The 230,686-nt window shown below is 59.0% G+C and carries 195 protein-coding genes and 9 pseudogenes (2 of these 204 cut by a window edge); 86 read left to right on the top strand and 118 right to left on the bottom strand.

Annotation, left to right across the window (positions count from 1 at the left end):
- Together MRBLRC7O_RS23120 and MRBLRC7O_RS23115 are read left to right on the top strand one after the other, a co-directional pair.
- Window positions 1-935 carry the 3' portion of an aq_1923 C-terminal domain gene (locus tag MRBLRC7O_RS23120; protein ID WP_060727186.1) on the top strand. It extends 1,069 nt beyond the left edge of the window, so 935 of the gene's 2,004 nt are visible here — the last part of the coding sequence; its start codon lies off the left edge, out of view; the stop codon is at window positions 933-935.
- 135 nt (window positions 936-1,070) lie between these two features.
- Complete coding sequence (locus tag MRBLRC7O_RS23115) at window positions 1,071-1,559, top strand: hypothetical protein (RefSeq protein ID WP_060727187.1); 489 nt, start codon at window positions 1,071-1,073, stop codon at window positions 1,557-1,559.
- A gap of 82 nt (window positions 1,560-1,641) precedes the next feature.
- Here MRBLRC7O_RS23115 and MRBLRC7O_RS23110 read toward each other — a convergent pair whose 3' ends face one another.
- The 5 genes from MRBLRC7O_RS23110 to MRBLRC7O_RS23090 form a co-directional block, all read right to left on the bottom strand.
- On the bottom strand, window positions 1,642-2,454 hold the full coding sequence (locus tag MRBLRC7O_RS23110) for a nickel-binding protein (RefSeq protein WP_060727188.1): 813 nt from the start codon (window positions 2,452-2,454) through the stop codon (window positions 1,642-1,644).
- Between the two features lie 158 nt (window positions 2,455-2,612).
- On the bottom strand, window positions 2,613-4,556 hold the full coding sequence (locus MRBLRC7O_RS23105; RefSeq protein WP_367727703.1) for an ABC transporter ATP-binding protein/permease: 1,944 nt from the start codon (window positions 4,554-4,556) through the stop codon (window positions 2,613-2,615).
- A 73-nt stretch (window positions 4,557-4,629) separates the two neighbouring features.
- Window positions 4,630-4,830, bottom strand: coding sequence for a hypothetical protein (locus tag MRBLRC7O_RS23100; RefSeq protein WP_060727190.1), 201 nt, complete (start codon window positions 4,828-4,830; stop codon window positions 4,630-4,632).
- Window positions 4,831-4,925: 95 nt separating this feature from the next.
- The gene (locus MRBLRC7O_RS23095) at window positions 4,926-5,252 is read right to left on the bottom strand and encodes a hypothetical protein (RefSeq protein ID WP_181018429.1); all 327 of its coding nucleotides are present in this window, start codon (window positions 5,250-5,252) and stop codon (window positions 4,926-4,928) included.
- The gene (locus MRBLRC7O_RS23090; RefSeq protein WP_373427969.1) at window positions 5,249-5,743 is read right to left on the bottom strand and encodes a hypothetical protein; all 495 of its coding nucleotides are present in this window, start codon (window positions 5,741-5,743) and stop codon (window positions 5,249-5,251) included. Before MRBLRC7O_RS23090 ends, MRBLRC7O_RS23095 begins: the two co-directional genes overlap by 4 nt.
- A 175-nt stretch (window positions 5,744-5,918) precedes the next feature.
- Between MRBLRC7O_RS23090 and MRBLRC7O_RS23085 the strand changes: the two genes are divergently transcribed.
- Window positions 5,919-6,785, top strand: a complete 867-nt coding sequence (locus MRBLRC7O_RS23085; RefSeq protein WP_060727192.1) for an alpha/beta fold hydrolase — start codon at window positions 5,919-5,921, stop codon at window positions 6,783-6,785.
- Between the two features lie 61 nt (window positions 6,786-6,846).
- Here the strand turns inward: MRBLRC7O_RS23085 and MRBLRC7O_RS23080 are convergent, their stop codons facing one another.
- Window positions 6,847-7,788, bottom strand: coding sequence for a LysR substrate-binding domain-containing protein (locus MRBLRC7O_RS23080; protein WP_223564920.1), 942 nt, complete (start codon window positions 7,786-7,788; stop codon window positions 6,847-6,849).
- A gap of 192 nt (window positions 7,789-7,980) precedes the next feature.
- Between MRBLRC7O_RS23080 and MRBLRC7O_RS23075 the strand changes: the two genes are divergently transcribed.
- The 5 genes from MRBLRC7O_RS23075 (at window position 7,981) to MRBLRC7O_RS23055 (ending at window position 12,845) form a co-directional block, all read left to right on the top strand.
- Window positions 7,981-8,814 carry a transporter substrate-binding domain-containing protein gene (locus MRBLRC7O_RS23075; RefSeq protein WP_367727702.1) on the top strand — a complete coding sequence of 278 codons (834 nt, stop codon included), beginning with the start codon at window positions 7,981-7,983 and terminating at the stop codon, window positions 8,812-8,814.
- A 62-nt stretch (window positions 8,815-8,876) separates the two neighbouring features.
- Window positions 8,877-9,539 carry an amino acid ABC transporter permease gene (locus tag MRBLRC7O_RS23070; RefSeq protein ID WP_367727701.1) on the top strand — a complete coding sequence of 221 codons (663 nt, stop codon included), beginning with the start codon at window positions 8,877-8,879 and terminating at the stop codon, window positions 9,537-9,539.
- A complete protein-coding gene (locus MRBLRC7O_RS23065; protein ID WP_060727195.1) occupies window positions 9,536-10,324 on the top strand; it encodes an amino acid ABC transporter ATP-binding protein in 789 nt (262 codons plus the stop codon). The genes MRBLRC7O_RS23070 and MRBLRC7O_RS23065 overlap by 4 nt, the downstream gene beginning before the upstream one ends.
- Before the next feature lie 12 nt (window positions 10,325-10,336).
- A complete protein-coding gene (locus MRBLRC7O_RS23060) occupies window positions 10,337-11,461 on the top strand; it encodes an enolase C-terminal domain-like protein (protein ID WP_367727700.1) in 1,125 nt (374 codons plus the stop codon).
- A 79-nt stretch (window positions 11,462-11,540) separates the two neighbouring features.
- Window positions 11,541-12,845, top strand: coding sequence for an NAD(P)/FAD-dependent oxidoreductase (locus MRBLRC7O_RS23055; RefSeq protein WP_367727699.1), 1,305 nt, complete (start codon window positions 11,541-11,543; stop codon window positions 12,843-12,845).
- Window positions 12,846-12,944: 99 nt separating this feature from the next.
- Here MRBLRC7O_RS23055 and MRBLRC7O_RS23050 read toward each other — a convergent pair whose 3' ends face one another.
- Window positions 12,945-13,874 (bottom strand): LysR family transcriptional regulator, encoded by a 930-nt coding sequence (locus MRBLRC7O_RS23050; protein WP_111834002.1) that lies wholly within the window; start codon window positions 13,872-13,874, stop codon window positions 12,945-12,947.
- 139 nt (window positions 13,875-14,013) lie between these two features.
- Here MRBLRC7O_RS23050 and MRBLRC7O_RS23045 point away from each other — a divergent pair, with 139 nt between their 5' ends.
- The 5 genes from MRBLRC7O_RS23045 (at window position 14,014) to MRBLRC7O_RS23025 (ending at window position 17,833) form a co-directional block, all read left to right on the top strand.
- Complete coding sequence (locus MRBLRC7O_RS23045; RefSeq protein WP_367727698.1) at window positions 14,014-15,456, top strand: MFS transporter; 1,443 nt, start codon at window positions 14,014-14,016, stop codon at window positions 15,454-15,456.
- Window positions 15,457-15,479: 23 nt separating this feature from the next.
- A complete protein-coding gene (locus MRBLRC7O_RS23040) occupies window positions 15,480-16,247 on the top strand; it encodes a siderophore-interacting protein (protein WP_367727697.1) in 768 nt (255 codons plus the stop codon).
- A 107-nt stretch (window positions 16,248-16,354) separates the two neighbouring features.
- Entirely contained in the window at window positions 16,355-16,792 is a 438-nt protein-coding gene (locus MRBLRC7O_RS23035; protein ID WP_367727696.1) for a curlin, read from the top strand.
- A 60-nt stretch (window positions 16,793-16,852) separates the two neighbouring features.
- The gene (gene csgH / locus MRBLRC7O_RS23030) at window positions 16,853-17,251 is read left to right on the top strand and encodes a curli-like amyloid fiber formation chaperone CsgH (RefSeq protein ID WP_111820805.1); all 399 of its coding nucleotides are present in this window, start codon (window positions 16,853-16,855) and stop codon (window positions 17,249-17,251) included.
- 168 nt (window positions 17,252-17,419) lie between these two features.
- Window positions 17,420-17,833, top strand: coding sequence for a curlin (locus MRBLRC7O_RS23025; protein ID WP_162690828.1), 414 nt, complete (start codon window positions 17,420-17,422; stop codon window positions 17,831-17,833).
- 42 nt (window positions 17,834-17,875) lie between these two features.
- Here MRBLRC7O_RS23025 and MRBLRC7O_RS23020 read toward each other — a convergent pair whose 3' ends face one another.
- The 8 genes from MRBLRC7O_RS23020 to MRBLRC7O_RS22985 all read right to left on the bottom strand — a co-directional run bounded on the left by MRBLRC7O_RS23020 (window position 17,876) and on the right by MRBLRC7O_RS22985 (window position 26,085).
- Window positions 17,876-18,862, bottom strand: coding sequence for a hypothetical protein (locus tag MRBLRC7O_RS23020; RefSeq protein ID WP_367727695.1), 987 nt, complete (start codon window positions 18,860-18,862; stop codon window positions 17,876-17,878).
- A gap of 157 nt (window positions 18,863-19,019) precedes the next feature.
- Window positions 19,020-19,889, bottom strand: coding sequence for a D-psicose 3-epimerase (locus MRBLRC7O_RS23015; RefSeq protein WP_112493674.1), 870 nt, complete (start codon window positions 19,887-19,889; stop codon window positions 19,020-19,022).
- Between the two features lie 64 nt (window positions 19,890-19,953).
- A complete protein-coding gene (locus MRBLRC7O_RS23010; RefSeq protein WP_111791422.1) occupies window positions 19,954-20,619 on the bottom strand; it encodes a nucleoside triphosphate hydrolase in 666 nt (221 codons plus the stop codon).
- A gap of 29 nt (window positions 20,620-20,648) precedes the next feature.
- Entirely contained in the window at window positions 20,649-21,497 is an 849-nt protein-coding gene (locus tag MRBLRC7O_RS23005; RefSeq protein ID WP_111791423.1) for a sugar phosphate isomerase/epimerase family protein, read from the bottom strand.
- Window position 21,498: 1 nt separating this feature from the next.
- A complete protein-coding gene (locus MRBLRC7O_RS23000; protein WP_112493675.1) occupies window positions 21,499-22,494 on the bottom strand; it encodes an ABC transporter permease in 996 nt (331 codons plus the stop codon).
- The gene (locus MRBLRC7O_RS22995; protein WP_111791425.1) at window positions 22,491-23,507 is read right to left on the bottom strand and encodes an ABC transporter permease; all 1,017 of its coding nucleotides are present in this window, start codon (window positions 23,505-23,507) and stop codon (window positions 22,491-22,493) included. Before MRBLRC7O_RS22995 ends, MRBLRC7O_RS23000 begins: the two co-directional genes overlap by 4 nt.
- The gene (locus tag MRBLRC7O_RS22990) at window positions 23,500-24,990 is read right to left on the bottom strand and encodes a sugar ABC transporter ATP-binding protein (protein ID WP_060727324.1); all 1,491 of its coding nucleotides are present in this window, start codon (window positions 24,988-24,990) and stop codon (window positions 23,500-23,502) included. Before MRBLRC7O_RS22990 ends, MRBLRC7O_RS22995 begins: the two co-directional genes overlap by 8 nt.
- Before the next feature lie 117 nt (window positions 24,991-25,107).
- Window positions 25,108-26,085, bottom strand: a complete 978-nt coding sequence (locus tag MRBLRC7O_RS22985) for a substrate-binding domain-containing protein (protein ID WP_367727694.1) — start codon at window positions 26,083-26,085, stop codon at window positions 25,108-25,110.
- Window positions 26,086-26,322: 237 nt separating this feature from the next.
- On the opposite strand from MRBLRC7O_RS22985, the gene MRBLRC7O_RS22980 reads away from it, so the two are divergent.
- The 5 genes from MRBLRC7O_RS22980 to MRBLRC7O_RS22960 all read left to right on the top strand — a co-directional run bounded on the left by MRBLRC7O_RS22980 (window position 26,323) and on the right by MRBLRC7O_RS22960 (window position 32,998).
- Window positions 26,323-27,402, top strand: a complete 1,080-nt coding sequence (locus tag MRBLRC7O_RS22980) for a LacI family DNA-binding transcriptional regulator (RefSeq protein WP_060727208.1) — start codon at window positions 26,323-26,325, stop codon at window positions 27,400-27,402.
- Window positions 27,403-27,498: 96 nt separating this feature from the next.
- Window positions 27,499-27,810, top strand: coding sequence for a tetratricopeptide repeat protein (locus MRBLRC7O_RS22975; RefSeq protein ID WP_223568689.1), 312 nt, complete (start codon window positions 27,499-27,501; stop codon window positions 27,808-27,810).
- A 153-nt stretch (window positions 27,811-27,963) separates the two neighbouring features.
- Complete coding sequence (locus MRBLRC7O_RS22970; protein WP_112493677.1) at window positions 27,964-29,856, top strand: sigma-54-dependent Fis family transcriptional regulator; 1,893 nt, start codon at window positions 27,964-27,966, stop codon at window positions 29,854-29,856.
- Window positions 29,857-30,007: 151 nt separating this feature from the next.
- Complete coding sequence (locus MRBLRC7O_RS22965) at window positions 30,008-31,081, top strand: 2,3-butanediol dehydrogenase (RefSeq protein WP_060727211.1); 1,074 nt, start codon at window positions 30,008-30,010, stop codon at window positions 31,079-31,081.
- A 114-nt stretch (window positions 31,082-31,195) separates the two neighbouring features.
- Window positions 31,196-32,998 (top strand): NAD(P)/FAD-dependent oxidoreductase, encoded by a 1,803-nt coding sequence (locus MRBLRC7O_RS22960; RefSeq protein ID WP_080865040.1) that lies wholly within the window; start codon window positions 31,196-31,198, stop codon window positions 32,996-32,998.
- Between the two features lie 46 nt (window positions 32,999-33,044).
- On the opposite strand, the gene catB is transcribed toward MRBLRC7O_RS22960, so the two are convergent.
- Entirely contained in the window at window positions 33,045-33,680 is a 636-nt protein-coding gene (gene catB / locus MRBLRC7O_RS22955; RefSeq protein WP_060727212.1) for a type B chloramphenicol O-acetyltransferase, read from the bottom strand.
- Window positions 33,681-34,014: 334 nt separating this feature from the next.
- Window positions 34,015-36,804: a bifunctional aconitate hydratase 2/2-methylisocitrate dehydratase gene (locus MRBLRC7O_RS22950; RefSeq protein WP_060727213.1), complete on the bottom strand. Its 2,790-nt coding sequence runs from the start codon at window positions 36,802-36,804 to the stop codon at window positions 34,015-34,017.
- Window positions 36,805-37,167: 363 nt separating this feature from the next.
- Between MRBLRC7O_RS22950 and MRBLRC7O_RS22945 the strand changes: the two genes are divergently transcribed.
- The 4 genes from MRBLRC7O_RS22945 to MRBLRC7O_RS22930 are packed head-to-tail and all read left to right on the top strand — an operon-like array spanning window position 37,168 to window position 41,763.
- A complete protein-coding gene (locus MRBLRC7O_RS22945; RefSeq protein WP_060727214.1) occupies window positions 37,168-37,665 on the top strand; it encodes a Csu type fimbrial protein in 498 nt (165 codons plus the stop codon).
- A gap of 21 nt (window positions 37,666-37,686) precedes the next feature.
- Window positions 37,687-38,406, top strand: a complete 720-nt coding sequence (locus MRBLRC7O_RS22940) for a fimbrial biogenesis chaperone (protein ID WP_060727215.1) — start codon at window positions 37,687-37,689, stop codon at window positions 38,404-38,406.
- The gene (locus MRBLRC7O_RS22935) at window positions 38,378-40,816 is read left to right on the top strand and encodes a fimbria/pilus outer membrane usher protein (RefSeq protein ID WP_080864416.1); all 2,439 of its coding nucleotides are present in this window, start codon (window positions 38,378-38,380) and stop codon (window positions 40,814-40,816) included. Before MRBLRC7O_RS22940 ends, MRBLRC7O_RS22935 begins: the two co-directional genes overlap by 29 nt.
- Complete coding sequence (locus MRBLRC7O_RS22930) at window positions 40,813-41,763, top strand: Csu type fimbrial protein (RefSeq protein ID WP_020810984.1); 951 nt, start codon at window positions 40,813-40,815, stop codon at window positions 41,761-41,763. Before MRBLRC7O_RS22935 ends, MRBLRC7O_RS22930 begins: the two co-directional genes overlap by 4 nt.
- Here MRBLRC7O_RS22930 and MRBLRC7O_RS22925 read toward each other — a convergent pair.
- The 5 genes from MRBLRC7O_RS22925 to MRBLRC7O_RS22905 form a co-directional block, all read right to left on the bottom strand.
- Entirely contained in the window at window positions 41,757-43,364 is a 1,608-nt protein-coding gene (locus tag MRBLRC7O_RS22925; RefSeq protein ID WP_020810983.1) for an ABC-F family ATP-binding cassette domain-containing protein, read from the bottom strand. The genes MRBLRC7O_RS22930 and MRBLRC7O_RS22925 overlap by 7 nt on opposite strands.
- Before the next feature lie 179 nt (window positions 43,365-43,543).
- The gene (locus MRBLRC7O_RS22920; protein WP_020810982.1) at window positions 43,544-45,346 is read right to left on the bottom strand and encodes an ABC transporter ATP-binding protein; all 1,803 of its coding nucleotides are present in this window, start codon (window positions 45,344-45,346) and stop codon (window positions 43,544-43,546) included.
- A 437-nt stretch (window positions 45,347-45,783) separates the two neighbouring features.
- A complete protein-coding gene (locus tag MRBLRC7O_RS22915; protein WP_020810981.1) occupies window positions 45,784-46,773 on the bottom strand; it encodes a Bug family tripartite tricarboxylate transporter substrate binding protein in 990 nt (329 codons plus the stop codon).
- Between the two features lie 115 nt (window positions 46,774-46,888).
- Complete coding sequence (locus MRBLRC7O_RS22910; protein WP_020810980.1) at window positions 46,889-47,584, bottom strand: superoxide dismutase; 696 nt, start codon at window positions 47,582-47,584, stop codon at window positions 46,889-46,891.
- A gap of 206 nt (window positions 47,585-47,790) precedes the next feature.
- Complete coding sequence (locus MRBLRC7O_RS22905; protein WP_020810979.1) at window positions 47,791-48,111, bottom strand: GCG_CRPN prefix-to-repeats domain-containing protein; 321 nt, start codon at window positions 48,109-48,111, stop codon at window positions 47,791-47,793.
- Between the two features lie 182 nt (window positions 48,112-48,293).
- Here MRBLRC7O_RS22905 and MRBLRC7O_RS22900 point away from each other — a divergent pair, with 182 nt between their 5' ends.
- Window positions 48,294-48,497 (top strand): CsbD family protein, encoded by a 204-nt coding sequence (locus tag MRBLRC7O_RS22900; protein WP_020810978.1) that lies wholly within the window; start codon window positions 48,294-48,296, stop codon window positions 48,495-48,497.
- Between the two features lie 48 nt (window positions 48,498-48,545).
- Here MRBLRC7O_RS22900 and MRBLRC7O_RS22895 read toward each other — a convergent pair whose 3' ends face one another.
- A complete protein-coding gene (locus MRBLRC7O_RS22895) occupies window positions 48,546-48,728 on the bottom strand; it encodes a hypothetical protein (protein WP_367727693.1) in 183 nt (60 codons plus the stop codon).
- 273 nt (window positions 48,729-49,001) lie between these two features.
- On the opposite strand from MRBLRC7O_RS22895, the gene MRBLRC7O_RS22890 reads away from it, so the two are divergent.
- Genes MRBLRC7O_RS22890 through MRBLRC7O_RS22865 form a run of 6 tightly spaced genes read left to right on the top strand, consistent with a single transcriptional unit; the run spans window position 49,002 to window position 54,548 of the window.
- Window positions 49,002-50,153 (top strand): extracellular solute-binding protein, encoded by a 1,152-nt coding sequence (locus tag MRBLRC7O_RS22890; protein ID WP_020810976.1) that lies wholly within the window; start codon window positions 49,002-49,004, stop codon window positions 50,151-50,153.
- Window positions 50,150-51,034 (top strand): ABC transporter permease, encoded by an 885-nt coding sequence (locus tag MRBLRC7O_RS22885; protein ID WP_020810975.1) that lies wholly within the window; start codon window positions 50,150-50,152, stop codon window positions 51,032-51,034. The genes MRBLRC7O_RS22890 and MRBLRC7O_RS22885 overlap by 4 nt, the downstream gene beginning before the upstream one ends.
- Before the next feature lies 1 nt (window position 51,035).
- Window positions 51,036-51,860 (top strand): ABC transporter permease, encoded by an 825-nt coding sequence (locus MRBLRC7O_RS22880; protein ID WP_020810974.1) that lies wholly within the window; start codon window positions 51,036-51,038, stop codon window positions 51,858-51,860.
- Between the two features lie 9 nt (window positions 51,861-51,869).
- Window positions 51,870-52,904 (top strand): ABC transporter ATP-binding protein, encoded by a 1,035-nt coding sequence (locus tag MRBLRC7O_RS22875; protein WP_020810973.1) that lies wholly within the window; start codon window positions 51,870-51,872, stop codon window positions 52,902-52,904.
- A 1-nt stretch (window position 52,905) separates the two neighbouring features.
- Window positions 52,906-53,742 carry a glycerophosphodiester phosphodiesterase gene (locus tag MRBLRC7O_RS22870; protein WP_060727217.1) on the top strand — a complete coding sequence of 279 codons (837 nt, stop codon included), beginning with the start codon at window positions 52,906-52,908 and terminating at the stop codon, window positions 53,740-53,742.
- Window positions 53,739-54,548, top strand: coding sequence for an inositol monophosphatase family protein (locus tag MRBLRC7O_RS22865; protein ID WP_020810972.1), 810 nt, complete (start codon window positions 53,739-53,741; stop codon window positions 54,546-54,548). The genes MRBLRC7O_RS22870 and MRBLRC7O_RS22865 overlap by 4 nt, the downstream gene beginning before the upstream one ends.
- Before the next feature lie 40 nt (window positions 54,549-54,588).
- On the opposite strand, the gene MRBLRC7O_RS22860 is transcribed toward MRBLRC7O_RS22865, so the two are convergent.
- From MRBLRC7O_RS22860 to MRBLRC7O_RS22805, 12 genes are all read right to left on the bottom strand, one after another.
- Window positions 54,589-56,400, bottom strand: a complete 1,812-nt coding sequence (locus MRBLRC7O_RS22860; protein WP_020810971.1) for an ABC transporter ATP-binding protein — start codon at window positions 56,398-56,400, stop codon at window positions 54,589-54,591.
- Window positions 56,401-56,404: 4 nt separating this feature from the next.
- Window positions 56,405-58,189 carry a gamma-glutamyltransferase family protein gene (locus MRBLRC7O_RS22855; RefSeq protein ID WP_020810970.1) on the bottom strand — a complete coding sequence of 595 codons (1,785 nt, stop codon included), beginning with the start codon at window positions 58,187-58,189 and terminating at the stop codon, window positions 56,405-56,407.
- A 21-nt stretch (window positions 58,190-58,210) separates the two neighbouring features.
- Window positions 58,211-59,083: an ABC transporter permease gene (locus tag MRBLRC7O_RS22850; RefSeq protein ID WP_003505690.1), complete on the bottom strand. Its 873-nt coding sequence runs from the start codon at window positions 59,081-59,083 to the stop codon at window positions 58,211-58,213.
- A gap of 11 nt (window positions 59,084-59,094) precedes the next feature.
- Window positions 59,095-60,042 (bottom strand): ABC transporter permease, encoded by a 948-nt coding sequence (locus MRBLRC7O_RS22845; RefSeq protein ID WP_080864422.1) that lies wholly within the window; start codon window positions 60,040-60,042, stop codon window positions 59,095-59,097.
- 66 nt (window positions 60,043-60,108) lie between these two features.
- On the bottom strand, window positions 60,109-61,617 hold the full coding sequence (locus MRBLRC7O_RS22840; protein WP_031234031.1) for an ABC transporter substrate-binding protein: 1,509 nt from the start codon (window positions 61,615-61,617) through the stop codon (window positions 60,109-60,111).
- 78 nt (window positions 61,618-61,695) lie between these two features.
- Window positions 61,696-62,496 carry a FadR/GntR family transcriptional regulator gene (locus MRBLRC7O_RS22835; RefSeq protein WP_111793566.1) on the bottom strand — a complete coding sequence of 267 codons (801 nt, stop codon included), beginning with the start codon at window positions 62,494-62,496 and terminating at the stop codon, window positions 61,696-61,698.
- 136 nt (window positions 62,497-62,632) lie between these two features.
- On the bottom strand, window positions 62,633-63,499 hold the full coding sequence (locus MRBLRC7O_RS22830) for an aldose epimerase family protein (protein ID WP_367727692.1): 867 nt from the start codon (window positions 63,497-63,499) through the stop codon (window positions 62,633-62,635).
- A complete protein-coding gene (locus MRBLRC7O_RS22825) occupies window positions 63,486-64,673 on the bottom strand; it encodes a galactarate dehydratase (protein ID WP_003505685.1) in 1,188 nt (395 codons plus the stop codon). The genes MRBLRC7O_RS22830 and MRBLRC7O_RS22825 overlap by 14 nt, the downstream gene beginning before the upstream one ends.
- 43 nt (window positions 64,674-64,716) lie before the next feature.
- The gene (locus MRBLRC7O_RS22820; protein WP_020810965.1) at window positions 64,717-66,441 is read right to left on the bottom strand and encodes an ABC transporter ATP-binding protein; all 1,725 of its coding nucleotides are present in this window, start codon (window positions 66,439-66,441) and stop codon (window positions 64,717-64,719) included.
- 7 nt (window positions 66,442-66,448) lie between these two features.
- The gene (locus MRBLRC7O_RS22815; protein WP_020810964.1) at window positions 66,449-67,573 is read right to left on the bottom strand and encodes an ABC transporter permease; all 1,125 of its coding nucleotides are present in this window, start codon (window positions 67,571-67,573) and stop codon (window positions 66,449-66,451) included.
- Window positions 67,574-67,582: 9 nt separating this feature from the next.
- On the bottom strand, window positions 67,583-68,569 hold the full coding sequence (locus MRBLRC7O_RS22810) for an ABC transporter permease (RefSeq protein ID WP_003505682.1): 987 nt from the start codon (window positions 68,567-68,569) through the stop codon (window positions 67,583-67,585).
- A 121-nt stretch (window positions 68,570-68,690) separates the two neighbouring features.
- A complete protein-coding gene (locus tag MRBLRC7O_RS22805) occupies window positions 68,691-70,640 on the bottom strand; it encodes an ABC transporter substrate-binding protein (RefSeq protein WP_020810963.1) in 1,950 nt (649 codons plus the stop codon).
- Between the two features lie 300 nt (window positions 70,641-70,940).
- Between MRBLRC7O_RS22805 and MRBLRC7O_RS22800 the strand changes: the two genes are divergently transcribed.
- The 3 genes from MRBLRC7O_RS22800 to MRBLRC7O_RS22790 are packed head-to-tail and all read left to right on the top strand — an operon-like array spanning window position 70,941 to window position 73,522.
- Window positions 70,941-71,660 (top strand): FadR/GntR family transcriptional regulator, encoded by a 720-nt coding sequence (locus MRBLRC7O_RS22800; protein WP_020810961.1) that lies wholly within the window; start codon window positions 70,941-70,943, stop codon window positions 71,658-71,660.
- A gap of 54 nt (window positions 71,661-71,714) precedes the next feature.
- Window positions 71,715-72,596 (top strand): SMP-30/gluconolactonase/LRE family protein, encoded by an 882-nt coding sequence (locus MRBLRC7O_RS22795; RefSeq protein ID WP_020810960.1) that lies wholly within the window; start codon window positions 71,715-71,717, stop codon window positions 72,594-72,596.
- A gap of 29 nt (window positions 72,597-72,625) precedes the next feature.
- Window positions 72,626-73,522: a dihydrodipicolinate synthase family protein gene (locus MRBLRC7O_RS22790; RefSeq protein WP_020810959.1), complete on the top strand. Its 897-nt coding sequence runs from the start codon at window positions 72,626-72,628 to the stop codon at window positions 73,520-73,522.
- Between the two features lie 112 nt (window positions 73,523-73,634).
- Here MRBLRC7O_RS22790 and MRBLRC7O_RS22785 read toward each other — a convergent pair whose 3' ends face one another.
- The 12 genes from MRBLRC7O_RS22785 to MRBLRC7O_RS22730 all read right to left on the bottom strand — a co-directional run bounded on the left by MRBLRC7O_RS22785 (window position 73,635) and on the right by MRBLRC7O_RS22730 (window position 88,269).
- Window positions 73,635-75,287 (bottom strand): OFA family MFS transporter, encoded by a 1,653-nt coding sequence (locus tag MRBLRC7O_RS22785; protein ID WP_367727691.1) that lies wholly within the window; start codon window positions 75,285-75,287, stop codon window positions 73,635-73,637.
- 115 nt (window positions 75,288-75,402) lie between these two features.
- Complete coding sequence (locus MRBLRC7O_RS22780) at window positions 75,403-75,747, bottom strand: formate dehydrogenase subunit delta (RefSeq protein WP_020810957.1); 345 nt, start codon at window positions 75,745-75,747, stop codon at window positions 75,403-75,405.
- A gap of 71 nt (window positions 75,748-75,818) precedes the next feature.
- The gene (gene fdhF / locus MRBLRC7O_RS22775; protein ID WP_020810956.1) at window positions 75,819-78,701 is read right to left on the bottom strand and encodes a formate dehydrogenase subunit alpha; all 2,883 of its coding nucleotides are present in this window, start codon (window positions 78,699-78,701) and stop codon (window positions 75,819-75,821) included.
- Between the two features lie 4 nt (window positions 78,702-78,705).
- Window positions 78,706-80,262, bottom strand: a complete 1,557-nt coding sequence (locus MRBLRC7O_RS22770) for a formate dehydrogenase beta subunit (protein WP_112346355.1) — start codon at window positions 80,260-80,262, stop codon at window positions 78,706-78,708.
- The gene (locus MRBLRC7O_RS22765; protein WP_031234029.1) at window positions 80,259-80,738 is read right to left on the bottom strand and encodes a formate dehydrogenase subunit gamma; all 480 of its coding nucleotides are present in this window, start codon (window positions 80,736-80,738) and stop codon (window positions 80,259-80,261) included. Before MRBLRC7O_RS22765 ends, MRBLRC7O_RS22770 begins: the two co-directional genes overlap by 4 nt.
- Window positions 80,739-80,854: 116 nt before the next feature.
- Window positions 80,855-81,778 carry a LysR family transcriptional regulator gene (locus tag MRBLRC7O_RS22760; RefSeq protein WP_003505672.1) on the bottom strand — a complete coding sequence of 308 codons (924 nt, stop codon included), beginning with the start codon at window positions 81,776-81,778 and terminating at the stop codon, window positions 80,855-80,857.
- Window positions 81,779-81,964: 186 nt separating this feature from the next.
- Window positions 81,965-84,139, bottom strand: a complete 2,175-nt coding sequence (locus tag MRBLRC7O_RS22755) for a putative bifunctional diguanylate cyclase/phosphodiesterase (protein ID WP_112493703.1) — start codon at window positions 84,137-84,139, stop codon at window positions 81,965-81,967.
- 228 nt (window positions 84,140-84,367) lie between these two features.
- The gene (locus MRBLRC7O_RS22750; RefSeq protein WP_020810952.1) at window positions 84,368-85,303 is read right to left on the bottom strand and encodes a 2-hydroxyacid dehydrogenase; all 936 of its coding nucleotides are present in this window, start codon (window positions 85,301-85,303) and stop codon (window positions 84,368-84,370) included.
- Window positions 85,304-85,326: 23 nt separating this feature from the next.
- Window positions 85,327-86,058 (bottom strand): amino acid ABC transporter ATP-binding protein, encoded by a 732-nt coding sequence (locus tag MRBLRC7O_RS22745; RefSeq protein WP_020810951.1) that lies wholly within the window; start codon window positions 86,056-86,058, stop codon window positions 85,327-85,329.
- A complete protein-coding gene (locus MRBLRC7O_RS22740; RefSeq protein ID WP_020009852.1) occupies window positions 86,039-86,698 on the bottom strand; it encodes an amino acid ABC transporter permease in 660 nt (219 codons plus the stop codon). Before MRBLRC7O_RS22740 ends, MRBLRC7O_RS22745 begins: the two co-directional genes overlap by 20 nt.
- Window positions 86,695-87,399, bottom strand: coding sequence for an amino acid ABC transporter permease (locus tag MRBLRC7O_RS22735; protein ID WP_060727219.1), 705 nt, complete (start codon window positions 87,397-87,399; stop codon window positions 86,695-86,697). Before MRBLRC7O_RS22735 ends, MRBLRC7O_RS22740 begins: the two co-directional genes overlap by 4 nt.
- Before the next feature lie 66 nt (window positions 87,400-87,465).
- Window positions 87,466-88,269: a transporter substrate-binding domain-containing protein gene (locus MRBLRC7O_RS22730; RefSeq protein ID WP_020810902.1), complete on the bottom strand. Its 804-nt coding sequence runs from the start codon at window positions 88,267-88,269 to the stop codon at window positions 87,466-87,468.
- Between the two features lie 294 nt (window positions 88,270-88,563).
- Here MRBLRC7O_RS22730 and MRBLRC7O_RS22725 point away from each other — a divergent pair, with 294 nt between their 5' ends.
- Together MRBLRC7O_RS22725 and MRBLRC7O_RS22720 are read left to right on the top strand one after the other, a co-directional pair.
- A complete protein-coding gene (locus MRBLRC7O_RS22725) occupies window positions 88,564-88,884 on the top strand; it encodes a hypothetical protein (protein WP_003505663.1) in 321 nt (106 codons plus the stop codon).
- Window positions 88,885-89,041: 157 nt separating this feature from the next.
- Window positions 89,042-90,064, top strand: a complete 1,023-nt coding sequence (locus MRBLRC7O_RS22720; RefSeq protein WP_031234012.1) for a LacI family DNA-binding transcriptional regulator — start codon at window positions 89,042-89,044, stop codon at window positions 90,062-90,064.
- Window positions 90,065-90,211: 147 nt separating this feature from the next.
- Here MRBLRC7O_RS22720 and MRBLRC7O_RS22715 read toward each other — a convergent pair whose 3' ends face one another.
- From MRBLRC7O_RS22715 to MRBLRC7O_RS22685, 7 genes are all read right to left on the bottom strand, one after another.
- A complete protein-coding gene (locus tag MRBLRC7O_RS22715) occupies window positions 90,212-91,240 on the bottom strand; it encodes a trans-3-hydroxy-L-proline dehydratase (RefSeq protein WP_080864429.1) in 1,029 nt (342 codons plus the stop codon).
- 97 nt (window positions 91,241-91,337) lie between these two features.
- Window positions 91,338-93,047, bottom strand: a complete 1,710-nt coding sequence (gene lhpI, locus MRBLRC7O_RS22710; protein WP_367727690.1) for a cis-3-hydroxy-L-proline dehydratase — start codon at window positions 93,045-93,047, stop codon at window positions 91,338-91,340.
- 12 nt (window positions 93,048-93,059) lie between these two features.
- Window positions 93,060-94,301, bottom strand: coding sequence for an NAD(P)/FAD-dependent oxidoreductase (locus tag MRBLRC7O_RS22705; protein WP_112493681.1), 1,242 nt, complete (start codon window positions 94,299-94,301; stop codon window positions 93,060-93,062).
- A complete protein-coding gene (locus MRBLRC7O_RS22700; protein WP_003505658.1) occupies window positions 94,301-95,023 on the bottom strand; it encodes an amino acid ABC transporter ATP-binding protein in 723 nt (240 codons plus the stop codon). The genes MRBLRC7O_RS22705 and MRBLRC7O_RS22700 overlap by 1 nt, the downstream gene beginning before the upstream one ends.
- Window positions 95,016-95,669 (bottom strand): amino acid ABC transporter permease, encoded by a 654-nt coding sequence (locus MRBLRC7O_RS22695; RefSeq protein ID WP_003505657.1) that lies wholly within the window; start codon window positions 95,667-95,669, stop codon window positions 95,016-95,018. The genes MRBLRC7O_RS22700 and MRBLRC7O_RS22695 overlap by 8 nt, the downstream gene beginning before the upstream one ends.
- A gap of 12 nt (window positions 95,670-95,681) precedes the next feature.
- Window positions 95,682-96,347, bottom strand: a complete 666-nt coding sequence (locus MRBLRC7O_RS22690; protein WP_080864430.1) for an amino acid ABC transporter permease — start codon at window positions 96,345-96,347, stop codon at window positions 95,682-95,684.
- 72 nt (window positions 96,348-96,419) lie between these two features.
- Window positions 96,420-97,226: an ABC transporter substrate-binding protein gene (locus MRBLRC7O_RS22685; RefSeq protein WP_020810896.1), complete on the bottom strand. Its 807-nt coding sequence runs from the start codon at window positions 97,224-97,226 to the stop codon at window positions 96,420-96,422.
- A gap of 445 nt (window positions 97,227-97,671) precedes the next feature.
- Between MRBLRC7O_RS22685 and MRBLRC7O_RS22680 the strand changes: the two genes are divergently transcribed.
- A complete protein-coding gene (locus tag MRBLRC7O_RS22680; protein WP_367727688.1) occupies window positions 97,672-98,709 on the top strand; it encodes an Ldh family oxidoreductase in 1,038 nt (345 codons plus the stop codon).
- Window positions 98,710-98,997: 288 nt separating this feature from the next.
- Here MRBLRC7O_RS22680 and MRBLRC7O_RS22675 read toward each other — a convergent pair whose 3' ends face one another.
- From MRBLRC7O_RS22675 to ftsZ, 3 genes are all read right to left on the bottom strand, one after another.
- Window positions 98,998-99,963: a dihydrodipicolinate synthase family protein gene (locus MRBLRC7O_RS22675; RefSeq protein ID WP_003505652.1), complete on the bottom strand. Its 966-nt coding sequence runs from the start codon at window positions 99,961-99,963 to the stop codon at window positions 98,998-99,000.
- A 109-nt stretch (window positions 99,964-100,072) separates the two neighbouring features.
- Window positions 100,073-100,771 carry a GntR family transcriptional regulator gene (locus MRBLRC7O_RS22670; RefSeq protein WP_003505651.1) on the bottom strand — a complete coding sequence of 233 codons (699 nt, stop codon included), beginning with the start codon at window positions 100,769-100,771 and terminating at the stop codon, window positions 100,073-100,075.
- A 284-nt stretch (window positions 100,772-101,055) separates the two neighbouring features.
- Window positions 101,056-102,018 carry a cell division protein FtsZ gene (gene ftsZ, locus MRBLRC7O_RS22665; RefSeq protein WP_020810894.1) on the bottom strand — a complete coding sequence of 321 codons (963 nt, stop codon included), beginning with the start codon at window positions 102,016-102,018 and terminating at the stop codon, window positions 101,056-101,058.
- Window positions 102,019-102,497: 479 nt separating this feature from the next.
- Between ftsZ and MRBLRC7O_RS22660 the strand changes: the two genes are divergently transcribed.
- Window positions 102,498-102,941 carry a response regulator gene (locus MRBLRC7O_RS22660; protein WP_003505649.1) on the top strand — a complete coding sequence of 148 codons (444 nt, stop codon included), beginning with the start codon at window positions 102,498-102,500 and terminating at the stop codon, window positions 102,939-102,941.
- A gap of 503 nt (window positions 102,942-103,444) precedes the next feature.
- On the opposite strand, the gene MRBLRC7O_RS22655 is transcribed toward MRBLRC7O_RS22660, so the two are convergent.
- The 11 genes from MRBLRC7O_RS22655 to melA (MRBLRC7O_RS22605) all read right to left on the bottom strand — a co-directional run bounded on the left by MRBLRC7O_RS22655 (window position 103,445) and on the right by melA (MRBLRC7O_RS22605) (window position 118,940).
- A complete protein-coding gene (locus MRBLRC7O_RS22655; RefSeq protein WP_003505647.1) occupies window positions 103,445-103,591 on the bottom strand; it encodes a DUF1127 domain-containing protein in 147 nt (48 codons plus the stop codon).
- A gap of 217 nt (window positions 103,592-103,808) precedes the next feature.
- Window positions 103,809-104,411 carry a hypothetical protein gene (locus MRBLRC7O_RS22650; protein WP_162686251.1) on the bottom strand — a complete coding sequence of 201 codons (603 nt, stop codon included), beginning with the start codon at window positions 104,409-104,411 and terminating at the stop codon, window positions 103,809-103,811.
- A gap of 137 nt (window positions 104,412-104,548) precedes the next feature.
- Window positions 104,549-105,667, bottom strand: a complete 1,119-nt coding sequence (locus MRBLRC7O_RS22645) for an ABC transporter permease (RefSeq protein ID WP_020810891.1) — start codon at window positions 105,665-105,667, stop codon at window positions 104,549-104,551.
- Complete coding sequence (rbbA, locus tag MRBLRC7O_RS22640; protein WP_031234011.1) at window positions 105,664-108,432, bottom strand: ribosome-associated ATPase/putative transporter RbbA; 2,769 nt, start codon at window positions 108,430-108,432, stop codon at window positions 105,664-105,666. The genes MRBLRC7O_RS22645 and rbbA overlap by 4 nt, the downstream gene beginning before the upstream one ends.
- 11 nt (window positions 108,433-108,443) lie before the next feature.
- A complete protein-coding gene (locus MRBLRC7O_RS22635; RefSeq protein ID WP_020810889.1) occupies window positions 108,444-109,508 on the bottom strand; it encodes an HlyD family secretion protein in 1,065 nt (354 codons plus the stop codon).
- Window positions 109,509-109,913: 405 nt separating this feature from the next.
- Window positions 109,914-111,287: an alpha-glucosidase/alpha-galactosidase gene (gene melA, locus MRBLRC7O_RS22630; RefSeq protein ID WP_020810888.1), complete on the bottom strand. Its 1,374-nt coding sequence runs from the start codon at window positions 111,285-111,287 to the stop codon at window positions 109,914-109,916.
- Window positions 111,288-111,308: 21 nt separating this feature from the next.
- Complete coding sequence (locus MRBLRC7O_RS22625; RefSeq protein ID WP_020810887.1) at window positions 111,309-112,976, bottom strand: ABC transporter ATP-binding protein; 1,668 nt, start codon at window positions 112,974-112,976, stop codon at window positions 111,309-111,311.
- A gap of 12 nt (window positions 112,977-112,988) precedes the next feature.
- Window positions 112,989-114,125, bottom strand: a complete 1,137-nt coding sequence (locus MRBLRC7O_RS22620) for an ABC transporter permease (protein WP_020810886.1) — start codon at window positions 114,123-114,125, stop codon at window positions 112,989-112,991.
- Between the two features lies 1 nt (window position 114,126).
- Window positions 114,127-115,134: an ABC transporter permease gene (locus MRBLRC7O_RS22615; protein WP_020810885.1), complete on the bottom strand. Its 1,008-nt coding sequence runs from the start codon at window positions 115,132-115,134 to the stop codon at window positions 114,127-114,129.
- A gap of 144 nt (window positions 115,135-115,278) precedes the next feature.
- Window positions 115,279-117,366 carry an ABC transporter substrate-binding protein gene (locus MRBLRC7O_RS22610; RefSeq protein WP_031234010.1) on the bottom strand — a complete coding sequence of 696 codons (2,088 nt, stop codon included), beginning with the start codon at window positions 117,364-117,366 and terminating at the stop codon, window positions 115,279-115,281.
- 107 nt (window positions 117,367-117,473) lie between these two features.
- Window positions 117,474-118,940 (bottom strand): alpha-glucosidase/alpha-galactosidase, encoded by a 1,467-nt coding sequence (gene melA / locus MRBLRC7O_RS22605; RefSeq protein WP_020009828.1) that lies wholly within the window; start codon window positions 118,938-118,940, stop codon window positions 117,474-117,476.
- A 198-nt stretch (window positions 118,941-119,138) separates the two neighbouring features.
- On the opposite strand from melA (MRBLRC7O_RS22605), the gene MRBLRC7O_RS22600 reads away from it, so the two are divergent.
- Both MRBLRC7O_RS22600 and MRBLRC7O_RS22595 read left to right on the top strand, forming a co-directional pair.
- Complete coding sequence (locus MRBLRC7O_RS22600; RefSeq protein ID WP_020810883.1) at window positions 119,139-120,026, top strand: AraC family transcriptional regulator; 888 nt, start codon at window positions 119,139-119,141, stop codon at window positions 120,024-120,026.
- A gap of 77 nt (window positions 120,027-120,103) precedes the next feature.
- Window positions 120,104-120,565 carry a hypothetical protein gene (locus tag MRBLRC7O_RS22595; RefSeq protein ID WP_003505634.1) on the top strand — a complete coding sequence of 154 codons (462 nt, stop codon included), beginning with the start codon at window positions 120,104-120,106 and terminating at the stop codon, window positions 120,563-120,565.
- Between the two features lie 16 nt (window positions 120,566-120,581).
- On the opposite strand, the gene MRBLRC7O_RS22590 is transcribed toward MRBLRC7O_RS22595, so the two are convergent.
- Genes MRBLRC7O_RS22590 through MRBLRC7O_RS22580 form a run of 3 tightly spaced genes read right to left on the bottom strand, consistent with a single transcriptional unit; the run spans window position 120,582 to window position 125,138 of the window.
- Window positions 120,582-121,493 carry a DMT family transporter gene (locus MRBLRC7O_RS22590; protein WP_111791442.1) on the bottom strand — a complete coding sequence of 304 codons (912 nt, stop codon included), beginning with the start codon at window positions 121,491-121,493 and terminating at the stop codon, window positions 120,582-120,584.
- Entirely contained in the window at window positions 121,490-123,892 is a 2,403-nt protein-coding gene (locus MRBLRC7O_RS22585) for a PIG-L family deacetylase (protein WP_367727687.1), read from the bottom strand. The genes MRBLRC7O_RS22590 and MRBLRC7O_RS22585 overlap by 4 nt, the downstream gene beginning before the upstream one ends.
- Window positions 123,893-123,911: 19 nt before the next feature.
- Entirely contained in the window at window positions 123,912-125,138 is a 1,227-nt protein-coding gene (locus MRBLRC7O_RS22580) for an ROK family transcriptional regulator (protein ID WP_020009823.1), read from the bottom strand.
- A 241-nt stretch (window positions 125,139-125,379) separates the two neighbouring features.
- On the opposite strand from MRBLRC7O_RS22580, the gene MRBLRC7O_RS22575 reads away from it, so the two are divergent.
- From MRBLRC7O_RS22575 to MRBLRC7O_RS22550, 6 genes are read left to right on the top strand one after another with little or no spacing between them, the layout of a single operon-like run.
- Complete coding sequence (locus tag MRBLRC7O_RS22575) at window positions 125,380-126,645, top strand: sugar ABC transporter substrate-binding protein (protein WP_111833961.1); 1,266 nt, start codon at window positions 125,380-125,382, stop codon at window positions 126,643-126,645.
- A gap of 17 nt (window positions 126,646-126,662) precedes the next feature.
- On the top strand, window positions 126,663-127,604 hold the full coding sequence (locus MRBLRC7O_RS22570; protein ID WP_367727686.1) for a carbohydrate ABC transporter permease: 942 nt from the start codon (window positions 126,663-126,665) through the stop codon (window positions 127,602-127,604).
- On the top strand, window positions 127,601-128,443 hold the full coding sequence (locus MRBLRC7O_RS22565) for a carbohydrate ABC transporter permease (protein ID WP_149622172.1): 843 nt from the start codon (window positions 127,601-127,603) through the stop codon (window positions 128,441-128,443). The genes MRBLRC7O_RS22570 and MRBLRC7O_RS22565 overlap by 4 nt, the downstream gene beginning before the upstream one ends.
- Window positions 128,444-128,447: 4 nt before the next feature.
- Window positions 128,448-129,962 (top strand): argininosuccinate lyase, encoded by a 1,515-nt coding sequence (gene argH / locus MRBLRC7O_RS22560; RefSeq protein WP_020810877.1) that lies wholly within the window; start codon window positions 128,448-128,450, stop codon window positions 129,960-129,962.
- Window positions 129,962-131,002: an ABC transporter ATP-binding protein gene (locus MRBLRC7O_RS22555; protein ID WP_020810876.1), complete on the top strand. Its 1,041-nt coding sequence runs from the start codon at window positions 129,962-129,964 to the stop codon at window positions 131,000-131,002. Before argH ends, MRBLRC7O_RS22555 begins: the two co-directional genes overlap by 1 nt.
- On the top strand, window positions 130,999-131,892 hold the full coding sequence (locus MRBLRC7O_RS22550; protein ID WP_020810875.1) for a carbohydrate kinase family protein: 894 nt from the start codon (window positions 130,999-131,001) through the stop codon (window positions 131,890-131,892). The genes MRBLRC7O_RS22555 and MRBLRC7O_RS22550 overlap by 4 nt, the downstream gene beginning before the upstream one ends.
- A 15-nt stretch (window positions 131,893-131,907) precedes the next feature.
- Here MRBLRC7O_RS22550 and betC read toward each other — a convergent pair whose 3' ends face one another.
- The gene (gene betC, locus MRBLRC7O_RS22545) at window positions 131,908-133,422 is read right to left on the bottom strand and encodes a choline-sulfatase (RefSeq protein ID WP_020810874.1); all 1,515 of its coding nucleotides are present in this window, start codon (window positions 133,420-133,422) and stop codon (window positions 131,908-131,910) included.
- Between the two features lie 14 nt (window positions 133,423-133,436).
- Window positions 133,437-134,390: a choline ABC transporter substrate-binding protein gene (locus MRBLRC7O_RS22540; protein WP_020810873.1), complete on the bottom strand. Its 954-nt coding sequence runs from the start codon at window positions 134,388-134,390 to the stop codon at window positions 133,437-133,439.
- Window positions 134,391-134,484: 94 nt separating this feature from the next.
- Here MRBLRC7O_RS22540 and MRBLRC7O_RS22535 point away from each other — a divergent pair, with 94 nt between their 5' ends.
- Window positions 134,485-135,381: a choline sulfate utilization transcriptional regulator gene (locus tag MRBLRC7O_RS22535; RefSeq protein ID WP_111784927.1), complete on the top strand. Its 897-nt coding sequence runs from the start codon at window positions 134,485-134,487 to the stop codon at window positions 135,379-135,381.
- A gap of 30 nt (window positions 135,382-135,411) precedes the next feature.
- On the opposite strand, the gene MRBLRC7O_RS22530 is transcribed toward MRBLRC7O_RS22535, so the two are convergent.
- The 6 genes from MRBLRC7O_RS22530 to MRBLRC7O_RS22505 all read right to left on the bottom strand — a co-directional run bounded on the left by MRBLRC7O_RS22530 (window position 135,412) and on the right by MRBLRC7O_RS22505 (window position 141,371).
- Window positions 135,412-136,863, bottom strand: a complete 1,452-nt coding sequence (locus MRBLRC7O_RS22530) for an aldehyde dehydrogenase (RefSeq protein ID WP_112495270.1) — start codon at window positions 136,861-136,863, stop codon at window positions 135,412-135,414.
- Window positions 136,864-136,879: 16 nt separating this feature from the next.
- On the bottom strand, window positions 136,880-137,602 hold the full coding sequence (locus MRBLRC7O_RS22525) for an ABC transporter ATP-binding protein (RefSeq protein ID WP_080864438.1): 723 nt from the start codon (window positions 137,600-137,602) through the stop codon (window positions 136,880-136,882).
- Window positions 137,595-138,323, bottom strand: a complete 729-nt coding sequence (locus tag MRBLRC7O_RS22520; RefSeq protein ID WP_080864439.1) for an ABC transporter ATP-binding protein — start codon at window positions 138,321-138,323, stop codon at window positions 137,595-137,597. The genes MRBLRC7O_RS22525 and MRBLRC7O_RS22520 overlap by 8 nt, the downstream gene beginning before the upstream one ends.
- Window positions 138,320-139,228, bottom strand: a complete 909-nt coding sequence (locus MRBLRC7O_RS22515) for a branched-chain amino acid ABC transporter permease (protein ID WP_367727684.1) — start codon at window positions 139,226-139,228, stop codon at window positions 138,320-138,322. Before MRBLRC7O_RS22515 ends, MRBLRC7O_RS22520 begins: the two co-directional genes overlap by 4 nt.
- Window positions 139,225-140,070 carry a branched-chain amino acid ABC transporter permease gene (locus tag MRBLRC7O_RS22510; protein WP_367727683.1) on the bottom strand — a complete coding sequence of 282 codons (846 nt, stop codon included), beginning with the start codon at window positions 140,068-140,070 and terminating at the stop codon, window positions 139,225-139,227. Before MRBLRC7O_RS22510 ends, MRBLRC7O_RS22515 begins: the two co-directional genes overlap by 4 nt.
- An 86-nt stretch (window positions 140,071-140,156) precedes the next feature.
- Window positions 140,157-141,371 (bottom strand): amino acid ABC transporter substrate-binding protein, encoded by a 1,215-nt coding sequence (locus tag MRBLRC7O_RS22505; RefSeq protein ID WP_020009809.1) that lies wholly within the window; start codon window positions 141,369-141,371, stop codon window positions 140,157-140,159.
- Between the two features lie 135 nt (window positions 141,372-141,506).
- On the opposite strand from MRBLRC7O_RS22505, the gene MRBLRC7O_RS22500 reads away from it, so the two are divergent.
- Window positions 141,507-142,379, top strand: a complete 873-nt coding sequence (locus tag MRBLRC7O_RS22500) for a helix-turn-helix transcriptional regulator (RefSeq protein WP_020009807.1) — start codon at window positions 141,507-141,509, stop codon at window positions 142,377-142,379.
- 21 nt (window positions 142,380-142,400) lie between these two features.
- Here MRBLRC7O_RS22500 and MRBLRC7O_RS22495 read toward each other — a convergent pair whose 3' ends face one another.
- The 6 genes from MRBLRC7O_RS22495 to MRBLRC7O_RS22470 all read right to left on the bottom strand — a co-directional run bounded on the left by MRBLRC7O_RS22495 (window position 142,401) and on the right by MRBLRC7O_RS22470 (window position 147,006).
- Entirely contained in the window at window positions 142,401-142,700 is a 300-nt protein-coding gene (locus MRBLRC7O_RS22495; RefSeq protein WP_020009806.1) for a HigA family addiction module antitoxin, read from the bottom strand.
- A gap of 55 nt (window positions 142,701-142,755) precedes the next feature.
- The gene (locus MRBLRC7O_RS22490; RefSeq protein WP_080864441.1) at window positions 142,756-143,037 is read right to left on the bottom strand and encodes a type II toxin-antitoxin system RelE/ParE family toxin; all 282 of its coding nucleotides are present in this window, start codon (window positions 143,035-143,037) and stop codon (window positions 142,756-142,758) included.
- A 75-nt stretch (window positions 143,038-143,112) separates the two neighbouring features.
- Window positions 143,113-143,922, bottom strand: coding sequence for an ABC transporter ATP-binding protein (locus MRBLRC7O_RS22485; RefSeq protein WP_080864442.1), 810 nt, complete (start codon window positions 143,920-143,922; stop codon window positions 143,113-143,115).
- Window positions 143,919-144,953, bottom strand: coding sequence for a FecCD family ABC transporter permease (locus MRBLRC7O_RS22480; protein ID WP_080864443.1), 1,035 nt, complete (start codon window positions 144,951-144,953; stop codon window positions 143,919-143,921). The genes MRBLRC7O_RS22485 and MRBLRC7O_RS22480 overlap by 4 nt, the downstream gene beginning before the upstream one ends.
- A 2-nt stretch (window positions 144,954-144,955) precedes the next feature.
- Window positions 144,956-145,993, bottom strand: coding sequence for a FecCD family ABC transporter permease (locus tag MRBLRC7O_RS22475; RefSeq protein ID WP_153315842.1), 1,038 nt, complete (start codon window positions 145,991-145,993; stop codon window positions 144,956-144,958).
- Between the two features lie 2 nt (window positions 145,994-145,995).
- Window positions 145,996-147,006: an iron-siderophore ABC transporter substrate-binding protein gene (locus tag MRBLRC7O_RS22470; RefSeq protein WP_080864445.1), complete on the bottom strand. Its 1,011-nt coding sequence runs from the start codon at window positions 147,004-147,006 to the stop codon at window positions 145,996-145,998.
- A gap of 221 nt (window positions 147,007-147,227) precedes the next feature.
- On the opposite strand from MRBLRC7O_RS22470, the gene MRBLRC7O_RS22465 reads away from it, so the two are divergent.
- The gene (locus tag MRBLRC7O_RS22465; protein ID WP_367727681.1) at window positions 147,228-149,351 is read left to right on the top strand and encodes a TonB-dependent siderophore receptor; all 2,124 of its coding nucleotides are present in this window, start codon (window positions 147,228-147,230) and stop codon (window positions 149,349-149,351) included.
- An 80-nt stretch (window positions 149,352-149,431) separates the two neighbouring features.
- Here MRBLRC7O_RS22465 and MRBLRC7O_RS22460 read toward each other — a convergent pair whose 3' ends face one another.
- Complete coding sequence (locus MRBLRC7O_RS22460) at window positions 149,432-150,325, bottom strand: helix-turn-helix domain-containing protein (protein ID WP_367727679.1); 894 nt, start codon at window positions 150,323-150,325, stop codon at window positions 149,432-149,434.
- Between the two features lie 215 nt (window positions 150,326-150,540).
- Between MRBLRC7O_RS22460 and MRBLRC7O_RS22455 the strand changes: the two genes are divergently transcribed.
- Window positions 150,541-150,717, top strand: coding sequence for a hypothetical protein (locus tag MRBLRC7O_RS22455; protein ID WP_077998798.1), 177 nt, complete (start codon window positions 150,541-150,543; stop codon window positions 150,715-150,717).
- A gap of 156 nt (window positions 150,718-150,873) precedes the next feature.
- On the opposite strand, the gene katG is transcribed toward MRBLRC7O_RS22455, so the two are convergent.
- Window positions 150,874-153,045, bottom strand: a complete 2,172-nt coding sequence (gene katG / locus MRBLRC7O_RS22450; RefSeq protein WP_060727232.1) for a catalase/peroxidase HPI — start codon at window positions 153,043-153,045, stop codon at window positions 150,874-150,876.
- A 211-nt stretch (window positions 153,046-153,256) separates the two neighbouring features.
- Between katG and MRBLRC7O_RS22445 the strand changes: the two genes are divergently transcribed.
- Window positions 153,257-154,165 carry a hydrogen peroxide-inducible genes activator gene (locus MRBLRC7O_RS22445; RefSeq protein WP_060727233.1) on the top strand — a complete coding sequence of 303 codons (909 nt, stop codon included), beginning with the start codon at window positions 153,257-153,259 and terminating at the stop codon, window positions 154,163-154,165.
- A 60-nt stretch (window positions 154,166-154,225) separates the two neighbouring features.
- Here the strand turns inward: MRBLRC7O_RS22445 and MRBLRC7O_RS22440 are convergent, their stop codons facing one another.
- From MRBLRC7O_RS22440 to MRBLRC7O_RS22430, 3 genes are all read right to left on the bottom strand, one after another.
- Window positions 154,226-155,107: a DUF3313 domain-containing protein gene (locus MRBLRC7O_RS22440; RefSeq protein ID WP_080864449.1), complete on the bottom strand. Its 882-nt coding sequence runs from the start codon at window positions 155,105-155,107 to the stop codon at window positions 154,226-154,228.
- 108 nt (window positions 155,108-155,215) lie between these two features.
- Window positions 155,216-156,550: a sensor histidine kinase gene (locus MRBLRC7O_RS22435; RefSeq protein ID WP_080864450.1), complete on the bottom strand. Its 1,335-nt coding sequence runs from the start codon at window positions 156,548-156,550 to the stop codon at window positions 155,216-155,218.
- Window positions 156,547-157,221, bottom strand: coding sequence for a response regulator transcription factor (locus MRBLRC7O_RS22430; RefSeq protein WP_080864451.1), 675 nt, complete (start codon window positions 157,219-157,221; stop codon window positions 156,547-156,549). Before MRBLRC7O_RS22430 ends, MRBLRC7O_RS22435 begins: the two co-directional genes overlap by 4 nt.
- Before the next feature lie 278 nt (window positions 157,222-157,499).
- Here MRBLRC7O_RS22430 and MRBLRC7O_RS22425 point away from each other — a divergent pair, with 278 nt between their 5' ends.
- Window positions 157,500-158,660: an efflux RND transporter periplasmic adaptor subunit gene (locus MRBLRC7O_RS22425; RefSeq protein WP_367727678.1), complete on the top strand. Its 1,161-nt coding sequence runs from the start codon at window positions 157,500-157,502 to the stop codon at window positions 158,658-158,660.
- A 1-nt stretch (window position 158,661) separates the two neighbouring features.
- Window positions 158,662-161,814 (top strand): efflux RND transporter permease subunit, encoded by a 3,153-nt coding sequence (locus MRBLRC7O_RS22420; protein ID WP_367727677.1) that lies wholly within the window; start codon window positions 158,662-158,664, stop codon window positions 161,812-161,814.
- A 287-nt stretch (window positions 161,815-162,101) separates the two neighbouring features.
- On the opposite strand, the gene MRBLRC7O_RS22415 is transcribed toward MRBLRC7O_RS22420, so the two are convergent.
- Window positions 162,102-162,644, bottom strand: a complete 543-nt coding sequence (locus MRBLRC7O_RS22415; protein ID WP_080864454.1) for an NUDIX hydrolase — start codon at window positions 162,642-162,644, stop codon at window positions 162,102-162,104.
- 114 nt (window positions 162,645-162,758) lie between these two features.
- Here MRBLRC7O_RS22415 and MRBLRC7O_RS22410 point away from each other — a divergent pair, with 114 nt between their 5' ends.
- The 3 genes from MRBLRC7O_RS22410 to ku (MRBLRC7O_RS22400) all read left to right on the top strand — a co-directional run bounded on the left by MRBLRC7O_RS22410 (window position 162,759) and on the right by ku (MRBLRC7O_RS22400) (window position 165,286).
- Entirely contained in the window at window positions 162,759-163,403 is a 645-nt protein-coding gene (locus tag MRBLRC7O_RS22410; RefSeq protein WP_080864455.1) for a DUF47 domain-containing protein, read from the top strand.
- Window positions 163,403-164,404, top strand: a complete 1,002-nt coding sequence (locus tag MRBLRC7O_RS22405; RefSeq protein ID WP_003505604.1) for an inorganic phosphate transporter — start codon at window positions 163,403-163,405, stop codon at window positions 164,402-164,404. The genes MRBLRC7O_RS22410 and MRBLRC7O_RS22405 overlap by 1 nt, the downstream gene beginning before the upstream one ends.
- A 90-nt stretch (window positions 164,405-164,494) precedes the next feature.
- Complete coding sequence (ku, locus tag MRBLRC7O_RS22400) at window positions 164,495-165,286, top strand: non-homologous end joining protein Ku (RefSeq protein WP_367727676.1); 792 nt, start codon at window positions 164,495-164,497, stop codon at window positions 165,284-165,286.
- A gap of 12 nt (window positions 165,287-165,298) precedes the next feature.
- On the opposite strand, the gene ligD is transcribed toward ku (MRBLRC7O_RS22400), so the two are convergent.
- From ligD to MRBLRC7O_RS22355, 9 genes are all read right to left on the bottom strand, one after another.
- The gene (ligD, locus tag MRBLRC7O_RS22395; RefSeq protein ID WP_367727675.1) at window positions 165,299-167,791 is read right to left on the bottom strand and encodes a DNA ligase D; all 2,493 of its coding nucleotides are present in this window, start codon (window positions 167,789-167,791) and stop codon (window positions 165,299-165,301) included.
- A gap of 3 nt (window positions 167,792-167,794) precedes the next feature.
- Window positions 167,795-168,628, bottom strand: coding sequence for a non-homologous end joining protein Ku (ku, locus tag MRBLRC7O_RS22390; protein WP_367727674.1), 834 nt, complete (start codon window positions 168,626-168,628; stop codon window positions 167,795-167,797).
- Entirely contained in the window at window positions 168,625-168,912 is a 288-nt protein-coding gene (locus tag MRBLRC7O_RS22385; protein ID WP_080864459.1) for a hypothetical protein, read from the bottom strand. Before MRBLRC7O_RS22385 ends, ku (MRBLRC7O_RS22390) begins: the two co-directional genes overlap by 4 nt.
- A gap of 43 nt (window positions 168,913-168,955) precedes the next feature.
- A complete protein-coding gene (locus MRBLRC7O_RS22380) occupies window positions 168,956-169,849 on the bottom strand; it encodes an SDR family oxidoreductase (protein ID WP_077998800.1) in 894 nt (297 codons plus the stop codon).
- Window positions 169,850-170,053: 204 nt separating this feature from the next.
- Window positions 170,054-172,393 (bottom strand): bifunctional diguanylate cyclase/phosphodiesterase, encoded by a 2,340-nt coding sequence (locus tag MRBLRC7O_RS22375; protein WP_060727243.1) that lies wholly within the window; start codon window positions 172,391-172,393, stop codon window positions 170,054-170,056.
- Between the two features lie 189 nt (window positions 172,394-172,582).
- On the bottom strand, window positions 172,583-173,686 hold the full coding sequence (locus tag MRBLRC7O_RS22370; RefSeq protein WP_139786294.1) for a hypothetical protein: 1,104 nt from the start codon (window positions 173,684-173,686) through the stop codon (window positions 172,583-172,585).
- Window positions 173,687-173,917: 231 nt separating this feature from the next.
- Window positions 173,918-175,504, bottom strand: a complete 1,587-nt coding sequence (locus MRBLRC7O_RS22365; protein ID WP_003505595.1) for an ABC transporter substrate-binding protein — start codon at window positions 175,502-175,504, stop codon at window positions 173,918-173,920.
- Window positions 175,505-175,581: 77 nt separating this feature from the next.
- Window positions 175,582-176,562 (bottom strand): mannonate dehydratase, encoded by a 981-nt coding sequence (locus MRBLRC7O_RS22360; protein ID WP_060725552.1) that lies wholly within the window; start codon window positions 176,560-176,562, stop codon window positions 175,582-175,584.
- A 67-nt stretch (window positions 176,563-176,629) separates the two neighbouring features.
- Window positions 176,630-177,343, bottom strand: coding sequence for a FadR/GntR family transcriptional regulator (locus tag MRBLRC7O_RS22355; protein WP_087746944.1), 714 nt, complete (start codon window positions 177,341-177,343; stop codon window positions 176,630-176,632).
- A 206-nt stretch (window positions 177,344-177,549) separates the two neighbouring features.
- On the opposite strand from MRBLRC7O_RS22355, the gene MRBLRC7O_RS22350 reads away from it, so the two are divergent.
- Genes MRBLRC7O_RS22350 through MRBLRC7O_RS22335 form a run of 4 tightly spaced genes read left to right on the top strand, consistent with a single transcriptional unit; the run spans window position 177,550 to window position 181,040 of the window.
- Window positions 177,550-178,578 carry an ABC transporter permease gene (locus MRBLRC7O_RS22350; RefSeq protein WP_060727246.1) on the top strand — a complete coding sequence of 343 codons (1,029 nt, stop codon included), beginning with the start codon at window positions 177,550-177,552 and terminating at the stop codon, window positions 178,576-178,578.
- Window positions 178,575-179,474 carry an ABC transporter permease gene (locus MRBLRC7O_RS22345; protein ID WP_020009778.1) on the top strand — a complete coding sequence of 300 codons (900 nt, stop codon included), beginning with the start codon at window positions 178,575-178,577 and terminating at the stop codon, window positions 179,472-179,474. The genes MRBLRC7O_RS22350 and MRBLRC7O_RS22345 overlap by 4 nt, the downstream gene beginning before the upstream one ends.
- Entirely contained in the window at window positions 179,461-180,306 is an 846-nt protein-coding gene (locus tag MRBLRC7O_RS22340; RefSeq protein WP_087746941.1) for an ABC transporter ATP-binding protein, read from the top strand. Before MRBLRC7O_RS22345 ends, MRBLRC7O_RS22340 begins: the two co-directional genes overlap by 14 nt.
- Complete coding sequence (locus MRBLRC7O_RS22335; protein ID WP_003505589.1) at window positions 180,303-181,040, top strand: ABC transporter ATP-binding protein; 738 nt, start codon at window positions 180,303-180,305, stop codon at window positions 181,038-181,040. Before MRBLRC7O_RS22340 ends, MRBLRC7O_RS22335 begins: the two co-directional genes overlap by 4 nt.
- A 101-nt stretch (window positions 181,041-181,141) precedes the next feature.
- On the opposite strand, the gene MRBLRC7O_RS22330 is transcribed toward MRBLRC7O_RS22335, so the two are convergent.
- The 7 genes from MRBLRC7O_RS22330 to MRBLRC7O_RS22300 all read right to left on the bottom strand — a co-directional run bounded on the left by MRBLRC7O_RS22330 (window position 181,142) and on the right by MRBLRC7O_RS22300 (window position 188,924).
- Window positions 181,142-182,194: an ABC transporter ATP-binding protein gene (locus MRBLRC7O_RS22330; protein ID WP_080867355.1), complete on the bottom strand. Its 1,053-nt coding sequence runs from the start codon at window positions 182,192-182,194 to the stop codon at window positions 181,142-181,144.
- A 17-nt stretch (window positions 182,195-182,211) separates the two neighbouring features.
- Entirely contained in the window at window positions 182,212-183,054 is an 843-nt protein-coding gene (locus MRBLRC7O_RS22325) for a carbohydrate ABC transporter permease (RefSeq protein ID WP_367727673.1), read from the bottom strand.
- A complete protein-coding gene (locus tag MRBLRC7O_RS22320; protein WP_080864466.1) occupies window positions 183,044-183,976 on the bottom strand; it encodes a carbohydrate ABC transporter permease in 933 nt (310 codons plus the stop codon). The genes MRBLRC7O_RS22325 and MRBLRC7O_RS22320 overlap by 11 nt, the downstream gene beginning before the upstream one ends.
- A gap of 10 nt (window positions 183,977-183,986) precedes the next feature.
- Entirely contained in the window at window positions 183,987-185,258 is a 1,272-nt protein-coding gene (locus MRBLRC7O_RS22315; RefSeq protein ID WP_367727672.1) for an ABC transporter substrate-binding protein, read from the bottom strand.
- 50 nt (window positions 185,259-185,308) lie between these two features.
- Window positions 185,309-186,910, bottom strand: a complete 1,602-nt coding sequence (locus MRBLRC7O_RS22310) for an FAD-dependent oxidoreductase (RefSeq protein ID WP_367727719.1) — start codon at window positions 186,908-186,910, stop codon at window positions 185,309-185,311.
- A 5-nt stretch (window positions 186,911-186,915) separates the two neighbouring features.
- A complete protein-coding gene (locus MRBLRC7O_RS22305) occupies window positions 186,916-187,986 on the bottom strand; it encodes a LacI family DNA-binding transcriptional regulator (protein WP_367727671.1) in 1,071 nt (356 codons plus the stop codon).
- Window positions 187,987-188,186: 200 nt separating this feature from the next.
- The gene (locus tag MRBLRC7O_RS22300) at window positions 188,187-188,924 is read right to left on the bottom strand and encodes a carboxylesterase family protein (RefSeq protein ID WP_060725541.1); all 738 of its coding nucleotides are present in this window, start codon (window positions 188,922-188,924) and stop codon (window positions 188,187-188,189) included.
- A gap of 425 nt (window positions 188,925-189,349) precedes the next feature.
- Between MRBLRC7O_RS22300 and MRBLRC7O_RS22295 the strand changes: the two genes are divergently transcribed.
- The 15 genes from MRBLRC7O_RS22295 to MRBLRC7O_RS22225 all read left to right on the top strand — a co-directional run bounded on the left by MRBLRC7O_RS22295 (window position 189,350) and on the right by MRBLRC7O_RS22225 (window position 208,259).
- Window positions 189,350-191,416: an ATP-dependent helicase gene (locus MRBLRC7O_RS22295; protein WP_367727670.1), complete on the top strand. Its 2,067-nt coding sequence runs from the start codon at window positions 189,350-189,352 to the stop codon at window positions 191,414-191,416.
- 257 nt (window positions 191,417-191,673) lie between these two features.
- Window positions 191,674-192,243: a dTDP-4-dehydrorhamnose 3,5-epimerase gene (gene rfbC / locus MRBLRC7O_RS22290; RefSeq protein WP_035212887.1), complete on the top strand. Its 570-nt coding sequence runs from the start codon at window positions 191,674-191,676 to the stop codon at window positions 192,241-192,243.
- A 2-nt stretch (window positions 192,244-192,245) separates the two neighbouring features.
- Window positions 192,246-193,301 (top strand): dTDP-glucose 4,6-dehydratase, encoded by a 1,056-nt coding sequence (gene rfbB, locus MRBLRC7O_RS22285; RefSeq protein WP_367727669.1) that lies wholly within the window; start codon window positions 192,246-192,248, stop codon window positions 193,299-193,301.
- A gap of 4 nt (window positions 193,302-193,305) precedes the next feature.
- Complete coding sequence (gene rfbD, locus MRBLRC7O_RS22280) at window positions 193,306-194,199, top strand: dTDP-4-dehydrorhamnose reductase (protein WP_367727668.1); 894 nt, start codon at window positions 193,306-193,308, stop codon at window positions 194,197-194,199.
- The gene (rfbA, locus tag MRBLRC7O_RS22275) at window positions 194,196-195,062 is read left to right on the top strand and encodes a glucose-1-phosphate thymidylyltransferase RfbA (RefSeq protein ID WP_112495243.1); all 867 of its coding nucleotides are present in this window, start codon (window positions 194,196-194,198) and stop codon (window positions 195,060-195,062) included. Before rfbD ends, rfbA begins: the two co-directional genes overlap by 4 nt.
- A gap of 321 nt (window positions 195,063-195,383) precedes the next feature.
- Window positions 195,384-196,253: a glycosyltransferase family 2 protein gene (locus MRBLRC7O_RS22270; protein WP_112495315.1), complete on the top strand. Its 870-nt coding sequence runs from the start codon at window positions 195,384-195,386 to the stop codon at window positions 196,251-196,253.
- Between the two features lie 57 nt (window positions 196,254-196,310).
- Complete coding sequence (locus MRBLRC7O_RS22265) at window positions 196,311-197,462, top strand: rhamnan synthesis F family protein (RefSeq protein ID WP_367727667.1); 1,152 nt, start codon at window positions 196,311-196,313, stop codon at window positions 197,460-197,462.
- Window positions 197,463-197,750: 288 nt separating this feature from the next.
- Window positions 197,751-200,720 (top strand): glycosyltransferase, encoded by a 2,970-nt coding sequence (locus tag MRBLRC7O_RS22260; RefSeq protein ID WP_367727666.1) that lies wholly within the window; start codon window positions 197,751-197,753, stop codon window positions 200,718-200,720.
- A gap of 216 nt (window positions 200,721-200,936) precedes the next feature.
- A complete protein-coding gene (locus MRBLRC7O_RS22255) occupies window positions 200,937-201,848 on the top strand; it encodes a class I SAM-dependent methyltransferase (protein WP_367727665.1) in 912 nt (303 codons plus the stop codon).
- Between the two features lie 229 nt (window positions 201,849-202,077).
- Entirely contained in the window at window positions 202,078-203,538 is a 1,461-nt protein-coding gene (locus tag MRBLRC7O_RS22250; RefSeq protein WP_367727664.1) for a UbiA family prenyltransferase, read from the top strand.
- Window positions 203,535-204,872: an FAD-binding oxidoreductase gene (locus MRBLRC7O_RS22245; RefSeq protein WP_367727663.1), complete on the top strand. Its 1,338-nt coding sequence runs from the start codon at window positions 203,535-203,537 to the stop codon at window positions 204,870-204,872. The genes MRBLRC7O_RS22250 and MRBLRC7O_RS22245 overlap by 4 nt, the downstream gene beginning before the upstream one ends.
- Before the next feature lie 11 nt (window positions 204,873-204,883).
- The gene (locus MRBLRC7O_RS22240; protein WP_367727662.1) at window positions 204,884-205,621 is read left to right on the top strand and encodes an SDR family NAD(P)-dependent oxidoreductase; all 738 of its coding nucleotides are present in this window, start codon (window positions 204,884-204,886) and stop codon (window positions 205,619-205,621) included.
- Window positions 205,621-206,553, top strand: coding sequence for an NAD-dependent epimerase/dehydratase family protein (locus MRBLRC7O_RS22235; RefSeq protein ID WP_367727661.1), 933 nt, complete (start codon window positions 205,621-205,623; stop codon window positions 206,551-206,553). The genes MRBLRC7O_RS22240 and MRBLRC7O_RS22235 overlap by 1 nt, the downstream gene beginning before the upstream one ends.
- A gap of 9 nt (window positions 206,554-206,562) precedes the next feature.
- Window positions 206,563-207,846 (top strand): NAD(P)/FAD-dependent oxidoreductase, encoded by a 1,284-nt coding sequence (locus MRBLRC7O_RS22230; protein WP_112636027.1) that lies wholly within the window; start codon window positions 206,563-206,565, stop codon window positions 207,844-207,846.
- Entirely contained in the window at window positions 207,843-208,259 is a 417-nt protein-coding gene (locus MRBLRC7O_RS22225) for a GtrA family protein (RefSeq protein ID WP_367727659.1), read from the top strand. Before MRBLRC7O_RS22230 ends, MRBLRC7O_RS22225 begins: the two co-directional genes overlap by 4 nt.
- A 125-nt stretch (window positions 208,260-208,384) precedes the next feature.
- On the opposite strand, the gene MRBLRC7O_RS22220 is transcribed toward MRBLRC7O_RS22225, so the two are convergent.
- The 3 genes from MRBLRC7O_RS22220 to MRBLRC7O_RS22210 all read right to left on the bottom strand — a co-directional run bounded on the left by MRBLRC7O_RS22220 (window position 208,385) and on the right by MRBLRC7O_RS22210 (window position 210,945).
- On the bottom strand, window positions 208,385-208,918 hold the full coding sequence (locus MRBLRC7O_RS22220; protein WP_367727658.1) for a hypothetical protein: 534 nt from the start codon (window positions 208,916-208,918) through the stop codon (window positions 208,385-208,387).
- 10 nt (window positions 208,919-208,928) lie between these two features.
- A complete protein-coding gene (locus MRBLRC7O_RS22215) occupies window positions 208,929-210,518 on the bottom strand; it encodes a hypothetical protein (RefSeq protein WP_367727657.1) in 1,590 nt (529 codons plus the stop codon).
- Window positions 210,519-210,693: 175 nt separating this feature from the next.
- On the bottom strand, window positions 210,694-210,945 hold the full coding sequence (locus MRBLRC7O_RS22210; protein ID WP_367727656.1) for a hypothetical protein: 252 nt from the start codon (window positions 210,943-210,945) through the stop codon (window positions 210,694-210,696).
- 116 nt (window positions 210,946-211,061) lie between these two features.
- Between MRBLRC7O_RS22210 and MRBLRC7O_RS22205 the strand changes: the two are divergent.
- The 4 genes and pseudogenes from MRBLRC7O_RS22205 to MRBLRC7O_RS22190 all read left to right on the top strand — a co-directional run.
- A pseudogene (locus tag MRBLRC7O_RS22205) lies at window positions 211,062-211,852 on the top strand (integrase core domain-containing protein).
- A 291-nt stretch (window positions 211,853-212,143) separates the two neighbouring features.
- Window positions 212,144-212,803 carry an O-methyltransferase gene (locus MRBLRC7O_RS22200; RefSeq protein WP_367727655.1) on the top strand — a complete coding sequence of 220 codons (660 nt, stop codon included), beginning with the start codon at window positions 212,144-212,146 and terminating at the stop codon, window positions 212,801-212,803.
- 48 nt (window positions 212,804-212,851) lie between these two features.
- Window positions 212,852-214,411, top strand: coding sequence for a DUF8728 domain-containing protein (locus tag MRBLRC7O_RS22195; protein WP_367727654.1), 1,560 nt, complete (start codon window positions 212,852-212,854; stop codon window positions 214,409-214,411).
- 151 nt (window positions 214,412-214,562) lie between these two features.
- A pseudogene (locus MRBLRC7O_RS22190) lies at window positions 214,563-214,673 on the top strand (IS110 family transposase); the annotation flags it as partial.
- A gap of 238 nt (window positions 214,674-214,911) precedes the next feature.
- On the opposite strand, the pseudogene MRBLRC7O_RS22185 reads toward MRBLRC7O_RS22190, so the two are convergent.
- Window positions 214,912-215,175, bottom strand: a pseudogene (locus MRBLRC7O_RS22185) (transposase); the annotation flags it as partial.
- A gap of 98 nt (window positions 215,176-215,273) precedes the next feature.
- Between MRBLRC7O_RS22185 and MRBLRC7O_RS22180 the strand changes: the two are divergent.
- Window positions 215,274-216,274: pseudogene (locus MRBLRC7O_RS22180) on the top strand (IS3 family transposase); the annotation flags it as partial.
- Window positions 216,275-216,512: 238 nt separating this feature from the next.
- Here MRBLRC7O_RS22180 and MRBLRC7O_RS22175 read toward each other — a convergent pair.
- Window positions 216,513-217,661 carry an IS110 family RNA-guided transposase gene (locus tag MRBLRC7O_RS22175; RefSeq protein WP_367727653.1) on the bottom strand — a complete coding sequence of 383 codons (1,149 nt, stop codon included), beginning with the start codon at window positions 217,659-217,661 and terminating at the stop codon, window positions 216,513-216,515.
- Between the two features lie 246 nt (window positions 217,662-217,907).
- On the opposite strand from MRBLRC7O_RS22175, the pseudogene MRBLRC7O_RS22170 reads away from it, so the two are divergent.
- Together MRBLRC7O_RS22170 and MRBLRC7O_RS22165 are read left to right on the top strand one after the other, a co-directional pair.
- Window positions 217,908-218,024, top strand: a pseudogene (locus MRBLRC7O_RS22170) (transposase domain-containing protein); the annotation flags it as partial.
- 27 nt (window positions 218,025-218,051) lie between these two features.
- Window positions 218,052-218,582, top strand: a pseudogene (locus MRBLRC7O_RS22165) (IS110 family transposase); the annotation flags it as partial.
- A 45-nt stretch (window positions 218,583-218,627) separates the two neighbouring features.
- Here MRBLRC7O_RS22165 and MRBLRC7O_RS22160 read toward each other — a convergent pair.
- A complete protein-coding gene (locus tag MRBLRC7O_RS22160) occupies window positions 218,628-220,112 on the bottom strand; it encodes a hypothetical protein (RefSeq protein ID WP_367727651.1) in 1,485 nt (494 codons plus the stop codon).
- A 690-nt stretch (window positions 220,113-220,802) separates the two neighbouring features.
- Here MRBLRC7O_RS22160 and MRBLRC7O_RS22155 point away from each other — a divergent pair.
- The 5 genes and pseudogenes from MRBLRC7O_RS22155 (at window position 220,803) to MRBLRC7O_RS22135 (ending at window position 225,571) form a co-directional block, all read left to right on the top strand.
- Window positions 220,803-221,576: pseudogene (locus MRBLRC7O_RS22155) on the top strand (IS5 family transposase).
- Window positions 221,563-221,883, top strand: a complete 321-nt coding sequence (locus tag MRBLRC7O_RS22150) for a transposase (RefSeq protein WP_367727650.1) — start codon at window positions 221,563-221,565, stop codon at window positions 221,881-221,883. The pseudogene MRBLRC7O_RS22155 and the gene MRBLRC7O_RS22150 overlap by 14 nt, the downstream one beginning before the upstream one ends.
- Before the next feature lie 590 nt (window positions 221,884-222,473).
- Window positions 222,474-224,237 carry an ABC transporter ATP-binding protein gene (locus MRBLRC7O_RS22145; RefSeq protein ID WP_367727718.1) on the top strand — a complete coding sequence of 588 codons (1,764 nt, stop codon included), beginning with the start codon at window positions 222,474-222,476 and terminating at the stop codon, window positions 224,235-224,237.
- Between the two features lie 233 nt (window positions 224,238-224,470).
- Window positions 224,471-224,763, top strand: a pseudogene (locus MRBLRC7O_RS22140) (fumarylacetoacetate hydrolase family protein); the annotation flags it as partial.
- Window positions 224,764-224,785: 22 nt separating this feature from the next.
- Window positions 224,786-225,571 (top strand): 2-keto-4-pentenoate hydratase, encoded by a 786-nt coding sequence (locus MRBLRC7O_RS22135; protein ID WP_367727649.1) that lies wholly within the window; start codon window positions 224,786-224,788, stop codon window positions 225,569-225,571.
- 79 nt (window positions 225,572-225,650) lie between these two features.
- On the opposite strand, the gene MRBLRC7O_RS22130 is transcribed toward MRBLRC7O_RS22135, so the two are convergent.
- A complete protein-coding gene (locus MRBLRC7O_RS22130) occupies window positions 225,651-226,556 on the bottom strand; it encodes a LysR family transcriptional regulator (RefSeq protein ID WP_367727648.1) in 906 nt (301 codons plus the stop codon).
- A 185-nt stretch (window positions 226,557-226,741) separates the two neighbouring features.
- On the opposite strand from MRBLRC7O_RS22130, the gene MRBLRC7O_RS22125 reads away from it, so the two are divergent.
- Window positions 226,742-227,797 (top strand): aldo/keto reductase, encoded by a 1,056-nt coding sequence (locus tag MRBLRC7O_RS22125; protein ID WP_367727647.1) that lies wholly within the window; start codon window positions 226,742-226,744, stop codon window positions 227,795-227,797.
- Window positions 227,798-227,846: 49 nt separating this feature from the next.
- Here the strand turns inward: MRBLRC7O_RS22125 and MRBLRC7O_RS22120 are convergent, their stop codons facing one another.
- From MRBLRC7O_RS22120 to MRBLRC7O_RS22105, 4 genes and pseudogenes are all read right to left on the bottom strand, one after another.
- The gene (locus tag MRBLRC7O_RS22120; protein ID WP_367727646.1) at window positions 227,847-228,797 is read right to left on the bottom strand and encodes a bile acid:sodium symporter family protein; all 951 of its coding nucleotides are present in this window, start codon (window positions 228,795-228,797) and stop codon (window positions 227,847-227,849) included.
- Between the two features lie 243 nt (window positions 228,798-229,040).
- Window positions 229,041-230,018 (bottom strand): annotated as a pseudogene (locus MRBLRC7O_RS22115) (type IV secretory system conjugative DNA transfer family protein); the annotation flags it as partial.
- Complete coding sequence (locus tag MRBLRC7O_RS22110; protein ID WP_367727645.1) at window positions 230,015-230,323, bottom strand: mobilization protein; 309 nt, start codon at window positions 230,321-230,323, stop codon at window positions 230,015-230,017. The pseudogene MRBLRC7O_RS22115 and the gene MRBLRC7O_RS22110, both read right to left, overlap by 4 nt.
- A 186-nt stretch (window positions 230,324-230,509) precedes the next feature.
- Window positions 230,510-230,686, bottom strand: partial view of a nucleotidyltransferase and HEPN domain-containing protein gene (locus MRBLRC7O_RS22105; protein WP_367727717.1) — the 3' end only. Its footprint extends 735 nt past the window's final position; only the last 177 of its 912 coding nucleotides appear in the window; its start codon lies beyond the right edge, outside the window; the stop codon is at window positions 230,510-230,512.

Genomic DNA, 230,686 nt, shown 5'->3' with positions numbered 1-230,686 from the left:
TCGACTTCGGCTTGAATGGCATGTCGATCGGAGACGGCGACGGCAAGATCGAAGTCGCGGAAGCAAGCCTCAATGGCTTTGACTGGAGTTCGACGATCAAGGGAATTTCCGAGATCATCGCGCTCGACGAGACGCAGATCGAGACCTTTCAGTTTAACCGCCTCATACCGGAACTTGGCCGGGTGCGCGTCGGCGGCATCAACGTCGACATAGCCGCGCCGGAAAAGCCGGAGGAAGAAACGACGGGAACGCCTGAGCGTATCAAGTTCTCACTCAAGAATTTCGAGATGGGGCTGACCAAGCCCTTCAACGGCATCCCCACCGATATCGAGATCAAGCAGGACGAGCTCACGCTTCCGATCCCCGCCGACTCGGAGGAGGAAGTTTTCGTCGAAGCCCGCAAACTGGGTCTCGAGACACTGGCCTTCTCTTACGGCCTCGCCGCAGGCTGGGACGAACCGAACAGCAATCTGGTGATCCGTGACATCTCGCTCAGCAGCAAGGATTTCGGCAGCGTCAATTTTGCCGGTCTGGTAAGCGGCTTTACCGAAGAGTTCTTCTCTTTTGACGTCAATCGCGCGCAGGCGGCGCTCTTCGGGCTCGCCGGCCGCGAGGTGAAGCTCACGATCAAGGACGAAGGTTTGATGGCCAAGGCGATCAAGCTTTATGCCCTGCAGAACGATATGACGGAAGATCAGGTGCGCGCGACTCTGACACTGGTGGCGGGCATGATGCTGCCGCAGGTGGCAGCTGAACAGCCGAAGCTGCAAAACGCGGTGGAAGCGCTCGTCCAGTTCATCAGCAAACCTGGAACCTTGACGGTAACGGTCAAATCCACGGGCGCAAATGGCCTCGGTATTTTTGACCTGGTTTCCGCTTCCGACAATCCGATGGGTCTTCTCGACAAGGTCGATATTCAGGCGACGGCCGAATAAACCGGCCACTTCTCCGGCAGTCTTAAGCTTGGTTTTCCGAGTTTGAGACCGCCGGAACTGATATTCTCATGAGATTATGACCTGAACCTCTGATAAGCCCACCCTCCCGTGGCCAGGGCCATGAGGAGCATCAACATGAAAACCGAGCAACTCACTTTCGGCCCCGGCGGGCAGGTTCCCAACAATCAGACCTTTGCCGTCGTCGTTTATCGAAATGTCGGCACAGACTTTCATTCCGCGGATTTCGAAGCGATATTTTCCCGCAACGGATGGAGCGGCATCTGGCGCAATGGCGTGTTCGACTACCACCACTACCACAGCGGCGCACACGAGGTTCTGGGCGTGGGGCGTGGTGAGGCGACATTGCAGATTGGCGGGCCGGAGGGGAAAATTCTTGACGTGACCCGGAGTGACTGCCTGATACTGCCCGCCGGAACCGGCCATATGAAGCTGAGATCTTCTGCGGATTTTCAAGTGGTAGGTGCTTATCCGCCCGGGCAAAAGGCCGATATTCAGACCTCTGCACCAAGCGCGGAAATGCTTGAGCGGATAAGGTCCCTGCCGAAACCTGAGACAGACCCAGTGCATGGCACCGCAGGCGGCCTAATGGAAATATGGCGCTGAAGGCCAGCCCGCCGATCTACCCTTATACCCGGCAGGCAAGCGCTTTCAGCCCAAGATTTTACCCAAGGGCGGCGTGCCATAGCTAATGCAGCCACTCGCAACTATAAGCGAGGACGGGCTCGGCAAAGCCCTTCAGCCTGTAACGATCGCCATGCACGAGGACATCAGCGTCGCCATATTCCTGGAAGGTCTTGTCCGATATCAGGATCTGATCGCTCCCAGCGGCTGCGCAAAGCCTTGCGGCCAATTGCACGGTCGTGCCGAAGAAGTCATTGCTGTCTTCGATTGGCTCACCACAATCCAGTCCAATACGGATGTGGATGGGCTCCCCTTTGTCACTGTTGTAACGATGGAACTCGCGCTGGATATCAATGGCGCAGTCCACGGCAAACGGCGCGGAGGAGAACACGGCCATTATGCCATCACCGGTATGTTTGACCTCCCGTCCCGATCGTCGCCCCAGACAACCACGCACGAGAGCATCGTGCGCCCGGACGAGTTCCGCCGCCATACGATCACCGAGGCGGGCCGTCATCTCGGTTGAACCGACAATGTCAGTGAAAAGGATCACACGGTGGCCGGCGTCCATATCTTTCGAGACAGCCCCAACAGCCACCGGATCCTGTATTCGCCCGAGAAATGCTTCCACCGCCGACAGCGCCACTTCCACCACTTCACTGGCGACGAACCCGTGCGCTTCGCGATGCACGCACTGCGCGGTTGCAGCGTCCGGGGCATCCATAAGGCAAAAGGCAGTACCGCGCCTTTCATCAAACCAGTAGGTCAAGAACTTGACGCCATACTGATCCTGGATGTTGAGATCTTTAAGGTGTGCCGCGGCAATATCCGCGGCGGAAACGCCGGCAAGCTCGTGCCGGTCCATGAAGATAGGCATTGGTTCCTCCCAAGAGTATTTCGTTGCCTCCTCTGCCAGCCATTTTATGACGTCACCGAATGGTCGTCTATCGTTCTTACGGGTGACACCGGACAAGACGGGAACACCGGAAAGGGCGATATTCGTTCGCGTTAGAATTTCGGGGCCACTGACGACCTCTACCTGCGCTTGACCATACGCCGAAGCAGAGAGCCGGATCGGGCCTTGCGGGGAATGAGGTGGATATCGCTGACCAGCTTTGCGCCGCCTTCCCGACGTTCCAACGTTATCTTTCGGCTATGGAAGGCCTCGAGCTCGGCACGATGCGCCACGCTGATGATCGTGGCGTCTGGCAATTCATCAATCACCGTCTGCATCATCCTGTCCTGGCTTTTTTCGTCGAGGGCCGCGGTCGCTTCGTCCATGACGATGATGTCTGGGTCGTTCAGCAACAGGCGGGCAAAGGTCAGCCGCTGTTTTTCACCACCTGACAGCGTTTGGTCCCACGGCGCTTCCTCTTCCACCTTGTCCTTGAGATGGCCAAGACCGACCTTGTCGAGAGCCTCCCCTATCTCTTCGAAAGTCCAGCTCTCGGCCGCCTGCGGATAGCAGACCGCCCGGCGAAGGGTGCCGGAGGGAATATATGGCCGCTGCGGCAACATGAAAAGCCGGCTGCCGCCGCGAAAACTGACGCTGCCCCCGCCCCACGGCCACAGGCCCGCGATTGCCCGCACAAGCGTGCTTTTGCCGGATCCGGATTCGCCTGCGACGAGTACTCTTTCTCCCCGCCCGATTTCGACATCGGTCTCTTTGACGACGGCCGTACCGTCGCCGAGCGAAACCGAAACATCCTTGAGGCTCAGCATCGTTTCGCCTTCCGTTTCACCACGGACGATCCGGCCAAGCTTTTCGCTCTGTTCGGCCCGCTCGAGCCCGTCAAGCGACATCATCAGTGAGGCAACGCGGCGTGCGCAGGCATTCCAGTCCGCCAGCCGGGGATAGTTGTCGACCAGCCAGCCGAAGGCGGATTGAACGATGGTGAAAGCGGATGCCGCCTGCATGACCTGACCGAGTGACATGCTGCCGTCGAGAAATTTGGGCGCGCAGAGAAGAAGCGGAACAACGGGCGCAATCAACATTGATCCATGCGACACGACAGTGGTGCGCATATATTGCTGCGCCATCTGCTTCCACTGCTTCCGGACATTGCGGAACCTCCTGTCGAGGTCGCTTCGCTCCTCCGCTTCGCCGCCAAGCAGGGCGATGCTTTCCCCGTTTTCCCGGACGCGGGTCAGCGTGTAGCGGAATTCTGCCTCCAGCTGGTTCTTCACCTCGGAAACCCTGACGAAGTTCCGGCCGATCAACGCGATGGAACTCGATGTGATGAGCGCATAGATCACCGCCGCAATCACGAGAAAGCCGGGCACCGTGATCCATGCCCCGCCGATCGGCAGGGTCAGGGCACCGCCAATCGTCCACAGGACAACGATAAAGGTAGAAGCCGACACGAAGGCGGCAATGACGCCCGCCACGAAATCCACGGGTGCTTCGGTGGCGATCCGCATATCCTCCGATAGCCTTGCCTCCGGATTTTGATGGTCACCATCAATCAGGTTGAGCTGGTAATAGCGGCCATGGCCAATCCATCGGGAGACCAGCACCTTGGTCAGCCAAGAGCGCCAGCGCCGCTGGATGCGCATTCTGACGTAGACCTGTGAGGTCACGATCATAACGCTTCCGAGAACCAGCGGTGGGAAAATGGAAGCGAGAAAATAAACCGTGGATGCATCCCGCTTTTCAATCGCATCGAAAATTCCGCGATTCCAGACGTTGATGCCATATTGGAAACCGACATTTATGCCGATCATCGCCAAGAGCCCGATGGAGAACGGCCATGCCAATGCATCGCCACGACGGCTCCAGAAACCCCGCGCGCTGATCCAGAAACGTTTTAGAAGATATTTCTTGCGGGCCTCTTCGGCCTCCTCTGGTGTCAGACCCGAAGCAGGTTCCATTTCCTCCGGCGGGAGGGGATCATCCGGGGTATTGTTAGCATGGATATTTTCTGCACCATTCTGGCCGGTGCCATCGACTGGTTGTGGTTTTGCGTCAGCATCGGTCATGGAGGTTTAAACGGATGGCGGTTTGAAAGGTTGCCAGTCCAGAATGATTTGCGGCTGGCCCAAGGCGACCGTGCTAGCGACCTCTGGTTTTTCTCCACTTCAGCAGATAACCAAATCCCGGTCCGAGCAGAGCGCCGGCAATGATCCATTCCATCAGGCCTAGCGGGCTTTCATCGGGATCGTGACCGGTCAGATAGAGAAAGAAGAAAAAAGCCGCCAAGCCGCCGATGATGAGTGTGGCGGCGATAATCAGGTCCCGCGAAGAATTCGACATGGCAGTCGTCTCCAAAATGGCTGTATCTGCAGTTCATGTAGCACACTCAGGCCGAGTTGATTCACGCCTTTGATTTTGAAGCGAATATTTTCGCTTCACTCAGCAGGACCGTCGGCTTCAATATCTGGATCATAGCGCTCGAGAACCGTCATGACAGCCTTGTTCCCACTATACTGCCGTTTGAGGCGTGCCAACTCGGCGTCGCTTCCGCGGCACAGCCGGTTCAGTGCTTCTTCTATTTGGGCACGGCGATCACTGTCAGTGGCTTCCTCGCCACGGAAATGATCACAGCCGTCGCGGCGGGTGACGAAAGCGCTGACATCATCAGGAAGTGAGGGTTGCTGAGCAAATGACGGCGCTGCCAAACCCACCAGCGCCAATGCGACGCCGGCACGTTTCCCCCGATGACACCACATCATCATTCGACTTGATCCTCCAGTTGCTTCGCAACGGCTTCGTAGTGCCGCGCCGAGGCGGCATTGCCATCCCGGGCATAACGCCCGGCCACTTCCCGCGCAGCTTCGGCCGCCAGCCGGAAGGCGTCCAGCCCGACCTGTGGTTCCTGCTGCGTATCACCGCCGATATCGCCATTGCTGAACGCGCCAACGCGATAACCTTCATCATCGATAACGCCGATTACCGGCACACCTGCCTGCATTTGCCCATAAAAAGCAGGACCGGCCCGGTCACCGTCTCGACGGCGAAGCATGCCGAGGCCGGACGCCTTGTTCCCGGGACACGCGCCGGTCCAGTATGTCGGACCCACCGTGAGCGACAGAGGTGACACAAATTCGCAATGGCTGGCGGGATCCCCGGTCCATATCAATCCATTCACCGGTTCCTGCGCATGAGCAATCGACGCGAAGGCGATCCACGCCACGACTACGGCCTTCAGTGGTTTCGACTGCTGCAACATCATGTCTTCTCTCCAGCCCGATGCACGTCCGTTTTGTGAACGGTTTTAGCCGAGCCGTGTGGCGAACAACAGTCGCATTTTGCTGATGCCGGGATCGATGACGGTGTGGCCCATGCCCGATATCGGAACCATTTGTCCCGTTCTGCGCTCTTATCCCTGAGGGAGCAGTTCAATGGACACGCGCGTCACACATCGCAAAACCTCTATTGCCGGGGTGGAGACTTTCTACAGGGAGGCTGGCCCGCGGGATGCGTCGGTCATTCTGCTGCCGCACGGCTACCCCTGTTCATCCTTCGAATTCCGGAACCTCATGCCCAGATTGGCCGACAGGTGGCGGCTGGTCGCACCGGATTTTCCAGGCTTCGGTTATAGCGGTAATCCCGAAACCTTTTCCTGTACCTTTGACGGTTATGCCGCTTGGCTCAATGCTTTTGTTGAGACGCTTGGTCTCGATCGTTTTGTTCTTTACCTGCACGACTTCGGCTCTCCGATCGGAGCACGGCTTGCAATCATGAATCCGGATCGGATCGTGGGTCAGATCATCCAGAATGGCGACATTCCCTATGAAGACGCGCTGGGGCCGAAATATGCCGACATCGAGAAGTTCTGGTCGCTGCCCGCAGACCGGATGCGCGCCGCATTTCGCGATGCCGTCACCCAAGAGAATTTCCGCGACGAGTTTCTGAATGACGTCCGTCCTGAGCTTGCCACACTCATTCCTCCTGACCTCTGGCAACTGCATTGGAGTCTTGTGACCGAAAGGAGAAAGGATATTGCGGCGGAACTGCTTTCCGACCTGAAGGCAAATCGCGACTGGTTTCCGATCCACCGCCGCTACCTGCAAACCTATCGGCCGCCGACTATCATCATCTGGGGACCGCAGGATCATTACATGCCCGAGCGCTCCGCCCGCGCCTATCTCCGGGATCTGCCGGATGCCGAGGTTCATCTGCTGGACGCAGGACACTGGCTGTTAGAAACGAACCTCGACGACGTTGTTCCACTCATCAGGAGCTTCCTGGAACGAATCCGCTGGTAAACACAATTATTATCAGATGCTTACGCCTGTTTTCTTATCAACATTGGAAGAGAAGGTGACGCTATGCGCCTTTCGCTTTCCGGTAATTTTTTGTTTCGCGTATTATCCAATCACGAAACGCAACCACGCTTGGGTGATGGGCTTTTCTCTCCGGATAGACAGCGTAATAAGAGTCCCCCGAAAGGATCGGCTGCCCGAACGGCAAGTGCAATTCGCCGCGCTCCAGTTCGCCTTCCACATAACAGATCGGTACAACAGCAATGCCGGCTCCATGCAGGGCCGCATTGATGATCATGTCGTTATGTGCAAATCGGGTCCCGGAAATTCGTCCCCTGTAGTCGAGACCCGAAAGCCTGAGCCAGTTCAGCCACATGCTGGGACGGCTGGCATTCTGCAACATGGGAAAGAGGGCGAAATCCGTTGGGCGCAATTGCGCCCCGGCCTGTATCAGCCGCGGAGACGCAATCACTGCGATCTCTTCCGCAATCAACTCCACCGATCTGGCATGTTGCCATGTTCCAACGCCGCGCAGAATCGCAACATCAAGCCGTGTGGTTTCGAAGTCGACATCCGGGGTCGCGAGCATCACCTCAACCGGCGCTTCCGGATTGGCGCGAATAAAACGGTCGAGACGCGGCGGCAGCCATCGCGTACCCATGGCCGGATGCGTGCCGATCATTAGCGAACTGTCGATCGTCCGCCCCCTAACCGCGTCGATTGAAATCTCCTGGAGCTTGTCGAGCGTGAGCGCGAGTTCGCGGTAATAGTTCGCGCCGATTTCAGTCAGCACCAAACGTGGCCCGGAGCGGTGAAACAGCGATACGCCGAGAAACTCTTCCAAGTTCCGTATCTGCCGGCTGATGCCGCTCTGAGTAAGGCCCAGATCTTCCGCGGCGCGGGTGAAATTCATATAACGCGCAGCGGCTTCGAAGGCGTGAAGCGCAGACAGCGATGGCAAATAACGTCTCATATCGTCCCCTTGTTCATCATGAATAAAAGTCATGAAAGAGGAAGATTTCAACGTTTTTGTTTTGGTGCGCTGTCGTTAAACAATTGGCGATCCGGCAAACGCCAAAGGCCGACCTCATGAAGCCGGAGAATGCCGGTGGGGGCAAGCCATCGGAAAACCTGGGATGCGCGGATAAAACCTCGCGATCTGGCGAAGACAGATCGTTTCATAATAAAGGGGAACTTCATGAAAAGACGTGATTTCAGCAGACTGCTGGGGTTGGCAGCCGCCGCAGGGGGCACATCCCTCATTTCCGGGAAGATGGCATTCGCCGCCGGCAGCCTGGAGCGCATCAAATCGCCCGGTGTTCTTCGTATCGGCGGCGTCGCCGACGGTGCGCCCTATTATCAAAAAAGCCTGATCGACGGAACATGGCGCGGCTTCTATATCGATATCTGTCAGAAACTGGCCGAAGATCTGAGCGTCAAACTTTCGATCCTCGAAACGACCTGGGGTAACTCGGTTCTGGATTTGCAGGCAAACAAGATTGACGTGTTTTTCGGTCTGAACCCGACACCGGAGCGCCAGAAAGTCATCGACTTCTCCGGCCCAGTGTTCAAGAACGCTTTCACCCTTGTAACGCGCAAGGGCCTGGAAGGGAAAAACTGGGAGGATTTCAACAAGCCAGATATTCGCATCGCCGTCGATGCCGGCTCGTCGCACGATGCGGCGGTCTCCCGACATACGCCGCAGGCGACGATATCGCGCCTGAAGACGGCAAGTGATGCGACCGCCGCCCTGCAGGCAAAGCGCGCCGACGCCCAGTGCCTCGTCATGGTTCTCGCCCTTTCGCTGCGTGCGAAGAACGCCTCGATCGGCGATATCGTGATGCCCTCACCCGCGGACTTCACGACGTCCAATGCCGGTTTCAGGCGGGAGGAGGATCAGTCCTGGCGCGACTATGCCAATAGCTGGATCACCTCCCATCGGGAAAACAACTTCATCAGGGACGCGATCATTAGCAACATGGCTCTGGTGGGCGTCAAGGAAAGCGACTTCCCAAGTGGATTTGAAATCTGATTGATTAGCGGCGGGGCTTCAGGCCCCGCATCCTTCAACTCGGATTATCGGACATCGACTATATGTATGAATGGGATTTCTCCATCCTGTGGGGCTATCGTTGGCTCCTTCTACAGGGGCTTGGAGTTACGATCAGCTTTACGATTGCAACCGTCATCGGCGGTCTGACGGCAGGCCTTGCCGGCGCCATCTGCCTGCTTTCGAGATTTGCGGTTCTGCGTGGATTATCGCTCGGCTTCGTTGAAATCTTTCGGTGTACGCCAGTGCTCGTGCAGTTGATCTGGTGTTATTACGCGCTGCCCATGATCGCCGGCGTGGAGATGACGCCGATCACGGCGTCGCTGCTCGCGCTCTCGTGTTATGGCGGTTCATTTTACGCCGAAATCATCCGCGGCGGCATCGTGTCGATCGATCCCGGACAATCGGAAGCGGCGGCGGCGCTTGGCATGACACCCGCACTTTCCATGCGCAGGATCATCCTGCCGCAAGCACTGCGCCGGATGGTCCCGGCCCTGATGAACCAGTCCATTCTCCAGTTCAAGAACACATCCCTCGTATCCGTTCTGGCCGTTCCGGATCTGGTTTACCAAGGACAGATGGCTGCACATGACAGCTTTCGACCGCTGGAGACATACACTGCGGTTGCCGTTGCCTATTTCATCATCCTCTTCCCGCTGACGCTTTTCGTGCGCAGCCGTGAACGCAAGCTTGGAGAAGGGCGATGACGACATCAAACCTCATGATCGATATTGCTCGACTTCGCAAAAGCTTCGGACCGCTTGAAGTCCTCAAGGACATCAATATCCAGGTCGAACAAGGAGGTGTCGTCGCCCTTCTCGGCCCGTCCGGTTCCGGCAAATCGACACTGCTGCGCTGTATGAACCTCCTCGTCGTCCCGGATGCCGGGAGTATTCGTGTCGGGAAAGCGAGCTTCCAGTTCGGCATGTCGGCGCCGCGTCCGAGCGTCAGATCTCTGGCGTCATTTCGCACTCGAACTGGCATGGTATTCCAGAATTTCAATCTCTTTCCGCATATGACCGTTCTTGAGAATGTTATCGAGGCACCGATCCATGTCCGGCGTCTCGAGCGCAGGGCCGCGACCGATCTTGCCATGTTCCAGCTTGAGAAGGTGGGGTTGGCGGACCGGGCAAACCAGATGCCGCAGACGCTTTCGGGCGGCCAGAAGCAGCGTGTCGCCATCGCCCGTGCGCTCGCAATGGAACCAGAGGTGATGCTCTTTGACGAGGCGACGTCGGCTCTCGACCCCGAACTGGTGGGCGAAGTGCTGCAAACAATCCGGAAACTTGCATCGGACGGAATGACGATGGTGATCGTGACACACGAAATCGCCTTCGCACGCGACGTCGCCGGGCGGGTGATCTTCATGCGGGATGGCTACGTGGTCGAAGAAGGACCGGCGCAACAGGTCATCGAAGCGCCGACGATGGAAGCGACCAAAACATTCCTGAGCCATTTCCACAAGGGCATGGCCCCGCGTTCCAGTCTCTAAAGCAGGACACATATGATGGAAACTATCAGCAATCTTCGCGTCTTTCTTATCGAAAGCCCGATCAAGATGACCCGGCTGCAGGGTGTAGGAAACGTCAAGGGAACGGTGAAGCGCGTGCTGGTCGAATTGACCTCGTCATCCGGCATCGTCGGATGGGGTGAGGCAGCCCCCTGGGAAGTCTTCACCGGCACCGCCGAAGCGGCTTTTGCCGCGATCGACGTCTATCTCCGTCCGCTCGTGATAGGTGCGCCGGTTGACCGGATCAGGTCCCTGTCTCTCAGGATGAAAAAGGCTCTGGTCGGACACGGCGAAGCGAAGCTTACCATCGAAACGGCGATGTTCGATATCCTCGGCAAATCCACGGGGCTGTCCATGGCCGACCTCATCGGAGGACGGGTTCGCGACAGGATACCCCTTTCCTTCTCAATCGCCGATCCCGATTTCGCTGCCGACATGGAGCGGATGCAACAGATGGTTCCCCAGGGAAACTGCATCTTCAAGGTCAAGACCGGCGTGAAATCCCATCGCGAAGACCTCGCACACCTCGAGGCGATGCGGAACGCCTTCGGGGACACGATCGATCTCCGCCTCGACTACAACCAGGCGCTCGAACCCTTTGGAGCGATCAGCGTGCTGCGTGATGTCGAAGGTTTCAGCCCGACCTTCATAGAGCAGCCAGTCCCTCGGGAATGCCTTGCGGCAATGGCCTCGTTTACCGCCTGTCTGGATACGCCGATCCTTGCCGACGAAAGCTGCTTCAATGCCCAAGACCTGATGCAGATCATTCCCTTGAAGGCCGCGGATGCCATTTCCGTAAAGCTGATGAAGGCCGGCGGCATATTCGAGGCGCAAACGCTGATGGGTATAGCCGATCTCATCCACATGCCCGGCTATGGAGGCACCTTGTGGGAAGGAGGTGTCGCCCTTGCTGCCGGAACGCAGTTCATTGCGGCGATGCCGGGAATTTCACTGGGTTGCGAATTCTACATGCCGCACCACGTTCTTACCGAGGATGTACTGGAAGAAAAAATCGCAAACAGTGACGGGCACGTTATCGTCCCGGATGGACCGGGATTGGGAATAACGGTTTCGGAGCATTCGCTGCGGAGCAACGCCCGCGTACTCGCCGAAGCCTGATCACACGCCAGACCACAAGACCTTCTTCGACTTCGGCACCGCGTGGCCGGAGAGGAAAAATCTGTCCGAGGAAACAGAAATGACGGAAGCGGCAAAGAAAAATATTGTCGTCATAGGAAGCGGAATTGTTGGCGCCTGCAGCGCTCTGGAGCTGGTTCGCGACGGCCATCAGGTCACTTTGCTCGACATTGGTGAGGCAGGCGGGAGGCAGTCGGCAAGCTACGGTCATGGTTGCTGGATAAGCCCTGCCTCCGTCGTCCCCATGTCCACGCCTGGGCTCTGGAAGAAGATACCCGGATTCCTGCTGGATCGCCGCGGTCCTCTCGTTATCCGCTGGCGTAACCTCATCCAACTTCTGCCATGGCTCCTGCGGTTTCTCGTTGCGGGGTCATCGTTAAGGCGTGTTGAGGCTACGGCTCTTGCACTTGATAAACTTCTTCATGACAGCCCGGAACGCCACGAGGCGCTTGCTCTCGAGGTCGGGTCACCTGCCCTCATCCGCAAGGAGGGCTTGCTTTACGTCTATCCAGACCGGCAGGCTTTCGAAGAGGAAAAAATCTCGTGGCGGCTGCGCAAGTTGACCGGGCTTCGCTGGCAGGAACTCGATAAGCCGACATTAAAAGCACGCGAGCCCGGCCTTGATGACCGATATGGCTTCGGCATTCTGGCTGAGCGCGGCGCACACTGCGTAGATCCCGGCGCCTATGTGGCAAAGATCGTTGACAAGGTTCGGGAGCGCGGTGGCCAAATAATTCATACGAAAGCGACCGGCTTCCATCTGAAGGATGGCCACCTGCACGGTGTCGAAACAGAATTCGGCGTCCTCCCCTGCGACGCCGCAGTCGTATCGGCCGGAGCATGGTCAAAGACCCTCGCTCTTGATGCCGGTGACCATGTGTTTTTGGAAAGCGAGCGCGGTTATCACACGGTTCTCAAGATCGATGGTGAGGGACCTCGTTACCCGATCATGCCGAGCGACGGCAAGATGGCTAACACACCAACCCTGGCAGGGCTTCGACTGTCCGGGCAGGTGGAACTCGCGTCAATTAACGCTGAGCCGAACTGGGAAAGAGCCGATATTCTCGTTGAGCACGCCCGGACTTCATATCCTGCGCTCAATACCGCAGGACTGAGAATCCTCGACAGGTGGATGGGACATAGGCCCTCCACGCCGGACGGCCTGCCTGTCATTGGCCGCTCAACGGTCTCGCCAGATGTGTTTTACGCGTTCGGGCACGGACATGTCGGATTTGCATCGGGTCCGATGACCGGGAAGATAGTCGCCAACTACTTCGGCGGCAGAAGAACGGCTCTTGACCTCAGCGCCTATTCCCCACGACGATTTAGCCGCAAAAGAAGGAAACTTGAGCGCGCATTATCCTGAACATCCGTACAAGCTGCGTCGAAACGTATTTTATGACGATATTCAAAGCGTAGACTTGCTTACGCCGGAGAGCCCATGAAAAGAATGTTTTGCCCGTATTCACAAAGGCAGAACAGACCGTGCTGCCGATTTCGTACAAATCTCGCGAACAAGCGAGCGAAGCCACCTGTGGGTGGGGTCGGCATCGAAACGCGGGTGCCATGCCTGGGAGATGGCGAGCGCGTCCGTCTCCACCGGCAAGGTAAAGGACGCCAGATCGCGCCTTGCGACCTTTGTCAGGCGATCCGGCATGGCGGTGATGTGGTCACTCGTTCGAACGATTTCCAATGCATCGGCAAAGCTTGCCACGGCCAGGCTAACGGTGCGGGCATGACCGAGGGCGGCGAGCGCCTTGTCGATCGGGCCCTCGAAGCGACCCCGTCGCGAGATGGAAATATGCGGATAGATGGTAAAACCGGTCAGCGTCACAGCGCTTGCAATGATGGGGTGGTCTTTTCGAACAACCGCAACATAGCGATCGTGAAATAGCGCCTGCAGCCGAACCTCCGGCCCCATCGCGCCGATCACGCCAATGTCGAGATCGACCCTACCCTCGCGCAGGGATTCCACATCCTCCTCGCCCTGCGGGGCGAAACGCATCCTGGCTTTTGGCGCATCGGCAGAAACTGCAGTGGCAATTGCGGCGCCGTAAGCTGCGACAAAGCCGTCATTGGCGCGAATGACGAAGGTCCGGTCGATCTGTGCGGGATCGATCTCGCCTTCGCCGCGCACGATCTCTTCCGCGTCCATCACGACCCGGCGCAGACGTTCCCTTAGGGCTTCGGCCCTTGGCGTCGGCACGAGGCCGCGTCCCGCCCGCACCAGAACCGGATCGTCGAGCAGGTGGCGGACACGGCTCAGCTGTCGGCTCATCGCCGGAGCGGAGAGGTTCAGACGTTGGGCGGCCCCCGCAACACTTCCCTCTGACAGAAGCGTGTCGAGGGTGACCAGAAGATTCATGTCGATCGGGGTTCTGATCTTCTCGCTCATGTCCGTATCCGCCGTCCACCATGGAGTGCACCTGATGCACTTATAACTTAGCTATATTGCACTGTATGCAACAAATGTCGGAGGCTATCAACGATCGAAAATCAACGGCTCCAAGGAGCATTTTTCGATTGGAATGAACATGTCGTCACACACCATCGCCCTAACCGCTTCCGGCCATGCGGCTCATCACCGGCCTGTCAGATCCGGCCTTGTCCTTGCCGGCCTTTCATTGGCCATCCTTCTTTCACAGCTCGGCACCAACATCGTCAACGTCGCCTTGCCGACACTGGTCACGAGCTTTTCGACAAGCTTCGGCGCGGTCCAATGGGTGGTCGTCAGCTATCTGCTTGTCGTCACCGCGCTCATCGTCGGCGTCGGCCACTTCGGGGACCAGCTCGGCAAAAAGCGGCTCTATCTCTGGGGATTGGCCATCTTCATGGTCGCATCGATCATTTGCGCCCTCTCATCCACACTCCCGCTGCTGATCGCCGGGCGCGCGGCGCAGGGGCTTGGCGGCACGATCATCATGGCTCTGTCCTTTGCCTTTATCGGCGAGGTCTTTCCGAGGGAACGCACCGGCTTTGCCATGGGTGTGCTCTCGACTATGGTGTCCTTCGGCATAGCACTGGGGCCGTCGCTTGGCTCACTGGCGCTTGCCGCCTTCGGCTGGCAGGCGATGTTCTGGCTGAACCTTCCTTTCGGCATCCTCGCCTACCTGCTGGTGAGCCGCTACCTGCCGGCGTCGGTGGACAAGCCCAAACATCCAGCTCCCACTGCGCGCTTCGACTGGCTGGGTACGGTGCTGCTGGCGGCGACACTCGGCGCCTATTCGCTGGCGATGACCTTTTCGGGCACGCGGGGATTTGGCGATACGCTGGTTATCCAGCTGGCCTTCGGCGCCCTCATTGGTCTTTCGTTGTTCCTCGGCGTTCAGGTGAAGGCGAAAGCACCGCTTTTGCGGCTCTCCATGTTTCGCAACCTTCTTCTTTCCACCAGCATGGCCATGAGTGTTCTGGTTTATGCGGTGATGATGGCGACGCTGGTGCTGGGACCGTTTTTCCTGTCGAAGGCGCTTGGGCTGAATACGCGATCTGTCGGCCTGGTCATGACCGCCGGTCCGCTCGCTGCGGCTCTGATGGGCGTTCCTGCAGGTTTCATCGCTGATCGGATCGGCGCGAAGATTACGATGGTGATCGGGCTTGCTCTCTTCACCATTGGCAGCTTCGTGATGTCGTGGGTGACTGCAACAGGCGGCGTAACGACCTATATCGCCGCGATCCTGATGATCAGCATTGGCCTTGCCTTCTTCCAGACGCCAAACAACGCGGCGGTGATGGCCAATGCACGGCCCGAGCAACGCGGGCTCGTCTCCGGCCTGCTGGCGCTCGCCCGAAATCTCGGCCTGATCACCGGCGCTTCTTTGATGGGGGCAGTCTTTTCACACGCAGTTGGCGACGCCGCCACGGCCAGCCCGGAGGCGGTCACATCAGGCATGCGCCTCGCATTCCAGATCGCCACGCTGATGGCTGCAGCAGCTTTCCTTCTGGCTCTGACCACTCTTCGTCGCCACAGCGCGGCCTGAACGACCCCGCGAAAGAAAAGAAAATGAAACACGACAATAACAACCCTGGACGTCCAGTCCCGCCCGAACGCAGATTGCTTGTTGCGGCGGTGCGCGAGGTGCATCTCGTTACCCCGCATATGAAGCGGATAACCGTGGGATCAAACGCGCTAGAAGGTTTCCCGGTCCGCCGGCCGGCGCAATGGGTCAAACTGTTTGTCCCGACACCTGAAAGCGAAAAGCCAAGCGGCAGGGCCTATACGATCCGCTATTATTACAAAGGCGATGCCGAGATGGACATCGACTTCGTTCTGCATGGTGATGGTCCGTGTTCTTCCTGGGCGGAGCAGGCTCGGATCGGGGATGTCATCCAGCTCGCCGGGCCGCGCGGCGGCTTCAGCCTTACCCCTGATGTGACCCACCTTCTGATCGGTGGTGACGAAACGGCGCTGCCGGCGATCGGCGCGATCCTTGAAGACCTGCCCGCCGGGATCAAGGTGACGGCCTTTATTGAAATCCCGGACAGGCGCGACATTCAAACGATCGTCACGATGGCGGATGCCGATATCACGTGGCTACCGCGCAATGGATTGCCTGCCGGAAGCGGCACCGTCCTTCAGGAGGCGATGACGGCTGCCAGCCTGCCGCAGGGACAGAGCGAGGTCTGGTTCGCAGCCGAGTCTACGGTCGTGAGAATGGTGCGACGCCATTTCCAGGTCGATCGGCAGTTCGATCGCAGCCGTATCACCGCCTCTGGATACTGGAAGAGCGGCGAGACGGATTTCCGTGATGCCGAAGGCGATGAGCGGTGACCTGCCAATGAACCCCGACTGAATAGCGCCTTCAGCTTCCGTTCCGACGGGAGCGTCTACAACAAAGACGTTCAACCGCGGCCTTATCCGCCTGAGGAGACACAGTCATGATCCGGAAGTCTTTCATCGCAAGTGCACTCGTCGCTCTCGTCGGCATCGCTGCCGCGGCACCCGCCATGGCCAATGACGTTCGCATCGAACAATATGGCTGGTCCAATTCTGCCGGCGGCGCACAGGAGGGTTACGGCAACCGGATCCGTACCTATCAGAACGGCGGCTACAACCGGATTGTCGGTCATCAGTATGGCCGGCATAATCTTTCGGCTGTCGGCCAGGAGGGGCACGACAATCACGGCTCCACCTATCAGAACGGCAGCCGCAACGTAGCCGGTATCGGCCAGTTCGGTTCCAACCACACCACCATTCTGACGCAGGACGGCAACGGCAACATCGCGGCCGGTGTGCAGGTGGGCCGCGGCTGCAGCGCCAATGTGAGCCAAGGCGGCAACGACAATGTCGCGGCCTTCGTGCAGGCATGCCCTTAACCGGCCGTGCGACGTGAAACTGGTCGCGGTCGAAACACCAGGTCATCAGGGAGACGAGCCATGCCCCATAGCGTCAGACATCCGCGCCGCCTGGCGGCGATCCTTGCACTGGCCCTGCTTCCCGCCGGCGCCGTTGCGGCAATCTCGACCGCAAGGGAACCGCCAGAGGGAAAGGTCTGCGAGATCAGGGCAACGCCGCAGGCGGGTATGGTGAGGCTTGAGGCCTTTGCCGGGGGCGACACGCCTGCCGGCGGGACCTACGCCTTTCACGTCGAAAAGTCGGGAAGCGGCGGACGTTCGGTCATCAACCAGGGCGGCGACTTTGATGCCACCGCCGGACGTTCGCAATTGCTGAGCGCGGTGACGCTCGATGCCAAGGGAGCCCGCTACAAGGCGGTGCTCGATATGGTGATCGATGGCAGGAGCTTCAGCTGCACGAAGCAGGTTGGCGGCGACTAAGCTGCGGCATGCTTGTGAATTATCCCAATAAAGGGCGCCGCTTAGGGCGCCCTTTTCTCTTGATCGTGCCGAACGACTGAACGACATGTGAATGGGCAATTCCGGTCGGGTTCAGTTGCGGGATGCGATTATCGATCATCGGCAAGGCGCTGACAGATGGAGATCGGAATGACCCGCAACATATTGAAACTTCTTACCGTTACCCTGCTTGTTGGTGGCCTCACACCCCTTGGATTTGCCGCACCCGCCCATGCTGGCGGCCGCATCTCATTCGACCTCGCACCCGGCAATGCCGCCGACGGCGATCTGCTTTCGACAGGTCTTCGCGCCTATTCGCTCTACCGTGGCCTGAAGGATGCCGATATCCGCCAGCTCGGCCGTGGCAACGCCGCCGGCATCGCCCAGAACGGCGGCGGCAATCTCGGCTTTGTCCGGCAACGCGGCACCGGCCATTCCGCAACGCTGCAGCAGAATGGCAACAACAATGCTTATGGCATCTTTCAATACGGCCGCAACACGGACACCAATGTGGTGCAGGATGGGAATAACGGCAGCGGGCTGACGTTCAGCTATGGCTGGTAAGGCGACGTAGGACAGCCATCATTGCCGGTCTTCCCCGCATGCTTAATTCGCAAGAACCTTTCCGTCCCTGCTCTGAACGATATCCGGCGACGGAACCGGTAGAGCATCGGAAGCAGGCAGAGGCGGAATGATCAGCCATGCGCCGGGATAATCATTGCGAAGATGCCGGGGATTATAACGAATATTGCGTCCGGCGGCATGGTGAAGCGTTCCGAGCGTGGCATCTGTTGAAAGCACACCTCTGCTGATTTCGTGGAGTTTTCCGTTGCCATCAAGGGCAAGCGTTGCCTCAGAAAGATGGAAACTGTCGATGTGAACGGTATGCTCCTGCGGCGTGTCGAGAACCCATCTGTCTGAATCGACGAAGCCGTCGGTGTAGACATTACCGGTGGAGGCACGCAGGGACGTGCCTTTCGGCAGACTGATACCATCAACAACATTGCCATCGGCGAGAATGCATTTGCTGAAGGCGGAGATGCCGCCATCGGGCAAGAGATCAAACTCAACCGGCTGCGTCGCATCGCAGCGCCAGCCGCTCTGGATGGTCACTCCATTGCCGGTTATGCGCATGTTGCCAGGGGTAAAGCCGGTCGTTTCGTAATTCTCATTGGTCTTTATCGCGATATAACGGGCGATCTCGATGGCATTGATATCAGCGATCCGCACCGGATGCGGAAACACGACCCGGTTGAAGGCCTGCCTGTTATAGGCAATGGCCAGTTCGAGTTTCGTACCCTTGGGCATATCGATCCCGCCTAGGCGCGCCGGCTCCGAGAGTTCCGGCCGATAGCTTGCCGCTCTCTCCCTGTCATAAGCGCGCATCTGCAGATAAAAATCGCCGAACCGAAAAAGCGTGAAAAGCGCAACGGCGGTCACCAGCCCGTAAGGCAGGATCATCGGGCGCTTCCAGCGGCCGTGCACATATCGAACGAACAGCAACAACGTCCAGACGACCCACACAAGGGGCGTGACGAGAAAGAAGGCAAGGAGAAGCAGCGCTTCGACGGAGGGCAATGCGACAGGGATCATGCAAACCAATGGTCCTGGGCGGATCGTTTTGATCCTGAAGAGACATCAGTGCTTTAGCCCACAAGCGGTTGTCATTTCAACTCGGCGATGGCGGGCGGATAGTGGCGGCTGTCCGGGCGACAGATAGCGGCCGCCCGGTCAACGCGCTTATGGGGTATCAGCCGCCAAGGACGAAACGGGAGAATGCCAGGGCATTGCGGGCGTCCTCGTCCATTTTCGCGACATCGGCGCCGCCGCTAAGATCGCGCCAAACCTTGATGTCAGAGCCGATCGTGCCACCGGTCTTGACGAAGGGCTCCATGATAACAGCACCGGTGTAATTGATATCGCGAAGGGCCAGACCAATTTCGTGCCAGGGCATCCTGCCCTTGCCCGGTACGCGGCGATTGCTCTCACCGGTGTGGAAATGACCGAGAAGCGGGCCGGCCGTGCGGATGGCTTCGCCAAAACTGTCTTCCTCGATATTCATGTGGAACGTATCCAGCATGACTTTCACGTTGTTCTTGCCAACATCCTTGACGAAGGCGACGCCTTCGGCCGCCGTGTTGAGCACGTGGTTTTCAAAGCGATTGAGGACTTCGATGCAAAGGTTGATGCCGAGATCATTGGCGAAATCCGCAATGCCGTTGATGCCTTCGACACCGCGCGCATAGTCGCCCGTCTTGTCAACGGGCTGGGAGTAATCGATCGGCCAATAGGAATGCAGCGCACCGCCGATCGTGTGAATGTCGAGCTTGGCGACATTGGTAAGGGTTCGTTCAAAAAACGCCTTGCCGGCTGCGCGCACGGAAGCATCCTCGGACGACAGGTTCTTCGTTTTCGAAGGGCCGATGCCGGCGGTGAGGATGATGCCGTTATCCTTCGCGCTCTGCCTGATGGCAGCGAGTTCGGCGTCGCTATAGTCGTTGATGTGGTGTGCGGCGACTTCGATGATATCGAAACCGAGCTTGGCGACCTTCTCGATATAGGGGCCGAACTTGGCGCTCCACTCATGTTCCCAGTAAGAATAATAGATGCCGTGTTTCATGGGGATCTCTTTCGCTTTTCGTTTCGCTGGATTTGATTTGGGCGGAGCAGCGGTTCAGCCGGCTTCAGGAAGTCGGCTTGCTTCCCGGATTTCCGATACGAAGGTCCGGCTCCGTGCTCGAGGAAATGATGAACCGGCCATTCGGAAGGTCATTCTCTTCAACCTTGCGATTGATCTCGTCTTCACCGAGGCCAAAGCTGCGCCAGCGATCTCTCAGCCGCGCACGCAGGTCGTCCTCATCGACATCGACAAAGACAGTCAGGTCAAAAATCTGTTTGAGACGATCCCAGGGCGACTGGCTGGCAAGGAGATAGTTGCCCTCGCAGACGATGATATCGACGGATTGCGGGATCAGACGGCCGCCTGCGCGGGCAATTTCGATTGCGCGATCAAAGACGGGGACGGCAACCTTGTCGTCCTCATTAGCCTTCAGGCGCTCAAGCATGTGACGCAAGCCGTGAGCATCGAAGGTATCGATTGCGCCCTTGAAGGGACGGCGCTTCATCTCTTCCAGCACGGCATCGTCATAATGAAAGCCATCCATCGGAAAGAGCGCTGCAGACACGCTTTCGCCTGCGTTCAAGACGTCAACCACATGCTCGGCAATGGTGGATTTTCCCGATCCCGGCGCGCCGGCGATCGCAATCATCACGCGCCGCCCTTTGCCGCCAGCGAGACGTTTGAGGGTCAGGCCCGCAATTTCACGGGCATTGTCGTCAATTTTGCTCAAGGTATTCTTCGCCTCGATAATGAATACTGTCAGAAAATCCGGTACTGGTTTGCCTTGTCGCGCAGGAATGCCAGGCCCTTGTCGAGAACCTCATCAGCGCTCGGCGCAACCGGCCGCCAGGTCGAAATCGCGCCCGCCATCTCCTCGGGCATCGCGGCAAAACTTTCGAGGGTCAGCACACCCTTGAAATCGATGGCGGCGAGTGCGGAAAACACTTCGTCCCAGGCAACGTTGCCAAACCCCGGCGTGCCGCGGTCGCTTTCCGACATATGCATGTATTTCAGGTGGTTGCGGGCGGTGATGATGCCGTTTGTGATACCCTTTTCCTCCATGTTCATGTGGAAGGTATCGAGATGGATAAAGACGTTGTCGGCACCGATACGTTCGACCAGCGCCACCGCCTGTTCGGCGGAATTGAGCAGATGGTTTTCGTAGCGGTTCACGGTCTCGATGCCGAATTGCAGGCCGAGCGTTTTCGCGTGCCCGGCAGCCCGCGAAAGCGCCCTTGTCAGGTTGTCATATTCACCCTGCGTCGGTGGAAATCCGGTTCGCTCATTGGTGCCGCCATAGGTGACCCCCGTCAGCGCTTCCGCCCCGATTTCTGCGGCTTTGTCGAGCGCGGTGTTCAGATGGTCGATAGCCGCGTCGGGACGCACCGACGCCCAGGCGGGCTCCGGCAGCACGAGCGAACAGACGGCGCGTAGACGGTATTTCTCCAGCAGGGCGCGCGTGTGTTTTGCATCGACGGAGGGAATATCGATGAGCGGAATCTCGATGAAATCCTGACCGTAATCCGCGGCAGCGGCAATGGACCGTCTGGCGTTTTCGTGGTCCCATTTCAGAGACCACATCATTGCGTGAACACCGAAGCCTTTCACGTCATACCTTCCTTCTGAGAGATGCGAAGTAGCTTGAAAACAGGCCGCGCGCCGCCATGACGACAATCATCAGCACGCCCCAGAGCGCCGTTGCCAGATGCTGGTTGGCCCCGAGAAGATTGAGGCCGGACGATAGGAGCTGCAGAACGATGAGCGCCACGAAAACGGGCAGCACCCGACCGAAACCACCGAACGGATTGATGCCGCCAAGAAAGGCCGCCAGCACCGTGATTAGCAGATAGGATTCCCCGTGGCCGACACGGACGGAGTTGAAACGGGCAAGCATGATGATGCCGGCAACAGCGCACATCAGACCCGAGAGCGTGTAGACGAGAACCTGGATCTTGCGCGTATTGAGGCCGGAATAACGCGCGGCCTCGATGTTCGAGCCGATCATCAACAGGCCGAAGCCGAGCTTGGTGCGCGTCAGCAGCACATGCCAGAGCCCGACGCAGACGATGAAGATCAGAAGCGGGATCGGCAGACCGAGAAGCGTGCCGTGGCCAAGCGGCGCCATATAGGCGGGAAAACCCGAAACGTCACCGCCGCGTGTCAGAAACTCGCCAAGGCCACGCAAAAAAATCATCATCGACAGCGTCACCAGAATGGGGTGCGCGCGGGTGTAAGCGATCGCCGCTCCCGTCATGGCACCGGCAGCCCCGCCGGTGACAAGTGCGGCAAGGCAGGCCAGCAGAAATGCGCTCGGCGGCGCATCCACCCCGCCATGGACCTGCAGCACCCAAGCCGCAGCAAGACCTGACAGATTGGCGGCGAAGGTGGCGGAAAGATTGATACCGCCCGTCAGAAGCGGCAGCAGCATCGCAAGTGTCAGCAGGCCGAGCTCCGGCAGCTGGAATGCGACCGAACCGAATGTCCCGAGCGAAAGAAAATTGTTCGCCAGCGTTCCAAAGATGAGCATGACCGCGATGAAGGCAATAACCGGCCCGGCCATATCGGCACCGAAGATCGCGTTGAATTTCCTGACAAGGCTGCTCATCGCTGGGCGCTCCCCTTCTTTGCGGATGTCCGTAAGGCGCTCGGCAGAAGCTTGTCGAACCGGGTGGAAGAGAGCGTGATGGCGATGAGGATGATGGCCCCGACGATCATCTTGAACGCAAAGGGAGAGACCCCCATCAGGTTGAGGCCGTTCTGGGTGATCGATACCATCAGCACCCCTAGCACGCAGCCGATGACAGACCCCTTGCCGCCGCCAAGCCGCGCGCCGCCAAGCACGGTTGCTGCAAGAACATCCAGCTCGCGGCCATAAAGCGCGTTCGGCACCACCTCCTGCGCATAATGCGCCTGCATGAGCCCGGCAATGCCCGCCATCAGGCCGAGCCAGCCGAAGGAGATGTAATGCATGGCACCGATATTGATGCCGAAGCGGCGAGCGCCTTCAGGGTTGTCGCCGAAGGCATAAAGTTTGCGCCCGACGGTGGTGCGCGAAATCATGAACCAGGTGGCGACACAGCAGAGGATCATGACGACAACGGGCAATGTCAGCTCGACCCAGGAACCATCAGGCATCTCACGCTCGTAAAGCACCACGCGCGTCGACAGCCACTCCGGCAGGTCGTAGATCGACACGCCCTTGGTGAAGAACATCAACAGCCCGAAGAAGATGTTGAAGGTGGAGATGGTCGCGACGATGGAAATGATGTTGAGCCGCCAGACGAGGAAGGCATTGACGAAACCGAGACCGAGGCCAACGGCGCCGGCGATGATGAAACCTTCCGCCCAGTTGCCGCCGCCGAGCGCATTGAGCGCCAGCACCGTCACATACTGGACGACGGAGGCCGCGACCGCGAAGGAGATGTCAATACCGCCTGAAATCAGCACCACGAGCAGGCCAACCGCGAAGATGATATTGACCGCCGAGACATTCAGCACGTCGAATGCATTGGAAATGGTGAGAAAGCGGTCGGTCGCAAAGGACAGTCCCGTGCAGAGCAGCACCATGACCACAAGCAGGGTAAATTCGGTCGTATGTCCGAGGATGAGCCTACGCATAGATGGCGGACTCCAGTTCGGTAAGCGACAGGCGTCGCGGATCATAGGTGGCGTGGAACCGGCCTTCGACCATGTGGATGACCCTGTCTGTATTGAAATAAACTTCCGGCGCTTCGTCGGAGATCACGATGATCGAGAGACCTTCTGCGGCGAGCTTGCGGACGATTTCGAAGATGCCGGCGCGAGCACCGACATCGACACCCACGGTCGGCGCGTCGAGGATGAGGATTTTCGGCCCGATCGCCAGCCACTTGGCAATCGCCACACGCTGCTGATTGCCGCCTGAAAGCGTGCGGATCGGATCTTCCGGCAATCCGATCTTGACGCCGAGCGCCGAAATCCAGCGGGAAACGACATCCGCCTTTTTCGACGGAGAGATCAGGCCACCGCTCAGCAAGCGGTCGAGAGAGGCCATGACGAGATTATCGGCAATGGACTGCGGCTGGTTCAGACCAAGCGAGAGCCGGTCCTCGGAAAGATAGGCGACACCCGCCCGGATCGCATCGCGGTTGGAATGGAAATCCACCCTCTTTCCATCGATGAGGATTTCACCCGATTGCGCCCGATGCATGCCGAACAGGGTCAAGGCCAGTTCCGTGCGGCCGGCTCCCAAGAGACCGGTTATGCCGAGCGTTTCTCCCCGCCGCAGATCGAACGAAACATCTTCAAATTCGCCGGCCCGGCTCAGCCCGCGCACCGAGAGAACAACGGGTTTGTCGTCGTGATCGGCGGCGATGACGGCGCTGTCGAAATTGCGACCGGTCATCAGTTCGGTCACCCGTGACTGGGTCATGCCTTCAACGGGAAAGACGCCAACAAGCGATCCATCCCGCAGCACCGTGATGCGGTCTGAAATCTCCAGCACTTCCGCAAGGCGATGCGAGACGAAGACGACCGCCACACCCGAGGCCGACAGGTTGCGGACGATGTCGATCAGATAATCGGTTTCGGACTGCGTGAGCGACGCGGTCGGTTCATCCATGAAAACGAGCCGCGCTTCCCCGACCAGCGCGCGGGCAATCGCCACGATCTGACGCTGGGCGATGGGCAGTTCCTTGAGCGGCTTATCAAGATCGATCTCGACGCCGAGCCGGGCCAGCGCCTTTTCGGCCGCCTGTTCGATGGCGCGTTTGTCGACCAGCCCGTATTTTCCATTCACCGCGTACTGGAAGCCGATATTCTCAGCCACCGTCATTTCATCGAACAGCGCCAGATCCTGCCAGATAACCTGGATGCCAAGCGATTGCGCAAGCGTCGGGGTCATCGCCGCTATCGGCTTGCCGTCGAAATAGAGTTCGGCGTCGCTTTCGGGCGTATAAACGCCTGTTATGACCTTGATCAACGTGCTTTTGCCACAGCCGTTTTCGCCGGCAAGGCAATGCACTTCCCCCGGATTGACCTCGAAGGAAACATCCTTCAGGGCGCGCACACCGCCGAAGGTGACTTTGACATTTTTGAGGGACAGGAGCGGTTCTGCGCTCATGATAACGTAAATCTCCTTCCGCCACGGCAGCTTTGCAGACGTGGCGCTCGGCATGTTTTCCTGATGAGGCGTCGCGCGCGTATCGCACCCGCGCGACGCCCTTGGCCTTGGGGAGGATCAGAGGCCCATGGAAACGAGCTTGTCGATGCTTTCCTTGTCGATCTTCAAAAGCTGGTCGACGACGATGGTGTTACCCTCGGGATTGATGGTGCCTAGACCTTTGATATTGTCGCCGGCCTTGGGCGTCTCGCCCTTGGCGATACGATCGGCGAGGGTGATGAAGACTTCACCGGCCTGCTTCGGGTTCCACATGAAGCCCCCCGTCAGCGCGCCTGATTTGATGAGCTTCGCGCCCTGCCCCGGCGAGAACGGGCCGATGACGAAGACCTTGCCATCCTTGCGCCGCTCTTCGACGGCGCGGCCGGCACCGATCGGCCCCTGCGAACCAAAGGCGAGGAAACCACTCAGGTCAGCATTGGCGGACATCAGGTCAAGCGCCGTCGAACGGCTCTTGTCGAGGTCTTCAGCGACACCGTAGCGATCGCCGACCAGCTTCATGTCGGGATAATTGGCCTTGATATAGGCGATGGCGGCATCCGCCCAGGCGTTATGAAGCGGAACCGTAAGCGAGCCGACGAAGACAGCATAGGAGCCCTTGCCGCCCATCTTTTCCGCCAGGAGCTTGCCATGCGCTTCACCGAAACCCTTGGCGGAGGCGAGCTCGAAATCCCAGTCAGCGCCAAGCTGCTTGGGCGATTCATGGGTGATGACCTTGATACCGGCTGCCTGGGCCTTTTTCAGCACCGGCTCCAGCACCTTTGCATCATTCGGCACGACGCCGATAAAATCGACCTTCTGGGCGATCAGGTCCTCGATGGCGCGAACCTGCAGCGCCGGGTCGGCGCTGGTCGGGCCGACCATGAAACCGTCAACGCCGAGCTTCTTGCTCTGCTCCTTGATACCGGCCTCCATGGCGTTGAACCACGGAATGCCGCCGAGCTTGACGACGACGCCAACCTTCGGCCCTTCGGCAAAGGCGGCGGATGAAAGCAGCGCGAGCGACAGGCCGACCGCTGCAGCAATAATTTTCTTCATGATGTTCCTCCTCAAAAAATCGGCAACCGAAACCCGCCGCAGCCATTTCTCATCTGGCGCGTTCAAAATTTCTCATCTCGCTTATTCGAGACTCTCCCTTGCCACTCCCACAGCAACCATCTTGCACAATCGATATTGCCAAGTTGCACAATCGATGGTGCAATAACCATATCATGAAGCTCCCTTCCGTCAAGGGGACGCCTGCTCTAATAATTGGAATCAGTTGGGGAGATCACAGTGACGGGCATAAGTTCCAAGAAAGCCACCATTTATGACTTGTCGATATTGTCGGGCGCATCAGCCTCGACGGTAAGCGCCGTGTTGAACGGATCATGGCGCAAGCGGCGGATTTCCGAGGAGACTGCCGATAAGATTCTCTCGCTTGCCAAGGCACATCGCTACACCACCAACCTGCAGGCCCGCGGTTTGAGGAGCTCGAAATCCGGTCTCGTCGGGCTTCTGGTGCCCGTTTATGACAACCGGTTCTTTTCCTCTATGGCGCAGACCTTCGAGGGGCAGGCGCGCAAACGCGGCCTGTCGCCCATGGTCGTCTCCGGTCGGCGCGATCCCGAGGAAGAACGTCGCACCGTGGAGACCCTGATCGCCTATTCGATCGATGCGCTCTTCATTGCCGGTGTGACCGATCCCGACGGCGTGCACCAGGTCTGCGCCCGCGCGGCGCTGCCGCACGTCAATATCGATCTTCCCGGCAAGTTTGCGTCCTCGGTCATTTCCGACAACAGGCGCGGCGCGGAAATACTGACATCGGCAATCCTTGCCCATGCGGCAAAAGGCGGGCCTCTCGGTCCTGATGACGTCATCCTGTTCGGTGGTCACGACGACCACGCCAGCCGCGCCCGCATCGACGGCTTCCACGCTGCCAAGGCCGCCTATTTCGGGGCTGAGAGTGGAGACGATATCGAGATTACCGGCTATTCCCCTCGCATGACGGAACTGGCTTTCGAAGGTTTCTTCGAGCGCAGGGGCCGCCTGCCCCGCTGTTTCTTCGTCAACTCATCGATAAATTTCGAAGGGCTGCTTCGTTTCATGGGGCGTCATGACGGTGAGACCTTCGGCGACATCGTGGTCGGCTGCTTCGACTACGACCCGTTCGCATCGTTCCTTCCCTTCCCTGTCTATATGATCAAGCCCGATATCGCGCAGATGCTCGAAAAGGGTTTCGAACTGCTGGAAGAGAACCGGAGCGAACCCGAGGTCATCATTATCGAACCGCAGCTCATTCCCCCGCGAACCGCGCTGGAAGGCCCGCTCGACGATATCTGGGACCCGGTTGCATTACGCCGCATGGGCAGATGAACGCGCGGAATACCGCTTGACCTCAACTGTGCTTGAGGTCGTACCGATTGCATGGTGCTTCACCATTGCAACGGGATAACGATGATAGAAAAACTCATGAAGATGCTGGAAGACGGACGGGACAGTCCGCTCCTGCGCTTTTCAATCGCGAGGACTCTGGCGGGCGCAGGGCAATTCGAAGATGCCGCGCATCATCTGCAGGAGGCTATCCGGCAGGACCCAGACTATTCGGCGGTCTGGGCCGAACTCGGCGAATGCCGCGCACGGTTGGGAGATGAGGACGGCGCCATTGCGGCGTGGGTGAAAGGCATGTCGGTGGCCATCAGGCGTGGCGACATTCAGGCCAAAAGGCAGATGGAGGTCCGGCTGCGACGTTTACGGTCACGCAGTTTAAAGGGCGTCAGTTGATAAGACGGGAATCACGGGCGCAACTCGGTCGCGTCGTTGCCAGCACAATCGAGCCCATGCGCAAAAAATCGCCGGAAGGTTAGCCAGATTTCATAAAACTGGCTATGATCGCCGGAAAAATCACGGGAGGCGGCTGTCGAGGGCCGGTGATTTATGGGTTTTTCGGATCACATCAAGGAAATCGAGCACGTCGGACAGGGCAGGAATACCGGCCGCGATGCGGTGGTGCTTGAATCCTGGCGGCGTTGTCTCGATACCTATCAGCTTGATCCGGCCAAGGCCCGCGAAGCCGTCATCGTTTCCGAAACATGCCTGCGCGAGCATCGCCAGCGGGCGGAAGACCTCGTCCACATCGCCCGTTCCGGCCTGGAGCGGCTGTACCGGCAGGTGGCGGAGCAGAATTACGTTCTGCTTCTGTCGGATCAGCAGGGAGTGACGGTCGAGTTTCTGGGCGACCCGTCATTCAACAACAATCTGCGCAAGGCCGGGCTTTACCTGGGCTCTGAATGGTCGGAACCGCGCGCCGGCACTTGCGCCGTCGGCGCCTGCATTGCCACCGGCGAAGCGCTGACGATCCACCAGACCGATCATTTTGATGTGACACATACGCCGCTTTCCTGTACCGCCGCCCCGATCTACGATACCCAGGGCGCACTCACCGCCGTACTCGATATTTCGCTGCTGAGTTCCCCCATCCTCAAGACCAGCCAGAACATGGCGCGACATCTGGTTTCGTCGACCGTGCGAAGGATCGAACTGGCAAATCTGATGGCCAGCAGCCGTCATGATCTCGTGCTGCGCTTTGCTGGCGCGCCCGAATTTCTGGATGTCGACCCCGAAGCGGCCCTGTCCGTCGATGGCTCTGGCCGGATAACGGGCATGACGCACGCCGCCGCCCGCCTTCTCGCCGCATCGCGCGGGCTTGACTGGCGCATGCCGGAACGCCTCCTCGGAGAGCGCGTGGAGGAGTTTTTCGAGGCCGGCTTCGATGAACTCGCCTCCCTCACCCGGTCAAGCCTGCCGCAGGAGAGGCGCATCGTCGTGAAGGACGGCACGGTGCTTTATGCGCACGCGATCGAACCGCAGCAGCGCCGGTCGACCGTGCCGCTTACCCATCCGAAATCCCAGCCTGTCATGGAAGAGATCGGCGGCGATGGACCGGCGGTTCGAAACCTCAGGCGCAAGGTGGAAAAACTGGCGCCTGCAAAACTGCCGATCCTGCTGCAGGGCCAGACCGGAACTGGCAAGGAACATCTCGCCCGCATCATTCATGACGCCAGCGGCGTTTCCGGCCGCTTCGTCGCCGTCAATTGCGCCGCCATTCCCGAACAGCTGATCGAGAGCGAATTGTTCGGTTATCTGCCGGGAGCCTTCACGGGTGCGCTGGCGAAAGGACGCAAGGGACTGGTGGAAGAGGCACAAGGCGGAACGCTTTTCCTCGACGAAATCGGCGACATGCCGTTTGCGGCACAAAGCCGCCTTTTGCGGGTGCTGGCCGAAGGCGAGATTCTGCCCGTCGGTGGCTCCACCCCACAGAAGGTGGATTTCAGGGTGATTTCCGCATCCCACCGCCCCTTGAGCGACATGGTACGGACAGGTGATTTCCGCGAAGATCTCTACTACCGCCTGAATGCGGCCGTGCTAACCTTGCCGGCGCTTTGCGAGCGCGACGACTTCCCCTGGCTCCTCGATAGGCTTCTGGAAAAACATGGGCTGCCGGGTCGTCCCCTGACGCTCTCCAACGCCGCCCGGATGTCGATCCTTAGCCATCGCTGGCCCGGCAATATCCGCGAGCTGGACAATGCGATAGCCTTTGCCGCCGCCCTTTGCGATGACGGGGTGATTACGGCGGAAGACCTTCCCGATCAACTTGTCTCCGCAACGTCAGCCCTCATGATCGACAGTCGCGGTGCCGATCTCGGCGCGCTTCTGGCCGCCTGCAACGGCAATGTGTCGGAGGCCGCGCGCCGGCTCGGCATTGACCGCACGACCATGCACCGGCGAATGCGACGCCTCGGCCTCGGAAAGCCTCACCAGAAAAAGTGAGGCATGCGCCACGGCTGTCGCGCCACAGCTGTGGCGCCGTATAAAACCGTCACTCTGGTAAAACCCCGCGATTTCGGGCTTCCGGCACGGCAAACCGCGCTGGCACGGGCATTGCACCTTCTCTGGCATCAGGAGCCATCGAGGAGAGAACATGCGCGCGCTCAGATTTCATGCAGCCAGGGACCTGCGGGTTGAAGACATTCCCGAGCCGAAACGGCCGGGGCCGGGACAGGTTCTTGTCCGCAACCGATTCGTCGGCATCTGCGGCACCGATCTGCATGAATATAGTTACGGTCCGATCTTCATCCCCACCGAACCGCACCCCTTTACCGGCGCACATGGCCCGCAAATTCTCGGTCACGAATTCGGCGGCGTCGTGGAGGCCATCGGCGAAGGCGTCACCTCGGTCGGCGTCGGTGATCGCGTCTCGATCCAGCCGCTCATCATGCCGCGATCCGGTGACTATTTCGCCGACCGTGGCCTCTTTCATCTGAGCACGCAGCTGGCGCTGGTCGGTCTCAGCTGGGAAGGCGGCGGCATGGCGCAGGCGGCACTCGTCAACGAATATAACGTCCAGAAGATTCCCGACGAGATGACAGATGAAGAGGCCGCACTCGTTGAACCATCAGCGGTTGCTGTCTATGCCTGCGACCGCGGCGGCGTCACCGCCGGCAACAGCGTTCTGGTCACGGGCGCTGGCCCGATCGGCATGCTCACGCTTCTGGCAGCGCGTGCGGCCGGCGCTGCCCAGCTCTTCGTGTCCGATCTCAATGACGCCCGCCTTGAGCTTGCCCGCAGCATCGTCCCCGACGTCATCACCATTAACCCGAAGCGCGACAATGTCGGCGATGTCTTGCGCGCAGCAACGGAAGGCAAGGTCGGCTGCGATGTCGCCATTGAATGCGTAGGCAATGAACATGCGCTCAAGGCCTGCGTCGATGCGGTGCGCAAACAGGGCGTCGTCGTACAGACCGGGCTGCATCCGCATGAAAACCCGATCGACTGGTTCCAGGTGACATTCCGCGATCTGGAGATCAAGGGCTCATGGGCCTATCCGACCCATTACTGGCCGCGGGTCATCCGGCTCATCGCCTCCGGCCTGCTGCCGGCGACGAAGATCGTTACCAAGCGCATCACGCTCGATACGGCCGTGTCTGAGGGCTTCGATGCCCTGCTCGACCCCGCCGGCACCCATCTGAAGATCCTGATCGATCTTTCGAAATAGGCCTGCCTCCCAAGGCATGCCGGGAGAGGAGCCCGCTATGCCGAGGGCACAGGCTTTCGGGGCGGTGATTTCGCCGCTCCACCCATCAGACCAAGCACCATGGAGGAGATGAATATGCTTGATGTCAGTCCCGCCACTAAAATCGACACGGTTCTTTCCAAGCTCGGTAATGCGCTGGAAAATGGAGACATAGACGACGCCGTCAACCTGTTTCAGGCCGATTGTTACTGGCGCGACCTCGTAACCTTCACCTGGAACCTGAAAACGCTGGAAGGCCGTGAGCAGATCCGCGACATGCTGACGAGCCAGCTTTCCGCCATCAAACCCTCGGGCTTGGTGCAGGATGTGAAGGAGCAGGCCTCGGAAGGCGATGGCGTCACCGAAGGCTGGTTCGAGTTCGAGACCGGTGTCGCCCGTGGTTACGGCCATATCCGCCTGAAGGACGGGCTGATCTGGACATTGCTCACCACCATGAGCGAACTGAAGGGCCACGAAGAGCCGAAGGGCATCCGCCGCCCGATGGGCGCGGAGCATGGCCACGACCGCAACCGCCGGACCTGGAAGGAAAAACGCGAGGCTGAGGCCGCCGAACTCGGCTATTCGGAGCAGCCCTATGTCGTCATTATCGGCGGCGGACAGGGCGGTATTGCGCTCGGCGCGCGGCTTCGCCAACTCGGTGTGCCGGCGATCATCATCGAGAAGAATGAACGGCCCGGCGACAGCTGGCGCAAGCGCTACAAATCGCTCTGCCTGCATGACCCCGTCTGGTACGACCACCTGCCCTACATTCCGTTCCCGGAAAACTGGCCCGTCTTCACGCCGAAGGACAAGGTGGGAGACTGGCTGGAAATGTACACAAAAGTCATGGAGCTGAATTATTGGGGCTCCACCACCTGCAAGTCCGCCCGATATGACGAGGCGACGGGCGAATGGACCGTGGTTGTCGACCAAGCGGGCAACGAGGTCGTGCTGCGGCCGAAACAGCTGGTGCTGGCGACAGGCATGTCAGGCAAGGCGAATATCCCGAAATTCCCCGGACAGGATGTCTTCAAGGGCGAGCAGCAGCACTCCTCGCAGCATCCGGGTCCGGACGCCTACGCCGGCAGGAAGGTCGTGGTGATCGGTTCCAACAACTCGGCGCATGATATCTGCGCAGCGCTCTGGGAAGCGGGCGCTGACGTCACCATGCTGCAACGGTCCTCCACCCATATCGTCAAATCCGGCTCGCTGATGGATATCGGTCTTGGCGACCTCTATTCCGAGCGGGCGGTGGCAAACGGCATGACCACGCGCAAGGCCGACCTTATCTTCGCCTCCCTGCCCTACAGGATCATGCATGAATTCCAGGTTCCCGTTTACGATCGCATTCGCGAACAGGATGCCGACTTTTATGCCGCGCTTGAGAAAGCCGGTTTCATGCTCGATTTCGGTGACGACGAGTCCGGCCTCTTCATGAAATATCTGCGGCGCGGATCGGGTTATTACATCGATGTCGGGGCCTGCGACCTCGTGATCGACGGCTCGATCAAGCTGAAATCCGGGGTGGATGTCTCGCACCTGACGGAGAATGCCGTGGTGCTGAAGGACGGCACGGAACTGCCTGCCGATCTGGTGGTCTATGCGACCGGCTATGGTTCGATGAATGGCTGGGCGGCCGATCTCATTTCGCGTGAGGTGGCGGACAAGGTGGGCAAATGCTGGGGCCTCGGTTCCGACACCACCAAGGATCCCGGCCCATGGGAAGGCGAGCAGCGCAACATGTGGAAGCCGACACAACAGCAGGCGCTGTGGTTCCACGGCGGCAACCTGCATCAATCGCGGCACTATTCGCAATATCTCTCGCTCCAGCTAAAGGCGAGACAGGTGGGCCTGAAAACACCCGTTTACGGCCTTCAGAAGCCACATCATCTGTCCTGACCCTAAGGGAGTTCCGGCCCGTCTCGATGAGGCGGGCCGGGCGTTTTTACGACTGGGACCTATCGGATTGCCAGAACCGGTAAAGCTCCGCGACATTGCCGCTGGTCATGAGCGGCATTGCCGCCTTCAGTTGCTCCGCCGGCCACTCCCACCATTTCATCTCGAGCAAGAGGGCGATGCTGCCATCATCAAACCGCTTGCGGATCGTCTTTGCGGGATTGCCGCCGACAATGGCATAGGGCTCGACATTCTTCGTCACCAGCGCCCGCGTTCCGATCACGGCGCCATCACCAACCGTGATGCCGGGCATGATGATGGCTTCCGAGCCTATCCAGACATCGTTGCCGATGACGGTGTCGCCCGCCGGCAGATAACCATTCCCTGCATTTTCGAACTCCGGCACCTCGGGCATGAAGAAAAACGGGAAGGTGCTGACCCACTCGTTGCGATGGCCCTGATTGCCCGCCATGATGAAGGCGGCGCCCGAACCGATCGAACAGAAGCTTCCGATCACCAGCCTGTCCGCGCCTTCATCCGACAACAGATAACGGGCGCAGTCCTCAAAGCTGTGGCCGTGATAATAACCGGAATAATAGCTGTATTTCCCGACCACGAGGTTCGGGTTCTTGACCTGCTTGTCAAGCGTGATGCCCCGGAACGGGCTTTCGAAGTAGTTTTCCATTGGAGTAATCTCACTGCATATGTTCGCACTCGCTTGCCTCAAGGCAAGCCGACGCCGAGCGCCAAGCCTGTCGGCTTTTCGCTCGATGCTCCTCACGCAACGGCGGGAGCTAGATGCAGGTGATACTCGAGGCTTTTATCATGCAGTCTGGTTACCGCAAAAACCGGCGAAGGCCAAGCCAAGACATGTATGAAGCCTGCAATGGCTGACATCGGAATTCCGCCGGCACATAACGCAACAGCGGGGACTTCTCCCCGCTGTCCTCGTTAATTCGGCATATTCAACGCATCGCCGGCGCGGGCGTCCTTGGCCCGCGCCCGCGACGACTTCGGTCTTAGTAATGGACCGACTGGGAATCGATCGGCGTTACCTTCGGCGGGGCGAACTTTGTCAGGTCGATCCCGTCTACAGCGGAGCGATATTCCTCGATGCTCGGTGTGCGGCCGAGGATGGCCGAGAGCACCACGACCGGTGTGGAGGCAAGAAGCGATTCACCCTTCTTTTCGGCGCTGTCTTCAACGACACGTCCCTGGAAGAGACGAGTGGACGTTGCCAGAACCGTGTCGCCCTTTGCCGCCTTTTCCTGGTTGCCCATGCAAAGGTTGCAGCCCGGACGCTCGAGATACAGGATGTTTTCGTATTCGGTGCGGTTGGACGTCTTCGGATTGGCGTCATCGAACTCGAAGCCGGAATATTTCTGGAGGATTTCCCAATCCCCTTCCGCCTTCAGCTCATCGATGATGTTGTAGGTCGGCGCGGCGACGACGAGCGGCGCCTTGAACTCGACCTTGCCTTCAGCCTTTTCGATGTTCCGCAGCATCTGCGCGACGATCTTCACGTCGCCCTTATGCACCATGCAGGAGCCGACGAAGCCGAGATCGACCTTCTTGGTCGCGCCGTAATAGGATACCGGGCGGATCGTGTCGTGTGTGTAGCGTCTCGAAACGTCGTTGTTGTTAACGTCAGGGTCGGCGATCATCGGTTCGTTGATGACATCGAGGTCGACAACAACTTCAGCGAAATATTTCGCATTGGCGTCCGGCTTCAGGGCTGGCGTTTCACCTGAACGGATTTCCGCAATGCGTTGATCTGCCTTGTCAATCAGGCCTTTCAGCGTCTGGGCGGCATTGTCCATGCCCTTGTCGATCATGATCTGGATGCGCGACTTGGCGATCTCCAGAGATTCGATCAGCGTCTCATCTTCGGAAATGCAGATCGACGCCTTGGCCTTCATTTCGGCTGTCCAGTCAGTGAAGGTGAAGGCCTGGTCGGCGAGCAGCGTGCCGATGTGGACTTCGATAATACGGCCTTGGAAGACGTTGTCGCCGTGCTGCTGAAGCATCTGTGCCTGCGTAGCGTGCACCACATCACGGAAGTCCATATAAGGCTGCATCGTCCCCTTGAAGGTAACCTTGACCGACTGCGGGATCGGCATGGTCGCCTCGCCAGTCGCCAGCGCCAGTGCAACGGTGCCAGAGTCCGCACCAAAGGCAACGCCCTTGGACATGCGGGTGTGGCTGTCGCCGCCGATGATGATTGCCCGGTCATCAATGGTGATGTCGTTCAGCACCTTGTGGATCACGTCCGTCATGGAGTGATAGACGCCTTTCGGGTCACGCCCTGTGATGACGCCGAAATTGTGCATGAAGGACATGAGCTTCGGGGTGTTCGCCTGCGCCTTCTTGTCCCAGACGGAGGCCGTGTGGCAACCCGACTGATAGGCGCCATCCACCAGCGGCGAAATGACGGTGGCCGCCATCGCTTCCAGTTCCTGGGCGGTCATCAGACCAGTGGTATCCTGCGAGCCGACGATATTGACCTTGACGCGAACGTCGGAGCCGGCATGCAGCACCTTCCCGGGCGTGACGCCGACGGCATTGCGGTTGAAAATCTTCTCGACGGCGGTCAGGCCCTGTCCTTCGATGGAGATTTCCTTGTTGGGCGCGAACACAGGTGTCGCATCGACGCCGAGCGTTTCAGCGGCGAATGTCTGGAGCTTCTTGCCGAAGACGATGGCGTAGGAGCTGCCGGCCTTCATGAACTCCATCTTCTGGGGGGTGAAGGAAGATGCGAGATCGACAAGCTCGGTGCCGTTTTCATCCCGCAGCTTGCGGTTCTTGGCGTCGATCTTGAGAACTGTGCCGGTTTCGACCGAGTATTTCTGCTCGAGGATCGGATTACCGTCATTGTTGAGGATCGGCTTGCCGTCTTCGCCGAGCTTCTTCACCCAGTTCTTGAGGTTGATGCCGATACCGCCAGTCACGTCGACAGTGGTGGCGAAAATCGGCGAAATGCCGTTGGTGCCGGCGACGATGGGGGCGTAGTTGACGAAGGGCACATAGGGGCTGGCCTGCTTGCCGGTCCACAGCGCCACGTTGTTGACGCCGGACATGCGCGACGAGCCGACGCCCATCGTGCCCTTTTCGGCAATCATCATGACGCGCTTGTCGGGGTGCTGCCTCTGCAGCGCGACGATTTCAGCCTGCGCTTCCGGCGAGATCATACACTGGCCGTGCAGCTGGCGGTCCGAGCGCGAATGCGCCTGGTTGCCGGGGGAAAGAAGGTCGGTCGAAATATCGCCTTCGGCGGCGATGAAGGTGACGACCTTGATCTCGTCTTCAACGTCGGGAAGCTTGGTGAAGAATTCGGCCTTGGCGTAGCTTTCCAGCACTTCCCTGGCGATGGCGTTGCCCGCCTTGTAGGCATCGCGCAGGCGGAACATGTCGGCATCGTAAAGGAAGACCTGGGTCTTCAGCACTTCGCCGGCGGCGGCAGCAATCGCAGTGTCGTTGCCGAGCGCGATGTCGAGCAACACGCGGATCGACGGGCCGCCCTTCATGTGCGACAGCAGTTCCAGCGCGAAGGAAGGCGTGATTTCCGGCACGATCGCTTCGCCGAGAATGATCTGCTTCAGGAAGGCAGCCTTGACACCCGCAGCACTCGTCGTGCCCGGCAGGGTGTTGTAGATGAAGAACTTCAGGGCATCGGCGCGATGCTCGCTGCCGGCATCCTTGATCAGCTCGATAATCTCGGCCGTCAGTCCACCGTCATCAATCGGCTTGGGCGCGAGACCCTGTGGTTCTCTGCTTTTGATTTCAGCCAGGTAATCCAAATAAAGTGTCATCGCGATCCCAACGTCATGGTGTCTGTGGAGCCAAACACAACGCCACCGGCAGGTAGCGTTGAAAGCCCCGGGTTTCTGTCGTTTTCGACTACGCCAACCGGGGGCCGCTGACAAGATGCCGCACTCCGGTAAAGAACGAGTGGACGGATAAAATGCCGCTTTCGAGGCACTCAGCGCTGGCCTGGTGTCATCCTCATAAAGTTGCAGCCAATAGCTCATTTCACCCGGAAGTTTTCCAGCCTCGTCCGTTAAGGATTTATTAACCAAATCGGCGCGAATATTAGCTTATTCTAATTACTCGTTATCGGAGTAATTCGAGATCGCGTATGGCGAAATCGGCAGCGCGAAGCTTGGGGAGGCAGCATGCGGTTTTCTATATCAAGCTATTTGTTATCGCTGGCGGCACTGGTTTTCACACCGGCATCAAGCCTTGCGCAGGTCGCCTCGACGAATTTCACGGTGCAGATCACCATTCAGGCGGCATGCCAGATCAACTCGGCCGGCAATCTCAATTTCGGCACCAATGGCGTAATCGGCAGCGATATCGATGCGACCAGTGATGTTATCGTGCAATGCACGGCCAGCACACCCTTCAGCCTGGGCCTCAGCGCCGGCGCCGGCTCGGGGGCGACGGTCGCCAACCGGCTGATGACGTCGCCCGCCGGCGCGACCATTTCCTACTCGCTTTATACGACTGCGGCACATAGCACGGTGTGGGGGAACACCGTGGGGACGGACCGGCAAACGGGAACGGGAACCGGGGCACCGCAGACCTTCACTGTCTATGGGCGCGTACCTGCCCAGACGACACCCGCGGTCGGCGTCTATACCGATACGGTGACGGCCACGCTCAATTACTGATCGCCATAGGGAGGATCGCGCATGCGTCTTTTTACCTTAGCGGCTGCGTTTTTTGCCGGTTTGAGTGTTTCACCTTCACAGGCTGCCTCGCTACGGGTCGCGCCCGTTCTTCTGGATCTTAAAGCGCCCACGGCGGCCTCCAGCCTTCGCATCTGGAACGATGCAAAAACTCCGATCAACGTTCAGGTGCGTATATTCCGCTGGACCCAGCAGAACGGGCAGGACGTCTATACGGCGGCGCAGGACGTCGTCGCCAGTCCGCCGATGACGCAGTTGAAGGGAGGCGCGGAAAACCTTATCCGCATCGTCCGGCTTTCCAAGGCGCCCCTGCGGGCCGAAGAGAGTTACCGCGTCATCGTCGATGAGTTGCCGCCGGCGGGAAGACCACAATCCGGCACGGTCAACCTTGTGGTGCGCCATTCCATCCCCGTTTTCTTCTCACCCGCCTCCACAGGCGATGCGGAACCGGCCTGGAAGATAACGCCACAGGGCAATGACTACAGGGTCTCGGTGTCCAATACGGGCGAGAGGCGGATAAGGATCGCCAACCTGATGCTTTCCGGCGGCAACGGGCAGGCGATTGCCCGGCAGCAGGGGCTGGTGGGATATGTGCTTGGCAAATCCGCCGCAAGCTTTGTGGTTCCGGCAACGGGCGGCAAAAAGGGCGGCGGCACGCTGAAGATTTCGGCAGACAGCGAAGGCGGCCCCGTCAATGCGACGGCGCGCGTCTCGGGCGGCTGACCTTGCCGTTTTGACGATTGCCGCTCTGACGGTCATTTCATCGGGCAGTTTCTCCATGGCGCAGGACATACCCCCTGCGGCGCAACCAGCCTCTTTTGCCGCAAAAGAAGCGGGACAGTTTCAGCTCGAAGTCTACATCAACGATGTTTCGACAGAACTGATCGCCACATTTCGTCAAAACGACGCCGGATCGTTTCTCATCGAGCCGGAGCAGCTGAACAATATCGGGATCTCTCCGGTTGAAAGCGCAGTCGGCGATGATGGCTGGATCGACATTTCCCGGCTTCCAGACGTGGTGGCGCGTTACGATGAAGGCACCCAGTCCATGCATTTCACCCTGCCAATGGCTGCGCGGGCAAACAGGGTGATCGACGCCTCTGGCAAGAATGCGACGGAGGAGGATGACGAAACGCAGGAAAAGGCCGCGAGCGATTTTGGAGGTGTGGTGAATTACACGATCTATGGCTCCTCCGGCGGCAACAAATGGTCTGACATCGCCGATTTCAACGGCGTATCGGCCCTCCTGGAAAGCAGGGTCTTCGGTCCGCTCGGCGTGCTGTCCTCGTCTCAGGTTCTGAGTACATCCCGCCTGTCGGAGTTCGACACCCAGCGCCTCGATACCACCTGGAGCTATTCAGACGAGGAAACGCTGACGAGCTACCGGGCCGGCGATCTCATCACCGGAGGGCCGAGCTGGACACGCCCGACGCGGCTCGGCGGCCTGCAGATCCGCCGTAATTTCGACCTGCGGCCGGATATCGTTACCATGCCGATGCCGGAATTTGCCGGTTCAGCGGCCGTGCCCTCCACCGTCGACGTCTATGTCAACAATATCCGCCGCCTGTCGCAGGATGTTCCCGAAGGCCCCTTCTCCATCACAAATCTTCCCGTCATAAGCGGCGCGGGCAATGCGCGGCTGGTGGTGCGGGATGCGCTGGGCCGCGAAACCGTATCCGAAACGCCCTTTTATACGTCACCGGACCTGCTGGCGAAGGGTCTCGTCGATTTCTCGGCGGAACTCGGTTTTGCCCGGCGCAATTACGGAACCTCTTCTTTCGATTACGACGAAAAATTGCTCGGATCAGCGACGGTTCGTTACGGCCTGTCTGATGGCCTGACGCTGGAGGGCCATGCGGAAGGCGGCGAGGATTTCTATAATATCGGCCTTGGCGGCGTCTTCACGCTTGGAGCCCATGGGCTGGCGGCGGTTTCCGGCGCATCCAGCCGCTTTGGCGAGGAAAGCGGCTACCAGCTCTCCGCAAGCGTCGAAGCCGAATTGCTCGGGCTCAAATTTCACGCCCGGTCGCAACGGGCATTCGGCGATTATCACGACATGGCGTCGGTCTCCGCCGACAGCTCGACACTCAGGACGATATCCGGCCTGCTGAGCGCGCGGCCGCCGCGAGCCGTGGATCAGATTTCCGTTTCCACACAGCTTGCTTTCGATGAAACGAGCCTGAACTTTTCCTATACGCAGGTGGAAACCTTCGATGAGAGGAAATCCCGGTTGCTCGGCCTTTCCGCCACGCGGCCGTTCGGCGAGAACGGCAATATCTTCATCACCGCCTATAGGGACCTTGAGGACAGCCAATCCTACGGCGTCTTCGCGGGCCTGTCCTGGTCGTTCGGCGGCGGCGTCTCCGGCTCGGCCGGCATGTCGTCAGATGCGGATGGATATTCGCTGACGGCAGAGATCGGAAAATCCGAAGAGCAGGCCGAGGGAAGTTACGGCTGGCGTCTGCGCGGCTCGACCGGCGGCAATGACATCGCATCCGTTTCCGGCAGTTACCGCGGCAGCGCGGCCCGCGTTTCGGCGGGCGTCGATCAATTCAACCGCACGACACAGGCCTATGCGCAGATCGAAGGATCGATAGCGCTCGCCGGCGGCGATGTCTTTGTCGGCAACCGGATCGATGACGCTTTCGCGGTGGTGGATGCGGGCGCGCCCGGCGTCGATATCCTGCTGGAAAACCGCCCTATCGGCCAGACCAACCGCCGCGGCAAGATATTGCTTCCGAACCTGCGCTCCTATGACGTCAACAACATCACGCTCGACCCCAGCAATCTCCCGGTCGACGCCCGCATCGACCGCACGAAACAGACCGTGACGCCAGCGGAGCGGGCGGGAGCGGTGGTCAATTTCAAGGTGGAAACCGAGGGTCAGGTAGCGCTGGTGACGCTGAAAGACGAAAGCGGCCAATTCATCGAAACCGGATCAACAGGCAAAATCGACGACAAGCGCGATTTCGTCGTCGGTTATGACGGGCAGGCCTATCTCGACAATATCAGCGACACGCATCGCCTCCGCATCATGCAGCCGACGAAAGGCGAGTGCGAGGCGCAGATCACCGTCCCCTCTGCCGGCGAGACGCGCGCAACTCTCGAAACCCTATGCAGGAGCATCCAATGAAGGTCCTGACCCGTGCCGCCCTTGCCATCGCCGCTTTCCTCTCCGCTTCACCGGTTCTGGCCCAAAGCTGCACCTTCAACATGTCGGATATGAATTTCGGCTTCGTCAATCTCGCAGGCGGCAGCGCCGTGGACACGACGGCGACATTGTCAGTCACCTGCTCCAACCCCTTGTCGCTGGCGCTTTCCATCCGCATCTGCCCCAACATCAATGCCGGAAGCGGCGGGCAGTCGGGCGGCATCCGCCGGATGCTTCAGGGCAGCAACATTCTCAATTACCAGCTTTACCAAAACGCGGCGCGGACGACCTCCTGGGGATCGGTCACACAGCCCGCACTCGGCTCGCCTCCGCCAATCGATATGGCGCTGCCGCTCCTGATCAACACCACGAGCCGCACGGTCTATGGCCGGATCAACGCCGGTCAGGCCTCGGCAGCGCGCGGCCTTTATCTTTCCAGCTTCGCCGGCGCGGAAACGAGCTTCACCTATACGACATTTACCCTGCTCGCACCGAGCTGCTCTTCCGTGACCCAGAACCCCACGCAGGTGCCGTTCAACGTGTCGGCCGCAGTGGCGCCCACCTGCATCATCTCGGCCCAGAATATCGATTTCGGCAGTCACGGCGTGTTGAACACGGCAGTCAATGCGACCGGAGCGATCAATCTGACCTGCACCACCAATCTGAACTACAGTGTGACGCTCAATGGCGGCCTGAGCAACAGCCCGCCAGCCGCGCGCCAGATGGTGCAGGCGGGCGCATCGATAACCTATGGTCTCTACCGCGACGCGAACCGCACGAATGTCTGGGGAAGTGCAGCGGGGGAGATAGCCACTGGCACCGGCACAGGCAGCCTGCAGACATTGACCGTCTACGGACGCGTACCGGCGCAGAACACGCCGGCACCGGGAAACTACTCCGACACGGTGGTCGTAACGGTGAACTACTGAGGGGCCGAACGAACCTCTGACTTTCCAAGTTCCAGCCGCCGATCGATGCCGATGCCGGCGAGAAACGCCTCATCATGGCTGACGACCAGCAAGGCGCCGTCATAGGCCCGAAGGCCAGCCTCCACGGCGGCGATGGAATCGATATCGAGATGGTTCGTCGGCTCATCAAGGATCAGCAATTGCGGAGGCTGCGGGCCTCCCAGAACACAGGCGAGACCTGCCCTGAGCATCTGCCCGCCCGAGAGCGTTGCAACGATCTGCAAGGCGGCATCGGCACGAAACATGAAGCGCGCAAGCGCGGAGCGGCAGGCATTTTCCCCGGCCTGCGGGTTGAGTCTAAGGAAGTTGTCGCGGATGGACAGGTTCGCATCGAGCAGGCTGACCTGCTGGTCGAGAAACACGGACTTCACCCCGACATGTACCACCCCTTCAAATGGCGGCAGGTCCCCCGTGATCACTGAAAGCAGCGTCGTTTTTCCCGATCCGTTCGGACCGGTCGCGGCAACACGTTGCGGCCCGGTGATTTCGAAAGAAAGATCGCGAAGCACGGGTTGGTCGGCCCGATACCCCGCCGTCAGGTTCTGCAGGTTGAGCACGGTTTTTGTCGCGTGCAGCCCGCTGGGCGGCAATGTGACGCTGACGCCCTGCAGGATTTCGATCCGCTCCCGCGCCGTCTTCAAATCTTCCGTCGCCTCGGCTGTCAGGCGGCTGGCCAGATTGGTATTGTCACCGCTCGTCTTGTCGGCGCGCCTTTTCATCGCGCCGACAAGAATACGGGGCATGTCTCCCCTCGCCGCTTTTGCAGCACCCCTGCTGTCACGGCGAGCCTTGCGCTCCAGCGCCTCCTGCGACCGGCGTCTGACCTTGGACAGACGTTTTTCCGCATGCGCAAAGTCCTGTTCGGCGGCGGCCAGCTCCAGCGCTTTCTGTGCGCGGTAGTGGCTCCAGTTGCCGCCGTAACGGGTTGCTCCGAGCGTGGTCATTTCGACGATTGCATCGAGGGTTTCGAGAAGTTCCCGATCATGACTGACGACGATCGCTCCGCCATGCCAGACCGCCAGAAAATCGGCGACGAAAATGCGCCCGTCCCGATCGAGATTATTCGTCGGTTCGTCGAGGATCAGGAAGTCGGGAGCGGCGTGGATTTGAGCCGCAAGTGCGGCCCGCGTGCGCTGCCCGCCGGACAGCGCCGAAAGCGGTGTGGAGGGCAAGGCATCCAGCCCGACCTGCGCCAGGGCCCCGGCAATTTTGTCCTCCAGCATCCAGTCGATATCTTCAAGCTCTGCGAGAGTGGCCGTTCCCGCCTGCGCACGGGCAAGGACCTCAAGTGCATCGCGCGCGTCAAAAAGGTCGGCGACGGTCTGTTCCGGCGCCACCTGCACGCTCTGGCGCAGAAGATTGACGCTGCCCGAGGCGGAAACCGTGCCCGCGGATGGCGACAGTTCCCCCGCAATCAGTTTCAGAAGCGTCGTCTTGCCGACGCCGTTGCGCCCGACAAGGCCGGTGCGTTCCGCTCCGAAGCGAAGATTGATGTTGGAAAAGAGCGGATGACCGTCAGGTGTTGACCACGAAAGGTCCGAGAGAGTGATGGAATGCGGCATGGATATGGGTTCCCCTGATGACAAGGCATTGCGGCTTTGTGATCGGGTGGAAATCCATGGTTCACCGTCCTGTTGGTGTTGCGCAGAACACGCCCTTACGCGAAAAAAGCGGCGTGTTCGTGGCGTGGGTTCAGTGTTCGGGAAGGGAACGCCGGGGGAAACCCCGGCGTTTCGTTTTTTCAGGCCACCAGCCCCTTGGTCAGCTCCAGCGCCTGCCGTTCAAACAGCCGGCGATAGATGCCGTCATGGAGGCGGATAAGCGCCTGGTGGTCACCCTCTTCGACAATCTTGCCCTTGTCGAAGACCAGCAGCCGGTCCAGCGCCCTGACCGTGGAAAGCCGGTGCGCGATGACCAGTGTGGTGCGGCCGACCATCAGCCGTTCCATTGCCTGCTGGATCTGCACTTCGCTTTCACTGTCGAGACTGGAAGTCGCCTCGTCCAGTATCAGCACCGGCGCATCCGCGAGGAAAGCACGGGCAATGGCCACACGCTGACGCTCGCCGCCGGACAGCTTGACACCACGCTCGCCCACCATCGTCTCATAACCCTTGGGAAGGGACATGATGAAATCATGGGCGCTCGCCTGTTTCGCCGCCTGCTCGATCTGACGCCGCGTGGCGTCCGGCCGGCCATAGGCGATGTTTTCCGCCAGCGTGCGGTGGAACAGGATGGGCTCCTGCTGCACGATGGCGATCTGGCCGCGCAGGCTCGACTGCGTGACCCCGGCGATATTCTGGCCGTCGATGCGGATCGCACCCGACTTGACGTCGTAGAGCCGCTGGATGAGCTTGACGAAGGTTGTCTTGCCCGAACCGGAATGGCCGACCAGGCCCACACGTTCACCCGCCTTGATGGTGACCGAAAAGTCATCATAAAGCGGTGTGGTATGCGCGCCATACTGGAAGGTGACGTGATCGAAGACGATCTCGCCCTTTCCGATCTTGATCGGTCCGGCATCCGGCCTGTCTTCGATGCCAAGCGGCATCTTGTCCAGCAGCACCAGCTCTTCCATGTCGTTGACGGCACGTTGCAGGTTGCGGATATCCTGCCCCACATCGCGCAGGTAACCCTGCAGCACGAAGAACATCGCCAGCACGAAGGTGATGTCGCCCGGTGTCGCCAGCCCCTGTCGCCACATGATGAGGCCGGTGCCGAGAATGCCGGCCTGCATGGAGACCATCATGAAGCTCTGGATCGTGCCGTTCAGCGTGCCACGCTTCCATGTCCTGCGTGTGCGGTTGTCCCACTTCACCAGCACATGGCCCAGGCGCGTTTCTTCGCGGGTCTCGGCGCCGAAGGCCTTGACCACCGAATTGCAGCTGATGGCATCCGCCAGCGCGCCGCCAAGCCGGGTATCCCAGGCATTGGCCAACCTTGCCGCCGGCGAGACATAACCCATCGAAAGCCCCACCGTGACGCCGACATAGATCAGCGAGCCGAGACCGACGATCAGGCCCATGACCGGCCAGTAGCTGCCGAGCACGATGGTCGCGCCCACCAGCATGACGATGGAAGGCAAAAGCGCGACGAGCAGCAGGTCATTAAGCGAATCCAGCGCCCACATGCCGCGTGTGATCTTGCGCACCGTGGAACCGGCAAAGCTGTTGGCATGCCAGTCGGTGGAGAAACGCTGGACCTTGTGGAAGCCGTTATGAGTGACATCCGCCATGGTCTTCAGGGTGAGCCTGATGATGCCATTGAAGATGAACCAGCGCAGCACCACGCTCACCAGCCCAAGCGACACAACGATGACGAAGGCGCGCAACGCCCCATCGCCCCCATTGCCAGCGCCGTTACCGCCGGCAATGGCATCGACGATCTGGCCGGAAAAGACCGGCACCATCACTTCGGCCAGCGTGCTGGCAATTACCAGCACGATGATGAAACCCACCAGCGCCGGCCGGTTGCGCCAATGGTTGAAAACAAAGCCGAGCACATTGCGATATGCATCAGCGCGAAAATCGAGCTTCTTGCGTGACATTTAACCAGCCCGGCGCGACGGATTCGGCAACCGGTCCTCAAAACGGTAGTTGGATGGCACAGCCCGGGCGGGAGACAAAATTATCCCGTCAGATCAATCGGGCTATGAAGGAAAACAGAACCGCATGTCGGGCGCGCTCAGGGCGGGCCGCGAATGGATATGACCTAGTGGCGGGCCATTCCCTGCGGGAGGGTTTTGATGAATACTGGTGTCATGCAACGCCTCCCTTTGTTCGATCTGACGCGGTATTGAGATTTGTAACTCAGCAGTTGGAGCTTGCCAAGCGGGTTTTTACAACCGGCTGGTGAGTGATGCGGAAACGCCACACCGGCTGGATGCGACGGTATAAACCGTGGCCGATGCGAGGGACGCGCCGGCCACGATTTTATCAGGTTGGATGCACGGCGGAAAATCGGAATGGTGCCTGCCGTTGCCGCTCAGTCCATCTGCACATTCGCGTCCTTGACCACAGGTCCCCACTTGGCGATCTCAGCCGCAACGTGGGTTTTCAGTTCATCCGGCGAAGAGGCGACGATCTTGGCGCTGAAATCCGCCATGCGTGCGGCCACCGCCGGATCGGCTAGCGCCTTCTTGGCGGCGGCGTTCAGCTTGTCGACCACCTCGGCCGACGTACCGGCGGGCGCAAAGAGCGCGTTCCAGGTATAGGTCTCATAACCCGGCACGGTCTCGCCGATGGTCGGCAGGTCCGGGAAAGACGATGCACGCTCCTTGGTGGTGACGCCGAGCGCCCGCAACGTGCCGGATTTTATATGTCCCGATGAAGAGGGCAGATTGTCGAACATGATCGAAATCTGGTTTCCGAGCAGATCGTTGAGCGCCGGGCCGGCACCCTTATAAGGGACATGCTGCATGCTGACGCCGGCCATGCTCTTGAACAGCTCGCCGGAAAGATGCAGCGGGGTGCCGTTGCCGGAAGAGGCATAGGCATGTTTGTCCGGCTCGGCCTTCAGCAGGGCAATAAGCTCCGCGACGCTGTTGACGTTGAGCTTCGGATTGACGACCAGCACATTCGGCACCACCACCAGCAGCGAGACCGGCGTGAAATCCTTCTCCGGATCATAAGGCTTGGTCTTGAGAATAAGCGGGTTGAGAGCGTGGGTGGCAACCGTGCCCATCAGGATCGTGTATCCGTCGGGTTCGGCGCGGGCCACGCGGTCTGCACCAAGATTGCCGCCTGCGCCGGCGACATTTTCAACGACGATCTGCTGGCCGAGTTCATCACCCATCTTCTGCGCGATAACACGCGCGACCACATCGGTGGAACCGCCCGCCGCGAAAGGAACGACCAGAGTAATCGTTCGCTCGGGGAAGCCCTGCGCGCTCGCAGCCGTTCCCAGCATTCCCAAAGAAACCGCCGCGGCGGCAAGTTTCAGCACCGTGCGCCGTTTTGAAGACCGGTAAATCATGAACCCTCCTGTAACATGGCCTCCTCGCCATGGGCGCATAGTAGCTCAAATGCACCTCAGGGCAACCCGCCGGGGACCGGACGCTTCCGGCGGGTTTCAGGAGAAAGAGGATTCGTTACGCTTTGAGGCGCTCGTCGATGACCCGCCAGTTCACCAGCTTGTCGAGCACGGCGCGGATATGTTCGGCCTTGCGGTTTTCATAATCCACGTAATAGGCATGCTCCCATATATCGATGCCGAGATAGGCCGGGCGGCCGACAGCGACGGGGTTCTTGCCGTCCTCATACCCGATCAGCGCGAGCTTGTTGCCGTCGTCACGCGTCAGCCACACCCAGCCCGTGCCGAAGACCGTATCGGAGACATCGACCGCGCGTTTGATGAAACCATCATAATCGCCGAAGGTCTCGTTTATCGAAGCGGCAAGATCACCCGTCGGCCGGTTCGGACCGCCCGGTACGAATTGGTCCCAATAGGCGACATGGTTCCAGGCCTGCGCGGCGTTGTTGAAGATTTTGACATCGGCCGCCTCTTTTGATTTGGCGGACTGCGTGACGATATCAACCAGTTCCATATCGGCGTAAGGCGTGCCGGCGGCGAGCGTGTTCAACTTGTCGTAATAGGCCTTGTGGTGTTTTCCATAATGCAGACCCACGGTTTTCGCCGAGATGACCGGAGCCAGATCGGCTTCGGCAAAGGGAAGCCTGGGCTGCGTCAGGGGCAGTGCGGCACGCGCGACATGCGGGCGGGGAAAGATTGCAGCGGCGGTAGTAGCGGCGGCGGCGGTGAGAATGGTGCGTCTGTTGATGTCCATCATATCCTCCTTATGAACAGTGATATGGGACTAACCCCAAACTGCCGCCCGGGTTTCCTCACGCCGAATGCAATTCTGTCGCAGGTTATGGAGATGAGAGGCGGCGGCGCTGTATTCACGCCCTGCCGGGGCGGGATGCGGGATGCGGGAGGAATTGACCGCCCTATAGGAGAAAGGCCCTCCCGGCTGGAGAGGGCCTTGCCCGATCAGTATCGATAGTAGTCTCGGCGGTCGCGATAGTCTCTGCGGTCGCGCCACTCACGCCATTCCCGTCTCGCCTGACGTTCGCGCCATTCACGACGGGCTTCCCAGCGGTCGCGCCGGTCCCAGCCGCGCTCATAGCGGGGCGGGCCATTCGGACGGCAATAGCCGCGGGGTGACAGGTGAAAGCCGCGTCCGCAGGCATAATCCACCGTTTGAATGTGGGATGCCGAGGGTGCAGACGGTTGGCCCACAGGCATGGCATTGGCACCGGTGCCGAACAGGGCGCCGAAAATCAGTCCGGCGGTTAAAATCATCTTGCGCATCTTATTTCCCTCCTTGTGGGATGGCGGGATTTAGCGCCCTGCCGGGTGAACTGTGGCTGAATGAATCGTGATCTTTTCGTGGCAGCAGGCCACAGTTGCGCCGAACATTCCGGCCGCCGCGCGGAACCCTGCGCAGGCTCGGACATTTACCAGTGCAAGCCAAACAAAATGGGAGAGCACCGATGGATTGGAATCGCGTTGAAGGAAACTGGAAGCAGATGAAAGGCAAGGTCAAGGAGCAGTGGGGCAAACTCACCGACGACGATCTTGACGTCATCAACGGCAAACGCGAGCAGCTCGAAGGCAAGATTCAGGAGCGCTACGGTTACGAAAAGGACCGCGCCAGGGAAGATATCGACAACTGGTATGGACGCCAGACCTGGTAAGACGAGACCCCGCTTCGGCGGGGTTTTTCTTTGCGCGGAATTTCCCGGTCAGCTGGCCAAGGCCAAAACGGCGGCAATGGCGATCAGCAGAGGCCCCATCCATCTGAAATGACGAACAACCGGCGGCTGACTAACCGTGTTTTTCGACAGCGGCAGATAACCAAAGCCGACGCATGTCATCCACAGCCCTGCACAAAACATGACGAACTCGTCAATATAGGCTGCGATCATCGCTCCCCTCCCTCCGTGTTATCGCTGTCATCCTATCTGCCCGAAAACCGCTTTGGTAGAGCCCCCGGCGCCTTCGGATCACCCGTGGCCACAAAGGGCGGCGAGACCGGGCCGGCATCAACCGTCACGAAAGCGTTATGGAAAGACATTAGAACCGCCGCCGGCCCGTTCAAAAATGCACGGCTGTGCAACTGATGGCCAGAGCCTTTCCCGTCCATCTCTCAAGCGTCAGCGCTCAGAGTTCCACTCGCGCCGAAAACATCGGAGACATAGATGAAACGCCGCACCTTTATGATGTCCGCCGCAGGCGCCGCCGCCGGCCTCGCCCTTGCACCGCGCATGAGCTTTGCTGCTCCGGGCACGATCGACTGGTACACCAGTTCGGATACGAATATCCTCGATTTCTGGTCCAATACGATCAAGCCCGCTTTTGAAGCCGCCAATCCCGACCTGAAGCTCAACCTCGTCGATGCCGGCGACAGCGCCGGCATCATGGCCATCGGCGAGCGCGCCATCGCAGCAAAGCAGACGGGCACCGATCCGCAGGCAGATTATTTCGAAACGGCCGATCCGCTGCTTCCCACCGGCGCCATCGATGCCGGCATCTACGTGAACATGGCGAAAGCCGGCCTTTCCAATTATTCGCGCGTCAACCCGCTTGCCATCCGCAGCGAATACAGCCTGCCCTATCGCGGCAGCCAGGTTCTGCTCGCCTATGACACCAGCAAGCTCAAGCCGGCGGATGCACCGAAGACCTGGGATGAACTCGTCAAGTGGATCAAGGCAAATCCCGGCCAGTTCGTTTATAACCGTCCCGACAAGGGCGGCTCCGGCGGCAACTTCGTCCGCCGCGCCATCCATCAGGCCAACGGTCTCGATCCCAAGGCCTTCACGGTCGACAATTACACCCAGGAAGCCGGCGACAAGGCTCTGGGCAAGGCATGGGCGCTGCTGACCGATATCGCCCCGTCGCTCTATGACAAGGGCGCATACTCCTCCGGCAACACGCAGTCGCTGCAGCTTCTTTCCCAAGGCGTCGTCACCATGACCCCCGTCTGGTCCGATCAGGTGCTGAAGGCCATCGATCAGGGCGTTCTGCCGAAGGAAACCGGCCTCGTCCAGCTTCAGGATCTGGCGCTCTGCGGTGATTTCTCGCGCGCCGTGGTGCTTGCCAACGGCGCCAATCGTGATGCGGCCCTGAAGCTTGCCAATTTTGTGCTGTCCGAAGAAATTCAGGGCGCGATCCTCAACGAGCTGGGCGGCTTCCCCGGCGTTTCCTGGGACCATGTGTCGGCCGACCTGCGCAAGCGTTTCGCCGACATCATTCCGCAGACCATTCCGACCTTCCCGGCCGGTAAATGGGAAACCGCCATCAATGATGGCTGGTATCGCAACGTCGCTCCCAACGTTAACCGCAAGTCGTGACCGAGGTCGGAGCAGGAGCGGTTCGCCCGCTCATTGACAATACGGCAGGCAGGAGGCCCATCGGCCTCCTGCTCGTCGCCATTCCCGTGTTCCTGATGATCTGGCTCGTCATCTGGCCTGCCATCAATGCCATCGGCCGCACCGTCTGGCGCACTGGCGCCAATGGTGAAACGAGTTTCGACCTTTCGAGCTACGCCTTCTTCTTCTCAGATCGCTACAGTCTCGACAATCTTGCCGTGACATTGTGGACGACGATGGTCTGCGCCATCCTCCTGCTGGTCATCTGCCTGCCGATCGCGCTTTACCTTCGCTTTTCGCGTGGTCGTCTTTCGGCCTATGTGCAGGCGCTTGCCATCTTCCCGATGTTCGTGCCCTCCATCATCCTCGCCTTCGCCTTCATCCGCGTTCTCGGGCCGAACGGCATGGTGGACATCTTGCTCAATGCGGTCGACCTGCCGAAAATCCGCACGCCCTATCTCACGCCATGGGGGCCGGTCATCGGTCTTGTCTGGGACAATATTCCGCTGACCGTGCTCATCCTGCTTGCAGGCCTCGGCAGCATCGCCAACCAGTCGGTGGAGGCGGCGCGGGATGTGGGCGCAAACGCGCTGCAGGTCTTCTGGCATATCATCCTGCCACGCATTTCCAATTCCATTCTCGTGGCGCTTTCCTTTTCGGTGCTCGGCATTTTTTCTTCCTTCACCCTGCCCTATCTCCTGGGCCCGGCCTCTCCCGAAATGCTCGGCCCCTTCATGCAGCGCACGCTGCGCGAAGTGCAGGACCCCATCGGCGCCATGACCCAGGCCGTCATCGCTTTCGGTTTCTGCATCGCATTCGGCCTCTTTTACGTGCGTTCGGTCGCACGCAACCAGGGGAAATGACATGACGACCCTTACGCCGGCGCGAACGCGCATGGACTGGCCCGGCATCTTTTTCGCCACCCTTCTCACCATCGCCATCGTCGGGCCGCTGCTTGTTGTCGGAACCTGGGCATTTACCGAGGTCTGGCGTTTTCCCAACGTCATTCCCCAGCAATTCGGTTTCCGCTTCTGGGGCCAGACGCTGGGGCGCGCCGACGTGTGGAACGCCCTGATGCTGAGCCTGCGGCTGACAACGGTGGTGACGCTGCTTTCGGCGATGATCTGCCTTCCCGCCGCCTATGCCTTTGCGCGCATGAGCTTTCCCGGCCGCAACCTGCTGTTCTTCTCCTTCCTGGCCGGCCACGCCTTCCCGAAATTCGGGCTTCTGGTAGCGATTGCCGCCATTTTCCTGCAGCTCAACCTTATCGGCACCTTCTGGGGCGTCGTTCTGATCCAGCTCGTCGGAACGCTGATGTTCATGATCTGGATTCCCGTGGCGGCATTCCAGGCCGTCGACCGGCGCATGGAAGAGGCTGCCCGTGATGTCGGCGCCAGTCCGCTCCGGGTCTTCTGGTCGATTACCCTGCCGCAGGCGGGACCGACCATCGCAGCCGCCGTTTTGCTCAGCTTCGTCGGCACTTTTTATGAAACCGAAGGCGCGTGGCTCATCGGGGCGCCCGGCATTCGCACGATGCCGGTTCTGATGATCAGCTACATCAACAACCAGATGGTCATCCAGTATGGCGCGGTTCTGTCCGTGCTGCTCTGGGTGCCGTCCTTCATTGCCCTCATGTTCGCCCGCCGCGTCATCGGTGGCGGTGCATTCGCCCGCGGTTTCGGCGGTTAGGAAATCATCATGTCCGTACTTCACATCCGCGAGGTCTCGAAAACCTTTTCCGGCGGCACCAAGGCAGTCGACAGTTTCTCGCTCGATGTCGCCGATGGCGAACTCGTCTGCCTTCTCGGCCCCTCCGGTTCGGGCAAGTCGACGCTGCTGCGCATGGTCGGCGGTTTCGAGCAGCCAACGGGCGGGCAGATCACCATCGATGGCGAAGATGTGACCCACCTGCCGCCGGAGCGACGGCCAACGGGCATGGTATTTCAGAGCCATGCGCTCTGGAGCCACATGAACGTCTTCAAGAACCTCACTTTCGGCCTCAAGCTGCGGCACATGCCGGCTGCCGTCATCAGGCAAAAAGTGGAGGCCGTGCTCGAACTCGTCGGGCTTTCCGGTTATGGCGAGCGCGCCACCAGCCAGCTCTCCGGTGGCCAGCAGCAGCGCGTGGCGCTTGCCCGCTCGCTGGTTCTCGAACCGAAAATCCTCTTGCTTGACGAACCCTTCGCCAGCCTCGACCAGCATCTGCGCGAGCGGTTACGGGAGGAAGTGCGCGATATCCAGCAGCGCCTCGGTATCACCACGCTGTTCGTCACCCACGGTCAGGATGAGGCCCTTTCCATGGCCGACCGCATCGTCGTGATGGCGAATGGCAAGACCGAACAGATCGACCGGCCGAATATCATCTACCGCGAACCGCAGACCCCTTTCGTCGCCGGCTTCATCGGCACCATGAACCTGATAGAGGGCGCGGTCTCAGACGGAAACTTCATGCGCGCGGATTTCACCCTTCCGCTTCCCGTCTCCGATGGCCCGGCCATTCTCGCCGTCCGCCCGGAAGCCATCGATCTGACGATTTCCGAAACGCCGGAAGCGCACGTACACCGGGTGACGGATTACGGCACCCACGGCCTTGTCGACCTTGATCTCGCCGATGGTACAAGGATCAAATCCATGGTCGCCCATCCGGATATGTTCCGGGCGGGACAGGGCGTACAGATTTCGCCCCGTGCCGTCACGGCCTATCGCGACAACCGCCCAATCTATCGGAGCTGACATGAACCAGCCGATCCTTATCGAACGCGACGGCCACAGGACCTGGCTCAAATGGCATCGCGCCCGCCGAAACGCCAGCGATCCGGTCTTCACCGGCGAGCGCATCATCGAGGCGATGCGCCTTGGTGCGAGCATCGAAGTCGATCTCGTCATTCATGCCGATCACGGCTGCGCCGTTTTGCATGACCGGACGCTGGAACGGGAAACCACCGGCACCGGCCGAGTGCACGACACATCCGCCGCTGCGCTGCGTCAGCTTCACCTGCGCGACAATGGCGGCCAGCCGATCGCTTCGAAGGTGATGCTGCTCGAAGACCTCTGCGCCCTGCTCGCGCACGAGACCGTGCATCGCGACGCCCTGTTGCAGCTCGATTTCAAGGAGGACCTGCAGGCGCTTACCCCGCAGGTGGTCGCCGGTTTCGGAGCAAGCGTTTCGCCCATAGCAAGCTCGGTGATCCTGTCCGGCGGCGATTTCGACGCCATCGCCATGCTGGCCGGTTCAGCGCCGGGACTTCGCACCGGATATGACCCCTGCCATCGCGGCACGCTTGCTCAACTGAAGGCAAGCGGAAACTATCTGGGTTTCATTGCAGACGCTCTCGCCACCGCGCCCGATGCCGGGATGATCTATCTCGACTACGCGATCGTACTTGCTGCCGAGGATGCCGGTGTCGATATCATCGCCCCGATCCATGCCGCCGGCCGCCGGGTCGACGCCTGGACAATCAACAGCGTCACGCCGCAATCCATAGAACAGGTCGAGCGTCTCTTGCGGCTTAAGGTGGACCAGATCACCACCGATGATCCGGAAGGGCTCGCCGAGGTTTTCAGCCGATGACAGTCAATTACAGCGCCATCCTCGACCATATGGTCGCCACCGCCCGCGAGGCCGGCGCATTGACGCTCGACCATTTCAGGCGCTTCCGCGACATCGAGATCGGCGTCAAGGGACCGGGGGATTTCGTTTCCGATGCGGACCGGGATTCCGAGACACTGATCCGTGAGCGCCTGCTCGGACAATATCCCTGGGGACTGACCGGCGAGGAATTCGCACCTGTCGAAGGGGCGGATCAGGATCATCGCTGGCTGGTCGATCCCATCGATGGCACCACCAATTTCCTCTTCGGCCAGCACTATACCATCACCATCGCGCTTCGCCGCGGCAATGAAACGATCTGCGGGCTGGTCTATAATCCCGTTTCCGACGAGATGTTCACCACGATCAAGGGAGACGGCGCCTATCTCAATGGCGAGCGCCTGCGGGTCAATGCCAGCACGGATGTCGCGCTCATGTGTGTCGGCACCGGCCTGCCCACGCCCAATCTCCAGCTTTATCCCGGCGCCTATCAGCGCCTTGACGCCATTCGCGCGCCGATCGGCGCGGTTCGTGTTGTCGGCAGCGCCGCCAATTCCTGCGCTTACGTCGCCTGCGGACGGCTTACCGGTTATTACGAGGAGACGGGATTCGTCGACACGGCAGCCGGCATTCTCCTTGTTCAGGAGGCCGGCGGCATTGTGACCGACTGGTGGGGTCGCGGACCGGAATTCTATGAGAAGACCGGAACGCTGATCGTCGCCAATGCCGCGACCCATGCCTATCTGATGGAGCATCTGCGCGGCGTTTCGCCCAAGAACCCCTTATAACGGTTTCTTCGTCGAAACATTCCGCGCTGCCGTAATCGTCTCAGGCTATCTGCACCATGTGGCCGGGCGATACGGTCCTGTAGTTTCGCGTCGGTGTTTCATATCCCATTGCCCGTATCGGGCTCTTCAGCTCGTCATTGGATATGCCACGCCTTATCCCGCGTCTTGCCGGGTCCGGCACCGGAACGGCCGCCATCAGCTTTTTCGTATAGGCATGTTGCGGATTGTCGAAAACGGCGGCGCGCGGCCCGATCTCCACGATCTCGCCGAGATACATCACCGCGACACGATGGCTGACGCGCTCCACGACAGCCATGTCATGGCTGATGAACAGGAAGGCGAGGTTGAGGCTCTGCTGCAGGTCGAGCAGCAGGTTGCAGACCTGCGCCTTGATCGAAACATCGAGCGCCGAGACGCTTTCATCGGCAACGATGACCTTCGGATCGAGGGCCAGTGCCCGGGCAATCGCGATGCGCTGTCGCTGACCACCCGAAAATTCGTGCGGGTAGCGGCTGGCCATATCGGCGGACAGGCCGACCTTTTCGAGAAGATCGGCAGTCTTTTCCTTGGCCTGCTTGGCGCTGCCCAGCCTGTGCTTGATGAAGGGCTCGGAAATTGCCGTGCCCACCGTCATGCGCGGATTGAGCGACGAGAACGGGTCCTGAAAGATCATCTGCACCGATTTGCGCATGTTGCGCAGGCCGACGTTATCGAGGCGCATCACATCGTAACCGTCGAGGGACACATCGCCGGACGACGGCTCCACGAGGCGCATGATCGAGCGGCCGGTGGTGGATTTTCCGCAACCGGATTCACCCACCAGCGACAGCGTTTCTCCTTGAAACAGATCGAAGGAAACGTTCTCGACGGCGTGAACCGCACCCGTCTGGCGCGCCAGCAGGCCGGAGCGGATGGGAAAACGCGTCACAAGGTTCTTGACCGACAGAACCGGCGTCTGGCCGCCTGCAACCGTCTCGGCCACCTCCTCCGGCTCGGTCGAAAGGCCGGTTTTCATGTCGAGAACCGGAAAACGCGTCGGCCATTGCCGGTTACGCATAGAACCGAGCTTCGGCACCGCCGAAAGCAGCGCCCGCGTATAGGGATGTTTGCCGCGCCGGAATATGTCCTCCGTCGGCCCGGTCTCGACCTCATCGCCGCGATACATCACGATCGTGCGGTCAGCGATTTCGGCCACCACACCCATGTCATGGGTGATGAAGAGCACCGACATGCCCTCCTCTTCCTGCAGCAGCTTGATGAGATCGAGGATCTGGCCCTGAATGGTAACGTCGAGCGCCGTCGTCGGCTCGTCGGCGATCAGCAGTTTCGGCCGTGAGGCGAGCGCCATGGCAATCATCACACGCTGGCGCATGCCGCCCGAAAACTGATGCGGATATTCGTCAAAACGGCTGGCCGCATTGGGAATGCGGACCTTCTCCAGAAGCCGCACCGTCTCCGCCCGCGCCTCCTGCTTCGAAAGCCCCTTGTGGCGGATGAGGACTTCGGAAATCTGACGGCCGATGGTGAAGATCGGATTGAGCGAGGTCATCGGCTCCTGAAAGATCATCGAGATATCGTTGCCGCGCACGCCACGCATCTCTTTTTCGGAAAGCGCCAGCAGATTGCGCCCGTTGAGCAGGACTTCCCCTTCTATCCGGCTGGAGGCCGGGGCAAGCAGGCGCATCAGTGATAGCGACGTCACGGATTTACCGGAGCCGGACTCGCCGACAATCGCAACGGTTTCACCGGGCGCGACATCGAAGGACACATTGCGCACCACGCTTTTCCAGGCGCCATCGACGAGGAAGGAGGTGGTCAGGTTGCGGACGGAGAGGACAGGTTTTATCTCCATGGTATTACCGCCCTACCGCATAGGCCTGCATCAGCCGCGGGGTTGCGGCGGCGCGCAAGAGGCCGTCCGCATCCCGCCGCGCGGCGGTGAGCCTCCCGACGGACCATGCATCGGCAACCGTGACACGGTGTCCGCGACGGCGAAGCTCCTGTAAGGTCGCTTCACCCACGGTGCTTTCCACGGTGATTTCCCCCGGCGAGCTGGTGCGCGGATAAAACGAGCCCGGAAAATGCGCGGTGTGGAACAACGGCATATCTATCGCGGCCTGCAGGTTCTTGCCGTGATGGGCATAACGCAGGAAGAAGGGTAGTTGCCACTGGTCCTGCTGGTCGCCGCCCGGCGTACCGAAGACCATGGCGGGACGGCCCTGATGCAGCGCAAGCGAGGGCGTCAGCGTCGTGCGCGGGCGCTTGCCCGGCGCAAGCGAGGTCGGCAGCCCCTCCTTCAGCCAGAACATCTGGGCGCGGGAATTGAGCGCGAAACCGAGACCCGGCACGATGGGCGAGGATTGCAGCCAGCCGCCCGAAGGCGTAGTGGAGACCATGTTGCCCCAGCGGTCGATGACGTCGATATGGACCGTGTCTCCGCGCTTTTCCGTCAGATGCGACATGGTCGGCTCGTAGACGGTGCCGGTGCCGCTCATTTCGGCCAGCATGGCTATGGTGGCATCCACCTGCTTTTCGTAACCCGGCACGGTGCCCGGACGCAGTTCCAGCGACGCCTCGCTGCCGATCAGCGTGCGGCGTCCGGCATTGTAACCTTCGGAGAGAAGATATTCAGTCGGTATCTGGCCGAATTCAGGGTCGCCATAATAGACCTCGCGATCGGCATAAGCGAGCTTCATGGCTTCGACGATGGTGTGGATAAAATCGGGACCGGACGGCTCCATGGCCGCAATATCGAAGCCCTTCAGCAGCGCAAGCGATTGCAAGAGAACCGGACCCTGCCCCCAGGCGGGCGTCTTGGCAATCGTCCAGTCTTGATAGTCGAACGTCTGCGGCGCTTCGACGGTCGCGCTCCAGTCCGCCATATCCTGCGCCGTCAGCACGCCCTTGTGCCTTGCGCCGCTGGCATCCATCACCTCTGCGGTCTTTACGTAACTGTCGATGGCTTCCGCTACGAAACCCCGATAGAAGGCATCGCGCGCCGCCTCGATCTGGTTTTCGCGGCCGGAGCGCGCTTCGGCTTCAGTGACGATCCGCTGATAGGTGGCGGCGAGAACCGGGTTGCGGAAACTGGCGTGAGGTTCGGGTGCCGCGCCGCCTGGCAGCCATGTCTCATGGGATGTCGGCCATTCCTTCTCGAAGAAATCGGCCAGCCCCTTGATGGTGGCGGAGACACGCGGCAACGTCGGATGCCCGTGCTCGGCATAATAGATTGCGGGTTCCAGCACTTCGCGCACGCTCATCGTGCCATAGTCGCGCAGCATCAGCATCCAGCCGTCGAAGGCGCCGGGTATGACGGTTGCGAGCAGCCCGTCGCCGGGGATCAGCTTCAGGCCTTCCGAAGTGTAATGTTCAATCGTGGCACCACTCGGGGCCGGGCCCTGTGCGCAGATGACTTCCACCTTGTCCTTCTGCTTGGAATAAAACACCGCGGGCATATCTCCGCCCGGGCCACACAAATGCGGCTCGACAATCTGCAGGACGAAACCGGTGGCCACGGCGGCATCAAAAGCATTGCCGCCCTTTTCGAGGATCGCCATGCCAACGGCCGATGCGATCCAGTGCGTCGAGGTGACGACGCCGAAGGTGCCAAGGATTTCAGGGCGTGTGGTGAATTCATTCATTCCGATATTCCTTGTAAAAAATCATGCTTCGCGCGGATCGAGCGCGTCGCGCAGGCCGTCGCCGAGAAGATTGAAACCGATGACGACGAGGAAGATGGCGATGCCGGGCCACATCGTCATCCACGGCGCCTGGCTCAGGAAATTCTTCGCGGTATTCAGCATCGAACCCCAGGATGGGGCCGGCGCCTGCTGGCCGAGACCGAGGAAGGAAAGGCTCGCCTCCGCAATGATGGCGGTCGCCACCGTCAGCGTCGCCTGCACGATGATGGGGGCAAAGACATTCGGCAGGATGTAACGCGTCATGATGTCGATGTGGTTGAGGCCGATGGACCTCGCCCCCTCGACATAGTCCTCCATCTTGACGGCAAGCACCTGTCCGCGCGTCAGCCGCACGAAGATCGGCATGGCGGAAAGGCCGATGGCGATCATCGCATTGGTAAGGCTCGGGCCGAGAAAGGCGGCGAGCGCGATTGCCATGATCAGGAAGGGCATGGCGAGCAGCGCTTCGGTGATGCGGGAGATGACCATATCCACCCAGCCGCCGAAATAACCTGAAATCAGGCCAAAGGGCACGCCGATCACCACCGCGATCATCACCGAGACGACGCCGGCCATCAGCGAGGCGCGGGCGCCATAGATCATGCGGGAAAGGATGTCTCGGCCGAGATCGTCGGTGCCGAGCCAGTGCGCCGCCGACGGCGCCTTGCGGATGGCTGACCAGCTGGTCGCAACCGGATCGGCAATCGGCAGGATCGGCGCGGCGATGGCAAGTACGGCGAAAAACAGCACGATGATCATGCCGACAAGCGCCGATTTGTTGCGCTTCATTTTTTTCCAGGCGCGGCTTTCCTGCCGTGTCGCCGGTACGGATAGATTTTGATCGAGAACGGTCATGATATCAGGCCTCAGATCGTCGCCCTGAGGCGGGGGTTAAGCAGGACATAGGCAATGTCGGCCAGCAGGTTCATGAGGATGAAACCGACGGCGGTGCATAAAACGATGCCCTGCACGACGGCATAGTCACGGGTGAAAACCGCATCGACCGTCATCTTGCCGAAACCGGGAATGGTGAATATCTGCTCCGTCAGAACCGCACCGGCCAGCAGCTCCCCGAAGAGCAGCGCCAGCAGCGTGATGACGGGAAGAAGCGCATTGCGGAAACTGTGCGACAGGATGATCTCGCGCGGCGAAAGTCCCTTGGCGCGGGCGGTTCGGATATAGTCCGAACTCAAGACCGCAACCATCGCAGACCTCGTGTGCCGCATCAGCGTTGCCGCAAGCGCATTGCCCAGCACGAAGGCGGGCATGATCATCGTTTCGATGGAACGGACAGGGTCCACGAAGATCGATTCATAACCGGATGCCGGCAACCAGCCGAGTTTTACCGAGACCAGCAGGATCAGCATGATGCCGAGCCAGAAATTCGGGATCGACAGGCCGGAAAGCGCAACGATATTGGCGGTGTAATCGATCCAGGTATTCTTCTTGACGGCGGCCAGAATGCCGATGGGGATGCCGATCACCATGGCGAAGAACATCGCCATGACAGCCAGCTGAATGGTGACCGGCAGCTTCTGGCCGATCAGTTCCAGCACCGGCTGGTTGGACCGCAGCGAAATACCGAAATCGCCGGTCATCACGCCGCCCAGCCAGTTGATATATTGCAGCGGCACGGGGTCGTTGAGGCGATATTTCTCCCGCAGGAATTCGATCGTCGCGGGATCGCGCTCCTCACCCGCCATGGCGAGAACCGGATCCCCCGGCAGGAGTTTCTGCAGCGAGAAAACGAAGATGGAAATGATGAGAAGCGTCGGGATCGCGACCAGCAGTCGCTTGCCGATATAAACAGGCATGGCATTGCCCCCGTTTGTGTCCGGTCTGGGGGCCGCACGGCAAGCCGTGCGGCCTATGCGAAACGGTCAATCCTTGGAAACGCCGAGAAGGCGGATCATACCGTCAGGCGACGGCGCCCAGCCCTTGACCTTGCTGGAAATGGCATAGGCATAGGGCTGGTGGCCGAGATAGATGATCGGCATGTCGTCGTTGAGGATGACGCTTGCGGCATCATATTTTTCCTTGCGGACTGCATCTTCGGTCGAGGCGCGGGCCTCGTTCAGCAGCTTGTCGACCTCGGGATTGCAATATTTCACATCGTTGATGCCGCCCTTGCAGGTGACGAACTGATGCAGGTTGCCATCGGGATCGATACGTCCCGACCAGTCTGAACGGCTGAGCTGGTAATTGCCGGCGGTCTGCTCGGACAGGAGTGTGGCAAATTCGGTGGCCTTCAGGGTGACGTTGAAGCCAGCCTCGGCCGCCATGGACTGGATGACCTGCATCATCTGCGTCTGCGTGGTGTTGTTGGCGTGCTGAAGCTCGACATCGAGCGTCTCGTAACCCGCCTCCTTCATCAACTGCTTGGCCTTGTCGATATCGCGCGGCGGCACCGGCAGGTTCTGGTTGAACCAGGGGCTTGAGGGTGGGAAAGCCTGATTGCCGCCCTTTGACGTCCCTTCGAAGACGATCTGGCCGATCGCCTCTCGGTCGATCGCATAGGAGAATGCCTGGCGCAGGCGCTTGTCCTTGCCGAGCGGATTGTCCGCACGCGCGCCATTGTTCATGTTGACATACATGGCCATGTAACCCGGTCCGATGACATCGGCATAGGTCAGTTTGGGGTCGTTCCTGACGGATTCCGCATCGGAAGCCGAGATGCGCTCGGCGATATCGAGGTCGCCTGCGCGAAGGTTCGCAAGCTTCACGGTGGTGTCGGGGATCGGCAGATAGACGATCTTATCAACGAGGACCTTGTCCTTGTCCCAATAATCCGCGAACTTCTCGAGCACGATGCGATCCTGCTGGATGCGCTCGACGAATTTGAACGGCCCGGCGCAGACCGGCTTGGAGCCGAAATTCGCACCCAGTTCCTTGGCCGCTTTCGGCGCGACGATCATGCCGGCGCGGTCGGAAAGCTGCGCCAGCAGGGTGACGTCAGGCGTCTTCAGCGTAAATTTGACTTCCAGCGGCCCTGTCGCCTCGACCTTCTCGACGGACGATAGCTCGCTCTTGCGGCGGGATTCCGGCAGCGTCATGTTGCGCTCGATAGTGGCGACGACAGCAGCTGCATCGAGCTTCTCACCATCGTGGAATTTCACGCCATCACGGATCTTCATCGTCAGAACCTTGCCGCCTTCGGACCAGGCCCATTCGGTGGCGAGCTGGGGCACGATCTTCATGTCCTGCGAGATATCCACCAGCTTGTCGCACATGGCGGTGTAGACGATGCGGCCGACGAAGGTGCGCGACTGTGCTGGATCGAGCACATCAGCATCGTCGTTCAGGCCGATGCGCAATTCGGAGGATAGCGCCGGCGTGGTCAGGAATGCGCTCGCCAACAGCGCAGCAGTCAATGTCTGGATTTTCTTCATGTTCGTTCCTCTGGTCTGGTTATTTTGACTTTTTGTCATTGGCCGCCCCTGACGGGGCGACAGTTTTCATCCGTGGCCTTAAGAAGCCTCGGTCAGCGAATTATCGGCGCCGGCCGTATTGCCCGCCCCGGATCCCTCTTCCAGAAAGCCGAGCGAGGTGGCGCGGATCAGCCTTTCCTGATGCATGAGAAGATGCTGGCGCATGGCTTCACCGGCACGCGCTGGATCGCGATCGGCGATGGCGTCGACAATGGCCATGTGCTGTTCGAAAGACGCCCTCACATTTGTTCCGCTGCGCCGGGCGAGTTCCCGTATCGACTGCCAGGCATCATCCTGGCGGACACGATTGATGACATCGAAAATCGAGAGAAACAGCTTGTTGCCGGCACTCTGGGCGATCTGGCGATGGAGCGAGCCATCCCACAATTCCTTGGCATCTGCATCCGTGCTCTGGCCGGTCTTTTCCACCAGCGCCCGCATGCGCTCCACCTCGGCCGGCTTGGCGCGCATCGCCGCTAGCTGCGCCAGCTGCGGTTCGATGCGCAGGCGCACCTCCATGATTTCCATGAAATCCGTCCCGGCGACCAATTCCGTGACCTGGGCGGACCAATCATCAGGTTTTTCACCCACAAAGGTTCCGGCCCCCTGCCGCCGCCAGATGAGGCCTTCGGCTTCCAGAACCTCCAGCGCGCGGCGGATCGACCGACGGCCGACGTTAAAAGTCTCCGCAAAGGCCCGTTCCGTCGGCAGACGGCCATCCCTGACGAGATGATTCGCCTGAATATATTCACGCAACCGCGCCAGCGCGTAGTTGGAATTGTCGTTAGGGCCTGCTGCCACACCGCACCATTTGCTTGAACCAATCTTGTATTGGTTCATTTGGTGAGAAATTTTCGCCGACGTCAAGCGCATTTTTGAGCGACAATTTCTGACGCTCAAAATATGGGCATGTGGCGTTTTTTTGACTGTGGAGATAGGACGCAGGGGCATGGCGTTCGCGCGCGCCCTGCCTCCCTCAAGGCCCGACGGAAAGCCGGATTCGCCCCGATAGATGTTCGCCGGACGCAACGATCCTGACGCCAAGCGCTTCCCGCTGCGCCTCCGGCAAGCCGAGCGCTCCGGCGGCCATGGAAACGGGCTCGAGGCAAAGATAGCTGTCCATGCGGTGGACAGCCAGATGACCGAAAACGGGATCGGCCTCGATCAGCAGTGAAAACCCGTCAAACTGGACATGCGCATTAGACCAACCTGTATAATGCTCCGTGTATCCCGTCGCTGCGGGAATGACGGTCGTCTGGCGAAGTACGGCTGCTTGGCCGGTCGGCACGTTCTGCGGGTCCAGCGGATATTCCAGCCTTGCATCCGTGCGCGCTTCGCAGCCAAATCCGGCAGCCAGATAGGGATGCCAGCCCAGCGCCATCGGCGCGGGTACGTCCGCCAGATTGGTGATCGACAGGTCCACGGTGAGGCCGGCGTCTTCGAGCAGAAAAGACTGTTCAGCGCGGAAGGAAAAAGGCCATTCCCCGTCAGCCTCATAGTGGAGTACCAGCCCCGCCCGATCCGAAGCCAGACCGGAAATCTCCCAGGCTCGCCGGTGCGCAGGTCCATGCATGGCATCAGGCGCAAGGGCCGGATGGGGAGAAAGCTCATGGCGGATGCCCGCATGAACGAACGAGCTCCCATAGAGCCTATTGTGGTAAGGAAACAGCGGATAGGCGCCGGCACGCGGCCAGTTGAACGGCTCGAAATCCTCCCCGGTTGCTGGCGCCAGAATATCACCGTAGTCCGCGTGATGCAGATGGGTCATCCTGCCGCCCCATGCGGGACGCAGGCGGGCAGAGAGCCGCCCGCAGGCAATCGCGACCGTTTCAGGCAAAGGCATAGGAGCCGTCAGGCCGTTTCGGCACCCGTCTCTGCCAGTGAATGTAACCGTCTTCCTGCATGGCTTTTTCATCCATCTCCACCCCCCAGCCGGGACGATCCGGCCTCAGCTCCAGATATCCGTCCTTCGGCAGATAGGGGTCGACGACATAGCGGGTTTCATCCTCGCGTTTTTCAAGATCGGTGCCGCCATAGACATAACATTGCCCTTTCGGCAGCCGGTATTCGAGAATACGGAAATTCTGCTGGGCGGCGGAGAAATGCACGTTGACGGCGGTAGCAAGCGGCCCCATCGGGTTATGCGGCGCAATGCTGACGAAATGGGCTTCCGCAAGCGTGGCGATGCGGCGCATTTCGGAAATGCCGCCGACGACGCAGATGTCAGGCTGAATGATGTCTGCACCCTTCACCTGAAGAAGACGCAGGAACTCATTGCGATTATAGAGACTTTCACCTGTTGCCAGAGTGCAGTTCAGCCCCTGTTTCAAGTCTCCCCACATCTCGATGTTTTCGGGACGCAAAGGCTCCTCGAAGAACAGCGGATCGTAGGGGGCAAGCGCATTGCCAAGCTGGCGAGCGGCGGCGGGCTCGAAAATCTTGGCATGGGCGTCAAAAGCGATGTCGTAGTCAGACCGCACGGTCTCGCGAAGCGAGCGGAAATAGTCCGCCGAACTGCGCACCACCTCCCCCCAGCGATGGGCATGAATATCGACGCGCCACGGGCTGAGCTTAAAGGCCGTGAAGCCCCAACCCTCGTTGAGGCGGTCGAACTCTTCCTTTGCCGCCGGCGCATCCGGCGCCGTGTAGACGCCGGCATAGACCTTGATGCGGTCGCGCACTTCGCCGCCCAGCAGCTTGTAAACAGGCACGCCCGCCGCCTTGGCGGCAAGGTCCCACAGGCAATGATCGAGTGCTGAAATTGCTGACAGACCGAGCGCGCCTGGCGGAAAGCGGTTCTGCTGGAGAAGGAGATTGTAGAGATATTCAACCCGTGTCGGGTCCTGCCCGGCGAGGAAGCCATAGAGGTAATCCAGCACAGGCGGCAAGGCGAGATCGGGGCCGTGGTTGTAACATTCACCCCAGCCGGTCAAACCGTCATCCGTGTCGAGAGCGACGATGACGCGGGGGCGGTCCTTGTCGCGGGTGACGAATACCCGCATGCGATCGATTTTCATGCTTAGTCTTCCTCATGAATTGCAGCGCGCAACGGGCGCAACACTATCGGGCGGCGATCCCGTTTTTGATCTCGGGCGGTTCGACGTAGCGGAACCTGCGGGTGCGGTCCCGGTCCCGCGGGTCCGGGCGCGGAATGGCGGAAAGAAGCGCCTGCGTATAGGGATGGTCGGGCGCGTTGCAGACCTTTTCGGCGTCTCCCACCTCGACAAGCTTGCCGCGATACATCACCCCGACACGGTCGCACATGTATCTGATTACGCCGATGTCGTGGCTGATGAAGATGTAGGCGAGACCAAGCTCGTCCTGCAGACGCATCAGCAGATCCAGCACCTGGAACCGCACCGAAACATCCAGCGCCGATGTCGCCTCATCCGCAACGATGATGCGCGGTTTCAGGGTGATGGCGCGGGCAATCCCGATGCGCTGGCGCTGGCCGCCGGAAAAGGCGTGCGGGTAGCGTTCGCGCCCGGCAGGATCGAGACCCACCTGCTCCATCAGGGCGCAGACGCGTTCATCCAATTCCCTGCCCCTGGCAATGCCGTTGACCAGCAACGGCTCGCCGATGACCTGCGCCACCGTCATGCGCGGATTGAGCGAGCCGAAAGGATCCTGGAAAACCATGCGCAATTCACGCCGCGCGGCCTTCAGTTCGGCACCTTCGATCTTGGCCAGATCGACGACTGTGCCATCCGCCCGGCGATAACGCATTTCGCCGCCGGTCGGATCGTATAGACGCATGATAGAGCGGCCCATCGTGGTCTTGCCGGAGCCGCTTTCGCCGACGATGCCAAGCGTCTCGCCCGGGAGAAGCTTGATCGACACGCCATCCAGCGCCTTCATTTCACCGAAGTGCATGGAAAGGTCGTTCACTTCGAGCACCGGCGCAGCCGTTAGATCGAGTGGAGGCCGCGCAAGCCGGATTTCCGCCTTCTGCTCCAGCTTCAGCACGGAGCCGATCAGCATGCGGGTATAGGGATCCTGCGGGCTGTGGAATATCTGCTCAACGGTGCCATATTCCTTGGCGACGCCATGATGCATGACCAGCACGTCATCGGCGATCTGCGCCACCACGCCCATATCATGGGTGATGAACAGCACCGCCATGCCATGCGCCTTTTGCAGCCGCGATATCAGGTCGAGTATTTCGGCCTGTGTGGTGACGTCAAGCGCCGTCGTCGGTTCGTCGGCGATCAACAGTTGCGGTTTGCAGGCCAGCGCCATGGCGATCATCGCACGCTGGCGCATGCCGCCCGAATATTGGAAAGCGTAACGATCCAGCGCCTTTTCGGGATTGGGAATTTCCACCTGCCGCAGCAGCTCGATGGCCTCGGCCCGCGCCTGTGCCTTGCTCATTTTCAGATGCAGACGCAGGACCTCGGTGATCTGATCACCCACCGTATGCACGGGTGAAAGCGACGACATCGGCTCCTGAAAAATCATCGCGATATCAGCGCCGCGCACCGAGCGGATGGCCCGGCTGCGCGGATCGAGCTTTGCCAGATCGAGTGACGTGCCATCGGCGCGGTTGAGGATGATCGACCCGGTCGCAATGCGGCCGGGGGTGTCGATGATCTGCAGGATCGAGCGGGCGGTGACGGATTTGCCGGAGCCGCTTTCGCCGACGACGCAGAGGGTCTTGCCGGGATCGATGGAAAAAGACAGATCGTTGACCGCCCGGAAGACGCCGTTTCGGACCGGAAATTCGGTCACGAGATTGCGGACTTCGAGCAGTGGCCTGGCGGGCTTCATGGAGAGAATGTCGCTCATCAGGACCTCACTTATTATAGGGATCGGCTGCATCGCGCAGGCCGTCACCGAGCAGATTGAGCGCCATGACGGCAATGACAACAGCGACGCCCGGCAGGAACAGCCATGGCGCGGTTGCGATCGAGCGGATGTTCTGCGCCTCGCGAAGCAGCACGCCCCAGGAAATCGTCGGCGGCTGGAGACCGAGACCGAGGAATGAGAGCGAGGTTTCCGCAAGGATCATCGCCGGAACCGCAAGCGTGACCGAGGCGATGATATGGCTCGAAAAACTCGGCAGCATATGGCGAAAGATGATGCGCCCTTCCGGCACGCCATCCAGCCGCGCCGCGGCCACGAATTCTTCGGTTCGGAGCGACAGGAACCGGCCGCGCACGACGCGGGCAAGCTGCGCCCAGCCGGTCAGGGACAGGATGATGGTGATCATCATGTATTGAAGCGTGGCAGGCCAGCCCTGCGGCAGGGCGGCGGCCAGCGCCAGCCAGATGGGAATGGTGGGCAGCGACAGCACGAAATCGATCACGCGCTGCATGACGAAATCGATGCGACCGCCATAATAACCGGAGATACCGCCCAGGACGACGCCGAGCAGCAGCGAGAAAAACACGCCGACGAGACCGATCGACAGGGAAACCTGCGCACCCTGCACCACGCGGCTAAAGACATCGCGTCCGAGGCGGTCCGCGCCGAACAGGAAAAGCGGGCGCGTCTTGTCGGTGGAAGCCAGCAGGTGGATATTCGTGTTGAACAGGCCGAATACGGAATATTCGTAACCCCTGCCAAAAAGCTGAATCGGTATTTTCTTGGCCGTATCTTCCACGAACACGGCAGCCAGCGTTTCGGGGTTACGGGTCAGCTTCAGCGGATAATAATGCATCCCGAGCGAGAAACCCTCGGTCGTATCGACGAAATGGACGCGCTGCGGCGGATGGAAGGTGGCGCGGGCGTTCTGCAGCACCGGATCGTTGATGGCGAAGAAGCCGGGCACCAGCGCAACGATATACATGGCAACGGTGATGAACAGGGCGGCCATGGCCAGCTTGTGGCGCTTGAATGCCCACCAGATGAGCTGCCACTGCGAGGCGACGGCGGCGCGGTCCTGCCGGGCATTGGTGGTAATGGTGATATCGCTCATGGCGCCCTCCTATTCGAGACGGATGCGCGGATCGACCAGCGCAAGCAGGATGTCGCTGATAAGCGATCCGATCAGCGTCAGCGCGCAGATCAGAAGCACGAAAGCGCCGGCGAGATACATGTCCTGCGCCATCAGCGACTGCAGAAGCAGGGGTGCGGCCGTCGGCAGATTGAGCACGATGGCGACCACCACGGAGCCCGAAATGAGGTTGGGCAAAAGCCATGCGATGGTGGAAATGAACGGGTTGAGCGCAATTCTGAGCGGGTATTTCGTCAGCAGCTTGAACTCGGACAAGCCTTTCGCCCGCGCCGTGGTCACATAGGGCTTGGGCAATTCGTCCAGCATGTTGGCGCGCATGACGCGGATGAGGCTTGCGGTGGAAGACACGGCAAGAATGGCGACCGGCAGCCAGATATGAGCCATAAGGTCAACCATCTTGGCGATGCTCCAGGAGGCCGTTTCATATTCAGCTGAAAACAGCCCGCCGACATCGGCCCCGAACTCCACCGCAGCCACATACATCAGCACCAGCGCCAGCAGGAACGAGGGTATGGAAAGGCCGAAGAAGGAAAAGGCGGTGAAGAGATAATCGCCGATCGAATATTTGCGCACGGCGGAGAAGACGCCGATCGGAAGTGCGATGGCCCAGGTGGCGAGAAGGCTTGCGATGGCCAGAACCAGCGTCAGCGCCATACGCTCCCAGATGAGGCCCGAAACCGGCTGCTGCCATTCGAACGAGATGCCGAAATCGCCACGGCTGATGATGCCCCATATCCATTTCAGATATTGCACGATCATGGGATCATCGAGGCCGAAACGTTCACGCAGCTGCGCCGCGGTATTGTGGTCGATGACCTCGTTGGAGGCAGCCAGTGTGGCGATATAGGTCGTCACATAGTCACCGGGCGGCAGCTGGATCAGGACAAAGGCAAGGAAACTGACGGCAAACAGGGACGGTATCATCCACAGCAGGCGTTTTACGATAAAAAGCAGCATGTCGCTCTCGCAATCACATTGTGCCATACGCACCGCCTTCCACTGAGGAAACGGTATGCGGATGGTCGAAACAACCTGAGAGGCGTCGCCGCGTTACGGCAGCGACGCCCATGTGGTGGTATCAGCTTGTGAAGGTGAACTGTTGCGGCAGCGCCGGGCCGGGGTTGGGCCATGTCCAGCTGTCGGGTTCCGTTTCCGGCACATTGCGCAGATTATTGCGGATGATGCCGAAACCACCAACGGCAAGGCAGAGACCGATCGTCTCGAACTCTTCCGCCGCGATATCGAAGATTTCCTTCATCTTCTCGCCGCGTTTGGCAAGGTCGGCCGTCGAGCGCGCCTCGTCAAACAGCTTGAAGCGCCTCTTCTGGCTTTCCGGCGGCTCTTCGCCCTTCTGGCCATTCGAGGTGTACCAGAGCGCCCACGGAATGGCGTAACGCGAACCCTGCGGGTGGAATGCGAAGAAATCGCGCGGATCAAGCATCGGGTCGAGACCGCCGGGGCCGGGCCAGACGGCAGCATCATGGGCGTTGTCATCGCCGCGTGTATAATAGAGCGCGCGTTCGATGGTGTTGACCTTGATGTCGACACCGATCTGCGCCCATTGCGCCTTCACCAGTTCCAGCGCATCGACCAGATCGGGATAGAGCGTCGGGATGACATCGATCGAGAAGAAGACGGGCTGGCCATCAGGCCGCAACCGCATACCGTTGCCGTTCTTCTTGTCGTAACCGGCCTTGTCGAGAAGATCATTCGCCTTGTCGGCATCATATTCGGTAAACTGGCGCGCCAGCTTTTCATTATACCAGGGGTGTGTCGGGCGTGGTCCGGCCTGATACCCCTCGCTCTGGCTGAAATAGACGATGTCGATGATTTCCTGCCGGTTGAGCGCGATGGACAGCGCCTGACGGAAGGACTTGTCCGCGAACATCTTGCGCATTGCCGGGTCTTTATGGGTGATGTTCAGGTAGATCTGGCATTGCTGCGCGGCAGACGGCACCAGAGTGAGCAGGCGATAATCGCCTTTTTTCATGTTCTGAGACAGGGTCGGCTTGTTGGCGAGAACGCTGATATGGCGCTCCTGAATGTCGATCTTGCCGGAAATGACGTTCAGCATCAGCGATTCGACATCCTGCGAAATGCCGAAATTGATTTCGTCGATATAGGGCAGCTGGTTGCCTTCGGTATCGACCTGCCAGAAGTAAGGGTTGCGGGTCATGACCACCCGCGTCGCACCGCCGGAATAGGGTTCCTTCACCACCCACGGATCAAGGGTCGGCTTGTCGACATTCGACCAGCGGGACGGAATTTCGATATCGCCGCACTTCGCCCGGAACAGTTCCGTCCAGCTGGAGACACCCGCAGCCTTCACATCGGCATCAAGCGCCGTGTTGTATTTAGGCAGGAACTTGCTGCAATAATGCTTGGGAAACAGCGTCGGATGCTGGCCGAGCGGCGTGGCGAGGTTTTCGAGATAAAGCGCATTCGGCGCTGCGAATTTGAACTTTACCGTGAAATCGTCGACTTTTTCGACATCGACCGCCTTGCCCGCAACGGAGAGCTGCGCTGGCGTGGCGCTGTAAAGCTCCTTGTTCTTGATGCAGTCCTCGATGGCGAACACCACATCATCTGCGGTGAAGGGATGACCATCCGACCATTTTGCGCCCTCCAGCAAATGGAAGGTGAATTGCGAAGCATCGTCGTTGACTTCCCATTTCACCGCAAGGTTCGGCAGAACCTCGGTGAAGTCCATATTCCAGCGAACCAGCCCCTGATTGCCGACCATGCGCAGGATGCCGTTATGGTCCGACGAACCGCGCAGGCCACGGCGCAACGTGCCGCCATAGGAGCCGATTTTCTCGTGCGGTGTCACCACCATCGGATTTTTCGGCAGACGTTCGGCCAGGGGCGGCAATTTACCGTCCTTTACCAGCGCCTCCAGTTGCGGCGCCTGCTTGCCGGCAGCAGCCCGCGCCGAGGTCCCGATGACGGAAAGGGCGGCCACGCCGCCAAGCCCCGCCATAAAGGTTCGGCGCGTTACGCCCAGTGAAAATGCTTCGCCATCGCGCATCGACAATCCTCCAAAAAATCACCGGCAGCGAAACGGTTTTCACCGTGCCGCAACAGCCCTCCCGGCCAGCCAGCATACCGATCCTCCATCGGCAGGGGCAGACCATATGGGCGTTTTCAGATGATTACAAGTATTGACAGCTTTTTACATATTTTTTATTCGTAGATAGGTTTTCAGGATCAGGCTTGAAGAAAAAATCGGCACGACAGCCCCCTCGCTCACAAAAACCCCGGGATTTCTGTTGCGATTGAAATGCAGGAAACCCATTAACTTCAGCGATTTGCAACGGAAGGGCTGCTGATGGACAATCAAACCGCATCTGCCGCCGCTCGAGGCGAGACTCGGCTGAGCGACATCATCTACGAAAAAATTATCGGCATGATTTCGGACGGGCGGTTTCTCGTGAACGAACGGCTGCCATCGGAACAGAATCTGGCGTCGTTGTTCGGCGCATCCCGGCCGGTGGTGCGCGAAGCCCTGGAGCGGCTTCGAAACGATGGCCTCATCGTCTCCCAGAAAGGGTCAGGTTCCTATGTGCGCCAGCAGCCGGATTCGTCCGTGTTGCAACAGGTTCCTGTCGGCTCGCTTGCAGATGTGCAGCGGTTTTTCGAATTCCGGTCCGGCCTTGAATCTTCAGCGGCCGAACTTGCGGCGCGCAACTGGCAGGCCGCCGATAAAGCCCGCATCGAGCAGGCCATTGCGGCGCTGGAACAATGTCTGGAGCGCAACGATCTTGGTGCGGAGGAAGACTTTGCCCTGCACGAAGCCATTGCGAAGGCGAGCCATAACCAGTTCCACATCACGGTGCGGATCTGGTTCAAGCCGCATTTCGCGATCGGCCAGTCGGTGACACGCAGCCTCAGCCTCAAGCGGACGCCGCAACATGTGCGCGAGGTGCAGAACGAGCATACGGCAATCGTGGAAGCGATCTTTGCGCGCCAGGAGCAGGCTGCGCATGACGCGATGAAAGACCACATCCTGAAGGCGCGCGCCCGCATGTTTCAGGGCGTCGGCGGCTAGAAGCGTTTCCGCAATTCGAAGGACGAAGCCCTATGGGGCAATGGAGAATAATCAGTGAGCCAGCCGCGCATCATAGAGCCGAAACTCCGCTCCCTTATCGATACGCCGTTGAAGGTTGGAGAATCACCGGCATGGGATGAGCGGACGGGCAATCTGTGGTTCGTCGATATTCTCGCCCCCGCCATTTTCTGCCTGCATCCGGGCGGAAAACTCGACAGATATGATATGCCCGCCCAGGTGGGATGTCTCGGTCTTTGCGACAATGGCCTGATCGTGGCGGGTCTCAAGACCGGCGTGCATCTTCTTGATCCCGCGACCGGAAAACTCGAACTTCTGTGCGACCCTGACGAAGGGCGGCCTGACAGCCGCCTCAACGACGGGAAGGTTGGCCCGGACGGCCATTTCTGGGTGGGGACCCGCGACGAGGCCGGGATACAGACGGGCAATGCACGCCTCTATCGCGTCGCGCCGGATGGCGGCGTCGAACGCATCATCGATGGCGACATGTTCACCTCTAACGGGCTCGCCTGGAGCCCGGATGGCAGGCGCATGTATCATTCCGACAGCAGCGGTCTCATGTATCAGGCGTTCGATTTCGATGTCGCGACGGGCCGGCTCGGGCCGGCCGAACGTCTTCACGATTTCGCACCGGACGAAGGCAGGCCGGATGGCGCGGCGACCGATTGCGAAGGCTGTTACTGGAGCGCCGGCGTTCAGGCTGGCCGTCTCAACCGCTTTTCACCGGATGGTGAACTGTTCGAGATCTACAGGCTGCCGTTCAGGGGGCCGACCATGCCGTGTTTCGGCGGTCCTGATCTCAAAACGATCTATCTCACAAGTCTCGTCACCGAGACGAACGGAATTGCCACGCCGGGCACGCTTGTTGCCTTTGATGCGCCCGTTGCGGGGGCAGCCGTACACAAGTTTTCCATCTGAAGACGCTTTCATCTTGAGGAAACCAGTTGATGACGACATTTGATTTTCGCCAGGCTCTGCACGGCATCTCCGGCGTTCCCGTAACAGCCTATGAGGCCGGCGGGGAAGTCGACATTGGTGTCACGACCGAGGTCTATGCCCGCGTTGCAAGGGCGGGCATCCACAACATCGTTGCAGCCGGCAATACCGGCGAATTCTACGCTCTCACACCGGCCGAGATTCTCAGGGTCTACGAAGCCGCGATAAAAGGTGTTGATGGCAAAGCCCCGGTCACGGCGGCGATTGGACGCTCGCAGCGCGAGGCTCTCGCCATGGCGCGTCAGGCAAGGGAGATGGGCGCATCCGCCGTCATGTCCCATCAGCCGGTCGACCCCTTTGCAGCGCCTCAGTCGCAGATCGACTATTTCATCGGTCTGGCTGACGGCAGCGAGCTGCCGCTGGTTGCCTATGTCCGCGCCGACGGTTTTTCGGTCGATGACATGGTGAGGCTTGCCAGCCATCCGAATGTTGCTGGCATCAAGTTCGCAACGACCGACATCATGCTTCTGTCGCGTGCGATAGCCGCTTCCGATCAGAAGGGCGCGCTCTATGTCTGCGGCCTTGCGGAAAGCTGGGCGCCCGCCTTTTCGGCAGTGGGCGCCCGCGGCTTCACATCCGGCCTCGTCAACGTGGCTCCGCAATTCTCGCTTGAGGTTCATGAGGCCCTGACGTCAGGCGATTTTTCAGCGGCAAGGAAGGTCGTTGAAAAGATCGAACTCTTCGAGCGGCTGCGGACGCGCTATCGCAACGGCGCAAACGTGACAGTGGTGAAGGAAGCCATGGAAATCCTTGGCCTAAAGGTTGGCCCGGTTCGAGCGCCGGGACTTGCCCGTCTGGACGAACAGGATCGCAAGACGCTTGAAGGGCTGCTCGCCAGCTGGCGTTGACAGACGAGTTACCGGCAAGCTGCATTTTGTCTATGTAATATGCCGGCCATGGGCCGGCATATTCGTTGCGGGCGGAGCAGCGATCCTGCGCCACCGAAGGGGTGATGGAGGTTCAGCCGAACAGAGCCAGACTGCTCTTCACGGTCACCCACACGCCCCAGAGAAGCGGAATGCCGACTGCAATCCAGGCCAGCGCCGCCTTGGCGTCCAGCCCGCCGCGTCCGATGCCGAAGGAGCCCGTGGGGCCGGCATTGGCTGCCGCCGTCTTGGCCTGCAGTGCCGCGACCTCCGCGTCCAACATGAACCACTTGTCCGAAAGCGGCCGCACGAAGGCGTTGGCCACGAGGCCGATCGCCAGCATGCCCGCCAGAATATACATGGTGCTGGTGTAGAGCGCCGGCCCGGGCGCGACACCCGCCGCGATCTGCGCTTCGCGGATGTAGTTGACGACGACGGGACCGGCAATGCCGGCAGTCGCCCAGGCTGTCAGCAGGCGACCGTGGATTGCGCCGACGAACTGCGTACCGAAGATATCGGCGAGATAAGCGGGAATGGTCGCGAAACCACCGCCATACATGGACAGGATGATGCCGAAGGCCAGAACGAACAGCGCCTTGTTACCCATCGTCGCCAGCGTCGGCGCCAGCGCATAAAGAATGATGCCGAGAATGAAGAAGCAGAAATAAGTGTTCTTGCGGCCGATCTTGTCGGACATCGACGCCCAGAAGAAACGTCCGCCGATGTTGAACAGCGAAAGCAGGCCGGTGAAACCGGCAGCAATCGCCGCAATCTGCGCCTTCTGCCCGGCGTCAAGATCCGCAAAACCCACGCCAGGCAGGCCGATCAGCGAGCCGGCGAAGATTTCCTGCAACATGGGCGAGGCCATGCCGATGACGCCGATACCGGCCGATACGTTGAGGCACAGCACCGCCCAGATGAGCCAGAACTGCGGCGTCTTGTGCGCGTCGCGCAGATGCACATGGCGATGGGTTATCATGGCGCTTTTTGCTGAAGGCGCCGTCCAGCCTTCCGGACGCCAGCCCGATGGCGGAATGCGGTAACCGAAGGCGCCCGCCATCATGAAGGCGAAATAGATCAGGGCCATGACAACGAAAGTCTGCCAGACGCCGACCGAAACATCCGTCTTGAAGCTGTTCATCAGAAGATTGGCGAGCGGCGCGCCGATCATCGCCCCGCCGCCGAAGCCCATGATGGCCATGCCGGTCGCCATGCCGCGACGGTCCGGAAACCATTTGATCAGCGTCGATACGGGCGAAATATAGCCAAGGCCGAGCCCGACGCCGCCGATGACGCCAGCGCCCAGCCACATCAGCCATAGCTGATGGGTGATGACGCCGACCGCCGCCACCAGAATGCCGCCGCACCAGCAGCAGGCGGAAACGAAACCGGCCTTGCGCGGCCCCACTCTTTCCAGCCAGCCGCCCCAAATGGCGGCCGAGCAGCCAAGAAGAACGAAGAAGAGCGTATAGATCCAGCCGAGATCGGCCACGCGCCAGTTGCACTCGGTGGTGAACAGCGCGCCCAGAAGGGTAAGGCTGGAGCAGCTGGGGTCCGTCGCCGGCAACGCCTTCGACAGCGGTAGCCAGAACACGCTGAAGCCATAGGCCATGCCGATGCATAGATGAATGGCAAGGGCCGCCGGGGGCACCAGCCAGCGATTGAAACCCGGTCTTGCGATTATTCGTTCGCGGTCCAAAAACCCGGCTTGCGCCGCCTCTCCCGCCGTTGCGTCTGCTACTGCCATTGACATTACCTCCCTCGTGAATGTCTGGACATCTCAAATTCGCCCCGCCAGGCGAACATCGATATTGCCGGACGTCCTCCTGTCCGGCGGAAAGTCTGAATTGTGGTCTTGCCGCTCACGCCCCCGCGTTTTCGGGTATGCTCGGCTCGGAAAGGGACTCACCCGCAATTGCGCCCTTCCCGCCCGGCGCGCCCTTCGCATCACCGCCGAGACCAACCGCATCGGCTGCCGGATCACCGGGCCGCTTGATCTCCTTCGACGCAGCAAGCACAAGCGGCAGAAAATGACCGGCCCCGGCATCCACCATCTCGAAGAACCGGCGTCGCATGCGCGGCTCCCAGAACTTGTTGATGTGCGTGGCGACACCGTTGATGCGAATATCTTCCGGCTGCGACAGAAAAAATGTCGCGATCTGGTTCGCCATTCTCACCAGTTTTTCATCGGTGTGGTTGAGCAACATGACCTATTCCCCCGCGCCGACCGTCAGCCGACGCCTCTGTGTGTGACAAGGCCGGGCGCACCCGGCCCTCCTTATTCCGCCGCTTCGAGCTTGCCGGCGATGCGCCGTGCACGGCGGCCAAGCGCATCATATTCCTCCTGCCACTCGGTCGGCCCGTTGGAGGGCGAGACCTGCACGGCGGTCACCTTGTATTCGGGACAGTTGGTGGCCCAGTCGGAGAAGTCGGTGGTGATGACATTTGCCTGCGTGCCGGGGTGGTGGAAGGTCGTATAGACCACACCCGGCGCCACACGGTCGGTGATCAGCGCTCTCAGCGTCGTGTCTCCAGACCGGCTGCCGAGCTTGATCCAGTCGCCATCCTTCACGCCGCGCTGTTCAGCATCATGCGGATGGATTTCGAGACGATCCTCCTCGTGCCAGACGACGTTTTCGGTGCGCCGTGTCTGCGCCCCGACATTGTATTGCGACAGGATGCGGCCGGTGGTGAGCAGCAGCGGGAAACGCGGCCCGGTGCGTTCGTCCGTCGCCACATATTCCGTGCGGATGAACTTGCCCTTGCCACGCACGAAACCGTCCACATGCATGATCGGCGAACCGTCAGGGAACTTCTCGTTGCAGGGCCACTGCACCGAGCCCTTTTCTTCCAGATAGGCGTAGGAAACACTGGCAAAGCTCGGCGTCGTCGCGGCGATCTCATCCATGATCTCGGACGGATGGGCGTAATTCCACGCAAGACCCATGGCTTGCGCCAGCTTCTGCGTCACTTCCCAGTCGGCATAACCGTTCTTCGGCGACATGACCTTGCGCACGCGGTTGATACGGCGCTCGGCATTGGTGAAGGTGCCGTCCTTTTCAAGGAAGGTGGAACCCGGCAGGAAGACATGGGCATAATTCGCCGTCTCGTTCAGGAAGAGATCGTGCACCACGACACATTCCATGGCGGCGAGACCGGCGGACACATGTTTCGTATCCGGGTCGGATTGCAGAATGTCCTCGCCCTGAATGTAGATGCCCTTGAAGCTGCCATCCACGGCCGCATCGAGCATATTGGGGATACGCAACCCCGGCTCGTTGTTGAGCTTCACACCCCAGAGTTTCTCGAAGACGTCACGCGTCGCATCGTCTGAAATATGCCGGTAGCCCGGAAGCTCGTGCGGGAAAGACCCCATGTCGCAGGAGCCCTGCACATTGTTCTGGCCGCGCAGCGGATTGACGCCCACGCCCGGACGACCAATGTTGCCGGTCGCCATGGCCAGATTGGCGATCGCCATGACGGTGGTCGAACCCTGGCTGTGTTCGGTGACACCGAGACCATAATAAATCGCGCCATTGCCGCCCTTGGCATAAAGCCGGGCAGCACCACGCAGATCTTCCGCCGGAACGCCCGTAAAACGTTCCGTCTCTTCCGGGCTGTGCCGCGGCTCGGCCACGAAAGCCGCCCAGTCCTCGAATTCCGACCAGTCGCAGCGCTCGCGGATGAAGGCCTCGTTGAACAGCCCTTCCGTGACGATCACATGCGCCAGTGCCGTCAGCACGGCAACATTGGTTCCCGGAAGCAACGGCAGATGGAAAGCGGCCTCTACATGCGGCGTACGCACGAGATCGATGCGGCGCGGATCGATGACGATGAGTTTTGCGCCCTGACGCAGCCGCTTCTTCAGCCGCGAGCCGAAAACAGGGTGGCCATCCGTCGGATTGGCGCCGATCACAAGCACGACATCGGACTGCTCGACGCTGTCGAAATTCTGCGTGCCGGCGGAGGTGCCGAAAGCCTGCCCGAGACCATAACCCGTCGGCGAATGGCAGACGCGGGCGCAGGTATCGACGTTGTTATTACCGAAGCCGGCGCGGATGAGTTTCTGGACGAGGAAGGTTTCTTCATTCGTGCAGCGGGACGAGGTGATACCGCCGATGGATTCCCGGCCATATTGCCCCTGGATACGCCGGAACTCCGAGGCAACGTGAGAGAAGGCCTCCTCCCACGTGACTTCCCGCCATGGATCGCTGATCTTTTCGCGGATCATCGGGTTGAGAATGCGGTCCCTGTGGGTGGCGTAACCATAGGCAAAACGGCCCTTGACGCAGGAATGGCCGCGATTGGCCTGCCCGTCCTTCCACGGTACCATGCGCACCAGCTCTTCACCGCGCATTTCCGCCTTGAAGGAGCACCCCACACCGCAATAGGCGCAGGTCGTGACCATCGAATGTTCCGGCTGGCCAATCTCGATCACCGATTTTTCGGTAAGCGTCGCCGTCGGACAGGCCTGCACGCAGGCGCCGCAGGAAACGCAGTCGGAATCGAGGAAAGCCTCATGTGCGCCGGGCGAGACCCGGCTCTCAAAACCGCGCCCTTCGATCGTCAGTGCGAAGGTGCCCTGCACTTCCTCGCAGGCGCGCACGCAGCGGGAACAGACGATGCATTTGGAAGGATCGTAGGTGAAATAGGGATTGCTTTCGTCCTTCGGCATCCAGCGGGCATTGAGATCGCCATCACCGTCGCGGGCCTTGACGTGGTTGTCGCCTTCATAACCGTAACGCACATCGCGCAGGCCAACGGCACCCGCCATATCCTGCAGTTCGCAATCGCCATTGGCGGCGCAGGTCAGACAGTCAAGCGGGTGATCAGAGATATAAAGCTCCATCACGCCCTTGCGGATCTGCTTCAGCCGCTCCGTCTGCGTGTGCACGACGAGACCGGCAGCGACCGGCGTGGTGCAGGAGGCGGGGGTGCCATTGCGGCCCTCCACCTCGATAAGACAGAGGCGGCAGGAGCCGAAGGCATCCACCATATCGGTGGCGCAGAGCTTGGGAACATCGATGCCAGCTTCGCGCGAGGCGCGCATGATCGACGTTCCGGCCGGGACGGTTACCTGACGTCCGTCGATGGTGAGCGTCACCATGTCAGTCGCGAGGGATTTGGGGGTTCCATAGTCGAATTCTGTCACAAGGGCCATGGTCTTACTCCGCCGCTTCAACACGTGGGATGGGGGCAAAATCAGCAGGGAAATGCCGGAGCGCGCTCATCACTGGATAGGGCGTGAAGCCGCCGAGCGCGCAGAGCGAACCGAATTTCATGGTTTCGCAGAGGTCTTCGAGGAGTGCGGTGTTTTTCTCCCGCTCGATGCCGAGCGCGATCTTGTCCACCGTCTCGACGCCACGCGTCGAGCCGATGCGACAGGGCGTGCACTTGCCGCAGCTTTCGACGGCACAGAACTCAAGCGCAAACCGCGCCTGACGGAGCATGTCGGCCGTGTCATCGAAAACCACGATACCCGCATGGCCGATCAGGCCACCGGCAGCGGTAAAGGCCTCGTAGTCGAAGGTCGTGTCGAATAAGGAAACCGGGAAATAGGCCCCGAGCGGACCACCCACCTGCACCGCCTTGACGGGGCGGCCGGTGATCGTGCCGCCGCCGATATCATTGACGAGCTGTCCGAGCGGCAGGCCGAAGGCGGTCTCGTAAAGCCCGCCATGTTTGATGTTTCCGGCAAGCTGGATCGGGATCGTGCCATGCGAACGGCCAACGCCGAAATCGCGATAAAACGCCGCGCCGCGATCCATGATGACCGGAATGGAGGCGAGCGAAATGACATTGTTGACGACGGTGGGCTTGCCGAACAGACCCTGCAGGGCAGGCAGCGGCGGCTTGGCGCGCACCGTGCCGCGTTTGCCTTCAAGACTGTTCAGAAGCGAGGTTTCCTCGCCGCAGACATAAGCGCCCGCGCCCATGCGTACTTCCATATCAAAGGCGCGGCCGGAGCCGAGCACGGACGGGCCAAGAATGCCTTCGCGCCGGGCGATCTCGATCGCCTGTTCCATGACCTTGATAGCGTAAGGATATTCCGAACGCGTATAGATGAAGCCCCTCGTCGCGCCGACGGCAAGGCCGGCAATCGCCATGCCTTCGATCAGCACGAAGGGATCACCTTCCATGATCATGCGGTCGGCAAAGGTGCCGCTATCGCCCTCGTCCGCATTGCAGACGATGTATTTCTGGTCGGCGACCGCATCCGCAACGGTCTTCCATTTGATACCCGTCGGGAAACCCGCGCCGCCACGTCCGCGCAGGCCGCTCTCGGTCACCTGGGCAACAATGTCCAGCGGCGCCATGGCGACGGCTTTTTCGAGACCTTTCATGCCCTGATAAGCGCGATAGTCCTCAAGCGACAGCGGATCGGTGACGCCACAACGCGCAAATGTGAGACGCGTCTGGCTTTTCAGGAATGGGATATCCTTGGTTGGCCCGAGACAGAGACGATGCTCGCCGCCGGTGAGAAACCCTGCATCGAAGAGCGAAGCAACGTCGCTTGCCTTGACCGGTCCGTAGGCAATACGGCCATGTTCGGTGCGCACTTCCACAAGCACTTCAAGCCAGAGCATGCCGCGCGAACCGTTGCGGACAATATGCACATCAAGATTGCGGCTGGTCGCCTCGCGGGTGATCGCTTCGGCCACGCGGTTTGCGCCAACAGCCAGCGCGGCGGAATCGCCGGGAATAAAAATGGTGACACTCATCGGCGCGCCTCCGCCAGAATGTCGCCAAGACAATCCTCGTCAAGACGGGCATGGACTTCGCCGTCCAGCATCAGGGCCGGCGCCTGAGCGCAAAGCCCGAGGCAGAAGACGGGTTCCAGCGTGACAGAGCCGTCAGCGGCGGTTTCGTGCCAGTCGAGGCCGAGCCGGGTCTTGATGGTGTCCGCAAGAGGCTCGCCACCCATCGACTGGCAGGCCTCGGCGCGACAGAGCTTTAAGACATGTCGGCCGGAAGAATGATCGCGAAAATCGGGATAGAAGGTTATGACGCCATGGACTTCCGCGCGTGAGATGTTCAACGCGGATGCGATGATCTGTTTGGCGCTTTCCGGGATGTAGCCGAATTCTTCCTGCACCGCGTGCAGAATGGGCAACAGCGGCCCCTCCAGGTGGAGATGTTCGTCAATGACGGCGGAAACACGGGCCGCCTCATCTGCGGCAACCGCTCTGATATTCATAAGCCAGTCCTCCCAAACCGACGGGGCAAGGAATGATGAGCGGGATATAGTGAAATCCCTTCGCAGCCCCTGCATCGTTTGGAAGAATGTCGAGATGGGCGGGATCAGGTCAATAATCAGTTTCCGTCAGTTGATAGGAAATTCCTATCAAACGCCTTTTCCGCGGCCCGTTGACGGGCCTCGTGAAGCAGCGCGGAAACAAGCGGCGTGTGTGGTTCGCGGTGTGTGGCAATCAAGCCCACGAGATGCTCCGCGTCCGGTTCGGTGATCGGAATGATTTTTATCTGTTTCGGGAAACCAAATGATTCCGCAAGGTTACGCGGCATTATTGAAGCCCATTGTCCGGTTCGTATATGGGAAAACAGCACGATCATGGAGTTGGATTCGAGCGTCGGCTTTGCCTCCACGCCTGCCTCGGCCATATGCTTGTTGATGATGCGGCGATTCTGCATATCCGAAGTCAATAGGCATAGCCTAAGACCGGAAACCTGCTTCCAGGTAACGCTTTCCTGATCGGCGAGCGGCGTTCCGCCTGCCGTGATGAGGTGATATCGCTCCGAATAAAGCGGTACCGTGGTCACTCGACCAAGTGGTTCGTTGTCGAGATAGCTGATTCCCGCATCGATCTCGAGGTTTTCGATCTGGCTCAACACCTGAAGCGAGGTGCGCGACGTGACTGAAAAGGTCACATCAGGATGACGCGCCTGGAAGGACTCCGTCAATCGCGGGACCATCGCAAGCGCCGTCGGAATGACGGCAAGCCGGATGTGGCCCGCCAGACCCTTGCGGGCTGCGCGCATTTCCTCACGCATGGTGCGCGTATCGCCAACGATGCGGCGCGCCCATTCGAGGACACGCTGGCCCTCCGGTGTCAGCCCCTGAAAACGCGCCGCACGCACCACCAGAACGACACCCAGTTGGTCCTCCAGCTGCCGGATCGCAGCCGAGAGACTGGGTTGGGAAACGCCGCACTCCTCCGCGGCACGGCCGAAATGCTCTGCTCGCGCCAATGCAATGAAAAATTCCAGCTTGTCGATCATGCATCCTCCCGCGTGACTCGCGACCATGCGGATGGTGCGAGCAGAAGAACACTAAAGCGAGGCGGGGAAACCCGCAAATGGATGCGGGTATTTTCCTGCAAACCGTGCGCTGACGACAAGACCAAATTCCCTCAAACGGGGACAGCCACGTCTGGCCGATTTGAAACAATCGGCCGCCGGGGCAGCCTATTTGCTGTCTTCGGTTAAGCCGGTGGGGAATATCGTCTTCTTCGCCAGCATGTCTTCAATCACCTCTGCGGGCACCGGCCGGCTGAAATAATAACCCTGGCCATAGGGGCAACCGGCATCACGCAGAAATGCCGCCTGTTCGCCGGCTTCCACACCTTCGGCAATGACATCGATACCCAGAGACCCGGCAAGCTGGATCATGATCGAGACGATGGCGCTGTCCTTGGTTTTTTTGGGCAGGTGGGTGAGAAACGAGCGGTCTATCTTCATGCAGGACAGCGGAAAGGTCTTCAGCATGCCAAGACAGGAATAACCGATCCCGAAATCATCCAACGCCAGGCTGACACCCATCTGTTTGATGGCCCGCATGATCCGGACCGATGTTTCGACATCCTGAATGATGAGCGTCTCGGTGATTTCGATTTCCAGGAGCGATGGAGCAAGGCCGGTTTCCTTCAGCACCGACCTGATCTGCTGCACCAGCCCGCCCTGAAACTGCCGCGGCGAGATATTGACCGCCATCTTGACGGGCAAGAGGCCGGCGGCCGCCCATGCCTGCGCCTGACGACAGGCCTTCCTGAGAATGCTTTCTCCGAGTTCCACGATCAGCCCGGTTTCTTCCGCAAGCCCGATGAATTCCGCAGGGCCAAGCAAACCTTCCGTGGGGTGCTGCCAGCGCACCAGCGCCTCCACGCCGCTGATTGCGCCACTGACAAGATCGACCTGCGGCTGGAAGTGCAGCACGAACTCGTCTCTCTTCACGGCCTTGCGCAATTCCTCGATGCGGGTGAACTTCTTCCTCAGATCATCCGCCATATTGGGGGTGAAGGTGGCAATGCTGTCGCGCCCCTTATGTTTGGCTTCATACATGGCAAGATCGGCGGCCGCGACGATTTCCGCCGTGGTTTCCCCATGCTCCGGGAAAAAGGCCATGCCGATGCTGCATGTGACCTTGATATCGTAATTACCAATGCGCAATGGCTGCGAGACCGCGGCACGGATGCGCTGCAGCCGGGCTTCTACATCGTTCCTGCCTTCTTCAAGAATGATGACGAATTCATCCCCGCCTACCCGGAGAACGAGATCGTTTTTCCGGAGGCTTTTCGCAATGCGCTCGGCGGTTTTCGACAAAAGCGTATCGCCGATGCTGTGGCCGAGCGTATCGTTGATCTGCTTGAAATTGTCGAGATCGAGGAAGCCGATGCCGACCCGTCGGTGCGTCTTTGCCGCCGCCGCCAAAATTTCAGGCAATCTCGTATCGAGGAAACGACGGTTTGGCAGCCGGGTCAGCATGTCGTGATCAGCCAGAAAGGCGATATGTTCCGACGCCCTTTTGCGGTCAATCGCCAGGCCCGCCATACGCGCCGCAGCACCGATAAACTCCAGCAGCGCCGCCTCCGGCTTGCGGCTGGCCAGCATGCACCAGACGAAACCATGCGCCTTGCCTTCGCTGGCGGGGATATCGAAACTGAAGGCGATGTGTTCTGCCGGATGGGTGAGGCACTCAGGATCACTGACGCTGGAAACAAGTGCGGCCAGCCCCTCCTCCTGCGCAAGTGCGGGCGAGGCATAAACGGAGGGCTCCCCATCTGCCGCATCAAACACCCGCACGGCGCAGGCCAGTCCGGTTGCGAGATTTTCGATGGCCTTGACGAACTCCTCGAGAAAATCCTCAATACGCGCGGCGGCGACGATCATTTCCAGAATATGCGCCTGCGCCTGAAGCAGTCTCTCCGAAGCCTTTTTCTGGGTTATATCCCGCGAGGCGCCGACCACGCCGATGATGTTGCCAGCCTTGTCCTTCAGCGGCACGCGCGACATCATGAGCCAGCGGTCGATATCACCGCGCATGGCGCGTTCCTCGTAACCGAGATCCGGTTCGCCGGTGCGCATGACCCGCGCCTCGGTATCGGGAATGCCGGCACGCCGCGCTGCCTCACCGTTAATATCGTAATCGGTGAGCCCGATCAGTTGCTCGACCGTATCAAAGCCGTTTTCGGTGACGATGGCGCGATTGGCGAAAAGGAAGCGTCCTTCCAGATCCTTGGCATAGATAAAATCCGGTACGTGGTCGATCATCGCTTCCAGAAGCGCGTGCCGGTCGGAAGGATTGGCATTCTCGCTCATGGCAGGAGTGGCAGATGGCGTGACGCCGCGCTTTTTTCGCGGCATCAGGTTCTGCTCGGCTGTCTTCGGGCCTTTGGAACGCACCTCTCCGCCTCATTACTTTGCAAGGAAGCAGAATAGTAGGTTTATACGTATTATATAAATATGAACGGCGAAAAGAGATTGCCGGGAAACCTGCCTTTTGCAACTGGCTCCATGACGTCCCGCCTGCCTGAATAGGAACGGCGCAGCAGAAGCTGCGCCGTCAGCCTATAGGAGGCAATTCGTTGTCCGTCACACAACCGGCGTCGGCAGCTCTTTGCCGGCAAAATGCGCATCGAGATTGGCGAGAACAAGATCGGCCATGGCGCGCCGCGTCTGGTGCGTGCCGCTGCCGACATGCGGGGCGAGTGTGACGTTATCGAAGGCGAAAAGCGCTTCCGGCACCCGCGGCTCATCCTCGAAGACATCCAGCGCCGCGCCACCGACTACGCCGTTCGAAAGCGCTTCGACCAACGCCTTCTCATCCACCAGCGAACCGCGCGCCACATTGACGAGCACACCCTGCGGTCCAAGCGCCTTCAGCACATCCGCATTGACGATATGGCGCGTTTCTGCAGTGGCGGCGGCGGCGATGATCAGCACGTCGCAATTGGCAGCCAGCGCTTCGATGCTGTCATGATAATCATAGGCGACATCGCGACGGCTTCTCGCCGTGTAGGAAATGCGCGCATCAAAACCCTCAAGCCGCTTTGCGATCGCCTGACCGATGCGGCCAAGGCCGAAAATGCCGTAACGGCGGCCGGCCACACGGGTGGAAAGCCCCATATCGCCCTTCAGCCATTGGCCGGTGCGCACATGCTGATCCGCCTGCGGCAGCTTGCGCGCCTGCGCCAAAACGAGGCCAAGCGCGAGGTCGGCGACATCGGCCGTCAGCACGTCTGGCGTATTGGAGACGCGGAAGCCGCGCCGTTTCGCGTCAGTCAGATCGACCTTGTCGAAACCAACGCCGTTGATGGCGACGATTTCAAGATTGGAAAGCGCCGCGCCGATATCCGCCGGCAGGCCGATATGGCCGCCGGTGACGACGCCGCGGATCGCCGCGCCCTTTTCAGCAAGGAACGCCGCCTTGTCTGCGGCTTCGAACAGGCGATGCACGGTGAAGCGCTCGGCAAGTTCCTGTTCCAGTGCCGGGATAAGCGGGCACAGTTGCACGATTTCAGTGGTCATGGAGTTTCCTTTGCGCCGGTGAACTACTTCACATCGGCCTTGACGAATTGCCGGAGTTCCGGCGTTTGCGGATTGGCGAACAATTCAGAAGAACGGCCCTGCTCCCAGATCTTGCCCTTGTGCATGAAGATGGTCTCGGTCGCCACGCGGCGCGCAAAAGCCATTTCATGGGTGACGAGGATCATGGTCATGCCGTCTTTCGCGAGGTTTTCCATCACGGTCAGCACTTCCTCGGTCAGCTCGGGATCGAGTGCTGAGGTCACCTCGTCGAACAGCATCACCTTCGGCCGCATGGCAAGCGAGCGGGCAATCGCCACGCGCTGCTGCTGGCCGCCGGAAAGCTGGTCGGGATAGGAATCGAATTTCTCCGACAGGCCGACGAGTTGCAGAACCTCGCGGGCAATGTCCTTCGTTTCCGATTTTGCCACATCCTTGACGATGCGCGGAGCGAGCATGATGTTTTCGCCGACCGTCAGATGCGGGAAAAGATTGTAGCTCTGGAACACGATGCCAACATCGGTGCGCAGCTTGCGCAGCGCTGTGGCATCTCCGCCCAGCGCATGGCCGGCGATTTCGATGCGGCCCGAATTGATCTTCTCCAACCCGTTCATGCAGCGCAGCAGCGTGCTCTTGCCCGAGCCGGAGCGGCCGATGAGGGCGAAAACTTCACCACGGCCGACCGTCAGCGACACGCCTTTGAGGACTTCCAGAGCGCCAAAGCTCTTGTGAACGTTTTCAACGATTACTTCCGGCATGAAGCCTCCTTTCCAGCCAACGAGACAGCTGGGACAACGGGTAGCAGACGATGAAATAAAGCACGGCCACCGCGACGAAGACGCGGAACGGCTGGAACGTGGCATTGTTGATGAGCTGCCCCGCTCTCGCCAGTTCGACGAAACCGATGATCGATGCGATGGACGTATTCTTGACGACCTGAACGGCAAAACCGACGGTCGGCGGCAGGGAAATGCGGATCGCCTGCGGCAGGATGACGTAGCGATATTGCTGGGCGCGGGTAAGCGCCAGCGATTCCGATGCTTCCCACTGCTGCTTCGGCACCGCCTGGATGCAGCCGCGCCAGATTTCGGCGAGATAACCCGACGTATAGATCGTCATCGATGCGCCGGCGGCAATCAGTGGCGGCAGTTCCAGTCCGGCAAGGCTGAGGCCGTAATAGGACAGGAACAGGATCATCAGCACCGGAATACCCTGAATAACCTGGATATAGGTGCCGGCGGCAATGCGCAGCGCCTTGAAATTCGAGGTGCGGGCCAGCGCCACGAAGAAACCGACGAGGCCACCGCCGATGAGCGCAATGATCGTCAGAAGCACGGTCCATTGCAGGGCGGTCAGCAGGAAGCCGAACTCGTTCCAGCCGAAAGTTCGAAGAGTCATGACTGCACCTCCGGCATGGCGGTCATCGTCTTGCGGGCCACGCGGCGGCCGAACAGCCACATGCCGACAAGGGCAAGGATGAGCCGCAGGCTGAGCGCCAGCGCAAGATAGATGAGCGTGACGACGATATAGACCTCGAAGGAGCGATAGGTCTGCGATTCCACGAAGGCTGCGGCGGCCGCAAGCTCATGGGTGGAAATGGCCGAGCATATGCTCGATGCCAGCATCATCAGCACAAACTGGCTGCAAAGCGAGGGATAGACCTTGGCGATGGCAGGCACGAGGATGACGTGACGGTAGATCTGGTATTTTGTGAAGCCCAGAGCCTCGCCCGCCTCGATCTGCGACTTGTGCACCGCCTCGATGCCGGCGCGGATGATTTCCGTCGAATAGGCAGCAAGATTGATCGTCATGCCGATCAGCGCTGCCGTATCCGCCCCGACGCGAAAGCCGAGACCGGGCAAACCGAAATAGACGATGAAAAGCTGCACCAGAAACGGCGTGTTGCGGATCACCTCCACATAACCGTCCACGATGATACGGACGATGCCGCCATTGATGGAGCGCAGCGAGGCTAGAAGAATTCCGAAAGCGCAGCCCAGCACGATGGAGAGGACCGACAGCTTGATCGTCAGCCATATGCCGTTCAGAATCTCATTCTGATATTGGGCGAGCGCGCCGAATTGAAAAGTATAGGACATGCGTCACTCCGTTGACATTTCCCGGCCCGCCGGAATGTTCCCCGGCGGGCGCGTTGAAAGGCTCAATCAGAAGCTTGGCAATTGCGGCAGCGGACGGCCGGTCCACTTCACCGAGATACGGTCGAGATCGCCCGACATCTTCATGAGATAGATGGAAGTGTTCAGCCACTGACGCAGCTCGAAATCCTCGATCTTCGTCGCCATGGAATTGCCCTGCTGGAAGAAGGTGAAACCAACCTGCAGACCGGCTTCCGGACGCTGCTTGATGATCGCTTCGCCAACCGTGGACGGCAGGGCCACGGCATCTACCTGACCAGCAAGCAGAGCCTGGGCGCTGGTGGAATCGTCCTCATAGACAACGATTTCAAGACCTTCGACATTAGCCTTGCGCAGCGCGGTTTCCTGCGAGGAACCGCGATTGACCGAAACGCGCTTGCCCTTGAGGCTGTCGAGATTTTCGAACTTCTGGTCCTTGCCGGAGATGATGTCCATGTTGAACGCGCTGTAGGGCTGCGTGAACATGACGGTCTTGGCGCGTTCGCCGGTCGGCGCAAGCGTCGCGACAAGGAAATCGACCTTGCCGGTCTGAAGTGCCGGGATACGCGCCGGCGGTGTCAGCGGCACCAGTTCCACCGGCAGCGACAGGTAAGAGCCGATCAGATTGGCGACATCAACGTCATAACCGGAAGGATTGCCCTTCTCGTCCACCATGCCCATCGGCGGTGCACCGGTGAGAACGCCGATCTTGACCTTGCCACGCGCCGTGATCTCGCTGAGCGAGACGGCATGGGCGGACGTGGTGGCAGCAAGCGAAGCTGCGACAACACCGACTGCAACGGTCATGTTCTTCAGAAATCTGGATATGCTCATGGTTTCTCCTCCAACCCTATAGTGGCTGCCCAAAGTGGAACAGCGGCCTTGCGCAAACCGGAAAATGTTCTCGATAACATTTTAACGCGATTGACTAAAAACTCCTCCCAAGAAACCGCGAAAGCACAAAACCAGATGAATTCCCTATGAAATTCAACAATTTCGGCTGGTTATCGATTTTCCTCTGCTCGACACCGTTTCACGTTCTTGGCAGGACCAATAATGCATGTTATCGGTATCATTGCAAGTCCGATCTACAGAACTGTTTCGGTCGGCATTCATTCGGGAGGAAACATGTACACACGCTCGGCAATTTTCGAAGGCAGGATTCACCCCGGTCGGGAGGAGGAGTTTTTCCGCATCGTCGAGGAGAAACTGCTGCCGGTCTGGAAGCGCATGCCGAACGCGCAGGCCGTGCGGGTGATGCGCACCGAGCGCACCGACCCGGATGCGGCCTCGATCATCATGGTGCAGGAAATCGACTATCCGTCGATGGAGGCGGTGGAGGAAGCACTGGTTTCTCCCGTCCGGCTGGAAGGCCGCGTGCTGACGGATGAGATGATGAGCATGTGCGACGGCCGCTTTTACCATCTGGTCTATAGCCGCGTCGCATAAATCCGGTGCACGCCGCACCGATCTGCAATCATGCGGCGTGCTTTCCCTTGATATCTTCGTGTATGTCTTGTCCTGAACCGGTTCGAATTTAGGGAGACATGCTTTGGTGGAGCGCACGCCCTTGGCCGCAGCGTTAGTCACGTCAAAAAAAGCTACCATGAGCGACGTCTCGAAACTCGCGGGCGTCTCCAAGATGACCGTCTCGCGGGTGCTGGCCGATCCTGCGCTGGTGTCTGAAGAGACACGCCAGAAGGTGATGAAGGCCATCGAGAAGCTCGGTTATGTGCCGGATCGAATCGCCGGATCGCTTTCCTCCCGCCGTACCAATTTCATCACCGCCATCCTGCCGACGCTCACCAACTCCAACTTCGCCGATAGCGCTCAAGGGCTCGCCAATGCGCTGCGCGCGGCCGACTACCAGTTGCTGATCGGTTACACCATGTACGATCTGCAGGAGGAAGAGCGCGTCATCCGCACCATGATGGAGCGCCGCCCCGACGCCATTGTCGTCGCCGGCACGGTGCATACCAAGATGGCAAGCGAAGTCTTGATGCGCGCCGGTATCCCCATCGTGGAAATCTGGGACGTTCCCGAACATCCGATCGATCATGCTGTCGGTTTTTCCAATTACGAAGTGGGAAGAACCGCCGCCAAACATCTGATATCACTTGGATTTAAAAGAATCGGCGCGCTCGGCTCAAGAGCCGATGGCGACGTGAAGGACTGGCGCGGCGAAACCCGCCTTCTCGGTTTTGGCGCGGCGCTGCGCGAAGCCGGCATTGCCGACGACCTTATCATTCGCGAAGGCAGTGCGCCGGTCTCCTATGACCACGGGGCAAAGACGCTCGGCTCGCTGCTGGCCAAGGCCCCGGATGTCGAGGCCATCTTCGCCGTCTCGGATATTTCCGCCGTCGGCGCACTGATGGAATGTCATCGCCGCGGCATTCATGTGCCCGAACGCATTTCCATCCTCGGTTTTGGCGATTTCGATATCGGCAGGCAATGTTATCCGGCGATTTCTACGATCAGGGTCGACGCCCAGATGATCGGCCGCAAGGCGGGCGAATTGCTGCTTTCGATATTGGAGGCAGAAAAGGACGCTGCCATTCCCGAGGGTGCACGGGTGGATGTCGGGTTCGAGCTGATCGTGCGGGAGACGACGAAGCGGGCGGGCGGCTAATCCACTCTCTTCCCTCACTCCTGTGCTTGTCACAGGAACCCAGCCGACGTGCGTCTGCGCGGCGAAAGGGATTTTTCAGCCCAAGGACTTGGGCTGACTGGATCCCTGTGACAAGCACAGGGATGAGAGAAGCGCGGTGTATCGCCCTTACCGCGCGCCCCAGGTATCCGTCAGCCGATACCCCTCCGGCCATGGATCAGAGGGATCAAGCATGTGCTGGTGGATGCCGGTAATCCAGCCGCGGCCGGAGATTTCCGGCAGGATGGCCGGACGGTCGCCGACCTTGGTGGTCCCAAGAATACGGCCGGTGAAGGTGGAACCGATCAGCGACACCGCCGTCAGCGTTTCGCCTTCCTTCATTTCGCCGCGCGCATGCAGCACCGCCATGCGGGCCGAAAGCGCCGTGCCGGTCGGCGAACGATCGACCTTGCCCGGCTGGATGGCGACTGCCGCCCCTGCCCGCAGACCCTCCGCCGTGCGCTCCACCTTGCCCGCGAACAGGCAGAATGAAAAATGCCGCCAGTCCGGGTTTTCGGGATGGTCGAAGCCCAAAGCCTTGTTGGCGGCATTGGTGATGCGCACGCCGAGGCGGGCAATGTCATGCGCCTCTTCCGGCTTCAGTCTGAAACCCATAGCCTCGGCATCGACGATGACGAAGCTGTCGCCGCCATAAGCGGTATCCACCTTCAGCATACCGAGGCCCTCAACCTCGAGTTCGGCATCGAGTTTCGCGGCAAAGCTCGGGAGGTTCTGCACGAAAATGCGTTCGGCCTTGCCGTTGCGGCATTCGGCACGCACTTTTACCAGCCCGCCGGGGGCTTCCAGAAGCATATGGGTTTCCGGTTCCTGCATCGGCACGATGCCGCCATCCAGAAGCACGGTGGAGACGCAGATGGAGTTGGAGCCGGACATGGGCGGCGTGTCTTCCGGCTCCATGATGATGAAGGCGGCGTCCGCGTCAGGATGTTTCGGCGGCACCAGCAGGTTGACGTGGCGGAACACGCCGCCGCGCGGCTCGTTGAGCACAAAATTGCGCAGGGTCTCATCGCGGGCGATGAAACGGCTCTGTTCCCAGATCGTCTCACCCGGTGGCGGCTTTACGCCGCCGACGATCACATCCCCCACCTCGCCTTCCGCATGGGCGGAGATGACGTGAACGGTCTTGATACTGCGCATTGAATTCTCCTCAAGAGCATTTCCAGTAAAAGTGCGTAGCGGTTTTACGTCCGGAAAATGCGGAAAACGAAAGATCGAGAGCGCGTCTGAACGCGCTCTAGGAAAGCCAGGCGGGAAGACGGGAATCAGCTCGGCCGGTCAGCGCGCTTTCAACGCAATCGGCAAGGCTGCCGAAGCGCACCGCGCGGCCGCTGAGGCCGGGCCCGTAATGGGCGTATTTGCCGGAATTGGTCATCAGGGCGCGGGTCTTCGTTGGGAAGACCGGCTCGGAAATGGAGCACCAGCAGAGATCAGGCAGCACCTGCACGCCGCTGCCATGCAGGCTTTGCAGCGTGCCGTCCTGCCCGGCCGCATCGATGACCTGCTGACCGGCAGTGACGATGACGGCGACATCCGCATGGCGCCTGCGGCCGGCAAATTCAGCCGCAAGAGCGTGGCACTCCTCCAGCGAGGCATGCGGACTGCCGATGGCGACAAGCTGCACCTCTTCCGGTCCTTCGTTGAGAAGCGACCAGCCGGCGGCCATATCGGCAAGCGAGATGGTGACGGTGTCAGCCGTGTCAATCGGGGTCAACCCGGCTTCCGGCGTTACACCCTCGATATGCAGCATGGGTGCTGCGGAGGTGGTGCCAAAAGCAGCGCAGAGCGCCTTCAAATCATCCCGAGACGGCTTTGCAGAGCCGAGGCCGCGCAGCAGCGGAATACAATCCGGCGCTGCCTTACCGGCGAGATAACCGACGAGCGGCCAGAAGGCGTCGTTGATGCCCTCAGGCAAAGCCACGTCGACAATACGCTGCGGACGACGGTTTTCTTCGAGATAAACGCCTGACAATGGCGCCCTGCCCGTCAGTGCAATGCAGAGATCGAGAAAGTCAGGATGTTTGGCAGTGCGTGCGCCGAGCACCGTATTGGCGAAGATCACCGCGTTCGATTCGGCCCAGGCGATCGATTCGCCGGCACTCGGCGCGCTGTCGAGCAGGTAAGGCGAACAGGTGAAAGTGGGTCGACAGCCCATGCGCACATAGGCATCCGCCAGTCTCGCGGCCGGATCGCCGAAATCATCAGGCACGCCCTGCGCCCGCCAGTGCGCCTTGTCCACCGAAATGGCGTTCATGGTCGTCGGCACCCGCACCCTGCCGCCCATATCAGCCATCTTTTCCGCGAAGGTGAGGTTGGCGGGGCTGGCATAGATACAGCCGTCAATGTGACCCTGCGTGATATCGATGAGCGCAGACGCCCCCTGCTGGGCCGCCATGGCGACGATGATGCGCATGGCCTGGCGCACGGCGATGCCATCCCGACCCTCGAGCCTCGCCCGGTCCTCATCCTCAAGGTCGAGATGGGCAATCGCCGGAGGCGCGATGGCAAGCGACAGGCCATCGGCCTCGATGCTGTTTCCATCAATGCGGACATGGGCGGCCCGGGAAAAGCGGGCGAAATTTTCGGCGTCGAGGCGGATGACCGGCAGCGCCCTGTCGAACATTTCCGCCGCCACAAGTGCGCCCAGCGTCAGCACATCTTCCGCCTCGCAGAAAACCAGTGCGGACGGCGCGCGGCCGGTGAGGATGAGATCGAGCAACACGCCCGACCCCGTGCACGAGCCGCGGCTGGTCGGCATGAACAGCACGCCGCCGGTGAGACAGATGCCGTGCAGCGGGTGATGCACATCGATCACCCTGCCGGTGGCGGGATCGACACCACCCCAGAAACTCAACGCTTCTGTCGTGGCGATCACGGGGCCTTCGGCCGCACCGGCCAGGATGCTGCGGGCTTCAGGAACGGCTGTTGTCGAAACGGCAGAAGACATTGGAAATCTCCGTCAGAAACGTTGCGGCGAAAATGCCCTTGTATCGATGGCGGATTTTTGCCCCGTCAGAAGATCGGCGACGATGCGGGCCGTGCCCGCCGATTGCGTCAGCCCCAGATGCCCGTGGCCGAAAGCATAAACCACCCGTGCCGTGTGCCGCGCTTCGCCGATGGCCGGCAGGCTGTCCGGCAGCGACGGGCGAAAACCCATCCATTGCTTGCCGCCCTCGGTTTTCAGGCCCGGCAAGAAAGTTTTCGCCTTGGCCAGAAGCGCCTCGGAACGGGCGAAATTGGCCGGAAGCTCAAGCCCGCCCAGCTCGACCGCACCGCCGACGCGGATGCCGGAAGAAAGCCGCGTGACGACGAAACCATGACCGCCGAAGGTCACCTGCGTGCGCAGATCGAAAGCCCCGGACGGCAATGTGGTATTATACCCCCGTTCCGTTTCCAGCGGAATTTTTTCCCCGAGTGAACGGGCGATGCGATGCGAAAAGGCGCCCGCAGCCAGCACCACCTTGGCGGCCTTGCGGGTACGACCGTCATGGCTCACCACCTCGACACCATCTTCAAGCGGCCTGAGCGACGCGATATCGAGGCGTTCGATGCGCCCGCCTATGGCGCGGAAATGTTCGGCCAGCGCCAGCGTGTAGAGCTTCGGGTCGGCGATGGAATACCATCCCGGCGTGAACGTGCCGCAGGTGAAACGCGACGCGATGCCGGGCTGTATCTCGGCCATCTGTTCGGCATTGAGATGCCGGAACTCGATACCGTGGCGCTCACGCGCCTTCCAGCCGGGAAGCGAACTTTCGAACTCCGCATCGCTTTCATAGACTTGGAGGTTGCCCTCTTTGCGCAGCATGGCTGTTGTCTCGGTCTTTTTCAGGAATGGCTCCAGCTCGACCTTCGACAGATCCATCAGCGCCGTCTGGGCGGCGGTGGAATGTTCCACCTTCGATGCCGCACAGGCCCGCCAGAACCGGAACATCCACGGCGCGATCTTCAGCGCATAGGAGGGCGGCACGCTGAGTGGACCGAGCGGATCGAGCAGCCATTTCGGCGCTTTCCAGAGAATGCCGGGCGATGCAAGTGGCAGGATATCGGTGAAGGCAAAGGCGCCGGCATTGCCGGCTGAAGCGCCCGCTGCTGGTCCCTCACGGTCGATGACCGTGACCGAAAGACCGCGGCCCTGCGCCGCGATTGCCGCCGAGAGGCCGACGACGCCGGCCCCAATGACGATGACATCATGTGCAGGCATTACCGCACGCTCGCCAGGAACTTCTGGGTTTCAGCATGCTGCGGCGCGCCGAACAGCTGGTCCGGTGTGCCGATTTCCGCCATCACGCCCTGATGGAAGAAGGCGACGCGGTTCGAGACATCGCGGGCGAAGGCCATTTCGTGGGTGACGCAGATCATCGTCATGCCTTCATCCGCCAGCATCTTCAGCGTATCGAGCACCTCGCCCACCAGCATCGGGTCAAGCGCAGAGGTGACCTCGTCGAACAGCATATATTCCGGCGACATGGCAAGCGCGCGGGCAATCGCCATACGCTGCTGCTGGCCGCCGGACATGCGGTTCGGATAGACCTTCAGCTTTTCGGCAAGGCCGACATGGGTCAATTGCTTGACCGCGATTTCCTCAGCCTTCTCCTTGGAAATACCGAGCACCTTGCGCGGCGCCAGCATGACGTTTTCAAGCACGGTCAGATGCGGAAAGGCGTTCCATTGCTGGAAGACGATGCCAACCTTGCGGCGCAGCTTGTTGAGGTCGGTCGACTTGGCGTGCACCTCGGTGCCGTCGATGACGATCTTGCCGCTGTCGATCGGCTCGAGGCCGTTGATGCAGGTGAGCAGCGTCGACTTGCCGGAACCGGAGCCGCCGATGATGGTGACGACCTCGCCCTTGTTGACGGTAAGGTTGATCCCTTTCAGAACCTCCAGCGGGCCGAAGGATTTGCGGACGTTTTCGATCTCAATCATTGGGGGACCACCGTCTTTCGAGATACCCGCCGAAACGGGCGATGGGGAAGCTGATAAGGAAGTAGATGGCGCCGCAGATCATCAGGATGGTCAGCGGTTCCTGCAGGCGGGTGACGAGGATCTGCGAGGCGCGCAGAAGCTCGATGAGGCCGAGCCACAGCACCAGCGCCGAATCCTTCATGACGCCGAGCGTCAAGCCGATCCAGGAGGGCAGCGACACGCGGGTGGCAAGCGGCAGCACGATGTAGCGCATGTCCTGCGACCACGTCATGCCGAGCGACCGGCAGGCACGCCGCGTATTCGACGGCACCGCACCGATGCCGCCGCGCACGATCTCTGTGCAATAGGCCGCCGTATAAAGCGACAGCACCACGCAGGAGGTGGTGAATGGCGGCCAGCCGAGCTTGGCGATCGACTGGAAGGCATTGCCGAGCACCAGCTGGATAAGCAGCGGCACGGAACGGAAAATATCCAGAATGAAGGTCAGCGGCAGCGACCAATAGGGGCCGAACTGGAAGCGGATGATGCCGAAGATGATCCCCATGATGGTGCCTGCCGTGACGGCGACGGCGGTGACGGCAAGCGTCATGCCGGCACCCTTGGCCAGGAAGGCGAGATCACTCCAGGTGAGAGCGGTTTCAAACATGGCTCACCTCTCTCAATAACGGAACAGACGCGCGGCCAGTAATCGGGCGGCAAGCGTGACGATCTTGGCGATCACGTAATAGATGACCGCGGCGAGCGCGAAGAATTCAAAGGTGCGGAACGAACGGGCGTTCAAGGCCTGTGTGACGCCGGCGAGATCCGTATTCATGCCGACGGTGACACCGAGCGAGGTCATGAGGATTGCCCAGACCATCTGGTTGGTGGCAGGCAGAAACGCGACGCGCAGCATCTGCGGCATGATGATCAGACGGAAGGTCTGCATCGACGTCATGCCGAGCGAACGGCCGGAACGGGTCTGCGTATCGGGAATGGCTTTCAGCGCGCCACGGAAATTCTCCGCGAGATAACCGGCATTGTTGAAGGCGATACCGACCAGAAGCGCCGTATAGGGGCTCAGATGAATGCCGAAATTGCCAAGGCCGAAATGGGCCATGTAAATCTGGAACAGCGCCGGCGTGTTGCGGGCGACTTCCACCCAGACGGAGGCGAAAGCGCCAAGGATACGGTTGCCGGAGAGCCGGAACAGCGTCAGCGCGATGGCGAAGGTCAGACCGATCACCATCGACAGAATGGCGATCTGCAGCGTCACCACCGCACCGTCCAGAAGCTGCGGCAGAGCCTTCAGCGCCTGATTCCAGTGGAATGTATAGTTGAACATTAAGTGTCCCGCCTTTTCAGAAACGATCAACGGCGCGATCATTTCGACCGCGCCGTTTACGAAAAGTCCTGATCAGCGATAAACGCCGTTGACGGTGAGCGAAGGAACTTCGCCGCCAACCCATTTTTCATAGAGTTCGGCGTAACGGCCGGTGCGAACCTGCTGGTTGATGAAGAGGTTCAGGTAGTTGATGAGGCCGTATTCATCGCGGTTGGTGAAGAGCGCGACATAGTCGATGTCGTAAGGCGCCTTGCCGACCACGGAGATGCCGGCGAACTTGCCGCCCTTCACGTTGGACTGGGCAACCGTCGAGGTGGAAACGGTGGCGTCGATCTGGCCCTGGCTGAGTGCGAGGAACACGTCTGCCTGCGTCTGGTACGGGCGGAATTCACCGGTGCCCCATTCCTTGACCGACTTTTCGAGCGCGATGGCTTCGAACGTGCCGGCGGTTGCGCCAACGGTCTTGCCCTTCATGTCTTCGAACGACTTGATGCCCGACTTGTCGTTGGCGGTAACGGCCATTTCGAAGGCGAAGTAAGGCACGGTCATGCCGACTGTCTTGGCACGCTCCAGCGTATCGGAGGTGGACGCAACGCCAACGTCGACGCGGCCGGACATCAGCGCCGGAATACGCTCGGGAAACGGCGTTTCGACGATTTCAGCCGTGACGCCAAGCGCCTTGGCGAGATCGTTGCAATAATCGACGTCAAAGCCGATCGGATTGTTGGCGTCATCACGCGCGCCCATCGGCGGGAAGTCGAGCACAACGGCGCAACGCAGCGTGCCGGACGAAATAATGTCGTCAAGCTTGTCGGCCTTGGCCGGGGTGATAGCGGAAGTGGCGGCCAGCAGGCCGGCGAAAATGACCGATTTTTTCATTCTTGATTTGCTCCCAGAATTGGTCTGCCCTTGAAGGCGCGGTCACTATTTCCCCAAGAAAGCGATAAATCAACATAAAAATACAATGAGTATACAAAAAGAATTTTGTGCACGTGCGAACTGATGAGGTTCAATGGATTAGTTTCGAAAGCTGGCGCGAGGAGCCGACAAGGTGAGCGGAAACATCAAAGGCCCCTCATCCCTGTGCTTGTCACAGGGATCCAGCCAGCCCAAGTCTTTGGGCTAAATAGAGTCTTTCCGACGCGCAGACGCGCGTCTGCTGGATTCCTGTGACAAGCACAGGAATGAGGGCCTAAGGAATCTTTGTGTCCGATAAAGTGGATTCCCGCTCTGACACAGCCGCACCGAAAAGACACGTTGCATTACCCCAGCCATTGTATACTTTATGTATTCAAAATGTGCGAGCCGATATCGGAGGATTATGATGAGCGACACCACCACCTTGACCATCGACGAACTATTTCAACGGGTGGAGGCGATTTTCCGCAGGGCTGGCTTAAATGCCGTGCAGTCGGGAGCGCTGGCGCGCGTCATCACCGCCGGTGAGCGCGACGCCTGCAAGTCCCATGGCATTTACCGCATTGAAGGCGCATTGCGCACCGTCAAGGCCGGCAAGGTGAAGCCCGATGCCACACCTGATGTGGCCGAGGAGGACGGTACGGCGATCGTGAAGGTCAATGCCAATGGCGGCTTCGCCAATCCTGCCTTCGAGCTTGGCCTGCCGGTTCTGGTGGAACGCGCGGAACGTTTGGGCGTCGCCGCACTCGTCATCAATGACTGCACCCATTTTTCGGCGCTCTGGCCCGAGGTGGAGGGACTGACCTCGAACGGGCTGGCCGGACTGGTGATGTGCCCGAGCTATTCCACCGTCGCGCCGACGGGAGGAACCAAACCGCTGCTCGGCACCAACCCCTTCGCTTTCGGCTGGCCGCGCAAGGACACCTCGCCTTACGTCTTTGATTTCGCGACATCCGTTGCCGCCCGCGGCGAGATAGAACTGCACCGGCGCGCGGGAAAACCTTTACCCGAAGACTGGGCGGTCGATGCAGACGGCAATCCGACGACGGACCCGGAGGCGGCCCTTGCCGGCGCCATGCTGCCCTTTGGCGGCCACAAGGGTTCTGCCATCGGCACCATGATCGAGCTTCTCGCCGGCATCATGATCGGCGACCTCACCAGTCCCGAAGTGCTGGACTATCTCGGCACCACCACGCTTGCGCCCTTCCATGGGGAACTGATCGTCGCCTTTTCCCCGGAGGCCTTTGCCAAGGGGCGGCCGGGAGACCCCTTCCAGCGCGCGGAAGTGCTGTTTGACGCCATCATCGGCCAGGGCGCCCGCCTGCCCTCCGGCCGCCGTTTTGCCGCCCGTGCCAAATCGGAAAATGAAGGTATTACGCTGACCGCTGCAGAAGTGGCCGGGCTCGACCAACTGCTGGAGAAGGGACTGGACGCGGTCTCCTGACCGCAAAGCGGAAACAAGAAGGCTCGCGAACGCGGGCCTTCTCGCAATGACAAAGTCACTCAGCGTTTTTTTGCAACTGCACAGCATCCCCCGCCCCGTCACCCCGGACCTGATCCGGGGTCCAATGCGATCAAGTCTTTGATCACGAAAGACTCATTCCTCACGGCGCAGACGCGCCGTGGCTGGATGCCGGGTCAAGTCCAGCATGACGGAGGGGAGACATCAAACCTCCTGACATGCAAAAAAGGCCCGCATTTGCGGGCCTTTTGTTTTCACATCAGCGGCTGCTTAGGCAGCCTTGCAGGCCTGCACGGCACCCGGAAGCTTGCTCCAGTCGGCATACCAGCTGTTGAACAGCTTGAACTGCGCTTCGACATAACCGCGCTGGCTGTCCGTCAGGGCATCGGTTTCGTTGAAGTGCAGCGTGTATTCCTTGTCGCCCTTCAGCACCATCATGTGCTTGAAATAGAGAACCAGATCCGGGCCTTCATCGAAGGACGAGAGAACGGCGAGCGCCTGTTCCAGTTCCAGCGCACGGGCGCGGGCATCCGCATCACCCTTGGCGGCGGCCTGCGACAGCTTGCAGAGGTGAATGACTTCCTTCGGCAGCACGTTGCCGATGCCGGTGATGGCGCCGGTTGCACCGCAATTGACGAAGCCGTGGAAAACGGCGGTATCGACGCCGATCATAAGAGTGACGTCGTCATCACGGCTGGTGATGTTTTCAGCAGCGTAACGCATATCCGCCGGGCCCCCGAATTCCTTGAAGCCGACGAGGTTCTTGTGCTCGGCGCGTAGCGCGAAGAAGAGATCGGCACGGGTGGCGAAGCCATAATAGGGGCTGTTGTAGATGACGGCCGGGATTTCAGGAGCCGCCGCGAGGATGGCCTTGAAATGCGCCTTCTGGGCAGAGATGACCGAACCGCGCGACAGGACGCGCGGAATAACCATCAGACCCTTGGCGCCAACCTTCTGGGCGTGGGCAGCATGGGCAACGGCAGACGCCGTGTTGACCGCGCCGGTGCCGACGATGACCGGAATGCCAGCCTTCACCAGGCGCTCCACGCCTTCCATGCGCTGCTCATCCGTCAGGAGCGGCCAGTCGCCCATGGAACCGCAATAAACCACGGCCGACATGCCATCGGCGATCAGTTCCTTGCCCTTGCGAACAAGCGCATCGAAATCAGGGGTGCGATCATCCTTGCAGGGGGTCATCAAGGCGGGAATCACGCCGGAAAAAATGCTGGCCGTCATTACTAGCTCCTAAGGGACATGTTTTTCGGGAATGGACGCACGTCCGCGCCACCCTTTCGACAGGGACATTACTATCTTGTATTTTATTTGTCGACAAGAAATCGACAAGCTACAGATTTATTTCCAGCCGCTCGTTTCGCACCAGCAGTTTCTGCACCTGCCGCACGATCTGTTCGGCGTGCTCCCGCGCCAGCCTTTCGGAAAGAGCGATATCGCGAGCGGCAATCGCCGCGATCATCTCTTCATGATCATCGACGAAACGCTTGGGCAGACGATCATCATAGGACTGGTAATAAAGCCTGAGGATGCGCCGTCCCTCATCCAAAAGCCGCTTGAACAGGCTGGTGAAATAGGGGTTGCGCCCGGCTTCGGCGATGGAAAGGTGAAGGGCGGCATTGGTGGAAATCATCGCCAGCGCATCCTGCTCCTCGACCGCAATGGCGAATTCCGCGTTGTGGGCGCGGATTCCGGCCAGATCTTCCGGACGGTGATATTGCGCGGCAAGCTGGGTCGTTACCCGGTACATCAACACAAGCGCATCGAAATAGGTATGCATGTTGAGGAAATCGATATTCGACACCATGGTGGAGCGGTTCGGCAGCGTATCGATCAGCCCCTCGCCCGAAAGCCGCACCAGTGCCTCGCGGATGGGCGTGCGTGACATCTTGAACCGCTCGGCAAGCTGCACCTCGTCGATGGGACTGCCCGGCGGCAGAACCAGATCGAGAATCTCGTCGCGCAGCAGATCATAGACCATCTTCACGCCGGAGCCGCGCTTGCGCTCGGCAGAAGCAATTATATCCGTCATCATCAAATCCCTCTTGTCGACATAAAGAGTACTATTATATTTTTTCGCAATCAACGCCGCGCAGCGCCGTCGCCTCTTCGAATGGCGGAATAATTGTTCAAAAACAACAAAAAGCCGTCGCGAAAATTGCCCGCGACGGCTTTTAATCGTTCGGTTTGTGGCGTGGGCGTTATTACCCCGCTTAAGGAAAGACGATTTCTCTAGGGAGCCAAGAATACGCGGCTTGTCCCTTCTCCCCGGCGGGGAGAAGAAACGCCCAGCAATGCCGCCCCTCTAACAAGACGTTAGTTGCGCAGGCCGGTGGCCACGACGGAAATCTTGAAGGCACCATCAAGCGTGGGGTCGAAGGAAGCGCCCATAACCACGTCGGTCTCTTCGCTCACAGCTTCGCGCACCAGCGTCATCGCCTCGTCGATTTCATAAAGCGTCAGATCGTTGCCGCCCGAGATGGATACCAGCGCGCCACGCGCCTCCTTCAGCGAGGGTTCGCCGAGCAGCGGATTCGCGATGGCTGCCGCCGCCGCTTCCGAGGCGCGTTTCGGACCCTTGGCCTGCGCCGTGCCCATCAGCGCCCGGCCGCCATTCTTCATGACATAGCGCACGTCGGCGAAATCGAGATTGACGAGGCCTTCGCGCAGGATGAGATCGGTGATGCAGCGCACGCCAAGCGACAGGACCTTGTCGGCCGTCTTCAGCGCATTCTCGAAGGTGGTGCCGGCATCGGCGATGCGCAGCAGGTTCTGGTTGGGAATGACGATGACGGTATCGGCCGTGTTGAGCAGGTTGGCAAAGCCATATTCCGCAGCCCGCATGCGGCGCGCGCCCTCGAAGCTGAAGGGAAGCGTGACGACACCGACGGTCAGGATATTTTTCGCCCGGCAGGCTTCGGCGATGACGGGGGCAGCACCCGTGCCGGTGCCGCCGCCCATGCCCGCGGTGATGAAACACATGTCGTAACCGCTCAGGTGATCCATGATCTCGTCGAGGGAATCGATCGCCGCCTGCCGGCCGACCTCCGGATCAGCGCCCGCTCCAAGCCCGCCGGTCAGTTCGGAGCTGAGCTGCACGAGACGCGGCGCATCGGTTTTCTTCAGCGCCTGAGCATCCGTATTGGCGGCGATGAAATCAACGCCGCCGATGCCCTCGGCAATCATGTTGTTGATCGCGTTGCCGCCACCGCCACCGACGCCGACGACGGCGATATTGGGCGTGTTGCGGGCAATGGTGGCGCGCGGAGACTGGGTCATCGTCTTATTCTCTTTCTAAACTCATAGGGTCCCGCGCCGTTTTTTGACCGCGGCACGCGAATGATCGGCAAGGTCCCAGCGCTTCCTCCCCGAGCGGGAAAGAGGCTGTAACGCTTTGAATTTTCATGCAGGCCTATCGCCCCATAATGGCGAAAGACCGGCGTTCCAGGGGGCGAAAGATGCTCCACGGCGACGTTCTCCGACCCCTTCCCCGGATGAAAACCGAACCGAATCAACTGCTTCGCTTCCTAGAGGTGATAGCCGAAAAGGCGCGCCGTTTACACTCCATTCACTATGTTTATCTCACTTTGGAACGAGTTACGCCGACAAGTGTTTGCTTGCCGACCGCGCTGGAGCGGCGGGAGATAAAACGGAACCGGCCCTTCCCGCTCCAGGCATAGTTGACGCATCGAAGGCCCGAAAACCGCGCTGCACTTTTCGGTCCGGTGCTCTGAAGCACACAGAATGGAGACAGGCATATGTTGGCAGACGTCTTGCAGAACGAACCGGGTTTCCGCACGGAACAGCCGCGTGTGCTGATCGTGGAAGACGAATTCCTCATCGCCATGGATATAGAGGATTCCATTTTGCAGGCGGAAGAAGAGGCTGATGTCATCGGCATCGCCAACCGGCTGGAAGAGGCCGTGGCGCTTGGCAGCCGCGCCGATATCGCCTTCGTCGACGTCAATCTTGCCGACGGACAGACCGGCCCGGAGATCGGGCGGCGGCTTTCCGAAGACCATGGCGTGGTGGTGATCTTCATGACGGCGAACCCCGAAGTCGTCGTCAATCTCGGCATAGGCGCCGGCGTGATCGCCAAGCCCGTGCCGCAGGATGCCGTGGAGCAGTGCCTTGCTTATGCCCTTGCCAGACGCGCAGGCACCCATGCCGTAACGCCCATCGGCATGATGGCTTTCGACTGAGATAATCCTGAAAATAAAGGGAAGTTTCCGAAAACAAAAAAGCCTGCCGCGGGAGGAGGTGCGGCAGGCTTTTTGAAAAGATGAACAGCGATATGGGAGGAGGAAAACCGCTGTCCCCGAGGCAATCCTTTGGGAGGAGGAGTAGGATCGCCCGCATTACCGAAAGGATGTGGGAGGAGGTACATCCGTTTCGATGATTTGAAGATACCATTTTTCTGCGCGTTTGACAGGCACAAGGTTGCAGCGCAGATATGCGTTTTGTGCATGGCAATATTCCTCGTCGAAAATTCCTGGCGATTGGTTCGCTTCAGTCGTCCTCAGGCGTGGAATGACATCGCTTTGCACATACTCAACGTCATCCTCGGGCTTGACCCGAGGATCCTGACCCGTGGAAAGCAATGGATCCTCGGGTCAAGCCCGAGGATGACGGAGGAGAGGCCTCCAAAACAAAAACGCCCGCAAAGCGGGCGTTTGGGCATTCAATAGCGGCAATATCGTTATGATTACTTACCGACGGCGGCGCGGGCGACGCTGGTGATCTGGCTGCGATCGATACCGAGATCGTGCAGTTCACGGCTGCTCATACGGCCGAGTTCGTTGATGGTCTGACGATATTTGCGCCAATTGTTGAAGCTGCGTGCTACGTTCATGACATTACCCTTTCTGAGGTTTAGGTGACGTCAGTAACGTTTTCGTCCCGGCGTCCTTTGATGTCCTCTATATGCGCTTTTCGGTGACGCATTAACAGGCAGAATAAGGCAATCCACCCATGCACTGCATGCACGGGTTCCCCATGACGGTTTGCGGCGAAAAAGAAACGTGACTGAAATTCAGACAGTTCACCGGGCGTGGGACCATCCCTGCCGCTCAGAACTTGTAGCGGACGCCGAAGACGTTGGCGTTTGTGGCGCCTTTCATATTGCCCAATGTTTTGCCACCGCCGGAACGGTGGTGAAGACGCCAGAAGAATTCCGTCGAGGAATCCTCGCTGAAGGACACGTTGATTTCCGGCCCCAGATAAAACAGGACATTGGCATTGCCGTCGTCCTTGATTTCCTGTTCGCGCTCGCGGCCCCGCTGCGCATCCGTGACAAGGCTGAGGCCGGCGGTAAAGCTTGGCGTGATGAACAGCCGCTCTCCGAGCCTGATCTGCTCGTAACGCGCAACCGAACCCACCCAGACTTCACCCGTAAAGCCCTTGCCAAATCTGGCAGCGGCGCCGATTTCGCCGCCGAGTTTCACGTTGCCGATATGGTAGGGATAAAACTGGTAGCCGCCGCCCAGAATGGCGTTGCGCTCATATTCCACCGGAAAGAGGGCTGCACTTTTCAGCATGTCTTCTTTCGTCATGGCGCCGCCAAAACCGAATATCGCTTCGCTCGTCTCCGACGTCATATCTTCCGACGCGAGGGATGGTGTTGCCGCCAGAGCGATCATGGCTGCCAGTGAAAGACGTGCTGCAATATTCATTTTGCTACTCCTGAACAAAGCCCGCTTACCCAGCCGTCCTCATAGGCATATTCACGGAAGGCGAACATACCGTTACCGAACACAATTAATTCAACTTGCGTGGAAATGGGCAGAACAAGCGGAAAATCCGGCTGTCGTCAGCGCAGGAACCGCCTGAAACGGCGAAGCGCAAAAACGAAGAGCGCGGAGCCGATGGCCAGCAGCGCCAGCAATTGCGGCCAGACCACATCCAGCCCCGCCCCTCTGAAAAGCACCGATTGCGCCAGAATGACAAAATGGGTGTTTGGCGCAAGAAGCATGATGTACTGGATGATATCAGGCATGCTTTCACGCGGCGTCATGGCGCCCGAGAGCACCTGCAGCGGCAGCAGGAACAGGATCAGCAACATGCCGAATTGCGGCATGGAACCCGCGACGGTCGCGAGGAATATGCCCATTGAGGTCATGGCGAAGAGTTGCAATGCCGTTCCGAGCAGGAAAAGCGAAAGCGAGCCTTCGATCGGAATGGCGAGCAGCCCCCTGACGACCACGAACAGGGAAAATGCCGAGGCCACCAGCACGACGAGGCCCATGGACCAGACCTTGCTGAGCATGATTTCCAGCGGCGTGACCGGCATGACCAGCAGATGCTCGACCGTGCCGTGCTCCCGCTCGCGAATGAGCGCCGCCCCCGTCAGCACGATCGACAGCATGGTGATGGCGGTGATGATATTGTTGATCGAGCCGAACCAGGACTTGTCCAGCTCCGGGTTGAAACGGGAGCGCAGGGTGAGGTCCACCGGCACCGCAGTCGCACCGCGATAACGGTTGACATATTCCTGAACTTCGCTGGTCACGATGCTCTGCACATAACCGCCGCCGCTGAAGGCCTGGCTCATGCGGGTGGCGTCGATATTGAGCTGGATGGCCGGCTGCTGACCCGCCATCAGCCGGCGCTGGAAATCCGGAGGGATGTTGAGCGCGAAAGTATCGAGCCCGGCATCCATGCGCTTGTCCATTTCCGCGATGGAAATCTGCTTCGGCGGTGCGAAATAGGGTGGATAAAACGCCGTACTGATGCGGCCGGAAAGCGGTGACTGATCCTCATCGACAATGGCGATGGCGGCATTGTTCAGCGTTTCCGGCAGCGCGCTGGAGCCGGTGTAGATCTGCAGCGTGAAGGCATAGACAATCAGGAGCAGCAGCATGCCGTCACGCGCAAGGCCACGCAGTTCCTTGATGCCGAGCTGGAAGATGTTGGACGAAAACAGCCTCATGACGCCTGTTTCCTCAAAAGTGCGGCACCGGCACTAAGCAGCAGCGGAATGGCTATGATGAGCGGCAGGAACGAGCCGGAAAGCCCGGCGAAATCAAGCCCCTTCGAAAAGGTCCCGCGCGAAATGGTCATGAAATAGGTGGCCGGATAGATGTTACCGATAAAGGCGCCGGCGCCCTGCAGCGAGGAGACGGGATCGATCATGCCCGAATATTGCGTGGCCGGAATGAGCGTCAGCAGGGCCGTGCCGAAAATCGCTGCGATCTGGCTCTTCATGAAGGATGACATGAGAAGGCCAATGGAGGTGGCGATGATGACGTAGAGCAGCGCTCCCGCCGCATAGGCGAGATAACTTCCGGTGAAAGGCACCTGGAAGACGAAGACCGCAAATGCCGTCAGAAGCAGGAAATTGAGCATGCCGAGGGCGACATAGGGAAGCTGCTTGCCGATCAGGAATTCCAGCCGCGTGGTCGGCGTCACATAGAGATTGACGATGGAGCCAAGCTCCTTTTCCCTGACGACGCTGAGCGCCGCCAGCATGGCGGGAATAAGCATGAGCAGCAGCGGAATGACCGCCGGCACCATGGCGACGAGGCTTTTGACATCAGGATTGTAACGATAGCGCGTCTCGATGCTGAAGCTGTTCTGCGTGGCGGCGCTGCCGTAAATCTCGGCGGCCTTCCGCGCAAGCCATGTCTGGTGCATACCCTGCACGTAACCGCGCACCGTCTCGGCGCGCTGCGGCATGGCGCCGTCGATCCAGGCGCCCACCTCCACCGTCTTGCCGCGCAAGACATCCCGGCCAAAGCCGGGGGGAATTTCAATGGCAAGGCTGAGTTCCCCATCACGCATGCGCCGATCCATATCGGCATAGTCGCGGATCGGTTCCTTTTCGATGAAATAACGGGAGCCGGCAATATCGAGCACGTAGTCACGGCTGATGGTGGAATCGTCGCGGTCCAGCACCGCAAAGGTCAGGTCCTCGACATCGAGATTGATGCCGTATCCGATGACAAACATCAGGATAACGCTGCCGAGCACCGCCAGCGTTCCGCGAATGGGATCACGCTGCAATTCCAGCGCCTCACGGCGGGTATAGCTGAACATGCGCCTGAAATCGAAAAACCTCTTGCGGACGGGGGCGGCATGTTGTGTCGTGGGCACCTCAGCTGCCGGAGCGGACGGTGCAACGGGTTTCACTTTTTTCACACCCGAGGCATCCTCGAGATAGGCGACGAAAGCCTCTTCAAGCGTTGCGGCATTGCGGCTTTTGGTAATCGCATCAGGCGTATCGCTGATCAGCACCTTGCCGGCATGCATCAGCGAAATACGGTCGCAGCGCTCCGCCTCGTTCATGAAATGGGTGGAGATGAAGATGGTGACATTGTCGTTGCGCGAGAGATCGGCAAGGATTTGCCAGAACCCGTCGCGCGCCACCGGGTCGACACCGGAGGTCGGCTCATCGAGGATGAGAATGTCAGGCGAATGGATCATCGCCACCGCCAGCGACAGCCTCTGCCGGATGCCGAGCGGCAGGTCGTCCGGCAGGGTTTCCATGACCGCGCCGAGATCGAATCGCTCCGCCATTTCGGCGATACGCGGCTGAATGGTGTCTTCCGGCAGCTTGAACAGGCGGGCGTGAAGATCGAGGTTCTGCCGCACCGTCAGTTCTGAATAAAGCGAGAAGGCCTGGCTCATGTAACCGACGCGGTGGCGGATCGCCATGTCGCTCGCATCCACCTTGTGCCCGAAGAGCTTGGCCTCGCCTTCGCTGGCCGCCAGAAGCCCGGTCAGCATCTTCATGGTGGTGGATTTTCCGCAGCCGTTCGAACCGAGAAAGCCGAAAATCTCGCCGCGCGGAATCTTGAAGCTGACATTGTCGACGGCGGTGAAATCACCGAAGCGCATGCTGAGATGCGACGCCTCGATGGCGTAATCGCCCTCACCCGTCACCTTGCGCGGCGCGATATGGACCTCGTGGTAACCCTTGCGCTTTTCTTCGGGAAGAAGCGCGATGAAGGCTGCATCGAGATTGGGTGCCGACGTGCGCTCGAGAAGTTCGGCGGGCGAACCGGTAGCCAGTATTTTGCCGCCATCCATGGCGACCAGCCAGTCGAAACCGGCGGCCTCTTCCATATAGGCCGTGGCGACGATGACGCTCATGCCCGGACGCCCGGCCCGGATGGAATCGATCAATTCCCAGAACTGCCGGCGCGACAGCGGGTCAACGCCTGTGGTCGGCTCATCGAGGATAAGCAGGTCCGGATCGTGGATCAGCGCGCAGCAGAGCCCGAGTTTCTGCTTCATGCCGCCGGAAAGCTTCATCGCGGGGCGATCGGCGAATGGTTCGAGGCCGGTGCTCTTCAGCAATTCGGCAATGCGCGCCTGCCGCTCCCTGCTGCCCTGTCCGAACAGCCTGCCGAAAAAGTCGATATTCTCGAAGACGGACAGGGTGGGGTAAAGGTTCTTGCCAAGACCCTGCGGCATATAGGCGATACGCGGGCAGGTATCCTCACGGTGGCGCGGATCGGACATGTCGCCACCCAGAACCTCCACCTTGCCCTTCTGGATGGCCCGCGCGCCGGAGACGAGCGACAACAGGCTCGACTTGCCGACGCCGTCAGGCCCGATGAGCCCTACCATCCTCCCTGCGGGAATCTCGACCGATATATCGGCCAGCGCAATGGTGCTTCCGAAGGTCAGCCGCACATCGGTCAATCGCGCGACCGGTGCGTTCCTGTCATTCGTTGCGGGAGGCGCGACCATGGTGGCCACCGTCACTTGACGAGATTGCGTTCGAGGTTTTCCGGCCAGGCGGCCTGCGGATCAAGCCGTACATAGGCCATGCCGGGCAGTCCGGTTTTGACATACTGGATATATTTCTGCAGCAGTTCCTGCGGAATTTGCGCCCGCACCCGGAAGGTGAGCTTCTGGCGTTCCTCTTCGGTTTCAACCGTCTTCGGCGTGAACTGCGCGACATCGGCCACAAAGGAAACTTTCGCCGGGATGGTGTATTGCGGTGCCGCATCCAGTATCAGGCGCACATCGGAGCCCATGGACGTGCGGCCAGCCTCTGCCGTCGGCAGGAAGAAGGTCATGTAGACGTCTCCGAGATCGACGAGGTTGAGAACCCGTCCACCGGCGGACAGCACTTCTCCGGGCTGGGCGATCCTATATTGCACGCGGCCGTCGCGGGGCGATTTCAGCGTCGCATCGGCTATGTCAGTCTCAATGCTTTCAATATCGGCCTGCGCCGCATCGACAGCCGCCTCGGCATCAACGATCTGCGCTTTGGCCGCGTTGATTGCCGCATCGGAGGCGGCAAGCGAGGCCTGCGCGGAGGCGAGTGTGGCGCGGGCGGACAGCTCGGCGGCTTCACCGTCGTCGACGATCTGCTGCGAAACGGCATTGCCCGTCAGCAGCTGCTTCGAGCGCGCATAGGTCTTGGAGGCGGAATCAAGCTGGGCCTTGCGCTGTTCCACGATCGCCAGCGCCGAGGTCTTCTCCGCCTCCCGCTGTGCGACAAGGCTGTTGGCCGTATCGATTGCTATTTTCGCACGGCGAAACTGTGCTTCCGCCTGACGCTTCCGCGCTTCCAGCTGGGCGGTGTCCATCTGCGCCAGCACCTGTCCGGCCTTCACGAAATCGCCTTCGCGCACCATGATGTCCTGAAGGCGACCGGCGGTCTTGGTGGAAATGTCGATCTCGACCGCCTCGATCCGACCGTTGCTGGACGCGAAACCGGAAGGCAGCCCCTCCCCCTTCAGCTTCGACCAGGCAAAGTAAGCGGCAACGGCAACAGCCAGAACCACCAGACCAATGAGCAAGCCTTTTTTAGACATCCGTCTTCCCCATGAACCCTTCAGGTTTCAACCGTAATACGTAAAAACCGAAGAAGCCAGCCACCATCGCGTTTAGAATTCGCACCCGACATTTCTCCTAGCCAAGCGAGAACAGATCGGGTCAAGGGCTGTTTAGGTGTCGTGGTGTTTCGTGGCCTTGACACAAGTCAAATGGGCCCAAGGATGTTTCGGGCAGGAAGCTGGGAGGGTGCAAATTGCGCTCGTCAAACGTTCTGCTGCTGTCGTCGCGACTGTCCAGAGGTTGCTGACACCACACTCGTCGTCATCCACGGGTTTGACCCGAGGATGACGACGGAGAGGTTTTAGGGCCACTGCCGGAAGTCCCGAAGGCAAGTGCGTTTCTCACAGCCGCCTTCGGACTTCCGGGCAAAGACAGGGCCAACCTTAAACCGCCCGCGCCCGCTTCACTTCCACCTGCGTCCATTCCGGCAGCCAGTCGCGATGGGCCAGCAGCAGATCGTCCACCAGCGACCATATCTGGTCGAGGTCGAGTTCGGCTGCGGTATGCGGGTCCATCATCGCGGCATGGAAGATATGCTCGCGATTTTCGCTCATCAGCGCCCGAACCGTCAGTTCCTGCACATTGATGTTGGTGCGCATCAGCGCTGTCAGTTGCGGCGGCAATTCGCCGATGAAGGTCGGCTGTATGCCGTTATGATCGACCAGACAGGGCACTTCCGCCGCGCAATCAGATGGCAGCGAGGTGATGCAGCCATTGTTGCGCTGGTTGCCGTAGATGACAGAAGGCTCGCCGGTCCAGACCGAGTTGATGATGGAGGAAGCATATTCCTTCGATTGTTTGACCTCGATCTTCTCGGCCGAACGATAGGCCGCCGCCTGCCCTTTCCAGCGCTCGATCTGCTCGATGCAGCGCTTCGGATATTCATCAAGCGGGATGCCGAATTTCTCGATCAGGTCTTCGCGTCCTTCCTTGATGAAATAGGGCGTATATTCGGCAAAATGCTCGGAACTTTCGGTAACGAAATAACCGAGCCGCGTCAGCATCTCGTAACGCACCTTGTTGGGGCAGCGCGGGTTCCAGCCGGGCTTTGGCGCACGGCCTTCGCGATAGGCGCGCACGAGATCGGGATAAAGGCTCCTGTAGCTGCCATCCGGCTGGCGATGTTCGAATTCGAGGAAAAACGCCATGTGATTGATGCCGGCCGAACGGTAACGGATTTCCTCGTATGGGATATCGAGATCATGGGCGAGTTCCATGGCCGTGCCCTGAACCGAATGGCAAAGACCCACCTGCCGGATCGTCGGGTACTTCTCGGCAATCGCCCAGGTATTGATCGCCATGGGGTTCACATATTGCAGCATGATCGCGTTCGGGCAGACGGCCAGCATGTCCTCGCAGATCTTCCACAGATGCGGCACGGTGCGAAGACCGCGCATGATGCCGCCGACGCCGAGCGTATCGGCAATGGTCTGGCGCAGGCCATATTTGCGCGGCACCTCGAAATCGGTGACCGTGCAGGGCTCGTACCCGCCTATCTGGAAAGCGACGACGACGAAATCCGCGCCGGCAAGCGCCTTTTTCTGGTCGGTATAGGTCTCGGCCTTCGCCTTTGCCCCCAGCGTCGAAATCAGCTTGTTGACGACGATGGCGCTTTCTTCCAGCCTTTCACGGTTGATATCCATGAGTGCGATGGTGGCGCCCGAAAGGGCCGGACGCTGCAGCACGTCGCCGACGATGTTCTTCATGAACACCGTGGAGCCTGCGCCGATAAATGTGATCTTGGGATCTCTTGCCATGTCTACCTCCGGCATTGGAATTCAAGCGATTTCGAAGGCGGCCCGTACAAGCCGCTGAGTATATTCTGTGTTTGGGTTTGTCAGCACATCCTCGACAGGACCTTGCTCAACGATCTGCCCGCGCTGCATGACGATGACGCGGTGGCAGAGCGCGCGAACCACTTTCAGGTCGTGGGAGATGAACAGGTAGCTCAGACCCCGCTCGTCCTGCAGCTTGCGCAGCAGATCGATGATCTGCGCCTGCACGGAAAGATCGAGCGCCGAGGTCGGCTCATCGAGCAGGATGAATTCCGGCTCCAGCGCCACGGCGCGCGCAATGGCGATGCGCTGGCGCTGGCCGCCTGAGAACTCATGCGGGAAACGTGAGAGGATGTTACCGGGCATGCCGGCCGCCTCCAGCGCATCACGCACCCGGTCCAGCCTTTCTGTCTTGGTCCGGCCAAGGCCGTTGATGATCAGCCCTTCCTCGATGATCTGGCCGATGGTCATGCGCGGATTGAGCGACGCGAAGGGGTCCTGAAACACGATCTGCATGCGCGAACGCAGGGGCCGCATCTCAGCGCGGGAGCGGCCATCGACCCTCTCCCCATCAAAGATCACCTCGCCGCCCACCGGTTCGTTCAGCCGCAGCAGGGATTGGCCGAAGGTCGTCTTGCCGGAACCGGATTCGCCGACGAGGCCCAGAGTCTCATGCCGATTGAGGGTGAGCCCCAGGCTGTCGACGGCGATCAGTTCCTTCAGTTCCGGTTTGAACAGTCCGCCATAACGCATCATGAAGGAGACACGCACGCCGCTTGCCGTGAGCAGCACGCCGGAATTCTCCGGCAGCGGCTTTGCCGTTCCCTGCGGTTCGGAAGCGAGCAGCCTTTTCGTGTAGGGGTGCTGCGGTGCTGCAAACAGCTGTTCGGTGGTGTTATGTTCGCGCATCTCGCCATGCTGCATGACGTAAACGTAGTCGGAAAACTGCTTCACGATCGTCAGGTCATGGGTAATGAGCACCACGGCCATGCCGCGTTTTTTCTGCAGATCGCGGATAAGGTTGAGAATCTGCGCCTGCACCGTCACATCGAGCGCGGTGGTGGGTTCATCAGCAATCAGCACATCAGGATCGTTGGAGAGCGCCATGGCGATCATCACACGCTGCCGCTGGCCGCCGGAAAGCTGGTGCGGATATTGTTTCAGCCGCGCTTCCGGTTCCGGTATCTGCACCTGCCGCAGAAGATCGAGCGCCCTTGCCTCCGCTTCCTTGCGGCTGAGTTTTGAGTGCACCCGGATCGCCTCGACGATCTGGCTGCCGATCGTATAGATCGGGTTCAATGAACTCATCGGCTCCTGAAAGATCATCGAAATGCGATTGCCACGCAGCGCCCGGCGCTGGCGTGATGAGAATTTCAGGATGTCCTCGCCGTTGAAGCGCACCACCGCCGATTTCGAAATCGTTGCCCGCTTCGTCAGAAGGCCCATAACGGTGCGAGCCGTGACGGATTTCCCCGAACCGGACTCGCCGACGATTGCGATCGTCTCGCCGCGATAGAGCTGGAAGGAAATATCTTTCACCGCCTCCACCGTTCCGTGCTCCACCTTGAAGGTCACGGCAATGTTGCGGGCATCGATAATGGCATTGTCCTTGCGGTCATCGGCATCGAGGCGGATGGCGGGGGCGTAGGCGTTGTTCTGGGCAGCTACCATGTCACGCTCCTCTCAATAGGGATCGACGGCGTCACGCAGGCCGTCGCCCAGCGCGTTGAAGGCAAAGACGGTGACCAGCACGAACCCGACCGGCGCGAGGATCCATGGATAGGAACCGATGACGGAATAGGTCGCGGTATCCTGCAGCATCAGCCCCCAGGAGATGAGCGGCGGTTTCACCGCAAAACCGAGGAAACCGAGGAAGGATTCGAGCAGCACGACGCTCGGAATATGCAGGGTGACGGCGACGATCACGTGGCTCATCACATTCGGCAGAATGTGCTGGAAAATGATGCGCCGGTCGGTGGCCCCGACGGCAATCGCCGCCCGGACATAATCGATACGCGCCAGCGCCAGCGTCTTGCCGCGCACCTCGCGTGACATCTGCGCCCAGCCGAGCGCCGACATGACGCCAACCACGAAGACGAGGAAAACGGTGGTCGGTGCGGTGACGGGAATGAGCGATGTCAGCGCGAGATAAAGCGGCAATTGCGGAAAGGCGAGGACCACCTCCACGAAGCGCTGCACCCAGGCATCCAGCGGCCCGCCGAAATACCCTGATATCAAGCCGACACTGGTGCCGATGACGGTGACGATGGCAACGACGCTAAGCGCAATCGCGAGCGAGATGCGCGAACCATATATGGCGCGCGACAGCACATCGCGCCCGAACTTGTCGGTTCCGAGAAAATGCACCGGCTGGCCGTCGGTCGAGCCGAAGAAGTGACGGCTCATCGGGATGAGGCCCAAAAGCCTGTATTCCGCGCCTTCGACGAAGAAGCCGAGATAGACGGGATTGTCGTAGTCCGGCCCGACGATAGGCTGGAACGTCACCGGATCGAGTTCTTCGGTCTCGGCAGTCGCATAAACCCGGGGGAAAGGACTGATATTGCCGTCCTTGTCAGAAAAACGCACCACCTGCGGCGGCGAGAAGCTGGCATTGGTTTCCAGCGGGTTCATCGGCGCGAAGAAATCGGCGAAAATTGCGATCAGGATCAAGAGCACGACCAGCACCAGCCCCAGCATGCCGGTGAAGGACCGCCTTAGACGCCGCCATACCAGGGCGAGATAGGACTCGTTGCCCTGCGTGCCGCGTTCGGGCTTGGGGGTGGCGGTGGTTTCGGTCTTCATGTTGTCAACGGCCACCATCTCAAGCCCTCCCGAATTCGCGAACGCGCGGGTCGAGCATGGCGAGCAGCATGTCGGCGATGATGTTGCCGACGATCAGCGTGGCGGCGAGCACCATCATGAAGGTCGCGGTGACGTAGACATCCCCCACCGCCATGGAGCCGACAATGGCCGGACCGACGGTCGGCAATGCGAAGATGATGGCGGTCTCGATTTCGCCGCTCAGCATATAGGGCAGCACAACGCCCTGATACATGACGAGCGGGTGCACCGCATTCGGCACGGCATGGCGCATGATGACCGCGCCTTCCGAAAGACCCTTTGCGCGCGCCGTTTCCACATATTGCGCATTCAGCGTATCGAGCAGATTGCCGCGCATCACCCGCATGTTGTAGGCGAGGCCGCCGAAGACGGCGATGGCGACCACCGGCCAGACATGGCTGACCAGATCGACAAATTTGCCCCACGACCACGGCGCACCGCCATATTGCGGCGAGAAGAAGCTGCCGATCTCAGACACATCGAAATGAAACACCATCAGATAGACAAGGATCAGCGCCATCAGGAAGCGCGGGATGGTCATGCCGAGAAAGGCGATGGTGGAGAGCAGGTTGTCGACCCAGGAATATTGCCGCGTAGCGGCCCAGATTCCGAAGGCGATGCCGAGAACAGATGCGAAGATGTGGCAGACCAGCGCCAGCGCAATGGTGCGCGGCAGGCGTTCGCCAACCACATCGGCGACCGGCTTGTTGTAGTAGAAACTGTAGCCGAAATCGCCACGGGTGATGATACCGCCGATCCAGTTGAAATATTGCATCACGAGCGGCTTATCGAGGCCGTGTTCGATACGATAGGCCTGCGCCTGCGCTTCCGCCTGTTCGAAGGAAGCCCCGCCCTGGTTCATCAGCTGCGAGCGGATGTAGTCTGCATAATCGCCGGGCGGCGCCTGAATGATGGCGAATGTCACCACACTCAGGATCAGCAGCACCGGAACGGCGGAGCCTATGCGTATCGTCAGGAATCTCAGCATCGAACGGTCTTCCTCCGTTTGGATGGGCCGTGTGTCTCCGGCCGCGCTTCACGCGCGACCGGTACCGGGTGTGCTCCGGGAGGAGTACTTCAAGGTATTCGCATTTCCGGACGGAAACCGGGGTCCGGTTTTTCTGGAAATGCTTTAGTTGATCGGGCCGCCCTCACCCGGCTTGCCGGGAAGCTGCTGTGGGAAGAGTTCGTATTTGCCCTGCTTGTCGGCCGCGACCCACAGCCGTTCACGGATGATGGAATCTTCGGCCCAGTTGAACATGAAGATCGGCGTACCCTGCGGCACGTTGGAGAACCGCTTGTTGACGATGAGCGCGCCGGGATATTCGGTGAGGCCAATCGTATAGAGGTTCTGCGTGTAGACCTTCTGATATTGCTTCATCAGTTCCGCCCGCTCGGCATTGTCCTGCGAGGAGATGAACTTGCGTACCAGATCGGCCATCTCTTTCTCGAACGGCATCAGATCGAGTTCCTTGCCCTCGGGCGAGCGGTGGTTCCAGCTTGTGCGGGGGCCGACGGGTGCCAGCTGCTCGGTATTCTGCACCACGGAGGAAAGCTCGGTGGAGTTGCGGCGCACCAGCCAGTCGAACTGCCCGCCATAATGGGCGGCATCGCGCTGGTTGGAATCGAGGCTGTTGATGACGACGCGCAGGCCGAGTTTCGCCATCTGGCCAACGAGACCTTCCGCAAGGCTCTTGTCCGTCGCGTAGCCGTTATTGACGAGAAGGGTAATCTCGACATTGCGGCCGCCGAGCGTTTCCTTGGGGAAATTCAGGAACCCATCGCCATCGGTGTCCTTCAGGCCGATTGAGGCGAGCGAGGCCTTGGCGGCTTCGAGGTTGAAGGGGTAATAGACCGTGGAGGCGCGATCATAGAAGCTGGTGCCAGACGAAATGCCGCCCGGATAGATCGCCGTGAAAGGCCCCTTCACAAGCGAGTCGCCGATCGCCTTTCGATCGAGAGCGGAAGTGACCGCCTGGCGAAATACCTCATTGCGGTTCAGCTCACGAATGGCCTGTCCGCGCTCATCCGGATTGCCCCAGCCATTGGCGGAAAAGTTCATCTGCAGATTATAGCCGATGAGGCGCGGCCCAAAGGCAAGGCGGGCCGGCGCATTGGGATCTGCGGCGCGTTTCAGTGATGCGACGAAATTCTCCGGCTGTTCAAGATTGGAGAAATCGCCCGAGCCCGCAACGGCCTGCACATCGCGGTCCGCCCAGGTGGAAAGCTTGTAGTGGACCTCGTTGAGATAGGGCAGCTGCTGGCCCTTTTCATCGACCTTCCAGTAATAGGGGTTGCGCCGCAGCACGATGAGATCGTCCGGCCGATATGACACAGGCACCCATGCGCCCATGACCGGCATGTTCATATACTCAGGCGGGAAAGCGTTCTTGAACTGGTTATAGGTGTTCTTGGAATATTTCGGATGCTGGGGCTTCAGAATATGCGACGGCCCGGGGCAGAAGCTCGGATAGGCCATGGTGTAGAGATATTGCTTGGGAAAGGCAGCCTTGAAGGTCCATTGGACGGTGTAATCATCGACCTTCTTCAGCGTCGTTCCCTCACCGAAAGCCTCCGGCGAGGCGCCGCCGCCAAGCGGTGAAACATTGGGGTCGATGACGGCATCTTCCCAATAGAATATCACATCATCGGCGTTGAAGGGTTCACCGTCCGACCATTTGGCCCCCTTGACGAGATGCATCGTCAGCTTGTGGCCGTCTTCAGACCATTCCCAGCTTTTCGCCAGATTGGGCAGCGGCTCGGTATCCTTGGCATCCACCTGGAAAAGCGGCGCGGTACGCGTCAGGCATTCGGAAAGGGCGATATCGATGCCGCCCCAGCCCTGGCTCTGGCCGGCAATATAGTTCCAGCCCTCCGGCCGGCCGCCGACCACATGGCGCATGGTATCGCCATAAACGCCCATACCGTCAGGCATGTTGCCGGTCTTGTAGACGAGTGGTTCTTCCGGCAGGCGTTCCTTCAGCGGCGGCAGCTTGCCGGTCTTTTCGAATTTCTCGCTGACCCAGTCCGGCTCGCTGTAGTCAGGCAGCGCCTTGAATTCGAGGATCGAGTCGCGCGCCACGTAATTGATCTTGCCTTCGGCCGGAAATTGCGGCGGCTCGGGCGGCGTGGTGGTCTCGAAGGCATTCGCATTGAGTGCGATCATCGAAACACTGAGCCCCAGTGCCGAGATGATACCGATCTTGCGTTGAAGTAACATCGTCATTCCTCCCAAATGGCAGCTCTTCGACCGCCCACCCTCTGTGATCGTTCCGGTCGTGGCGGCGGACTCCCTTCCGCCGCCAGACCTGTTCCCATGTCTTTTCCTCAAACAGCCTTTTTCAGCGCCGATTTCTCGGCGCGCAATTCCTCGATGGAACGCACGTTGCGGCGTGCGGCGCCGGCCCAGTCGCGGGTCTTGACGCTCGATGTCGCAAGCCGCTCCTTCGCCGCCGGTACGGCATCGGCATATTGCGGCAGCCAGCGCGCTTGCGCGACAACCATCTCGTCCACCATCTGCCAGACCTCCTCCGGCGTGGCGACGGCGCCCACCAGCGGGTCATGCAGCACGGCGAGCTTCAAAAGATCGATATCGCCGCTCACCGCCGCATGGACAGACATGCGCTGCACATTGATGGAGGCCATGCAGGTGGCTGCACAGGCTTCCGGCAATGTTACGCCCGAGACCATGTTGATGCCGAAACGGTCGACAAAGCCGGGCGATTCGATGATGGCATCCGCCGGCAGATTGCTGATGACGCCATTGTTCTTGACGTTGAAATGGCCGCGATAGACCCGTCCCGTCTCCAGCGCTTCCAGAATATGGCTTGCGTGTTCATTGGAGCGCTTGGCCGGATCGATCGGCTTGGCGGCTGAGGCGAGGAACTGCGGAAACTCCGTTTCGAACCAGTTGCGCGTCTCGGTGGAGTGACGCAGATAACCGCCGGTTTCGCCGTGAATCCAGTCGGACATGTCAATCCAGCGGGAGATTTCATCCGGGCGCTTGCGATACCACGGCAGATATTCGGAGAGATGGCCGTTGCTTTCGGTCGAATAGACGCCGAAACGCTTCAGCACGTCGATGCGCAGCTTCTCCTGCTGCGAAAAGACCGGATGCGCTTCGAAGGCCGCGACCAGCTCATCCTTGCCGATCTTGCGGCCGTTAAGCCTCAGATCGATGAACCATGTCTGGTGGTTGATGCCCGAGCAGATGTAATCGAGTTCGGAGGGGGATTTCGCACCGAGGATTTCGGCGATCTGTTCCGCGCCATGCTGCACGCCGTGGCAGAGGCCGACCGTATCCACCTTGCCGTATTCGATGGCCGCCCAGGTATTCATGGCCATGGGGTTGGCGTAGTTCAGGAATTTCGCACCCGGTGCTGCGACTTCGCGTATATCCTTGCAGAAATCGAGAATGACCGGAATGTTGCGCTGACCATAGAGAATGCCGCCGGCGCAGATGGTATCGCCCACACACTGGTCGATGCCGTATTTCAGCGGAATGCGGATGTCGTCGGCATAGGCTTCGAGCCCACCGACCCGCACGCAGCTGATGATATATTTCGCGCCCTCCAGCGCCCGGCGGCGGTCCGTATGCGCTGTCACCTTTACGGGAAAACCATTGGCCTCAACGACCTTGTCGAGGATCGCCCTGATCATATCCAGATTGTGCTGGCTGATATCCGTCAGCGCGACTTCGATGTCGCGAAACTCCGGTACGCACAGGAGATCGGTGAACAGTTTTTTCGTGAAACCGACGCTGCCTGCGCCAATAATAGCGATTTTGAAACTCATAACGCCACCTCTGTTGCAAATCGAACGGGTGAAACGGGCCGAAGGATCATGAAATGGCGCTGCAGGAAAATACCCGTGAGAATCCCGGAAAACCGGCCTTCCTCCCAAATTTTTCAGCAACAATATCCCGCTGGCTGTCTCCTCGGATCGGGATTATGCGTATAAAGTTCGATAGAACCAGAGAAGGATTATGCTTTCATGGGTAATTTTGTGCTGCAGGATTTGATCGATCAGGGGCCCTGCATGCGAACCGTCTCGCTGCCGCGCGGCCGCCAGACGCTGCACACCATGCCGACCAGCAGCGGTTATGAAATCCGCCGCAGCGGCAATTACGACTGGGACGGGCGCAAACGCGGCCAGACGCCTTTTACCGTGCTGCAATATTGCATCGCCGGACAGGGCAACCTCCGTTACGAAAACCGCCACTATGTGGTGAGGCCGGGCGAAACCCTGCTGCTGCTCATTCCCCACAATCACCGCTACTGGCTGGAAGAGGGCAAGGAATGGGAATTCTTCTGGATTTCCATGAATGGCGAGGAAGCTTTGCGCATTCACCGCAATATCCTCTCTGTCACCGGCCCCGTCTTCAAACTCAAGTCCGAGACGGTGGACCAGCTCGCCGAATGCTGCTCAAGACTCGTCAATGGCGCGGAGACACCAGGCGCTGCCTCGGCCGTCGCTTACGAGGCGGCGATGACGCTTTATGATGATGTCTTCGGTTCGCACCCTTCCTTCGGCGGCGAATATCGCACGATGCAGCAGGTGCTGAGCTACATAGACGGGCACCTTGGCGAACGGCTGTCCGTCAGCGACCTTGCTGATGTGGCGGGCTTGAGCCGCGCGCATTTCTCCCGCATCTTCACGGCAAGCGAAGGCATGCCGCCTGCGGAATTTGTGCTGCAACGGCGCCTGCGCCGGGCGGCCAAGCTTCTCACTTCGGCTGCGAACATTCCCATCAAGGAGGTATCCGTGCTTTGCGGCTTCGAGGATCCGAATTATTTTTCCAAGGTCTTCCGCAGGCTCTACGGCACCAACCCGAGCGAATTCCGCACCACCGGCATGTATGCGAGCGTTCGGCAGAACTGACAGAAAATGCGACTTGGTTTTGACATGTTTCAGGCGATTAAGGATAGGCGTTACGCCCTTTTTGGAGACTGATCGAGGTGAACAGCAAAATCCGGACGATCCTCGTCTTTCCGATCAGGGCAATCATAATTTTCGCCCTTGTTCTCGACGGCATTTTCCGCCCGCTCTACCGGCCGGTCATCAGGGCCATATCGAACCTGACATTTATCCAGCGGCTGGAAAGCCGCATCGAGCGACTGCCGCGCCTTGCCATTCTCCTCTGTCTTGCCGTTCCCTTTGCGATTGCCGAACCGATGAAGATCGTCGGCCTCGTCCTCATTGCCCATGGCGCCTTCAAGTCGGGTCTGGTTCTGACGATCCTTGCCCACCTTTCCACCTTCCTGATTGTCGAGCGCATCTATCATGCGGGCCGGGAAAAGCTCCTCACCTATGGCTGGCTCGCCTGGATCATGCGCTATGTGCGTTTCGCACGTTCGTTTTACGACCGCTTCAAACTTGCGGCGCTGAACTGGATCCGGCTCCGGGTCCTTGCGCAATAGAGATAGAGCGCAACCGTCAGCCTTTGCGGCGCAGCCTTTTCAGCAGATATTCCGCAAGGGCAGTCGATTGCAGCGACACGAGAATAATGACGATGCCGAACACCACGCGGGTTTCAGGCACTTCATCGAACAGAAAATATCCGACAGCAATCACAAACAGGATCGACAGATAGCTGACAGGCGCAAGCACACTGGCATCCGCGATACGATAGGCCCGCAGGAAACAATATTGCCCCATCTGCGCCAGCAATCCGATGCCGAGCAGCGGAACCCAGTCGAATGACGCAACCGGTTTCCATGTCCAGATCGCCGGAACGGCGGTAATGACGGCAAGGCCCACCGTGTAGAACACCATCATGACCGTGGTGTTCTCCTGCCGCAGCGCGCGGGTCTGGATCACCGCAAACGCCCCGAACACCACCGACACCAGAACAACAATCACACCCGCGCCAAACTCCGTACCGCCCGGCCCGATGACGACCAGAACGCCTACAAATGCAAGACAGGCACCCGTCCAGCGAAAACGGCTCACGCTTTCGCCGAGAAAGGCGACGGCCATCGCCATCGTCACCAATGGCCGGGAGAAACCGACGGCATTGACGGTCGCAAGCGGCAAAAGGGTGATGGCGATGAAATTGCTGGTGAGTGCGATGGCGTTGCAGCAGATGCGGAAAATATTGCGCCAGGGATATTTGACGCGCAGCATTTCTCCCCTGTGCCGCCAGATGAGCGGCAGGATGAACATCAAACCGATCATCGCCCTGATAAAGACCAGCTGGAAGGCGGGATAGGTGACGCCCTGCGCCTTGACGAGCGCAGTCATTCCGCCCGCAACAAGGGTCATGTCCAGCAACAACCAGCCAATGCCCGCGCGCGTATCCGTCTCGCGCGGGTTTTGCTGTTCTTCGCTCTGGGTGTCGCCATTCACGCCGGCTGCACAAGATTGGCCATGAGGCGGAAGGCCCCGGGCACAAGCTTGTCCATCTGGTGGTGCAGCACGAGGCTGGTATGGGTATGCCGGCCCTTGCCGATGACACCCGAAACCAGCGCACCCTTGAGCGGCTGTTCATCGACATCATGCATGGCGAGCAAGGGCTCGTAGACATCATCCCAGCGCGCAGCGAAATAGAGCCCGCGTTCCTTGTCCCAGCCCGCCCAGTCGGCAGCATCGATCCTGTTGAGGCCGGCAAGCAGCGGATGTTCGGGCGCCAGCACCGTTACCTCAGCCTGCGGGTCGGTCACACGCCAGCGCAAGGAAGGTTTGCCGATCTCAAGCCGCCTCACAGGCGTCGTCTCCGGGTTCCATCCGTCGGTCGGCCGGTGATAGAGCGTGACGAGATGACCGCCATCCTCGACGAAACGGTGAAGCCTTTCCGTTGCGGCGGCCAGATCCTTGCGGATGCCGAAGGCAAAGATGCCGATAACGATCGTCGTGAAGGACGACAGGTCACCGCCCAGCGCCTGGGCATCGAGTTCGGTGACATCAAGACCCATGCGCGACAGCCAAAGACCCACCCTGTCGGCACCGCCACCGACATAACCGACGCGTGCGCCCTCGGGCAGCTTGAGGTCCAGTGACAGGATTTTCAAAACGGACGGCGCCAGAAACCTTGCCCTGCCGATATGCGGATAGGCGATGGGCGTGATCTGGAAAGCGGGTTGTGAACCGACAAGCGCTTCGATCTGGGCAAGGCCTGCCTTCGCATCGCCGGTGCGTTCCGCAATCCAGTCGCCGCCGTTTCTGCGCAGGTTCCAGCCGCCCGTATTCCTGAACGACAGCGGCGCATCGGCACCCTTTACATGCGCCTGAAAGACATGGACGTCCTGCCCCTTTCCAAGCGGAACCAGAAGGGCATCCGGCGCGATCGTCAGCGACTGCGCGGGCGTTACGAAAAACGGTTCTTCCAGATCGAAGGCGGCCGAGACCTTTCTGCCCCCAACCGTTGCGGAAAGCAGCAGAGAGGCATGGCCATTGCCGCCCGAGGCTTTCCAGTCGGGCTGGTAAAGCCCGGAAACAGCAGCATCCTTATCGGCGACAAGCGAAAAGACCAGCGTCTCACCACGCGACTGAACGGATGACGACACCCCTGATGGCAGGACCGGCGTGACCTCAACATCAAGTTCAGCCGCCCTGTCTGAAAGCTCCACCGAAAGAACCGACGTTCCGCCCGGAACGATCTCTGCCGGCTCGGCATAGGCCCGTTCGAAAACATCGAGCGCCGTCAGGATAGCGGCATCAACCTGCGCCCGCTTGCGCGCGATCCGATGGCCGTGCAGCTCCTTGAAATCCGCAGCTGCGGTTTCGTCAACCTTCTGCAAAAGCGCCGCCGCCGCAAGAAGCAACGCCGTGATCCGCTCCCTGTCGGGAAAGGCCGAGATTGCTTCGCTTATCGCCTGTTCCGCTTTGACCAGCGCCTTTGCCAATTCCGAATCCAGCCCGGGGAAAGCCGCAAGGTCAGACAGGGAAGACGGCAGGCTGTCGAGGATCGAGTGCTCTTCGCCCGCCGCTTCACTGGCGAGTTCCAGATGCAGCGGCCAGACCTCCTGCGCCCGCTTCGGCCAATGCCCCATTCCCTGCGACGCATGATAATAACGCGACCATTCGCCGATGCGGTCATATTGCGCACCGGTGGCCGCCTCCTTGCCCGGAGCATTGACTATCAGCGTAGTCTCCGGCGGCGGCACTTCGTCATCATAGGTGTCGCCACCGCCAGACCATGCGGGAAGGTAATATTTGGCCACCTTCCACGGTTTCAGCCCCTCGGCGAAATGCTCGGGATAGGCCGCAGGGTCAGCGGCCAGCGTGATCGCGCTTTTCGCCGCCCGCGTCATGGCCCGGTGGTGCCCATGTTGTCCCGGCACATCGAGAAATGTCGGAATGACGATATCCGGCCGCTCCTTGCGGTAGGCGCGAACCAGCCGCTCGACAATGCGCTGCTGCCCCCAGCGGCCGAAGGTCTGGTCGCCATCCTTGGAAAAACCGAAGTCGTGAATGATGTCCGCCGGACCATGGCCGAGCCAGCTGATATCAGCATCGATGACGCGGGCAGCCTCCTCCAGCTCCCGCGACCGGATGACGCCAAGCGCGCCCAGCCGTTCCGGCCCCAGCGCATTCTGCCCGCCCTCGCCGCGTGTGGAGCAGGCGATGATGATCCGCATGCCCAGTTCCATGCGGAAATAGGCAAGAAGTCCATTCTGCTCATCGTCGGGATGCGCGCCGGTGTGCATGACGGTGACGGTGGATTTAAGCGCGCTCAGCTTGCGATGCAGGCGAATGAGCCACGGATCGGCCATCTGCCGTTCGATGCGCTCCCGAGGGTTAAGCATGGGCGGTCTCCTCCAATATTCAGCCGGGTGCCTGCGCTGCAGCTCCCGGGGATGTCTCGAGTTTTGGTGTGACGATGTCGAACAGCGGCAAGGCGGCGGCACCGAGCGCCGCAGTCAATTGCCCGGACTTGCCGTGGATGACCCGTGGCAATTCCCGTTGCCGCCGGCTCGCGACCGAGGTCGGCAAAGGCCCCATCCGCGCAATGATCTCGCTGATGATGATCTCAGGCAGCGCGCCGCCGAGAATGACCGTCTGGGGATCCAGAATATTCTCGAGCATCGCAACCATGGGCGCGAGATGGACGGCGGCCTCCTCTATCCATTCCATCACCACCGGATTGCCAGCCCTGAACAGGGCTTCCAGATCATCAAGTTCCGTATCCGCGACACCCGCGCAGACAAGCTTTTCCTTCAGCACATAGACTGAGGCATAGGCCTCCAGACACCCTCTTTGCCCGCAGGAGGGGCAAGGCCTTCCCTTCGGTGAAACGGTCACATGGCCGATTTCGCCGGCATTTCCGAACGCACCGCGATAGGGCGCGCCATCCTGAATGATGCCGAGGCCGATACCGACGCCGAAATAGATCATGCAGAAATTCGGGATGGCCAGCCCCGCACCGAACAGCCGTTCCCCGACCGCTGCCGCAGTCGCATCGTTTTCGACCACGACCGGCTGACCGCAGGCTTCGCCCAGCATCTGCCGGGCATCAATGCCGCCCCAGCCGGAAAGCGTCGTCGGCCCCACGGAGGTCATGCCATCAATCTCGAAGGGACCGGGCATGACAACCCCGGTGCCAAGCAGCCTGCAGCCGAGATTTTTCGCGACAGCGGCATGCTCGGCGGCAAAGGTCTTGAATATGGCGTCCGGTGTCGTGTCCTTGAGAGGGGTAACACGATGAGTACGCAACACGCCGGCAAGATCGAGGCCTACGGTGACCATATGGTCGGCGGCGATTTCCACACCGATCGTCGCGCCGCCATCTGGATTGACGGCGAACTGGATCGGCGGCTGGCCCCTGCCCGTGCGACGACGGCCGAGTTCCTTCAGCAATTCCTCGCCCATCAGTTCATCAACGATATTGGCGACCGCCTGCGGCGTCAGATGTGTGATCTTGGCAATCTGGGCGCGGCCGAGCGATCCGTGCCGCCGGACGATGTCTAAAACGACTCGCCTGTTATGTTCGCGGCTCCGCTCAGGATTTTTTCCGATTGCTACGGGATAAGCGTCTACCGTGTGCACCGTCATCTCTTCAACTTCCCGTCTCTTATAAAATTCATAGCGTCGAATTGACGATAAGCGCAATATAATAATTCAAGTAAATTATCTTATTGACAAACGCGCGCCTTCAGCGAACCGTAGAGGGCGACCGGGGTCAGGCTTGTTTGGGGCGGAAGAGGAAACTCCGCAGCCGGCAAATCGATGAGCGCGCGCGAAAGCGCGGATAAAGGGAACGATCACTCCGCATCCGGAAGACCGGACGGAGGAAATGGAGGCTTACATGCGCAGGGCAACTCTGTTCGCCGGCTTGGTTGCCGGTTTCAGCACATTTGCATTCAACGCCGCGCAGGCGGTTGAAATCGAATATTGGCAATATGTCTTCGACACACGCGTAAAAGCCATGGACGAGCTGATCGCGGAGTTTCAAAAGGCCAACCCTGACATCACCGTCAAGCAGGTGACCTTTCCTTACGCCGACTACCAGACCCGCGTGATTGCGGCCAACATGTCCGGCAAGGGGCCTGACGTGATGCAGCTGTTTTACGGCTGGCTGGACAAGTTCGCAGCCGGCGGCATCTTGCAGCCGCTGCCGGCAGACGCTTTCCCGCATGACAAGATCGAAAGCGAATTCTTCCCCATCATCAGCGCCATGAAGCGTGGCGACGACTATTATGGCCTGCCGACAGCAGTTCGTTCGCTCGCCCTGTTCTACAACAAGAAGCTCTTCACCGAGGCGGGCCTCGATCCAGCCAATCCGCCGAAGACGCTCGATGAGTTCGTCGCAGCCGCGGAAAAAATCGCCAAGCACGACGCCGCAGGAAACCTCACCGTCGCCGGGTCCACACTCGACATGGGCGGCCAGGACCACCAGTGGTGGCGTGAAGTCCTCATTCGCCAATATGGCGGTGAGCCCTATACCGATAATGACCAGAAGGTCGCCTATAACAGCGAGCCGGGCATTCAGGCCCTGAAATTCTACACCAGCCTGCAGCTTGAAAAGAAGATCGGCCAAGTGGGTTTCATGGATGAGGGCCAGGCGGCCTTCCGCGCCGGCAAGGCCGGCATGACCATCGACGGCACCTTCCGGCTGGGCTCGTTCCGCACCATCAAGGATTTCGAGTGGGGCGTGACCGAACTTCCCACCAATGACAAGAATATCCGCTCCAACTATGCCAGCTACTTCGCCAATGGCATCAGCGCCAAGACGACGGGTGAAGAACTTGAGGCCTCCAAGAAGTTCCTCGCCTATATCTCCTCACCGGAAGCCATGGCGATCTGGCTGAAGACGGTGGGCGAGTTGCCGGCACGGCGCTCGGCGGCGCTGACCGAAGAAAACCTGAAGGACCCGATCTACGCGCCGTTCCTGAAGGGCCTGGAATACGCCCACACGACGCTGTTCATGGATGAGGCCGCCCAGCGGCAGAACGCCATCGACATGACCAACCGCGTCCTGCTCGAGGGCCAGTCGGTCGAAGATTCCATCAAGCAGGCCGCCGAGGCCGAGCAGGAAATCATCGACGCGGCGAAACCCTGAAAACCGCAGGTCCAACCATGACAGCGATAGATCAACAGGGGGCGGCATCCGGCCGCCCCGGCGGCTCCTTCGGGGATCGCCGTTCCATGCGCACGAAACGGCTTTTGTGGATCTGGAGCTTTCTGGCGATCCCGATCCTCTTCTACAGCGTCATCCGTTTTTACCCGACGCTACAGGCCTTCTATCTGTCCTTCACCAACTGGGACCTTCTGCGGCCAGCGAAGTTCATCGGCATCGCCAATTATGTGAAGCTGTTCAAGGACCCGCAATTCTGGAAGGTATTCAAGAATACCTTCACCTATCTCATCGTCGGCACGCCGATCAGCCTGGTGCTGGCTTTTGTCATCGCCTTTTATCTTGACCGGGTCCGCATCCTGCACGGTTTCATCCGCGCCCTTTATTTCCTGCCCTATCTGACGACCGCAGCGGCCATGGCCTGGGTCTGGCGCTGGTTCTACCAGCCGCCGCCGATCGGCATCATCAACGATGTGCTTGGCATGATCGGCATTCCGCAGCAGCCCTTCATCCGCTCCACCGATCAGGCGCTTTATTCGGTCATGGTGACAGCCATCTGGGCGGGGCTCGGTTTCCAGATCATCATCTTCATGGCGGGCCTGCGCGCCATTCCGACGACATTCTACGAAGCCGCCCGCATCGACGGGCTCGGCGAATGGGCGATCCTTCGAAAGATCACGCTGCCGCTCCTGAAACCAACCACCGTTTTCCTCGTGGTGTTTTCCTCCATCGGCTTCCTGCGCATCTTCGACCAGGTCTACAACATGACCACCAATGATCCGGGCGGACCGCTCGGCTCAACCAAGCCGCTGGTACTGATGATCTACCAGACCGCGTTCAATTCCTATGCGATGGGCTATGCCGCAGCACAGACGGTCGTCCTGTTCACCATTCTTCTTGTCGTATCGCTGGTCCAGCTCTGGGTCCTGAGGGAAAAGAAATGAGCGAAGCGCCGCCACTCTCCCACGCCCGCATCCGCCCCGGCCGCATCGTCACCTGGACGCTGCTGTTCATCGGCGGCCTGATCATGGTCTCACCGCTGCTCTTCATGTTCTCGACCTCGTTCAAGACGGCAGACCAGGTCTATGATCTCAGGCTCATCCCGGCCGCGCCGACGCTTGCGAACTATATCACGGTCATGGCCGACGGCCGTTTCCTGCGCTGGTTCTTCAACTCCATGCTGGTCGCGGTCATCGTCACTGTTTCCAACTGCTTCTTTGACAGTCTGGTCGGCTACACGCTGGCGAAATTCGAGTTCTGCGGCCGTTATTTCATCTTCCTCGCCATCCTGTCGACGCTGATGATACCGACCGAAATGCTGGTTATTCCCTGGTATCTGATGTCCAGCCAGCTGGGCTGGCTCGACAGCTACTGGGGGATCATGTTCCCGGGAATGATGACGGCGTTCGGCACCTTCCTCATGAAGCAGTTTTTCGAGACGGTTCCGAACGACTTCATCGAGGCCGCACGCGTCGACGGTCTGAACGAATTCCAGATCTGGTGGAAAGTGGCCCTGCCGCTGGTGACGCCTGCTCTTTCGGCGCTGGCAATCTTCACCTTCCTCGGCAACTGGACCGCCTTCTTCTGGCCGCTGATCGTCACGACAAGCAAGGAGCTTTACACCCTGCCAGTCGGTCTTTCGAGCTTTGCCGTGGAACAGCAGATCCAGTGGGAAATGATCATGACGGGCGCAGCCATTGCGACCATCCCCACCCTCATCGTCTTCATCGTCCTGCAACGCTACATCGTTCGCGGTGTGATGCTGGCGGGCCTGAAAGGATAACATCATGGCCGATATCAACCCGCGCCTGTCCGACACCAGCAGGTTTCCCGATCCTGTCTACAAGGAAACCGTGCTGCGCCCGCTTTTCGATGGCGCCAAGAACCACCATGTCGACGGGTTCCGCCGCATCGACCGCGCGCATCTCGTCATGCTGCGCGAAACCGGAATTCTGGATGCTGAAACGGCGGCGAGAATCGCCGGCGCGCTCGAAGACATCGACAGGACCATCGAGCCATCGGAGCTGGTCTATACCGGCGAGGTCGAGGATTTCTTCTTCCTGATCGAAAAGGAACTGAAGGCCCGTATCGGCGTCGATGTCGCCGGTCGCCTGCACACGGCCCGCTCGCGCAACGATATCGATCACACCCTGTTCAAGATCGGCCTCAAGGAAAAGATCGACACGCTCACCGCCAAGGCGCGTGTTCTGCTGAAAGCGCTGATTGATGCCGCCGAGCGCAATCAATCCACCCTGATTGTGGCCTATACGCATGGGCAGCCGGCCCAGCCCACCACTTTCGGCCATTATCTCTCCGCCGCCATCGAAGTCCTCATTCGGGATATCGACCGTTTCGCGGAAGCTCGCCGAATCGTCGATCTCTCACCCATGGGCGCCGCCGCCATCACCACCTCCGGCTTTCCCATTGATCGCGCCCGCGTCGCCGAGCTTCTCGGTTTTGCCGCGCCGCTGCGCAATTCCTATTCCTGCATCGCCGCCGTCGACTACACGACGGCGACCTATGGCGCGATCGAGTTGATGTTCCTGCATCTCGGCAGGCTCATTCAGGACTTCCAGTTCTGGACGAGCTTCGAAGTCGGCCAGATCTACGTGCCGAATTCGCTGGTGCAGATATCCTCGATCATGCCGCAGAAGCGCAACCCGGTGCCGATCGAACATCTGCGCCACCTCGCCAGCCAGACGTTCGGGCGGGCGCGGACCATGCTCGACGTGATGCACAACACGCCCTTCACCGATATGAACGACAGCGAAGGTGAAACGCAGGGCATGGGTTACGAGGCCTTCGCTTCGGCCGGCCGGGTTCTCGATCTCCTCGCCAGCCTTGTCGGCCAGATCAGCATCGACCCTGAGAGGGTCGACCAGAATATCCGCCGTTCCTGCATCACCATCACGGAACTGGCGGATTCGCTCGTCCGCATCGAGGACCTGTCATTCCGCCAGGCCCACGAGATCGCCGCGACTGTCGCCAAGAGCGTTGTGGCGCTGAAGGGCGATCTGCCGAATGACGGCTACCAGCCGTTCCTCAACGCGTTCGAGGAACTGGCGGGGCGCAAAACCGGCATCAGCGAAGAAAAGTTCAGGCAGATCGTCTCGCCGGAGCACTTTGTCGCGGTACGCGGCCGCTTCGGCGGCCCTGCCCCCGAACCGATGCGGGAGGCGATTGCCGCCTATCGCGGCAAGCTTGCTGCATTCGAGGCGGAAGCAAAACGATCCGCCGATCACGAAGCGGCAAAGGCCGCCGAACTGGCAGAGAAATTCACCGCCCTGACGGGAGCGCGATAATGGCGACAATCGAACTCACTCAACTCGTAAAGCGCTACGGCAAGGTGGAGGCGGTCAAGGGCATCGACCTTGCCATCGAAGATGGCGAATTCGTCGTTTTCGTCGGCCCTTCCGGCTGCGGAAAATCGACGACGCTGCGTATGATCGCAGGGCTCGAAGAAATTTCCGACGGCACGCTGAAGATCGGCGGGAACGTCGTCAACGAGAAGGAACCGAAACAGCGCAACATCGCCATGGTCTTCCAGAACTATGCGATCTACCCGCATATGACGGTTCGCCAGAATATTGGCTTCGGGCTTTATACCGCAAAGCTCGACAAGGCGGAAAAGAACCGGCGTATCGAAGAGGCCGGGAAGGTGCTGGGGCTTGAGGCGTTGCTCGACCGTCGGCCAGCGGCTTTGTCTGGCGGCCAGCGGCAGCGCGTCGCCATCGGCCGCGCCATGGTGCGCGATCCCGCTGCCTTTCTTTTCGACGAGCCGCTCTCCAATCTCGACGCCCAGCTGAGATCGCAGATGCGCATTGAAATCAAGCGCTTGCACCAACGTCTTAAAACGACAACCGTCTACGTTACCCACGATCAGGTGGAAGCCATGACCATGGCGGACCGGATCGTCGTCATGAAGGACGGCCATATCCTGCAGGTTGGCACGCCGACTGAACTCTACGAAACACCCGTAGATGTGTTTACCGCGCGCTTCATCGGCAGCCCCTCGATGAATCTCCTGCGAGGGACCAAAACAACCAACAGCGTTACGCCCTCCGCCACGGGCGAGCTTTTACTCGGTGTGCGGCCGCATGATCTGCTGGTTGGAGAAACCGACGCCACACAGGGAACGTTTACGCTTGAAGGAACGGTAACCGCGGTTGAGCCTCTTGGCCCGGAAACACTGGTTCATCTGGACACCGACACTACCTCGGTGATCGCAACCTCTAGAGGCAAATCCATTCCGGCAGTCGGCACCCGGCTGCAATGCCGGGCGGAAACAGGCGCGCTCTATCTTTTCGATGCGAAGACGGAAAAGCTTCTGGGCCGCGCATGATGACAACAGAAAAATCAGCCGTCATCAGCATTGGCCGCATCTATTGCGACCTCATTTTCACCGGGCTTGACGAATTGCCGGTGCTCGGCCGGGAACTGTTTGCACGCGACATGGAAATCGCCGCCGGCGGCGGGGCTTTCATCGCCGCCGCGCATCTCGCCCATATCGGCCGTCCCGCTGCGCTGCTTGCAAGGCTCGGCACCGACACCTTCTCGCGCGATATCGGTGAGAAAATGCAGGAGAGCGGTGTCGATCTGCAATTTCTGGAGCATTCGGCGGATGCGGGGCCGCAGGTCACGGTGGCGACGGTGGTTGGCCACGACCGTGCATTTTTGACACGCCGCGCCGGCGCCGCCCGGCCTTCGACACTGGATACCGCCCTTGCGTGGGACAAGGCACGGCATATGCACATCGCCGAATTCGCTACTTTGCACGAAATCCCCGATCTCGTCGCGCGCGCCAAGGCGAGCGGATTGTCCGTCTCGCTCGACCCGAGCTGGGACGCCTCGCTGATCTACGACAAGGGTCTGCTCAGGGCCTGTGCCGGTGTCGACGTTTTTTTGCCCAATCTTGAAGAGGCCGAAGCAATCACCGGGCATTCGGAACCGGAAACGGCTATCCGGAGATTGGCGGAGGCTTTCCCGATGGTCGCCCTCAAAGGCGGCGCAGAGGGTGCATGGGTGTCATCTGCCGCCGGAATTCACCATAGGGAAGCCCAGAAGGTCCCGGTGGTCGATACGACCGGCGCAGGCGATGCCTTTAATGCCGGTTTTCTTGATACATGGCTTCAGGGGCAGGACGAACAGCAATGCCTCGAAGCCGGCATCGCAGCGGGCAGTCTTGCCGTGCAGGCGGCAGGCGGCGCACCGAAGGTGACCGCCGCCGCGTGAGACGCCCTGCCCACATCACTCCCCGCGCGGAAAACGCTGGTTCTCTTCCAGCACATTAAGGTCCATATGGTTGCGCATGTAGCGTTCGGAGGCCTTTTGCAGCGGCTGGTAATCCCACGGGTAGTAAGCGCCGTTGCGCAACGCCTTGTAGACCACCCAGCGCCGCGCCTGGCTTTCCCGCACGGCAGCATCGAAAACAGGCAATTGCCAGCGCCGGTTGATTTCGCTGGCAAGCGATGAAAGCATGGCACTGAAAGCGGGATCGCCGGCAAGGTTGGTGCGCTCTTCCGGATCGGCTTCGAGATCGTAAAGCAGCGGCGGATCAGCCTCGCAGACCGACAGCTTGTAGCGCCCATCACGGATGGCGACGAGCGGCGCGATCGAGCCTTCGGCGGCATATTCCATCGGCACCGGGCCGCGCTCTCCAGTTCCCGCAGCCAGCGCCGACAGGTCTTCGCCATCGGTCCAGCGTTTGAGCGAGGTGATATCGAGGCCCGCAAGCCCGCAGAGCGTCGGCGTGACATCGAGCGTCGAGACGGGCGTGTCGATCAGGGCCGGCTGCCAGCCGGGTGCGGCGATCATCAGCGGCACGCGGGCGGAGCCCTCAAAGAAACACATCTTGAACCAAAGCCCACGCTCGCCCAGCATGTCGCCATGGTCGGACAGGAAGAGGATGATGGTGTCCTCCTCCATCCGTGTCGCTTTCAGCACGTCGAGAATCTCACCGATCTTCTCGTCGATATAGGAGATATTGGCGAAATAACCGCGCCGTGCACGGCGTATCTGCTCCGGCGAAATATCGAAAGCCTCATGATCGCAGGCTTCCAGCAACCGTTTCGAATGCGAATCCTGCTCCTCGAAGGCAATCGCCGATGTCTGCGGATCAAGCGCCGGGCAATCCTCGTAGAGATCCCAGAATTTGCGCCGCGCCACATAGGGGTCGTGCGGATGGGTGAAGCTGACGGTCAGGCACCAGGGGCGGTCATCGAGCCGGCGCGACAGATCGTAGAGCTTGCGGGTGGCGTGATAGGCCACCTCGTCATCATATTCCATCTGATTGGTGATTTCAGCGACACCCGCACCGGTGACCGAGCCGAGATTGTGATACCACCAGTCGATCCGTTCGCCGGGCTTGGTATAATCAGGCGTCCAACCGAAATCCGCCGGATAGATATCCGTCGTCAGACGCTCTTCGAAGCCATGTAATTGGTCCGGTCCGACGAAATGCATCTTGCCTGAAAGGCCGGTGTAATAACCCGCCGCCCGCAGATGGTGCGCATAGGTCGGAATGTCGGAAGCGAATTCGGCAGCGTTATCATAGACCCGCGTCCGGCTGGGCAACTGCCCGGACATGAAAGAAGCGCGGGCCGGCGCGCAGAGCGGGCTTGCCGTGTAAGTGTTGGCGAAGCGGACAGACCGCTCCGCCAGTGCTTTCAGATGTGGTGCGTGGATAAAATCGGCCGGACCATCGGGAAAAAACGTCCCGTTGAACTGGTCGGCCATCAGGATCAGGATATTGGGACGCGGCATTTCGACTTTCCGGCTTAGAGACCAAGCTTGCCTTTGACGGCGTCCGCACCCGGCTTGCCATCCAGCGTGGTGACGCCTTGCAGCCAGCCATCCAGCACCTTCGGATTGGCCTTCAGCCAGGCCGTCGCCGCCGCTTTGGAATCCTCACCGCCGAGAATGGAGCCCATCAGGCTGTTTTCCATGCCGATATCAAACTTCAGGTTCTTGAACAGCGTCGCCGCATTCGGGCACTGCTGCGCCCAGCCGGTGCGGGCCAGCGTATAGACTTCCGCGCCGCCGAAATTCGGGCCGAAATAGGCGTCACCTCCGGAGAGATAGGCGATATCGATCTTCTCATTCATCGGATGCGGCGCCCAGGCGAGGAAGACCACGGCCTTCTTGTCCCTGCCCGCCCGTTCCACCTGCGCCAGCATGGCCTGTTCGCCGGATTCAACGAGCTGCCAGCCTTTCAGGCCGAAATCATTGGCGTCGATGATCTTCTGGATATTCTGGTTGGCCGGCGCGCCCGGCTCGATGCCGTAAATCTTGCTTTCGAACTCATCGGCATGTCTGGCGAGATCGGCAAAATCCTTCACGCCCTTTTCCGCCATATAGGAAGGCACCGCCAGCGTGAACTTGGCGCCCTCCAGGTTCTTCGTCATCACCTCGGCCGCTTTCGCCGCGTTCAGATCGTCGACGAAGGACTTCTGGGCCGGCATCCAGTTGCCGAGAAAGACATCGATTTCGCCATTTTTCATGGCCTGGTAGCCGATCGGCACCGAAAGCGTCTTGACGTCGGCTTCATAACCCAGCGCATCGAGCACGACGGAAGCGACACCGTTAGTAGCAGTAATGTCGGTCCAGCCAGGATCGCTGAGGCGAATGGTCTTGCAGGCGGCGTCATCGGCCGCCTGCAGCGGGGTGGAGAATGCCGCCACGGACAGAATGAGACCGGCGGCGATGCGGTGCAGATGAGAAACGGTTTTCATTGCGGCTCCCCTTTTATTAGTCCAGTTTATTGAACACCACATTGTTTTTGCCTGTGAAGCGGGTATTTTTCGATGACTGATATAAGGAAATTTAATGTCTGATCGGCCGCTTGACCTCGGATGGATGCGCATTTTCACCGATGTCGCGCGCCGCGGCAGCCTCACGGCTGCGGCGGCATCGCTGCGACTGACCCAGCCGGCCGTCAGCTATCAGATGCGCAAACTCGAGGATGAGCTGGGCGTGGTTCTTATCCGGCGCAAGCATCGCGGCATCGAACTCACCGCCGAAGGACAAAAGCTGTTCGACATCGTCTCGCGTAATGTCGACGCCATCGATCTTCTCGCGCAGCAGCTTCGCCGGACGGAGGACCGGCAGACTATCCGCCTGCACACGGACTATGCCTTTTCGTCCCTGTGGCTCATCCCGCGCATGCATGGCTTTCGAGCGCTCAACCCCGACATAAACATCCAGATCGTGGCAACGCAGGACCCTCTTGGTCAGGGCAAACATGATAGCGACGTGATGATCATTTTCGGCACGCGGCAGGAAGCCGGCGAAGGGGCGGTGTTGCTGCTCTCGGAGAAGGTCACGCCGGTCTGCTCACCTGCCCTGCTGACCGAAACACCGGCACCCGCGACCGTCGCGGATTTTTCACGGCGAAAGCTCATCCACCTCGAAAATACCTCGCAAGCGCACTGGTTCGACTGGGCTGCCTACTTCAAGCATTTCGGCGTGCATCGCGGTGCCGAGCATGATGGCGGCGATATCAGCTTCAACAATTACACCATGGTGGTGCAGGCAACCATCGGCGAACAGGGTTTCGCGCTCGGCTGGGCAGGACTGGTCGATCCGTTGCTTGAGGCCGGCGTGCTGGTGATGGCCGGCCCGAGCCTCGATGCGCCGGGACGCGGCTACTGGCTGATGCGGCCAAAAAGCAGCGACAGCGCGGTGAGAAAACTCACCGGCTGGCTGATCGACGAGCGGCGATGACGCCGCCCGCCACCCTGTACCGTTTCCTGTTCAGATCGGATAATGCAGCGGCCCGTCCTGCAGCGTGACCCAGCGTAGCTCAGTGAATTCCGCAATGCCCGCCGTACCGCCGAAGCGGCCGTAACCGGAAGCCTTGACCCCGCCGAAGGGCATCTGCGCTTCATCGTGAACGGTCGGGCCGTTGATGTGGCAGATGCCACTTTCAATGCGGGCGGCAATGGCAAGCGCCCGTGCCTGATCCCTGCCGAAAATTGCGGCGGAAAGACCGAACTCGGTTTCGTTGGCGATGCTCACCGCCTCATCGATGCTGCCGGCGCGGATGATGGAGACGACGGGACCGAAGCTTTCCTCCGCATAAAGTCGCATGGCGGGCGTGACGCCATCGACGGCGATCGCATCCACCATCGTGCCATTACCGCCGCCGCCCGCGGCCAGCCGCGCGCCCTTGGAGACGGCATCATCCACCAGCGCCCGAATGCGCGATGTCGCTTCGGCGCTGACCAGCGAGCCGAGCGGTGTTTTGCCCTCACGCGGATCGCCGGCCGTGAGGCTCGACGCTTTTTTGGCGAAGGCCTCCACAAATGCATCGGCAACGCTGTCGAGTACGATGATGCGCTCCGTCGACATGCAGATCTGGCCCTGGTTCATATAAGCGCCGAAAGCGGCAGCCGCGACAGCCGCATCGATATCGGCGTCATCAAGCACGATGAACGGCGCCTTGCCGCCAAGCTCCAGCAAAGCGGGTTTCAGATAACGGCCGGCGGTTTCGGCAATCACCCGGCCAACGCGGGTCGAGCCGGTGAAATTCACGCGTCTGACGGCGGGGTGTGCGATCAGCGTATCGACGATCTTTGCCGCATCTTCCGGTGCATTGGAGACGGCGTTGAGCACGCCCTTCGGCAGACCCGCCGAAGCGACGGCTTCAATGATCAGCGCATGGGTGCGCGGGCACAGTTCCGAGGTCTTCATGACAACCGTATTGCCGCAGGCGAGCGGCGTGGCGATGGAGCGCACGCCGAGAATGACCGGCGCATTCCACGGCGCGATGGACAGCACGACACCGGCGGGCTGGCGCAGTGCCATCGCCATGGTTCCGGGACGGTTGGAAGGAATGACCTCGCCCTTGATCTGGGTCGTCAGGCTTGCCGCCTCCACCAGCATATCGCTTGCCAGTTTGACGTTGAACCCGGCCCAGGCATCGGTTGCGCCGATTTCTTCCTTCATCGCCTGGGTAATGTCAGGCCCGGCGGCGAGAAGCGCCTGTGCGGCAGCCAGAAGCAGGCGGCGGCGTTCACCGGGAGGCGTTGCCGACCAGACCGGGAAAGCGGCCGCCGCGGCATCGGCTGCCCGGGTGGCGTCCTCCACCGTTGCCGCCGCAGCACTCGTCGCCAAGTCGCCGGTGATGGGGTTGCTGCGTTCGAAACGCTTGCCGCTTGTGGCCGGGCAATGGTCGCCGCCGATGAAAAGATTGACTGTCTGCATGGTCTTCCTCCTGAATTCAGACAATGGCGGCGGTGGTGCCGCCAAGAAACGCCCGTTGCACGGCGGGATCGGCGGACAGGGCCTCAGCCGTGCCTGCCCCGACAATCCGCCCTGCTTCCAGCAAATATCCGCGATCGGCAAGTGCGAGGCTTTCGCGCACATTCTGCTCCACGAGCAGAATTGAAAGGCCGCTCTTCTTGATCTCCGCCAAAGCGGCAAAAAGCTCCTGCGTGACGATGGGCGCAAGGCCAAGGCTCGGCTCGTCCAGCAATAGATAATCCGGCGCTGACATTAGCGCACGCCCGATGGCGACCATCTGCTGTTCGCCGCCGGACATGGTGCCGGCAAGCTGCTGCCGCCGCTCGGCAAGGCGCGGAAACAGCGAGAAAATATGCTCTCGTGTCGCTTTTTCCGCTGAACGGGCATGGCGGGGATTGGCCCCGAGACGGAGATTGTCTTCCACCGTCAGCGCCGCGAAAATTCCGCGTCCCTCCGGCACCAGCGCCACGCCCCGCTCCACAATCTGATGGGCGGGGACAGCGGCAAGCGACGCGCCATTGACGCGCACTTCGCCGGAGACCGGAGCCACCATGCCGCCGACCGCCTTCAGCAAAGACGACTTGCCCGCACCATTGGCACCAAGCAGCACCACCGTTTCGCCCTTGGCAACATTGAGCGATATGCCGTCAACCGCGAGATGTTTGCCGTAGCGGATTGTCAGTGCGTCTATTTCAAGCATGCGCCGCTCCCAGATAGGCGGAAATGACCTGCGGATCGTCAAGCACCGTTGCCGTCGGCCCATCGGCGATCTTGCGACCGGCCGCCATGACCACGGAGCGCGGGCAGAGTGCGTGCACAGCAGCCATGATATGTTCCACCAGCAGGATCGTCGTACCCTCGGATGCCAACCGCCGGATCAGCGCTATCCCTTCCTGCAGTTCGGTGGGATTGAGACCTGCAAGCCATTCATCCAGCAACAGAAGCTTCGGTTCGCCCGCCAGCGCACGCGCCAGTTCAAGGCGTTTCTGATCGATATAGGTGAGGTCGCCGGCCGGCATGGTTTCCCGCCCGGCAAGGCCTATTCTTTCGAGGCAGGCGCGCGCGACCTTCTCCGCCTCGATACGGGACAGGCGTTGTGGCCCGAACATGGCCGATACGGCAACGTTTTCAAGCAGGGAAAGCGACGGCAAAAGCCGCACGAGCTGGAAGGTGCGCGCCACGCCGGCGCGCGCAATCACATCCGGCCGCCGGCCTGCAATCTCCTGCCCTTTGAGCCGGATAGACCCTTCAGTGGGCTTCAGCGCCCCGGAGACGAGGTTCATCAGCGTCGTCTTGCCGGAACCGTTTGGCCCTAGCAGCCCGACGACCTCGCCGGCCTCGATGGTGAGGCCAAGGCCATCCACCGCCTTCAGCCCGCCAAAGGTCTTGCGGATATCAGTGATTTCGAGAACGGCGCTCATGCGGCTTTCTCCTTTTTGCGCAGCTTCTCCAGCGCCGCCAGCACCCCATCCGGCAGAACAAAAACGATGAGGATGAAGAGAGCGCCGAGAATGATGGAAAAATGATTGGGGAAGTTCGCGCCCAGCCACTCGAACAGCAGGAACAGCGGCACCGCACCGAGAATGGGTCCCCAGCGGCGTGTGGCTCCGCCGAGCAACGCCATGATGACGGTGAGGAACGATACCTGCGGATTAAAGACGATGGCCGGCTCGATATAGACCCAGCGCGGGGCCTGAATGGCGCCGACCAGCGTGATGATCGTGGCGGACAGCACGAAGAGCGTCAGCTTGGTGCGGGCCAAGTTGATACCCGCATGGGCGGCCACGACCTCGTCGTCACCGATTGCCTTCAGCGCCAGTCGGAGCTTGCTGCGGTCGATGAGGATCGCCAGCAAAAGTGTGACGACAGCCAGCGCCAGCAATTGCCAGAGTACGTGTTGCGGCTCCAGCGGCAAGAAGATGTAACGCCCGAGCGTGCCGGTCACATTCACCTCATACCAGGTGATGAGCTGGCGGATGAGCTCGGCAAGACCAAAGGAAAAGATCACGAAATAAATGCCGGCGACGCGCAGTGTGGAAAGCCCGACGACAAGCGCCAGCGCCGCGCCGACAAGGGCCGCACACAGGAGCACCAGCGGCCATGGCAGAACCTCGCTCAGCACCGCGACCGTATAGGCCCCGACACCGAAAAAGGCGACGGTGGCGAGCGAAATATAGCGCGTCGGGCCGGAGAACATCGCCCAGGCGGAGGCAAGCGTCGCATAACCGAGAAGGCCGATAATGACGCCGACGCCATAGGCATCGAAAAAGAAGGGGGAAAGCGCCAGCAGTGCAGCTGCGGCAAGGCCGATGAGAAGCGGGATCATTTGCCCCTCCTTGCGAAGATGCCTTCCGGACGCCAGAGCAGCACCACGAGAAAGAGCAGATAGGTGGCGGCAAGCGTGAGGCCGGGATCGACATAAACGAGCACGAAGGTTTCCACGAGACCGAGCAGCAGGCCGGCCACCAGCGCGCAAAGCAGATTGCCGACACCGCCCATGATGACGACGACAAGCGCCTTCATGGTGAAGACCACGCCATAGGAGGCGGAAAAGGTCTGGTACATCGAAATCATCACCCCGCCGGCCACGGCGAGTGCTCCGCCAAGCGCAAAGCCGATCGAGGCCACACGGTTCACATCAATGCCGACCAGCGGCGCGGATTTGGGCGCAAGCGCCACCGCCCGCAGGTTGAGGCCCCAGCGGCTGTGGGTGAGCGCCAGATAAAGCCCGCCGCCAATCGCGACCGACAGGATGAACGACAGGAGCCGGTTCAGCGCTACCGTCGTGCCGAAGATGTCGACGCCATCGGAGAGATAGGAATAGGAATGGTAGTTGCCGCCGAACACCACGAGCATGATCCCCTGGATAACGAAGAGCAGCCCGAAGGTCGCCAGAATGGAATCGACTTCCAGGCGGCCGGAGCCGCCCGAACGGCGCACCAGCGGCCGCATCATGACCCGGTAGATCACGAAAGACAGGGCGTAACCGAGCGGCACGATGATGAACAGCGACCAGAGCGGCGACAGGCCATAGCTGGAAAACAACACGAAGGTGATGAAGGCAGCCGCAATCAGCACCTCGCCATAAGCAAGGTTCATGATGCGGGCAATGCCATATTGCAGCGAAAGTCCAAGCGCGATCAGCGCATAGGTCCCTCCCAGCATCAAGCCGAAGATGAGGGTGGGGAATGTCTCCAGTATGGAAGATGGCCGAAGCCTTCCGGCCGGGGTTCGCGGCCCCGGCCGGCAAAGGCTCACCATTGCGGCTTCGGAACGACCGGCTTGGCCGCACCCGGGCGGTCTGCGGGCGCAATCGCCACAAAACGCTCACCCTGCCATTGCCCCGCCCACCAGAGCTGGCGAAGCTGGTTGTCTTCAAGCTTGACCGGGCCGATGACGGTGTCGAAGCTTCCCGTCGAAAGTTCATTTGCCACCGCCACCTTGTCGAGGCCGACGCGCTGGATGGACTGGGCCAGCATTTCGAGGCTTGCATAGGTGATGGCGCTTGCCCAGCTGTCCGGCTTGGTGCCGATGAAGGCTTCGTGGCGTTTGAAATAATCCTCGATCTTGTCGCTGCTGCCATCGACGCCGCCGATGCTGATCACGCCCTCCTGCTTGCCATCGGAGACCTTCGGGAAGATCGGGAAAGCACCGCCGACGCCGACATAAAGGACCTTCGGGTTGAACTTCGCCGTCTGCGCCTGTTTCGTCACCGCAAAACTATCGGGCGGATAGGAAAAGGCGATGAAGCTGTCCGCACCGCTCGCCGCCGCCTCGTTCACAAGTGCTGCGAAATCGGAGGTGCCGACCGGATAGGTCTTGTCATAGGCAAGTGTGAAACCCGCTTCCTTCAGCGCCGGCCGCGCGGCCTTGATGAGATCGATGCCGAAACCGTCAGCCACGGAAATCACCGCGACCTTGTCGTTGATCTGGCCGGCATCGCGCGCAGCTTTCAAGACATCGGCGAGCGCATTGGCATAGTCATGACCACCGCCCAGCATCCAGAAGCTCTTTTTCCAGCGCGCCGCGAAATCGGGCGCCTTGTCGGTAACGCCGGTCACGGCCAGCTGTGGATAACCGAAACGGTCGTAAAGCGGTGCGACGGCCAGATTGAAGCCCGTGCCCCAGGGCGGCAGGATGAAATCGACCTTGTCCTGGCTCGCCAGACGCTCGGTGAACCGCACCGCATCCTCGGCCGAGGAGCGGTCGTCATACTCGACCACTTCCACCGGCAGGCGCTTGCCATCCGGCAGGGTCAGGCCACCGGCATCGTTGACCTCTTTCACCCATAATTTGTAGTTCGGAATGGTGGTGATGCCAGCACCCGTGGCATTGGCGCCGCTTTTTGAAACGGCATAACCGATCTTCACCGAGGTACGATCCTGCGCAATGGCGTGACCGAAAGATACCGCCGACAAGGCAGCACCGGAGAGCAGGCAGAACAGCGTTCTGCGCTTCAGATTATTCATGATGTTCCTCCCAAAGCGCCTTATCGGGGTTGCCGTTCTCCTCAAGGCTTTCCCCTGCGCTGATCAAAGTTTAGCAATGACAGCCGCATATAAAATGCACTAATGTAGTGCATTATTGTACTTTTGGAGGCCGGAATGCCGCTGCATAGCCAGATTGCCGGCAATCGCGTGGAGATCACGGCGCGCACCCTCGCCTCGACGCTGCGCATCTCCGAGTTCCGGCTGGAATCGGACAGCGCCCATCTGCTTCTCCTGTCCGCCGGGGAAGCGGAAATTCTCCAAGGTGAAAAGACGCTGCCCGTTGTGGCACCGGGGCTCGTCTGGTTGCCCATGGGCCCCACTGGCCGCCTGCGGCTGACTGCCGGAAGCCGTGGATCTCTGCTGAGGACGAGCGAAATCGGGCTTGCCCATGCGATGCCCACCGGCACGAGTGCGAGCGCCGTGCGCAATATATTGCAGCGTGTTCTGACGCAGGTGCCGGCGGAAAGGGACCGGCAGGAACTTGCGGGTTATCTCGAGACCATCGCCAGCGAAAATGTCCGCGCGACAACCGGTTCGGACACGATCATCGCCAGCCTGCTCTCCGTCACCCTCATTCGCATCTGCCAGCACGCCATCGCCGATATTGCCGCGGCCGTCTCCACGCCCGGCAGCCTCACCGAGCGTTTCGTGCTACTGGTCAGCCAGCACAAACGCGATCAATGGGGCGTGGAAGACTATGCAAGGCAACTCGGCGTCAACCGCGAACGCCTTGGATTTGCGGTGCGCAAGGCGACGGGGCTTTCGCCGCAGGCCTATATTCACCGGGAACTGCTGTCCGAAGCGCGGGACCTTCTTCTGAACTCATCGCTGCAAGTGGCTGAAATTGCGTTCCGATTGGGATTTCAGGACCCCGGTTATTTCAATCGCTTCTTCACCCGCAACGAGGGCACGTCTCCCGGCCGGTTCAGGAGAACGGCAACGCGAATGCAGAACGTGCCGCCGCCGTCTTATGCGGCCTGGCCATGACCTGACAGGCGGGGCTGAGAATTAGGCCGCTTCCAGTTCCTTGATATTGGCAAGGTCCGCTTCCAGCCTCACAGCCGCCGCCTTAATGTCGAAGGCGTTCTGCAAGTTCAGCCAATATTCCGGTGTGGTCTTGAAAAACTTTGCAAGGCGCAAGGCGGTGTCGGCGGTGATACCAAGTTTCTCTCCCGCAATCCGTTCTATGCGGGTGCGCGGAATATTGAGGTGCCTTGCAAGAGCGTAAGCCGACATCCCCAGCGGCTCAAGATAGAGTTCCCGCAGGATTTCGCCCGGATGGATCGGAGGCGATTTACTGATTGTCATGCTCGCTGGCCCTCCTTGGCCGATTTTTCATGAGCCTCTCCACGAGAATTCCAGACTAGTGATAGTCGGTTATTTCCACGCTTTCCGGCCCTGCTTCCGTCCAGACGAAGCAGATGCGCCACTGCTTGTTGATCCGGATCGAATATTGGCCCTCATGATCGCCGGACAGCTTTTCCAAACGATTGCCGGGCGGTGAGCGAAGGTCTTCTACCGTGGTCGCCGCATCCAGGATCGTGAGCAGCTGCTGGGCGCGGCGTACGAGATCGGCGGGAAAGCCCTTCTTCACAGATCCGTCGTCAATCGATGCGGTCAGCTTGTTTTTGAAAGAACGGATCATTGCTGGCCTCGTGATGTTGATATCATAAACAGATACGCACAGAAGTCAACAGAACCGTATCTTAAAGAGATACGCCTATTGCCACCCCGCCACCGTCCGATGCCGCCCGATCGGCAGCATCATCGGCTTGCCAGAGGTCGGATCTTCGATGACCCGGCTTTCGATGCCGAAGACGTGGCGGACATTCTCCTCTGTCAATACGTCCTCCGGCGTGCCGAAGACATGCAGCTTCCCGTCCCTCATGGCGACGAGATGATCGGCATAACGGGCTGCGAGATTGAGATCGTGCAGCACCATGACGATGGTGGTCTCACGGGTCTGATTGAGGTCGGTCAGAAGATCCAGCACCTCGACCTGATGACTGATATCGAGGAAAGTGGTGGGCTCATCCAGCAGCAATATGTCGGTCTGCTGGGCGAGCGCCATGGCGATCCAGACACGTTGCCGCTGGCCGCCGGAAAGCTCGTCCACCGGCCGCTCGGCCAGTTCCACCGTATCGGTGGCGACAAGCGCTGCGGCGACGGCCTCGTCATCCTGCCGCGACCAGCGGGCGAACAGACCATGATGCGGGTGCCGGCCTCGGCTGACGAGATCGGCGACCACAATGCCCTCCGGCGCTATCGGCGATTGCGGCAGGAGGCCCATGCGCCGTGCAAGCTCACGCGAGGGAAGATGATGGATCGACTTTCCATCGAGCAGAACCTGGCCGGCGCGCGGCGTGATCAGCCGCGACATGCTGCGCAGCAGGGTGGACTTGCCGCAGGCATTGGCGCCAACGATGACGGTGATCTTCCCGCGCGGGACAGTGAGGTCCAGCCCGTCGATAATGAGGTTTTCGCCATATCCGGCCGAGAGGCGGCTTACGGAAAGGGAGTGGCCGGTCATAACGAGCCTCCGCTGCGGTTGACCCGCACGATAAGGTAAATCAGATAGGGTGCGCCGAGCGCGCCCGTGACGACGCCGACCGGATAACGGCCCGGCAACAGGAACTGGCCGCAATAATCGCCCACCAGCACCAGCGCCGCCCCGACCAGAGCCGCAGGAATGAGCAGCGAGCCGTTGCTGCCGACGATGCGCGCCGCAATCGGCCCGGAGAGAAAAGCGACAAAGGCGATCGGCCCGGAGACCGCCGTTGCGAAGGCGATCATGCCCACGGCGGCGATGATGACGATGATGCGGGTTCGCCCCACCCGCACGCCGAGCGCTGCGGCCGCATCGTCACCCAGTCTCAGAGCTTCCAGATCACGCGCACGGCTGAGGAGCAGGCCGCCGAACAGGATGAGCGCGACGAAAAGCGGCAGCAACTGGGCGATCTTCGCGCCGTTGACGCTGCCGGTCAGCCAGCGCATTGCCTCCTGCAGCGTCCAGGCCGGCGCGACGGAGAGAATATAGGCAATGAAGCTTTCAAGCATCGCCGACACGCCGATGCCGACAAGGATCAGCCGTGTGCCGGCCACGCCATTTCGGAAGGACAGGAGATAGACCAGAAGCGCGACGCCCAGACCGGCGGCGACGGCGAAGACCGAGACCAGCGGCCCGCTCATCTGCAAAACGACGATGGCGAAAACGGCTGCGGCACTCGCGCCGGAGCTGATGCCGATGATGTCGGGGCTGGCGAGCGGGTTGCGCAGCATGATCTGGAAGGCGACACCGCCGAGCCCGAAGCTCAGGCCTGCGAGAACCGAAAGCAGCGCGCGCGGCAGGCGCAACTGGCCGACGGTGAAGGTGACGCCGGCGATATCCTCCCCCAGCAGAACGCGGATGACATCACCGGGCGGCGTGAAGGATTGCCCGAGCATCAGCGTTATTGAGAAAGCGGCGATCAGGAGCGCGGACAGGGCGAAGACGACAAGGCGACGCCGGCGCTGGCGGGCGTGGCGGTTGAAGACGAGAGTTTCGATGACGGGAGCGTGCATGGTCACAATTCGCGCACCCTCTGGCGTCTGACAATCCAGATGAAGAAAGGCGCGCCGACGAGGGCGGTGACGATGCCGACATCAAGTTCGGACGGCCGCGCCACAATGCGCCCGACAATATCGGCGGCAAGCAGCAGACAGGCCCCACCTAGGGCCGAGAACGGCAAAAGCCAGCGATTGTCCACGCCAACCAGCAGGCGGCAGAGATGCGGCACCACCAGCCCGACAAAACCGATCGGCCCGCAAATGGCGGTGGCCGCACCGCAGAGCAGAATGGCGCCGAAGGACGCCACGGCTCTGGCTGCCATGACATTCTCGCCAAGCCCGGCCGCGATTTCATCGCCGAGCGCCAGAGAATTCAGCTTGCGCGCCGAAAGCAGGCTGATGATGAAGCCGGCGGCCAGAAAGGGCAGCACGGTCTCGATGCGCTCGAAGGTCGCCCCACCGACGCCGCCGATCTGCCAGGAGCGGATGCCGCCGGCAATATCGCTGCGCGGCAGCACGACGGCGATGACGAGCGACGAAAAGGCGACGGAGGTGGCGGCGCCCGCAAGTGCGAGTTTCAGCGGGGTCGCGCCGCCTCGCCCCAAAGAGCCGACGACATAAACGAAAACCGCAGATGCCCCCGCCCCCGCAATTGCGGTGATGATGAAGGCCTGCGCCGTGGCGATGCCGAACCAGACAATGCCGATGACGACGGCTAGCGACGCCCCCATGTTGACACCGAGAATGCCGGGATCGGCAAGCGGATTGCGGGTAACACCCTGCATGATGGCGCCGGCCAGCCCGAGTGCGGCCCCGGAAAGCAGCGCGAGCAGCGTGCGCGGCAGGCGCACCGCAACCGCCGCTTCGGCAACCGTCTCGACGCGGCCGCTGAGCCCACCAACAATATCCGCAAAAGAGACGTCACGCGTGCCGATGGCGACAGAGAGCGCACAGAGCAGCGCGAGAAGCGTCAGTACCGCGCCGAGCCATGCGGTTCTCGCGCGGCTGGAGCGGCCGGCGAGCAGCACCGTTGTCGCTTTGCCGGGTCCGGACATTGTCACTGTGATTTCCCGGAGGATTTGTCGGCGGCCTTCGCCAGGAGATCGGCATAGTCCTTCAATACCCATGAAATCGACAGCGGTGTGGGGTTGGAGGCCGTGCCAAGCGGATCGCGGCCGAGCATGACGATCGCATCATTGGCGACGGCCGGCATGCGGGCGAGAAGCGGATCGGCGCGCATGGCGTTCAGCAGCGGCTGGCTGCCATAGGTCACGACGATATCGACATCGTCAAAGGCATCCACACGCTCGGCGCTGACGCCGGCGGCGAATTGCCCCGGCTTCGTCGCCTCCAGGACGCTTTTCGGCGAGGCGAGCCCCAGATCGGCGAAGAACTTCACCCGGGTGTCATTGGCCGTATAGAAATTGACGACGCTGAGATTGGTGGCGTCGAGATGGGTGACGAACATGGCCGACTTGCCCTTCAGCTGCGGGTAGCCGGCGGCGACCTGCGCGATTTCGCCCTCGGTGCGTTTGATGAGCGCCTCACCTTCCACCGCCATGCCGAGCCCGGCGCTGTTGAGCCGGATCATCTCGCGCCAGTCCGTCGCCCAGGGGGAGACGGGATAGGCGACAACAGGGGCGATCTGGCTCAGCGTATCGTAATCGGACTGGCTGAGGCCGGAATAGGCGGCAAGGATGACATCCGGCTGCGTTGCCGCCACGGCCTCGAAATCGATGCCGTCACCCTCGTCGAACAGAACAGGCTTTGCCGCGTCGAGTTCGGTGAGCCGCTTTGCCACCCATGGCAGCAGGCCGTCGCCATCATCATCGCCGAAATTGGCCGCCGCAAAACCGACGGGCACGATGCCGAGCGCCAGCGGCACCTCATGGTTCGCCCAGGCGACAGTTGCGACCCGCTGCGGTTTCTTCGCAATCGTGGTCGTACCGAACGCATGTTTGATGACGATGGGATAGCTGGCCGTGTCCTCCGCCGAGGCCATATCAGGCGCGATCATCGACAGGAAAAGCACAAATACCGGCACGAGGCAGCGAAACGGGCGAAGCATGGCAAAGCTCTCAAAGGTTCAAAAGTGGACTTGAACTCTCAGCTTCAAATGCCCCCGTCAAGCCCAGGCAAGAAATGCCGCCGCAACAGCGGTGAAATTTCCGGGGTTTTGTACAAAACCGCAAAAAGTTACAATACCGGACAAACTTTCTCAAGTTATTGGGCGCTTCGAGAGTGGGCCGTGAAAACGGCGATCGGGGCATCAAGGTCTGGAACATACCAATGAATATCGAAACCGAAGGCAGACACTGCAAAACCGCGCGACGTCGTTACCAGGAGGCGGCCCTGCTTGCCTGCACGGCGCTTGTTGCCACCCTGCCCGGCTCCCTGCTGGCGCAGGAATCTGCCAATACGGGCGGCAGCACGGTTCTGGAACGCATCACCATCGACAGTGGCGACAATGACGACCAGAAATCGATCGTTGCCACCCGCACCACGAGCGGCAGCAAGATGGCGTCCGATATTCTCGACACACCTGCCGCCGTTTCCGTCATCACCGCCAAGGAAATGCAGCAGCGCGGTGTGCAGACCGTGGAGGAGGCGCTGCAATATACCGCTGGCGTGACCACGGATTTTTACGGCTCCGACGACCGTTTCGACTATTTCAAGATTCGCGGTTTCGATGCCTATACCTATCGCGATGGCCTCACCCTCGGCCGTCCCTTCGGTGCCCTGCGCGAAGAAACCTATGCCTATGAGCGGGTGGAAGTGCTGAAGGGCGGCAATTCCACCACCTTCGGCGTCTCGGATCCCGGCGGCTCGGTGAACTATTCCACCAAGGTGCCGAAACGCACCCGTTTTGGTGAAGCCTATGTGACCGGCGGCTCCTACGGCCGCGCCGAAACCGGCTTCGATTTCGGGGACAACATCACCAGCGACGACACGCTGTCCTATCGTCTGACCGGCAAGCTCAGAAATGCCGATGCGGAATATGACTATTCCCGCGATGACGAGAAATTCTTCATGGGCGGCCTGACCTGGCGTCCGACCGACGTCACCAGCCTCACCGTCGTTTACGATCATCTCAACAAGGATGGCGTTCCCGGCGGCGGCGGCCATCCCGTCGGCTCGCATTTCGACCGGAGCCGCTTCTTCGGCGAACCGGACTACAATTATCGCGGCACAAACCGCAATTCGCTGAACGTGATGTTCGACCACGATTTCGGCTCGGGTCTGACCCTGAGTTCCAACGCCCGTTACAGCAAGGCGAATACGGACTTCGGTTATGCCTATATCTCGTCGACGCCGACCAACGGTTCGACCATCGCCAACCGTTCCTATTTCGGCAACGACACCGAGACCGAAAACTTCCTGATCGATACGCGCCTGCAATATGACACGCGGTTTGAAAATGTCGAAAGCCGCAGCCTCGTCGGCGTCTTCTACAACGACTACACATCCGGCAGCAAAAACTACTTCGGCGCTGCGCCGAACATAAACTGGATGAACCCGGTCTATACCGGCGCACCCTCCTCGGTGCCGCTCTTCTCCAACTCGCTGACGGACCAGAAAACCAAAGCCATCTACCTGCAGCAGGACCTGACCTTCTTCGACAGGCTCACCGTCAGCGCCGGCCTTCGCAATGACTGGATCGACACCGACCAGACCAACCGGCTGAATGGCACGACGGCAAGCGGCGACATCAGCGAGCTGACCAAGCGCATCGGCGTGTCCTACAAGGTCACCAACGAAATCGCGCCCTATATCAGCTATGCCGAATCGGTGGTGCCTGCATCCGGTCTCACCGTTGAACCGGAACGCGGCGAACAGATCGAGCTCGGCGTGAAATACCGGCCGCACGCTTTCCCGGCCCTGTTCACCGCCTCGATCTACGATCTGAAGAAGAACAACATCACCGTCACCAGCCCGATCACCAGCCTGCCGACCACCATCGGCGAGGTGCGCGTGCGCGGCCTCGATCTTGAAGCGAAGGCAGAGGTAACAGACAATCTCAGCCTGACGGCGGCCTATTCCTATCTCGATGCGGAGATCACCGAAAACGGCACCGGCGGCAATGTTGGCAACCGGCCGCAATTCGTCCCCGAGCATCAGGCTTCACTGTGGGTCAATTATACGCTCGAAGGTAACGACCATTTCGGCGACATGACCTTCGGTCTCGGCGGCCGCTATACCGGCGCCTATTATTTCGACAATTCGAACAAGATCGAAACCGGAAGCAGCGTGACCGTGGATGCGGCATTCAGCTACAAGATTCAGGAAACCGCCTCACTGGATGTCAATGTCTCCAACCTCTTCAACGAAAAACACGTTTCGTATGGCGGGTTCGGCGCTGACTTCTACAATCCCGGCCGGGCGTTTTCCGTGACTTTGCGAAAGACGTGGTAGAAAAAAATATCTGATTTCAAACTACTATACGACAATCCTAATGTTTAACGTCATCCTCGGGCTTGTCCCGAGGATCCAATTCAAAGCAGCCTGTGCAGACGCCGCCAGGCGGCGGGCGTGTTGCCCACGGACTGGCGGAAAGCCTTGGTCAGATGCGCCTGATCGGAAAAGCCGAGCTGGGCGGCGATATCGGCCACAGTCAGATCGCCTTCCAGCAGAAGTTTCTGGGCCGCGTTGATGCGACGTTCCAATTGCCATTGCAGCGGCGTCTTGCCGGTGCTCTGGCGAAACACGGTCGCGAACCAGCTTTCCGAAAGCCCGACAATATCGGCCATCTCGGCAACCGTCATACGGTCGTCGCCACGCTTTTCGACCTGGGCAAGAAGCTTGTTCAACTGCGCCTGCGTCAACCGGCCATTCACCTGCTCCGGTGAAGGGCCGGGAATATCCAACAGGCCGGCAACGATGCTGCCGACGAGACTTTCCGCATAGACCGCATGTTTCGAGGGCTCCGCCAGCTCATCGACAAGTAGCCCGGCAAGGGTTTCCACCGAGCCGATATCCTGTATCTCGACCGGGCGGCGCAGCGCCGTCATCGCCGCCGAACTGCCGACCGAAGGTGACAGGAAGCGCAACAGCCGGTCCTTGTGAATATGCAGGTTGAGATGCGAGAACCGGTGCGAGGCGTTGCTGCTCGTCCACATCGGCACGCCAGCCGGCACATAAACAGCGCGTGTCATCGGCCGCGAATGGTTGCTGAACTCGCCGTTCCGGTTGGACATGCTGATGCGCGAAGACACATCGTTGAAAAAAATCAAGATGCGCGGATCGGCGGCAAGATAATAACCCTTCGCCCCCATCTGGCTTTCCGCCTCCCAGAAAGCACTGACGAGCCCGTCCAACTGGCGCCACTTCACCGGCGCAGTGACGCTGATCCCTTCCGTGTGCCAGGTCATGGAATGCCAGAAACTCAATGCGGGTACCGTCCGGTTGTCGGGTTTGGGTTGAGGGCTTGGAAGACAGGCGCGCGGCGCCAGTCATCGCGCTCCGCCCCAATAACATGACTTATGAATTCATGTTAATAGCAAAGATCGTTATGAAGAGAAACATTCACTGACACGACTATTCTGGAACCTCTGCCCAGGACACCCGTTGAACTCCTGACAGGAACGCAACAATGGAGACTATCATGGACAGCAAGAAGGAACCGGGCAACTTCGCGGACAAGAAGCGCGAAGAGAAGGGCCGCGGCGTCATCGTTGCCGGGCCGGATGCGCATGAGAATGAAAAAAGCGGCATAGCGCCCTCGGAAAAGGCCGAAAAATCCTCTCCCGGCAAACCGGTTTCGTCTTCGGACAGGCGATAGGGCAGCACATCCCACTACGAGCGGAATGCAGAGGCGAATAACCTCCCCTCATGCCGGATCGCGTAGTGACTGATTCAATCTCGCCAACCCACCGGCCGCAAAAACACCTCCCCGATCGCTCAGGGAGGTGCATCACCATTTAACGGTCGGCCTTCCTTACAGAAGGTCGAAACGGTCAGCGTTCATCACCTTCGTCCAGGCGGCGACGAAATCACGCACGAATTTCTCCCTGCTGTCGTCCTGTGCATAAACTTCCGCATAGGCGCGCAGGATGGAGTTCGAACCGATGACGAGGTCGACGCGGGTGGCGGTGTACTTGGCTGCCCCAGTCTTGCGGTCACGAATCTCATAGAGATTGTTGCCGGTCGGAACCCAGGAATAGGCCATGTCCGTCAGCGTCGTGAAAAAGTCCGTCGTCAGCGCGCCGGGCGTGTCGGTGAACACGCCATGCGCCGTACCGGCATAATTGGTGCCGATGACGCGCAGGCCGCCGATGAGCACGGTCAGTTCCGGCGCGGTCAGGCCCAGAAGCTGCGCGCGATCCAGCAGCAGTTCTTCGGGGCTGACAACATAGTCCTTCTTGACCCAGTTGCGGAAACCATCCGCCAGCGGCTCAAGCGGAGCAAAGCTGTCGGCATCCGTCTGCTCGGCGGAAGCGTCACCACGGCCGGCCGCAAAAGGCACGGCAATGTCGAAGCCGGCCGCCTTGGCCGCCTGTTCCACACCGTAATTGCCGGCGAGAACGATCACGTCCGCAATACTCGCGCCGCTTTCACGGGCAATCTGCTCCAGAACCGAAAGCACGCGGGAAAGACGGGCGGGCTCGTTGCCTTCCCAGTCCTTCTGCGGTGCGAGGCGGATGCGTGCGCCATTGGCGCCGCCGCGCTTGTCCGAACCTCGGAAGGTGCGGGCGCTGTCCCAGGCGGTCGAGACCAGATCGGCAACGGAAAGGCCAGACGCCGCGATCTTCGCCTTGACGGCAGCGACATCGTAGCTGGTGGAGCCTGCCGGGATGGGATCCTGCCAGATCAGGTCTTCCGCCGGAACGTCAGGGCCGATGTAACGGGACTTCGGCCCCATGTCGCGGTGCGTCAGCTTGAACCATGCGCGGGCGAAGACGTCCGAGAAATGATCCTGGTCGTCCTTGAACTTCAGCGAAATCTCGCGGTAGATCGGGTCGACCTTTAGAGCCATGTCGGCATCGGTCATCATCGGAATGGTGCGGATCGAGGCATCCTCAACGTCCACGGGCTTGTCTTCTTCGGCGATGGTGATCGGCGCCCATTGTGATGCACCGGCAGGGCTGTGGGTCAAGGTCCACTCATGCTTGAACAGCATGTCGAAGAAGCCGTTGTCCCACTTGGTCGGCTCGCTCGTCCAGGCACCTTCGATACCGGAAACAACCGTGTCGCGACCAATGCCGCGGCCCTTGGTGTTGATCCAGCCAAGACCCTGAAATTCCGGGCCTGCGGCTTCCGGGTCGGGGCTGAGGTTGGCGGCGCTGCCATTGCCGTGCGACTTGCCGATGGTATGGCCGCCGGCGGTGAGAGCCACGGTTTCCTCGTCATCCATACCCATGCGGGCGAAGGTCTCGCGCATCTGCGCCGCCGTTGCCAGCGGATCGGACTTGCCGTTCACACCTTCCGGGTTGACGTAGATGAGGCCCATCTGCACGGCGGCAAGCGGGTTTTCCAGCGTCTCGGGCTTGGTCACGTCGCCGTAACGGCCATCGCTCGGCGCCAGCCATTCCTTTTCGTCACCCCAATAGGTGTCCTTTTCCGGAGCCCAGATGTCTTCACGGCCGAAGGCGAAACCGAAGGTCTTCAGACCGGCGACGTCGTAGGCAATGGTGCCGGCGAGCGCGATCAGGTCTGCCCAGGAAATCTTGTTGCCGTATTTCTTCTTGATCGGCCAAAGCAGGCGGCGGCCCTTGTCGGTGTTGACGTTATCAGGCCAGGAATTGAGCGGAGCAAAACGCTGGTTGCCGGTGTTGGCGCCACCACGACCGTCCGTTACGCGGTAGGAACCCGCCGCATGCCAGGTAACACGGGCCATCATGCCAACGTAGCTGCCCCAGTCGGCCGGCCACCATTCCTGGCTGTCGGTCATCAGGGCACGCAGATCCGCCTTCAGCGCCTCGACGTCGAGCGTCTTCAGGGCTTCGCGATAGTTGAAGGAGGTGCCGAGCGGATTGGTCTTGGTATCGTGCTGATGCAGGATGTCGAGGTTCAGCGCATTCGGCCACCATTCGGTAACTGATTTACCGGAGGCCGTGTTGCCTCCATGCATGACGGGACACTTGCCAGCCGGTTTTGAAGTTGCGTCCATTTCGCCCTCCGATGGGTTTAGCAATTAAACGAAATAATCAATTCGACATGTGCAGCCTGTTGGAGCCAGAGCCTGCGGCAGGTCATGGGAAACCGTGCAGCGAGGCTGATGATCTCTGACAGCTACAGCTTCTTTCTGTCATGAAGATGACTAACAGCCGGGTTCCATAATTTCCAATTGTATATTCTAAAGGCTGCGATATGCTGAGCTTATGATTGCGCTCTCCATGAAACATCTCCGTTATTTCGACGCTCTGGCCAAGATCGGCCATTTCGGTCGGGCGGCGGAGGCATGTGCGATTTCCCAGCCGGCGTTGTCGCTGCAAATCCGCGAGCTGGAGGAACTGATCGGCGCGCCGCTTGTCGAACGCGGCAGCCGCCAGATCCGGCTGACGACGCTTGGCGAAGAATTTGCCGAGCGCACCCGCTCGATCCTGCGTTCGGTGGACGAGCTGCAGGATCTGGCGCGTGCGGGCCAGGGCCCGCTCAGCGGCCGCCTGCGCATCGGCGTCATCCCGACGGTCGCGCCTTATCTTTTACCACAGGTCATCAAGACTCTCACCCGACATTATCCCGGACTGGAGGCCCGCCCGCGCGAGGCGGTGACGCAGAAGCTTATCGAGGACCTGCTGGAAGCCCGGCTCGACATGGCGATCGTCGCCCTGCCCGTTTCGGAGCCCGCGCTGGAAGAGGTTCCGCTGTTTTCGGAGGAATTCATTCTGGTGCGGCCGATGGAGGATGCGGGCATGCCGGTGCCGAGCGCCGACAAGCTCGGCGAAATGCGGCTTCTGCTTTTGGAGGAAGGCCATTGCTTCCGCAATCAGGCGCTTTCCTTCTGCAGCACGACCAATGCGCCGCCGCGCGTGCTGATGGAGGGCTCTTCGCTCTCCACCCTCGTGCAGATGGTCGGCGCCGGCATCGGCGTTACGCTCATTCCGCAGATGGCCGTCGATATGGAAACGAGGCAATCCACCGTTTCGGTATTCCGGCTTGCGGAACCGCGCCCGTCGCGCACCATCGGCATGGTCTGGCGCAAGAGCAATCCGCTTTCGGCCCAGTTCGCCCATATTGCGGAGATCGTCCGCGAATGCGGCCTCCAGAAGCTCGGCCTCGCGGCATAGGGACTTGGCTCGGACGATCGCGCGCCGTAATGCGCGCGATCTTCATATGGAGCGGCTGGCCTATCGCGAAGCGGCTTTCGCGCGCCCGTCGTCGGTCCATTGCGGCGGCGCGCCGAACTTGTCGGCCACCATGCCCTTCAAGCCACGTGACCGGCCATAGGCATCGCACTCGACATATTTCGGTTTTCCGCCCAGAGCCGACCGGATTCGATGGCCGGAAGGAATAGAGAGGTTCAGGCCGTCGGAAACTTTGCCTGTCACGAGAATACGCGAGAAGTAGTTGGAGAAATCGGTGGCAAGCTCGTAAGCGTCGCCGATTTCCGATGCGCGGGCGTTACCAGTGATGGAATTCGCGCCCTTGGACCAGACAGCCGCCGCACGCTGAACGCCGCCACTATCCACCGCCTCGGCCTCGACGGCCAGCCCGCCAAGCCCGAATGGGAGACGCGGCACGCTGACCGGCAGGACGAAGCCGCTGCCGAGCGTCACGGCCGTCGATACCCCGGCCATGGTCTTGTCGGTCGGCACCAGATCGGTGATGACCGTGCGCACCGTCATATCCGCCGGCTGTCCAAGAGCGGCGATTCGGTATTTATCGCTGAGCGCCACGCAGATGGCGCGATCCAGCGCATTCGAAACAAGGGCACGATCCTTTTCCGATGTGATCCGCGACGAGGCGGCGAAGGAGAAGGTGGTCGGCACGATGGCGACGGTCTTGACCCCGGCCAGCCCGGTGGCGTCCACGAAGGTTCGCGATTTGGTGAACTTTCCCTTGGCCGGGCTGAGCTGCGCATAGGAGGTAAGCGTGCCACCTTCTTTCAGTGGCACGGAGGTGCAGCCGGACATGATGATGGCGAAGGGCAAGGTGGCGAAGGCGACACCGCGGCTGCGGGACGCCTTGTCGCCGGAACCCCGGGCAAACAGATTCCACTGTTGTTTCACTGCACGTACTCCGGTTGGGATGATTGATCCTGTGCCCCGCACGGTACGACAGCTAAAATTGCGGCAACATTACAATCACCAGCCTCTGGACAGCGCGCAACGCGACGATCAGAAACGTAACCGGAAGGTGCTTCCGAAAGCGCTGCTATCCAGAAAGATTCGCCCGTTATGGTTGGCGACAATCTGCTTGACGAGGCTGAGGCCAAGCCCTGCCCCGGTGCTGCGCGGTGTGATGCGGTAAAAGGGCTCGAAAATCCGTTCCCGCTGGTCTTCGGCTATCCCCTGCCCTTCATCGGAAATCGCGATCTCACCATTGGCGAGAACCGAGATATGGATCATCCCCCTGTTGCCACCATAATCGATGGCATTGCGTACGATGTTGCTGATGGCGCGCGGCAGGGTGAAGGGGTTGCCCATCACCTCATATCGCGCGATCTGCGTATCGAAGGAGATGTCATAACCCGCCGAAAGCGCAAGCGGCGCAAGATCGGCGACGACGGTGCGGGTCATCTCGACGAGCTCCACCGTCTCGCGCCGGTCGTTCACCTGATCGTTTCTTTCGAAAGCGAGAAGCTGTTCGGTGGTTTCGCCAAGCCGCGCGACATCCTCCATCAGGCGTTGCTGTTCCGGCCCCGGCAAGCCCTCTATCCGGGTCTGCATGATCGCAATTGGTGTTCTAAGCTCATGCGCCGCATCGATGAGAAAACGCTGGCGCGCCCGAAACTGCTCTTCCAGCCGTTCGAGGATGCTGTTGAAGGCAAGGATCAGCGGAACCACCTCGCGAGGCACATCCTCGACGGGAAGCTTTGAGCCCGGCCGCCGCGGATCGATCTCGGGGGCCTTTTTGACGACGGAACTGAGGCCGGAAAGCGCCTGGCGCACGATGCGGGGAACCGAGAAGAACACGGCGGGCAGGATGACAGCCAGCAGGGGAACGTAAATCTTGTAGGTTCCGGCAAGAAGCGTCAGGAACTGCCCGCCTACATGCGTCGTTCCGCCGAACATGACCCTTACCGCACCCCATTTCGTTTCCATGCTTTCAACCAGGGCGACCTCGACGATGCCCTTTCCTCCACGAATATCGGCATCCGTCATCAGATGCAGATACCGCGACAATTCCTCATAAACGGCAGGCACGGCGCCGTAGGTCGCCACCCGCCCATCCAGCGTGGAGGCAACGAACCAGAGTGTTGAGTTCTCCGCCTTCAGGGCCCGCAATGCCGGGCTCTCGGTAATGACCAATCCCTTTTGCGGATCGAGCGAAAGTGAACCATCAAGCGTGGCCGAGAGGTCGTCCCAGAGCGCAATATTGGGGGAAAGCATCATCACGCCGTAAAAACAGAGCCCGATGATGACCACGGCAATCATGGCAGAGACGACGACGCTGAGCTGCCAGCTCAGTTTCCACCACAAGGACGGGTTGGACGTGCCCTGCGCTTTCATGCTTCTTCCTTCAACAGATAACCGATACCACGAATATTATGGACGCCGACGCCTGCGGATGCATCGAGCAGGCGTTTTCGCAGCCGCGATATATGCGCGTCGAGCGCATTGGACTGGATCTCCTCCTCGTAATTGTAAACGGCTGCCTCGAGCGTGGAGCGCAGCACGGATTTGCCCTTGCGTTTCGCCAGCGCAATGAGAACCGCAAGCTCGCGTCTTGGCAGATCGAAGGGAACCGAATTGATCGTGACGCTGAGATGGAGCGGATCAATGACGATGCGGCCAGCGGTGATCTGGGCCGGCGCAAGGTTTGCCGGCCTCCTGAGAACCGCGCGCACCCGCGCCAGCAACTCGCCGACGAGAAACGGCTTGCCAAGATAATCGTCTGCGCCGCCGTCCAGCCCCGCGATCCGCTCTTCCGGCTCGTTCATCGCCGTCAACAGAATGATCGGCGTGTCGATACCTGCGCGGCGCAGCTGCGGAACGAAGGAGAGCCCTTCCCCGTCAGGCAGGCGACGGTCGAGCAGAATGGCGTCATAGACGTGCTGACGCGTCAACTCCATCGCATCGCCGAGCCACATGGTATGGTCGATGACGATCCCCTGCTTGCCGAGCGTCGCCGTCAGCGCATCCGCCATTTCCTTTTCGTCTTCGATCAACAGAAGTCTCATGCGTCACCGTCCCTTCGCCTTCCGTTTTCTGCCAGAAAGGTTGCGGCAGTATTGCGGCGAAGACGACGCTGGAGCATTTACAACCAGGATCCATAATGGTTTCACCTCTGGAAAATTCATAAAAACAGAACTTTGGAGCACTAGGCGGTTCCGTTTAGGCAGGCGCGCCCCGGAGGGTAATGCTGCTGCAATTATGGATGCCTATCCAGAAACCATCCGCCTCGACAGAGGCAATGCGACCGCCTGAGCGGCGGTCCCGGGATGGAAAGGATTTCAGTATGTGGATGAAGAGAACCATCAAGGCGGGGATCGCGCTTGCAGGTTGCGTTCTCGTTGTCACCGCTCTCGATCCGGCGCGCGGCGGCGTCGATGCGAATGAGCGTGTCAAAGGCATCGTGAACGGGCTCGTCGAAACCGCTTCGATGAGCCCCGCAGGCACGCCATTCGAGCTGACGGCCGCGGAAACGGCAAAGATCGGCACGCGCCCGATGGTGGAGCGGCTTGGCATCAGCGGCGAGCTTCAACCGATCACCCGTGTGGTGATCCGCGCCCGTGAGGCCGGCAAGATCGTGGAAATGAATGTCCGCGACGGAGATACGGTGCAGGCGGGCAAGCTGCTCGTGCGTTTCGAAACCGATGAGTTGCAATCGACGCTTTTGCTGCGGCAGAGCGACCGGGATGCGGCTGAGGCCGAGCTGATGCTGGCGATGCAGGCCCTGACGAGAACCGAACAGCTTGCCCTGAAAAACATCGCGTCGGCAGAACAGCTCGACAAGGCGAAAAGCGATGTCGCGGTGAAGACGGCAAGGCTCCAGAGCATTGCGGCGCAGGCGGATATCGCCCGCCTCGCCCTTCGCAATGCCGAAATCCGCGCACCCTTCAGCGGCACCGTCACCCGTCGGCTGGCCGAGGCGGGATCGCGAGTCGGTGCGGATGGCGAGCTTCTCACACTGGTCGATACCAGCGTGCTGGAAGCGAAGGTTCTTGTCGCCACCCGCGACATACCGCGCGTGGCGCTCAGCCAGACGGCGGAACTGGCGATCGACGGCCTTGGCGGCCAGATCGTCAAAGGCACGGTCGACCGCATCAGCCCGGTTGCCGAAGACGGCACCCGTTTCGTCGCCGTCTATCTGCGGCTTGCCAATCGGGACGGCCGGCTGTGGGGCGGAATGTTCGCCAGCGGATCGATCCTCCTGCGTGAAAAGAACGATGCGCTTGTCGTTCCCGCAATCGCGCTGCGCAAGGACGAGACGGGTTACCATGTGCTGAAGGTGGAGGATGGCCATCTTCGCCGCCAGACGGTCGCAGTCGGAGCGCGCTGGAACGATGGCGACCTGGTCGAGATCGCCGCCGGCCTGAAGGATGGCGAGACCATCCTCACCGCACCGCTTCCCGAACTGGGGCCTGACATGGCCGTCACCATCGACAAGGCAGGCTGAAATGTTTTTGACCCGCATATCCGTTACCCATCCCGTTTTCGCCACCATGATGATGGTGGCGCTTCTGGTCATGGGCGCCTTCTCGCTGCAGCGGCTTGGGCTGGACCAATATCCCAATGTTGACGTTCCCGTGGTAGTCGTCGTCACCTCTTATCCGGGTGCGACGCCGGAGACGGTGGAGACCGAGGTGACGCGCCCGGTCGAGGACGCGCTGAACGCCATTGGCGGCCTCGACGAGGTCACGTCCACCTCCTATGAGGGGCGCTCCGTCGTGGTCGCGAAATTCAAGCTCGAAGTGCAGAGCTCGGCCGCCGCGCAGGAGGTCCGCGACAAGATCGCCGCCATCGAGGCGAATTTTCCGAAAGACGCCAAAAAGCCCGTCATATCGAGGTTCGACCCCGCCGCCGAGCCGGTCCTGTCGGTTGCGATCAGTTCGACGTCGCTCGATGTGCCCGCCCTCACCACGCTTGCCGACCAGAGGGTGGTGCGGCAGCTGACGACCGTTGCCGGCGTCGGCCAGGCAACGCTGGTTGGCGCCCGCAAACGGCAGATCGATGTGACGATCGACGAGACGCGCATGCGCGCCCTTGGAATCGGCATCAACGAGGTTGTGAATGCGCTGCGCGCCGGCAATACCAACAGCCCGGCCGGAAGCGTCGTCGATCCCGTCTCCGAACGGACGATCCAGGTGCAGGGCCGTATCGAGGAGCCGCAGGCGCTGCTGGATATGGTGGTGGCAAGGCGCGGCGGCGCGGCCATCGAGCTTCGCGATGTCGCCAAACTTTCCGAAGGGGCAGCCGATGCCGAAAGCCGCGCCCTCTATAACGGCCGGACGGCGCTGGCGATCGACATCGTCAAGGTTCAGGGCGCCAATACCGTTGAGGTGGCGACGGATGTGAGAAAGCGCCTCGATGCGCTCAACGCCGAGCTTGCCCCGCAGAACGTGCAGCTGCGTATCGTCACGAATTCATCGATACCCATTCGCGAATCCGTCGGTCAGGTACAGACGACGCTGATCGAAGGTGCGGCGCTCGCCGTCGCCATCGTCTTCCTGTTCCTCAATTCCTGGCGCAGCACGGTGATTACCGGGCTGACATTGCCGATCGCCATCATCGGCACGCTCGCGGTGATCGATATCCTCGGTTTCACGCTCAATACGCTCAGCCTGCTGGCGCTGACGCTTTCCATCGGCATTCTCGTGGATGACGCCATCGTGGTGCGCGAAAACATCACCCGCCATCTCCATATGGGCAAATCCCACCTGCGCGCAGCCCTCGACGGCACCAATGAAATCGGGCTTGCGGTCATCGCGACAACGGCGACAATCGTGGCGGTCTTCCTGCCGGTTGCCTTCATGGATGGCATCGTCGGCCGGTTTTTCTACGAATTCGGCGTCACCGTCTCCGCCGCCGTGCTGATCTCGCTTTTCGTCGCCTTCACACTCGATCCGATGTTATCAAGCGTCTGGTACGATCCGGACGCCCAACCCGATGCAAAACGCGGTCCGATAGGCCGACTGATCGCGCGTTTCGACCGCGGCTTCGAATGGATGGCCGGTCAGTATCGCCGCGCCATCGGCTGGACCCTGCGGCACCGGCTCGTCACCCTGCTTGTCACATCGGGCATATTTATCGGCAGCCTGTTCATGGTGCCGCTGGTCGGCACGGAATTCGTTCCGAATGCCGATGAGGGCCGCTTCCAGGTCAACATCACCGCGCCGGTCGGCTCCTCTCTGGACTATACGACGACCAAGGTGCGGCAGGTCGAGAAGGCGCTGAGGGAATTTCCGGAGGTCGAGATGCTTTATTCCACCATCAACACAGGCGGCGCCGCCGGCAAACATCGCGCCGCCATATTGGTGGGCCTGGTGCCGCTCGATATGCGAAGCCGAACCCCGCTCTCCCTTGCCGAGCCGGTTCGCAAGCGCCTGTCGGCCATACCTGGCATTGAGGTCACGATCCTGCAGAATGGCCTTGGCGGCGGCGAAAGCCCGGTGCAGCTGAGCATCCTCGGCGACGACCGGGCTGTTCTTGAAAAAATCGCCGCCGGCCTAGTCGAAGACATGAAAAAAATTCCGGGCCTCGTGGATGTGACCTCCAGTGCGAAGGATGTAACCTCTGTCCTGTCGGTACGCCTGAAGCCTGCGGCGGCGAGCGATCTCGGCATTGCCCGCTCCGATCTTGCCACGGCACTCTCCCCCCTTATCGGCGGGGAGGATGTGTCGAAATGGACGGATACGGACGGCAATACGTACGATATCGTCATCCGCCTGCCGGCCGAGCGGCGGTCCGACCTGGCAAGTCTCGGTGAATTGATGATCGCAACCGGCCGCACGGCGGCGAACGGTGCGCCGCTGATGGTGCGTCTCGATCAGGTTGCCGATATCGGCATCATGCCGGCCCCCGCCGAAATCCGCCGCATCGACAATCGCCGCGAGATACTGGTTTCGGCCAATATTGCCGGCCGCACGCTTGGCGACGTGACGGAGACCCTGCAGGGCCTGACCGCCGGTCTTGACCTGCCGAACGGCTATCGCATCCGCTTCGGCGGCGACGCCGAAACCATGCAGGAAACCGTCGGCCATATGGTCACGGCGCTCAGCATGGCCGTCATCTTCATCTACATCGTGCTCGCCTCGCAGTTCGGCAGCTTCTTGCAACCGCTCGCCATCATGGCGTCGCTGCCGCTGTCGCTCGTCGGCGTCCTCATCGGGTTGATGATCGCCGGCAGCACGATCAACATGTTCTCGCTGATCGGCTTCATCATGCTGATGGGCCTCGTGACCAAAAACGGCATCCTGCTGGTGGATTTCGCCAATCGCGAGCGACGGCGGGGGCTCTCGCTGAACGAGGCGCTGGAGAATGCGGGTGTCATCCGCTTCCGTCCGATCATCATGACGACGCTTGCGATGATCTTCGGCATGATCCCGCTCGGCCTGGCCGTTGGCGGCGGCGGCGCGCAGCGCGCGCCGATGGCCCATGCGGCGGTTGGCGGCCTCATCAGTTCCACGCTGCTGACCCTGATCGTGGTGCCGACCATCCTGTCCTATCTGGACAGCATCATCAGGCGTTTCGCCCGCCTGTTACCGAAAGCGCCGGATGAAACGGGGCATTCGAACCATGAGGCGCAACCTTCCCAAAAGCAGCCGGCCTGACAAGGTCGGCTGGACACCAATCCGGCTGACAACGGGAAGGCGACACCGCCTTCCCGTCATTCCGAATGGTGCCCCTGTCGTCATCTCAGCAAAAGAATCGCAGCCGGGCCCGCCAGAAGCAAAGCGATGGCGATAATCGGATGGAGATAACGCAATAAGAAGCGGAGAACGGGACGACGTAAATTCATGCAACGGCTCCTGATGACAATCATCAGGCAAGGGTGGGCATGTCCTATTGCGGTGGCATTACAGTACCGGCTGCAGGAAGGAATGCCGGGCAGATGCGGTTACGGTCTCTCGCCGCTCTGGCGTTTCTTTTTCCCCTTTGGCCGGAAATCGACCAGCAGTGATTTCAGTTCGATATCGCGAACGCGTCTTGCCGCCTCGTCAGGGCGCACCCATTCCAGCAGGCGTTCACCGTGCTCCTTGAAGGTCGCGTCCGTTTCCGTCACCTCTATCTGGAAGACGTCGACCATGCAGGGAACGACATCGCCATTGTCGAGCATCTTGAGATAGGTATAGCGGCCCACCGCATCCTTCTTCACCCGGCCACGTACGCCCGCCTCCTCCCACGCTTCGATCGCCGCCGCCTGATGCGGCTTCTTGCGCTTCATCGGCCAGCCGCGCGGAATGATCCAGCGCTGACTGGTACGGGATGTGACGAGGAGGATTTCGACATCCACGCCGTTGGCGGCATAACGGAAACAGAGCGCGGCATATTGCTGCCGGAAAGCACCGGTGAAGAGCTTTTCGGGAACCGCAGCCAGCTGCTGGAGCAATGTGAGTGGACGGGCCGGACGGGTTTTCCGGCGTTTCTTGGAAGATTTCATATCCGTTGATAGTGCTGATTTTCCGGGTTGCATCAATGCCCCGCGTGCATTTATGACAGTTTTATGACAATCACCCCCCCACAACTGATAAAGCGCCATTGAGGGCCAATTCGCATGATGAGTATTTTTCGCAAGCTGATGCCGCGCGAGGACCGTTTCTTCGACATGTTCAGCAAACATTCCGAAACCGTCATCAAAGCGGCTGAAGCCCTTGACCAACTTTTAAGCGGCATCAACGTCGAGAAGAACTGCGACCTCATCGTCGCCCTAGAGCATCAGGCGGACGACATCACCCGCGAGGTGCTGCTTGCGGTCAGGCGGAGCTTCATCACTCCCTTTGACCGTGGCGACATCAAGGACCTCATCCAGTCCATGGATGACGCCATCGACATGATGCACAAGACCGTCAAGACCATCCGCCTGTTCGAACAGAGCGAATTCGACCCGCTGATGAAGGAGATGGGCCACGAGATCGTACGCGCGGCGGGCCTGATTGCAGAAGCCATTCCGCTTCTCAACAAGGTCGGCACGAATGCGCATCGCCTCTCGGCCATCGCCGAAGAGGTAACCCGCGTCGAAGGCCGCTCCGACGAGCTTCACGACCTGGGTCTGAAGGACCTCTTCCGCCGGCATGGCGCGAGCGGCGATGCCATGGCCTATATGATCGGCAGCGAAATCTACGGCGAACTCGAAAAGGTCGTCGACCGCTTCGAGGATGTGGCCAACGAGATCAGCGGCATCGTGATCGAGAACGTCTGATGGATGTCGCGCTTGCCCTGCCGCTGCTCGTCGGCCTTATCGCCATCGCGCTGTTCTTCGATTTCCTGAACGGTTTGCATGACGCCGCCAATTCCATCGCCACCATCGTTTCCACCCGGGTGCTGCGGCCACAATATGCGGTCGCCTGGGCGGCCTTCTTCAATTTCATCGCCTTCCTGTTCTTCGGCCTGCATGTGGCGGAAACGCTCGGCACCGGCATCATCGATCCGGCCATCGTGTCGCCGCAGGTCATCTTCGCGGCGCTGATCGGCGCGATCGTCTGGAACATCGTCACCTGGATTTTCGGCATTCCCTCCAGCTCCTCGCATGCGCTGATCGGCGGCCTCGTCGGTGCGGGTTTCGCCAAGGTTGGCTTTAATTCCATCGTCTGGTCGGGCCTGCTGAAGACCGTGGGGGCAATCTTCATGTCGCCGGCCATCGGCTTTTTCCTGGCGCTCGTTCTCGTGCTTGCCGTGTCCTGGCTGTTCGTGCGGCAGACGCCCTTTGCGGTCGACCGCACCTTCCGCGTCATGCAGTTCATCTCCGCCTCGCTTTATTCGCTGGGGCACGGCGGCAATGACGCGCAGAAGACCATGGGCATCATCGCCGTGCTGCTTTTCAGCCAGGGGCATCTCGGCGAAAGCTTCTACGTGCCCTTCTGGGTGGTGATTTCCTGCCAGTCGGCCATGGCGCTCGGCACGCTCTTCGGCGGCTGGCGTATTGTCCATACGATGGGATCGAAAATCACCCGGCTGAACCCGATGCAGGGTTTCTGCGCCGAAACCGGCGGCGCGCTGACGCTGTTCGGCGCAACATGGCTCGGCATTCCGGTCTCCACCACCCACACGATCACCGGCGCCATCATCGGTGTCGGCGCTGCACGCCGTGTCTCGGCGGTGCGCTGGGGGCTTGCCGGCAATATCGTCATCGCCTGGATCGTGACCATGCCGGCAGCCGCACTGATCTCCGCTGCCGTTTACGGGCTGACCTCGCTGTTCTGATAGCTCCAATGCTGTCCCGATTTGCCGCACCTATCGGAACAAAAGCCACCCTGTGGCTGTTGTTCCGGGAGACCAATGCGGATCGCGGACATGGCACGGCAGGTTTTCTGGAAGGGTTATCTGAAGCTGTCACTGGTGACGGCCTCCGTCTCGCTGACGCCTGCGACGACCGAAGGCAACAAATACCGCTTCCACATCCTCAATCGCAAAACCGGCAATCGCGTCGAAAGCCGCTATGTCGACAGTGTCACCCACAGGCCGGTCGCCGCCAGGAACCAGGTGAAGGGTTTTCCGCGCGGCGAAGACGATTATGTGCTGCTGGAGGATGACGAGATCGACGCGGTGGCGCTGGAAAGCACCCGCACCATCGATATCAAGACCTTCGTGCCGAAAGGGTCGATCGACTGGATCTGGTACGACCGTCCGCATTTTCTGCGCCCGGAAGACAAGATCGGCACCGAAGCCTTCAGCGTCATTCGCGAAGCCATGAAGGCGAACGATGTTTTCGGCATTGCGCGTCTGGTGATCTACCGTCGTGAAAGGGCAGTCCTGCTGGAACCTTCAGGCAAGGGCATCATTCTGTGGACGCTCCATTATGGCGAGGAGGTGCGCGAAAGCATCGACGCGCTGGAGCCGAAGATGAAAATCGACCGGCCGTTGCTGGAGGCCATGGAAAAACGCATCGGCAAACAGGTCACGGGTTGGAAGCCAACTCTGGTGCAGGATCCCATTCAGAAAAAGATCAAGTCCCTGCTGAAGACCAAGGGCGAGGAGGTCTCCTCCTCGCCAAAGAAAACCGGCACGAAGGCCCGCACCGGCGGCAATGTCATCAACATCATGGATGCGCTGAAGAAAAGCCTCGCTTCCGAAAAGAGAAGCTGAGGATCGGCGTCTTCACCGGGCCTTTTTCGGCAGCGGTTCGGCGGCGGCAAAAAAGCCGTCCCACGGGTCTTTTTTCAACGCGGAAAGACGAGCCCCGATATTGTTGACGGTGAAATGAGCCGGGCCGATCTCGGCTGTCAGTTCCGACCATTCGAGCGGCGCTGAAATGGCGGCTCCCGGCCGGGCGCGTGTCGAATAGGCCGCAACCGCCGTATTGCCCCGGCCATTGCGCAGATAATCGATGAAAATGCGGCCCTGACGTTTCGCCTTGGTGGCGACGGAGAGATATTTCTCCGGTTCGGCCTTCGACATATCAGCCGCCATGGCCTTGGCGAAGGCCTTGACCGGGGGCCAGCCCGCCTGCGGCTTCAGCGGTGCGACGACATGCAGGCCCTTGCCGCCCGAGGTCTTGACGAAAGCGGCAAGCCCGGCCTCTTCGAAACGCCGTTTCAGTTCCAGCGCCGCCTCGATCACCTCTTCCCATGCCACATCCTCGCCGGGGTCGATATCCATGGTGATCATGTCAGGCTTTTCCCAATTGGCGGTGGTCACGCCCCATGGGTGGATTTCAAGCGCGGCAGATTGCACGAGCGCCATCATGCCGTCAAAATCGGTGATGCGGATCAGCGGTTCACCGCCCTTGTCCTTGGGGTCTCTGATCTGCTCGACCGCCTTGTTGATGCCGCGCCAGGCATGTTTCTGGAAGAAACGCTGCCCTTCTATACCCTCCGGGCAGCGCAGCAGTGCCAGCGGCCGGTTGACGACAAAGGGCGCGATGTGCCGCCAGACCTGCGCATAATAATCGGCAAGCCCCTCCTTCGTCACGCCATCGTCCGGCCAGTACAGCCGGTCCGGATGGGTGAACTTGATTGTCGATTGCGGCGCCTTGGTGTCGGACACGGCCTTCTCCTCGCGTTCGATTTCTCCTGCGGGCTTGTCTTCGCGCAGCCCCCGGAAAGAGGCATGACGCAGATTGCCATCTCCAGACCATGCGCGAAACTCCACCTCCGCCACCAGTTCCGGCTTGACGAAATGAAGATCGCGTCGGGCAAGCGCGGTGAGTTTCTCACCGAACGGGCTTTCCTTGCGCTCAAGCGGCTTCAGCTGGCCAAGCAGCATCTCCGCCACTTCGCCCGTATAACCTGTCCCGACACGTCCAACATGGCGCAGCTTGCCATTTTCATAAACACCGAGCGCCAGCGATCCAATGGCGTGGTCCGATGTCGAGGAGACAGTATAACCACCGATAACAAATTCCTGTCGCATCGAGCATTTGGATTTTACCCATTCTCCCTTACGCCCGGAAACATATTTGCTGCTCTTGACCTTGGAAATGACACCCTCAAGACTGAGCCGACAGGCATGGTCGAGGACAAGCGCGCCACTTTCTTCAAAATGCTGGCTGTAACGGAGATAGGGATCGCCCGCCGACAACAGCTTTTCGAGCAGCGCCTTTCGTTCGCTCAATGCCGCACCACGCAGATCGCTGCCATCGAGATAAAGAAGATCGAAGGCGTAAAATACGAAACGGTCGCTGCGTCCTTCGCTCAGATCCTGCTGCAAGGCGGAGAAATCGGAAGCCCCGCTATCGCGTTCCACGACGATTTCGCCGTCGATCAACACCGTTTCCACCGGCAACGCCTTGATAGCTCCTGTCACGGCCCCGCCGAATTTCTCCGTCCAGTCCAGCCCGCTGCGGGTCAGGAGCTGGAGCTTGCCCTGATCGACGCGCGCCTGCAGACGATAGCCGTCAAATTTGATTTCATGCAGCCAGCGATCTCCGTCGGGCGGTTTCGGCTTGAGCGTCGCGAGCGCCGGCGGCACAAAGGACGGCATCGTCTGTTTGCGCGCGCCTTTGGGCAGCGCATGCGCCTGTTTTTTGCCCGACGTCGAAGCGGCGGTCTTTTTCGATACCGGCTTGGAATTCCAAGTATCTTTCGGTTTGGCCGCGACTTCCTCGACGCTGCGCCCGGTTTTCACCGATTCCGGCCGTTCCTCCAGAATATCCGCACCGCCTTTATGTCTGGCTTCCTCGTCGTCGCCCTTGATCAGCAGCCAGTTTTCCCGGCTTTCGCCCGGCTTTCCATGCATGCGCACCAGATGCCAGCGTCCTTTCAGCTTTTCGCCTTCCAGTTCAAATTCCAGATGACCTTTGCGATAACCTTTCCGGGCGTCACCGATCGGCTGCCAGTTGCCGCGATCCCAGACAATCACGGTGCCGCCGCCATATTGTCCCTTGGGGATAACACCTTCAAAATCACCATAACTGAGGGGATGGTCCTCCACATGCACGGCAAGGCGTTTGTCCTCGGGATCGAGACTCGGGCCGCGCGTCACCGCCCAGCTTTTCAGCACCCCATCCATTTCCAGCCGAAAATCATAATGAAGACGGCGCGCATCGTGTTTCTGGATGACGAAGCTCGATCCCTGCTGTTCGATCTTCGCACCCTTGGGCTCCGGCGTCTTGTCGAAACTGCGCTTGGCGTTATAGGCCTGCAATCCCATGGATCAGCTCGCTTTCCGCGACGCCTTGCGGCCTGCTGCCGTCGCCTTTTTCTTGCTGTCCGCTCCCGCACCGGCGCTGCGGCGCAGGGCCTCCTTGAGATCGATGATATTGTCCTCCCGGCGTGGCGGCTGTTTCGCGATTTCCCGGCCTTCGATCTTGGCTTTTACCAGTTCGGCCAGCGCATCATTATAACGGTCGCTATAGTCTGCGGGATCGAACGTGCCGGCGCGCTTTTCGATGATGTGACCGGCAAGTTCCAACATTTCCTCATCGAACTCGATGTCGGGGATCGACTTGAAGACGGATGTCTGCGAACGGACCTCGTAGCTGAAATTCAGCGTCGTCGCGACGAGAGCCTTGCCGCTCGGACGGATCAGCAGGACACGGTTGCGGCGGAAAAGCACCGCTTCGCCGAGAGCTGCGACATTCTCGTCGTCCATCGCTCTGGCAAGAAGCGTCAGCGCCTCTTCACCACCCTCCCCGCCCGGCGCGAGATAATAGGGCTTGTCGAAATAAAGCTTGTCGATCTCGTCACAGGGCAGGAAGTGACTGACACGAATGACCTTGTCGCTTTCTGGCATCAGCTTCGCGATCTCGTCGCCCTCGATGACGATATGATCACCATTGTCGAGCTCGTATCCCTTGACCTGATCGTCGCGAAGAACCGCCTCGCCGGTATCACTATCAACATATTGCCGCTCGACGCGGTGGCCGGTCTTGCGGTTGACGATATTGAACGCGATTTTCTCCGCCGAGGTCAGCGCCGAATAAAGGCCGATTTCGCAGTTGAAATCGGCAAAGGTCAGATGGCCTCTCCAACTGGCTCTCCGGTTCATGACCGTCGTCCCTCGTCATCGCTGCGGGAGGGTATTTCCCGGCGTCGGTCGCCGGCCAGAATGCGCTCGATGGCGGGTACATCCGCCTCCGCCAGAACCGGCACCGGGTCGGACGCCATGGCTTCCAGCACCTCCGGCGAAAGGCCACCATTGCGGATCACCCACTCCATCGCCTCGCGGGTCTGCCGCTCCGCTTTCAGCTGCGCATAAAGCGCCAGTATCAGCCGGTCGCGGACATCGAAGCTCTTCAAGCTACTGTCTGAACGTTCTGCCTGCCGTTTCATCTCGAAATCCTCAAAGGTCTATCCGGCATTGGCGGGCATCGCCTCAGGCAATGCCCCTGCCGCCGGTGACGCCATAAACCTCGCCATTGATGAAGCTCGCATCCTGCGACGCCAACAGCACGTAAACGGGCGCCAGTTCCACCGGCTGTCCCGGACGGCCGAAATCGCTGTCCTTGCCGAAATTCTTCACCTTCTCGTCCGGTTGGCCGCCGCTCGGCTGAAGCACCGTCCAGAACGGCCCCGGCGCAACGGCATTTGCGCGCACGCCCTTTTCGATGAGCTGTTTGGCAAGCGCTTTCGTATAGGCGACGATACCGGCTTTGGTGGTGGCGTAGTCCAGCAGGATGGCGGAGGGCTCATAAGCCTGTATCGAGGCGGTGGTGATCACCGACGACCCCGGCTTGAGATGGGGAACAGCCGCCTGCGCAATCCAGTGCAGGGCATAAAGATTGGTCTTCATGGTGCGGTCGAAATCGTCGGTCGACAGTTCTTCTATGTCTTCGCGATATTGCTGTCTCGCGGCGTTGATGACCAGAATATCCAGCCCGTCGAGATCGCCGGCCGCTTTCTCAACCAGTTCGCGGCACCATGCCTCATCGGTAACATCGCCGGGCAGCGCAACCGCCACGCGGCCCTCCGCCTCAATCAGCGCCACGACCTCCTCGGCGTCGGACTCCTCTTCCGGCAAATAGGAGATCGCCACATCAGCACCTTCCCTCGCAAAGGCGATGGCTACCGCGCGGCCGATGCCGGAATCGCCACCGGTGATCAGCGCCTTGCGCCCGGCAAGCTTGCCGGTGCCCTTGTAGCTTTTCTCACCATGATCAGGGAAAGGCGTCATATTCGTCACCAGACCCGGCATCTCTTGGGTCGGGGTCGAAAAGGGCGGGCGCGGATACTGGCTGCGCGGGTCCTGTGGCTCGAGGCGGTCTGTCATCGCGGTCTCTCCCGTCAATAGAAGTTCATCCGAGGCGCGTTCATGACAGGGGATCAAACCACTCCCGTCAGGCTGGTCGTCGGCACCGCCGGGGCAACCGCAGCATGGACGCGCCATACGCAACCCTAACGATCTGCCGTCGCTCTCGTTCCATCGGATGTGGGAAAGGCGGGGCGACGGCGTCCTGCGCCGTCGCCTCTTTTATCAAACGGAATGTTTCTTCCGCGTGGTGGTTCTTACGACCTGCGCGGGCGCGACATCCGGTTTGCCGAAGAGATAACCCTGCGCCTGCGCGCAGCCCTCGTCGACGACCATGCGATATTGCGCATCCGTTTCAATCCCCTCCGCCGTGACCGGCAGATCGAGGCTGCGGCCAAGGCCGATCACCGCGCGCACGATGGCGCGGGCATTGTCATCATCACTCATGGCGGCGATGAAACTGCGGTCGATCTTTATCTTGTCGAAGGGGAAGCTCTGCAGGTTGCTGAGCGAGGAATAACCCGTACCGAAATCGTCCATGACGATGGCGACACCGAGCGCCTTCAACTGGTTGAGGATGATCAGCGTCGTCTTGCGATCTTTCAGAAGGGCAGCTTCCGTGATTTCCAGCTCCAGCCGGTTCGGCGAAAGTCCGGTCTGCATCAGGACGGAGCAGACGACATGACCGAGATTGGCCAGCGAAAACTGCAATGGCGAGACATTCACCGCGACCTTCAGATGCGGCGCCCAGCCGGCCGCCTGACGGCAGGCCTCGCGCAGCACCCATTCGCCGAGGGAGATGATAATCCCGCTTTCCTCGGCAATCGGAATGAAGACATCCGGCGGCACCACGCCCCGTGTCGGGTGCTGCCAGCGCACCAGCGCCTCGTAGCCGACGACCTGGCCGCATTCGACTGACAGCACCGGCTGATAGTTCAGCAGCAGCTCGTTGCGATTGATGGCAAGCCGCAGATCCGTCTCGAGCTGGCGGCGTTCGCGCGCCTCCTGATCCATCACCGGGTCGTAGAAAGCCAATATGCCGCGTCCGCCCATCTTCGCGCGGTAAAGCGCCAGATCTGCGGCATGCATGATGCTTTCATGATCCCGGCCGTCCCGTGGGAAAACAGCGATGCCGATGCTGACGCCAACGGAGGTCGGATCGTTGGCGACATTCATCTTCAGTGCGAACATGCCAAGGATCGTCTCTGCCAGCAGGCGCGCCTCTTCCGCCCTGGTGTGCCGCGCGGTCAGGATGACGAACTCATCGCCACCGAGACGGGCCACCACATCGCCTGCCCTTGCACATTCATCGAGAATGGCGGCGACCTTTTTCAGGACGCGATCCCCTTCGGCATGGCCGAATATGTCGTTGACCGCCTTGAACCGGTCGAGATCGAGCGCCAGCAGCGCAAATTCGTCATCCTCGTCGCAATGCTCGATCTGCTGGTGAAGACGGGTCTGGAACATGGTGCGGTTGGAAAGGCCGGTCAGAACATCATGGCGGGCGAGATATTCGATTTCCCGCTGCGCTTCCCGCTTTTCCGTCAGGTCACGGATGGCCATCACCTCACAGGGGCGGCCGCGATATTCGATCGTGCGTACGCTGAGTTCGAATATCTGCGCCTGCCCGGCGCGCTCGCGCACCGCCTCCACCGGCGTATGGCGCGGCAGATAAGCAGGCTGTCCGTCGATAGCCTTGAAGAGATCGTCGGGGTTCTGTCCGACCAGCGATGCTTCATCCCTGCCCAGAAGGCCGGCAAAACGGGTGTTCAGCTCCACGATCCGCCCATCGCGGACGACGGCGAGGCCATCAAGCGTGGCATCCACGAGACCCTTGAGATCGACAAGATAACGATCCACCAGGGCGGCAGCGGCGGTGGAAGACAGGATCAGGAACGTGACGCCGGAAATGGCGCAGATCATGATCAGCCGGGCGACATTGTCAGGATCAGGCCCGGATACGGACGGATCCGGCGAAAGCACCGTGGCCGACATGGTCGTGAAATGCAGCGCGCAGATCGCGAAAATCGCCGATGCGGCCGGCGCGGCGATGCGCTTCCAGGAACCGATGCCACGGAAAAGAAAAAAGGCCAGCAGGAAAGACACCCAGGCAACCGCAAAACCGCCCAGCACCGGCCCCCACCGGTAGCTGATCGTGGCGGCGACATCCATTCCCGCCATTCCGACGAAATGCATGACGGCAACCGACAGGGTAATGAGCGTGCCGACGATGACAGGGCTGTAAGCGGCCTGCGAGCGGGCGGTGAGCGCCAGCCAGAAACCGATAACGGCGAAAACCGCCGACAAAGCCGTGAAGGCGAAATCATAACCGATCGGAACCGCGCCCTTATAGGCGAGCATGGCGACGAAATGCGTGGCCCAGACGCTGAGGCCTCCGGCAAAGGCGGCAACCAGCACCCAATAGGGCTTACGGCCGGCCGGACTTTCCTCCGCACGCAACAGAAGGTGAAAAAAAGCAAACATGCCAAGCAGGCAGATAACAGCTGCAAGAAGAACGACCGCCCGGTCGTGCTGTATGGCAACGCATTCCAAAACCGTGAACATGCTGCACTCTCCCAGCCTCTGAAGAACCGCTCACGGTGGCACTATGGGAGTGCTTTATTTATAAATCTCTAATGCAACTATTGATAATTGTATCAATATTTTCTCGCGCAAAGGAAAAGAATTCGGGCCGGCGTGCCAAGCTGTAACACTTTTGGCAAACCGACCCGAAAAAGTGATCGACCGAAGCTTTTACTTCCAGCTTCGATAATCTGCCGCGGTGCATCCGAAAGGCGCCGGGCCATCGGTGAAACGCTCCTGCAGACGGGCGCAACCCCACTCGTTCAGTGCTGCCGGCAGCATGTTGTTGATGTCCATTCCGGGCGAGTTGAATTGCGACGGAGCGCTTGTGACATACCACAGCCAGTAACCGAACACCGCAACGATGATGACGGCAACGATGGCAACGAAAGTGCCCAGTCTGCGCAGCAGACCCGGCCCTTTCTTCATCGCCGCGGCCTGGGCCGCGGCAGCCCCCTGTGTCTCATTCGCGACCATCGGGGCAAGCGATGCGAGAGCTTCCGCCCGCTCCTGCTCCGTAAGGTCGATCCGTTCCAGCTGATCGTCGAGCAGAACCGGTAACGCGCTGTTACCATGCAGGACCGCGAGCGCCACATCATGTTTACCAGTATGGCCGACGACAACGGGAATGCGACCCCGCTCCAGATGCGTAAAGGATTGCCGCTTGGTTTTATCGTCCCTTACAGTATCGGCATAAGTCACGAAGAGACGGCTGCGTTTTTCGGCAACGGCCGTCAGCGCGACCGGGATGACGGTCAAAGGCGCGGGCTTGCGCAGCTGCAGACGAACCCGCAGGACACGGACAAGTGTGAACAGCATCGCAAGACTGCCGAAACCGAGCAGGGCGACGAACACGCCGAGCGTGATGATACGGTTCCAGAGCATGTCGAGGCCCAGCGAAATCGTTGCGAGTTCCGGGTTCTTCGCGGAGATGACCAGCCCGGTTTCATAATCGCCGGAATGGAAATCGACGAACATGACCTCGACATCCTTCTTGTAGCTCACGCCCGCCTGTTCATAGGAAAGATCCGCCTCGCAGGTCGTGAAGATCGCCTTGCGCGTCTTGCAGCTGCCGTTGATATCGCCGTTTTCAATCTCCAGCGGGTCTTTGCTGATCTGATAGTCGCGCAATATGCCCGGGCCTTCGGCCACGAGCATGACGACCGTGATCACCAGAAGCACGGGAATGGAGAAATAATAGGCCGCCGGCACCGAAATGACGCCACGTTTGAGGCTCAGCGGCCGCGACGGAAGTTTTATCTGTGCAAGGTTCATGGTCGTCAACGCATTCTTCGGGAGGTGGGTGAGCGGAGTTCGCGACTCTCGCCCGACGGAAGGAATAGTCATCGGACGGTCTAATCCGATGAAGTCCTTGAGAAAACCCCCTGAAATTGCGGGGATGATACCGACAATCCACTGCCGCGGCCGGGCTCCGCGGTTGGCCACTGATAAAAAACGGGCGGTAAAACCGCCCGTCACAGGTTTTTCGGAGGCTGTGGTTTGCCCTTAGTCCTTCGTAACCTTTTCCAGCCGGGTTGTCTGGCTGGGATGGCCCACATAATCCTTCACGCGCGCATTCAACACGATCGGCTCGAATCTCTCGAACATCGGCAGCACCGCCGGCTTCTGGGCGACGAACATTTCCTGCATCTGGGTGTAGATTTCCCCGCGCTTCTTGGCGTCCGGTTCCAGCGAAGCCTTTGCCGTCAGGGCAGTCAGTTCCGGAATGTCCCAGGCCGAGCGCCAGACGAAATTGCCGGCATTGTTGGCGGCAAGCGAGTTGTCGGGATTGCTGGAAAACTGCTCCATCGAGCCCAGCACATTCGGCATGTAGGCGCCGGTCTGCGGAATGAGCAGGTCGAAATCCCGCGCGCGATGGGCGGCAATCACGTCCGAACCGTTACCCTGCTGGATATTGACCTTGATGCCGATCTCGCTGAGCGAGGCCTGGATCGCGGTGGCGAGGTCGATGCGCGGCGTCTGCGCGATCGTCTTCAGATTGAGCGTGAAGCCGTTCTCATAACCGGCCTCCTTGAGGAGAGCCTTCGCCTTCGGAACATCGAGCTTCCAGTCCGGGCTCGGAATGGCATATTCGAAGTTTTCCGGCACCGGCACCGTGCGCGCCCGGCCATAAGGACCCATGATGGTCTTTTCCATGCCCTTATAGTCGATGCCATAGGCAATCGCTTCGCGGACCTTGGGGTTGGACAAGGGCTCCTTGCCGGCATTCATGGACAGGACGTAGAAGCCGCCCGTCGGCACACGCTGAATCTGGAAACCTTCCTTGTTGTTGAAGATTGCAAGATCGGCAGCCGTCAGCGCGCTGGCGATGTCGATATCACCGCGCTCCAGCATCAGGCGTTCCACCTGGCTTTCCGGCACATGGCGAACGATGACGCGGCGCATTTTCGGGCTGCCGGCCACATAATCCTTGTTGGCCTCGAGAATGATGATCTCATTCGGCGACCAGCGATTGAGCGTAAAGGGACCGGAACCGGCGGAATTGGTTCTCAGCCAGCCATTGCCCCAATCGTCATTGGTTTCATGCGACTTGAGTTCCTTGCTGTCGACAACGCTGGCGATGACCATGGCCAGACGATAAAGAAGCAGTTCAGACGTCGTCTCACCGGAAAGATCGATGCGTACCGTTTTTTCATCCGGTGCGCTCACCAGCTTGTCGATATTGTCCGCGTTGTAACCCACGCGCTTGAGGTTGGCTGCGGCAGCCTGGTTCATCTTCAACAGCCGGCTGAGCGAATAGACGACGTCCGCCGAAGTTACCGGATTGCCCGAGGCGAAATTGGCCTCGCGCAGATGAAAGGTGATGCCCTTGTCATCTGTTTCCCAGCGTTCGGCAAGCTGTGGCGAAACCTTTCCAGAACCATCCACCGAAATCAGGCGGTCATAGAGGTTGGCCATGATTTCGTTGGCTTTTGCTTCGGTGGCCTGATGCGGATCAAGCGACAGCACCTGGGCCAGCGACGTTCCGATGACAAGCTGGTCATTGGGTGTTTTGGCCAGGGCTGGCGCGGCCTGCACCAGCATGGCCCCAAGGGCGGTGGTGAATGCGAGACGGATCAATGATTTTCTCATACCTGCTCCTCCTACAGATCGGTAATTCATGTTTGGGAAAAAGCCGCGACGCAGCGGGGCGTCGCGGGCCGGAATGGTCAAAGATGTTTGTTATCAAGCGCTTCGATCAAGGCGGCGATGTAGCCGTAGCAGAAGGCGAAAGCGACACCGACGGCATCGCGCCCGGCAATCGTCGGCACGTGGTCTGGCATGATCATGTAGCGATAGCCGAGTTCGTGATAGAGTTTCAGCGACCGCACCATGTCCATGTCGCCCTCATCGGGGAAGGTCTCCATGAAGGACAGTTTGCCGCCGCTGATATTGCGGAAATGGACATTGAAAATCTTGTCGCGGCTGCCGAACCACCTGATGATGTCGTCGATCTCCTCACGCGGATTGTCGAGCATCTCACCGATCGACCCCTGGCAGAAATTCAGGCCATGATAGGGGCTCTCGCGCATCTGCACGAATTTCTTCAGCCCTTCGACCGTGCCGAGTACGCGGGTGACGCCCCTGTAACCCGGAGGTGTATAGGGGTCATGCGGATGGCAGGCCAGGCGCACGCGGTTACTTTCGGCCACCGGCACCACACGCTCGAGGAAATAATCGATGCGTTCCCAGTTCTCGTCTTCGGAAAGAACGCCAGCCAGGCCCGGCGCGGCATCATGATCCGCCTTGTCCCAGCGCCAGGCTTCATTGAGCGATCCGCCGCGGCCACGCTCCATTTCCGTGCGCGGAATGCCGATGAGGTTGAGATTGTATTTCGCGGCAGGGATTCCGGCCCTGGCGATATCTTCAATCATCTTGCAGACCGCATCGATCTGCCGGTCACGATCCGGCCCGGCCAGCAGGATATCGGGATACGACGCCTGTTCGATGGGCCGGGACGGCAGCGGCAATTGCACCATGTCTAGGACAAGGCCAAAGCTTTCGACCTTGTCACGGTGGCGTTCAAAGTCCTCAAAAGTCCAGCTCGCGGGTTTTCCGGGCGGATCAGCGTTGATGTTTTTGACGCCGAGCTGCGCCCAAACCCTGAAATCCTCGTCATCGCGCGCAGCAACCTGGGTGCCGACATACATCGATTCTCTCCTCTCTCCATGCAAGTCATCATATGACATCGCATGAAATAAGATGAGTGTCGAGATACTATTGCGCTTCCGACAGCAACCTGTATCGGCGCTGGCTCGCAAGCATATGTTCGCGCATGGCTTTTCGCGCCGCGTCGGGATCCTGTTCGACGATGGCGAGGAGGATTGCCCCGTGCTCGGCCTGCACTTTGCGAAGATAATTCGCGTCACCGGTTTCCGGCAGTGTCGGGAACTGCCCACGCGGTATGGAGCGCGAACCGAACTGACGCAGCGCCTCCAGATAAAAGCGGTTATTGGTGGCGATCGCGATGGCCGTGTGGAACTCGTAATCGGCATCGACGGTGGTTTCACCCGCATCGATGGCGCGGGCCATTTTCCGGTGCGCCGCAGAGATTGCGGCTTCCTGCTGGGCCGTGCGGCGATAGGCGGCGATTGCCGCCGCCTCCCCTTCCGTCGCAAGCCGGAACTCGAGCATTTCCAGCGTTTCCGCGATGGTGCCGACCTCGGATTGCGTCAGTTTCACGCCGGCCCATTCACTGGCATTGCTGACGAAAACACCTTTACCCTGGATCGGAACGACATAGCCGGCAGAGCGCAGATCGGCAATCGCCTCGCGAACCACTGTCCGACTCACGCCATAGCTGCGCTCCAGCTCCGGTTCCGTAGGAAGCTGATCACCGTTTTTCAGTTTTCCACTGCGAATTTCTGCGCTGAGATTATCGATGATCTGTTGTGCCCGCCTCTCCCGCGGCCTCACCCTGTCGCCCATCATGCCACTCTTCCCTCTTGCAGAATACGAATCCCTTCGCTACTCATATGATGACATGACAGCACGTCATATGTTTTCATGTTAACTCAGGGAGGAGTTGGGATGAAGTACCATCAAGAGTTTTTGCAATGGAGAATTGCGCGTCTGCGGCGAGCAGCGTGCAAAGGCTCCACCGCTGACGGCGTTCTCACAGGGAAGTACGGCCAGCAATGACGGAGATCTCACTGCGCGGGCTTGGACATCGTTTTCTGCAACTGATCGTCAGCCTCTTCATCCTGCTCTGCATCACCTTCATCATCGGTCGGGTCATGCCGACCGATCCGGTCGGGGCGATCGTCGGCGAACTTGCGGACCCGAAGGCCTATGAGGCCATGCGAGCACGGCTGGGGCTCGATCTGCCGCTTTACCAGCAGTTCTTCATCTACCTGCGCGGACTGCTGCATGGCGATTTCGGCATTGCAATCCTGACCGGCAACCCGGTGACCCGCGATCTAGCGCAGGCGTTTCCCGCGACCTTCGAACTCGCCACGCTGGCGATCATCATCTCGACGGTCGTCGGTGTCCCACTCGGTCTTGCCGCCGCCCTCTTCCGCGATACCTTCATCGACAAGTTCGCGCGCGTTTTTGCGCTTGTCGGGCATTCGATACCGGTCTTCTGGTTCGGCATCGTCGGGCTGGTGATTTTCTACGCGAACCTCAACCTTGTCGCAGGCCCCGGCCGGGTCGACGTCTTTTACGAAGGCCTCGTGGAGCCGAAGACGGGATTGATGCTCATCGACACCCTCCTTGCGGGTGAGACGGAAATCTTCTGGAACGCGCTTGGACACATCATCCTGCCCGCCATCATCCTCGCCTATATGGCCATGGCCTATATCACCCGCATGACGAGGGCCTTCACCCTCGAACAGCTCAGCCAGGATTATGTCATCGCGGCACGGGCCAAGGGCGTCAGCCCCGCACGCACCATAACCCGTCATGTGCTGCCCAACATCGCCGTGCAGCTCATCACCGTTCTGGCGATTTCCTATGGCAACCTGCTGGAAGGCGCCGTGGTCACGGAGATCGTATTCTCCTGGCCCGGTATCGGCCAATACATGACGAATGCGCTGCTCATCGGCGACATGAATGCGATTCTGGCCGCCACGATCGTTATCGGCTTCATTTTCATGTTGCTCAACTTCCTCGCCGATCTGGCCTATACCACGCTTGATCCCCGTACACGGGAGGCCGCACGATGACCGATATCGCGCATAACAATACTGTTGATCGACCCAGCGCCCTGTCGCGCCTGTCGACCACCACCATGCGGACGCTTCGAAAGCTCGCAGACGAACCGCTTGGAATGTTCGGCTTCGCCATTCTGGCCATTCTGGTTGTCGTCGCCATTTTCGCCCCGCTCATCGCGCCTTACGATCCTGCCCGTCAGGCGCTCGAAAACGCGCTCCAGCCTCCCAGCTGGGCGCATCTGGCCGGAACCGACGAATTCGGCCGCGACATTTTCAGCAGGCTTGTCTACGGCACCCGCATCACCATCCAGACGGTTTTGTCGGTCTCGATCATAGTTGGTCCGATCGGCCTTGCCATTGGCGTGATGGCCGGTTTCTTCGGCGGCCGAACCGACGCGATCCTGATGCGCGCGACCGATATCGTCCTGTCCTTCCCGTCGCTCGTGCTGGCATTGGCCTTTGCGGCCGCCATGGGCGCCGGTCTCGGCACGGCGATCATCGCGATCTCGCTGACGGCATGGCCGCCGATTGCGCGTCTTGCCCGTGCGGAAGCGCTTGTCGTGCGCAATACCGATTACGTTGCCGCCGCCCGTCTCTATGGCGCCTCGCCGCTACGCATCCTGTTTCTATACATCGCGCCGATGTGCATTCCCTCGGTCATCGTTCGCCTGACATTGAACATGGCGGGCATCATCCTGACCGCCGCTTCACTCGGCTTCCTTGGTCTAGGAGCCCAGCCGCCGCTGCCGGAATGGGGTGCAATGATCTCCAGCGGCCGCAAGTTCATGCTCGATTACTGGTGGGTCGCCGTCATGCCCGGCATCGCCATCCTGCTGACGAGCCTTGCCTTCAACATCGCCGGCGATACGCTGCGCGACCTCCTGGATCCGCGCCATGCCCGTTCCTGATAGCTCCCCCATTCTTTCGGTCCGCGACCTCAATGTCCGTTTCGGCCGCAACACCATTCCCGCCGTGTCCAACGTCAATTTCGACGTCGGGCGCGAAAGGGTCGGCATCGTCGGTGAATCCGGCTCCGGAAAATCCACCACCGGCCGTGCCGCCATGCGGCTCCTGCCGAAAAGCGCTACCGTGACGGCGGAGCGGATGGACTTTCTCTCCGAACCGCTGCTCACAAAATCCGAACGCCAGATGGGCGCGATCCGCGGCAGCGAGATGGCGTTGATCATGCAGGATCCGCGTTATTCGCTGAACCCGGTGCTGCCCATCGGAAAGCAGGTGGCGGAGGCCGCCGAACTGCATCTGGCGCTGACCGGCAAGGCGGCGAGAGGTGCCGCGCGCGACATGTTGCTGCGCGTGCGCATCAACGATCCCGACCGCGTGATGGCGCTTTATCCGCACCAGATATCGGGCGGCATGGGCCAGCGCGTGATGATCGCCATGATGCTGCTCGCCAAGCCGAAGCTGGTCATCGCCGACGAACCGACCTCGGCCCTCGATGTCAGCGTCCGCAAGGATGTGCTTTTGCTTCTGGACGAGATGGTGCGCGAGAATAATTCCGGCCTGATCCTCATCAGCCATGACATCCGCATGGTCGCGGCGTTCTGCGAACGCGTGCTGGTCATGTATGGCGGGCGCGTCGTGGAAACGCTGACAAAGCTGGAGGATGCGCAGCATCCCTATACGCGCGGCCTGATCGCGGCGATGCCCGATCCCCGCAATCCGGTGCGGCGTCTCAAGGTGCTGGATCGTCAGGCAATCGATGCGGAGGTGATGCGATGATCACGGTAGACAAGCTCGACGTCGTCTACGGCGAAAAGGAAAAGCGCAATCACGTCGTGCGCGGCGTCAGCCTCACGGTCAACAAAGGCGAAACCCTTGGCATCGTCGGCGAAAGCGGTTGCGGCAAGTCGACCTTGCTGCGGTCGCTGGCGGGGCTGGAAGCCGGCTGGACCGGCTCGATCAGCTTTAACGGCAAACCGGTCGGCAAGACCCGCAGCCGCGACGAACTGAAACTGGCCCAGATGGTGTTTCAGGACCCCTATGGTTCGCTGCATCCACGCCACCGCATCGGCCGGGCGCTCGCCGAACCGATCCGCGCGATGGGCCTTGGCGATGGCTGGTCGAAGGTTCCCGCCGCCCTGCAGCAGGTGGGCCTGCCCGCACATTTCGCCGAGCGCTTCCCGCACGAACTTTCCGGCGGCCAGCGCCAGCGCGTGGCAATTGCCCGCGCGCTGATCCTCGAGCCGCCGATCCTGCTGCTCGATGAGCCGACATCCGCGCTCGACGTCTCCATCCAGGCCGAAATCCTGAACCTGCTTGCCGACCAGCGCGAAGAACGCGACCTGACCTTTGTTCTCGTCAGTCACGATCTCGCGGTCATCGCCCATATGTGCGATCGCGTGCTGGTCATGCAGAACGGCGTTTTTGTCGATGAGTTGACCAAGGCCGATCTTGAAGCGGGCGTTACCCATTCGGCCTATTCAGGCGAGCTGTTCGAAAGCAGTTTTCTCTGAAATCCTCCGTCGCGACATGGTCGGCAACGGCCTGAACCGCGACGGGGCTCCGTTCAGACGGACACCGGGTCCGCGGCTCGTGCCAGCCGCGGGCGCGATAATCAGTTCAGCCGATCTCCGTTTTCATCCGAAAACAGATGGATGCAGTCGAGCGCTGGCGAGACCCTTATCTCGTCGCCGACGACCTGCCCTATGCGTTCACGAAAGACGCCGAGCACCCTAGAGCCGCCGAGTTTCATGGTGACCTGCGTTTCCGATCCCAGCGGTTCGACGAGCATTATCTCCGCCGGTACGCCGGACGCATCGAGTGAGAAGTGCTCCGGGCGGATGCCATAGACGGCCCCTCTTCCCGCCAGACCGGCCGCAGCAGCCGGCAGTGGCAAGACCACCCCCCCGGTTTCAAAACCGCCTGCCGATATCGTCCCGGACAGAAAATTCATCGATGGCGATCCGATAAAGCCGGCGACGAACTGATTTGCCGGACGGTCGTAAAGTTCAAGCGGCGTGCCGACCTGCTCGACCCTGCCGCCATTCAGGACCACGACCCTGTCCGCCATCGTCATCGCCTCCACCTGGTCATGCGTCACATAGATCGTGGTGGTCTTGAGCTTCTGGTGCAGCGCCTTGATCTCGCCGCGCATGACGACGCGCAGTTTCGCATCGAGATTGGACAGGGGTTCGTCGAACAGGAACACCTGCGGATTGCGAACAATGGCCCGGCCCATCGCGACACGCTGGCGCTGGCCGCCGGAAAGCTGGCGCGGATAACGGTCGAGCAGCTGTGTGAGGCCGAGAATATCCGCTGCCCAGTTCACCTTTTCAGCGATTTCCTGCTTGCTCGAACCACGATGCTCCAGCGAGAAGCCCATATTGCTGGCGACCGTCATATGCGGATAAAGCGCATAGGACTGGAATACCATGGCGATATCGCGGTCCTTCGGGTCGAGATCGTTGACGATCCGCTCGCCGATCCTGAGTTCGCCGCCGGTAATCGTTTCAAGACCGGCTATCATCCGCAGCAATGTGGACTTGCCGCAGCCGGAGGGGCCGACAAGGACGACAAATTCGCCATCCCTGATGTCGAGATCGACGCCGTGAATGGTTTTCACCGCGCCATAGCTTTTGCGGATGTCGGACAGGGTAACGTTAGCCATCAATCAATTCCGGTTCTTCAGCCCTTGAGGCCGGTATGGGCGAGGCCTTCGACGAACTGCTTCTGGGCAATCACGAAGACGATGAGCACGGGCAGCGCGGTGAGCGTCGCTGCGGCAAGCTGGATGTTCCACATCGGCCCGCCATAGGCGTCGGTATATTGGGTCAGCGCCTGCGGCAGCGTGAACATTTCGGCGCTGGAAAGAAAGACGATCGGCTCGAGGAACAGGTTCCAGGAATGCAGGAAGGTGAAGATTGCGACCGACGCCAGCGCCGGTTTGGCGAGCGGCAGCGCAATCTTGCGGAAAATCTTGAAACGCCCGAGACCGTCGACACACGCCGCCTCTTCCAGCTCGCCCGGCAGCGTCACGAAAAACTGCCGCATGACGAAGGTGGCGAAGACACTTGGCGCGCCGAAGATCGGAACAAGGATCAGCGGCCAGTGGGTGTTGACCATGCCGGCCTTCAGGAACATCTGGAACAGCGGCACGATCGTCACTTCCGAGGGGATGAGCAGGCCAAGCAGCACGATCATGAAGATGGCATTGGCGCCCGGAAACCGGATCCGCGCAAAGGCATATCCCGCCATGGAGGAGACGATCATCGTGCCAATCGTCACGACAGCGGCAATATAGGCGGAGTTCCAGTATTGCCGCACGAAGGGCTGCAACTCGAATACCTTCGAGTAAGTCGTCCAATCCTGGTTTTGCGGAAAGAACTGCGGCGGGAAGGCGAAGATGTCGCTGATCGGCTTGATCGACGATGTCACCATCCACCAGGTCGGGAAGACGAACGGGATCAACAGCACGCACAACAGCCCGTAAAGCGCCACCTGCATGCGGGGGGAAAGGTCAGCTTTCATAAAAGACGATCCTTTTGCGCATCTGCCACTGGGCGAAGGTCAATACCGCGACGATCAGGAACAGCAGGATGGACAGCGTCGAGCCGTAACCGAAGAAATGGAACTGGAAGGCCTGCTGATAGAGGTAATAAACCAGCACCGTGGTCGAGAGACCCGGCCCGCCCTGGGTGAGAACCGCAATCTGCGCAAACACCTGCAGCGAGCCGACGATGGTGATGATCGAGGTCAACAGGATAGTCGGGCTGATCAGCGGCAGGGTGATGCGACGGAACTGCTTGAAGGCGGGCGCACCGTCGATGCGGGCCGCCTCGTAGAGTTCCTTCGGCACGCCCTGGAGCGCCGCCAGAAACAGGATCATGTTGAGCCCGACATTCTTGAAGACCTGCACGACGATGACAGAAATCATCGCTGTCGTCTCCTCGCGCAGCCAGTTGGGCCCCTCAATGCCGATCATCAGCAACATGCCGTTGATGCCGCCATTTTTCTGCAAGAGGAAGCCCCAGACAATCGTCCAGGCTACCAGCGAAACGACCACCGGCGAGAAGAACAGGGTTCTGAAGATCGCAATACCGGCAAGTTTCTGATTGAGCAGCACGGCAAGCAGCAGCGCCAGCGACAGGTTGAACACGACCAGCCCGGCGGAGAAGATCGCGGTCGCGCCCAGCACCTCACGAAGATTGCCGTCCTCCATCAACATCCGGTAGTTCTGCGTACCGGTATAGGTGAAGGTATTGGCGAGCACATTCCACTCATGCAGCGAATACCAGAACACCAGCCCGAGCGGGATCAGCACGAAGATGATGATCCCGATCAGTTGCGGGGCGATGAACAGAAAGCCTGCGAGGCTGTCGCGCCGCGCGATGGTCCAGAACGCCGATACCGGGCGATCTGGGCGACGGGTAATTTCCTGCGCGACAGCCATGGCTTTCTCCTTAGCGCTTCAGGAGCGGCCCGATCTGGCCGCAGATTTTTTGAAGCGCACCCGCGACATCGGCCTCCGGCCGCCAGACCGCGTCAAGGTTCGAGCGCACGATCTGCTGGATCTGCGCAAAGCCGGTATGGCCGGGCATGACCTTGCCGGTGGCGATGCCTGATATGACGACCTTTTCGATCTGCTCCTGACTGAGCAACGGATTGGTCTTTTTCAACACCTCCGCATTCAGCAGCGACTTGCGCGCCGAGGGGAAGAACTGGCTGAGCTTGGCGGAATTTTCCGGATTGGTCATGTAAGCGACGAATTCGGCTGCAGTCTGCGCATTCTTGCCGGACTGCATGACGCCGATACCGGCCTGTCCAATCAGCGCGTATTCGCCGGCCGGCCCCTTCGGCAGCGGCACGAGGTCCCAGCCAAAAGGCTTGTCCTTCGGCAAAAGCGAGGCGCGGCTGATCTGGGTAATGGTCATGGCCGCATTACCGGCGAAGAAATCGACTGTCTCGCCGGGGCCGGGCATGGCCTTCTTCTCGAAGATGGCGTCGTGGATGAATGAGACGGCATCCGCCATCGGCTTTTCCGCCATGGTGCAGGTTGCACCGTCAGCGCTCCAGGGGGAAGCACCCCAGCCGTTCCATACCGAGGTGAGATATTGCCAGCTCTGGTAATTGAAATCGCGGACGACAAGCCCGCCCTTGCCCGCTTTTGCAACGGCGGAGGCCGTGGCGATGGCGTTTTCCCAGGTCCATTCGCCGGCAGCGATCATGTCCGCCGGGATCTTTGCGCCTGCGGCCTTGATGAGATCGTTGTTGACGAAGACAGCAAAGGGTGAGGTCGAGAACGGATAGGCGAAGAGCTTGCCGTCCTGCGACCAGCGTTCCGTGGCGCCGGCGCTGACTTCCTCGAGATTATAACCCTGCGCGGCCTTCAGCGTGTCGGTGAGCGGGTAGAGCGCGCCTGACTTGACGAAATCATAGGCCGAGGTCTCGAAAATCCACGCCATGTCAGGCGCATTGCCGCCCGCAATCTGGGTCGTGAGCGCAGTCGTATAGGTGTCGAAAGGCAGGGACTCATAGGCCACGCTGACATTTGGATGGTCCTTCTTGAAGCCGGCCGCGATGTCGTTGAACAGCTTCAGATGCGCCTCGTTGGCGCTCCAGATCGTCATGCGCAGCTTGATCGCATCCTGCGCCGCGGCTGTTCCGGCCAGTGCAAACGAGCCGATGAGGGCCAGCGCGCAGGCGGTGGATTGCATTTTCCAATGATTGTTCATTCCCAGTCCTCCTCCAAAGATGGGTTCGATCGAACGGCAAGTCCGCCGTCCTAATAGGCCGCTATGTCCGGCCAGCGTATTTCGATACCTTCGCGGGTCAGCGCCGTCTGGAAGGCATGAAGATGGTCGTCGTCTTCCTGCACCTGATGCGGTGCGAGACCTTTTTCCAGGCAGTAGGCCGCAAGCATTCCAGCCACTTCGCCGATATTCCATTCGACCGGATGCAGCCGGTAGCAACCGTTGGTGATATGCGTCGTGCCGATATTCTTGCCGGCCGGAATGAGGTTCTTCACGCGTTCAGGGATCAGCGCGCCGAGCGGAATCTCGAAGGGGCAGGAAGGCACGTCGATGTAATTGTCGCCGCCGGTCGATGGATGCAGATCGATGCGGTACATGCCGATGCCGATGCTGTCGCGATAACGGAAAGCCCCCCTGTCACCGCGAACCGTGTAGGAAAGGTCCTGCTCGACGATGCGCGTAACCGGCTTGATGCGGCGGCTTTCACGAATATAGGGCGCCATGGCGAGGCCATGTTCGGTGCCGGTGATATCGCCTCTCAGCCGCAGCCCGCGGAAACCCTGCCCGCCATCAAGACGCGGCGCTTCCGTCTGCAGCCAGTAGAAGACCGAATAGGAAAGGTCTGCCGCCGCCTTTAGATGCCGCGCCTTTTCCTCTTCCGACACATCGATGATAGTGCCGTCCATATAGTCGATCATCGGCCAGTTCACGAGGCAGATGTCGGACTTGTAGAAACCGGGCGTAAAGTTCTTCCGCGCCGCGATACGGCGGAAAATCCAGAGGTTTTCATCGCCGCCGCCCTTGCGCTGGTCGGCATCCACCAGCAGCGGATCGTCATCGGGATTTGGCGTGAAGGATCGGGTGGTATGATCAAGCGTGCGCGGATGCGGCGCGGTGAAGCCGAGGAGCGGCCCGCCCCAGAAGTGCGGCTGGTAAGAGCGCCAGTAATCGTAATTGTCAGGCTTGTCGATCGTCTGGTCACCGTCGACATGGTCGATGGCAAAGCAGATCGATACGGCCTGCACATTGTCCGGCTGGGCTTCAGCCGGCGCGCTGGGTTCACCCGTGTCCGACTGCGCCTCGAAACCCTTGGCATATTCCGTGCCCGTCATCGGCAAGAGATCGCCGAGTTCGGTGGCATCAAGGATGTAATCGGCGGAAATGACGATTTCAGCGCCGCTGTCGCGATGGCGGACGGTTACTGAGCGAACCCTGTCGCCCTCGACATCGGCCGCGACCGGACGCCAGGGCTTGAGCACCGTCAGGCGGCCGGCGCCGATATAGGGCATCAGCATGCTTTCAGTGACCGCGAGGCTGACACGCGGCTCGGCGCAGATGCGGCTCACCCATCCGCCACCCGGATTGAGATCGCCCCAAGCCCGTGCGCCTTCCGTCAGCGGATAATGGTCACGATAATATTGCCGCACACCGTTGCGCAACGCCCGGTAAGAGCGGGTGATGCCGAATTGCTCGACCCATGTATGCTCGTCCGACGGAACGGCCTGACTGGTCAATTGCCCGCCGATCCAGTCATATTCCTCGGTCATGATAACGCGCTTTCCGGCCCGTGCGGCAGCCAGTGCCGCCGCCACGCCGCCAAGGCCGCCACCGACCACGAGAATATCTGCTTGCATGTCTTTCACGTCGTCACATCCGTTTTGTTGACTGGGGACTTGTTTGCGGAGGCTGCCGGGGCCGGGCCCAATGTTTCCCCTCTGACGGGTTCACATTTGAGAAGGATTTGGCTACCCGGACTGCCGGTCTCGATGCGGTTGACGAGCATGGCAGTCGCCTGCCGGCCCATTTCCTCGCGGGGAATTTCATAGGAGGTGAAGCGCACCGGGCTGCGTGCGGCCCTGATATGGCTGCCAAGCACGATCATCGAAAAAGCCTCGGGCACGGCAAGCCCGCGCGCCCTTGCCAGGGTTTCGACACGCACGGCATCGGCCAGCTCTATGAAGAAGGCTGCCGTCGCCCCGCTTTCAAGGATGGCATCGAGGATCTTGTCGGCCGGCCGGTTGACGGCCTTGATATGAAGGGCAAGCGTGGCTGCATCACCGAGCGCCGCACTGAAACCACGCCAGCGGTCGGCGATCGATTCCGCCGGGCCATCGAGGCCGATATAAGCGAGCTTCGAGTGCCCCAGCGCTCTGGCGTCCTCGACGAGCTGCCGTGTTCCCGCGGCATAGTCGCCGCCCACATAAGGAACCGGCCCGCCAGCGTCTTCACGTCGGCCAATGGCCACGAAAGGATAGTCTTCCGAGACCAGCCGGGCGAGTTCCTTACGGTCGAATTCGCGACCGAGAACCAGACAGCCATCGGCGATCCTGAGCCTGTTGCCTTCCGAAAAAATCTTGCGGTTATTGCCGACGCCGGCGCTGGTCAGCAGCAGAAGATCATAGGCCTGCTGCTGCGCCTCTTCCTCGATACCCAGCAGGAACGGCGTGAAGAAGTCGGCCTGCGCGCTCGGGAAAGCCGGCTCGTAGGTGAAAACGCCGAGGATGCGGTTCAGCCCCTTGGCCATTCGCCGCGCGATCGGGTCGGCGACATAACCTGTCTGGCGAATGACCGCCTGTACCCGTTCGCGGGTTTCAGCCGGGATGCGGGCAATCGCGGCCGGTGCGCCATTCAGAACAAGCGATACCGTTGCCTGACTGACCCCAGCGAGCTTGGCGATGTCGTTTTGCGTGAGGCGTTTATGATTGGTCACGCGATGCCCTCCCCGACATCCGATCGTTGCTAATACGTATTAGCTGCTAATGCGCATTAGCACGATTTGTGGGCACCGAGTCAAGCGATAAAGATGCACTTGCTGAGGGAGGCCGCGGGGTTGTGACAAAAAGCACGCCCCGCGGCGGCAGTACTGGTGGAAGCGGCTATAACAGCCGTAAAATAGGAATCAGCCCGGATTCACGGACCCGCAGGTGCTTTCTCACCGGTGAGCTTCTGTTCAAGCAGCCATGTCCACATCGCCTCGTCCTTCAGCACTTTCCCTTCGACCGCTTCATGGTCCGTATCTTCGAACACGGTGAGCCGGACATTTCGTTTCAGTTCCTGAAGGCGTTGCACGAGGACCACCGTGTCGGACAGCGGAATCACAGCGTCATTTGCGCCATGAAAGGCCCAGAAAGCTACCCTTTCATTCGTTCGATTGAGGTAATGCCGGATACCGCCGCCGGCGATCGGAACAACCGCGGCAAAAGTTTCAGGAAACTGCGCGGCCATCGACCATGCGCCGAACCCTCCCCGGCTATAACCGATCAGATAGATGCGCTCGCGATCCACCCGATGATCGGCCACCACCGCCTGAAGAACACTCGCCACGCGCTCGATCGGATAGAGCAATTCTTCACTCGGATTTTGCGGCGAGAACACCAGAAAAGGAAAATCGCGGCCTTCTTCAATCAGTTTCGGCAGGCCGCTGCGGCGCAGCTTTTCGATGTCGCCGCCGCCCTGATCGCCGCCATGCAGCCAGACGACAAGAGGATAGGTCTTATCCGAACTGGCGTAGTCCTTGGGCGTGTAGAGCAGATAGTTGATATCAGAGGCGATGGTGACATCGGATTTCATCGCCTTCTGTTCGGCCTGGGCAAAAGTCGAGGCAGCGATTGCGGCGACAGCGATCAGGCAAAGTTTCAGATGCTTCATGGTCTGGTCCTCCCAAAACGCGCCTCCTCCCGAGGCGCGATTATTGAACTCGCGGATCACCGGGTTGGTTCAAAGGTTTCGCTGCAGAATGAGAAAATGCACTGAAACGAATTGAGAATATTCATATATTTCATAATAATACCGTTATTTCCTCATGCGTAATCTGATTTGCGATTGCGGGATCGGGCACGCCCGGCAACCAGCAGCCACCTACGAACTGCAAGCGACCTTTCGGAACGATAAATCTCACCACCGACCGTGTTTAAACGACGGGAAAAAAGGCGTTCAGCATTTGTTCTGGATTGGTGTTTGAGTCTTTGCTAATCATTGCGACAACAGGGCAGACAATGGCCGGCGATTCCGACGACTGCCATCTCTGAAGATGTCCTCACCATGGGGACAGGCAGGTATCAAGGATTGTTCGCATGGCGGTTGCCTATCTGGAAAAGCTCAACGAACAGCAGCGCAAGGCGGTGGAGCATGGCGTTGGGCTGACAGACGGCCACACGGCCGGGCCTCTGCTGATCATCGCCGGGGCCGGTTCGGGCAAGACCAACACGCTGGCCCACCGTGTCGCACATCTGATCGTGAATGGCGCCGATCCCCGCCGTATTCTGCTGATGACGTTTTCGCGGCGTGCCGCCACGGAAATGTCGCGCCGCGTGGAGCGTATCTGCAAACACGTCCTCGGCGGCAATTCGGGGGCTCTCACCGACGCGCTGGCCTGGTCCGGCACATTTCACGGCATCGGCGCACGCCTGTTGCGCATTTATGCCGAACAGATCGGGCTCAACATCGATTTCACCATCCACGACCGCGAGGACAGCGCCGACCTGATGAACCTCGCCCGGCACGAGCTGGGTTTTTCCAAGACCGAAAGCCGCTTTCCGACAAAAGGCACGTGTCTTGCCATCTATTCGCGTGCGGTGAATTCACAGACGCCGCTCAAGGAGATATTGCGCCAGCATTATCCCTGGGTCGCCAATTGGGAGAGCGAACTTAAGGCACTGTTTGCAGCCTATGTGGAGGCAAAACAGGTCCAGAACGTGCTCGATTACGACGATCTTCTGCTCTATTGGGCCCAGATGGTCAGCGACCCCATTCTGGCTGATGATATCGGCAACCGCTTCGACCATGTCATGGTCGACGAATATCAGGATACCAACCGGCTGCAGGCCTCGGTGCTGATGGCGCTCAAACCCGGTGGCCGCGGTTTGACCGTAGTGGGCGACGACGCGCAGTCGATCTATTCGTTCCGGGCGGCGACAGTGCGAAACATCCTTGATTTTCCGGCTTCCTTCAGCCCGGCGGCCGACATCATCACGCTCGATCGCAACTATCGCTCGACACAGCCGATCCTTGCGGCCGCCAACGGCGTGATCGATCTGGCGCGCGAGCGGTTCACCAAAAACCTCTGGACCGAGCGGGAGTCACTGGAGCGCCCGAAGCTCGTGACGGTGAAGGACGAAACCGAACAGGCGAATTTCATCATCGACCAGATTCTTGCAAACCGCGAAACCGGCATGACGCTGAAACAGCAGGCCGTGCTTTTCCGCACCTCCAGCCATAGCGGGCCGCTCGAGGTGGAACTGACCCGCCGCAACATCCCCTTCGTCAAATTTGGCGGCCTGAAATTCCTCGACAGCGCCCATGTGAAGGACATGCTGGCCGTGCTGCGCTTCGCGCAGAACCCGCGCGACCGCGTCGCCGGTTTCCGGCTGCTGCAGATGCTGCCCGGCATCGGACCAAAGAAGGCCGGCAATATTCTCGATGCCATCGCGACAGACCCCGAGCCGCTGCTTGCCCTTGCTGAAATTCCGCCCCCTCCGAAGACCGGCGATGACTGGACGACCTTCACGCAGATGCTGGTGGGCCTGCGGCAGGCCCCGAATAGCTGGCCGGGTGAAATCGGGCAGGCACGGCTGTGGTACGAACCCCATCTCGAACGCATCCATGAAGACACCGACACCCGCAAGGCAGATCTGCTGCAACTCGAGCAGATCGCTGGCGGCTACCCCTCACGCGAACGTTTTCTGACCGAGCTGACACTCGATCCGCCCGACGCCACCAGCGATCAGGCCGGCGTGCCGCTGCTCGACGAGGACTATCTCAGCCTGTCGACCATCCATTCGGCAAAAGGCCAGGAGTGGCGTTCCGTCTTCATCCTGAATGTGGTCGATGGCTGCATTCCCTCCGACCTCGGGGTCGGCACCACCCAGGAACTGGAGGAAGAACGCCGGCTGCTCTATGTCGCCATGACCCGCGCCAAGGACAGCCTGTCGCTGATCACGCCGCAACGCTTCTTCACCGGCGGGCAGAACCAGCAGGGTGACCGGCATGTCTACGCCGCAAGAACCCGCTTCATACCGGCGACCCTGCTGCAATTTTTCGAAACGATGACCTGGCCTCTGGTTTCAGCTGCAGCTTCGGAGCGTAGCGCGCAGCAAATCCGGATTGATGTGGGTGCGCGGATGCGGGCGATGTGGAAATAAGAGCGGGGGTCCCGGGAATATCGACCTGCACGATGCGCAAACGGACGAGGCCGGCGCCGACTTAGCTTCTGGGAGTTCTTCCTGACACCCGATCACTCTCTAAACGTGAAAAACAGGCCGCGGCCCAACAGGCTTTCGACATGCTGTTCGACGGAGATTCCGTCGCTCTTGTGTGGGCGATCAATAAAGCGTTATTGACTGTCCCTACCGATAAAGCCATATCACCCTGAGTAGGCAGACCAGACAGGATCCGCATAGTGCAACTAGAAGCATTCTCGATATCAGGCTTAAAAAAGATAACTCCGGCTCGTTTCGGCGACAGCAGGGGTTACTTCAGCGAGGTTTTCAAGAGGGAATGGTTTCGCGAAAATGTAGCCGACGTGGAGTTCGTGCAGGACAATGAATCCCTGTCCGCACAGGCCGGGACCGTAAGAGGGCTTCATTTTCAGACAGAGCCTTTCGCACAGGGCAAGCTCGTTCGCTGCATTCGGGGCCGGCTGCTGGATGTCGCGGTGGATATCAGAACAGGATCGCCCACCTTCGGACAATGGGCGGCTGTCGAACTCTCACCCGAAAATGGCGAGCAGCTGTGGGTTCCGGCGGGATTTGCCCACGGTTTCATGACGCTCGTTGACGACACGGTCATCTCATACAAAGTGACGGCGCCCTATAGTGCGGCCAACGACCGCGGCGTTAAATGGGATGATCCTGCCATTGGTATCAATTGGCCGAAGCTGGAAGGCTACGTCCTTTCCGAGAAGGATGGCAAGCAACCGCTTCTGTCGGAATTGCCTGAATATTTCACTTATCAAAACACTGGAAACTGATGATGCGCGTTCTAGTTACCGGCGGCGCCGGATTTATCGGCTCGGCCCTCGTACGTTATCTTGTGAGCGAGATCGGCGCGGATGTTCTCACTGTCGACAAACTGACATATGCAGGAAATCTGGCGTCCCTCAAGCCAATCGAAAATGCACCCAATCACCGCTTTATTCAGGCCGACATATGCGACCGGGCGGCGATGAATGAGGCATTTGCGACATTCCAGCCGGATTACGTGATGCATCTGGCCGCCGAAAGCCATGTCGACCGCTCTATAACCGGCGCCGCTGATTTTATTCAAACCAACATCAACGGCACTTTCACGATGCTGGAGGCCGCGCGGCAATACTGGAGCGGCCTTGCGGAAGACGCCAAGGCGAATTTCCGCATGCTGCATGTTTCAACTGATGAGGTTTACGGCTCTCTCGGCGATCACGGTCTGTTCGAGGAAACAACCCCTTACGATCCTTCATCGCCCTACTCTGCCTCGAAAGCCGCAAGCGATCATCTTGCCACAGCCTGGCAGCGCACATATGGCCTTCCGGTTGTCATTTCCAACTGCTCCAATAATTATGGACCATTCCATTTCCCGGAAAAGCTCATTCCACTGATCATTCTCAACGCGTTGGATGGCAAACCGCTACCAGTCTATGGAAACGGCGCGAACATCCGCGACTGGCTTTATGTGGAAGACCATGCCCGCGCCCTGTGGCTCATTGTTCAAAAGGGGCTTGTTGGCGAGAAATACAATGTCGGCGGCAGAAACGAGCAGAAGAATATCGATGTGGTGAACTGCATCTGCTCCATTCTCGACGAACTGCGCCCTCAATCCAAACCCTATGCCGAGCTCATCAAATACGTTACCGATCGCCCTGGTCACGATGCGCGCTACGCCATTGATGCAACGAAGCTGGAAACCGAGCTCGGCTGGAAAGCACAGGAAAACTTCGCCACTGGCATCCGCAAGACCGTGCAATGGTACCTCGACAATGAATGGTGGTGGCAACCGCTTCGCGAGGGTGTTTATGCCGGAGAGCGCCTTGGCGTTCTGACGAAGGGCTGAACGAATGCGGCTGGCAGTTACGGGCAAAAATGGTCAGGTCGTCAGCGCCCTTCAGGCACTGGCGAGCGCCGAGCTAGAGATCGTGGCTCTGGGTCGACCGGAACTCGACCTAGCACAGCCTGAAACTGTTTTAAAAGCGCTGCGAGAGGTAAAGCCCGACGCTGTGGTATCGGCTGCTGCCTACACCGCTGTCGACAAGGCAGAAAGCGAGCCGGACATCGCTTTTGCCGTTAATCGGGATGGAGCAGGGGCCGTCGCACAGGCGGCAAGTGACCTTGGTATTCCCGTCATTCATCTTTCTACGGATTATGTTTTTGATGGCACGAAGGCGACGCCTTATGTCGAAAGGGATCCGACAGGCCCTACGTCCATCTACGGCCGCTCGAAGCTCGAAGGCGAACAAGCCGTTTCTGAGGCTACCGGCAACTACGCTGTTCTGCGAACCGCATGGGTCTATTCGGAATATGGCAACAACTTTGTAAAAACCATGCTCCGGCTGAGCGAAAGCCGCGACGAGATCAATGTGGTCGCGGACCAGTTCGGATGCCCAACCTCGGCCAACGATATCGCCACCGCTATCGTAGCAATCGCAAGGAAACTCCTGGACGATTCCTCGATCCGTCTCCGTGGAGTTTTTCATCTTTCCGGAACCGGTGAAACGAACTGGGCGAATTTCGCGAAACAGATATTCGCATTTTCTGAAGAAAACGGCGGGAAGTCGATGATCGTCAACGACATCACGACTGCACAATACCCTACACCAGCGCGGCGTCCGGCAAACTCGCGGCTTGATTGCAGCAAGCTGGAAGCGGTTTACGGCATAAGGCTGCCGAACTGGCAAACATCAACGCGCGCGGTCGTCACCGCTCTTGCGCAGAGCAAAAAGGAAACGCCATGAAGGGCATCATTCTGGCCGGAGGCAGCGGCACGCGCCTGCATCCGATGACATTGGCGGTCTCGAAGCAGATCCTACCGGTCTACGACAAGCCGATGATCTATTATCCGCTGACCACGTTGATGCTGGCCGGCATCCGCGAGATTCTCATTATCTCTACACCCCATGACATGCCGCTTTTCCAGTCTCTTCTGGGTGATGGCTCAAAATGGGGTCTTTCCATTGAATATGCGGTTCAACCCAGCCCGGATGGGCTGGCGCAGGCGTATATGATCGGAGCGGATTTCGTGGCGGGTTCGCCATCGTGCCTTATCCTAGGTGACAACATATATTATGGTCACGGATTGCCGGAGCTTCTGCAGGCAGGCACGAGCGTCAACGACGGAGCGACGGTTTTCGCCTATCATGTGAATGACCCCGAACGTTATGGCGTGGTCGATTTCGATAGTGAAATGCGCGCCCTCTCCATCGAGGAAAAACCGGCGAAACCCAAATCCAACTGGGCGGTCACCGGTCTTTATTTTTACGATGCCGATGTGGTCGATATCGCCGCCAATCTCAAACCGTCCGCGCGCGGCGAATACGAGATTACAGATGTAAATCGAACCTATCTCGAGCGTGGCAAGCTGAAAGTATCCATCATGGGGCGCGGTTATGCGTGGCTTGATACTGGCACGCCAGACAGCCTGATCGAAGCAGGCGAATTCGTGCGAACGCTGGAAAAGCGACAGGGATTTAAGATTGCCTGCCCGGAAGAAATCGCCTTGTCTAAGGGTTTTATAACCGATGTCGAATTCTCGAAAGTTGCTGATAGTGCGGGAAAAGGGGATTATGGAACATATCTCAGAGGGCTTGTGAAAAGCTAACTAGCTTTTTCATGCAGTTTCTTCAAAATGTGGGATGTGCCGCTGTAAGGCATTCTTCAACTATAAAACGCTTATGATGGCGATCTTTTTAATAGCGGATCCCCCTAGCGATCTAGTCAAAATCGCTTGATTGAGCCAAACTGTGATGTTAGAGGCTGCCTATGTGAAAAGGCTGAAAGGGTCGCGCTCTATCGCCTAGACATGCGCAATGATCTTTTTGTAAGTTTTATTGCTAGCTTAAATTGCCACCGTCTGGTCGGTTCTTCATAGGGTTGAATAGGAATTTCCTATTCTTCGGCCGCAACTAGAGTGCTGTTAGACTTGTCGACCTATTCTCTTTCAGATGTCACAGTCATTTCTGTCTGCTATCACAGCGATATGGTCATTGGTGACATGATCGCGTCTGTTCCAACGGTCACTCCTATTATATTGGTCGATAACGGCTGCACTAATAAGTTTGACCAATTACCTCAGGATCGGACTGTCAGCATCATCAAAATGGCTGAGAATCAAGGCTTCGGACGGGGATGCAATGCGGGTGCCCAACTCGCTAAGACATCTTTATTGATGTTCCTAAATCCAGACGCTCGTCTGAGCGACGGCGCTCTTCAAGCGCTGGTTGATGCCGCCAACCAATATCCGAGTGCCTCAGCCTTCAATCCACGTATCGTGAACAGCGATGGCAGCGCTTACTTTAAACGGCGGTCGTACTTGCTACCGCGCAGGGCATGGATGAAAAGGGGATGGCCGCCAAAAGATTGCGAAGTTCCAGTTTTGTCCGGAGCGGCGTTAATGGTTTCCAAACGTTATTTCCATGCCGCGCAGGGCTTTGATAAGGAAATATTCCTCTATCACGAGGACGATGATCTGTCGTTGCGATTGCGAGAATTCGGCACGCTGGTTTACGTTCAAAAATCTGAAGTTATTCATGCAGGTGGGCACTCATCGGGGCGTTCCGCAAATGTTGCCTATCTTAAGGCGCTGCATATGGCTCAGTCACGTGTCTATACAGGGCGTAAATATGGCAGGCCTTTTCCGGCGCTGACAACTTTCTTTAGAGCGGTTCTGCTTTTGGGATCGCCTGTAAATCTTGTTTCCAGCCGGCGAAGAGCGAAGGCTCTGGGCATGGTGGTCGGTTCAGCGATGATGTTACGGTCATCGTGGCGAAAAAAAACGATGTCCAAAACATAACGTCAGCTTGCCTGATAAGATATTGGCGGTTTCTCAAATTCTTGGCCAAAGATAGATATGATCAAGTTGCATTGGTGGAAAATCGGTCGCGAAATAAATAGGGTGGGCCATCAACTGCTCCAGCTTCCCGTCGAGATGGTGAAATTAGTGGTGTTGCGGCGATGGTACGATACCGTCACTTCACGATCTATAAATAGAAGCCTAGGAGACTTACCCCTAACTGACGAAGTCGGGATTTATCTCATTTTCCCTCGAAACGGCGTTCAACTCTCTCATTTAACCATGCTGAGGGAGATGCGGCAAGCAGGGATAGCGCCGATCGTCGTCACCAACGTTCCTTTAGCTGACGCGGACAAAGCGCTATTAAAGCCTCTTACAGCAAGGATTATAGAACGGCCCAACGTTGGCTATGATTTCGGGGGATATCGAGATGGCGTATTGGATATTGCCGGACACTTGCCAGATTTAACACACCTGTGGCTCCTGAACGACTCGGTGTGGCTCGTACCGCAACCGGTGAGCTGGTTCGACCAGGCGCGGGCACTTGAGACGGATTTTATGGCGGCAACGTCGAACTACGCCATGCCGCGCGTAGATCCTCACAGATTCCGTGAAATATCTTGGCAACATAGCCCAAACCATAAAAATTTTCATTATGCTTCCTACGCCTTGGGTTTTGGAAAAGGCATATTGCAATGTCCTGCTTTTCTTCAGTATTGGAGGAAACTAAACATCAGCAACGACAAGACGCGGACTGTTCGACGCGGAGAAATAGGCCTGTCCCAATGGGTACTGCGCCACGGATTCTCCCATGACGCAACTTATAAAATTGATGAACTGGATATTGAGCTAGCAAGCTACGACGACGATGAGGTTGATCGAATAGCTCGCGAGCTTGTTATTCCAGATGACGCTTTGCTTGAGTCTGTTCACACTAGGGTTATGGCTCAAGATCCCAGAACTATTCAGGGGCGAACAGATCGTATCGCGCTAATCCTTACCGCCGTATCTCGTCGTGCAAGCGCCTATGCCCTCCCCGGCTATGCATTGCGTCGCGGATTTCAGTTTTTGAAAAAGTCTCCGCTTTGGCTCTCTCCTGCTGGCGCTACAACAAGCCTGCGGCTGATCGACCGTATCGAAGGTCCCGTTGGCGATGAGATCCAAGCAGAAGCGCAAACTCTAAACGCGTTTCCCCAAGACATCGAATAGAGATAAGCGCAGCATTCGTTTAGCTTGATCTGATCGGGTTCAGATCAAGCTGGTTGGCTTACCTCTGCCACATTGATGGTGGGTAATGCAGGGATGAATGGCTCATGTATCTCGACTTCTACGAGAGATTAATCCATGAATGTGCCGTCGGCAACCGATAAGTCTGCGCTCGGCGCTGGATAACAAACTTAGAAGCATATGAACGGGCGTTTCTCACTTATGGCGAATGAAAGAAACTCAGACAATACGACTGGCACCTTGCGATTCCATCAGAGCATTTTTCGACGCATGGCATTCCATCGCAGCGGAAAACCACGAGGATGGTTTCGGGCTATCGCATTTTCAAAGAAATCGGGCGACGTGAGACCACTTTTTCGCGGAGCTTTCTATAAAAAGAATGGGAATCTTAGGCCAGATTTTGCAGCCTTCGTAAACCTAAACCCCCACTACTTCAAAAGCGTTTTTCCTATCGCGCAAATTCAGCTCTCAGTAGACGCAAACGATACACCTCGGAAAATTTTCTCGCGTCAACAGTCTGAACTGACATCAGATGATGCAAGAGAGCTAATAGCGCGACTGCAATTTTTGCCTTTAGTCTCTGTCGTCATGCCAGTGTACAATACTCCTACCATCTGGCTGCGACGAGCAATTGAATCTTTGCAAGAGCAATTCTATGAGAATTGGGAACTTTGCGTTGTGGACGATTGCTCGACACAAGATCAACAACGCCTTTTGTTGACGGAGTTGGCAAAAACCGATCCGAGGATCAGGTTTGCCGCACTACCTGCTAACGGAGGAATCTCAGTCGCGTCAAACCATGCGCTCGAAATGGCGCGGGGAGAGTATGTGGCCCTTCTTGATCACGATGACGAGATTACTCCTGACGCGTTGCTTCGTATGGTCGAGTCAATCAATACCAATCCGCAAGCCGATTTTTTCTACAGCGACGAATGCAAGATCGACGACACGCCAGATCGCAGGCTCTCTAGTTTCATCCTGAAACCAGACTGGTCGCCCGAGATCATGTTCAATTTCATGATCACCGGGCACCTTACAGTCTATCGCACTGCGCTTGTGCGTGAGATCGGCGGATTTCGAAGTGAATACGATTTCTCACAAGACTACGATCTCGCATTGCGCATGGCTGAGGTTTCGCGCGAGATTGTACATGTCGAACGTATTCTTTATCTCTGGCGAGCGATCCAAGGCTCCGCTGCGTCGGGTGGGAAGGACTTTGCTCGACTAAGTAACATCGCCGCGCTTCAAAATGCACTTGATCGACGGGGGATACGGGGCAATGTCGAGATGTTGCCTCACGCAAACTGCGTTCGAATTCCGATCCCCGAAGAAGGGTCGCGCGTATCCATTGTCGTCCCTTCTGACTCGGCCAAAAACCTTCGTCTTGCACTCGACGCTATTCGCGAGGGTACTGATTACGACAATTACGAAGTACTCATCGTCTGCAATAGCACCGTTGCTGCGCAACTGAGGGATGAATATGCTGACTGGCCGGCGGCAAGATTTGTTCACTATGATAAAATCTACAATTTCTCAGACAAATGTAACGAGGGCGCACGAGCAGCGAACGGCGACATAGTCGTATTTTATAATGATGACGTCTTCCCCATCGGCCGGGACTGGGTTCAACGGCTGATAGAGTATCTATGGGTCCCGGGTGTCGGCGGAGTATCACCGCAACTCCTTTATAAAGATGGCACAATACAATATGCCGGGATGATTTCAGGTACACCGGGCATGGCCGGAACCGCTTATCACGCGCTCCCTCTGGACCACACCGATGAATTTCTTTCGATGAACCGGCTTGTCCGTAACATTTCGATTTTATCTGGCGCTTGCTGCGCATTGAAACGAGATGTTTTTCTTGAACTCGGTGGATTTGACGCGAGAAACACCCCGGACGGACACTCCGATCTCGACCTGAGCTACAAACTCCTCGCCCACGGTCTGCGCTGCGTATACACGCCGTACTCTCTCCTGACACATATAGGCAATCATTCGTGGAACGCGAAGGAAACGAAATACAAGGCCGACATTTTTTGCCTTAAGCATTGGGGCGGCTATGTGTCACGCGACCCTTATTTCACAAACTCCATGCGTGAAACGCTTTATCCCGACTTTACCTTCAAGTATCATATACACGCGGATCACATCGCCTCCGGCTTGAATTACACTGGCCCCGACGTTCTCTTTGTTTCACATGAACTCACTAATACTGGCGCACCGCACATGCTACTTGAAGCAGCCAAAGCTGTTAAAGCTGTTGGCGGCTTCCCAGTCGTTGTTGCAGCCGCAGACGGACCGCTTCGCGAAGCATTGGAAGACAACGGTATTGTTGTTATCATAGACGCATCTGTTACCTCCTGCCATTTCCTTTTCGAGCGCTTCGCACGGAATTTCGATCTTGCGATTGTGAATACTGTTGCTCTCCGGCCGGTTGTAGAGCAACTCGCGTCAATTTCGATTCTGAGAACGATCTGGTGGCTTCACGAAGGTGAGGCACTATTGTCACAACTATCAAACGTACCAGCAGGCCTCTGGAATAAAGTCGGCGTCGTGTGTGTCAGTAATTATGCTAAAAAATTTCTGCCCAAGAGCGTATCCGCGAGTATTCTCGTCAATGGCGCGCCGGACCACTCGGCCAATTTCCTCGAAAATAACTGCTCATCTCCAAAAGAACTGAGATTTGTCTTGGTAGGCACGATGGAGCCTCGCAAAGGGCAGGACGTTTTTGTTGAAGCGATTATTGACCTCCCGGAATTGATGCGAAAAGATTGTCGATTTATTATCGCAGGAAAGCTATGGCCCGGCCATGGCGCGTTCTGGAAAGAAATTGAAACCAAAATCTCCAGGTATCCGGAGATCAACTATGTTGGAAATCTTTCCCATGACCAGACAATTTCACTGATCGCATCTTGCGACGTGTTGGTCGCTCCTTCACGTGATGATTCGTTCTCTCTCGTTGCCATAGAGGCAGCACAGCTCGGTAAACCAATGATCTTCAGCGACCATGTCGGCGCACACGATATTTTAGATGATGTTTGCTCCTTCGTGTTCCCCTCCGGCAATGCCGACCAGTTACGCGACAGGATGATACAGGCCTACGAAGATCGAGCGAGACTTGAAGAGATGGGACGCGCGGCTAGGCAGACATATGAACGTGAGCTGACTCAAGAGAAATTCGCGAGAAATTTCATGGCACTAGTAGAGGCCAACATCTCCGGATGGACGCAACACTAATGTCAGTTGTGCAGTAAACAACCGCGTAGACGTCTTCTAATTGAACGGCAACGAGTGCCATGCAAGCTCAATAAGATATAGACAGCACCGAAATGTGACTTAACTAGACCATTCCGGATGCAACAAATTAAGGTGACTATGAGTATGTTGAACATCCCAACTGACACGCCGAGTTATGTCCCATCCACCGCGTGGATGCGACATGGACCCTTTGCTATGTGGCTGGTGCGCGCTATGCAACCGAGACGCATAGTTGAGTTGGGAACACATCACGGCTATTCCTATTTCTGTTTCTGTCAGGCAGTAGAGGCCGACAACCTAGCAGCAGACTGCTTTGCCGTCGACACTTGGGCAGGCGACGAACATGCGGGCTATTATGACGACAGCGTATACACCGCAGTTCGCGCAGAAAACGAGAAATATAGTAGATTTAGCACGCTCTTGAAAAAAACTTTCGCTGAGGCGCTAGAAGACATTCCAGATGCATCTGTTGATTTGCTACACGTAGACGGGAGACACTTTTATAACGACGTAAGAGAAGATTTTGAATCATGGATCCCGAAACTATCGAACCGTGCGATCGTACTTTTCCATGATACCGAAGTGCGTGAACGGGATTTTGGGGTTTGGCGATACTGGTCAGAGCTTGCACCTAAACATCCCTCGTTGAACTTCACTTATCAACATGGTCTTGGCGTCCTTTTTTGGGGGGAACAGATCGCAGATGGCTTAAAGTCATTTGCAGCATTGATTGGTCATGAAGATTCACGCACGCTAATTGCGGACTATTTTGAAGTGCAAGGGGAAGCGTTCGTACAAAGACGCGAACACGAACGGTTATCACAAGAACTCACGGCTAGCGCGGACAGGTTGCGCTCCGAGCTTGAAGCTACCCAGCAAAATCTAACCGAGTTGACGTCGGCGCTAACTTCTGCACAAGAAGAACTTGCCGGGGCTAGATCGGAACTCGCTCAAGCCCGACGTTATCCACTACGACAACTAAAAGCAAAAATGGAGTTCAAAGTATTGCGACTACTCGCAAAGGCTGAGCGATTTATTTCGGTGGAAGCTGCCGAAAGGTTTCGGCGTTCGGCGATGAAACGCGATCCCGACCGCTCAGGCCATTGATCTCGGAAGAAACTAAAGTTTTCTGCGGAAATCTGGAGTAGTTTCTGTTTTTTTCGGCATTGAAGAGCCTGCTTTTCAACAGACAATTCAATGGCAAATTTAATGATCAAAGATAAGTGTGAGCGTTGCCTGCTTCCAAGACATCTGAGGAAAGTTACGCCGCCTCTATAGAGTTTTATTTGTTTTCGCCTTATAGGGGGCATAAGCGCGGCGCAGGATACGAAAGCATATGCACAACTCAATCTCATGCATGCAAGCCGGATTTGATATGCCGAATCTGCTACCTATCGCTGTAGATCTTGATGGTACATTGGTTCTTTCCGATACGCTTCACGAGACAGCCGCGATCGCTCTGTTCCGTCGCCCGCTCGGACTTTTACGCTCGCTGCCAGCGCTTGCCAAAGGGCGTCATATTTTCAAGGGCACGCTTTCAAAGGAGGTCGATGTCACAGAGGAGATTTTTCCACTGCGGGAAAACCTTGTAAAATGGCTGCGAGAGAAAGCTGCCGAAGGCCATGAACTACATTTGTGTTCTGCCGCAGACCAGACAATCGTTGACAAGATAGCACAGCGCCTGGGTATTTTCAGTTCGGCCACTGGCTCGGCAAAAACAAATCTGAAGGGCAAAGCAAAGGCCCAGTACCTCACGGAGCGTTTTCCTGAAGGGTTCATTTATGTCGGCGATCACGCGGTTGACATGCCGGTCTGGGAGGCCTCGCAGGGGATAGTACTCGCCGGAGTAAGTACCGAAGTTGCCCGACGGGCGAGGTCGCTTGGCAAACCAGTTATCAAGGAGTTCGAGACGCCGCCGCTCACACTTAAGGAGTTCCTGAAGGCAATACGCGCCCATCATTGGACCAAGAACATACTGATGTTCGTGCCTCTAGTACTGGCGCACGAGTGGTCGAACCTGCCCTTGATACTGGAAACTATACTGGGATTTTTTTGCCTGCTGGCTGTTACCTCCGCGACCTATCTACTGAATGATATTGCAGACCTCAATGCCGACCGACAGCATTGGTCCAAGCGTAACCGTGCATTGGCTAGCGGACGCCTTTCCATTTCCTCGGGTTTCATGATGGCATTCGGACTGCTGCTTGGGGGATTTCTCGTTGCGTGTCTGGTGTCATGGGAGTTTGCCGCCGTTCTCTTCGCCTACCTCCTGATCACCGGCTCCTACTCGCTGAGACTCAAACGGGTGCCGTTGTTGGATACCATGATCATAGGTGTGTTATTTACCACTCGCCTCATCATGGGCAGCACGCTTCTCGACAATCCTCGGCCGGCTTGGCTCCTTACATTCGCCGTTTTTTTCTTTTTCTCCTTGGCAACCGCCAAGCGACACACTGAAATTGTGCGCGCCGCATCAAGTGGGGCCTCAAGTTTGAAGAGTCGCGGTTATGAACTCGAGGACGCCACACTGACGCTAGCTCTGGGTGTCAGTTCTGCAATGGCGTCGCTCGTCGTCTTCATGATCTTCATTCTTCAGGAATTGACGCCAGGGCTAGCCTATACATATCCGGTTTTTCTCACGGGCATATCGTTGGTTCTGGCAATCTGGCTCGGCCGTATATGGCTTTTATCACATCGAGGTCAGATGAACGATGATCCTGTCAGCTTCGCCATTCGCGATCGCGTGAGCATCGGGCTCGGCGTCTTAATCGCCTTGCTGTTTCTGGTGGCTTTATGACGAAGTTCAGCCGGCAAGATGACTTCCGTTCCTGGGGCAGTGTCATTAAAGCCTGCCATCATGTTGCGTACCCCATCTGGCGCGATCAGCTGAAAGCCACGGTGCTGAATGGCCGACAAGAAGGCCTGTTTCTACTTGGTGCGGGTTTGAGGCGGTCGTACGGCGACAGCGGCCTCAATCCAGACGGCGGTATGATCGATATGACCGGCGTCGACAAGATAATTCATTTCGATCCACAGACCCGCGTTCTGCGTGCGGAAGCCGGCATCTCCTTCGATAGCCTGCTTCAGATCATCGTGCGCCAGGGTTTCTTCTTACCCGTGACCCCCGGAACACGTTTTGTAACGCTGGGCGGCGCAGTCGCCAATGATGTGCACGGCAAGAACCATCACATCAATGGCGCGATAGGGCGCTGGGTTCGGCGACTTGGACTCCTGCGTTCAAACGGAGAAGAACTCGAACTTTCATCAACGATGAAACCTGACCTGTTTGCTGCAACAATAGGAGGACTTGGCCTTACCGGTCTAATAACTTGGGTGGAGTTGGAACTTCTTGCGGTTGAGAGCGCGATGATCGACGCGGAGAACATTCCGTTTGAAAACATCGATTCCTTCTTCACGCTAGCCAAGGAAAGTGAGCATAGGTTCGATTACACCGTCTCTTGGGTAGATTGTCTGGCTAGAGGCGCATCGCTGGGGCGTGGCGTCTTTTCGCGGGGCAACCATGCGAAGCATGGTTCACGCTTGCCGGACAATGGCAATACCAAATTTACCTTTCCGATGAATCTACCCAGATTCGCGATGAACAGCTATTCCATAAAAATCTTTAATGAACTCTATTACTGGAACGGCAAGCGTAAAGCCGGCCCTGCGCGGATAGGCCTGCACCCGTTCTTTTACCCTCTGGATTCGATTGGTCGCTGGAACCGCCTTTATGGCAGGAGCGGTATGTATCAGTATCAGTCTGTTGTGCCACCGAACGCCCAGGTCGATGCCAGCAGGGCGATGCTGAAGGCGATTTCCGATAGCGGACAAGGCTCATTTCTCGCCGTTTTGAAGACATTTGGCTCAGCCAAATCGCCCGGTCTTTTGTCTTTTCCCAAGGAGGGCACCACGCTGGCGCTCGATTTCCCAAACTATGGCGAAGATACATTAAAGCTAATGGAAAAGCTCGATGCTATCGTGTTGGAAGCCGGTGGTCGACTTTACCCCGCCAAAGACGGGCGGATGTCGGCAGAGATGTTCCAAAAGGGTTATCCCGCATGGGAAGAATTCGCTAAACACGTCGACAACGGATTCAGCTCGCATTTCTGGCGGCGCGTATCGCAAATATAAAGGACTAAAAATTGCGCGTCATCATTTTGGGTGCGACCTCGGCGATCGCGACTTGCACGGCTCGCCTCTACGCCAAAGAAGGGGCGTCGATCCTTCTCGTCGGACGTGACGAAAACCATCTGTCGCAGATCGCTGTTGATTTGAAGGCACGGGGTGCGGAAAACACGGCCGTTGCCATTAGCGATCTTGCGGCCTGTAACGATGTAACAAGCCTATTCGGCGGTTTTGTAGAACAGCTAGGCGGTGTCGATCATGTGCTCATCGCCCACGGTATCCTTGGGGATCAAAGCGCAGCCGAACGAGATATCCCGGCTGCAGAAGAAATCTTGCGGGTCAACTTTAATTCCGCGGCGGTATGGTCGCTGGTGGCGGCCAATGTGCTTGAGGCCCAAGGGCGTGGCAGCCTTGTCGTCATCGGCTCAGTTGCCGGCGATCGTGGCCGACGTGCAAACTTCATCTATGGCTCGGCGAAGGCTGGACTCGAAGTATTGGTGGCGGGCATCGCCCATCGCTTTGGCAACAAGGGCCCCCGTGCGGTTCTGATAAAACCGGGCCCGACGATGACGCCGATGACCGAAGGGATGGACCGCAAGGGTGTGCTTTGGGCAAAGCCTGAACAGATTGCCGCTATAATCCATGCCAGTGCTTATCGTGGTGGGCCTATCACCTATGCCCCGGGTTTCTGGCGCTACATTATGCTGATCATCCGCAATCTGCCGACAGCGCTATTCAATAGAATGGAACTCTAATGCCGAAGATCGTTGTCACTGGCGCCGCAGGCCTTGTCGGCCAAAACGTAATTGCCAGGCTCAAGACCAACCCCGACCTGAAAATCGTCGGGATCGATAAACACCCGGGCAATACGGCGCTGCTGCGTAAACTTCATCCGGAAATCGAAGTGATCAATGCTGATCTTGCTGTCGAAGGCCCGTGGATGGATGCGTTTGCAGACGCGGATTGTGTGCTTCTTAATCAAGCCCAGATCGGTGGTCTGGTAGAGCAGGAATTTATTGACAACAACATCACAGCCACGGAGAAAATTGTCGAGGCGATGCGCCGACACCGCACGCCCTATTTTGTCCACATCTCATCCTCCGTCGTCAATTCGAAGGCCGACGATTTTTATACACGGTCGAAAACCGCGCAGGAGCAATTCATCAACACCGTAAACGACATACCGCATGTCGTGTTGCGCCCGACGCTGATGTTTGGCTGGTTTGACCGCAAACATCTCGGCTGGTTGCGCCGTTTCATGGATCGTGTGCCCGTTTTCCCAATCCCAGGCGATGGTAAGTTCATTCGCCAACCGCTTTACGCGGGCGATTTTGCCAAGATCATCATTTCATCGATCAATAATAAAAAGACCGGCACCTACGACATCTCCGGTCTGGAACAGACCGACTACGGCGATGTCATCCGGCTGATCCACCACACGGTAAAACCAAAAGCCCGTATCGTGCACATTCCCTATCGGCTTTTCTGGTGGCTATTGTTCGTTTATGGAAAGCTTTCGAAAAAACCGCCGTTCACCACCAGCCAGCTTGAGGCGCTTGTGATACCCGAGACTTTCGCAGTGATCGACTGGCCGGCAATTTTTAACGTGGAGGCAACGCCACTTAAGACGGCAATTGCGGAAAGCTACCTCGATCCTCGTTACAGCAAGATCGTGCTGGATTTTTAGGAGAAGACGATGAGCCGTGTTGTAATCATCGGCGCCGGCGCCATGGGGCTTGCAGCCGCGCATCGTGCGGCGCAACTAGGGCATGAGGTCGATCTGATCGAGGCTGATTCCGTACCGGGCGGCATGGCGGCGCACTTCGATTTCCGCGGCTTGTCTATCGAACGATTTTATCACTTCGTCTGCAAATCCGACGAGCCGACATTCAAGCTAATGGACGAACTCGGTATTGGCGGGAAGATGCGGTGGCGTCCGACTTCGATGGGTTATTTCATCAAAGGAAAAATCCACCCATGGGGTGATCCGTTTTCCCTGCTGCGCTTCCCGCATCTGAGCCTGATCGCAAAAGTTCGTACCGGTTTGCAGATGTTTTTGACGACCAAGACGAATAATTTTGCCTCCATCGAGCACAAGACAGCGCGCAAGTGGCTGGAGGGCGGCTCAGGCAAGGAAGTCTATAACACGCTTTGGAAGCGGCTTATGGACCTGAAATTCTACGAACTAGCTGACAGCATTTCAGCTTCATGGATCGCCACCCGCGTGCGCCGCATAGGCAATTCACGCAGATCGATTTTTCAGGAAGAACTGGGCTACATTGACGGAGGCAGTCAGACGCTTGTGGATGCGCTGGTGTCCGCCTATACGGAAAAAGGCGGCCGCATGCATCTGGGGACTGCGGTCAACAAGGTTGAGACAGAAAACGGCAGGGTCACCGGCGTCACCGTCGGCAGCCGCTTCTTCGAGGCCGACGCGGTTATATCCACCGTACCAACGCCTCTGATCTCGAAGATGATACCGGATCTGCCGGAAGCGTCGAAAGCGCAATATGACGCCATTCGTAATATTGGCGTGGTCTGCCTGATCTTTCGTCTGAAAAAGTCGATAAGCAAGCATTTCTGGATCAATATCGTCGACGACAATATCGAAATCCCAGGAGTAATCGAGTTTTCCAATCTCCGCCCAGTCGAAAACACGGTGGTCTATGTACCCTATTATATGCCGGTGACACAGGCAAAATGGCATTGGAGCGACCAACAGTTCATAGACGAAGCTTTCGGTTATATCCGCAGGGTGAACCCGCAGATTGCGCAGAGCGATCTGATTGATGCAAAGGTCGGCCGCCTAAAACATGCGCAACCGGTCTGCGAACCGGATTTTCGCAAAAAGCTGCCGCCAATCGAGACGCCGATCTCCGGCCTGCAGATTGCTGATACCTGCTATTATTACCCGGAAGATCGCGGTATCGCAGAAAGTGTCCGCTATGGCCGCATGATGGCGGAATCCATAAGAAAATGAAGACGCTGCTTGCGAATTATCTGTCGAGGCCGTTCATTCGCTTCGCCATTTCCGGTGGTATTGCGGCGGGCGTGAACATCCTGTCTCGAATTCTGCTTTCGGAGATCATGCCGTATTCCATAGCAGTGACGATCGCTTATCTCTTCGGCATGACTACGGCCTATGTTCTAATGAAGGTGATGGTGTTCGAGGCGTCAGGGCAACGTGTTCACCAGGAATATGTTCGCTTCACCCTCGTGAACGCTGTAGCGTTTGCGCAGGTCTGGCTGGTGAGTATAGGCTTAGCCACGCATTTATTGCCGATGATCGGCTTTGAAAGCCATGCCGAAACGGTCGGTCATATAATCGGAGTTTTGAGCCCTATAGTGACCAGCTACTTTATGCATAAGTATTTTACGTTTTCACCACGTTAGAAAACACTGCATCCTGAATTTAAAGCGATAATTATCTAGTGATTCTTGAGAAATAGCGTGAGGACGCAGCGCGTCCCCTCGTTTTAAAGATTTTAACTTCAACAGCCGTCGTTTATAGAACTTTACTAGTTTTGAATAAGAAGCATATTGATGGTACGTTGCTGTATTTGATCGCCGACCTGAATATGCGCGATATTACCATATGCGGGGTAAGTCCACACCGACATTTGTTCAACGCCCGATTCACGCGTGATCGTGTATTTCAACGGTCCGCGACCGTAATTAATCAGCATGCTCGGATTTAAGTTGATCGAGAGAAAATCATTGTCCTGCGAACCCATCAGTTGGCTTTCGCCATTTGAGCAAAGGTCGGCCTGGCAGACTCTTATTTTAAGGCCACCGTCCGCTTTGCCGCCACCATTCGCAATCTGAACTGCTACTGCGTCCACTCGCATGGTTCCCGGCGTAACTATCGCCCCCACCAAACTCTCACCTTTTTGGAGCGGCAGCGGGGCATTGGAGCTATCGTCCAAAGATGCTCTGATTTCCACAACGCCGTCTCCTCGAACAGGGCAATTATCAGGATACTGATTGCAACCGGCAAGAACGAGATTTAATGCTACGATCGCCCATGATTTAGGCATGACGCTGAACTCCATTTCAATTACATCAAACAACTATACCTAGCATAGCCACCCTGAAAGCAACCATTAGTATGTTTAGAGATATTTGTGCAATCCCAAGATACCCAACAACCTTTCCAGGAAGATTAGTGTACATCCACCAAAAAGAAATTGCCAAAAGAACTGCGGCTAAAGGTTGCAATCCGTGAAGCGCAGGCAGTGCTCTTACGCCAAAGACAGCGACCAACATGCTGCAAGGCAGGACAGCTAGTAGTATGCTTTCCAACGGGGCTTTCCGAACAACCTGCAACCCGCCGAGTAAAGCCGGCACAACGACGAAGGGGCCAACGGCTCCCACCATCCCGACAATCGCTATTTGCGCCCAAGCGTCCGGACTAATCCAAGAAACCGGCATCGGGAGAAATGCGTCTCGCAAATTTAATACTCGCGCAAAGACAGCGTCTTGTAGACTTGCGGCATGTAAATTCTGATTCACCAAATCCGAAGGAATTTGGAGATATATCCGAGTCCAGATGAACCACGGAATCAAAATCAGCGACATGCTTATAATAAACGGAATAGAACTTCGCTTCATGGATGAAACGGAACGACCGCTGCAGAGCAAATATAATGAGAAACAAAAGCAATATACTATCGCGTAAGGGTGAGACCAATAGGCCGCCCCTGCTAGTAGGCCAGCAACGTAGTAGTGACGCCGTTTCAGCAGCATAAATCCACTTAGTATCAAGAAAAACCCTGCAAGCGATTTTGGCCATACGAACAAAGTCTGACCCAGGAAATATGGGCTCGTCGCGAAAGCGACGCAAGAAAGCATTGCCAATTCAATAGGCAGTTTAAGACGCTGCAGCACCAGCACAAACGCCAGAATCAACGCGGCGTTAAACACCACCGCAAGCCTCAGGAAGCTTCGATAGCTTACGTCGTCGCCCAGAATTCCGACGTTGGGCCAGCGCGTTCCCACATACCGAAACTTTGGTAACGGCTCGACCCGCTGGGATGGCGGGTGTAATGCGGCATGAATGGGAATGGCCGCTAATGAAAGCAAAATGGGCCGGTTAGACAGCTCTTGACCTGGCATCAGCGGACGCTCTTTCGCAAACTGAATGTCACGAAGGAGAAATTCGGCTGCAACAAAAGGGATATAGTTGTCTGCAGGAAAATCGCCGAGGATACGTTGTATCTTAACGTGCAAGTTTTCGCTCTTTATCACATAGGCGCCATCAGGAAGCGGATTTGGCATTGTGACAGGAACAAAGGTCGCACCAAGTGACAGCCAAGCTATGCACGCCCAACTGCAAAGCCCCAGGAGGGTCCAGCGTTGAGATCCAACCAACAACCGCGCCAACACGTTTCTACGCCAGCACTGCAGAACGGATAGAAACAAAATCCCCACCAAGCCGGTTCTAGCGTTAATTCCATACGGCCAGGGCAACGAAACAACCATCACGCCAAGCAAGGCGAAGCAAAGTATACCAAAAGCTACGGAATAGGTGAGGAGCGTCAGGCCCTCGATTTGGCGTCCCTTGCTCGACAGACCCAGCAAAGCGGAACCTGTCGTCACCAGAAGCATGATGGCTAATGTAGACACAAAAACATCAGAAATAACAGTAAGCAAACTCTTCCCCCAGCGCGGAACTTATGTCCGGAACCTCGGCACGCTCCATTGAAACGAAGACACAGATCCTCTTTATATTGTCTGAGAATCTACGCTCCAGTTTGACAGCAACCCCTCGCTGTTTTTAACAGGAATTTTGATGGGCAAGAAGATTCGGCCCTAGAACCAGTTGTCGTCAAAAATTTTCAACGGGATTGAGTGTCGGAGACTTCATCGGCACCGCCGGAATGAATATGTTTTCGCGCAAAATGAGATTATCGAGAAATGCCAGTCGGTCTGACCCGATCAGAATAGCGCGATCATCAGCAGCAACGTCGCTAGATATTTCGTATCCGTTCGGTGAAGGTCGCAGAGATAGAAGCAAGCCAGCTATTCTCGCGGCAATGCCCCCAAATTCTTCGACTGTCAAGCCTGTCAGCGTCGGCATTTTCCCAATCGAAGAATTTTTTATCATGAATGAGAGCTGGCTCGGGAAAACTGCACAGCCAGGATAAGTGGAATTTCTGCCTGACTTCGGCTTAGATGCCGGGAACAGGAGATACCATGACGAGACGACCGCGCCGGAACCATAGCCCGGCTTTCAAGGCGAAGGTGGCACTTGCCGCCATCCGAGGTGAGCAGACGCTGGTGGAGTTGTCCCAGCAGTTCGATATGCACGCCAACCAGATCAAGCAATGGAAAGACCAGCTCCTTGAGGGGCGACAGGCGTTTTTGGTGATGAAGAAGGCGGAGCCAGTGGGTCCGGCCGTCGACGTCAAAACGCTGCACGCCAAGATCGGCGAACTGACACTGGAGAACGATTTTTTATCCGGTGCGCTCCGCGAGACGGGATTGCTGGGCGGAAAGAAATGATCGACCGCGAGCACAAATTGTCGGTCGCACGCCAGGCGAAGCTTCTCGGCTTCAGCCGTAGAAGCTTATATTATCTACCGCGTCCAGTGTCCGACGGCGATCTGACCTTGATGCGGCGGATCTGCATCGCAGCAGTCGAGGAAGCGCTGGCCCGTTATGGCAAGCCCGACATATTCAATACCGTCCAGGGTTCGCAATTCACCTCGATGGACGTCACGGCGGTGCTGAAGAAGGCGGATATCGCCATCTCGATAGATGGCAAGGGTGCGTGGCGGGACAACGTCTTCGTCGAGCGGCTCTGGCGTTCGATCAAATACGAGGAGGTATACCTTCATGCCTACAAGACCGTATCCGAGGCCCGCGTCGGCGTCGGCCGCTATCTGACCTTTTACAATACTCGACGCCCACATTCATCCCTTGACCGGCAGGCACCGGATAAGGCCTACTTCAACGCGCTGACACCAATGATGGTGGCGGCATAATCGAGGCGGAAATCCACTTAATGAAACGCCCGAAACTGTTCAAACAAACCGAGCCACCTCTTCCCTCGGCTATCTGGAGAAGGAGCGTGACGTAGACGCACCAAAGCGCAGCCGAGCGCTTGAGCACCGGCCACCAATTGTGGATCAACATAAGGGTGCCCTGATTGTGCGTTGTGGGTGCCTGGTTACGCTACCGCCACCACTCGTTGTTTTTCGATTGCCCCCGACCGACAACGCAGCTAATCGAGTTAATCGCACCTGTTTGGTTTATAGTGCGCTGGGGAGGCAGTTTTGAGCGACGGTTTTTTGCATCGGTATTTTCTAAACAATGGCCACAAGCGCCTGCATAAGTGGGTTCATTATTTCGATGCCTATGAGCACCACTTTGAAAGATTCCGCGGCAAGAAACCGACTGTGCTTGAAATCGGCGTATTTGGCGGCGGATCTCTTGCGATGTGGAGCGAGTACTTTGGTGATGGCGCAAACATCATCGGCCTCGATATCAACGCTGAATGCAAGGCGCATGAGGCCGATGGCATCAAGATTTACATTGGCAGCCAGGACGACCCTGCCGTTATTGAAGCAATCCTAAAGGAAAACCCAACGATCGACATTGTAATCGATGATGGCAGCCATCGGATGGATCACTTAGTGGCGACGTTCGGTCTTCTGTATGATCGAATTTCGCCCAAAGGCGTTTATTTCGTGGAAGATACCCACACATGTTACTGGCCGGAGTACCAAGGTGGGCTCAACGAGCCGAATTCTTTCATGGAATTCACCAAGGCAAAACTTGATGAGATTAATGCAGTTCACACCAGAGGCGCTCTGGATGTGTCTGCGTTCACAAAATCGACTCGTTCGATAACGATCTACGACAGCATCTGCGTTTTCGAAAAAGCACCTCAAGGGCAGAGGCAGGCCCCGATTACAGAGCCTATGCATTCGTAATTGCCAACCCTGAGCGCCATCAGCAATTCTGAGCCTAAGGAAAATTCGATGCTCGCCTCGCGCCAATCCACAGCACTCCGAATTGCAACCCACGCAGAGAGACGTGTTCTCTGGGGTTTCATCATCATCGCGGTTTCGGTGCGTCTCCTATACTGGTTCTACACGGGCAGAATCTGGGAAGACGCCCTAATTACACTGACGCCCGCGAGGAACCTGTGGGAAGGTTTTGGCCTGACCCACCATTTCAGCGAGCCGAGAGTTCACAGCTTCACATCTCCTATCAGCGTTTTAATCCCGGTTATAGGCGAAGCATTCGGGCAGGGTATCCTCTTAATCCAGATCTGCAGCCTATTTGCTGCGGCGATCACAATACTAATTGCGCACAAAATCTGCGTGCATCTCCAGATCGGGCTGCCGGGGCAGATTTTTGCCTTAGCCTTTCTGAGCTTCAACCATCTCCACATTTTTTTTGGCATGACGGGGATGGAAACGCAGATAGCAACTTGCGCACTGCTGTCCGCCTTCTACTTTTTCTTGACTTCTCAATGGGCTCGATTGGGTCTGGCCATGGGTTTTTGTATGCTCTGCCGGCCCGACTTTATTATTCCATGCTTCGTCATTGGGGCTTGGGTTTTGATATCTAATCCTCGGAAGGCAGCCATCGTCGCGGCGCTTGGAACCTTAGTTTATTTGCCATGGCTGGTATTTACCGCGATTTACTACGGATCACCGATCCCCAACACGATTCTTGCTAAATCGCTTTCCGGCCGAAATGGTTTGTCGGCAAACCTTTGGGATGCGATCAGCTACTCGATGTCATCGTGGCGGGACTTTGCTCCTTTTCTCGAATATTTCGCATCAGCAACCACATTACCATCGGGAATTTTTCTCTCTGTTGTCGTCGCCTGTATTTTCATTGGAGGAATCGGCGCGGTCTATGGATCGTCAAAGAATATCCGGTTTTTCGCAGTAGTCGCCGCAGTGGCCTTATTTTTCGCATATCGGGCGTTTTCGGTCAGAAACTCTTATTTCATGTGGTATATCCCACCGTTTACCGCCCTTTTTGCAATATCTGTGGCCGCTGGCATCGCGGCCATAAGTCACCGGAGCCGTCACGCAGCGATAGCGATATCGGTCGCTCTGTCCGTCGCCTATATCGCGCCCCTCCCGTTCATGACTGAGCTGGATCGTCGCGTTCAAACTGACGTCGAAGAAGCTGTCCGCATCAAGGTTGGGCAAAGACTCAACGAATTGATGACATCCGAAGACACTGTCGTCATGGAGCCATTGGGGTACATTGGCTTCTACGCGCGCAACAAAACAGTCTACGATTACCCAGGGCTCGGGTCAAAGATCGCTGTTGCCGCGATCAAAAATATGCCCATGGAGCCCTCGCTTTCTGCACTGATAGCCTACCTCAAACCGACCTATGCAGTGTTAAGGCCCAGCGAGTTGGACAACCTACGGCAACTTTTCCCTGAAGAGGCGAAAAAATACGCTGAAGTCGACAACTTCAAATCGCCGGCTACGATGAATTTTGAGATAGGCCCGATGTCTTACTGGTGGCGAGGAGACAGCGATTTCTCAATCTTGAAAAGAGCCGAATAGGCCCTTCAGGGGGCTCATTCAGGCCACCACCTTCTGTGTCTACGAGCGTCAACTCGTCCTCGTCCTCAGCGGCGAGGACTGCATCCTTCAGGTCTCTGGCGTGCTGGATCAGTGCGGCTGTATATGCCCCTACAGCCGTTGCGAGAGTATGCACCCTAACAAAGCTGTTGTAGCGCTTGCCGCCAAAATGGCCCGGATCGTCTGGGTCGTCCTGACCAAGCCTGGAGCGCTTTACGAACGCAGAGATCCTGCATTTACCTGACGCTCCTGGTTCGATTGCAAGGCTCGGGATTAGTGATGACGAAACAGTGGATCAACATGCCGTAAGCCCTGTGCAAAAAAGCGGGCTTCGTGCCCGAACCATTTATTGGGAACGGCGTGTGCGGATCTCATCATGGCCTGGCTGCAACCGCAGCCCACTCGCGAGAGGCCGGATACATTTATGCAACTGGAATCGTCATTTACGATGTTGCGTACCCTTGCACGGACGAGGCGGACTATACATTCTTTCCCAAAAGGTCTTTCAAAGCCGCATTGTCCAGCATCGCATCTGCCAGGAGCCGTTTCAGCTTCGTGTTCTCGTCTTCCAGCGTCTTCAATCGCTTGGCTTCGGATACGTCCATGCCGCCGAACTTGGCTTTCCACTTATAGATGCTGACATCGCTGACGCCGTGCTTGCGGCAAAGCTCCGAGACCGGCGTGCCAGCCTCGTGCTCCTTCAGAATGCCGATGATCTGTTCGTCTGTAAAACGATTGCGCTTCATTCCCTGGCCCTCTCAATTGACGTGCCCCCGTTAAATTGGGCCATTTAGAACTGGAATTTTCCACTTATGATCCCTGGTGGGAAAAAGAGGAGAATTCGATGAAGGCCTCGAAGTTTTCGGAAGCGCAGATTGCATTCGTGTTGAAGCAGGCAGAGGATGGCACGCCGATCGGCGAGGTCTGCCGCAAGGCAGGAATTTCGGACGCGACGTTTTACAATTGGCGCAAAAAATACGCGGGCTTGATGCCCTCGGAGATGAAGCGGCTGCGACAGCTTGAGGAAGAGAATGCCAAGCTGAAGCGGATTGTTGCCGACTTGTCACTGGACAAGGCCATGCTGCAGGATGTGCTTTCAAAAAAGCTTTGAGGCCTGCCCGCAAGCGCAAGCTTGTCGACACGATCAAGGCTGACTGGAAGGTTTCGATCCGGCGTGCATGCTCGGTATTGAAAGTCGACCGGTCGCTCTATGTCTACAAGTCCAGGCGTGGCGAGCAGGCCGAGTTGAAGCTCAAGATCAAGGACATCTGCCAGACGCGGGTACGCTACGGCTACAGGCGTGTGCATATCCTTATCAAGCGTGAAGGCTGGCCCGTGAACCCGAAGCGAATCTATCGTCTTTACAAAGAGATGGACCTCCAGCTCCGCAACAAGGTTCCCAAGCGCCGGGTCAAGGCGAAGCTGCGGGCTGACCGCACGGAGCCGACCCATTCCAACCATGTTTGGGCGATGGATTTCGTTCATGACCAACTGGCCACTGGTCGCAAGATCAGGGTTCTGACGGTCGTCGACACTTACTCGCGCTTCTCGCCGGCAGTCGATGCCCGCTTCAGTTACAAGGGGGAGGATGTCGTTCAGACACTAGAGCGGGTCTGCCGCCAGGTCGGATATCCGACGACCATTCGCGTCGATAACGGCAGCGAGTTCATCTCTCGAGACCTTGATCTTTGGGCCTATCACAAGGGTGTCGTGCTCGACTTCTCCCGGCCAGGCAAGCCGACCGACAACAGCTACATCGAGAGTTTCAATGGCAAGTTCCGCGCCGAGTGCCTGAACGCTCACTGGTTCATGACCCTTGACGACGCGCGGGCAAAGATGGAGGATTCCATTTTCATCTTTCCCAAAATTTCTTTCCTTCCGTTATTCGCAGTCGTCTGGCGATCTGGCACCTTGGTGCCTCGACTTGTATGCGGCTGGAGCGATTGCCCCCGACCATAATCCCGATTCATGGTGGCCAGGCGTCTGCTTGAAGCGCGTTACCAAACTACAACTCGGCGTCTGATGTCCATCTCTACGCACGGTAGCCGCGCTTCTGCTTCAACTGCCCGTCGGCAGTGGAACCTTACTTGGCGGCGACAGCTAGTGTAGCCCCTTCAGGGACCTCGCCATCTTCAATGAACCGCCATAATGCTATTGCCAGTTTGCGAGCCAAGGCGACTATTCCGACCTTCCCGGACCGACTTCCATGCCCCGAGAAGCGGGAGCGATACCATCGCGTCAGTTTGCTTTGTGGTTGGTACTTTAGCCAGCACCAGGCCAATTCGACGAGCATCACTCGAGCCTGTTTGTTTCCGGCTTTACTGATGCCTTGATCCCGATGGACCTCCCCACTGGAATAGGGGCTGGGTGACAGTCCGAGGTAAGAGGCCAGATGCTTTCGGTTCTTGAATGTTCTATGGAACACTTCGACGACCAACTGCGTGGCGCCGACTTCGCCGATGCCGTCAAGCTGCTTCAGCACCCTGATCTTCGCGTTGCCGTTGATGGCTCCTTCGGTCTCGCAAGCCTGAATGCGCTCCTTCTCCAAGCTCTTGAGCTGCGAGTGCACGAGATCGAGCCGTTCAAACTGGCGGCAAAGCTCACGGAAGATGAACCGCCCTAATTCCCTGCCATCGCCGGTCCGGATATTCGAAAGTGCCTCCTTCCAGCGTCCTCCCCAAAGACCAGGAACAGAGCGGATACCGTGGAGCACAAGCAAGGCGCGGATACGATTGACGTGCCGCGTGCGCTCCTTCTTCAATTGCGTGCGTTCCCGAGAAAGACGCTTGGCGTCTTCTTCCGCGACTGAGGGCAGCCGAACAGGTCGACAAACCGATCTGTCTCCGAGCAGATATGCCTTCAGCGTGAACACCATCGCTTCGACATCGACGCGATCTGTCTTCACACGTCGGCCTCGTCGCGAAACCAGAAAGCTGGATGGGTCGAGGATTGTAGTATCGATGTCGCGATCGATAAGAAAACGGGCAAGCCAGAAGCCATCATAACCTGCCTCGAAGCAGACCCGCATCGAGCCCACGGCACATCCGTCATGCGACCGAGTTCCTGCCAGGCTTTCGATCCGTCCGAGCGCCGACAGAAGAGCTTCGGCATTACCGCCGGCTACTGCCGTAGTCTGCACCTTATCTGAGCCGGGCAGAAGATAACCGATCAGCCATGTGCGTTGGCTGAGTTCAAGGGCGACATAGCAATCGTTGGCACGTTCGGCGCTCATGATCATCCTCCTTAAAAAGCGGAGGCAGATTATCAAGCTCCGCGGCGAGCTTGCATAGGATCTATAACGAATTCCGGCCACACAGCGCGATAGGCAACAAAGTGCCGATTTCGCTCATGAACGGCTCATCGGCACCACCGTCGCACTGAGTCTTAACCCCGGAAAATTCCAGCTCCCGCTGGCCCAAATTCGGGGAGCACCTCACAATGGGCCAGAGCTTACTTCAAAATGGATTATTTCAACGGGGCAAGGTCAAATTCTGTCGATCCCCAGGCCTGGCTGACGCAGACGCTCGAGCGCCTTGCAAACGGCTGGCCTAGCAGCGAAATCCATACCCTTATGCCGTGGAGCTACAAGGCCTGAACGGCCTCAGCTTGCCGCTTACTTGATTTGCGCACAGCGTCGAGAAAAGCCTGGCTGGCGTTCTCCATTAAATGCCAGCTGACCCGCAAACGGGCACCGACAGTAAAACGCGTGGTGTTTGAAACAGGACCGCTCTCGGTGTGGTTCTATCATGCGCTTAGAGCCGAGGGCCTTCCTGTCATCTGCATTGATGCACGACACGCTAAAGCGGCTCTCGACATGGCGGTGAAAAAAATGTACGCGAACGACGCCGATGGGCTGGCCCATCTGGCGGAAGTGGGATTCTTTCGCGAAGTCCGGGTGAAGGGGTTCGACAGCATGTTAGCGCGCACGCTTGTTGCGGCTCGCACCCAGTTGGTTCACATGACGACCGAACTTTCCAATTAGATCCGCGGCATCATGAAGACGTTCGGTCTGGTCGTCCCAGCCGGCAAAAGAAGTGTATTCGAGAAGAACGTTCGAAATCTACTTTCCAGCCATCCTGATCTCGCCCATATCGTGCTTCCGCTTCTCGATGCACGGAAAGGTCTCCGCGCCCGTGGTGCGGACGTCGGCAAGACGAGGAACAATTTCCCAGTTTAAAAAAGATCGCAGGAAGAACTACTAAGGTTTTAGGCAATCCTTCTCGCATCTTTCCAATATTGAAATTGGGCCGAAGCGCCGAACTTCTCTGAATTGTTCGGCAATGTATTTATCCAATAGGGTGACCCCACTGCTAATTGAGCTTCCATTTTTCTCATCTACATCATCAAAACTGCGATCCTGAAAAATGAATCGAACCTTCCTACGCTTAATATCTTCCATCATTTCAGCTTGGACAACCTCAGTTGTCTGAACTCCAGGATCGTATTGATGCCATCTCGTTGCCGGAAGCCGTTGAGCCAGGAAGTAAAGTGAAATATCGTTTGCAAAGACCTTGTCATGACGTCCGGTAACCGACAGGATTCGCTCATCCGGCAGGGTGTTGGCTGCAATAAATTCTGCAGCGTCCATGACCTCGCCACGGGAGCCGAACGGAAACACTGACGATAATAACTCCGATCGTTTCCCAGATAACAATAAACCCGCGTTCCATCTCGCTTCAACAGTTCTTCCGGTAAAAATAAACGCCACGAGGAGGATTGCTGGCAATGAGAATTTAGCTATCCGACTTAGCTGGGACTTAGGTCTCTTTAACGCATCGATCACTAGAGGCACCAACACGCAGGCCGAAACGCAAGCGATCAACAAATGCTCGGGAGATACGCGAACAAATCCTTTCATGTAAGAGATCACAGTTATAGAAATAAAAACAATGACGCCGATTTGCTTACGGCGACTTTCGCCCGAGTTTCGCAATCGAGTAAACCAAAGCCCGACAAGCGAAAAAAAAACGATTAAAACGGGAGAATAGATAACGATTGTTCGCACAGGGTCCAAACGGAGATCACCCGGTTTTGGGAATGGCAATGATCGCATTTGAACATAGTTTCCTGCGTTGTATGACAAGAGATCATTTAAGGCGGGCTGCAGAATTCCCACCGACCAAAGCGCAAAAGCAGCCCCGACAAGCCACAAAAGCGCAACGGAAGCATTTCTGAAGACAACGGAGAGTGCGGCTGCGAGACCGACTCGCCCCTGAAAAAAATCAATAAATGCGACAATCGCAATCGGGGCGCCGAACACCGCAGCGGCGGCAACCCCAAGATCAAACCGGAAAAGAAATATGAGAGCGGCAATTGCCCACGAAAAATTGGCAATGTGAAGCGGATGATCAACCAGATGCCGCTCCGTTGCGATTCCTCCCGCCAAGAGTAAAACCATACAGGGCATCAAAGAGTAAAGTTCTATGCGATATGAAATCAATAGGAACAATGCCCAAATCAATGAAGTCGATATTATCATTATATTTTTAGCATTGCTTATCGCGCAATAGACCAGAGTCACAATCGCGGCGCTTATCAACGCATCATATACCCTGGATGCGAGCGCCGTTACACCAAAGAATTCATATATTGCTGCCACTACGAAAAATTGGGCTGGGCCATAGTTCGTGTAGAAATCCCTTGATGGCCACTCGCCATGGAGAACCCTATAAGCACCAGTCAAAACTATGCCTTCATCGTATAAATTTAAGTGAAAATTTGACGTAAAAAAGAAAACAAAAAAGCATAATATAAATATTGTCAAATGAACAACGTGGGTAGAAATCGTAAAACATGCACACCGCACTGCTTTATCTAAAGTATATATCATCCATCTACCCTCGCGACACTCTTCGCAATCGCCAAAATTTCGTCGACCTTGTAACCGATTGAAATGTAAATTCCTACGAATTATTTTAGCACTAGAATTAAACAATTCTTTCATGATTGGCTTGCGATGCGATGTGACGTTTCCGCGGAAAATTCCAGCTCCCGCGGGCCCAAAATCGGGAAGCGCCTCATGCCTCGTCCTGCCAGGGGCATCATTTTTATAAAGAGGCACTCTTTCCGCGATTCCGCTAATGAACTGCCCCCATGTCGACCGGACAGTCGGCATAAGCAGAAAGGCTCAAGCCAGACTTGAGGACATATGTGGACGCCTCCGGGCGCAAGAAGAATCTTTCGGTATGACGTCGAAGTTTGGTGCGGACATGTGTTCGGCTGCAGCGAATTAATTGACCCCAAATCGCTCAGCAGAGCCCGAAATCACAACCGATTTTGTACAAAGTCGAGCTAAGAGCCTGACCGAAAAAGAGTTGAGTGAAATCAGTCATTTGTGGTTCTGTTTGTTTGCTTAGGACGAACGGAGACCACAATGGGTTGGACTGATTTCACCCGTCTGCAATGTGCCCGACGCGCGCGCCGCTATGCAAGTGACCTGACGGACCGGGAATGGGGATTGATCTCGCCCTGCCTACCTGGACCAAGGCGTTTGGTCAGGCCGCGCAGCACCGATCTTAGCAAGATTATGAATGCGTTGCTCTACATTGCTTCGACGGGTTGTCATTGGCGAATGCTGCCCAGGGATTTTCCGCATTTAACAACTGTGGAGGCCTATTTTTACGAGTGGCGAGCGACGGGTTCATGGGGACAAATCAACCATCACCTTTTGATGGAGGTGCGCGAGCTGGATGGCCGGGAAGCTTCGCCGTCTGCGGGCGTGATCGGCAGCCAGAGCGTGAAAAACACGGAAAGCGGCGGAATTTCGGGCTATCACGCGGACAAGAGGATCAAGGGACGCAAGCGTCATATCGTCGTCGACACACTCGGACTAGGGTCGGCCTCATGGTTCATAGCGCCGATATTCAGGATCGCGACGGCGCGCCCGCCGGCTATTTCGGACCCAAACTGAAGGGCGCACTGCAAAAAATCGCTGCGTTCACTCTCCAGATCGTCAAGCGGACCGACAAAACCAAGGGCTTCGAGGTTCTGCCGCGTCGCTGGGTCGCGGAGCGCACCTTTGCAGGCTTGGCAGATGCCGGCGACTGGCCAAGGATTGGGAAAAGTCCGTCGGATCAGCTGAGGCTGGATCATTATCGCCCACATCCGGGTCCTGACGCGCCGCTCGGCAAGATATGGATATCATTGAAGCCTTTTCGAGTCCGACTCTAACACCTCGCATCTATGCCTCCGGTGAGACGATGAGATTCGGGCGCGTTTCAAAACGGGGCGACGACTTTCTCCGACGCAGCCTGTATGAGGCAGCCAATCTGCTGCCGACGCGAATTCCGCGGTTCTGCGCTTTGAAGAACTGGTGGTTACGCGTCGCGCGGCGTAGCGGCTATCGGAAAGTTAAGGTAGCTGTAGCCCGGAAGCTGGCCGTGATCCTTCACTCAATGTGGATGTCCGCCGAATCTTTCCGTTGGTCATCGCAAGAGCCGGGCGAGATGGCATGATTACAGTGATATCCATGACTAGCTGAGACCGGCGAGATCGTCCGGTCAGGACGATGGCGCGGTCAAGACCGATCCCGGGAATGCGAGTGCCGTATTATCCGGGCAACCACGAACACCACATGGGTCGACCGAGCCTATCGAACGCCATGATGAGGCGACCAAACTGCCGACGTCGAAGAGAACCATGAGCCTGACCTGTGATACCCTCGGCGATCAACTTGACAACCGCGATTAGAGAACGTGCCGGGAGACGATCCCACGTAATTCCAAATCCTGCAAAGGGATCATTTCGCATAGACACTTCTTTTGGTACTGCCGGAACGGTAGCGGTGACACGAATGTTGACAGACAAGAAACGCAGGACTATTTGCTACAATCCATCGGAGCAGACCGAAACGAACAAACGAACGCTACAAGATTTGTTTTTCGATAACGCACGGTGTCGTTCGCTTTGATATCTGTTATTGTGCGCGATTGTGCACTTTTAGGCTTCTGCGCATAACCAAACGGCACACTCGCAACAGTCCGCCAATAGTGAGTGGCGTTGCTTTTAGTCTGCGTATGAATGTTGAAATAGGATGGTAGCTTCCTTGATTGGATCGTTTTTATCGCCAGACGACAGAAAGTTGCTGACGCGACTTTTTAAAGAAAACTTCAAAAAACACGTTGGATGGTATTCCGCGGCGATAGCAGCAATGCTGGTCGTAGCTGGTACAACATCACTTAGCGCTTGGATTATGCGCGATATTGTTAACAGCGTTTATCTGAAGCAGGGTTTTGATGTTGTTCTTGAAATCGCCTTTGCCGTCGCCGTTATCTTTATTGTTAAAGGCTTTGCCACCTTTGTTCAAAGCTATTATCTGAGTAAGGCGGGCAATAGCATTGTTGCGGAGCAGCAACGAAAAATATATGATCGGCTTTTGAAACAGGGAGTATCCTTCTTTCAAAACTTGCCGTCATCTGAGTTACTTGTTCGTGTTACATACAATGCGCAGGCCGCGCGCAGTGTGATAGATACTATAGTAACATCCTTCGTACGTGACCTGTTTTCCCTTATTGGCTTGATCATCGTGATGTTCGCCCAGAACTTCCTTCTGAGTGCCATTTCCATGATTATTGGTCCATTGGCGATCTTCAGCGTTCGTCTAGTCCTGCGTCGTGTTCGCAAGATCATGGAAGCGGAGCTTGCGTCGCTTGGCGAAATTGTCAACGTCGTGCAGGAAACGAGTATTGGCGTTCGCGTTATCAAGGCATTTTCGCTTGAGAAACTGATGCGCCAGCGTATGAACAAGGCGGTGTCAGATGTTGAGCATCGTGCCAATGGGATTGCTAAGCTCGAGGCAGCAACGAGCCCGATCATGGAAACCCTGTCTGGCCTTGCTATCGCAGTGGTAATTGCTGTCTCTGGATACACGGTGCTCGAAAAAGGCGGCTCCCCCGGCGATCTGATGGCATTCATTACCGCTCTTCTCCTTGCCTACGAACCGGCTAAGCGACTTGCGCGAATGCGCGTACAGATCGAAGGCGGGATGATCGGCGTGCGTATGATGTTCGAGGTGCTGGATGCCCCGCTAACACTGACGGAAAAGAAAGACGCAGTAGCGCTCCCGAAGGCAAGCGGGGATGTCGAGCTCAAGAACGTCAGCTTCGAGTACGTGTCCGGTCAACCGGTTCTCAGGGATGTCAGCGTCCTTTTCGAAGGCGGCAAGATGACGGCGCTGGTCGGCCCCTCTGGCAGTGGCAAGTCGACTATCATCAACCTCATGATGCGTCTTTACGACCCGCAGAACGGCTCCGTTGAAATCAACGGCACGGATCTGCGCGATGTTTCCTTTGCCAGCCTGCGCGAGCATGTTTCTTATGTCGGCCAGGAGACCTTCCTGTTCTCCGGGACGATCAAGCACAACATTTCCGTCGGCCGCGACAACGCGACTGAGGACGAGATCATAGCGGCAGCAAAGGCCGCAAATGCGCATGATTTCATCATGAAGATGCAGAACGGATACGACACCAGGCTGGGCGAAAACGGCTCCGGCCTGTCGGGCGGCCAGCGACAGCGTGTGGCGATTGCACGCGCAATGCTTCGGGACGCGGATATCCTGATCCTTGATGAAGCGACAAGTGCACTGGATTCCGAATCCGAGGCTCTCGTGCGTGATGCGTTGGAACGCCTGACGCTCAACAAGACATCCATCGTGATCGCCCATCGCCTTTCCACAATCAACCGCGCCGACAAGATCGTCGTCATGGACAATGGTGAATTGGCCGAACAGGGAAGCCGGCGTGAATTGCTGGCGAATGACGGCCTTTATAAACGACTTCATAGTATCCAGTTCGACGCAGACGTCGCTTAACACCAAAATAAAACGGGCGGCCAGTGCCGCCCGAATTTTATGTCAGCTGCCATTTAGGCCGAGAATAGCCGTTCCACTACCAAGCGATTTCCATGTCGCTTGCGGCCCTTGCCAGAAGCGGCAATATCTCCGCCACGCGCTCGTCCCTGAGACGTGTAGAGGGCCATTCTGCCACCGCTCAACAGCGGGACAAAAGGCCCTATCGTGTCAGGCATGGCGTTGCCAAATTCCGCGTGGCACCGGACGAAATCGGCGACGTGCGAAATCTTGGCCTGTAGCTGGACATCAACGGCCAACGCATGCAGAGCGGTCGACATCCAAGATGATTTTCCCGATCGCAACGCTTGTTTCCTACATCAGCCGCTTCATGCGCCTCACGCCGGGCGACGTCATCACCACGGGCACGCCACCCGGGGTCGGCCTAGGAATGAAACTGCCAGTCCTCCTAAAAGCCGGCGATGTGGTCGCACTCGGCATTGATGGCCTTGGCACACAGCGTCATATCGTGACAGCATTCGGCGCGTGAAATCAGCAGGAGACGTAAGTGAATGACGGCAATCGAGAAACTGGCGGAAAGCTTTATCACAGCGAGCCGCAAGGGGGCGAAGATTTCTCTGGCGGCGGTGCTGGCGGAGGGTCTCATTCCCGGCACGCTTGGAGAGGCTATGGCGGTCCAGCGGGCTTTTTCTGAAAGCCGGGCAGAACCGGTTGCCGGCTGGAAACTGGCGATTCGCGCGGATGGCGAGGCCATTGGGGCGCCCATGCTCGATTGTGTGCGGGTCGATGAAACCAATGCCGCTTCTTTTCCCCATGACGGCACCGAAGGCATCGAGGTTGAGATCTGCTTTACGCTTTCGGCGGATATTCCTGCGGCGGCGGCGGGGCCGATGACAAGAGCCGACCTGATCGGATTTATCGACAAGGTTCACCTTGGCGCTGAACTTCTCCGCTACAGGCTGGTGGAGAAAAATCAGGTGCCGTTTCCGCTTTTTCTCGCGGATCGCCTTGCCAACCACGGCTTCGTCATCGGCCCGGAAGTCGATAAGCACATCGTGGACATCTTTGCCGGAAATGGCGAGAACCTGCCGCAGCTCACCGTTACCGAGGGGTCGGTATCGCTGTTCGATGCCGAGGTAACACATCCGAATGGCGATCCGCTCGCGCCGCTGGTCGCCTTTGCCAATGCGGCATTCAACACCGGCGAGATGCTCAAGGCGGGCAATGTCGTAACGACGGGCAGCCTTTGCGGCGCGATACCAAGCACACTTGCCGAGGAGACACACATTTCGCTGAAATCGGTTGTCGCCTTCACGATGTCCGGTCCGAGACCATAGGCGTCCGGTCAGCCGGACGTTCTTTTTTCAGCCTCCTGCCGTCTTCATCCCCGCCGCAACTTCCGATGCCATCGGAAGGTCATTTCACCCGCCCGTGCTCGCCGAGAAAATCGAGCAGCGCCCGGATGCGGGCGGGAAGCGGCCCGCGCTGGCCGACATAAACGGCATGAAACATCTCCGTCTCACCCGTATCCAGGTGATCGAGAACCGATATGAGCCGGCCGGCGGCGATATCCTCCCGCACGGTGAAGGCGGCAAGGCGGACCAGCCCGACACCGGCAAGGGCAAGACGGCGAAGGCCCTCGCCATCGCTGACCTGCACGCGCCCTGTCGCCGGAATGACGACGGTCTTTCCGGCGTCACGCAACGGCCACCCGTCGACTGACCGCGCGTAACCGAATCCGAGCCGATTGTGATCTTCCAGATCGGCGATGGTTTGCGGCACGCCGCAGCGCTGCAGATAAGCCGGGGCGGCAGCAATGATCATCCCTGTCTCACCGAGTTTCCGGGCAACGAGAGTTGAGTTTTTGAGCGGCCCGGCGCGCACCGCTACATCCATGCGTTCCGCAAGAAGGTCAACCACCATATCCGTTTGGACAATATCGAGCGTGATGCCCGGATGAAGCGCCAGAAACCGTGGCAGGATGGGCGCAAGAATATGCGTTGCATAAGAAGCGCTGGTGTTGATCCGCACGCGGCCGACAGGCTGTTCGCCCTCACCGGCGGCGCGTTCGGCCTCTTCGAGATCGGCGAGGATACGGATGGCCCTTTCATAGAAGGCGCAGCCCTCCGGCGTGATCTGAAGCTGCCGGGTGGAACGGTTGAGCAGGCGCGCGCCCAGGCGGCCTTCCAGCCGTGCGATCAGCTTGCTCACTGCAGAAGGCGTCATGTTCGCCGCTGCGGCCGCGCGGGAAAAACCGCCGAGTTCGACGACCCGCACGAAGATTTCCATCTCCCCTGCCCGGTTGATCTCCAGTCGCGCCATGATGACTTCATCTCACAAGTGATAGTATTTTCGGCATTCTATTTCATTGAAGAGCTAGCGTCTATCTTCAGACGGCGATTGAAACGCATCGCAATCTTCATCTGCCAGATCATGACGGGATGGACACAGCGCGGCGCTGCCAGAGCCCCGGCCGTGACCATTTCGAAGCAACAAAGGAACGCCCCATGGAATATCGTCATCTCGGCCAATCCGGCCTGAAAGTGCCGGTCTTGAGTTTCGGCACCGGAACTTTCGGCGGCTCCGGCCCGCTCTTCAGCAACTGGGGCAATTCAGACGCCACGGAAGCCCGGCGCCTGATCGATATTTGTCTGGAAGCCGGCGTCAACCTGTTCGATACCGCCGATGTCTATTCCAATGGCGCATCGGAGGAAGTGCTCGGCGAAGCCGTCAAGGGAAGGCGCGACAGCGTTCTGATCTCGACCAAAACCAGCCTGCCGATGGGTGACGGGCCGAACGAGGCCGGGTCGTCCCGCTTCCGGCTTCTGCGCGCGGTGGATGACGCCCTGCGCCGCCTAAAGACCGACTATATCGACGTCCTTCAGCTTCATGCCTTCGATGCCTTCACACCGGTTGAGGAAGTGCTGTCGACGCTCGATACACTCGTCCGCTCCGGCAAGGTGCGCTATACTGGCGTCTCGAATTTTTCCGGCTGGCAGATCATGAAATCGCTTGCCGTCGCGGACCGTTATGGCTGGCCGCGTTATGTGGTCAATCAGGTCTATTATTCCCTGATCGGCCGGGATTACGAGTGGGATCTGATGCCGCTCGGCGCGGATCAGGGTCTTGGCGCAATGGTCTGGAGCCCGCTTGGCTGGGGGCGGTTGACCGGAAAAATCCGTCGCGGCACGCCGCTGCCCGAAGGTAGCCGCCTGCATGAGACCGCCAGCTTCGGCCCGCCGGTTAATGATGAACATCTCTACCGCGTGATCGATGCGCTCGACGTTGTCGCGCAAGAAACCGGCAGGACGGTGCCGCAGGTCGCACTCAACTGGCTGCTCAGACGTCCCACTGTTTCCACGGTCATCATCGGCGCGCGCAATGAGGAACAGCTTCGCCAGAACCTCGACGCCGTGGGGTGGGAACTGACGTCCGCACAGGTAGCGAAGCTGGACGAGGCCAGCGAGACGACTGCTCCCTATCCGCATTTCCCGTATCAGCGCCAGGAGGGCTTTGCCCGGCTTAATCCACCGGCCATAACACGTCAGACTATGCCGTTCTAAGGCAGGGTCAGGCCGCCTTAACTACAGGCGGCCTGACAGATGCGGAGCTTCAGCCGGCTTTGTTGGCGGAGCCTACATCCACCCGGCCCGAAAACCAGTTTGCCAGGATTGCACCGGAAATATTGTGCCAGACGCTGAAAATGGCGCTCGGAACCGCGGCAAGAGGCGAGAAATAGGCCGTCGCAAGCGCCGCACCAAGGCCCGAATTCTGCATACCCACCTCAATCGCAATGGCCTTGCGCTTGGCAAGTGACAGGCCCGTTGCCTTTGCCGCGAGGTAACCGAGGAGATAGCCAAGCCCGTTATGCAGCACGACGACGGCAAAAATCATTAGCCCGGACTGGGCGATGGATGCCTTGGATCCTCCCACCACCGCCGAAACGATGAGGACGATGCCGATGACGCTCACCAGCGGCAATGCCGGAACGGCGGTCTTGACGAGACCGGGCAGCAGCTTCTGCAGGGCGGCGCCGAGAGCGAGCGGAACCAGAACGACCTTGACAATGCTGAGGAACATGGCCCAGCCGTCAACCGGCAGGAACTGGCTCGCAAACAGCCAGACGAGGAACGGCGTCACCAGCGGCGCGGCAAGCGTGGTGACCGAGGTGCAGGCAACGGACAAGGCGACATCGCCCTTAGAGAGATAGGTCATGACATTGGAAGAGGTGCCGCCCGGGCAGCAGCCGACCAGAATGACGCCCGCCGCGACTTCCGGCGGCATGGGAATGATGCGGGTGAGCAGCACCGCCAGAAGCGGCATGATGAGAAACTGGCCGAGCACGCCGATCGTCACATCGAATGGTCTTTTTACGACCTCCCTGAAATCATCGACCGAAAGTGTGAGCCCCATCCCGAACATGATGATCGACAGAAGCGTGACGATCCACGGCGCAATCTGCTTGAACGTATCCGGAAAAAAGAAGCCGAGCACGGCAAACAGGATGACCCAGGCGGCAAAGGTCTTGCCTACAAAAGCCGAAACGGCTGCCAGTGTTTTCATTTCCATACTCCCAAGATGATCATGAAACCCCGTCTAGACTCCTATGGTGTCCTGTCAAGGTCATTACTCGGTTGCTAGACCTCGCGGTCGAAAACGATCCCTCCGCCGCGATGCCGCCGTCGCCACAGGACTGCAATTTGGACGAAGGCTCATCTATCCGCTTCCCGTTGCGCCGAAGAGAGCCCGAGGGCCGCGCATACAAGGTCTCAGATGCTGGACTGCCTTTTCGTCGTGCATCCCGTTGCCTGTGGCTTCGCGGTCGGATTTTCCGAGGTGTCGGTTTGCGGCACGAGCGACAAGACCGCTTGCCGCATCGCTGTCCTGCATACGCTTGAGCAGTGCTGCAAACTCTTCCGGAGCAAGGGTAAGATACTCGCGAAGTGTTGCGAGGTGTTTGCGTCTCAAAGGCTCCGCCGCAACGATCTTGAGCAGCAATCCGGCGATCAGCGCTTTTGCCTCCTCGTTCCAATGCGCCTCTCCCGCCATTCCCGGTTCGTCGAACACGAGAGCGTCGGCAAGGGCACTGGCATCTTCGGCGACATCGAGGTTTTGGGGATCAAGCATGGCCAGGGGATTGAAGGCTGCCGAGGGTCTCCCGGTGACCCCAAAAGGATCGAGCACGTGAACCGGCCCGAATTTCTGACGCGCACGGCCGGTGATCCTTGCATTCTCGCCTTTTCGATCGACGCAGATAACGGAACGGTCGGCGGTCAGCAGGTTTGGAATGATCGTGCCCACACCCTTGCCGGTACGTGTCGGCGCCATGGTGAGGAGATGGGCCGGGCCGTCATAGCGCAGAGGTTTGGCTGATTTCCTATCACGACCGATCAGGAGGCCGGAGCCGGATGCGGTGAGAGCAGCTATCTCCTTGTCTGTCGCAAAGCGGGCGGAGCCATGGGTATCATCGTCACTGTCCCCGAAATGCAAAATGAGCGCGCTGGTGATGAACCGGAAGGTGATGACGGCAAGCGCCAGCAAGGTGAGGAAATCGGGGAGGATGTAGACAAGCGAGCCGCGCCCGAAACCCGTTTGCTCGAGGAAATGACGGCCACCCATGCCGATCACAAACGTGACGATGATGAGGATGACGACAAATCCGAGAAGCGGTTTCCAGATCCGGAACGGCATGGCAATCAAAGCCAGGACTGCCCAAAGCGGATCACGCGCGGCGGCTCGCATCATGTTTTTGAATGCGCCCCGGACAAGTCGCAATCGGTTCATGGAGCACCCTGCCCGCCGTCGCCACACTCTCCTGTGCCCGGCAGTCCTGGTCCGATCAGATCGTCAAACAGCGCCTTGTCATTGTCGCGTGTCAAAAAGCCTGGTAGTTCGCGACGCAGCCACGTACCGAGTTGCTTGCTGAACTCCTGATCATTCGAGGTCCCCAGGTGATGCAGAACGAGCGACCCGATCAGGACCTTGCGGCGCGTATCGTTGTTGCGCTCGGTTTTCGAGAGACGCGCCTTGAGCGCGGACCGTTGCGCCTCCAGTTCAGCCAGGCGTTGTGCGATGGTTTTCCTTGCCACGATTATTCCTTTCGATTGCGGCCGCACCGGAACTGCCGCTGTTGACCACAGCTTCGCTCCCGGAAGACAGACCAGTTTCTATGAGGAGATCGACATTGCGATTGAAAGAAAAGGTCGGACCCTATGGTTCATGACGCTGCGGTGGCTGCTACCTGAGCTCAGGAGAGTTTGTGCTGCCGCTGAAGCTCAGTCGCAGGCGTTCGCGGCCTGTTCGAGCTTTTCGATGTGCTCGCGGCAAAGCGTCTCAACCAGCTTGTGAAGTTCTGCGGTCCGCTCCTGAAGCCAGGTGAGCGCCTCTTCGGAAACCTCGAAACGCTTCGAATAGCGCGCCTTGACGTAGGCCTCATTCAGGATGTTGTACCA

This window comes from Agrobacterium radiobacter (assembly GCF_040801995.1).
Lineage (GTDB): Bacteria > Pseudomonadota > Alphaproteobacteria > Rhizobiales > Rhizobiaceae > Agrobacterium > Agrobacterium radiobacter.
This window is presented reverse-complemented; position numbering and strand designations above follow the sequence as displayed.

What these genes read in the sequence shown, in the direction of transcription:
- MRBLRC7O_RS22370 (WP_139786294.1), bottom strand. Translation starts at nt 173,686, where the DNA reads ATGAACCTTGCACAGATAAAACTTCCGTCGCGGCCGCTGAGCCTCAAA.
- rfbA (WP_112495243.1), top strand. Translation starts at nt 194,196, where the DNA reads ATGAAGGGCATCATTCTGGCCGGAGGCAGCGGCACGCGCCTGCATCCG.
- MRBLRC7O_RS22340 (WP_087746941.1), top strand. Translation starts at nt 179,461, where the DNA reads ATGCCCGTTCCTGATAGCTCCCCCATTCTTTCGGTCCGCGACCTCAAT.
- MRBLRC7O_RS22655 (WP_003505647.1), bottom strand. Translation starts at nt 103,591, where the DNA reads ATGAACGTAGCACGCAGCTTCAACAATTGGCGCAAATATCGTCAGACC.
- MRBLRC7O_RS22625 (WP_020810887.1), bottom strand. Translation starts at nt 112,976, where the DNA reads ATGGTAGCTGCCCAGAACAACGCCTACGCCCCCGCCATCCGCCTCGAT.
- fdhF (WP_020810956.1), bottom strand. Translation starts at nt 78,701, where the DNA reads ATGGCCCTTGTGACAGAATTCGACTATGGAACCCCCAAATCCCTCGCG.
- MRBLRC7O_RS22585 (WP_367727687.1), bottom strand. Translation starts at nt 123,892, where the DNA reads ATGCTTAACCCTCGGGAGCGCATCGAACGGCAGATGGCCGATCCGTGG.
- MRBLRC7O_RS22330 (WP_080867355.1), bottom strand. Translation starts at nt 182,194, where the DNA reads ATGGCTAACGTTACCCTGTCCGACATCCGCAAAAGCTATGGCGCGGTG.
- rbbA (WP_031234011.1), bottom strand. Translation starts at nt 108,432, where the DNA reads ATGGTCGCGCCTCCCGCAACGAATGACAGGAACGCACCGGTCGCGCGA.
- MRBLRC7O_RS22325 (WP_367727673.1), bottom strand. Translation starts at nt 183,054, where the DNA reads ATGAAAGCTGACCTTTCCCCCCGCATGCAGGTGGCGCTTTACGGGCTG.
- MRBLRC7O_RS22570 (WP_367727686.1), top strand. Translation starts at nt 126,663, where the DNA reads ATGACAGCGATAGATCAACAGGGGGCGGCATCCGGCCGCCCCGGCGGC.
- MRBLRC7O_RS22465 (WP_367727681.1), top strand. Translation starts at nt 147,228, where the DNA reads ATGAATATCGAAACCGAAGGCAGACACTGCAAAACCGCGCGACGTCGT.
- MRBLRC7O_RS22820 (WP_020810965.1), bottom strand. Translation starts at nt 66,441, where the DNA reads ATGAGCGACATTCTCTCCATGAAGCCCGCCAGGCCACTGCTCGAAGTC.
- MRBLRC7O_RS22300 (WP_060725541.1), bottom strand. Translation starts at nt 188,924, where the DNA reads ATGAAGCATCTGAAACTTTGCCTGATCGCTGTCGCCGCAATCGCTGCC.
- MRBLRC7O_RS22785 (WP_367727691.1), bottom strand. Translation starts at nt 75,287, where the DNA reads ATGGCAGTAGCAGACGCAACGGCGGGAGAGGCGGCGCAAGCCGGGTTT.
- MRBLRC7O_RS22525 (WP_080864438.1), bottom strand. Translation starts at nt 137,602, where the DNA reads ATGCTTGAAATAGACGCACTGACAATCCGCTACGGCAAACATCTCGCG.
- MRBLRC7O_RS23035 (WP_367727696.1), top strand. Translation starts at nt 16,355, where the DNA reads ATGATCCGGAAGTCTTTCATCGCAAGTGCACTCGTCGCTCTCGTCGGC.
- MRBLRC7O_RS22580 (WP_020009823.1), bottom strand. Translation starts at nt 125,138, where the DNA reads ATGACGGTGCACACGGTAGACGCTTATCCCGTAGCAATCGGAAAAAAT.
- MRBLRC7O_RS23025 (WP_162690828.1), top strand. Translation starts at nt 17,420, where the DNA reads ATGACCCGCAACATATTGAAACTTCTTACCGTTACCCTGCTTGTTGGT.
- MRBLRC7O_RS23115 (WP_060727187.1), top strand. Translation starts at nt 1,071, where the DNA reads ATGAAAACCGAGCAACTCACTTTCGGCCCCGGCGGGCAGGTTCCCAAC.
- MRBLRC7O_RS22455 (WP_077998798.1), top strand. Translation starts at nt 150,541, where the DNA reads ATGGACAGCAAGAAGGAACCGGGCAACTTCGCGGACAAGAAGCGCGAA.
- MRBLRC7O_RS22815 (WP_020810964.1), bottom strand. Translation starts at nt 67,573, where the DNA reads ATGAGCGATATCACCATTACCACCAATGCCCGGCAGGACCGCGCCGCC.
- MRBLRC7O_RS22245 (WP_367727663.1), top strand. Translation starts at nt 203,535, where the DNA reads ATGACGAAGTTCAGCCGGCAAGATGACTTCCGTTCCTGGGGCAGTGTC.
- MRBLRC7O_RS22935 (WP_080864416.1), top strand. Translation starts at nt 38,378, where the DNA reads ATGCGACGGCGCGCGTCTCGGGCGGCTGACCTTGCCGTTTTGACGATT.
- MRBLRC7O_RS22425 (WP_367727678.1), top strand. Translation starts at nt 157,500, where the DNA reads ATGTGGATGAAGAGAACCATCAAGGCGGGGATCGCGCTTGCAGGTTGC.
- MRBLRC7O_RS23055 (WP_367727699.1), top strand. Translation starts at nt 11,541, where the DNA reads ATGACGGAAGCGGCAAAGAAAAATATTGTCGTCATAGGAAGCGGAATT.
- MRBLRC7O_RS23075 (WP_367727702.1), top strand. Translation starts at nt 7,981, where the DNA reads ATGAAAAGACGTGATTTCAGCAGACTGCTGGGGTTGGCAGCCGCCGCA.
- MRBLRC7O_RS23050 (WP_111834002.1), bottom strand. Translation starts at nt 13,874, where the DNA reads ATGAGCGAGAAGATCAGAACCCCGATCGACATGAATCTTCTGGTCACC.
- ftsZ (WP_020810894.1), bottom strand. Translation starts at nt 102,018, where the DNA reads ATGACCCAGTCTCCGCGCGCCACCATTGCCCGCAACACGCCCAATATC.
- MRBLRC7O_RS22740 (WP_020009852.1), bottom strand. Translation starts at nt 86,698, where the DNA reads ATGACTCTTCGAACTTTCGGCTGGAACGAGTTCGGCTTCCTGCTGACC.
- MRBLRC7O_RS23105 (WP_367727703.1), bottom strand. Translation starts at nt 4,556, where the DNA reads ATGACCGATGCTGACGCAAAACCACAACCAGTCGATGGCACCGGCCAG.
- MRBLRC7O_RS22715 (WP_080864429.1), bottom strand. Translation starts at nt 91,240, where the DNA reads ATGCGCAGTATCAAGACCGTTCACGTCATCTCCGCCCATGCGGAAGGC.
- MRBLRC7O_RS22865 (WP_020810972.1), top strand. Translation starts at nt 53,739, where the DNA reads ATGACAGTCAATTACAGCGCCATCCTCGACCATATGGTCGCCACCGCC.
- MRBLRC7O_RS22790 (WP_020810959.1), top strand. Translation starts at nt 72,626, where the DNA reads ATGACGACATTTGATTTTCGCCAGGCTCTGCACGGCATCTCCGGCGTT.
- MRBLRC7O_RS22635 (WP_020810889.1), bottom strand. Translation starts at nt 109,508, where the DNA reads ATGTCTAAAAAAGGCTTGCTCATTGGTCTGGTGGTTCTGGCTGTTGCC.
- MRBLRC7O_RS23040 (WP_367727697.1), top strand. Translation starts at nt 15,480, where the DNA reads ATGAAACACGACAATAACAACCCTGGACGTCCAGTCCCGCCCGAACGC.
- MRBLRC7O_RS22830 (WP_367727692.1), bottom strand. Translation starts at nt 63,499, where the DNA reads ATGCCTTTGCCTGAAACGGTCGCGATTGCCTGCGGGCGGCTCTCTGCC.
- MRBLRC7O_RS22760 (WP_003505672.1), bottom strand. Translation starts at nt 81,778, where the DNA reads ATGATCGACAAGCTGGAATTTTTCATTGCATTGGCGCGAGCAGAGCAT.
- MRBLRC7O_RS22855 (WP_020810970.1), bottom strand. Translation starts at nt 58,189, where the DNA reads ATGAATGAATTCACCACACGCCCTGAAATCCTTGGCACCTTCGGCGTC.
- MRBLRC7O_RS22835 (WP_111793566.1), bottom strand. Translation starts at nt 62,496, where the DNA reads ATGAACCAATACAAGATTGGTTCAAGCAAATGGTGCGGTGTGGCAGCA.
- MRBLRC7O_RS22905 (WP_020810979.1), bottom strand. Translation starts at nt 48,111, where the DNA reads ATGCGCAAGATGATTTTAACCGCCGGACTGATTTTCGGCGCCCTGTTC.
- MRBLRC7O_RS22265 (WP_367727667.1), top strand. Translation starts at nt 196,311, where the DNA reads ATGATCAAGTTGCATTGGTGGAAAATCGGTCGCGAAATAAATAGGGTG.
- MRBLRC7O_RS22720 (WP_031234012.1), top strand. Translation starts at nt 89,042, where the DNA reads ATGAGCGACGTCTCGAAACTCGCGGGCGTCTCCAAGATGACCGTCTCG.
- MRBLRC7O_RS22620 (WP_020810886.1), bottom strand. Translation starts at nt 114,125, where the DNA reads ATGGTGGCCGTTGACAACATGAAGACCGAAACCACCGCCACCCCCAAG.
- ku (WP_367727676.1), top strand. Translation starts at nt 164,495, where the DNA reads ATGGCACGGCAGGTTTTCTGGAAGGGTTATCTGAAGCTGTCACTGGTG.
- MRBLRC7O_RS22520 (WP_080864439.1), bottom strand. Translation starts at nt 138,323, where the DNA reads ATGAGCGCCGTTCTCGAAATCACTGATATCCGCAAGACCTTTGGCGGG.
- MRBLRC7O_RS22355 (WP_087746944.1), bottom strand. Translation starts at nt 177,343, where the DNA reads ATGATGGGCGACAGGGTGAGGCCGCGGGAGAGGCGGGCACAACAGATC.
- MRBLRC7O_RS22870 (WP_060727217.1), top strand. Translation starts at nt 52,906, where the DNA reads ATGAACCAGCCGATCCTTATCGAACGCGACGGCCACAGGACCTGGCTC.
- MRBLRC7O_RS22255 (WP_367727665.1), top strand. Translation starts at nt 200,937, where the DNA reads ATGTGGCTGGTGCGCGCTATGCAACCGAGACGCATAGTTGAGTTGGGA.
- MRBLRC7O_RS22485 (WP_080864442.1), bottom strand. Translation starts at nt 143,922, where the DNA reads ATGACCGGCCACTCCCTTTCCGTAAGCCGCCTCTCGGCCGGATATGGC.
- MRBLRC7O_RS22880 (WP_020810974.1), top strand. Translation starts at nt 51,036, where the DNA reads ATGACGACCCTTACGCCGGCGCGAACGCGCATGGACTGGCCCGGCATC.
- MRBLRC7O_RS22535 (WP_111784927.1), top strand. Translation starts at nt 134,485, where the DNA reads ATGTCTGATCGGCCGCTTGACCTCGGATGGATGCGCATTTTCACCGAT.
- MRBLRC7O_RS22420 (WP_367727677.1), top strand. Translation starts at nt 158,662, where the DNA reads ATGTTTTTGACCCGCATATCCGTTACCCATCCCGTTTTCGCCACCATG.
- MRBLRC7O_RS22850 (WP_003505690.1), bottom strand. Translation starts at nt 59,083, where the DNA reads ATGACCGTTCTCGATCAAAATCTATCCGTACCGGCGACACGGCAGGAA.
- MRBLRC7O_RS22375 (WP_060727243.1), bottom strand. Translation starts at nt 172,393, where the DNA reads ATGTTCACGGTTTTGGAATGCGTTGCCATACAGCACGACCGGGCGGTC.
- MRBLRC7O_RS22530 (WP_112495270.1), bottom strand. Translation starts at nt 136,863, where the DNA reads ATGCAGACAGTCAATCTTTTCATCGGCGGCGACCATTGCCCGGCCACA.
- betC (WP_020810874.1), bottom strand. Translation starts at nt 133,422, where the DNA reads ATGCCGCGTCCCAATATCCTGATCCTGATGGCCGACCAGTTCAACGGG.
- MRBLRC7O_RS22550 (WP_020810875.1), top strand. Translation starts at nt 130,999, where the DNA reads ATGATGACAACAGAAAAATCAGCCGTCATCAGCATTGGCCGCATCTAT.
- MRBLRC7O_RS22495 (WP_020009806.1), bottom strand. Translation starts at nt 142,700, where the DNA reads ATGACAATCAGTAAATCGCCTCCGATCCATCCGGGCGAAATCCTGCGG.
- catB (WP_060727212.1), bottom strand. Translation starts at nt 33,680, where the DNA reads ATGGAAAACTACTTCGAAAGCCCGTTCCGGGGCATCACGCTTGACAAG.
- MRBLRC7O_RS22985 (WP_367727694.1), bottom strand. Translation starts at nt 26,085, where the DNA reads ATGAAGAAAATTATTGCTGCAGCGGTCGGCCTGTCGCTCGCGCTGCTT.
- MRBLRC7O_RS22235 (WP_367727661.1), top strand. Translation starts at nt 205,621, where the DNA reads ATGCCGAAGATCGTTGTCACTGGCGCCGCAGGCCTTGTCGGCCAAAAC.
- MRBLRC7O_RS22745 (WP_020810951.1), bottom strand. Translation starts at nt 86,058, where the DNA reads ATGCCGGAAGTAATCGTTGAAAACGTTCACAAGAGCTTTGGCGCTCTG.
- ku (WP_367727674.1), bottom strand. Translation starts at nt 168,628, where the DNA reads ATGAACCGGAGAGCCAGTTGGAGAGGCCATCTGACCTTTGCCGATTTC.
- MRBLRC7O_RS22860 (WP_020810971.1), bottom strand. Translation starts at nt 56,400, where the DNA reads ATGGAGATAAAACCTGTCCTCTCCGTCCGCAACCTGACCACCTCCTTC.
- MRBLRC7O_RS22755 (WP_112493703.1), bottom strand. Translation starts at nt 84,139, where the DNA reads ATGCCGCGAAAAAAGCGCGGCGTCACGCCATCTGCCACTCCTGCCATG.
- MRBLRC7O_RS22120 (WP_367727646.1), bottom strand. Translation starts at nt 228,797, where the DNA reads ATGAAAACACTGGCAGCCGTTTCGGCTTTTGTAGGCAAGACCTTTGCC.
- MRBLRC7O_RS22725 (WP_003505663.1), top strand. Translation starts at nt 88,564, where the DNA reads ATGTACACACGCTCGGCAATTTTCGAAGGCAGGATTCACCCCGGTCGG.
- MRBLRC7O_RS22175 (WP_367727653.1), bottom strand. Translation starts at nt 217,661, where the DNA reads ATGAGCGCCGAACGTGCCAACGATTGCTATGTCGCCCTTGAACTCAGC.
- MRBLRC7O_RS22125 (WP_367727647.1), top strand. Translation starts at nt 226,742, where the DNA reads ATGGAATATCGTCATCTCGGCCAATCCGGCCTGAAAGTGCCGGTCTTG.
- MRBLRC7O_RS22705 (WP_112493681.1), bottom strand. Translation starts at nt 94,301, where the DNA reads ATGCCTGCACATGATGTCATCGTCATTGGGGCCGGCGTCGTCGGCCTC.
- MRBLRC7O_RS22920 (WP_020810982.1), bottom strand. Translation starts at nt 45,346, where the DNA reads ATGTCACGCAAGAAGCTCGATTTTCGCGCTGATGCATATCGCAATGTG.
- rfbB (WP_367727669.1), top strand. Translation starts at nt 192,246, where the DNA reads ATGCGCGTTCTAGTTACCGGCGGCGCCGGATTTATCGGCTCGGCCCTC.
- MRBLRC7O_RS22735 (WP_060727219.1), bottom strand. Translation starts at nt 87,399, where the DNA reads ATGTCCTATACTTTTCAATTCGGCGCGCTCGCCCAATATCAGAATGAG.
- MRBLRC7O_RS23080 (WP_223564920.1), bottom strand. Translation starts at nt 7,788, where the DNA reads ATGACTTTTATTCATGATGAACAAGGGGACGATATGAGACGTTATTTG.
- MRBLRC7O_RS22315 (WP_367727672.1), bottom strand. Translation starts at nt 185,258, where the DNA reads ATGAACAATCATTGGAAAATGCAATCCACCGCCTGCGCGCTGGCCCTC.
- MRBLRC7O_RS22615 (WP_020810885.1), bottom strand. Translation starts at nt 115,134, where the DNA reads ATGCTGAGATTCCTGACGATACGCATAGGCTCCGCCGTTCCGGTGCTG.
- MRBLRC7O_RS22350 (WP_060727246.1), top strand. Translation starts at nt 177,550, where the DNA reads ATGACGGAGATCTCACTGCGCGGGCTTGGACATCGTTTTCTGCAACTG.
- MRBLRC7O_RS22380 (WP_077998800.1), bottom strand. Translation starts at nt 169,849, where the DNA reads ATGACAGACCGCCTCGAGCCACAGGACCCGCGCAGCCAGTATCCGCGC.
- MRBLRC7O_RS22575 (WP_111833961.1), top strand. Translation starts at nt 125,380, where the DNA reads ATGGAGGCTTACATGCGCAGGGCAACTCTGTTCGCCGGCTTGGTTGCC.
- MRBLRC7O_RS22900 (WP_020810978.1), top strand. Translation starts at nt 48,294, where the DNA reads ATGGATTGGAATCGCGTTGAAGGAAACTGGAAGCAGATGAAAGGCAAG.
- MRBLRC7O_RS22925 (WP_020810983.1), bottom strand. Translation starts at nt 43,364, where the DNA reads ATGCCGCATTCCATCACTCTCTCGGACCTTTCGTGGTCAACACCTGAC.
- MRBLRC7O_RS22335 (WP_003505589.1), top strand. Translation starts at nt 180,303, where the DNA reads ATGATCACGGTAGACAAGCTCGACGTCGTCTACGGCGAAAAGGAAAAG.
- MRBLRC7O_RS22470 (WP_080864445.1), bottom strand. Translation starts at nt 147,006, where the DNA reads ATGCTTCGCCCGTTTCGCTGCCTCGTGCCGGTATTTGTGCTTTTCCTG.
- MRBLRC7O_RS23110 (WP_060727188.1), bottom strand. Translation starts at nt 2,454, where the DNA reads ATGCCTATCTTCATGGACCGGCACGAGCTTGCCGGCGTTTCCGCCGCG.
- MRBLRC7O_RS22220 (WP_367727658.1), bottom strand. Translation starts at nt 208,918, where the DNA reads ATGGAGTTCAGCGTCATGCCTAAATCATGGGCGATCGTAGCATTAAAT.
- csgH (WP_111820805.1), top strand. Translation starts at nt 16,853, where the DNA reads ATGCCCCATAGCGTCAGACATCCGCGCCGCCTGGCGGCGATCCTTGCA.
- MRBLRC7O_RS22435 (WP_080864450.1), bottom strand. Translation starts at nt 156,550, where the DNA reads ATGAAAGCGCAGGGCACGTCCAACCCGTCCTTGTGGTGGAAACTGAGC.
- MRBLRC7O_RS22970 (WP_112493677.1), top strand. Translation starts at nt 27,964, where the DNA reads ATGGGTTTTTCGGATCACATCAAGGAAATCGAGCACGTCGGACAGGGC.
- melA (WP_020009828.1), bottom strand. Translation starts at nt 118,940, where the DNA reads ATGAGTTTCAAAATCGCTATTATTGGCGCAGGCAGCGTCGGTTTCACG.
- MRBLRC7O_RS22430 (WP_080864451.1), bottom strand. Translation starts at nt 157,221, where the DNA reads ATGAGACTTCTGTTGATCGAAGACGAAAAGGAAATGGCGGATGCGCTG.
- MRBLRC7O_RS22385 (WP_080864459.1), bottom strand. Translation starts at nt 168,912, where the DNA reads ATGAAACGGCAGGCAGAACGTTCAGACAGTAGCTTGAAGAGCTTCGAT.
- MRBLRC7O_RS22410 (WP_080864455.1), top strand. Translation starts at nt 162,759, where the DNA reads ATGATGAGTATTTTTCGCAAGCTGATGCCGCGCGAGGACCGTTTCTTC.
- MRBLRC7O_RS22225 (WP_367727659.1), top strand. Translation starts at nt 207,843, where the DNA reads ATGAAGACGCTGCTTGCGAATTATCTGTCGAGGCCGTTCATTCGCTTC.
- MRBLRC7O_RS22695 (WP_003505657.1), bottom strand. Translation starts at nt 95,669, where the DNA reads ATGTTTGAAACCGCTCTCACCTGGAGTGATCTCGCCTTCCTGGCCAAG.
- MRBLRC7O_RS22805 (WP_020810963.1), bottom strand. Translation starts at nt 70,640, where the DNA reads ATGCGCGATGGCGAAGCATTTTCACTGGGCGTAACGCGCCGAACCTTT.
- MRBLRC7O_RS22555 (WP_020810876.1), top strand. Translation starts at nt 129,962, where the DNA reads ATGGCGACAATCGAACTCACTCAACTCGTAAAGCGCTACGGCAAGGTG.
- MRBLRC7O_RS22500 (WP_020009807.1), top strand. Translation starts at nt 141,507, where the DNA reads ATGCCGCTGCATAGCCAGATTGCCGGCAATCGCGTGGAGATCACGGCG.
- MRBLRC7O_RS22765 (WP_031234029.1), bottom strand. Translation starts at nt 80,738, where the DNA reads ATGAATATCAGAGCGGTTGCCGCAGATGAGGCGGCCCGTGTTTCCGCC.
- rfbD (WP_367727668.1), top strand. Translation starts at nt 193,306, where the DNA reads ATGCGGCTGGCAGTTACGGGCAAAAATGGTCAGGTCGTCAGCGCCCTT.
- MRBLRC7O_RS22250 (WP_367727664.1), top strand. Translation starts at nt 202,078, where the DNA reads ATGCACAACTCAATCTCATGCATGCAAGCCGGATTTGATATGCCGAAT.
- MRBLRC7O_RS22475 (WP_153315842.1), bottom strand. Translation starts at nt 145,993, where the DNA reads ATGTCCGGACCCGGCAAAGCGACAACGGTGCTGCTCGCCGGCCGCTCC.
- MRBLRC7O_RS22730 (WP_020810902.1), bottom strand. Translation starts at nt 88,269, where the DNA reads ATGAGCATATCCAGATTTCTGAAGAACATGACCGTTGCAGTCGGTGTT.
- MRBLRC7O_RS22995 (WP_111791425.1), bottom strand. Translation starts at nt 23,507, where the DNA reads ATGCGTAGGCTCATCCTCGGACATACGACCGAATTTACCCTGCTTGTG.
- MRBLRC7O_RS22780 (WP_020810957.1), bottom strand. Translation starts at nt 75,747, where the DNA reads ATGTTGCTCAACCACACCGATGAAAAACTGGTGAGAATGGCGAACCAG.
- MRBLRC7O_RS22670 (WP_003505651.1), bottom strand. Translation starts at nt 100,771, where the DNA reads ATGACGGATATAATTGCTTCTGCCGAGCGCAAGCGCGGCTCCGGCGTG.
- MRBLRC7O_RS22825 (WP_003505685.1), bottom strand. Translation starts at nt 64,673, where the DNA reads ATGAAAATCGATCGCATGCGGGTATTCGTCACCCGCGACAAGGACCGC.
- ligD (WP_367727675.1), bottom strand. Translation starts at nt 167,791, where the DNA reads ATGGGATTGCAGGCCTATAACGCCAAGCGCAGTTTCGACAAGACGCCG.
- MRBLRC7O_RS22990 (WP_060727324.1), bottom strand. Translation starts at nt 24,990, where the DNA reads ATGAGCGCAGAACCGCTCCTGTCCCTCAAAAATGTCAAAGTCACCTTC.
- MRBLRC7O_RS22360 (WP_060725552.1), bottom strand. Translation starts at nt 176,562, where the DNA reads ATGTATGTCGGCACCCAGGTTGCTGCGCGCGATGACGAGGATTTCAGG.
- MRBLRC7O_RS22940 (WP_060727215.1), top strand. Translation starts at nt 37,687, where the DNA reads ATGCGTCTTTTTACCTTAGCGGCTGCGTTTTTTGCCGGTTTGAGTGTT.
- MRBLRC7O_RS22195 (WP_367727654.1), top strand. Translation starts at nt 212,852, where the DNA reads ATGCTCGCCTCGCGCCAATCCACAGCACTCCGAATTGCAACCCACGCA.
- MRBLRC7O_RS22890 (WP_020810976.1), top strand. Translation starts at nt 49,002, where the DNA reads ATGAAACGCCGCACCTTTATGATGTCCGCCGCAGGCGCCGCCGCCGGC.
- MRBLRC7O_RS23020 (WP_367727695.1), bottom strand. Translation starts at nt 18,862, where the DNA reads ATGATCCCTGTCGCATTGCCCTCCGTCGAAGCGCTGCTTCTCCTTGCC.
- MRBLRC7O_RS22895 (WP_367727693.1), bottom strand. Translation starts at nt 48,728, where the DNA reads ATGATCGCAGCCTATATTGACGAGTTCGTCATGTTTTGTGCAGGGCTG.
- argH (WP_020810877.1), top strand. Translation starts at nt 128,448, where the DNA reads ATGGCCGATATCAACCCGCGCCTGTCCGACACCAGCAGGTTTCCCGAT.
- MRBLRC7O_RS22365 (WP_003505595.1), bottom strand. Translation starts at nt 175,504, where the DNA reads ATGAGAAAATCATTGATCCGTCTCGCATTCACCACCGCCCTTGGGGCC.
- MRBLRC7O_RS22310 (WP_367727719.1), bottom strand. Translation starts at nt 186,910, where the DNA reads ATGCAAGCAGATATTCTCGTGGTCGGTGGCGGCCTTGGCGGCGTGGCG.
- MRBLRC7O_RS22960 (WP_080865040.1), top strand. Translation starts at nt 31,196, where the DNA reads ATGCTTGATGTCAGTCCCGCCACTAAAATCGACACGGTTCTTTCCAAG.
- MRBLRC7O_RS22645 (WP_020810891.1), bottom strand. Translation starts at nt 105,667, where the DNA reads ATGAGGCTGTTTTCGTCCAACATCTTCCAGCTCGGCATCAAGGAACTG.
- MRBLRC7O_RS22490 (WP_080864441.1), bottom strand. Translation starts at nt 143,037, where the DNA reads ATGATCCGTTCTTTCAAAAACAAGCTGACCGCATCGATTGACGACGGA.
- MRBLRC7O_RS23095 (WP_181018429.1), bottom strand. Translation starts at nt 5,252, where the DNA reads ATGATGATGTGGTGTCATCGGGGGAAACGTGCCGGCGTCGCATTGGCG.
- MRBLRC7O_RS22540 (WP_020810873.1), bottom strand. Translation starts at nt 134,390, where the DNA reads ATGAAAACCGTTTCTCATCTGCACCGCATCGCCGCCGGTCTCATTCTG.
- MRBLRC7O_RS22675 (WP_003505652.1), bottom strand. Translation starts at nt 99,963, where the DNA reads ATGACGGCCAGCATTTTTTCCGGCGTGATTCCCGCCTTGATGACCCCC.
- MRBLRC7O_RS22660 (WP_003505649.1), top strand. Translation starts at nt 102,498, where the DNA reads ATGTTGGCAGACGTCTTGCAGAACGAACCGGGTTTCCGCACGGAACAG.
- MRBLRC7O_RS22750 (WP_020810952.1), bottom strand. Translation starts at nt 85,303, where the DNA reads ATGACCACTGAAATCGTGCAACTGTGCCCGCTTATCCCGGCACTGGAA.
- MRBLRC7O_RS22320 (WP_080864466.1), bottom strand. Translation starts at nt 183,976, where the DNA reads ATGGCTGTCGCGCAGGAAATTACCCGTCGCCCAGATCGCCCGGTATCG.
- MRBLRC7O_RS22875 (WP_020810973.1), top strand. Translation starts at nt 51,870, where the DNA reads ATGTCCGTACTTCACATCCGCGAGGTCTCGAAAACCTTTTCCGGCGGC.
- MRBLRC7O_RS23065 (WP_060727195.1), top strand. Translation starts at nt 9,536, where the DNA reads ATGACGACATCAAACCTCATGATCGATATTGCTCGACTTCGCAAAAGC.
- MRBLRC7O_RS22945 (WP_060727214.1), top strand. Translation starts at nt 37,168, where the DNA reads ATGCGGTTTTCTATATCAAGCTATTTGTTATCGCTGGCGGCACTGGTT.
- MRBLRC7O_RS22770 (WP_112346355.1), bottom strand. Translation starts at nt 80,262, where the DNA reads ATGAGTGTCACCATTTTTATTCCCGGCGATTCCGCCGCGCTGGCTGTT.
- MRBLRC7O_RS22845 (WP_080864422.1), bottom strand. Translation starts at nt 60,042, where the DNA reads ATGCCTGTTTATATCGGCAAGCGACTGCTGGTCGCGATCCCGACGCTT.
- MRBLRC7O_RS22600 (WP_020810883.1), top strand. Translation starts at nt 119,139, where the DNA reads ATGGGTAATTTTGTGCTGCAGGATTTGATCGATCAGGGGCCCTGCATG.
- MRBLRC7O_RS23085 (WP_060727192.1), top strand. Translation starts at nt 5,919, where the DNA reads ATGGACACGCGCGTCACACATCGCAAAACCTCTATTGCCGGGGTGGAG.
- MRBLRC7O_RS22810 (WP_003505682.1), bottom strand. Translation starts at nt 68,569, where the DNA reads ATGCTGCTTTTTATCGTAAAACGCCTGCTGTGGATGATACCGTCCCTG.
- MRBLRC7O_RS22610 (WP_031234010.1), bottom strand. Translation starts at nt 117,366, where the DNA reads ATGTTACTTCAACGCAAGATCGGTATCATCTCGGCACTGGGGCTCAGT.
- MRBLRC7O_RS22135 (WP_367727649.1), top strand. Translation starts at nt 224,786, where the DNA reads ATGACGGCAATCGAGAAACTGGCGGAAAGCTTTATCACAGCGAGCCGC.
- MRBLRC7O_RS22565 (WP_149622172.1), top strand. Translation starts at nt 127,601, where the DNA reads ATGAGCGAAGCGCCGCCACTCTCCCACGCCCGCATCCGCCCCGGCCGC.
- MRBLRC7O_RS23060 (WP_367727700.1), top strand. Translation starts at nt 10,337, where the DNA reads ATGATGGAAACTATCAGCAATCTTCGCGTCTTTCTTATCGAAAGCCCG.
- MRBLRC7O_RS22405 (WP_003505604.1), top strand. Translation starts at nt 163,403, where the DNA reads ATGGATGTCGCGCTTGCCCTGCCGCTGCTCGTCGGCCTTATCGCCATC.
- katG (WP_060727232.1), bottom strand. Translation starts at nt 153,045, where the DNA reads ATGGACGCAACTTCAAAACCGGCTGGCAAGTGTCCCGTCATGCATGGA.
- MRBLRC7O_RS22800 (WP_020810961.1), top strand. Translation starts at nt 70,941, where the DNA reads ATGGACAATCAAACCGCATCTGCCGCCGCTCGAGGCGAGACTCGGCTG.
- MRBLRC7O_RS22700 (WP_003505658.1), bottom strand. Translation starts at nt 95,023, where the DNA reads ATGATTGAGATCGAAAACGTCCGCAAATCCTTCGGCCCGCTGGAGGTT.
- MRBLRC7O_RS23015 (WP_112493674.1), bottom strand. Translation starts at nt 19,889, where the DNA reads ATGAAACACGGCATCTATTATTCTTACTGGGAACATGAGTGGAGCGCC.
- MRBLRC7O_RS22910 (WP_020810980.1), bottom strand. Translation starts at nt 47,584, where the DNA reads ATGGACATCAACAGACGCACCATTCTCACCGCCGCCGCCGCTACTACC.
- MRBLRC7O_RS22150 (WP_367727650.1), top strand. Translation starts at nt 221,563, where the DNA reads ATGGATATCATTGAAGCCTTTTCGAGTCCGACTCTAACACCTCGCATC.
- MRBLRC7O_RS22930 (WP_020810984.1), top strand. Translation starts at nt 40,813, where the DNA reads ATGAAGGTCCTGACCCGTGCCGCCCTTGCCATCGCCGCTTTCCTCTCC.
- MRBLRC7O_RS22840 (WP_031234031.1), bottom strand. Translation starts at nt 61,617, where the DNA reads ATGAAGAAAATCCAGACATTGACTGCTGCGCTGTTGGCGAGCGCATTC.
- MRBLRC7O_RS22445 (WP_060727233.1), top strand. Translation starts at nt 153,257, where the DNA reads ATGATTGCGCTCTCCATGAAACATCTCCGTTATTTCGACGCTCTGGCC.
- MRBLRC7O_RS22690 (WP_080864430.1), bottom strand. Translation starts at nt 96,347, where the DNA reads ATGTTCAACTATACATTCCACTGGAATCAGGCGCTGAAGGCTCTGCCG.
- MRBLRC7O_RS22650 (WP_162686251.1), bottom strand. Translation starts at nt 104,411, where the DNA reads ATGAATATTGCAGCACGTCTTTCACTGGCAGCCATGATCGCTCTGGCG.
- MRBLRC7O_RS23100 (WP_060727190.1), bottom strand. Translation starts at nt 4,830, where the DNA reads ATGTCGAATTCTTCGCGGGACCTGATTATCGCCGCCACACTCATCATC.
- MRBLRC7O_RS22965 (WP_060727211.1), top strand. Translation starts at nt 30,008, where the DNA reads ATGCGCGCGCTCAGATTTCATGCAGCCAGGGACCTGCGGGTTGAAGAC.
- lhpI (WP_367727690.1), bottom strand. Translation starts at nt 93,047, where the DNA reads ATGTCTTCTGCCGTTTCGACAACAGCCGTTCCTGAAGCCCGCAGCATC.
- MRBLRC7O_RS23070 (WP_367727701.1), top strand. Translation starts at nt 8,877, where the DNA reads ATGTATGAATGGGATTTCTCCATCCTGTGGGGCTATCGTTGGCTCCTT.
- MRBLRC7O_RS22950 (WP_060727213.1), bottom strand. Translation starts at nt 36,804, where the DNA reads ATGACACTTTATTTGGATTACCTGGCTGAAATCAAAAGCAGAGAACCA.
- MRBLRC7O_RS22130 (WP_367727648.1), bottom strand. Translation starts at nt 226,556, where the DNA reads ATGGCGCGACTGGAGATCAACCGGGCAGGGGAGATGGAAATCTTCGTG.
- MRBLRC7O_RS22480 (WP_080864443.1), bottom strand. Translation starts at nt 144,953, where the DNA reads ATGCACGCTCCCGTCATCGAAACTCTCGTCTTCAACCGCCACGCCCGC.
- MRBLRC7O_RS23000 (WP_112493675.1), bottom strand. Translation starts at nt 22,494, where the DNA reads ATGAGCAGCCTTGTCAGGAAATTCAACGCGATCTTCGGTGCCGATATG.
- MRBLRC7O_RS22230 (WP_112636027.1), top strand. Translation starts at nt 206,563, where the DNA reads ATGAGCCGTGTTGTAATCATCGGCGCCGGCGCCATGGGGCTTGCAGCC.
- MRBLRC7O_RS23045 (WP_367727698.1), top strand. Translation starts at nt 14,014, where the DNA reads ATGTCGTCACACACCATCGCCCTAACCGCTTCCGGCCATGCGGCTCAT.
- MRBLRC7O_RS22345 (WP_020009778.1), top strand. Translation starts at nt 178,575, where the DNA reads ATGACCGATATCGCGCATAACAATACTGTTGATCGACCCAGCGCCCTG.
- MRBLRC7O_RS22680 (WP_367727688.1), top strand. Translation starts at nt 97,672, where the DNA reads ATGAGCGACACCACCACCTTGACCATCGACGAACTATTTCAACGGGTG.
- melA (WP_020810888.1), bottom strand. Translation starts at nt 111,287, where the DNA reads ATGGCAAGAGATCCCAAGATCACATTTATCGGCGCAGGCTCCACGGTG.
- MRBLRC7O_RS22915 (WP_020810981.1), bottom strand. Translation starts at nt 46,773, where the DNA reads ATGATTTACCGGTCTTCAAAACGGCGCACGGTGCTGAAACTTGCCGCC.
- MRBLRC7O_RS22505 (WP_020009809.1), bottom strand. Translation starts at nt 141,371, where the DNA reads ATGAATAATCTGAAGCGCAGAACGCTGTTCTGCCTGCTCTCCGGTGCT.
- MRBLRC7O_RS22975 (WP_223568689.1), top strand. Translation starts at nt 27,499, where the DNA reads ATGAAGATGCTGGAAGACGGACGGGACAGTCCGCTCCTGCGCTTTTCA.
- MRBLRC7O_RS22685 (WP_020810896.1), bottom strand. Translation starts at nt 97,226, where the DNA reads ATGAAAAAATCGGTCATTTTCGCCGGCCTGCTGGCCGCCACTTCCGCT.
- MRBLRC7O_RS22210 (WP_367727656.1), bottom strand. Translation starts at nt 210,945, where the DNA reads ATGCCGACGCTGACAGGCTTGACAGTCGAAGAATTTGGGGGCATTGCC.
- MRBLRC7O_RS22295 (WP_367727670.1), top strand. Translation starts at nt 189,350, where the DNA reads ATGGCGGTTGCCTATCTGGAAAAGCTCAACGAACAGCAGCGCAAGGCG.
- MRBLRC7O_RS22260 (WP_367727666.1), top strand. Translation starts at nt 197,751, where the DNA reads ATGGCATTCCATCGCAGCGGAAAACCACGAGGATGGTTTCGGGCTATC.
- MRBLRC7O_RS22515 (WP_367727684.1), bottom strand. Translation starts at nt 139,228, where the DNA reads ATGATCCCGCTTCTCATCGGCCTTGCCGCAGCTGCACTGCTGGCGCTT.
- MRBLRC7O_RS22415 (WP_080864454.1), bottom strand. Translation starts at nt 162,644, where the DNA reads ATGAAATCTTCCAAGAAACGCCGGAAAACCCGTCCGGCCCGTCCACTC.